General features: G+C 71.7%; 219 protein-coding genes, 2 tRNA genes and 2 pseudogenes (2 of these 223 only partly in view). 112 read left to right on the forward strand and 111 right to left on the reverse strand.

All coding sequences use genetic code 11. The annotated features are described in order from the left end of the window. The 10 genes from OG753_RS22485 to OG753_RS22530 all read right to left on the reverse strand — a co-directional run. Positions 1–769, reverse strand: the 5' portion of a protein-coding gene (locus tag OG753_RS22485; protein ID WP_405789832.1) for an NAD(P)H-quinone oxidoreductase. 209 nt of this gene lie to the left of the window's left edge; the window shows 769 of its 978 coding nt (coding positions 1–769); the start codon lies at positions 767–769; the stop codon falls past the left edge of the window. 26 nt (positions 770–795) lie between these two features. Beyond that, the gene (locus OG753_RS22490) at positions 796–1,893 is read right to left on the reverse strand and encodes a potassium channel family protein (protein WP_327263485.1); all 1,098 of its coding nucleotides are present in this window, start codon (positions 1,891–1,893) and stop codon (positions 796–798) included. Then, positions 1,881–3,191: a molybdopterin molybdotransferase MoeA gene (locus OG753_RS22495; protein ID WP_405789834.1), complete on the reverse strand. Its 1,311-nt coding sequence runs from the start codon at positions 3,189–3,191 to the stop codon at positions 1,881–1,883. The genes OG753_RS22490 and OG753_RS22495 overlap by 13 nt, the downstream gene beginning before the upstream one ends. After that, positions 3,188–4,051, reverse strand: coding sequence for an NTP transferase domain-containing protein (locus OG753_RS22500; RefSeq protein ID WP_405789835.1), 864 nt, complete (start codon positions 4,049–4,051; stop codon positions 3,188–3,190). Before OG753_RS22500 ends, OG753_RS22495 begins: the two co-directional genes overlap by 4 nt. 128 nt (positions 4,052–4,179) lie before the next feature. Then, complete coding sequence (locus OG753_RS22505; protein ID WP_327263488.1) at positions 4,180–4,719, reverse strand: bacterial proteasome activator family protein; 540 nt, start codon at positions 4,717–4,719, stop codon at positions 4,180–4,182. 92 nt (positions 4,720–4,811) lie between these two features. Next, positions 4,812–7,568, reverse strand: coding sequence for an FtsX-like permease family protein (locus OG753_RS22510; RefSeq protein ID WP_405792769.1), 2,757 nt, complete (start codon positions 7,566–7,568; stop codon positions 4,812–4,814). 101 nt (positions 7,569–7,669) lie between these two features. Then, on the reverse strand, positions 7,670–8,416 hold the full coding sequence (locus OG753_RS22515) for an ABC transporter ATP-binding protein (protein WP_327263489.1): 747 nt from the start codon (positions 8,414–8,416) through the stop codon (positions 7,670–7,672). Positions 8,417–8,441: 25 nt separating this feature from the next. Then, complete coding sequence (locus OG753_RS22520; RefSeq protein WP_405789838.1) at positions 8,442–9,098, reverse strand: PadR family transcriptional regulator; 657 nt, start codon at positions 9,096–9,098, stop codon at positions 8,442–8,444. 73 nt (positions 9,099–9,171) lie between these two features. After that, entirely contained in the window at positions 9,172–9,651 is a 480-nt protein-coding gene (locus OG753_RS22525; protein ID WP_405789840.1) for a hypothetical protein, read from the reverse strand. Positions 9,652–9,803: 152 nt separating this feature from the next. After that, positions 9,804–11,459 (reverse strand): protein kinase domain-containing protein, encoded by a 1,656-nt coding sequence (locus OG753_RS22530; RefSeq protein ID WP_327263492.1) that lies wholly within the window; start codon positions 11,457–11,459, stop codon positions 9,804–9,806. A gap of 263 nt (positions 11,460–11,722) precedes the next feature. On the opposite strand from OG753_RS22530, the gene OG753_RS22535 reads away from it, so the two are divergent. Continuing rightward, positions 11,723–13,288, forward strand: coding sequence for a protein kinase domain-containing protein (locus OG753_RS22535; protein ID WP_327263493.1), 1,566 nt, complete (start codon positions 11,723–11,725; stop codon positions 13,286–13,288). 99 nt (positions 13,289–13,387) lie between these two features. Here OG753_RS22535 and OG753_RS22540 read toward each other — a convergent pair whose 3' ends face one another. Beyond that, the gene (locus OG753_RS22540) at positions 13,388–13,813 is read right to left on the reverse strand and encodes a pyridoxamine 5'-phosphate oxidase family protein (RefSeq protein WP_327263494.1); all 426 of its coding nucleotides are present in this window, start codon (positions 13,811–13,813) and stop codon (positions 13,388–13,390) included. A gap of 109 nt (positions 13,814–13,922) precedes the next feature. Further along, entirely contained in the window at positions 13,923–14,585 is a 663-nt protein-coding gene (locus OG753_RS22545) for a response regulator transcription factor (protein WP_327263495.1), read from the reverse strand. 327 nt (positions 14,586–14,912) lie between these two features. Between OG753_RS22545 and pdhA the strand changes: the two genes are divergently transcribed. From pdhA to OG753_RS22585, 8 genes are all read left to right on the forward strand, one after another. Continuing rightward, entirely contained in the window at positions 14,913–16,115 is a 1,203-nt protein-coding gene (gene pdhA, locus OG753_RS22550; protein ID WP_327263496.1) for a pyruvate dehydrogenase (acetyl-transferring) E1 component subunit alpha, read from the forward strand. Further along, positions 16,115–17,095 (forward strand): alpha-ketoacid dehydrogenase subunit beta, encoded by a 981-nt coding sequence (locus OG753_RS22555; RefSeq protein ID WP_109779208.1) that lies wholly within the window; start codon positions 16,115–16,117, stop codon positions 17,093–17,095. The genes pdhA and OG753_RS22555 overlap by 1 nt, the downstream gene beginning before the upstream one ends. 12 nt (positions 17,096–17,107) lie before the next feature. After that, positions 17,108–18,541, forward strand: coding sequence for a dihydrolipoamide acetyltransferase family protein (locus OG753_RS22560; protein WP_405789843.1), 1,434 nt, complete (start codon positions 17,108–17,110; stop codon positions 18,539–18,541). A 175-nt stretch (positions 18,542–18,716) separates the two neighbouring features. Further along, the gene (locus OG753_RS22565; protein WP_405789845.1) at positions 18,717–19,652 is read left to right on the forward strand and encodes a GNAT family N-acetyltransferase; all 936 of its coding nucleotides are present in this window, start codon (positions 18,717–18,719) and stop codon (positions 19,650–19,652) included. Between the two features lie 40 nt (positions 19,653–19,692). Next, entirely contained in the window at positions 19,693–20,178 is a 486-nt protein-coding gene (locus OG753_RS22570; RefSeq protein ID WP_327263499.1) for a hypothetical protein, read from the forward strand. 1 nt (position 20,179) lies between these two features. After that, on the forward strand, positions 20,180–20,584 hold the full coding sequence (locus OG753_RS22575) for an Imm50 family immunity protein (RefSeq protein WP_327263500.1): 405 nt from the start codon (positions 20,180–20,182) through the stop codon (positions 20,582–20,584). A 52-nt stretch (positions 20,585–20,636) separates the two neighbouring features. Next, the gene (locus OG753_RS22580; RefSeq protein WP_405789847.1) at positions 20,637–21,401 is read left to right on the forward strand and encodes a hypothetical protein; all 765 of its coding nucleotides are present in this window, start codon (positions 20,637–20,639) and stop codon (positions 21,399–21,401) included. 170 nt (positions 21,402–21,571) lie between these two features. Further along, entirely contained in the window at positions 21,572–24,340 is a 2,769-nt protein-coding gene (locus OG753_RS22585) for a PKD domain-containing protein (RefSeq protein WP_405789848.1), read from the forward strand. Positions 24,341–24,460: 120 nt separating this feature from the next. Here the strand turns inward: OG753_RS22585 and OG753_RS22590 are convergent, their stop codons facing one another. Beyond that, positions 24,461–25,666, reverse strand: a complete 1,206-nt coding sequence (locus tag OG753_RS22590; RefSeq protein ID WP_405789850.1) for a DUF1266 domain-containing protein — start codon at positions 25,664–25,666, stop codon at positions 24,461–24,463. A 174-nt stretch (positions 25,667–25,840) separates the two neighbouring features. Beyond that, entirely contained in the window at positions 25,841–26,827 is a 987-nt protein-coding gene (locus tag OG753_RS22595; protein ID WP_405789851.1) for a GntR family transcriptional regulator, read from the reverse strand. A 167-nt stretch (positions 26,828–26,994) separates the two neighbouring features. Between OG753_RS22595 and OG753_RS22600 the strand changes: the two genes are divergently transcribed. From OG753_RS22600 to OG753_RS22610, 3 genes are all read left to right on the forward strand, one after another. Then, positions 26,995–28,104: an FAD-dependent monooxygenase gene (locus OG753_RS22600; protein ID WP_405789853.1), complete on the forward strand. Its 1,110-nt coding sequence runs from the start codon at positions 26,995–26,997 to the stop codon at positions 28,102–28,104. Between the two features lie 129 nt (positions 28,105–28,233). After that, complete coding sequence (locus tag OG753_RS22605) at positions 28,234–30,129, forward strand: C1 family peptidase (protein ID WP_405789855.1); 1,896 nt, start codon at positions 28,234–28,236, stop codon at positions 30,127–30,129. 15 nt (positions 30,130–30,144) lie between these two features. Next, on the forward strand, positions 30,145–30,477 hold the full coding sequence (locus OG753_RS22610) for a hypothetical protein (RefSeq protein WP_405789856.1): 333 nt from the start codon (positions 30,145–30,147) through the stop codon (positions 30,475–30,477). Here the strand turns inward: OG753_RS22610 and OG753_RS22615 are convergent. After that, on the reverse strand, positions 30,461–31,642 hold the full coding sequence (locus OG753_RS22615) for a DUF418 domain-containing protein (protein WP_405789857.1): 1,182 nt from the start codon (positions 31,640–31,642) through the stop codon (positions 30,461–30,463). The two genes, OG753_RS22610 and OG753_RS22615, sit on opposite strands and share 17 nt — an antisense overlap. 228 nt (positions 31,643–31,870) lie before the next feature. On the opposite strand from OG753_RS22615, the gene OG753_RS22620 reads away from it, so the two are divergent. Continuing rightward, positions 31,871–32,521, forward strand: a complete 651-nt coding sequence (locus OG753_RS22620) for a GntR family transcriptional regulator (protein ID WP_327263509.1) — start codon at positions 31,871–31,873, stop codon at positions 32,519–32,521. 8 nt (positions 32,522–32,529) lie between these two features. After that, a complete protein-coding gene (locus OG753_RS22625; protein WP_405789859.1) occupies positions 32,530–33,921 on the forward strand; it encodes a nitrate/nitrite transporter in 1,392 nt (463 codons plus the stop codon). 75 nt (positions 33,922–33,996) lie between these two features. Here the strand turns inward: OG753_RS22625 and OG753_RS22630 are convergent, their stop codons facing one another. Then, positions 33,997–34,827, reverse strand: coding sequence for a maleylpyruvate isomerase family mycothiol-dependent enzyme (locus OG753_RS22630; RefSeq protein WP_327263511.1), 831 nt, complete (start codon positions 34,825–34,827; stop codon positions 33,997–33,999). Positions 34,828–34,977: 150 nt separating this feature from the next. Here OG753_RS22630 and OG753_RS22635 point away from each other — a divergent pair, with 150 nt between their 5' ends. Further along, complete coding sequence (locus OG753_RS22635) at positions 34,978–35,754, forward strand: carbon-nitrogen family hydrolase (protein WP_327263512.1); 777 nt, start codon at positions 34,978–34,980, stop codon at positions 35,752–35,754. Positions 35,755–35,880: 126 nt separating this feature from the next. After that, complete coding sequence (locus OG753_RS22640) at positions 35,881–36,192, forward strand: hypothetical protein (protein WP_327263513.1); 312 nt, start codon at positions 35,881–35,883, stop codon at positions 36,190–36,192. On the opposite strand, the gene OG753_RS22645 is transcribed toward OG753_RS22640, so the two are convergent. Continuing rightward, complete coding sequence (locus tag OG753_RS22645) at positions 36,164–36,685, reverse strand: LURP-one-related family protein (protein WP_327263514.1); 522 nt, start codon at positions 36,683–36,685, stop codon at positions 36,164–36,166. The two genes, OG753_RS22640 and OG753_RS22645, sit on opposite strands and share 29 nt — an antisense overlap. A 32-nt stretch (positions 36,686–36,717) precedes the next feature. Between OG753_RS22645 and OG753_RS22650 the strand changes: the two genes are divergently transcribed. Both OG753_RS22650 and OG753_RS22655 read left to right on the forward strand, forming a co-directional pair. Next, positions 36,718–37,530 carry a hypothetical protein gene (locus OG753_RS22650; RefSeq protein WP_405789862.1) on the forward strand — a complete coding sequence of 271 codons (813 nt, stop codon included), beginning with the start codon at positions 36,718–36,720 and terminating at the stop codon, positions 37,528–37,530. A gap of 28 nt (positions 37,531–37,558) precedes the next feature. Beyond that, on the forward strand, positions 37,559–38,086 hold the full coding sequence (locus OG753_RS22655) for a DUF4240 domain-containing protein (RefSeq protein WP_327263516.1): 528 nt from the start codon (positions 37,559–37,561) through the stop codon (positions 38,084–38,086). Here OG753_RS22655 and OG753_RS22660 read toward each other — a convergent pair. Beyond that, the gene (locus tag OG753_RS22660) at positions 38,077–38,742 is read right to left on the reverse strand and encodes an MSMEG_1061 family FMN-dependent PPOX-type flavoprotein (protein ID WP_327263517.1); all 666 of its coding nucleotides are present in this window, start codon (positions 38,740–38,742) and stop codon (positions 38,077–38,079) included. The two genes, OG753_RS22655 and OG753_RS22660, sit on opposite strands and share 10 nt — an antisense overlap. A 25-nt stretch (positions 38,743–38,767) precedes the next feature. Beyond that, a complete protein-coding gene (locus OG753_RS22665) occupies positions 38,768–39,493 on the reverse strand; it encodes a hypothetical protein (protein ID WP_405789864.1) in 726 nt (241 codons plus the stop codon). Positions 39,494–39,556: 63 nt separating this feature from the next. Between OG753_RS22665 and OG753_RS22670 the strand changes: the two genes are divergently transcribed. Then, a complete protein-coding gene (locus OG753_RS22670; RefSeq protein WP_405789866.1) occupies positions 39,557–41,398 on the forward strand; it encodes an NHL domain-containing thioredoxin family protein in 1,842 nt (613 codons plus the stop codon). Between the two features lie 26 nt (positions 41,399–41,424). Here the strand turns inward: OG753_RS22670 and OG753_RS22675 are convergent, their stop codons facing one another. From OG753_RS22675 to OG753_RS22685, 3 genes are all read right to left on the reverse strand, one after another. Then, on the reverse strand, positions 41,425–42,717 hold the full coding sequence (locus OG753_RS22675; RefSeq protein ID WP_327263520.1) for a M18 family aminopeptidase: 1,293 nt from the start codon (positions 42,715–42,717) through the stop codon (positions 41,425–41,427). A 101-nt stretch (positions 42,718–42,818) separates the two neighbouring features. Then, complete coding sequence (locus tag OG753_RS22680) at positions 42,819–43,556, reverse strand: hypothetical protein (protein ID WP_327263521.1); 738 nt, start codon at positions 43,554–43,556, stop codon at positions 42,819–42,821. 134 nt (positions 43,557–43,690) lie between these two features. Next, a complete protein-coding gene (locus OG753_RS22685) occupies positions 43,691–45,517 on the reverse strand; it encodes an acyl-CoA dehydrogenase (RefSeq protein ID WP_327263522.1) in 1,827 nt (608 codons plus the stop codon). A gap of 480 nt (positions 45,518–45,997) precedes the next feature. On the opposite strand from OG753_RS22685, the gene OG753_RS22690 reads away from it, so the two are divergent. From OG753_RS22690 to OG753_RS22705, 4 genes are all read left to right on the forward strand, one after another. Beyond that, complete coding sequence (locus OG753_RS22690) at positions 45,998–46,456, forward strand: SseB family protein (RefSeq protein ID WP_327263523.1); 459 nt, start codon at positions 45,998–46,000, stop codon at positions 46,454–46,456. 39 nt (positions 46,457–46,495) lie between these two features. Further along, positions 46,496–47,464, forward strand: coding sequence for a helix-turn-helix domain-containing protein (locus OG753_RS22695; protein ID WP_405789868.1), 969 nt, complete (start codon positions 46,496–46,498; stop codon positions 47,462–47,464). 102 nt (positions 47,465–47,566) lie between these two features. Continuing rightward, a complete protein-coding gene (locus OG753_RS22700; protein ID WP_327263525.1) occupies positions 47,567–47,950 on the forward strand; it encodes a hypothetical protein in 384 nt (127 codons plus the stop codon). 118 nt (positions 47,951–48,068) lie between these two features. Then, entirely contained in the window at positions 48,069–49,061 is a 993-nt protein-coding gene (locus OG753_RS22705; RefSeq protein ID WP_327263526.1) for a pirin family protein, read from the forward strand. A gap of 99 nt (positions 49,062–49,160) precedes the next feature. Here OG753_RS22705 and OG753_RS22710 read toward each other — a convergent pair whose 3' ends face one another. Continuing rightward, entirely contained in the window at positions 49,161–50,225 is a 1,065-nt protein-coding gene (locus OG753_RS22710) for an AI-2E family transporter (protein WP_405789871.1), read from the reverse strand. A 53-nt stretch (positions 50,226–50,278) separates the two neighbouring features. Next, positions 50,279–52,540 carry a SpoIIE family protein phosphatase gene (locus OG753_RS22715; protein WP_405789873.1) on the reverse strand — a complete coding sequence of 754 codons (2,262 nt, stop codon included), beginning with the start codon at positions 52,538–52,540 and terminating at the stop codon, positions 50,279–50,281. A 157-nt stretch (positions 52,541–52,697) separates the two neighbouring features. Here OG753_RS22715 and aspS point away from each other — a divergent pair, with 157 nt between their 5' ends. Beyond that, entirely contained in the window at positions 52,698–54,521 is a 1,824-nt protein-coding gene (gene aspS / locus OG753_RS22720) for an aspartate--tRNA ligase (RefSeq protein ID WP_405789875.1), read from the forward strand. Between the two features lie 91 nt (positions 54,522–54,612). On the opposite strand, the gene OG753_RS22725 is transcribed toward aspS, so the two are convergent. Further along, on the reverse strand, positions 54,613–56,349 hold the full coding sequence (locus OG753_RS22725) for a VWA domain-containing protein (protein WP_405789877.1): 1,737 nt from the start codon (positions 56,347–56,349) through the stop codon (positions 54,613–54,615). A gap of 294 nt (positions 56,350–56,643) precedes the next feature. Between OG753_RS22725 and OG753_RS22730 the strand changes: the two genes are divergently transcribed. Further along, positions 56,644–58,740 carry a PhoX family phosphatase gene (locus tag OG753_RS22730; RefSeq protein WP_327263531.1) on the forward strand — a complete coding sequence of 699 codons (2,097 nt, stop codon included), beginning with the start codon at positions 56,644–56,646 and terminating at the stop codon, positions 58,738–58,740. A 30-nt stretch (positions 58,741–58,770) separates the two neighbouring features. On the opposite strand, the gene OG753_RS22735 is transcribed toward OG753_RS22730, so the two are convergent. From OG753_RS22735 to OG753_RS22750, 4 genes are all read right to left on the reverse strand, one after another. Beyond that, the gene (locus OG753_RS22735) at positions 58,771–60,060 is read right to left on the reverse strand and encodes a HAMP domain-containing sensor histidine kinase (protein WP_327263532.1); all 1,290 of its coding nucleotides are present in this window, start codon (positions 60,058–60,060) and stop codon (positions 58,771–58,773) included. Then, on the reverse strand, positions 60,048–60,749 hold the full coding sequence (locus OG753_RS22740; RefSeq protein WP_383195960.1) for a hypothetical protein: 702 nt from the start codon (positions 60,747–60,749) through the stop codon (positions 60,048–60,050). Before OG753_RS22740 ends, OG753_RS22735 begins: the two co-directional genes overlap by 13 nt. An 87-nt stretch (positions 60,750–60,836) precedes the next feature. Beyond that, the gene (locus OG753_RS22745; protein WP_327263534.1) at positions 60,837–62,831 is read right to left on the reverse strand and encodes an FUSC family protein; all 1,995 of its coding nucleotides are present in this window, start codon (positions 62,829–62,831) and stop codon (positions 60,837–60,839) included. Between the two features lie 82 nt (positions 62,832–62,913). Beyond that, positions 62,914–63,741 (reverse strand): hypothetical protein, encoded by an 828-nt coding sequence (locus OG753_RS22750; RefSeq protein WP_405789879.1) that lies wholly within the window; start codon positions 63,739–63,741, stop codon positions 62,914–62,916. 125 nt (positions 63,742–63,866) lie between these two features. Between OG753_RS22750 and OG753_RS22755 the strand changes: the two genes are divergently transcribed. From OG753_RS22755 to OG753_RS22765, 3 genes are all read left to right on the forward strand, one after another. Continuing rightward, on the forward strand, positions 63,867–64,355 hold the full coding sequence (locus OG753_RS22755) for an RrF2 family transcriptional regulator (protein WP_405792771.1): 489 nt from the start codon (positions 63,867–63,869) through the stop codon (positions 64,353–64,355). 57 nt (positions 64,356–64,412) lie between these two features. Then, positions 64,413–64,811, forward strand: coding sequence for a RidA family protein (locus OG753_RS22760; protein ID WP_405789880.1), 399 nt, complete (start codon positions 64,413–64,415; stop codon positions 64,809–64,811). Between the two features lie 66 nt (positions 64,812–64,877). Next, positions 64,878–65,282 carry a hypothetical protein gene (locus tag OG753_RS22765; protein ID WP_405789883.1) on the forward strand — a complete coding sequence of 135 codons (405 nt, stop codon included), beginning with the start codon at positions 64,878–64,880 and terminating at the stop codon, positions 65,280–65,282. Between the two features lie 83 nt (positions 65,283–65,365). Here the strand turns inward: OG753_RS22765 and OG753_RS22770 are convergent, their stop codons facing one another. The 6 genes from OG753_RS22770 to OG753_RS22795 all read right to left on the reverse strand — a co-directional run bounded on the left by OG753_RS22770 (position 65,366) and on the right by OG753_RS22795 (position 68,318). Continuing rightward, a complete protein-coding gene (locus OG753_RS22770) occupies positions 65,366–65,548 on the reverse strand; it encodes a hypothetical protein (protein WP_327263538.1) in 183 nt (60 codons plus the stop codon). A gap of 57 nt (positions 65,549–65,605) precedes the next feature. Further along, positions 65,606–65,992, reverse strand: coding sequence for a hypothetical protein (locus OG753_RS22775; RefSeq protein WP_405789884.1), 387 nt, complete (start codon positions 65,990–65,992; stop codon positions 65,606–65,608). 136 nt (positions 65,993–66,128) lie between these two features. Then, the gene (locus tag OG753_RS22780) at positions 66,129–66,728 is read right to left on the reverse strand and encodes a hypothetical protein (RefSeq protein ID WP_405789885.1); all 600 of its coding nucleotides are present in this window, start codon (positions 66,726–66,728) and stop codon (positions 66,129–66,131) included. A gap of 301 nt (positions 66,729–67,029) precedes the next feature. After that, entirely contained in the window at positions 67,030–67,272 is a 243-nt protein-coding gene (locus OG753_RS22785; RefSeq protein ID WP_327263541.1) for a hypothetical protein, read from the reverse strand. Between the two features lie 21 nt (positions 67,273–67,293). Further along, positions 67,294–68,061, reverse strand: a complete 768-nt coding sequence (locus tag OG753_RS22790; RefSeq protein ID WP_383195985.1) for a CbtA family protein — start codon at positions 68,059–68,061, stop codon at positions 67,294–67,296. A 41-nt stretch (positions 68,062–68,102) separates the two neighbouring features. Beyond that, entirely contained in the window at positions 68,103–68,318 is a 216-nt protein-coding gene (locus tag OG753_RS22795; protein ID WP_052870447.1) for a CbtB-domain containing protein, read from the reverse strand. Between the two features lie 187 nt (positions 68,319–68,505). On the opposite strand from OG753_RS22795, the gene OG753_RS22800 reads away from it, so the two are divergent. Then, positions 68,506–68,961, forward strand: coding sequence for a histidine phosphatase family protein (locus tag OG753_RS22800; protein ID WP_327263543.1), 456 nt, complete (start codon positions 68,506–68,508; stop codon positions 68,959–68,961). Between the two features lie 90 nt (positions 68,962–69,051). On the opposite strand, the gene pucL is transcribed toward OG753_RS22800, so the two are convergent. The 4 genes from pucL to OG753_RS22820 form a co-directional block, all read right to left on the reverse strand. Further along, a complete protein-coding gene (gene pucL, locus OG753_RS22805) occupies positions 69,052–69,969 on the reverse strand; it encodes a factor-independent urate hydroxylase (protein ID WP_327263544.1) in 918 nt (305 codons plus the stop codon). 283 nt (positions 69,970–70,252) lie between these two features. Next, positions 70,253–71,602 carry an aspartate aminotransferase family protein gene (locus tag OG753_RS22810; RefSeq protein ID WP_405789887.1) on the reverse strand — a complete coding sequence of 450 codons (1,350 nt, stop codon included), beginning with the start codon at positions 71,600–71,602 and terminating at the stop codon, positions 70,253–70,255. A 67-nt stretch (positions 71,603–71,669) separates the two neighbouring features. After that, the gene (locus OG753_RS22815; protein ID WP_405789889.1) at positions 71,670–72,533 is read right to left on the reverse strand and encodes a PaaX family transcriptional regulator C-terminal domain-containing protein; all 864 of its coding nucleotides are present in this window, start codon (positions 72,531–72,533) and stop codon (positions 71,670–71,672) included. Further along, on the reverse strand, positions 72,530–73,147 hold the full coding sequence (locus OG753_RS22820) for a GNAT family N-acetyltransferase (RefSeq protein WP_405789891.1): 618 nt from the start codon (positions 73,145–73,147) through the stop codon (positions 72,530–72,532). Before OG753_RS22820 ends, OG753_RS22815 begins: the two co-directional genes overlap by 4 nt. Positions 73,148–73,240: 93 nt before the next feature. Between OG753_RS22820 and OG753_RS22825 the strand changes: the two genes are divergently transcribed. Next, positions 73,241–74,290 carry an alpha/beta hydrolase family protein gene (locus OG753_RS22825; protein WP_405789893.1) on the forward strand — a complete coding sequence of 350 codons (1,050 nt, stop codon included), beginning with the start codon at positions 73,241–73,243 and terminating at the stop codon, positions 74,288–74,290. Between the two features lie 459 nt (positions 74,291–74,749). Here OG753_RS22825 and OG753_RS22830 read toward each other — a convergent pair whose 3' ends face one another. Both OG753_RS22830 and OG753_RS22835 read right to left on the reverse strand, forming a co-directional pair. After that, the gene (locus OG753_RS22830) at positions 74,750–75,121 is read right to left on the reverse strand and encodes a hypothetical protein (RefSeq protein ID WP_401277709.1); all 372 of its coding nucleotides are present in this window, start codon (positions 75,119–75,121) and stop codon (positions 74,750–74,752) included. Positions 75,122–75,284: 163 nt separating this feature from the next. After that, positions 75,285–75,488: a cold-shock protein gene (locus OG753_RS22835; protein WP_030011983.1), complete on the reverse strand. Its 204-nt coding sequence runs from the start codon at positions 75,486–75,488 to the stop codon at positions 75,285–75,287. A gap of 474 nt (positions 75,489–75,962) precedes the next feature. Here OG753_RS22835 and OG753_RS22840 point away from each other — a divergent pair, with 474 nt between their 5' ends. Further along, positions 75,963–76,328, forward strand: coding sequence for an isomerase (locus tag OG753_RS22840; protein ID WP_327263551.1), 366 nt, complete (start codon positions 75,963–75,965; stop codon positions 76,326–76,328). A gap of 321 nt (positions 76,329–76,649) precedes the next feature. Continuing rightward, the gene (locus OG753_RS22845) at positions 76,650–77,420 is read left to right on the forward strand and encodes a transposase (RefSeq protein ID WP_405787225.1); all 771 of its coding nucleotides are present in this window, start codon (positions 76,650–76,652) and stop codon (positions 77,418–77,420) included. 56 nt (positions 77,421–77,476) lie between these two features. Here OG753_RS22845 and OG753_RS22850 read toward each other — a convergent pair whose 3' ends face one another. Then, a complete protein-coding gene (locus OG753_RS22850) occupies positions 77,477–78,217 on the reverse strand; it encodes a protein phosphatase 2C domain-containing protein (RefSeq protein ID WP_327263552.1) in 741 nt (246 codons plus the stop codon). A gap of 239 nt (positions 78,218–78,456) precedes the next feature. On the opposite strand from OG753_RS22850, the gene OG753_RS22855 reads away from it, so the two are divergent. After that, entirely contained in the window at positions 78,457–78,702 is a 246-nt protein-coding gene (locus OG753_RS22855; protein WP_327263553.1) for a hypothetical protein, read from the forward strand. Positions 78,703–78,746: 44 nt separating this feature from the next. Continuing rightward, positions 78,747–80,117, forward strand: a complete 1,371-nt coding sequence (locus tag OG753_RS22860; protein ID WP_327263554.1) for an FAD-binding oxidoreductase — start codon at positions 78,747–78,749, stop codon at positions 80,115–80,117. A 215-nt stretch (positions 80,118–80,332) separates the two neighbouring features. Here the strand turns inward: OG753_RS22860 and OG753_RS22865 are convergent, their stop codons facing one another. Continuing rightward, complete coding sequence (locus tag OG753_RS22865; protein WP_405789896.1) at positions 80,333–81,709, reverse strand: chloride channel protein; 1,377 nt, start codon at positions 81,707–81,709, stop codon at positions 80,333–80,335. Between the two features lie 55 nt (positions 81,710–81,764). Further along, complete coding sequence (locus OG753_RS22870) at positions 81,765–82,313, reverse strand: ion channel (RefSeq protein WP_327263556.1); 549 nt, start codon at positions 82,311–82,313, stop codon at positions 81,765–81,767. Positions 82,314–82,426: 113 nt separating this feature from the next. Here OG753_RS22870 and OG753_RS22875 point away from each other — a divergent pair, with 113 nt between their 5' ends. From OG753_RS22875 to OG753_RS22885, 3 genes are all read left to right on the forward strand, one after another. Continuing rightward, a complete protein-coding gene (locus OG753_RS22875) occupies positions 82,427–82,816 on the forward strand; it encodes an SHOCT domain-containing protein (protein ID WP_327263557.1) in 390 nt (129 codons plus the stop codon). A 70-nt stretch (positions 82,817–82,886) separates the two neighbouring features. Then, positions 82,887–83,372 (forward strand): MarR family winged helix-turn-helix transcriptional regulator, encoded by a 486-nt coding sequence (locus tag OG753_RS22880; RefSeq protein WP_405789898.1) that lies wholly within the window; start codon positions 82,887–82,889, stop codon positions 83,370–83,372. A 111-nt stretch (positions 83,373–83,483) separates the two neighbouring features. Continuing rightward, positions 83,484–84,965 carry an MFS transporter gene (locus OG753_RS22885; protein ID WP_405789900.1) on the forward strand — a complete coding sequence of 494 codons (1,482 nt, stop codon included), beginning with the start codon at positions 83,484–83,486 and terminating at the stop codon, positions 84,963–84,965. A gap of 27 nt (positions 84,966–84,992) precedes the next feature. Here OG753_RS22885 and OG753_RS22890 read toward each other — a convergent pair whose 3' ends face one another. Continuing rightward, on the reverse strand, positions 84,993–85,442 hold the full coding sequence (locus tag OG753_RS22890) for a MarR family winged helix-turn-helix transcriptional regulator (RefSeq protein ID WP_405789902.1): 450 nt from the start codon (positions 85,440–85,442) through the stop codon (positions 84,993–84,995). A 35-nt stretch (positions 85,443–85,477) separates the two neighbouring features. Continuing rightward, complete coding sequence (locus OG753_RS22895) at positions 85,478–86,320, reverse strand: NAD(P)H-binding protein (protein WP_327263561.1); 843 nt, start codon at positions 86,318–86,320, stop codon at positions 85,478–85,480. 100 nt (positions 86,321–86,420) lie between these two features. On the opposite strand from OG753_RS22895, the gene OG753_RS22900 reads away from it, so the two are divergent. Further along, positions 86,421–86,891, forward strand: coding sequence for a MarR family winged helix-turn-helix transcriptional regulator (locus tag OG753_RS22900; protein ID WP_327263562.1), 471 nt, complete (start codon positions 86,421–86,423; stop codon positions 86,889–86,891). A gap of 92 nt (positions 86,892–86,983) precedes the next feature. Here OG753_RS22900 and OG753_RS22905 read toward each other — a convergent pair whose 3' ends face one another. Then, positions 86,984–88,876, reverse strand: a complete 1,893-nt coding sequence (locus OG753_RS22905) for a galactose oxidase-like domain-containing protein (RefSeq protein WP_405789905.1) — start codon at positions 88,874–88,876, stop codon at positions 86,984–86,986. 402 nt (positions 88,877–89,278) lie between these two features. Here OG753_RS22905 and OG753_RS22910 point away from each other — a divergent pair, with 402 nt between their 5' ends. The 4 genes from OG753_RS22910 (at position 89,279) to OG753_RS22925 (ending at position 91,342) form a co-directional block, all read left to right on the forward strand. Then, positions 89,279–89,689, forward strand: a complete 411-nt coding sequence (locus OG753_RS22910; protein WP_327263564.1) for a VOC family protein — start codon at positions 89,279–89,281, stop codon at positions 89,687–89,689. Between the two features lie 34 nt (positions 89,690–89,723). Further along, complete coding sequence (locus tag OG753_RS22915) at positions 89,724–90,152, forward strand: helix-turn-helix transcriptional regulator (protein ID WP_401685133.1); 429 nt, start codon at positions 89,724–89,726, stop codon at positions 90,150–90,152. Positions 90,153–90,157: 5 nt separating this feature from the next. After that, positions 90,158–90,781: a glyoxalase gene (locus OG753_RS22920; RefSeq protein WP_405789907.1), complete on the forward strand. Its 624-nt coding sequence runs from the start codon at positions 90,158–90,160 to the stop codon at positions 90,779–90,781. Positions 90,782–90,865: 84 nt separating this feature from the next. Then, positions 90,866–91,342 (forward strand): DUF1801 domain-containing protein, encoded by a 477-nt coding sequence (locus tag OG753_RS22925; RefSeq protein WP_327263567.1) that lies wholly within the window; start codon positions 90,866–90,868, stop codon positions 91,340–91,342. Positions 91,343–91,404: 62 nt separating this feature from the next. Here the strand turns inward: OG753_RS22925 and OG753_RS22930 are convergent, their stop codons facing one another. From OG753_RS22930 to OG753_RS22940, 3 genes are read right to left on the reverse strand one after another with little or no spacing between them, the layout of a single operon-like run. Continuing rightward, positions 91,405–91,539 carry a hypothetical protein gene (locus OG753_RS22930; RefSeq protein WP_327263568.1) on the reverse strand — a complete coding sequence of 45 codons (135 nt, stop codon included), beginning with the start codon at positions 91,537–91,539 and terminating at the stop codon, positions 91,405–91,407. Positions 91,540–91,546: 7 nt separating this feature from the next. Further along, entirely contained in the window at positions 91,547–91,957 is a 411-nt protein-coding gene (locus tag OG753_RS22935) for a hypothetical protein (protein ID WP_405789909.1), read from the reverse strand. Further along, entirely contained in the window at positions 91,954–92,802 is an 849-nt protein-coding gene (locus tag OG753_RS22940) for an alpha/beta fold hydrolase (RefSeq protein ID WP_405789911.1), read from the reverse strand. Before OG753_RS22940 ends, OG753_RS22935 begins: the two co-directional genes overlap by 4 nt. A gap of 48 nt (positions 92,803–92,850) precedes the next feature. Between OG753_RS22940 and OG753_RS22945 the strand changes: the two genes are divergently transcribed. Further along, the gene (locus tag OG753_RS22945; protein ID WP_405789913.1) at positions 92,851–93,519 is read left to right on the forward strand and encodes a TetR/AcrR family transcriptional regulator; all 669 of its coding nucleotides are present in this window, start codon (positions 92,851–92,853) and stop codon (positions 93,517–93,519) included. 5 nt (positions 93,520–93,524) lie between these two features. Here OG753_RS22945 and OG753_RS22950 read toward each other — a convergent pair whose 3' ends face one another. From OG753_RS22950 to sigJ (OG753_RS22965), 4 genes are all read right to left on the reverse strand, one after another. Next, the gene (locus OG753_RS22950) at positions 93,525–94,715 is read right to left on the reverse strand and encodes an FAD-dependent oxidoreductase (protein WP_327263572.1); all 1,191 of its coding nucleotides are present in this window, start codon (positions 94,713–94,715) and stop codon (positions 93,525–93,527) included. 81 nt (positions 94,716–94,796) lie between these two features. Further along, positions 94,797–95,744, reverse strand: coding sequence for an RNA polymerase sigma factor SigJ (sigJ, locus tag OG753_RS22955; RefSeq protein ID WP_327263573.1), 948 nt, complete (start codon positions 95,742–95,744; stop codon positions 94,797–94,799). Between the two features lie 128 nt (positions 95,745–95,872). Beyond that, complete coding sequence (locus OG753_RS22960) at positions 95,873–96,364, reverse strand: anthrone oxygenase family protein (RefSeq protein ID WP_405789915.1); 492 nt, start codon at positions 96,362–96,364, stop codon at positions 95,873–95,875. A gap of 90 nt (positions 96,365–96,454) precedes the next feature. Beyond that, a complete protein-coding gene (gene sigJ, locus OG753_RS22965; RefSeq protein ID WP_405789917.1) occupies positions 96,455–97,429 on the reverse strand; it encodes an RNA polymerase sigma factor SigJ in 975 nt (324 codons plus the stop codon). A 171-nt stretch (positions 97,430–97,600) separates the two neighbouring features. On the opposite strand from sigJ (OG753_RS22965), the gene OG753_RS22970 reads away from it, so the two are divergent. Beyond that, a complete protein-coding gene (locus OG753_RS22970) occupies positions 97,601–98,005 on the forward strand; it encodes a hypothetical protein (RefSeq protein ID WP_327263576.1) in 405 nt (134 codons plus the stop codon). A 269-nt stretch (positions 98,006–98,274) separates the two neighbouring features. After that, a complete protein-coding gene (locus OG753_RS22975) occupies positions 98,275–98,490 on the forward strand; it encodes a DUF6243 family protein (RefSeq protein WP_327263577.1) in 216 nt (71 codons plus the stop codon). 241 nt (positions 98,491–98,731) lie between these two features. On the opposite strand, the gene OG753_RS22980 is transcribed toward OG753_RS22975, so the two are convergent. The 8 genes from OG753_RS22980 to OG753_RS23015 all read right to left on the reverse strand — a co-directional run bounded on the left by OG753_RS22980 (position 98,732) and on the right by OG753_RS23015 (position 105,669). Further along, a complete protein-coding gene (locus OG753_RS22980; RefSeq protein WP_405789920.1) occupies positions 98,732–99,055 on the reverse strand; it encodes a hypothetical protein in 324 nt (107 codons plus the stop codon). A 104-nt stretch (positions 99,056–99,159) separates the two neighbouring features. Next, on the reverse strand, positions 99,160–100,023 hold the full coding sequence (locus tag OG753_RS22985) for an alpha/beta hydrolase (protein WP_405789921.1): 864 nt from the start codon (positions 100,021–100,023) through the stop codon (positions 99,160–99,162). A 326-nt stretch (positions 100,024–100,349) separates the two neighbouring features. After that, complete coding sequence (locus OG753_RS22990; RefSeq protein WP_327263580.1) at positions 100,350–101,042, reverse strand: response regulator transcription factor; 693 nt, start codon at positions 101,040–101,042, stop codon at positions 100,350–100,352. Positions 101,043–101,133: 91 nt separating this feature from the next. Continuing rightward, the gene (locus OG753_RS22995) at positions 101,134–101,973 is read right to left on the reverse strand and encodes a serine hydrolase domain-containing protein (protein ID WP_327263581.1); all 840 of its coding nucleotides are present in this window, start codon (positions 101,971–101,973) and stop codon (positions 101,134–101,136) included. A 13-nt stretch (positions 101,974–101,986) separates the two neighbouring features. Further along, complete coding sequence (locus OG753_RS23000) at positions 101,987–103,318, reverse strand: DCC1-like thiol-disulfide oxidoreductase family protein (RefSeq protein WP_327263582.1); 1,332 nt, start codon at positions 103,316–103,318, stop codon at positions 101,987–101,989. Further along, a complete protein-coding gene (locus tag OG753_RS23005) occupies positions 103,315–103,947 on the reverse strand; it encodes a DUF5819 family protein (RefSeq protein ID WP_405789922.1) in 633 nt (210 codons plus the stop codon). Before OG753_RS23005 ends, OG753_RS23000 begins: the two co-directional genes overlap by 4 nt. 11 nt (positions 103,948–103,958) lie before the next feature. Beyond that, a complete protein-coding gene (locus tag OG753_RS23010; protein WP_327263584.1) occupies positions 103,959–104,273 on the reverse strand; it encodes a hypothetical protein in 315 nt (104 codons plus the stop codon). Positions 104,274–104,496: 223 nt separating this feature from the next. Next, positions 104,497–105,669, reverse strand: a complete 1,173-nt coding sequence (locus OG753_RS23015; protein WP_327263585.1) for a histidine kinase — start codon at positions 105,667–105,669, stop codon at positions 104,497–104,499. A 979-nt stretch (positions 105,670–106,648) separates the two neighbouring features. Between OG753_RS23015 and OG753_RS23020 the strand changes: the two genes are divergently transcribed. From OG753_RS23020 to OG753_RS23035, 4 genes are all read left to right on the forward strand, one after another. Continuing rightward, positions 106,649–107,695, forward strand: coding sequence for a UDP-glucuronic acid decarboxylase family protein (locus tag OG753_RS23020; protein WP_405789923.1), 1,047 nt, complete (start codon positions 106,649–106,651; stop codon positions 107,693–107,695). 127 nt (positions 107,696–107,822) lie between these two features. Then, a complete protein-coding gene (locus OG753_RS23025; protein WP_405789925.1) occupies positions 107,823–109,697 on the forward strand; it encodes a glycosyltransferase family 2 protein in 1,875 nt (624 codons plus the stop codon). A gap of 68 nt (positions 109,698–109,765) precedes the next feature. Then, the gene (galE, locus tag OG753_RS23030; protein WP_405789927.1) at positions 109,766–110,788 is read left to right on the forward strand and encodes a UDP-glucose 4-epimerase GalE; all 1,023 of its coding nucleotides are present in this window, start codon (positions 109,766–109,768) and stop codon (positions 110,786–110,788) included. A 68-nt stretch (positions 110,789–110,856) separates the two neighbouring features. Next, positions 110,857–112,281 (forward strand): UDP-glucose dehydrogenase family protein, encoded by a 1,425-nt coding sequence (locus OG753_RS23035; protein ID WP_405789928.1) that lies wholly within the window; start codon positions 110,857–110,859, stop codon positions 112,279–112,281. On the opposite strand, the gene OG753_RS23040 is transcribed toward OG753_RS23035, so the two are convergent. After that, positions 112,215–113,837 (reverse strand): right-handed parallel beta-helix repeat-containing protein, encoded by a 1,623-nt coding sequence (locus tag OG753_RS23040; protein ID WP_405789930.1) that lies wholly within the window; start codon positions 113,835–113,837, stop codon positions 112,215–112,217. The two genes, OG753_RS23035 and OG753_RS23040, sit on opposite strands and share 67 nt — an antisense overlap. Positions 113,838–114,174: 337 nt before the next feature. Further along, positions 114,175–114,248: transfer RNA gene (locus OG753_RS23045), tRNA-Gly, on the reverse strand. A 460-nt stretch (positions 114,249–114,708) separates the two neighbouring features. Here OG753_RS23045 and dcd point away from each other — a divergent pair. The 3 genes from dcd (at position 114,709) to OG753_RS23060 (ending at position 116,666) form a co-directional block, all read left to right on the forward strand. Next, positions 114,709–115,296, forward strand: a complete 588-nt coding sequence (dcd, locus tag OG753_RS23050; RefSeq protein ID WP_030009868.1) for a dCTP deaminase — start codon at positions 114,709–114,711, stop codon at positions 115,294–115,296. Next, a complete protein-coding gene (locus tag OG753_RS23055) occupies positions 115,293–115,790 on the forward strand; it encodes a phosphoribosyltransferase (protein ID WP_327263596.1) in 498 nt (165 codons plus the stop codon). The genes dcd and OG753_RS23055 overlap by 4 nt, the downstream gene beginning before the upstream one ends. A 186-nt stretch (positions 115,791–115,976) precedes the next feature. Further along, positions 115,977–116,666 carry a hypothetical protein gene (locus tag OG753_RS23060; RefSeq protein ID WP_405789933.1) on the forward strand — a complete coding sequence of 230 codons (690 nt, stop codon included), beginning with the start codon at positions 115,977–115,979 and terminating at the stop codon, positions 116,664–116,666. A gap of 80 nt (positions 116,667–116,746) precedes the next feature. Here OG753_RS23060 and OG753_RS23065 read toward each other — a convergent pair whose 3' ends face one another. Beyond that, positions 116,747–117,667 carry a Yip1 family protein gene (locus OG753_RS23065; protein ID WP_327263598.1) on the reverse strand — a complete coding sequence of 307 codons (921 nt, stop codon included), beginning with the start codon at positions 117,665–117,667 and terminating at the stop codon, positions 116,747–116,749. A 267-nt stretch (positions 117,668–117,934) separates the two neighbouring features. On the opposite strand from OG753_RS23065, the gene OG753_RS23070 reads away from it, so the two are divergent. Further along, positions 117,935–118,651 carry a hypothetical protein gene (locus OG753_RS23070; RefSeq protein ID WP_405789935.1) on the forward strand — a complete coding sequence of 239 codons (717 nt, stop codon included), beginning with the start codon at positions 117,935–117,937 and terminating at the stop codon, positions 118,649–118,651. Positions 118,652–119,065: 414 nt separating this feature from the next. Here the strand turns inward: OG753_RS23070 and OG753_RS23075 are convergent. Further along, positions 119,066–121,333, reverse strand: a pseudogene (locus OG753_RS23075) (heterodisulfide reductase-related iron-sulfur binding cluster); the annotation flags it as partial. Positions 121,334–121,443: 110 nt separating this feature from the next. Beyond that, positions 121,444–121,983 carry a sugar transferase gene (locus OG753_RS23080; protein ID WP_405789937.1) on the reverse strand — a complete coding sequence of 180 codons (540 nt, stop codon included), beginning with the start codon at positions 121,981–121,983 and terminating at the stop codon, positions 121,444–121,446. Between the two features lie 239 nt (positions 121,984–122,222). Between OG753_RS23080 and dnaK the strand changes: the two genes are divergently transcribed. From dnaK to OG753_RS23100, 4 genes are read left to right on the forward strand one after another with little or no spacing between them, the layout of a single operon-like run. Beyond that, positions 122,223–124,067: a molecular chaperone DnaK gene (dnaK, locus tag OG753_RS23085; RefSeq protein WP_327263601.1), complete on the forward strand. Its 1,845-nt coding sequence runs from the start codon at positions 122,223–122,225 to the stop codon at positions 124,065–124,067. Further along, complete coding sequence (grpE, locus tag OG753_RS23090) at positions 124,067–124,735, forward strand: nucleotide exchange factor GrpE (RefSeq protein WP_327263602.1); 669 nt, start codon at positions 124,067–124,069, stop codon at positions 124,733–124,735. Before dnaK ends, grpE begins: the two co-directional genes overlap by 1 nt. A 39-nt stretch (positions 124,736–124,774) precedes the next feature. Next, positions 124,775–125,956 carry a molecular chaperone DnaJ gene (gene dnaJ, locus OG753_RS23095; protein ID WP_327263603.1) on the forward strand — a complete coding sequence of 394 codons (1,182 nt, stop codon included), beginning with the start codon at positions 124,775–124,777 and terminating at the stop codon, positions 125,954–125,956. A 1-nt stretch (position 125,957) separates the two neighbouring features. Beyond that, positions 125,958–126,431: a heat shock protein transcriptional repressor HspR gene (locus OG753_RS23100; protein ID WP_327263604.1), complete on the forward strand. Its 474-nt coding sequence runs from the start codon at positions 125,958–125,960 to the stop codon at positions 126,429–126,431. Positions 126,432–126,529: 98 nt separating this feature from the next. Here OG753_RS23100 and OG753_RS23105 read toward each other — a convergent pair whose 3' ends face one another. Further along, positions 126,530–127,606: a helix-turn-helix transcriptional regulator gene (locus OG753_RS23105; protein ID WP_327263605.1), complete on the reverse strand. Its 1,077-nt coding sequence runs from the start codon at positions 127,604–127,606 to the stop codon at positions 126,530–126,532. An 84-nt stretch (positions 127,607–127,690) separates the two neighbouring features. Here OG753_RS23105 and OG753_RS23110 point away from each other — a divergent pair, with 84 nt between their 5' ends. Together OG753_RS23110 and OG753_RS23115 are read left to right on the forward strand one after the other, a co-directional pair. Continuing rightward, a complete protein-coding gene (locus OG753_RS23110) occupies positions 127,691–127,972 on the forward strand; it encodes a hypothetical protein (RefSeq protein ID WP_327263606.1) in 282 nt (93 codons plus the stop codon). A 29-nt stretch (positions 127,973–128,001) separates the two neighbouring features. After that, entirely contained in the window at positions 128,002–128,283 is a 282-nt protein-coding gene (locus OG753_RS23115) for a (2Fe-2S)-binding protein (RefSeq protein ID WP_051762453.1), read from the forward strand. A gap of 134 nt (positions 128,284–128,417) precedes the next feature. On the opposite strand, the gene OG753_RS23120 is transcribed toward OG753_RS23115, so the two are convergent. Next, the gene (locus OG753_RS23120; protein ID WP_405789940.1) at positions 128,418–128,831 is read right to left on the reverse strand and encodes a pyridoxamine 5'-phosphate oxidase family protein; all 414 of its coding nucleotides are present in this window, start codon (positions 128,829–128,831) and stop codon (positions 128,418–128,420) included. A gap of 172 nt (positions 128,832–129,003) precedes the next feature. Between OG753_RS23120 and clpB the strand changes: the two genes are divergently transcribed. Together clpB and OG753_RS23130 are read left to right on the forward strand one after the other, a co-directional pair. Beyond that, a complete protein-coding gene (clpB, locus tag OG753_RS23125; RefSeq protein WP_405789942.1) occupies positions 129,004–131,589 on the forward strand; it encodes an ATP-dependent chaperone ClpB in 2,586 nt (861 codons plus the stop codon). Positions 131,590–131,767: 178 nt separating this feature from the next. Further along, complete coding sequence (locus tag OG753_RS23130) at positions 131,768–132,310, forward strand: YbjN domain-containing protein (protein ID WP_327263609.1); 543 nt, start codon at positions 131,768–131,770, stop codon at positions 132,308–132,310. A 3-nt stretch (positions 132,311–132,313) separates the two neighbouring features. On the opposite strand, the gene OG753_RS23135 is transcribed toward OG753_RS23130, so the two are convergent. Together OG753_RS23135 and OG753_RS23140 are read right to left on the reverse strand one after the other, a co-directional pair. Further along, a complete protein-coding gene (locus OG753_RS23135) occupies positions 132,314–133,504 on the reverse strand; it encodes a hypothetical protein (RefSeq protein WP_405789943.1) in 1,191 nt (396 codons plus the stop codon). 180 nt (positions 133,505–133,684) lie between these two features. After that, a complete protein-coding gene (locus tag OG753_RS23140; RefSeq protein WP_405789944.1) occupies positions 133,685–134,875 on the reverse strand; it encodes a pyridoxal phosphate-dependent aminotransferase in 1,191 nt (396 codons plus the stop codon). 731 nt (positions 134,876–135,606) lie between these two features. Between OG753_RS23140 and OG753_RS23145 the strand changes: the two genes are divergently transcribed. The 12 genes from OG753_RS23145 to OG753_RS23200 all read left to right on the forward strand — a co-directional run bounded on the left by OG753_RS23145 (position 135,607) and on the right by OG753_RS23200 (position 148,315). Further along, complete coding sequence (locus OG753_RS23145; protein WP_030383718.1) at positions 135,607–136,155, forward strand: DUF2617 family protein; 549 nt, start codon at positions 135,607–135,609, stop codon at positions 136,153–136,155. A 115-nt stretch (positions 136,156–136,270) separates the two neighbouring features. Next, complete coding sequence (locus tag OG753_RS23150; protein ID WP_327263612.1) at positions 136,271–137,914, forward strand: polyamine aminopropyltransferase; 1,644 nt, start codon at positions 136,271–136,273, stop codon at positions 137,912–137,914. A 33-nt stretch (positions 137,915–137,947) separates the two neighbouring features. After that, positions 137,948–138,781 carry an SRPBCC family protein gene (locus tag OG753_RS23155; RefSeq protein WP_405789945.1) on the forward strand — a complete coding sequence of 278 codons (834 nt, stop codon included), beginning with the start codon at positions 137,948–137,950 and terminating at the stop codon, positions 138,779–138,781. Between the two features lie 32 nt (positions 138,782–138,813). Then, complete coding sequence (locus OG753_RS23160) at positions 138,814–139,602, forward strand: aldose 1-epimerase (RefSeq protein WP_327263614.1); 789 nt, start codon at positions 138,814–138,816, stop codon at positions 139,600–139,602. Between the two features lie 41 nt (positions 139,603–139,643). Then, the gene (gene pyrE, locus OG753_RS23165; RefSeq protein WP_327263615.1) at positions 139,644–140,207 is read left to right on the forward strand and encodes an orotate phosphoribosyltransferase; all 564 of its coding nucleotides are present in this window, start codon (positions 139,644–139,646) and stop codon (positions 140,205–140,207) included. Between the two features lie 337 nt (positions 140,208–140,544). Then, positions 140,545–141,567 carry a class II fructose-bisphosphate aldolase gene (gene fbaA / locus OG753_RS23170; RefSeq protein ID WP_030755743.1) on the forward strand — a complete coding sequence of 341 codons (1,023 nt, stop codon included), beginning with the start codon at positions 140,545–140,547 and terminating at the stop codon, positions 141,565–141,567. A 285-nt stretch (positions 141,568–141,852) separates the two neighbouring features. After that, a complete protein-coding gene (locus OG753_RS23175) occupies positions 141,853–142,533 on the forward strand; it encodes a ScbR family autoregulator-binding transcription factor (protein WP_405789947.1) in 681 nt (226 codons plus the stop codon). A 115-nt stretch (positions 142,534–142,648) separates the two neighbouring features. Beyond that, positions 142,649–143,062 carry a DUF3151 domain-containing protein gene (locus OG753_RS23180; RefSeq protein ID WP_327263617.1) on the forward strand — a complete coding sequence of 138 codons (414 nt, stop codon included), beginning with the start codon at positions 142,649–142,651 and terminating at the stop codon, positions 143,060–143,062. A gap of 165 nt (positions 143,063–143,227) precedes the next feature. After that, positions 143,228–144,082: a tryptophan 2,3-dioxygenase family protein gene (locus OG753_RS23185; RefSeq protein WP_327263618.1), complete on the forward strand. Its 855-nt coding sequence runs from the start codon at positions 143,228–143,230 to the stop codon at positions 144,080–144,082. Then, positions 144,075–145,298: a kynureninase gene (gene kynU / locus OG753_RS23190; RefSeq protein ID WP_327263619.1), complete on the forward strand. Its 1,224-nt coding sequence runs from the start codon at positions 144,075–144,077 to the stop codon at positions 145,296–145,298. Before OG753_RS23185 ends, kynU begins: the two co-directional genes overlap by 8 nt. A 171-nt stretch (positions 145,299–145,469) precedes the next feature. Beyond that, on the forward strand, positions 145,470–146,348 hold the full coding sequence (locus OG753_RS23195) for an alpha/beta hydrolase (protein WP_405789949.1): 879 nt from the start codon (positions 145,470–145,472) through the stop codon (positions 146,346–146,348). Between the two features lie 296 nt (positions 146,349–146,644). Then, positions 146,645–148,315, forward strand: coding sequence for a hypothetical protein (locus tag OG753_RS23200; protein ID WP_405789950.1), 1,671 nt, complete (start codon positions 146,645–146,647; stop codon positions 148,313–148,315). A gap of 115 nt (positions 148,316–148,430) precedes the next feature. Here the strand turns inward: OG753_RS23200 and OG753_RS23205 are convergent, their stop codons facing one another. The 4 genes from OG753_RS23205 to OG753_RS23220 all read right to left on the reverse strand — a co-directional run bounded on the left by OG753_RS23205 (position 148,431) and on the right by OG753_RS23220 (position 152,343). Then, a complete protein-coding gene (locus OG753_RS23205) occupies positions 148,431–149,414 on the reverse strand; it encodes an MASE1 domain-containing protein (protein WP_405789952.1) in 984 nt (327 codons plus the stop codon). A 56-nt stretch (positions 149,415–149,470) separates the two neighbouring features. Next, entirely contained in the window at positions 149,471–150,295 is an 825-nt protein-coding gene (locus tag OG753_RS23210; RefSeq protein ID WP_327263623.1) for a PP2C family protein-serine/threonine phosphatase, read from the reverse strand. A gap of 123 nt (positions 150,296–150,418) precedes the next feature. After that, a complete protein-coding gene (locus OG753_RS23215; RefSeq protein WP_327263624.1) occupies positions 150,419–150,907 on the reverse strand; it encodes a carboxymuconolactone decarboxylase family protein in 489 nt (162 codons plus the stop codon). Between the two features lie 152 nt (positions 150,908–151,059). Further along, entirely contained in the window at positions 151,060–152,343 is a 1,284-nt protein-coding gene (locus OG753_RS23220; protein WP_327263625.1) for an adenylosuccinate synthase, read from the reverse strand. Positions 152,344–152,527: 184 nt separating this feature from the next. On the opposite strand from OG753_RS23220, the gene OG753_RS23225 reads away from it, so the two are divergent. Together OG753_RS23225 and OG753_RS23230 are read left to right on the forward strand one after the other, a co-directional pair. Further along, on the forward strand, positions 152,528–153,361 hold the full coding sequence (locus OG753_RS23225) for a diacylglycerol kinase (protein ID WP_327263626.1): 834 nt from the start codon (positions 152,528–152,530) through the stop codon (positions 153,359–153,361). Continuing rightward, positions 153,358–153,888 (forward strand): hypothetical protein, encoded by a 531-nt coding sequence (locus OG753_RS23230; protein ID WP_405789954.1) that lies wholly within the window; start codon positions 153,358–153,360, stop codon positions 153,886–153,888. The genes OG753_RS23225 and OG753_RS23230 overlap by 4 nt, the downstream gene beginning before the upstream one ends. Positions 153,889–154,022: 134 nt before the next feature. On the opposite strand, the gene OG753_RS23235 is transcribed toward OG753_RS23230, so the two are convergent. The 4 genes from OG753_RS23235 to OG753_RS23250 all read right to left on the reverse strand — a co-directional run bounded on the left by OG753_RS23235 (position 154,023) and on the right by OG753_RS23250 (position 158,276). Then, positions 154,023–156,428 (reverse strand): ATP-binding cassette domain-containing protein, encoded by a 2,406-nt coding sequence (locus OG753_RS23235; RefSeq protein ID WP_405789956.1) that lies wholly within the window; start codon positions 156,426–156,428, stop codon positions 154,023–154,025. A 116-nt stretch (positions 156,429–156,544) separates the two neighbouring features. Next, positions 156,545–156,961 (reverse strand): VOC family protein, encoded by a 417-nt coding sequence (locus tag OG753_RS23240; RefSeq protein ID WP_405789958.1) that lies wholly within the window; start codon positions 156,959–156,961, stop codon positions 156,545–156,547. 10 nt (positions 156,962–156,971) lie between these two features. After that, a complete protein-coding gene (locus tag OG753_RS23245) occupies positions 156,972–157,391 on the reverse strand; it encodes a helix-turn-helix transcriptional regulator (protein WP_327263630.1) in 420 nt (139 codons plus the stop codon). A gap of 414 nt (positions 157,392–157,805) precedes the next feature. Beyond that, a complete protein-coding gene (locus OG753_RS23250; RefSeq protein ID WP_327263631.1) occupies positions 157,806–158,276 on the reverse strand; it encodes a hypothetical protein in 471 nt (156 codons plus the stop codon). 108 nt (positions 158,277–158,384) lie between these two features. Between OG753_RS23250 and OG753_RS23255 the strand changes: the two are divergent. After that, a pseudogene (locus tag OG753_RS23255) lies at positions 158,385–158,532 on the forward strand (IS982 family transposase); the annotation flags it as partial. 19 nt (positions 158,533–158,551) lie between these two features. Here the strand turns inward: OG753_RS23255 and OG753_RS23260 are convergent. The 10 genes from OG753_RS23260 to OG753_RS23305 all read right to left on the reverse strand — a co-directional run bounded on the left by OG753_RS23260 (position 158,552) and on the right by OG753_RS23305 (position 168,284). Then, the gene (locus OG753_RS23260) at positions 158,552–159,760 is read right to left on the reverse strand and encodes a cytochrome P450 (protein ID WP_327263632.1); all 1,209 of its coding nucleotides are present in this window, start codon (positions 159,758–159,760) and stop codon (positions 158,552–158,554) included. 29 nt (positions 159,761–159,789) lie between these two features. Next, positions 159,790–160,449, reverse strand: coding sequence for a response regulator (locus OG753_RS23265; protein ID WP_383199046.1), 660 nt, complete (start codon positions 160,447–160,449; stop codon positions 159,790–159,792). Beyond that, positions 160,446–161,783 carry a sensor histidine kinase gene (locus OG753_RS23270; RefSeq protein WP_383199044.1) on the reverse strand — a complete coding sequence of 446 codons (1,338 nt, stop codon included), beginning with the start codon at positions 161,781–161,783 and terminating at the stop codon, positions 160,446–160,448. The genes OG753_RS23265 and OG753_RS23270 overlap by 4 nt, the downstream gene beginning before the upstream one ends. 87 nt (positions 161,784–161,870) lie before the next feature. Continuing rightward, complete coding sequence (locus OG753_RS23275) at positions 161,871–162,542, reverse strand: response regulator transcription factor (RefSeq protein WP_327263635.1); 672 nt, start codon at positions 162,540–162,542, stop codon at positions 161,871–161,873. Further along, a complete protein-coding gene (locus OG753_RS23280) occupies positions 162,539–163,861 on the reverse strand; it encodes a sensor histidine kinase (RefSeq protein WP_405789961.1) in 1,323 nt (440 codons plus the stop codon). The genes OG753_RS23275 and OG753_RS23280 overlap by 4 nt, the downstream gene beginning before the upstream one ends. 22 nt (positions 163,862–163,883) lie before the next feature. Continuing rightward, the gene (locus OG753_RS23285; RefSeq protein ID WP_405789963.1) at positions 163,884–165,122 is read right to left on the reverse strand and encodes an acyltransferase; all 1,239 of its coding nucleotides are present in this window, start codon (positions 165,120–165,122) and stop codon (positions 163,884–163,886) included. Next, positions 165,115–166,170 carry an alpha/beta hydrolase gene (locus tag OG753_RS23290; RefSeq protein WP_405789965.1) on the reverse strand — a complete coding sequence of 352 codons (1,056 nt, stop codon included), beginning with the start codon at positions 166,168–166,170 and terminating at the stop codon, positions 165,115–165,117. The genes OG753_RS23285 and OG753_RS23290 overlap by 8 nt, the downstream gene beginning before the upstream one ends. Before the next feature lie 171 nt (positions 166,171–166,341). After that, on the reverse strand, positions 166,342–166,731 hold the full coding sequence (locus OG753_RS23295; protein ID WP_327263639.1) for a nuclear transport factor 2 family protein: 390 nt from the start codon (positions 166,729–166,731) through the stop codon (positions 166,342–166,344). A gap of 346 nt (positions 166,732–167,077) precedes the next feature. Further along, positions 167,078–167,662, reverse strand: coding sequence for a MarR family winged helix-turn-helix transcriptional regulator (locus OG753_RS23300; protein WP_405789967.1), 585 nt, complete (start codon positions 167,660–167,662; stop codon positions 167,078–167,080). Then, complete coding sequence (locus tag OG753_RS23305; protein ID WP_327263641.1) at positions 167,655–168,284, reverse strand: DJ-1/PfpI family protein; 630 nt, start codon at positions 168,282–168,284, stop codon at positions 167,655–167,657. Before OG753_RS23305 ends, OG753_RS23300 begins: the two co-directional genes overlap by 8 nt. 179 nt (positions 168,285–168,463) lie before the next feature. Here OG753_RS23305 and OG753_RS23310 point away from each other — a divergent pair, with 179 nt between their 5' ends. From OG753_RS23310 to OG753_RS23320, 3 genes are all read left to right on the forward strand, one after another. Further along, the gene (locus OG753_RS23310) at positions 168,464–169,822 is read left to right on the forward strand and encodes an aspartate aminotransferase family protein (protein WP_405789970.1); all 1,359 of its coding nucleotides are present in this window, start codon (positions 168,464–168,466) and stop codon (positions 169,820–169,822) included. 342 nt (positions 169,823–170,164) lie between these two features. Then, complete coding sequence (locus tag OG753_RS23315) at positions 170,165–170,830, forward strand: GntR family transcriptional regulator (RefSeq protein ID WP_327263643.1); 666 nt, start codon at positions 170,165–170,167, stop codon at positions 170,828–170,830. Between the two features lie 110 nt (positions 170,831–170,940). Next, positions 170,941–171,591 carry a hypothetical protein gene (locus OG753_RS23320; protein WP_327263644.1) on the forward strand — a complete coding sequence of 217 codons (651 nt, stop codon included), beginning with the start codon at positions 170,941–170,943 and terminating at the stop codon, positions 171,589–171,591. 208 nt (positions 171,592–171,799) lie between these two features. On the opposite strand, the gene OG753_RS23325 is transcribed toward OG753_RS23320, so the two are convergent. After that, positions 171,800–172,546 carry an SLATT domain-containing protein gene (locus OG753_RS23325; RefSeq protein ID WP_327263645.1) on the reverse strand — a complete coding sequence of 249 codons (747 nt, stop codon included), beginning with the start codon at positions 172,544–172,546 and terminating at the stop codon, positions 171,800–171,802. A gap of 270 nt (positions 172,547–172,816) precedes the next feature. On the opposite strand from OG753_RS23325, the gene OG753_RS23330 reads away from it, so the two are divergent. The 7 genes from OG753_RS23330 (at position 172,817) to OG753_RS23360 (ending at position 178,879) form a co-directional block, all read left to right on the forward strand. Continuing rightward, on the forward strand, positions 172,817–173,161 hold the full coding sequence (locus OG753_RS23330) for a YbaB/EbfC family nucleoid-associated protein (protein WP_327263646.1): 345 nt from the start codon (positions 172,817–172,819) through the stop codon (positions 173,159–173,161). A 37-nt stretch (positions 173,162–173,198) separates the two neighbouring features. Further along, the gene (gene recR, locus OG753_RS23335; RefSeq protein WP_030010802.1) at positions 173,199–173,798 is read left to right on the forward strand and encodes a recombination mediator RecR; all 600 of its coding nucleotides are present in this window, start codon (positions 173,199–173,201) and stop codon (positions 173,796–173,798) included. Then, the gene (locus OG753_RS23340) at positions 173,791–174,438 is read left to right on the forward strand and encodes a DUF5063 domain-containing protein (RefSeq protein WP_327263647.1); all 648 of its coding nucleotides are present in this window, start codon (positions 173,791–173,793) and stop codon (positions 174,436–174,438) included. The genes recR and OG753_RS23340 overlap by 8 nt, the downstream gene beginning before the upstream one ends. Before the next feature lie 109 nt (positions 174,439–174,547). Next, entirely contained in the window at positions 174,548–175,822 is a 1,275-nt protein-coding gene (locus OG753_RS23345) for an aspartate kinase (RefSeq protein WP_327263648.1), read from the forward strand. Then, positions 175,819–176,892, forward strand: coding sequence for an aspartate-semialdehyde dehydrogenase (locus OG753_RS23350; RefSeq protein WP_405789973.1), 1,074 nt, complete (start codon positions 175,819–175,821; stop codon positions 176,890–176,892). Before OG753_RS23345 ends, OG753_RS23350 begins: the two co-directional genes overlap by 4 nt. A 245-nt stretch (positions 176,893–177,137) precedes the next feature. Next, entirely contained in the window at positions 177,138–177,797 is a 660-nt protein-coding gene (locus tag OG753_RS23355; protein ID WP_405792774.1) for a SigE family RNA polymerase sigma factor, read from the forward strand. Continuing rightward, positions 177,794–178,879 (forward strand): hypothetical protein, encoded by a 1,086-nt coding sequence (locus OG753_RS23360; RefSeq protein WP_405789975.1) that lies wholly within the window; start codon positions 177,794–177,796, stop codon positions 178,877–178,879. Before OG753_RS23355 ends, OG753_RS23360 begins: the two co-directional genes overlap by 4 nt. 213 nt (positions 178,880–179,092) lie before the next feature. Here the strand turns inward: OG753_RS23360 and OG753_RS23365 are convergent, their stop codons facing one another. Next, positions 179,093–179,854, reverse strand: coding sequence for an SURF1 family protein (locus OG753_RS23365; protein WP_327263652.1), 762 nt, complete (start codon positions 179,852–179,854; stop codon positions 179,093–179,095). Positions 179,855–179,897: 43 nt separating this feature from the next. Beyond that, complete coding sequence (locus OG753_RS23370) at positions 179,898–181,703, reverse strand: prolyl oligopeptidase family serine peptidase (RefSeq protein WP_405789977.1); 1,806 nt, start codon at positions 181,701–181,703, stop codon at positions 179,898–179,900. Positions 181,704–181,800: 97 nt separating this feature from the next. Here OG753_RS23370 and OG753_RS23375 point away from each other — a divergent pair, with 97 nt between their 5' ends. Both OG753_RS23375 and codA read left to right on the forward strand, forming a co-directional pair. Beyond that, entirely contained in the window at positions 181,801–181,968 is a 168-nt protein-coding gene (locus tag OG753_RS23375) for a hypothetical protein (protein ID WP_327263654.1), read from the forward strand. Positions 181,969–182,003: 35 nt separating this feature from the next. Beyond that, entirely contained in the window at positions 182,004–183,305 is a 1,302-nt protein-coding gene (gene codA / locus OG753_RS23380) for a cytosine deaminase (RefSeq protein WP_405789980.1), read from the forward strand. Here the strand turns inward: codA and OG753_RS23385 are convergent. Beyond that, positions 183,286–183,594, reverse strand: coding sequence for a hypothetical protein (locus OG753_RS23385; RefSeq protein ID WP_405789981.1), 309 nt, complete (start codon positions 183,592–183,594; stop codon positions 183,286–183,288). The genes codA and OG753_RS23385 overlap by 20 nt on opposite strands. A gap of 21 nt (positions 183,595–183,615) precedes the next feature. Between OG753_RS23385 and OG753_RS23390 the strand changes: the two genes are divergently transcribed. Further along, the gene (locus OG753_RS23390) at positions 183,616–184,131 is read left to right on the forward strand and encodes a DUF5956 family protein (RefSeq protein ID WP_405789983.1); all 516 of its coding nucleotides are present in this window, start codon (positions 183,616–183,618) and stop codon (positions 184,129–184,131) included. A gap of 15 nt (positions 184,132–184,146) precedes the next feature. On the opposite strand, the gene OG753_RS23395 is transcribed toward OG753_RS23390, so the two are convergent. Next, the gene (locus OG753_RS23395) at positions 184,147–185,577 is read right to left on the reverse strand and encodes an aminopeptidase P family protein (RefSeq protein ID WP_405789985.1); all 1,431 of its coding nucleotides are present in this window, start codon (positions 185,575–185,577) and stop codon (positions 184,147–184,149) included. 188 nt (positions 185,578–185,765) lie between these two features. Between OG753_RS23395 and OG753_RS23400 the strand changes: the two genes are divergently transcribed. Then, a complete protein-coding gene (locus OG753_RS23400; RefSeq protein ID WP_327263658.1) occupies positions 185,766–186,044 on the forward strand; it encodes a hypothetical protein in 279 nt (92 codons plus the stop codon). A gap of 149 nt (positions 186,045–186,193) precedes the next feature. On the opposite strand, the gene OG753_RS23405 is transcribed toward OG753_RS23400, so the two are convergent. From OG753_RS23405 to OG753_RS23420, 4 genes are all read right to left on the reverse strand, one after another. Then, positions 186,194–186,391 (reverse strand): hypothetical protein, encoded by a 198-nt coding sequence (locus OG753_RS23405; RefSeq protein WP_327263659.1) that lies wholly within the window; start codon positions 186,389–186,391, stop codon positions 186,194–186,196. A gap of 372 nt (positions 186,392–186,763) precedes the next feature. After that, positions 186,764–186,837, reverse strand: a tRNA-Pro gene (locus tag OG753_RS23410). A gap of 44 nt (positions 186,838–186,881) precedes the next feature. Beyond that, positions 186,882–187,142, reverse strand: a complete 261-nt coding sequence (locus OG753_RS23415) for a hypothetical protein (protein ID WP_327263660.1) — start codon at positions 187,140–187,142, stop codon at positions 186,882–186,884. Between the two features lie 108 nt (positions 187,143–187,250). After that, a complete protein-coding gene (locus tag OG753_RS23420) occupies positions 187,251–188,189 on the reverse strand; it encodes a metallophosphoesterase (RefSeq protein ID WP_327263661.1) in 939 nt (312 codons plus the stop codon). A 68-nt stretch (positions 188,190–188,257) separates the two neighbouring features. Between OG753_RS23420 and OG753_RS23425 the strand changes: the two genes are divergently transcribed. Continuing rightward, on the forward strand, positions 188,258–188,719 hold the full coding sequence (locus tag OG753_RS23425; protein ID WP_327263662.1) for a GatB/YqeY domain-containing protein: 462 nt from the start codon (positions 188,258–188,260) through the stop codon (positions 188,717–188,719). A 91-nt stretch (positions 188,720–188,810) separates the two neighbouring features. Here the strand turns inward: OG753_RS23425 and OG753_RS23430 are convergent, their stop codons facing one another. Continuing rightward, entirely contained in the window at positions 188,811–191,108 is a 2,298-nt protein-coding gene (locus OG753_RS23430) for a transglycosylase domain-containing protein (RefSeq protein ID WP_405789988.1), read from the reverse strand. A 385-nt stretch (positions 191,109–191,493) separates the two neighbouring features. Here OG753_RS23430 and OG753_RS23435 point away from each other — a divergent pair, with 385 nt between their 5' ends. Continuing rightward, positions 191,494–191,844: a WhiB family transcriptional regulator gene (locus OG753_RS23435; protein ID WP_030009547.1), complete on the forward strand. Its 351-nt coding sequence runs from the start codon at positions 191,494–191,496 to the stop codon at positions 191,842–191,844. Positions 191,845–191,873: 29 nt separating this feature from the next. Here the strand turns inward: OG753_RS23435 and OG753_RS23440 are convergent, their stop codons facing one another. Together OG753_RS23440 and OG753_RS23445 are read right to left on the reverse strand one after the other, a co-directional pair. Further along, a complete protein-coding gene (locus OG753_RS23440; protein WP_405789991.1) occupies positions 191,874–193,268 on the reverse strand; it encodes an ArsA family ATPase in 1,395 nt (464 codons plus the stop codon). Continuing rightward, on the reverse strand, positions 193,265–194,248 hold the full coding sequence (locus OG753_RS23445; protein ID WP_405789993.1) for an ArsA family ATPase: 984 nt from the start codon (positions 194,246–194,248) through the stop codon (positions 193,265–193,267). The genes OG753_RS23440 and OG753_RS23445 overlap by 4 nt, the downstream gene beginning before the upstream one ends. 143 nt (positions 194,249–194,391) lie before the next feature. On the opposite strand from OG753_RS23445, the gene OG753_RS23450 reads away from it, so the two are divergent. The 5 genes from OG753_RS23450 (at position 194,392) to OG753_RS23470 (ending at position 197,309) form a co-directional block, all read left to right on the forward strand. Beyond that, entirely contained in the window at positions 194,392–194,553 is a 162-nt protein-coding gene (locus OG753_RS23450; protein WP_007264966.1) for a DUF4177 domain-containing protein, read from the forward strand. After that, a complete protein-coding gene (locus OG753_RS23455; RefSeq protein ID WP_327263666.1) occupies positions 194,550–195,023 on the forward strand; it encodes a RidA family protein in 474 nt (157 codons plus the stop codon). Before OG753_RS23450 ends, OG753_RS23455 begins: the two co-directional genes overlap by 4 nt. Before the next feature lie 173 nt (positions 195,024–195,196). Then, entirely contained in the window at positions 195,197–196,111 is a 915-nt protein-coding gene (locus OG753_RS23460; RefSeq protein ID WP_327263667.1) for an NUDIX hydrolase, read from the forward strand. Continuing rightward, positions 196,108–196,953, forward strand: coding sequence for an MBL fold metallo-hydrolase (locus OG753_RS23465; protein WP_327263668.1), 846 nt, complete (start codon positions 196,108–196,110; stop codon positions 196,951–196,953). The genes OG753_RS23460 and OG753_RS23465 overlap by 4 nt, the downstream gene beginning before the upstream one ends. Next, positions 196,950–197,309: a hypothetical protein gene (locus OG753_RS23470; RefSeq protein WP_405789996.1), complete on the forward strand. Its 360-nt coding sequence runs from the start codon at positions 196,950–196,952 to the stop codon at positions 197,307–197,309. Before OG753_RS23465 ends, OG753_RS23470 begins: the two co-directional genes overlap by 4 nt. 41 nt (positions 197,310–197,350) lie before the next feature. Here OG753_RS23470 and OG753_RS23475 read toward each other — a convergent pair whose 3' ends face one another. Both OG753_RS23475 and OG753_RS23480 read right to left on the reverse strand, forming a co-directional pair. Beyond that, complete coding sequence (locus OG753_RS23475) at positions 197,351–198,169, reverse strand: nucleotidyltransferase domain-containing protein (protein ID WP_405789998.1); 819 nt, start codon at positions 198,167–198,169, stop codon at positions 197,351–197,353. Between the two features lie 149 nt (positions 198,170–198,318). Further along, positions 198,319–198,993 carry a Crp/Fnr family transcriptional regulator gene (locus OG753_RS23480; protein WP_003981529.1) on the reverse strand — a complete coding sequence of 225 codons (675 nt, stop codon included), beginning with the start codon at positions 198,991–198,993 and terminating at the stop codon, positions 198,319–198,321. A 269-nt stretch (positions 198,994–199,262) separates the two neighbouring features. On the opposite strand from OG753_RS23480, the gene nth reads away from it, so the two are divergent. The 3 genes from nth (at position 199,263) to OG753_RS23495 (ending at position 202,244) form a co-directional block, all read left to right on the forward strand. Continuing rightward, positions 199,263–200,117, forward strand: coding sequence for an endonuclease III (nth, locus tag OG753_RS23485; RefSeq protein ID WP_405790000.1), 855 nt, complete (start codon positions 199,263–199,265; stop codon positions 200,115–200,117). Between the two features lie 188 nt (positions 200,118–200,305). After that, a complete protein-coding gene (locus OG753_RS23490; protein ID WP_405790002.1) occupies positions 200,306–201,028 on the forward strand; it encodes an NUDIX hydrolase in 723 nt (240 codons plus the stop codon). 13 nt (positions 201,029–201,041) lie between these two features. Then, positions 201,042–202,244 (forward strand): MarP family serine protease, encoded by a 1,203-nt coding sequence (locus OG753_RS23495; protein ID WP_327263672.1) that lies wholly within the window; start codon positions 201,042–201,044, stop codon positions 202,242–202,244. A 337-nt stretch (positions 202,245–202,581) separates the two neighbouring features. Here the strand turns inward: OG753_RS23495 and OG753_RS23500 are convergent, their stop codons facing one another. From OG753_RS23500 to OG753_RS23520, 5 genes are all read right to left on the reverse strand, one after another. Next, positions 202,582–203,541, reverse strand: coding sequence for an alpha/beta hydrolase (locus tag OG753_RS23500; protein WP_327263673.1), 960 nt, complete (start codon positions 203,539–203,541; stop codon positions 202,582–202,584). Beyond that, the gene (locus OG753_RS23505; protein ID WP_327263674.1) at positions 203,538–203,996 is read right to left on the reverse strand and encodes a phage holin family protein; all 459 of its coding nucleotides are present in this window, start codon (positions 203,994–203,996) and stop codon (positions 203,538–203,540) included. Before OG753_RS23505 ends, OG753_RS23500 begins: the two co-directional genes overlap by 4 nt. A 60-nt stretch (positions 203,997–204,056) precedes the next feature. Beyond that, positions 204,057–205,490 carry a Na+/H+ antiporter NhaA gene (gene nhaA / locus OG753_RS23510; protein ID WP_405790004.1) on the reverse strand — a complete coding sequence of 478 codons (1,434 nt, stop codon included), beginning with the start codon at positions 205,488–205,490 and terminating at the stop codon, positions 204,057–204,059. Between the two features lie 230 nt (positions 205,491–205,720). Further along, positions 205,721–207,718, reverse strand: a complete 1,998-nt coding sequence (gene acs / locus OG753_RS23515) for an acetate--CoA ligase (RefSeq protein WP_405790006.1) — start codon at positions 207,716–207,718, stop codon at positions 205,721–205,723. A gap of 160 nt (positions 207,719–207,878) precedes the next feature. Then, entirely contained in the window at positions 207,879–210,338 is a 2,460-nt protein-coding gene (locus OG753_RS23520) for a SulP family inorganic anion transporter (RefSeq protein ID WP_405790007.1), read from the reverse strand. A 235-nt stretch (positions 210,339–210,573) separates the two neighbouring features. Here OG753_RS23520 and OG753_RS23525 point away from each other — a divergent pair, with 235 nt between their 5' ends. Next, positions 210,574–211,881, forward strand: coding sequence for a hypothetical protein (locus OG753_RS23525; RefSeq protein WP_405790008.1), 1,308 nt, complete (start codon positions 210,574–210,576; stop codon positions 211,879–211,881). On the opposite strand, the gene OG753_RS23530 is transcribed toward OG753_RS23525, so the two are convergent. Further along, complete coding sequence (locus tag OG753_RS23530; RefSeq protein WP_405790009.1) at positions 211,835–212,866, reverse strand: ATP-binding protein; 1,032 nt, start codon at positions 212,864–212,866, stop codon at positions 211,835–211,837. The genes OG753_RS23525 and OG753_RS23530 overlap by 47 nt on opposite strands. A gap of 109 nt (positions 212,867–212,975) precedes the next feature. On the opposite strand from OG753_RS23530, the gene OG753_RS23535 reads away from it, so the two are divergent. Then, on the forward strand, positions 212,976–213,797 hold the full coding sequence (locus OG753_RS23535) for an oxidoreductase (RefSeq protein WP_405790010.1): 822 nt from the start codon (positions 212,976–212,978) through the stop codon (positions 213,795–213,797). A gap of 454 nt (positions 213,798–214,251) precedes the next feature. Here OG753_RS23535 and OG753_RS23540 read toward each other — a convergent pair whose 3' ends face one another. Then, positions 214,252–215,136 carry an HAD-IB family hydrolase gene (locus OG753_RS23540; protein ID WP_327263681.1) on the reverse strand — a complete coding sequence of 295 codons (885 nt, stop codon included), beginning with the start codon at positions 215,134–215,136 and terminating at the stop codon, positions 214,252–214,254. A gap of 539 nt (positions 215,137–215,675) precedes the next feature. Between OG753_RS23540 and ssd the strand changes: the two genes are divergently transcribed. Genes ssd through OG753_RS23575 form a run of 7 tightly spaced genes read left to right on the forward strand, consistent with a single transcriptional unit; the run spans position 215,676 to position 220,571 of the window. Next, positions 215,676–216,812 (forward strand): septum site-determining protein Ssd, encoded by a 1,137-nt coding sequence (ssd, locus tag OG753_RS23545; RefSeq protein ID WP_405790011.1) that lies wholly within the window; start codon positions 215,676–215,678, stop codon positions 216,810–216,812. Beyond that, on the forward strand, positions 216,809–217,957 hold the full coding sequence (locus OG753_RS23550) for a TadA family conjugal transfer-associated ATPase (RefSeq protein ID WP_383198836.1): 1,149 nt from the start codon (positions 216,809–216,811) through the stop codon (positions 217,955–217,957). The genes ssd and OG753_RS23550 overlap by 4 nt, the downstream gene beginning before the upstream one ends. Then, positions 217,954–218,838: a type II secretion system F family protein gene (locus OG753_RS23555; RefSeq protein ID WP_405790012.1), complete on the forward strand. Its 885-nt coding sequence runs from the start codon at positions 217,954–217,956 to the stop codon at positions 218,836–218,838. Before OG753_RS23550 ends, OG753_RS23555 begins: the two co-directional genes overlap by 4 nt. Further along, positions 218,835–219,614, forward strand: coding sequence for a type II secretion system F family protein (locus OG753_RS23560; RefSeq protein ID WP_327263684.1), 780 nt, complete (start codon positions 218,835–218,837; stop codon positions 219,612–219,614). Before OG753_RS23555 ends, OG753_RS23560 begins: the two co-directional genes overlap by 4 nt. Before the next feature lie 48 nt (positions 219,615–219,662). Further along, positions 219,663–219,860, forward strand: coding sequence for a DUF4244 domain-containing protein (locus OG753_RS23565; protein WP_327263685.1), 198 nt, complete (start codon positions 219,663–219,665; stop codon positions 219,858–219,860). Beyond that, a complete protein-coding gene (locus tag OG753_RS23570; RefSeq protein ID WP_405790013.1) occupies positions 219,847–220,233 on the forward strand; it encodes a TadE family type IV pilus minor pilin in 387 nt (128 codons plus the stop codon). Before OG753_RS23565 ends, OG753_RS23570 begins: the two co-directional genes overlap by 14 nt. Continuing rightward, positions 220,230–220,571 carry an Rv3654c family TadE-like protein gene (locus OG753_RS23575; protein WP_405790014.1) on the forward strand — a complete coding sequence of 114 codons (342 nt, stop codon included), beginning with the start codon at positions 220,230–220,232 and terminating at the stop codon, positions 220,569–220,571. The genes OG753_RS23570 and OG753_RS23575 overlap by 4 nt, the downstream gene beginning before the upstream one ends. 31 nt (positions 220,572–220,602) lie before the next feature. Here the strand turns inward: OG753_RS23575 and OG753_RS23580 are convergent, their stop codons facing one another. After that, entirely contained in the window at positions 220,603–223,080 is a 2,478-nt protein-coding gene (locus OG753_RS23580) for a DEAD/DEAH box helicase (RefSeq protein WP_327263688.1), read from the reverse strand. Positions 223,081–223,150: 70 nt separating this feature from the next. On the opposite strand from OG753_RS23580, the gene bldG reads away from it, so the two are divergent. The 3 genes from bldG to OG753_RS23595 all read left to right on the forward strand — a co-directional run. Further along, positions 223,151–223,492 (forward strand): anti-sigma factor antagonist BldG, encoded by a 342-nt coding sequence (bldG, locus tag OG753_RS23585; RefSeq protein WP_008743037.1) that lies wholly within the window; start codon positions 223,151–223,153, stop codon positions 223,490–223,492. A gap of 122 nt (positions 223,493–223,614) precedes the next feature. Beyond that, positions 223,615–224,055 (forward strand): ATP-binding protein, encoded by a 441-nt coding sequence (locus OG753_RS23590; protein ID WP_405790016.1) that lies wholly within the window; start codon positions 223,615–223,617, stop codon positions 224,053–224,055. 277 nt (positions 224,056–224,332) lie between these two features. Continuing rightward, positions 224,333–225,055 carry the start of a sodium-translocating pyrophosphatase gene (locus OG753_RS23595; protein WP_405790017.1) on the forward strand. 1,680 nt of this gene lie beyond the right edge of the window, so only the first 723 of its 2,403 coding nucleotides appear in the window; its start codon is at positions 224,333–224,335; its stop codon lies beyond the right edge, outside the window.

The following is a 225,055-nucleotide window of genomic DNA, read 5'->3' on the forward strand; positions in this document are numbered from 1 at the left end:
CCCGCTTCGCCAGCAGCGCGCCGAGGTTCAGTTCGGCCTTCACCCCGCCCTGGAGCCCGATCACCGCGAGCCGTCCGTTCACGGCGAGCGCGTCCACGTTCCGGGCGAGGTACTTCGCTCCCATGATGTCGAGGATCACGTCCGCCCCGGCCCCGCCCGTCGCCTCGCGCAGCGCGGCCACGAAGTCCTGCTCGCGGTAGTCGATCAGGATGTCCGCGCCCAGCTCCTTGCAGCGCGCCAGCTTCTCCGGGCCGCCCGCCGTCACGGCGACCGTCGCGCCCACCGCCTTCGCCAGCTGGATCGCCATTGTCCCGATCCCGCTGGACCCGCCGTGCACCAGCAGGGTCTCGCCGGGGCGCAGTCCGGCCACCATGAACACGTTGGACCACACGGTCGTGACGACCTCGGGCAGTGCGGCCGCCGTCGTCAGGTCCACGCCCGCCGGGACCGGCAACAGCTGGCCCGCCGGGACGGCCACGCGCTCGGCGTACCCGCCACCGGCCAGCAGGGCGCACACCTCGTCGCCCACGGACCAGCCGGAGACCCCCGGACCGATCGCGGCGATCCGGCCGGAACACTCCAGCCCCGGATGGCGCGAGGCGCCGGGCGGCGGATCGTAGAAGCCCTGTCGCTGGAGTACGTCGGCGCGGTTCACGGCGCTCGCCGCGACCTCGACGAGTACCTCGCCCTCGCCCGGCACCGGATCGGGTACGTCGGCCCAGACGAGGGCCTCGGGGCCGCCGGGCTGCTCGATGGTGATCGCATGCATGGCCCGGAGGCTACGCCACGGCGCGGCTACTCGGCAGGACCGAGCTTCACCTGCGAGGTCGGCGGGACCGCCCGCACGATGGTGATGAGACGGTCCGTCAGCTGGATCGGGCTCGCGTGCGGGTCGTCGTAAGCGAGCAGCCGGTGCCCGCGCAGCACGCTCACCACCAGGTCCTCGGTGTCCCGGACCGACTTGCCGGCCTCGGACTTGCGAGCGGGGCGTTCGACGAGGTCGAGGCCGCTGCCCTGCTGGATCAGGTCCTCCATCACCGTGCCCGCGCTCGGGCTGAGCACGGACAGGCCCAGCAGCCGGCCGGCCGCGCTCGCGCTCGTGATGACCGCGTCCGCGCCGGACTGGCGCAGCAGCGGGGCGTTCTCCTCCTCGCGCACCGCCGCGACGATCTTCGCCCCGCGGTTGAGCTGCCGGGCGGTCAGCGTGACCAGGACCGCCGTGTCGTCCCGCTGGGTCGCGATGATGATCTGACGGGCCTTCTGCAGCTCGGCGCGGAGCAGCACGTCGGAGCGGGTGGCATCGCCGACCACGCCCGTGAACCCCTCCGCGTTGGCCGTGTCGATCACCTTGGCGCTGGGGTCGACGATGACGACCTGCTCCTTGGAGAGGCCGGTGGCCAGCAGCGTCTGCAGGGCCGAGCGGCCCTTCGTACCGAAGCCGACGACGACCGTGTGCTCACGCAAGTTCTTCCTCCAGCTCTTCAGCCGCCACTCTTCCCTCGTCCGCTCCGTCAGGACTTCCAGGGTGGTACCGACCAGGATGATCAGGAACAGCACGCGCAGCGGGGTGATCAGCAGGATGTTGATCAATCGTGCGCTGTCGCTGTACGGCACGATGTCGCCGTAGCCGGTCGTGGACAGCGTCACGGTCGCGTAGTAGAAGCAGTCGAGGAGATCGACCGTCTCGTTGGCGTTGTCGTGGTAGCCGCCGCGGTCCAGCCACACGATGAACACGGTCAGGAAGAGCACGAACAAGGCCATCAACAGGCGCTTGGTGACCTGGCTCAGCGGGTTCTCGACGACGCGTCTGGGCAGCTTGATGCGCCGGGAGACGAGTTTCTCGTCGGCGCCACGGGCCATGGAGTCCTGGCCGTGCAGTTTCACGTGAAACATCCTCCAGAAGCCCAGGGCAGATCGAGAATCTCCAGTTCCTGTCCGGACCGCGCGCCCCTGGGCGGTACGACGGCCAGGGCGTCGGCGGCCGCCACACCCCGCAGCATCGCAGGTCCGTGGTAGCGCAGCGGCACCGCGTGCTCGTCGCTCAACAGGACCGGCACCAGCCGGGTGTCGTACGGGTGGCCCGCCACGTCGCCCTGCACCGGCGCCGTGTAGCGGGGGCGCCCGCGGCGGCCGGCGAGGGCGCGCAGCAGGGGATCGGCGAGGGTCAGCAGTCCGGAGACGGCGGCCAGCGGGTTCCCGGGCAGCCCGACCAGGTGGCGCACCGCGTGTCCGTCGGGCGTCCCGGAGCCGAGGCGGGCCAGCAACATGGGGTGCCCGGGGCGGACGGCCACTCCGTCGACCAGCAGGTCGGCGCCCGCCTCGCGCAGTACGGGATGGACGTGGTCGACGGGCCCGGACGCGGTGCCGCCCGTGGTGACGAGGACGTCGGCGGTGCTCGTGGTGACGGCCTCCAGGAGGGCCGCGGCCCCCGCCGGGTCGTCGCCGAGCCGTCGCGTACCGACGACCTCGGCGCCGAGGCGGTCGAGCCAGGGCCCGAGCATGGGGCTGAGGGCGTCGCGGATCAGCCCCTCGTGCGGCAGACCGTCGGTGAGCAGCTCGTCGCCGAGCACCAGGATCTCCACGCGGGGGCGCGGCGAGGTGGTCAGCTCGTCGTACCCGGCGGCTGCGGCGAGCCCCAGCACGGCCGGGGTGACCAGGGAGCCGGCGGGCAGCAGCAGGTCACCGGAGCGGCACTCCTGGCCCCGCGGGCGGATGTCCTGTCCGGTGAGGACGGGCCGGTCGGCGAAGAGCTGGGCACCGGACTCGCGGCAGTGCTCGCTGCGGATGACGGCGGTGGTGTCGGCGGGGATCCGGGCGCCGGTGGCGATCCGTACGGCCTCGCCGTCCGTGAGGGGCTCGGGCCGCCCGGAGCCGGCCAGGACGCCGCCGCCGGCGCGCACGCTCCAGGGGCCGGGGCCCGCGACGGCCCAGCCGTCCATGGCGGAGGTGTCGAAGGACGGCAGGTCGGTCAGCGCGTCCAGGGGGGCGGCGAGGACCTCGCCGAGGGCGTCCGCCAGGGGCACGCGGTGGGTGCGCGGACGCACCCTGCTCCCGGCGAGGACGGCGGTGTCCCGGGCCCGCTGCCAGGAGGCCGTGCGGTGTCCGCCCGCGCCGGCGCCGTCCTCGGGGGCCCGGCTGACCAGGGCCAGGGCCTCGTCGAGGGCCTGCTCGGCGGAGTTCGTGGGGGTCATCCGGAGCCGTTCCGTTCGGCGTCGTCGGCCGCGGCGTCGTCGGCCCAGCGCAGCGCCAGGTCGGCCGCCTTGCGGGAGGCCTCGGCGACGGCCCGGGCCGGGTCGGCGCCGGTGGCGGCGGCTTGGGCGGCCGCGTAGCCGACCAGGAAGGTGGTCAGCGGGGCGGCGGGCCGGGCGACGCCGTGGGCGGCGTCCCGGGCGAGGTCGAGCAGGGTGTCGGTGTCGACGGCGAGGTCGATGCCCAGCTCGTTCTTGACGGCGGTGATCCATTGCTCCAGCACGGTTCCATGGTCCCTGATGCGGGCGCGGGCGACCGCGAGATCGTCCCAGGTGTCGCAGTCGAAGGAAGCCAGTGGCCGGGACGTGACGCGGGCGAGGTCCAGTTCGGCGGTGAGCGCGCGGAGCGGGAGCCCGGTGAGGTTGCCGTGTTCGGTGGCGAGCAGGGCGATCTCGCGGCGCAGGGGCTCGGCCCGGTACGCGGCGACCAGCGGCTGGTCCCGGCCGTCGGGGTCGCGCAGCATCGCCCCGTCCGTGCCGGGGGCGTCCAGCAGGGCCCGTACGGTCTCCCGGTCGAGGAACGGCAGGTCGGCGGAGAGTACGAGGACCAGTTCGGCGGTGGTCCGGCGCAGCCCGGCATCCAGCGCGGCCACGGGGCCACCGCCGGGCGGGTCCTCGCGGGTCCAGTCGACGGGGCGCGCGGTGGGTCGGCGGCCGCCGACCACGACGGTCGTGCGGGCGTCCGGGCAGGCGTCGAGGACGCGGTCGAGGAGCGCGCGCCCGCCGACGCTCAGCGCGGGCTTGTCGGCGCCGCCGAGTCGCCGCGCGGCGCCGCCGGCCAGCACGATCGCGTCGTAGCTCATGCCCATGAGTATGCGGCGGCCACGATCCCTGCGGGGACACCCCCCAGGCCCGTCGGGTACGACGAAGGCGTGGCCCGCCACCTCGTCCGAGGGGGCGGGCCACGCCTGTGTTCCGTCGGCCGCCGGGGCTAGAGGTAGGGGCCCGAGCGGATCGCTCCGTGGCCGCCGTCCTCGTCGTCGTCGTGCTGCCCGCCCGGCGGAAGGGCGCGGCGCATCTGCTCCAACTGGGCCCGTGCCGCCATCTGCTGCGCGAACAGGGCCGTCTGGATGCCGTGGAAGAGGCCCTCCAGCCAGCCCACCAACTGGGCCTGGGCGATCCGCAGTTCGGCCTCGGAGGGGATGGCCTCCTCGGTGAACGGGAGCGACAGGCGCTCCAGTTCCTCCACGAGCTCCGGAGCCAGGCCGTCCTCCAGCTCCTTGACCGAGGCGGCGTGGATGTCCTTGAGCCGGACCCGGCTCGCCTCGTCGAGAGGCGCGGCACGTACCTCTTCCAGGAGTTGCTTGATCATGCTGCCGATCCGCATGACCTTGGCGGGCTGTTCGACCATTTCCGTCACCGGGACCTCGCGCGACTCGTCATCGGCGTCGCCGACCGCCGTCCCGTCCTGTCCCACGATCAGGACGTGCGGGGGGCTGTCCTGCGACCGTTCACTCCTCGGCATCTCCATGCCGTCATTCTCTCGCACACCTCCGTACTCACACGGTGTGCCCCCGTACAGTCGTGATCCAACCTGTACGGGGGCACCAGCCTGCTACCGGGCTACGCCGCGGCCCGGCGGGCCAGCGCGCCGCTGGAGCGGGTGACGAGTGCCGCCAACAGGGCCGCGCCCAGCGGAACCAGGACGATCAGGCCGCCGATGGTCTCCCACGGCACGGAGATCACCACGGTCGGCAGGGCCTCCGACGCCGAGGTGTAGCCCTGCTCGACCGTCTCCCGGTAGAACGACTCCGCCTCGCGCTGCTCCATCAGGCGCAGGCCCACCGCGGGCAGGATCCCGGCCGCCGAGCCCAGGACGACACCCATCAGGGAGACCACCCCGCACTGGAAGCCGCTCAGCGTCCGCCGCACCCGCGGCGCCGCGCCCACGGCGGCCAGCGTCTTCAGGTCGGCCTCGGCGTCTGCCTGGGCGAGCCCGGTGGCGATGCCGGCCGCGCCGACGGTGACGAGACCGGCGAAGACGGCGAGGGCGAGCATGACGATGCTGTTGTCGCCCTGGTAGCCGGCCTCGATGCGCATGGAGGCCTCCACGCCCATCCGGTCGATCTCCCCGGCCATCTTCTGGCGCTGCTGGCTGGTCGCCTGCCCGTCGAGGCTGAAGTACGAGCCCAGGGGCGCGGTGGCCAGTCCGGCCGCCTTGGCGGCCGCGGGCGGCACGATCAGGTCGACGCCCCAGCTCTTGGTCGTCTCGGGCGCGAGGTGGACCGGGAAGACCTTGTCCTCACCGGGCAGCTCCTCATGCTTGTCGCGCTTGAGGTCGGCGGCCTCCGGGTCGGTGATGCTCCGCACGACGAGCTTGCCGTCCTTGACCTGGCGCTTGTCGAAGGCGACGGCCTGGCCGCCCTTGAGTGCGGCCACGGAGCCGGGGTCGGTGACCGCGAGGATGCTCAGCACCTTCTCGTCCGCGACGAGGACGGGGTGCTGCGTGCCGTACGGCTTGTCCTGGCAGCGCCAGTCCGCGCGCAGTTCCTTGCGCTGCGCCTCGGGGAAGGCGTTCATGCCGTCGGGGTGCTCGTAGAGCGGGCAGCGCTGTTCCCGGGGCGTGATGATCTCGGCCCGGCCGCAGCCGGGCTCGGAGGAGAACGACTCGCAGTTCGGGTTGCCGACGACCAGCCGGTCGATGTCCGCCCGCTGCGTCAGCGGCAGGTGCTTGGCGAGGGCCTCGCGCAGGGCGGGCACCTCCTTGTGCGCGCTGTTCTCGTTGGCCTCCAGCAGCCCGGTGCCGTGCGGCAGGTCCGCCCTGTACTCCTGGCGCATCTGGACGTCGTTGCTGTGCTGGTAGGTGGCCACCGCGACCGTTCCGGCGACGGCGGCCAGGACGGCGGCCACGGCGGGCGCCGTACGCCCGCGGTTGCGCACGGCGTCGCGCAGCGCGAGCCGCGGCGACAGCGGCAGCCAGCGGCCGAGCCGGCCGAACAGGCCGACGAGGACCGGGGTGAGGGCGACGATGCCGAGCTCGGCGATGGCGCTGCCGCCCGCGACGACGGGGCTGCCCATCTGCGAGGTGGTGCCGTAGAGGGCGATGGCGGCGCCGACGGCGACGGCGATCAGTCCGACGACGGGCAGCACCCGGTTGGCGCGGCGGATGCCGCGGCGGCCGGTCAGCGAGGCCAGCACGGTCTGCCGGGAGGCGGTGACGGCCGGGACGATCGCGGCCAGCAGGCCGGTCAGTACGGCGAGAGCGGCGATGGCGGCGAGTTCCAGCGGGCGGAGGTCGAAGTCGCCGAAGCGTTCGCCGAGCTTCTCCTCCAGCACCGGCCGCAGGACGACGGTGAGCAGGATTCCGACGACGGTGCCGACGACGGCGGCGACGGCGCCTATGACCAGGCCTCCGGAGAGCACGATGGAGCGGATGTGGCGCCGGTCGCCGCCGTTGGCGCCGACCAGGCCCAGCTGGCGGCGCGAGCGGCGGGCGCCGACCGCGAAGGCCGGTCCGGCGAGCAGGCAGATCTCCAGCATGGCCAGGCCCACCACGGTGGCCACGATGGCCATTTGGACGACGGTGTCGCTGTCGCGGTCGAACCTCTCCTTCGGCTCGTCCTTGTACAGCGGGACCTCGGAGTCGGCGGGCGGGTCGAGCATGACCGCGCGGGAGACGACGACCATGCCCTTGGCGTTGGCCGCCTTGACCGCGTCCCAGGTGACACCCGCGCCGCCGACCTTGACCAGGTATTCGTCGTCGGCGCCGACTCCGTGCGCTCCGGCGGCCTGCAGCGCCTTGGCGAGCGGGGCGAGCAGGGTCCCGGGCGGGGCGATGAGCTCGTTGCGCCCGAGCGCGGACGGCACCTCGTGGGCACCGACGATCTTGTACGCGGACGTGGCGCCGCGCGGGGTCACCGAGGAGCCGACGAAGAGGCCCGAGTTGTCCAGGAAGGCCTGGGTGGCGATGACTTCGCCCGGTCCCTCGGGCAGCCGGCCGCGGTCGAGCGTGATCAGGCCGGTCACCAGGGGGCTGTGCGTGTCGAGTTCGCGCAGCTGCGTGTCGAGCAGCCCGTGGGTGGTGCGTACCTTGCCGAAGCCGCTGCTGTCCTTGAGGAACTCGGCCCCGGCCGGGAACAGGGACTGCACCGGAACCGGCGGGACCTCGCGCGCCTGCGACGGGTCGAAGTTCTTGTATCCGCCGACGGGTGCGGAGGTGGTGCCGTCGGGGTTCTGGTTGATGGGACTGCCCGACATCGTGGCCCGCACGCGGGCGTCGGCCGTGCCGACCGTGCGGGACAGGGTCTGTTCGGGGGAGAGTTCGGCGCTGCGCAGGGTGAAGTCGGCGGCGCTCACGCCGACGATCGGCAGGGCGAGCATCGCAAGGACCAGGGCACTGCGGCCCTTGGCGCGCCATGCGTCACGGCGCGCTATGCGCAGGGCCGCGACCCAGGAGTGGTACCAGGCCCGGAGCGGAGAGTTCACTGGCCGGCCGCCCGCCCGGAGAGGAGGGAGTCGGCCTGGCTGCGCAGGGTCTCGTCGACCACGCTGCCGTCGCGCAGGAAGACCACGCGGTCGGCCCAGGCGGCGAACCGCGGCTCGTGCGTGACGAGGATCCCGGCCGCTCCCGCGTCGCAGCGGGAGCGCAGCAGGGCGAGGACGGACTCGCCGGTCTCGGAGTCGAGGGCGCCGGTGGGCTCGTCGGCGAGGACCAGGCGGCGGTCGCCCACGAGGGCGCGGGCGATGGCCACGCGCTGCTGCTGGCCGCCGGACATCTCGTCGGGGAAGCGGTCGGCGAGCTGGCCGAGGCCCATCTCCTCCAGCGCGGCGAGCGCGGAGACACGGGCCTTGCGGGCGGAGGTCCCGTCGAGCTCGCGGGGCAGTGCCACGTTCTCGGCGGCGGTCAGGGCCGGGATCAGGTTGTAGTCCTGGAAGACGTACCCGATGCTGCGGCGGCGCAGCGCGGCCAGCTGCTTGCGGCTCGCCGTGGTGATGTCGGTGCCCTCGACCACGACCCGGCCGCTGCTCGGGGTGTCGAGGCCGCCCGCGAGCGTGAGCAGCGTGGACTTGCCGGAGCCGGAGGGGCCCATGACGGCGACGAGTTCGCCGGGGAAGACGGAGAGGTTGATGCCGCGCAGGGCGTGCACCTCGGTGGCACCGCTGCCGTGGGTGCGCACGAGTTGGTCCAACTGCAGTACGGGCTGGTGGGGCTGGCGCTGGTCAGGCATGGAGGGTCCCCCCTGGAACGGTGGTTCAGCCACGTCGCGTACGGGCGGTACGGGGCCGGGTGGTGGTGGTGGTCGGGTCCGGGGTGTCGGCTACGGCGGCCTGGGGCGGTTCGGGTTCAGCGGCTCTCCGGTCGGCCGGCAGGGAGAGCCGGACGAGCCGGGCTTCGCAGTGGTCGAGCCAGCGGGCCTCGGCCTCGGTCTGGAAGATCAGCTGCTCCAGGACGAGCAGCCAGGCCACGTCGTCGCGTTCGCGGGACCGGCCGCTCTCGACCGCGGCCAGCGCCGTGGCCTTGAGCCGGGTGTAGTCCTGCATCGCCTTGATCGTGGCGTGCCGCTGGGCCTGGATGACCGCACGGATGTCCACGCCGGGGGCGCCCACGGCCATGGCGAGCTTGATGGACAGCTCGTCGCGGGGCGGGTTGGCGCGGTCGACGGGGCGCTCGTACCACTGGAACAGCTCGGTGCGCCCGGTGTCCGTGATGGCGTAGAGGGTGTGGCCGGCGGCGTCCTCACCGTCGGGGGCGACGAGGCCGTCGCGTTCGAGGCGGGCGAGGGTCGTGTACACCTGCCCGACGTTGAGCGGCCAGGTGGAGCCGGTGCGGGACTCGAACTCGGTGCGTAGCTGGGAGCCGTACCGAGGGCCCCGTTCCAGCAGGGCAAGTAGCCCGTGACGGATCGACATACTCAGTATGTATACCGAGTATGTTCACTCCCTGCAACCATCCTGAGATGTACATCCCAAGGGGGACGGCGGTTCAGATGCCGCGGCGCAGGCGCACTCCGAGGTAGCCCAGACCCAGGCCCATCAGGGCGCATCCGGTGCCGAGCGGCAGTATGTGCGCGGCCAGGTCGGCGGCCCGGTCGTTCGGGCCGGTGCCGAGCGCGCTGACCACCTCCTGCGGGGTGGGGGCCGCGACGACGGCGGTCGGCAGCGGCCGCGCGGTGGGCTCGGTGCGGGGGCGGACCGGGAGCGGCCGGGAGGCCACCATCAGCTCGGGGTTGGCGGGCTCGCCGACCGGCCTCCCGGGGCGCTCGCGGCCGACTCCGGCGACGCTGCCGGCCAGCTCCTCGTGGGGGTCGTCGTCCTGGGTGGCCGGGGCCGCGGCGTGCCGGGCCGCGGCGTGCCGGGCCGGGACGAGCAGGGGGCCGGCGTACGCGGAGGCAGTGGGCGCGAGCGCGGCCGCGGCCAGGACCGCGCAGGCCAGCCAGTGCGGCGGGTGGAAGCCTTGGATCACGGGGAGCCCCTCCCGTCCCGAGCCGCCGAGCTGCTCGCTGCGCGTCAGAGATATGCGCCAAGATTTACATAGTGGGGCAAAAGCGGCATCCCGGACGCCCCATCGGGGTGTCCGGGATGCCGGTGTGTCGTACTGCGGGGCGCGCGTGCCCGCTATTCGGGGTTGCCGGTCGACACGGTCAGCGTGTAGGCCGTGCCCTCCTTGTCGATCTTCTCGCCGGAGGCCGGGGTCTGGAACAGCACCGTGTCCTTGCCGTACACGGCCTCGTCCTTCTCCACGATCGTGTACCTGCCGCCCGAGGCCTGGATGCACTCCTTCACCGAGAGCAGGTTCTTGTACTTGAAGTCCGGCGCCATGTACTTGCCGGTCTCGCTGTAGTGCCTCACCGGATCCGAGCACTTCTTGGGGTCGATGGTGCGCGTCAGGTCCGGCCCCTTGAACCCGGCCTTGGCGGAGGCGGACGCGGAGGCACCCGGGTCCGCCGTCGTGCCCTTGTCCTTGTCGCCGTCGCCGTTCATCGAGATCGCCGCGATCAGACCGCCGACGGCCAGCAGCGCCACAACGATCGCGCCGACGAGCACCGGCGTGTTCCGCTTGCCGTCACCGGCCGCCGCGGACGTGCTGCCCGTGCTCGACGGGGAGATCGTGTACGGCGGCGGGGTCTGCGGCGCGTACTGCTGCTGCGGCGAGGGCGTGTGCGGGTAGGCGTAGCCGCCCTGCGCGTGCTGCTGCGGCGGGGGCGTCGGCGCGTACGGGGCCGGCGTCTGCGGGGCCTGGTACGGCTGCTGCACCGACTGCGGCGGCGCCTGGTACCCGGACTCCACCGGCGGGAACACGGCCGAGGCCACGCCGGCGCCGCTGCTCAGGGGGCCCTGGCCCTGCACGATGACCGGCGCCCCGGTCTGCCCGGAGCCCAGCACGCGCGCGACCTCGTCGCCCATGGCCGCGGCCGTGGGGAAACGCTCGTTCGGGTTCTTCTTCAGGGCCCGCGCCACCAGCGCGTCGATCGCCGGGCTCAGCGACCGGTTGACGGAGGACGGGGCGACCGGCTCCTCCTGCACGTGGGCGTACGCGATGGCCAGCGGGGAGTCGGCGTCGAACGGGATCCGTCCGGTCAGCAGCTGGAAGAGCATGATGCCGACCGAGTAGAGGTCGGAGCGGGCGTCGACCCCGCGCCCCAGCGCCTGCTCGGGCGAGAGGTACTGGGGGGTGCCGACGACCATGCCGGTCTGCGTCATCGAGGTGACCCCCGACTGCATGGCGCGGGCGATGCCGAAGTCCATCACCTTGACCACGCCGCGCTTGTTCACCATGACGTTGCCGGGCTTGATGTCGCGGTGGACGAGCCCCATCTCGTGGCTGGTCTCCAGGGCGGCCAGCACGTCGGCCGTCACCTTCAGCGCCTTGTCCGCCGGCATGGCCCCGTACTGGCGGATGTCCTCCTCCAGCACCGAGCCCAGCGGCCGGCCCTCCACGTACTCCATGACGATGTACGGCATCACCGCGCCGTCGCCGCCTGAGCCGCCGTTGAAGGTGACCTCGGCCTCACCGGTGTCGAATACCGAGACGATGTTCGTGTGCGACAGTTTCGCTACAGCCTGGGCCTCGCGGCGGAACCGCTCGCGGAAGGACTGCTCGCGGCCGAGATCGCTGTGCAGCGTCTTGATGGCGACCTGCCGGTCGAGCGCCGAGTCGTACGCCAGGTACACGGACGCCATGCCGCCCGCACCCAGCAAGTCCCTTAGCTGGTAACGGCCACCGGCCAGAGAGCCGCCCGCGTATTGGCCCTGAGTGCCGTCCTGGCTCATGACTGTTGCTTCCCCTCGGGATGTGTCCCCACGCCGCTGGCCGGGCGCATATGGCGCCCAGTCTGCCCGAGGGCAAGCACACGTCAAGCCAGGTGCCCGTTCCGTGACCGGACGTGCACAGGGTGGCCTTGTCCGAACGGTGACCGGTTCCGAGGCTGTAGCGTTCACCGGAGCACCGACGAAGAGGACTACCGCTGAGCGGCGGCCGAGAGATACGACGGCGAGGACTGATGGCACCCGAACCCGATGGAAACGGCGCCGGGATGACCGATGGTCCTGAGCACTGGGGCGCAGGCGGCCTGGTGGGAGACGGTCGTTACCGGATGACGCACCGGCTGGGCCGCGGCGGCATGGCCGAGGTGTTCGCCGCCGAGGACGTCCGGCTGGGCCGCACCGTCGCCGTGAAGCTGCTGCGCGCCGACCTCGCCGAGGACCCGGTGTCCAAGGCGCGCTTCACGCGTGAGGCGCAGTCCGTTGCCGGACTCAACCACCACGCCGTCGTCGCCGTGTACGACTCGGGCGAGGACCGGGTCGGCCCGAACACCGTGCCGTACATCGTCATGGAGCTGGTCGAGGGCCGCACCATCCGCGACCTGCTGCTCAGTGCCGAGGCCCCGGGCCCCGAGCAGGCGCTCATCATCACCTCGGGCGTGCTCGAGGCCCTCGCGTACTCGCACCAGCACGGCATCGTGCACCGCGACATCAAGCCGGCGAACGTCATCATCACCGAGACCGGCGCGGTCAAGGTGATGGACTTCGGCATCGCCCGCGCCCTGCACGGCGCCCAGTCGACGATGACCCAGACCGGCATGGTCATGGGCACCCCGCAGTACCTGTCGCCCGAGCAGGCCCTCGGCAAGGCCGTCGACCACCGCTCCGACCTTTACGCGACCGGCTGTCTGCTGTACGAACTGCTCGCGCTGCGGCCCCCGTTCACCGGCGAGACTCCGCTGTCGGTGGTCTACCAGCACGTCCAGGACGCCCCCGTGCCGCCCTCGCAGCTGCCGGAGGGCCGTCATCTCCCGCAGGAGCTCGACGGTCTGGTCATGCGCTCCCTCGCGAAGGATCCGGACGACCGGTTCCAGAGCGCCGAGGAGATGCGCGGGCTGGTCCAGTACGCGCTGCAGATGCTGCACGACCAGGGTCCGAACACCGGCACCTGGAGCACCGGTCCGGTCACCATGTCCCTGCCGCACGGGCGGGGCGGCGCCGCCGCCACCACGGCCATGCCCGTGAGCGGGACCGGCGGGCAGCAGCAGTACGGGGCGCACGCCTCGACCTCGCAGTTCCAGCAGCCGATGGTGCCCGCGCTGAACCCGGACGACGGCTCGGCCTTCCCCGGCGGCCATGGCGGCCCGGGCGGTTACGACGGCGGTTACGACGGGTACGACGACCGCGGCGGCAGCCGGTGGAAGGCCTGGCTGTTCGCGGTGCTCGCGATCATCGCGGTCGCGGGCGGCGTGGCCTACGCGGCCAACAACGTCGGCAAGGGCGACAAGAAGCCGGGGACCACCCAGAGCACCCCGGCCGGCCAGCCGAGCAAGTCCAGTGCCCCGAACGTCAGCCCGCCGGCGCAGACCCAGGAGTCCCCTGCGCCCAACACCGACAACTCGCCGCTGCCGACCCGCAGCCGGCAGCAGAGCTTCAGCCCGACGCCCACCACCACGGTGACGCAGTCGCCGACCGGTACGGCCTCGCCGTCCTCCTCGGCCGCGACGAAGCCCGCGACGACGCCGCCGCCGAAGCCCACGCTGACGCTGCCGACGAAGCCCGTCGAGACGGGTGGCGCCGCGGCCGGCGGCGGGGGCGGCACCAACTCGGAAGAGTGACGCAGGTCGCAGGTCGCAGGTACGCGTGACGCAGGTACGGGGACGGGCCCGGCGGAATCAATTCCGCCGGGCCCGTTCCCGTATCCGCGTGAACGCCGGTCAGAGAGCGTGCTGGTACTGCCGGTCCGGATTCCGGGCGAGCGAGTGCACGGTGATGAACTGGGGTTCGATACGCATGTAGACGGGGTCGTAGACCTCGCCGTCCGCGAAATGCGGAACCGGACCAAAGAGCTCCAGTTCGGCGTTGGTCGGTACCGTGACCTGCGCCGTTCCGGTGAACTGGACCGACCAGAGCTCAGGTTCCCGGGAATTCGAATTGTCGGCCCCGTACGCCACCACGCTGCCGTTGCAGGCCTGGTGGTAGCCGAAACCGGAGTGCATTCTCAGCACCACCCTGCCGTCCACCACGATGTGGCGGGCGAGCGCGAGGAAGGGCAGCGCGCGCATGCTGGTGGCCACGCGGCCGTAGGGCACCCGGCGCAGCAGTTCGACGGCCTCGGCGGCGTGGAGTTCCTCGGGGGTCATGCCGTCCACTCTCGGCCACCGGCACCCCGCCGGGGAAGAGCAGCCCGACCCGACGCTCAGGGACGTTGGTCCCGGTTGGAACACCGCGGCGGGTGGATCAGCGCCCGGATCAGCGCCTCTCGGCCTGCAGCCGGGCCACGTAGGCGGCGGCCTGGGAGCGGCGCTCCATGCCCAGCTTCGAGAGCAGGCTGGACACGTAGTTCTTGATCGTCTTCTCGGCCAGGTGCAGCCGCTCGCCGATCACGCGGTTCGTCAGGCCCTCGCCGATCAGGTCGAGGATCTTGCGCTCCTGCTCGGTGAGGTTCGCCAGGCGGTCGTCGCCCCTGCCGCCCCTGCCGCCGTCGCGCAGCCGCTCCAGGACGCGTGCGGTGGCGACCGGGTCGAGCAGCGACTTGCCGGCGGCGACGTCGCGCACGGCGCTCAGCAGCTCATTTCCGCGGATCGCCTTGAGCACGTAACCGGAGGCGCCGGCCATGATCGCGTCGAAGAGCGCCTCGTCGTCGGCGAACGACGTCAGCATCAGGCACTTGACGTCCTCGTCCTGCGAGCGGACCTCGCGGCACACCTCCACACCGCTGCCGTCCGGAAGGCGCACGTCGAGAACGGCCACGTCGGGACGGGTGGCGGGGATCCGGACCAAGGCATCCGCGGCGGTACCGGCCTCGCCGACGATCTCGATGTCCTGTTCGACCGACAAGAGCTCGTGGACGCCCCGACGTACCACTTCGTGGTCGTCCAGGAGGAATACCTTGATTTTTCCGTCTTCGCGCACGAAGTCAGTTTCACACACTCACCCCTTCCCTGCCGGAGTTACCCGGGATAACGTGCCGTTGTTCCCGGCCCCTGCAAGGCTGTGACCAGTGGTTGTTCCCGTTGCTGCGTTTTTACTAGGAAATCCAAGCAAAAACGCAGGTCAAACGGGGTTTCGCAGTTATGCGGCGCACTGGGTAACGTGCATTGCGCAGGGCACTCGCCGGGACACCTGTCACGCCTGAATCCCCGTACGCGATGCGCACCCACCCCGTGTGCTCGTTACGGATACAGGTGAGCCGCACTGGACCCCGGAGAACCCGGGTGCCGGACCGACGGAGGAGCACACGTGACCGTGGAGAGCACTGCCGCGCGCAAGCCGCGACGCAGCAGCGGCACCAAGCGGGCGGCAGGCGCGGCGAACGCCGCCGCCAAGCCCGCCGCTGCCACTGCGCAGACGCTGGACGCCGTACCTCAGCTCGTACAGCTGCTGACGCCCGAAGGGGACCGCGTCGACAACGCGGAGAACGCCGAGTTCGCCCCCTTCGTCGCCGACATCACCACCGAGGACCTGCGCGGGCTGTACCGCGACATGGTCATGACCCGTCGGTTCGACGGTGAGGCGACCGCCCTGCAGCGTCAGGGCGAGCTGGGCCTGTGGGCCTCGCTCCTGGGCCAGGAGGCCGCGCAGATCGGCTCCGGCCGGGCGCTGAACGACGAGGACTACGTCTTCCCGACCTACCGCGAGCACGGCGTGGCCTGGTGCCGCGGGGTCGACCCGACCAACCTGCTCGGCATGTTCCGCGGCGTGAACCACGGCGGCTGGGACCCGAACCTCAACAACTTCCACCTGTACACGATCGTCATCGGCTCGCAGACCCTGCACGCGACCGGTTACGCGATGGGTGTGGCCAAGGACGGCGCGGACTCCGCGGTCATCGCCTACTTCGGTGACGGCGCGTCCAGCCAGGGTGACGTCGCGGAGGCGTTCACCTTCTCCGCCGTCTACAACTCCCCCGTGGTGTTCTTCTGCCAGAACAACCAGTGGGCGATCTCCGAGCCGACCGAGCGTCAGATGCGCGTGCCGCTCTACCAGCGCGCGCAGGGCTTCGGCTTCCCGGGCGTCCGCGTCGACGGCAACGACGTCCTGGCCTGCCTGGCCGTGACCCGCTGGGCCCTGGACCGGGCCCGCCGCGGCGAGGGCCCGACCCTGGTCGAGGCGTTCACGTACCGCATGGGCGCCCACACCACCTCCGACGACCCGACGAAGTACCGGCGGGACGAGGAGACGGCGGCCTGGGAGGCGAAGGACCCGATCCTGCGCCTGAAGGCCCACCTGCTGGCCACCGGGGGCGCCGACGAGGCGTTCTTCACGGAGCTGGAGGCGGAGAGCGAGGCGATGGGCAAGCGCGTGCGCGAGGCCGTGCGCGCCATGCCCGACCCGGACACCATGGCGATCTTCGAGAACGTCTACGCGGACGGGCACGCGCTCGTCGACGAGGAGCGCGCCCAGTTCGCCGCCTACCTCGCGTCCTTCGAGGAGGGTCACTGATGGCTGTCGAGAAGATGTCGATCGCCAAGGCACTCAACGAGTCCTTGCGCAAGGCCCTGGAGCAGGACCCCAAGGTCCTGATCATGGGTGAGGACGTCGGCAAGCTGGGCGGTGTCTTCCGGATCACCGACGGCCTGCAGAAGGACTTCGGCGAGGAGCGGGTCATCGACACCCCGCTCGCCGAGTCGGGCATCGTCGGCACCGCCATCGGCCTGGCCCTGCGCGGGTACCGGCCGGTCGTGGAGATCCAGTTCGACGGCTTCGTCTTCCCCGCGTACGACCAGATCGTCACGCAGCTCGCGAAGATGCACGCCCGCGCCCTGGGCAAGGTCAAGATGCCCGTCGTCGTGCGCATCCCGTACGCGGGCGGCATCGGCGCGGTCGAGCACCACAGCGAGTCCCCCGAGGCGCTCTTCGCGCACGTGCCGGGCCTCAAGGTGGTCTCCCCGTCGAACGCGAGCGACGCCTACTGGATGCTCCAGCAGGCGATCCTCAGCGACGACCCGGTGATCTTCTTCGAGCCGAAGCGCCGCTACTGGGACAAGGGCGAGGTCGACTTCGACGCCATCCCCGGTGAGCTGCACAAGGCGCGCGTGAGCCGCGAGGGCTCGGACGTCACCCTGGCCGCCTACGGCCCGATGGTGAAGGTCTGCCTGGAGGCGGCGGCCGCGGCGGCCGAGGAGGGCAAGTCGGTGGAGGTCCTCGACCTGCGCTCGATGTCCCCGGTCGACTTCGACGGGATCCAGGCCTCGGTCGAGAAGACCCGCCGGCTCGTGGTGGTCCACGAGGCGCCGGTCTTCCTCGGCGTGGGCGCGGAGATCGCCGCTCGCATCACGGAGCGGTGCTTCTACCACCTGGAGGCGCCGGTCCTGCGCGTGGGCGGTTTCCACGCCCCGTACCCGCCGGCCCGCCTGGAGGACGAGTACCTGCCCGGCCTGGACAGGGTGCTCGACGCCGTCGACCGCTCGCTGGCGTACTAGGAGACCCGCGTCATGACCATCCGCGAATTCAAGATGCCCGATGTGGGCGAGGGCCTCACCGAGGCCGAGATCCTCAAGTGGTACGTCCAGCCCGGTGACACGGTCACCGACGGTCAGGTCGTGTGCGAGGTCGAGACGGCCAAGGCCGCCGTGGAACTGCCGATCCCGTTCGACGGTGTCGTGCACGCGCTCCTCTTCGAGGAGGGCACCACGGTCGACGTCGGCCAGGTCATCATCTCGGTGCAGACCGGTGAGGCGGAGGCCCCGGCCCCCGCCGCCGCCGCGGTGGAGGCGGCTCCGGCCGCCGCCGAGCCGGCCCCGGCCGCCCGCCAGCCCGTGCTGGTCGGCTACGGGGTCTCCGAGGCCTCCACCAAGCGCCGCCCGCGCAAGGCCGCCCCGGCGCCCGCCGTGGCCGCGCAGAACGGCACGGCGGCCCCGGTGGCCGCGCCCGCTCCGGCGGCTCCGGCCGCCCCGGCGCCGCTCCCCGCCGTCCCGGCGCAGCCGGCCGGCGAGCGGCCGCTGGCCAAGCCGCCGGTGCGCAAGCTCGCCAAGGACCTCGGCATCGACCTGGCCGCGGTGGTACCCACCGGCGACGGCGGGGTCGTGACCCGGGAGGACGTCCACGCGGCGGCCGCCGCGGCGATCACCCCGCAGGCCGCCGCGCCCGCGGCGGCCCCGGCCGCCGCCCCGGCAGCCGTGGCGGCGCCCGTCGCCGTGGCCGCGGCCCCCGTGGCCGACGCCTCGGCGCGGGAGACCCGTATCCCGGTCAAGGGCGTCCGCAAGGTCACCGCACAGGCCATGGTCGGCTCGGCCTTCACCGCGCCGCACGTCACCGAGTTCGTCACCTTCGACGTGACGCGCACGATGAAACTGGTCCAGGAGCTCAAGGCCGACCCGGACCTCGCGGGGCTGCGGATCAACCCGCTGCTGCTCATCGCCAAGGCCGTGCTGGTGGCCATCCGCCGCAACCCGGACGTCAACGCGTCCTGGGACGAGGCGGCCCAGGAGATCGTGCTCAAGCACTACGTCAACCTGGGCATCGCGGCGGCCACTCCGCGCGGGCTGATCGTCCCGAACATCAAGGACGCCCACGCCAAGAGCCTCGGCGAGCTGTCGGAGTCCCTGTCCTCGCTGGTCGCCACGGCCCGCGACGGCAAGACCTCCCCGGCGGACATGCAGAACGGCACCATCACCATCACCAACGTCGGCGTCTTCGGCGTCGACACCGGTACGCCCATCCTGAACCCCGGCGAGTCCGCGATCCTCGCGGTCGGTGCGATCAAGCTCCAGCCGTGGGTCCACAAGGGCAAGGTGAAGCCGCGCCACGTCACCACCCTGGCGCTGTCGTTCGACCACCGTCTGATCGACGGCGAGCTCGGCTCCAAGTTCCTCGCCGACATCGCGGCGGTCCTGGAACAGCCCCGCCGCCTGATCACCTGGGCGTAGCGGCACGCACGAAGCCCCACCCGATGGCCGGTCTCCCTCACGGAGACCGGCCATCGGCCGTACCGGGCGGGCCCGCGAGGCGAGCGCCCGCGCCGACGGTGTCCGGCCGGCCGGCCGGCTCCGCGCCGCGGGAAACGGCCTGGTCGGGGAGGCCTGGGCGTGTGATCATCGCCGGATGCTGTTTCGCGCTGCCACCGCAGACCCTGCAGATCTGGACCGAGTCGCGGCCCACCCGGCCGACGGCCGCGTCCCCGCCCTCACCGCCGAGCGGATCCGTGAGGAGCTCGCCGGGAACCGGATCCGCCCCGAGTGGATCTGGCTCGCCGAGGACGGTGAGGGCCGGATCCTCGCCCGCGCCCTGTGGTGGGGCCGCGCCGACAGCGAGCGGCCCGTCGCGCTCGACTGCCTCCAGGTGCGGGAGGGCGTCGCCGACCCGGCCGGGGTAGCCGCCGGACTGCTGGAGGCCGGTCACACGGCCTTCGGCAAGCGGCCGGGCTACCACATCTCCCTGCCCCGCGGCTGGCGGGACGACCCGGCGCTGGCCGCGGCCGTCGCCTGGCGCCGGGAGGCCGCGGCCGCGGCCGGCCTGACGCGCGAGATCGAGCGCCTGCGCTACGAGTGGACCCCGCAGGCCGGTACGGCCGCGCCCACCGGCCGGCTCGTCTTCCGCGAGGGCACCGACGAGGAGATGCTGGACGCCTTCGTCCGCCTCTCCCACGACAGCCTGGACGTGACCACGCAGCACGAACTGGAGCTGATGGACGCCGAGCAGCTGGCCCGCGAGGACTTCGACTTCTACCTCGACTGCCCCGGCGAGCGCTCCTGGTGGCGCCTGGCCCACCTCCCGGACGGCCGCCTCGCCGGCCTGGCGGTCCCGTCGGCGACCCCGTACCACCGCAACGTCGGCTACCTGGGCGTCGTTCCGGAGCAGCGCGGGCAGGGCCTGATCGACGAGATCCTGGGCGAGATCACCCGCTTCCACGCCGCCGCGGGAGCCGAGCGCGTCACCGCGACCACCGACACCGTCAACCTGCCGATGGCCGCCGCGTTCGACCGCGCCGGGTACGAGGTCACCGAGATCCGCCTCGTCCTGGAAGCCCCGTCCCGGTGACCCCGGTGACCCCGGTGACCCCGGTGACCCCGGTGACCCCGTGAACTGGGCGGACCTCGTCCCAGGCCCCCCGGCCCTCGCGCCGTACTACGACGAGGTGCCCGGCCTCACGGGCGTACGGCTGAGGTCGGTGCACGCGGACGGCTGGGGTTCGTGCGTGATCCTGCGGCTGGACCTGCCGCGGTTCCCGGACCGCTGGGACGGCGGGCCCGGGGACACGCTGCAGTGCCAGATCGGCTTCTCGCACGTCGAGGACTTCGTGATGGAGGGCTGGCGGCCACCGGTGACGGCGGACATCGGGCTCACGCCCCTGCCCCGCAACCGGCTGGCCGTCCACGTCACGGCGCCCGGCACCGAGGTGTCGTTCACGACGGTCGCCTCGCTGACCCTGGGCAAGGTCGGGGTCTTCACCCAGGACGCGGACGGCGGCGACGGCGGGCCGCGCCGGCACGTCGTACCCCTGTACGACCGGCTGTACCCGACGCTGCCCCCGACCCACGTCAACATCTTCTACGAGAGGGCCTGAGATGAGCCTGGCCCCGTGGCCCGAACTGGCCGCGCTCTACGACACCCCGCCGGAGCTGTCCTCCTGCCCGCTGTACGACGTCCACGTGGACGAGCGGGACACCTCCGTCACCCTCGGACTCCAAACGGCGCAACTGCCCGACCACCCCGAACCGGAGTGGGCGCGGAGCACCTACAACACCCTGTGCTTCTTCCTCGTGTTCACCGGCGTCGAGGACCTGCGGATGACGGGCATCGCCTCCGAACACCCGGATCGCCACGACCGCACGGTACGCGTCACGGGGGCCGGCCCCGGTGGGGGCGGGCGGTCGTGGGTTTCGGTGACCAGCGGGAGCCGCACCATCGGCTTCTCGGCCGCCGCCTCCGCCGTCACCGGCACCCGCGTGTGCCTCCAGGGACCCGAGTGAGCGCGCTCCGCGCCCCCGGAAGGTAACCTCCGCCCCGGGGAAGGGGGCAGGGGTGTCCATCGCCGAATTGCAGGTGTACTCCGTCGAGGAGGCCGACGTCACGGGCGGCGTGTGCGTGGTCCGGTGCGTCGGCGGGGTGGCGCGGGCCGGACAGGTCTACGCCGTGGGGGAGTCCAGGATCGGCCTGCGCCGCATCGAGCGCCACGGGCGGGCCGTCGGCTCCTTCGACGCCGGGCACGTCGCGAAGGTCCACCTCGCGGGGGCCATGGTGGCGCTGCTCACCCGGGGCCAGGTGCTGACCTCCGTGCCGCCCGACGGGCACTCGCTGGAGGACCTGGAGGCCTGGCTGGCCACCGACCCGCCGCTGCTGGACGAACCGCACCCGCGGACCCTGCGCGTGCTCGCCGGGGTGCGGATGCGGGACGAGCGGCTGCCGGAGGGGATCCGGCTGCGCTGGGGCCGCCTCGCGCTGGCCGCCACCCACCGCTGCGCGCGGGCCGAGGGTGTGCCCGAGCTGCTCAGTGCGCCCGAACTGGCCTGCGTACAGGCCTACTTGATCCAGCAGTTCGGCCCGGAACGGGGCGGTGACCCGGCGGCCCTGTGCCGGGACCTGCTGGCGCTGATGGACCTGACCCCGGAACAGGCCGCGGCACAGGGCCGGGTCTGGCGCGACCTCCCGTACCACCGCATCCGGCACCTGCGCCGGATCAAGGGCCTGATCCCGTGGCTGGTCCTCGTCCGGCCGCACCTCGCGGACGCCGACCCCCTGGCGGTCGCGGTCGACGGCTGGTCGGCGGTCCGGCCGCAGCTTCCGTAGCCCGGGAAAGAAGCACGTGACATCGAGTTTCGGACACCGGATACTGATCACCGTACGCGGGGGGCTGCAGGCGCCCGACTGTCGCTGGGGGAACGGAACATCTACCAGTCGTGCGGCGCCGCAGCGTCCTTCGTGACACCACGCTCTCTCTCCACGAAGGAACCCCACTGGTGCGTCCCACTCGCACGACGGTCCTGCTGACCGCAGGTCTCGTCACCCTTCTCGGTGTTCCGGCCGTCGCGGCCGCCGAGAATCCGACCGATCTCCACGTCAACAACCAGAGCGGCTCCAACTGCTCCGACACGGGGGCCGGTACGCAGGCCGTCCCGTACTGCACGATCTCGGCGGCGGCCAGGGCCGTGCTCCCGGGCCAGACCGTCCGGATCAAGCCGGGCTGGACATACGACGAGGCCGTCACCATCGACCGCTCGGGAGCGCCGGGCAAGCCGATCAGCTTCGTCGCCGAAGAAGGGTGGGACGGCCAGCAGGCCGATCTCGGCGAGCTGCTGACCGTCCGGGGTGCCTCCCACGTGGTGCTCGGCAGCCTGTTCACCCGCGGCGGTGTTCAGATCAGCGGATCCACCGACGTCGGGATGGACCGGATCCGCGCCGCGCGCGGCAGGCTCGACGGCGTCGTGGTCGACGGCGCGAGCAAGGACGTCCGCATCGGCCGGAGCAATCTGGTCGGCGTCCGCATCGAGGGCGGCTCGCAGGGCACCGTCCTGAGCCGCAACCTCATCTCCGGCTCGGCGCAGCCGGGGGTCACCGCCGTCGACGCACCCGGCACCGTCGTCACCAACAACACGGTCCGCGGATACTGCGCGACCGGCGTCTCGGTCGGCGGCGCCTCGACGGGCTCCGGCCTGTTCAACAACGTGATCGCCACCGAGGCGCGCAGCAGCTACTGCAAGACCGACGAGCCGCGCAACGCGATCCTGGTCGAGCAGAGCGCGACGGCGGGCACCGTCGTCGACTACAACCTGGTCACCGGCGTTCCGTCCGCCCCCGTGCAAATGCCGTACCGCTGGGCCGGCACCACGTACCCGGACCCGGCGGCGTTCCATGCCGCGACGGGTCAGGGCGGGCACGACATCCTGACGGCGGGCCAGGCCGGAGTGGGTCCGGTCGAAGGTTCCCCGACCGTCGACTCCGCCGACCCGACGGCTCCGGGCGTACTGCCCAGTGACATCAACAGGAAACCGACCGGGGACGACCCGAGTGTCCCCAATACCGGGAAGAACGGCGGTTACCTCGACCGCGGCGCCTACGAGACCCACGACGGCCTGAGCCAGGCCTGGATGAACATCGACAAGACCTGGGCGCCGGCCGGCACGAAGGTGGAGGTGCAGGCCGTCTCCGACAGCCGCTGGCCCACCGCGATGAGCTACCACGTCGACTTCGGCGACGGGACGGCCCCGGTCGTCACCCAGCAGGGCACCGGCGCCCACGGCCTGGCCACGCACGCCTACGGCAAGCCGGGCGACTACGTGATCAAGGTGACGGCCGTCAACGGCGCCGGCCAGCAGGCCACCACCCAGCAGACGACCAAGGTGACTCCCGCAGGACCGCTGACAGCGGCCTTCTCGGCAACTCCGTTCCTGCCCGCCCCGAACGACACCGCGACGCGCGTTCCCCCGCTGACCATGTCCTTCGACCCCTCGGCCTCGGCGACGCCGTGGCCGGTGGAGCGCACCGACGTGGACTTCGGAGACGGCGTGCAGAGGAGCTTCCCGGGTCTGGCCATCGGCAAGTACACCTACTCCAGGCCCGGCGACTACACGGCGACCGTCACCGTCGTCGACGTCAAGGGCACCAGGTCCACGACGACCCGGCCCGTACACGTGGAGTACGCCAAGGGCGGCTACACGGCCGTAACGCCCTTCCGGCTCAAGGACACCCGCGTCAACGGCGGCACCCTCCAGGGCGGCAGCCCCGCGTCCATCGGCATGCCGATCCCGTTCAACGCGGCGGGCAGCGCTTCGGGCGGCATGTCCGCGGCGGTCATCAACGTCACCCTCACCAATGTCACACAGGACGCCTACCTCAACGTCTCGTCGGCGTACGACGACCGGCCGACGACCTCGAACATCAACGCCCGTGCGGGCGCCACGGTGTCCAACACGGTGACCGTCCCCGTGAGCGAGATCGGCCAGGTCTGGTTCTACCTCAACGCCGGCCGCGCCGACGTGATCGTGGACTTCGTCGGCTACTACCAGCCCAACGCCGGGGAGAAGTTCAGCCCCGTCGCCCCGGCCCGCCTCGCCGACACCCGTACCCCGGGCGCGGGCGGCGCCGTCGCCGGTGGCACCACCCGTACCGTCAAGGTCGCGGGCGTCGGCGGGATCCCGGCGGACGCCAAGGCCGTCGCGGTGAACCTGACGAGCACCGAGGCGACGCAGAACTCGTACGTGGTCGCCTACCCGGACCCGGCGAAGCGGCCCGAGCCGGCGTCGAACCTGAACCCGGAGCCCGGCAAGGCCAAGTCGAACCAGGCCATCGTGCCGGTCGGCCCGGACGGGACGATCACCCTGTACAACCACGCCGGTTCCGCGCACCTGATCGTGGACGCGGTGGGCTACTACGGCAAGAACGGCAAGGCCCTCTACACGCCGGTCGTGCCGAAGCGTCTCGCGGACACCCGTACGACGGGCAAGCTCGCCGCGGGCGCCACCACGACCGTGTCCGGCGTGCCGGCCGGCGCGGTGGGCGCGGTGCTGAACCTGACGGCGACCGAGAGCACCGGTGCGGGCTTCCTGACCGCGCACGCCTTCGGCTCGGCCCGCCCGGAGGCGAGCAGCCTGCAGACGCTGCCGGGTCTGACCGTCTCGAACCACGTGACGACCCCGGTCGCGGACGGCAGGATCAGCGTCTACAACAGCCAGTGGGGCGGTCCGAACCACGTGATCGCCGACCTGCTCGGGTACTTCACCCAGGGCTAGTTCCCTGGGCCGGCACCCCGGACGCGTTCGAAGGACGGACCACCGAGCCCCGGTTCCCGCACACCGCGGGGGCCGGGGCTCCGTGCTGCGTGCCCGGGGCGGGGCCGTGGCCGGGCGTCCTCAGGTCCAGGGGATGTTGAGCCAGGGGCTGGCCGGGTCGGTCGTCAGCGTGAGGTGGGTGCCGAGGGAGGTCGTGTACCAGGTGCCGAACTCCTCCTCGTCGAAGTGCAGGCACCGGGCGAGGGAGTATCCGGCGGAGAACTCCTCCCACGAGCGGTACGTGTCGCGGGCCGCCTCCCCGGCGCGCAGTACGGCCGCCTCGGCGTCGGCGACGGTCCCGTAGCGGCAGGCGACGCCCCAGCGGGCCATCTGGGAGGCCCGGCCGATGTCCCAGGCCTCCACCGAGCGGACCCAGCCGTTCTCGGGGAGCAGCCCGTCGGCGCGGAAGCGCTGCTCGTAGCGGGCGATCCGGCCGATGAGCCGGTTGACGCCGGCCATCTCCCCCTCCACCTCCGCGGCGGGGCGCGGCTGGGCGACGGTGACCCCGTCGGCGGTGAGCTTCGGTTCGGCGGCGCGCTCGGCGCCCCGGCGCAGGCTCGCCCCGGCGGCGTGCCGCCAGTGTTCGGTGTCCACGGGCCCGGCGAAGTCGGCGGCGAGGACCCGGCGGACGCGGAGCGCGTACTCCCAGACGGAGCTGACCGCTTCGGCCCGCAGGAGCATCTCCAGGACGGAGAGCCATTCGGCCCGGTCGGTGATGCCCCAGGACTTCTCGACCCGGCGGCGCTCGTGCCGGTAGCCGCTGCCGTGGTGGGCGAGGGAGTTCCAGAACTCCCCGTTCGTCACCGCGAGATGACCGCCGACGGCGAGGCCGTGGGCGACGGGCCCGTGCAGCGGGCCGCCGGTGAAGAGCGCGTGGATCCTGCCCTCGGGCAGGCCGACGCCGGGGGCGGCCTCCGCGTGGGCGCGCCAGCGGGCCAGGTCGGCGGGGGTGGTGGTGAGGTAGGCCTCGCAGGGGGAGCCCGGGTTGACGGCGAGGAAGGCGGGGTCGTCGGCGGCCCAGACCTTGGCGAACCAGCGCAGTCTGCGCGGCTCGTACACCGTTTCGGCGGTGGGGGCGGGCAGCATCCCGGCGGTGTGGACGACGAGCATCCGGTCCGGGGTGGGGTGGAAGAACGTCGAGTCGGGACGGGCGTCGACCTGGGACCGGTGCTGCGCCAAGTACAGCTGGTTCCGCGCGAGTACGTCGAAGTACGCGGGCCAGTCGCCGGCCGTCTTGGCCTCGTACAGCTCTCTCTCGATGACGCTCGGCGCGATCCAGGTCCCCATGCGTCCGAGCCTAAGGGCTGTCCCGTAATCCGCGGTGGGTCAGCGCACGGCGTCAGATGCGGTGCATCGCAAGGCGGAGGGTCGTACTCATACCGGCTGTATTCGGGCGATCCGACAACGCAGCGAGGTGCCGTAGCTGGCGTCGTGCGCCCGCCGGGGATTACGGGACAGCCCTTAGCCTTCGACGACGGGGGTCAGGCCGTCGAGCAGCGCCCGCAGGCCCAGCTCGAAGAGCGCGTCGAGGCGCAGGTCGTAGCCGTCCTCGAAGGATCCGACCAGCTTGGCGAAGGTCGGGAAGCGGCCGGAGTCCACCAGTTCCCGGAGGATGTGTGAGCGGCTGTCCATCCACTGGTCCTCCGACTGGCCGGTGGCGGCTTCGGCGTTGGCCTCCAGCTCCAGGTGGACCGCGAGGCCCTGCACATGGCTGTAGAGCAGGACGTGGATGTCGAAGAGCGTCGTCGGGTCCAGTCCGTGGCCGTCGAGGGCGTTCAGCATCCACTCGCCGTGGACGAGCAGACCGGGCAGGAGCAGCGGGCGGGTGAGGGAGCCGATCTGGGCCAGCCACGGGTGCTTGCGGTACAGGCTCCACAGGGTCCGGGCGCCCATCTCGATGCGCTCCCGCCAGTGCGCGGGCGCCTCGGCCGGGTAGGACTCCTCACCGAAGGCGGCGTCGGCCATCAGCAGGACCAGGTCGTCCTTGCTCGGGACGTACCGGTAGGTGGACATCGCCGCGACCCCGAGCCGGGCCGCGACACCGCGCATGGAGAGCGCCGCGAGCCCTTCGGCGTCGGCGATGGCGATGGCGGCGCGGACGATCCGGTCGAGGCTCAACTCCTGGTCCGTGCCGGTGCCGGTGCCGGTGCCGGTGTCCGGGGTGATGGACGGGGCGGAGGACGGGCGCCTGCGGGCCGCCGCGTCGGGCGCTGCGGCTGCGGCGACGACCGTGCCGATCCGGGGTCGGGCCTCGACCAGGCCCTCCAGGCGCAGGGTGGTGAGGGCCTTGGTGGCGGTGGCGAGCGCGACGCCCCATTGCGCGGCGATCTGCCGGGTGGAGGGGACCCGTTCCCCGGGGGCGAGTTCCCCCTCGGCGATGCGCCGTCGCAGCGCTGCGACGATGCGCAGGTAGGGCGGATCGCCCGCCGGGCCTGTGGTCTGCGTCACGTTCTGCCGCCCTTCTCTCCTGTACTAGTGCAGAAGGTAGCAGCGGCGATGCGTGCCGGAGCCGATCTGAGCTAGTACAGGGGCGTCGTTCTGCCTGTTGAGGGCCCTGCGTGTACGTCGTACATTCAGTGTGCGTACAGCGTACAGACCCAGTGGAGGAGCTTCTCATGCGGACCGTACTCATCTCCGGCGGCGGCATCGCCGGGCCCGTCCTCGCCCACCGCCTGCGCCACCACGGCTTCGAGCCCACCGTCGTCGAGCGCGCCCCCGGCCCGCGCGCCGGCGGGCAGGCCGTGGACGTCCGCGGCGTCGCGCTCGACGTCGTGGAGCGCATGGGCCTGCTGGACCGGGCGAGCCGCGTACGCACCCGGATGCGCGGCATGTCGGTCCTCGCCCCCGACGGCACCGAGGTCCACCGCTCCACCGAGTCGACCTTCAGCAGCGGCCGGCTCGACGGCGCGGACATGGAGCTGCTGCGCGAGGACCTGGTGCGGATGGTCCACGAGCGCACCCGTGCGGACATCGAGTACCTCTTCGGCGACGGCATCACCGGGCTGGAGGAGGACGCGAGCGGCGTGCACGTCCGGTTCGCGCACGCGGCGCCGCGCACCTTCGACCTCGTCGTCGGGGCGGACGGCCTGCACTCCACCGTGCGGCGCCTGGCCTTCGGCCCCGAGGAGCGCTTCACCCACCACCTGGGCAGCTACCTCTCGGTGTTCGCCGCGGACAACTTCCTCGCCCTGGACGACTGGCAGGTGTGGCTGCGGGACGGGGACATGGGATTCGGCATCATGCCCGTACGCGACAACACCGAACTGCGGATCGCCTTCGGCTTCGAGTCCGCCCCCCTGGCACCGGAGCTGCGTACCGGCGACGCCCTGCGGCGGCTCGTCGTCGACCGGCTGCAGACCCTCGAGTGGGAAGGCGCCCGCCTGGCCGACGCAGCCCGGAAGGCCCCCGACTTCTACTGCGACGCGATGGCCCAGATCCGCATGGACCAGTGGTCGCGGGGCCGGGTGACCCTGCTCGGCGACGCCGGCTACTGCCCCTCGCCCCTCTCGGGGCAGGGCACCAGTCTGGCCCTGGTGGGCGCCCACGTACTGGCCCACTGCCTCGCGCAGGCGTCCGGCGACCACCACCGCGGTTACGCCCGCTACGAGGAGCGGATGCGGCCCTTCGTCACGCTCAACCAGGCGCTGGCGACGGAGAACCCCGGCGGACCCGCCTCGGAGGAATCCGTGACGCGGGCCAAGAACGCGATCTCGCTGGACGGCTGAACCCGGGGCCGTCCGGCTGGCACGCCCCCTCGTGCCACCGCGCGACCGTGCGGACCCCCTTGACGCCCCCCTGCGCCGGGGGGACGCTCCCGAATCTTGAATCCGAACGGTTGCAGCTGGGGGGCCGCCATGCCGGAGGAGTCTGTCCAGTCGGTGGGGGAGTTGCGCGCGCAGCTCGTCGCACAGGGGGCGCGCTGGTCGGTCCTGGAGCATCTCGCCGACGAGGAGCCCGTGCCGCGGCCCTCGCTCGGTCTGGAGCCCGGGGCGAACCTGACGCCCGCAAGGGAAGCGGGGGTGATCGACCTTGCGGGGACCATCGGCCACGCGAGCGGGAACCCGCATCTCACCCGACGCCGGGCCGCCCACGGGCTGCTGCCCGGCGCACCGGGGCCGGTGACCGCCGCCCGCCCCGCCGCCGTGGACTGGCGCAGCCGCTGGGGCCGGCCGTGGATCACCAAGGTGAAGGACCAGAACCCGTGCGGTTCCTGCTGGGCCTTCGGCGCCGCGGGCCTGGTGGAGTCCATGGCCCGGATCGAGCACGACGTATGGGCGGAGCGCTCCGAGGGGGACGTGCACGACGGCCTGCGCTTCACCTGCGGGCAGGGCAGCAATCCGGAGACCGCCCTGGACTGGATCAAGGCGAACGGCGGGCTCGCAGACCCGGACTGCTGGCCGTACAGCACCCCGCCCGCGGGGCTGCCGGCCGCCCGCCGCGACGCCTGGCGCGCCGAGTACACGCCCAGCTGGGACCGGTCCGGCCGGACCGTCCGGATCACCGACTACGTCCGGCTCGGCGATGTGGAGCAGCAGAAGGTCTGGCTGGACACCGTCGGCCCGCTGACCGCCTGCTTCGACGTCTACGACGACTTCTTCGGCCTCGGCTCCGGTGTCTACCACCGCACCAGCGACCGTCTCGCGGGCGGCCACTGCGTGCTGATCGTCGGCTACGACGACGCGGCCGGCTGCTGGCTGTTCAAGAACTCCTGGGGGACCGGCTACCACGTCGGCGGCTACGGCCGGATCGCCTACGGCGAGACCGGCATCGACCACTGGGCCAAGTGCGGCCTGCGCGGCACCAACCCCGACCCGTGGACCAAGCGCCGGCTGCACACCGGCAACGTCTACGAGAGCGGCAACGGCCGCGCCCACCGCAACTTCGAGCTCCTCGCCACCGCCCCCGGCGGCCGCCTCCAGCACTGGTGGCGCGAGGGGGACCCGCCGTTCGCCTGGTCCCGCGCGGGCACCTTCGCCAGCGATGCCTCCGGCCAGCCCGCCTTCACGGGGACCACCTACAACCGCAACATGGAGTCCCTGCACGTGACCACCGGCGGCCGGCTGCGCCACTGGTACTACGAGCAGTCGGCCGGCGTCTGGCGCGACGGCGGTGTCTTCGGGCCCGGTGACGCGGCGGCCGGCTCGACCCCGGCGTTCATCCAGAGCGACTACGGCAGGCCGGGCAACTTCGAGGTGGTGGTGCGGACCGCCGACGGCCGCCTGGGCCACTGGTGGCGGATCAACGGCGCCCCCTGGACCTGGAACGACGGCGGCCGGTTCGCCTCCGGCATCGCCCACTACGGGCCCGCGCTCGTCCAGACCCGCGCCCGCCACCTCGACCTCGTCGCCGCCCTCACCGACGGCCGCATGCAGCTGTGGTGGCGCGACGATCCGAACGGCTTCACCTGGCGGGCCGGGGAGATCTTCGGCAGCGGTACGCCCGCCGTCTCCGCGCCCTGCCTGATCGAGGGGCAGTCCGGTGCCGCCGACGAGGACACCGCCGGGAACTACGAGCTGTGCGTGGCCGTCGCCGGCGGGCAGGTCGAGCACTGGTGGCGCGGCAACGCGAGCGGCTCGCCGTGGCGGCGCAGCGCGGTCTTCGGGCACGACGTCGCCTCGGTCACCGGGATGCTCCAGGGCAGTTTCGGGTTCAACCTGGAAGTCATCGTCCTGCGCACCGACCGCCGCCTTCAGCACTACTGGCGCGACGGCGCGGGCTGGCACGAGGGGTCGGTCATCGGCCCCGTCTGAGAGGACCGGGCGGGCGTGGAGGTACGGAGCATCGTGCTGGGCCCGGACGAGCCGTACGAGCTGCGGCTCACCGGGCGCGGGGCGCGCGGGTACGTGTGGACCTGGCAGGTCACCGGGGACGCGGACGTGGTGACGGTGGACGAGGCCCCCGTGGGCCGGGCCGCCCCCGAGGCGGCCCCGCCGCCGGGGGCGGCGGTGGAGCGGGCCTACGTCGTCCGGGGCCGCGCCCCGGGCGGGGGCCGGGCCCGGATCCGCTTCGCGCAGGTCCGGCCGCCCTACCCGGACGAGGCCCCGTACGACGAGTTCGTGCTGGACGTGGAGGTCGTGTCGGTCACCGGCGCGGCCTGAGGACCGTGCGCTGTACGGCCTCCAGGGGGCCGTGGCCGAAGCTGCGCAGCCACAGCCACGATCCGGCGGCCAGGGCCAGGCTCACGCCGGCCCACAGGCCCATCACCCACCAGGGGCCGCTGCCGCCCAGGCGCTCGGCGAGGCCGAGCCCGATGCCGTAGCAGAGCAGCATGCAGAGCAGGTTCTGGGCGACGTAGCAGGACAGGGCGGTGCGGCCGACGGAGCCGAGGGCGGTGGTCACGGGGGCCGGGAACCACCGGCGGTCGAGGGCGATGCCGATCAGGCCGATGTAGCCGAGGGCGAGCAGCGGCGCGGCTCCGTAGCGTCCCAGGAGGTAGAAGTCGCCGCCGCCGAGGGTGGTCGCGGCGTTCAGCGGCAGTCCCAGGCCCAGGCCCCACGCGGCCAGCCGGGTCCGGATGCGGCGGCCGTCCGCGGTGGCGGTGAAGGCGCCCGCGCGGTGCAGCCGCACTCCGAGGAGGAAGAGGAACACGAGCAGTCCGAAGGAGATGACCGGCTCGATGCGCAGGGCGAGGAAGTGCTCCAGGCGGAAGGCGATCTGGGCGGGGTAGCTGCCGTGCGCGTACAGCTCGACGGCGGCCGGGTCCGGACTCTTCGGGGCGCCGGCCGGCCGGCTCAGCGCGTCGAGGGTCAGCAGGGAGATCAGCGCCAGGTGCAGTCCGCCGGCCGCCCACATGGCCCGCCTGCGCACCTTCTCGGAGCGGGCCAGCAGCCAGGCGACGAGGAGGGCGGTGACGGCGTACCCCATCAGCACGTCCCAGGCGAAGACGAGCACGAAGTGGACGGTGCCCTCGACGAAGAGGAAGGCGGCGCGGCGCGGATAGCGGCCGGGCCAGGGGTCGCCGCGGCGGGCGGCGGAGTCGTACTGGATGGCCAGGCCCACGCCGAACAGGACCGTCAGCAGGGCCAGGAACTTGCCGTCCGCGAGGAAGCGGAAGACGCTCTCCGCGAGGTTCGCGGCGGAGGGGTCGGTGAGCGGGTCGGGCGCCTTCAGGCCGCCCTGCAGCACCCCCCACTCCGAGCCCGGGGAGGTGAAGATCCAGACGTTGGTCATGAGGGTGCCGAGGATGGCGGCGCCGCGCAGGACGTCGAGGAGGGGAAGCCGCGCGGTCTTCCGTGCTGCCGGGGCGATCAGGGTGTCGGCCATGACTTCAGCGTCCCGGCGCGCGGGGGCCCGTACGTCCTGCGGGCGGACGAAGGGGCCGTACATCCTTCGATGCAGCGGGCGGGCGGCGATCCGAGACCCGCGACCCGGGATCCGCGCCCCGGGACTCGCGACCCGGGTCGCGGATCCCGGGATCCGCGCCCCGCGGTGACGGGTCCACATCCTGGACCCGTCACCGGCTTGCACCTCTGTTGTATCTATCCTGTGCGCATGCCCGCCCCCACCAGTACCGTGACCGCCGCCGAGCGGGTCTACCAGCACGTCAAGCAAGGGGTGCTCGACCGCCGGTACGAGGGCGGCACCCTCCTCACCGAGGGCGAACTCGCCGCGGCCGTCGGGGTGTCCCGTACGCCCGTCCGCGAGGCGCTGCTGCGGCTGGAGACCGAGGGGCTGCTGAAGCTGTACCCGAAGAAGGGCGCGCTGGTCCTCCAGGTCTCCGCTCAGGAAATCACCGACGTCCTCGAAACCCGCCTGCTGGTCGAGGAGTTCACCGTACGAAGGGCCGTGCCGGCCCCACCGGGCCTGCTGGACCGGCTCGCCGCCCTGCTGGACGAACAGCGCCGGCACGCCGCCGGGGGCGACCTCGCCGCGATGATGGCCGCCGACCGGGGCTTCCACGCGGAGATCGTGCGCAGCGCCGGGAACCAGATCCTGTGCCGGCTCTACGACCAGCTCCGCGACCGTCAGCTGCGGATGGGCGTGGCCCTGCTGCACGCCCACCCGGAACGGCTGGACCGCACCCTCGCCGAGCACGCCGAGATCCTGGACGCGCTGCGCGCCGGGGACGCGGACACGGCGGCTGCGGCGGTCCGCGGGCACATCGGGCGCGTCGACGCCCTGGTGCGGGGGCCGGGCCGGTGAGCGGCGCCGTGAGCGCCTCCCCCGACAGGGCCGGCATACCCGCCGATCCGCCGGGCGGCGGGCGGGCCGTCGCCGTCTGGAGCATCGGCGTCGCCGTCTACTTCGTTGCGGTGATCTTCCGTACCAGCCTGGGCGTGGCCGGCCTCGACGCCGCCGACCGCTTCCACGTGGGCGCCTCGGCGCTGGCCACCTTCTCCCTCCTCCAACTGCTCGTCTACGCGGGCATGCAGATCCCGGTCGGCCTCATGGTCGACCGGCTCGGCACCAAGAAAGTGCTGACCCTGGGCGCGGTCCTCTTCACCGTCGGCCAGCTGGGCTTCGCGCTGTCGCCCTCCTACGGGATGGCCCTCGCCGCGCGGGCACTGCTCGGCTGCGGCGACGCGATGACCTTCATCTCGGTGCTGCGGCTCGGCACCCGGTGGTTCCCGGCCCGGCGCGGGCCGCTCATGGCGCAGCTGGCCGGGCTCGTCGGCATGGCGGGCAACCTCGTCTCCACCCTCGTCCTCGCCCCCGTGCTGCACGGGGTCGGCTGGACCGCCGCCTTCGCGGGCAGCGCGGTGGCGGGCCTGGTGGTCCTCGTCCCGCTGGTGCTGTTCCTGCGCGACCACCCCGAGGGGTACGGGCCGAAGCCCGCGCCGGGCGGTACGGCGGCCGCCGGGCCAGGCGGGGGCTCCGGCGGGTTCGTGCGCCGCCAGATCCGGGAGTCCTGGGCCGAACCCGGCACCCGGCTCGGCCTGTGGGTGCACTTCACCACGCAGTTCCCCGCGATGGTGTTCCTGCTGCTGTGGGGGATGCCGTTCCTGGTCGAGGCGCAGGGGCTGTCACGGACCACCGCGGGCGGGCTGCTGACCCTGGTCGTCGCCTCGAACATGGCGCTCGGGCTGGTCTACGGACAGGTCGTGGGCCGCCGCCAGTCCGCGCGCATCCCGCTCGCCCTGGGCACGGTCGGCCTCACGGCCCTGCTGTGGGCGGCGGTCCTCGTGTACCCGGGCGACCGGGCGCCGATGTGGCTGCTGGTCTCCCTCTGCCTGGTCCTGGGCACCTGCGGACCGGCGTCGATGATCGGCTTCGACTTCGCCCGCCCGGCCAACCCGGCGGAGCGCCAGGGCACCGCCTCCGGGATCACGAACATGGGCGGCTTCATCGCGTCCATGACCACCCTGCTGACGGTGGGCGTCCTGCTGGACGCCACCGGCGACAACTACCGCATCGCCTTCTCCACGGTCTTCGTCCTCGAAGCGGTGGGCGTCATCAGCATCCTGCGGCTGCGCCCCCGCGCCCTGGCCCGCGAGGCGGACCGGGTCCGCCTCACGATCCCCGCCCAGGAACCGGAACAGAAGCCGGAGCCGGTGCCCCGGGCGTGCCCGCTCCCGGAAACAGCCGGGCGCGAGGCGCCGTAGGGCCACGTCCGCCGGGGTGCCCGGCGGACGGGCTGCCCGCCGGCCGGGCGCGGGTCCTCGTACCGGCCGCTCCCGCTACGGGGTCACGGAGAACTGCGTGAGGATCGCGTCCGCCAGCTCGACGTCGCCCTCCACCTTCACCCGGTCGGCGACGGTGTGCGCCCGCACCCGGCCGGCCGCGAGGCGCACGTACGTCTCCCAGTCCAGGGTCAGGGTCACCGCCGGGCCCAGCGACGGCGATTTGTCCACCGTGCCGCGGCCGTCCGCGTCCACCCGCACCGTCCGCATGAACTCCAGCTGACCGTGCACGTCGATCACCACCGCCGAGTTCGCGGGTGCCCCCGCCTTCTTGGCCACCACCTTCGGCAGCCCGGCCAGGAGGAGGTCCTGCGCCACGTGCGCACCCGGCGAGTCCCAGTTCCCCGGCATCCCCAGCGCCCACCGCAGGTCCTGCTCGTGGATCCACACGTCGAACGCCCGCAGCCGCAGCGCCTGCTCCAGCGTCACCTGGTCACCGAGCGGCCCGCGGACCATCGTGGCCGGATCCCGCTTCTCGTTCCGCAGCTGCCGCGCGCGGCGGATCACGGTGTATTCGAGCTCCGAGGTCATCTCCGGCGCGGTGTGGTGACGGCGTACGTCGACCTGCACCTCCATGTACCGGCTGAACTCGTCCACCACGTGGCGCAGGTCCCGCGCCACGGTGTGGATCGGTCGCGGGTCGCCGAGCTGCTCGCACTCGATGCCGATGATGTGTGACACGACATCACGGACCGACCAGCCGGGACACGGCGTCGCCCGGTTCCACTCGCCCTCCGTCAGCGGGAGGACCAACTCGGATATCGCCTCGATGGAGTGCGTCCACGCGTCGGCATAGGGCTGGAGGGCGGGATGCGGATGGACGGTCAACGGGACCCCTCGCGGTGCTGTTCAATGGCGCGTTTTAAGAAGCTGTGGACTCAGTTTCCAAAACTACGCTGCCGGTGAGCACCCCGGCAGTGCTTTCGTGTGACGATCGTAGGCCCGAGTTGACGGCTTGAACGCCAGGACGGTGGTAGTGTGCGCGCCTCGCTGATCCAAATCGCAGTGAACGAGGGCGAGTCGGTGTCTTCCCGACGTGCCCGCGTGGCCGAGCTCGTACGGGAGCAGGCGGACGCCGATCTCGTCGTCCTGCCGGAGCTGTGGCCGGTCGGCGCATTCGCGTACGAGCAGTTCGAGACCGAGGCCGAACCACTGGACGGCCCGACCTACGAGGCCATGTCCAAGGCGGCGCGCGACGCCGGCGTCTGGCTGCACGCGGGCTCGGTCGTGGAGCGCGCGGGCGACGGCTCCCTCTACAACACCGCCCTCGTCCTGTCCCCGGCGGGCGAGCTGGCCGCCACCTACCGGAAGATCCACCGCTTCGGCTTCGACCAGGGCGAGGCGGTCCTGATGTCGGCCGGCGACTCCCTGACCACGGTGGAGCTGCCGGAGCAGACCCTCGGCATCGCCACCTGCTACGACCTGCGCTTCCCGGAGCTGTTCCGCGGCCTCGTCGACGCCGGGGCCACCACGATGGTGGTCGCCGCGGGCTGGCCCGCGCGCCGCCGCTCGCACTGGACCCTGCTCAGCCGGGCACGCGCCGTGGAGGACCAGTCCTACGTCCTGGCCTGCGGACTGGCCGGCACCCACGCGGGCGTGGAACAGGCCGGGCACAGCCTGGTGGTGGACCCGTGGGGCGAGGTCCTGGCGGAGGCGGGCCCCGGCGAGGAGGTCCTCACCGTGGACCTCGACCCGGCCAAGGTCCCCGAGACCCGGTCCCAGTTCCCGGCCCTGAAGGACCGGCGCCTGCGCTGACGGGATGCCGGTGCCCGCGGCGCCCGCGCAATCCCCGGCGCCCCCGATTGGCGCCGGGGTGAGCGGGCAGACGAAGGGGACGGGCGGCGCCGGCCGCCCGGCACACGAGGAGGAGGCGGGTACGCCGTGACGGACGACGAAGAGGTCGTGCTGGAGGCCGCCCTGGAGCCGCACGAGCCCTCCGCCGCGGAGGTCGAGGCCCGCCGGCGGGTCCGGGAGCGGGCCACCGGGATGACCCACCACAGGGCACAGGCCGCCCTGGAGACGGTGCTCGCGGACGCCGGCGACCTGGAGTCCGCCGCCGCGGCCGTCCGCGCCGAGGCCGCGGAGTGGCAGCGCATCACCGACCTCCTGCTCGACCACGGAGGCCCGTACGCGCCGGAGACCGACGCCTACGTCCAGGGCCAGCTCACGGCACGGGAACAGCACCGGGACTGACCGCGTCCTCCCGCTCCTTCTCCGCCATCCGGATCACGCACACGGCGACCGCGATCAGCAGCGCCGCGTCCGCGTCCTCCCGGACCACGTCCACCGCGTACGTCTCGCGGAGCCGGTACCACTGCCGCGAGACCAGCGCGAGCAGCTCCCCGTCGTACTCGACCTTGAACTCGCGGTCCAGGATCCGCCCGCTGACGTCGAGCTCGGTGCCCTCGGCCAGGGTGACGCGGAAGTGGCCCCGCACCAGCGAGAGCCGCTTGCGGCGGATCACCGCGAGCCGCTGTTCGTCCTGCTCCAGGGTCATCGCGTCCCGCAGCGTGAAGAGCTTCTCCCGCAGGGTGATCAGGATCTGTCCGGCCGGATCCTTCAGCTCCAGCGTGTCCCGGAAGGACAGCGCCTTCCCGTCGACGAGGAAGGCGTGCCGGCCGTCCTCGTCCTCGATCCAGTAGTCGTCCCCGATGGCCAGCATTTTGTCCCGTACGAGGTATTTCATGCGCTGATCAGTGCCCGCGATAGGTTGCCCTCATGCCCCTGCTCTACGTGACCGACCTGGCGTACCCCGCACGCGGCCGCCGCTACTGCGACGAGGACATATTCCTCACGTCCCGGCTGCGCGCCGCGTTCGACCTGGCCCTGTGCCATCCCGCCGACGCGGAGGCCATGCTGCCGCTCGGCTTCGACGCGGTGATCGTCCGCAACAGCGGCCCGGTCCTGCACTACCAGGAGGCCTACGACTCCTTCCGCGCGGCCGCCCTCGCCACCGGGACCCGCGTCTACAACCCGCTCACCGGCCGCGGCGACATGGCGGGCAAGCAGTACCTGCTCGACCTGACGGCCTCCGGCCACCCGGTCATCCCGACGATCGACGACCCGGCCCGGCTGGCGGAACTGCCGCGGGTGCCGCAGTACGCGGTCAAGCCGAAGCAGGGCGCCGACTCCATCGGCCTGACCTTCACCGCGACACCGGACGGCCCGGCCGGGGCCGTGCTGATCCAGCCGCGCATCGACTTCACGTACGAGGTGTCCTTCTACTTCGTCGACGACGCCTTCCAGTACGCGCTGTACGCCCCCGATCCGGCCCGCCGCTGGGAGCTGGAGCTCTACACCCCGACCGGGGAGGACCTGGCCTTCGCCCGCTCCTTCGTCGCCTGGAACACCCTCGACCACGGCATCCAGCGCGTGGACGCCTGCCGCGCGCCGTCGGGCGAACTGCTCCTGGTCGAGCTGGAGGACCTGAACCCGTACCTGTCCCTGGACCTCGTCCCGGCGCCGGTGCAGGACGCCTTCGTCGAGGCGCTCACGGGGTCCCTCCACGCCTTCCTCGGCACCAACCCCTGATGTCAGACCCGGCTGTCAGGCTTTCTCCATGGACAAGCAGACGTTCTGGAAGCTGATCGAGACGGCCCGCGCCGACGCGCAGCCGCAGGAGGTGGCCTCGCGCGCGGCGCAGCTCCTCGCGGACCGGGCGGCGACGGAGATAGCCGCGTCCCAGCAGGTGCTGTGGGACCTGCTGGCGGAGTCCTACCGGGCGCCGCTCTGGGCCGCCGCCTACGTGATCAACGGCGGCTGCTCGGACGACGGCTTCGACTACTTCCGGGGCTGGCTCCTCACCCAGGGCCAGGAGGTCTTCGAGGCGGCCCTGGCCGACCCCGACTCGCTGGCCGCGCACGCCGCGGTTCGCGAGGCCGCGGCGGAGGGCCTGGAGCTGGAGGACGAGAGCACCCTGTCGATCGCCTGGACCGCCTACCGGGCCGCCGTCGGCCGGGAACTGCCCGCGGACTCCTTCACGATCAGCTACCCGGCCCTGGACCCGTCCTGGGACTTCGACTTCGACGACACCGACGAGATATCGGCCCGTCTGCCCCGGCTGAGCGCCCTCTTCGCCTACTCGTAGCGGTACAGCAGGCTCTCGAGCTCCTGCTGCCGGATCTCCTCGATCGTCAGACCGGGGAGATCCAGGTGGGCGAGGGTGATCTCGGCGGAACTGGGCACGGCGTCCTCGGCGAGCCACTGCTCCGGCTTCCACGCGTTGCTGCGCAGGAAGGCCTTGGGGCAGTGCTGGTAGGCCTCCTCGACCTCCACCACGATCGCGCTCCGAGGGGGCTTGCCGACGGAGGTCAGCTGCTCCAGCAGCAGCGGATCGGCGGACACGCAGGCCCGCCCGTTGACCCGCAGGGTGGTGGCCCGCCCGGGGATGACGAAGATCAGCCCGGCCCGGCCGGTCTCCACGATGTTGTGGGCGGTGTCGAGCCGCTTGTTGCCGGTGGCATCGGGCAGCGCGAGGGTGAACTCGTCCAGCACGGCCACGAATCCGGGCGGCCCGCCCCGCGGCGTGACATCACAGGTCCCGTCGGCCCCGGCACTGGCCACGAACACCAGCGACGACCGCCCGATGACGGCCCGGGCCCCCTCGTGAATCCGGTCCACGGCCTTCCGGCGCGCCATCTCGCCGGGACTCTCGTAGAGCTCCCGCAACCCGTCCGTGCTCTCCACGGCGGTAGCGCTCAAGGCCTCGAATATCCGCCCGCTCGGCGGCGTGCTGACTGTCACCCCGACACGCTACCGGGCGGGTCGACTACAGCCCGCCGGTGTCGCCGACCTGGTGTTCCACGCGGTGGCGGATGTAGTCGTCGGGATGGGACCGGGCCGTCGCTGTCGCCGTGTCCACCAGGTCGTGCAGTTCCTGCCTGTAGAACGACTTCCCGAGAGGCAGGCCGGGGATGAGGCAGCGCCGGACGTCCAGGTGCTCGTTGGCCACGAACTCGCGCAGGGCGGCCTCGTGCCACTCGGCGGACACGGCCGAGCGGTCGTCGGGCTCCGCCCGGCCGGCGCCCGGGTTCCGCGCCCGCACCAGCGGCATCCGTAGCGGCAGGGCCGTCCAGTACCAGGCTCGCGCTGCGCCCGCCCGCTCAGGGTCCGTACCGGTCCGCAGGTACCCGAGGAGGGCGGTTCGGGCGCGCCTGCGCCCGAACGCGTTCAGAGCCGGCTCCACGAACTGACGATTGGAGCTCGGGTCGGGGTCGTGGATGCCGGCCTTGACCAGAGCGTCGAAGGATTCCTCGGAGAGGCTCACGCCTTGGCGGCATGCTTCACGCAGTGCCACCCGAGCCCGGTGCTCCCAGGTCCGCCGATCACCGGGCCCCTCCGCAGGAGCGATGTCGAGCCCGACCGTCCGGACGACGTCCGCCAGACACCTGGAGAACGCTTCCCGTCCCTTCTCCGTACGGTTCGGCAGCGCCATGAACCCCTGCACCGGCTGCGCCGCCGCCCCGGGATCGGTCTCGTGCCCGTCCGTGGTCACCGTTGCTCCCCCTTGAGGTACATGTGTGATCTGCCATTCATACCCGGATGGCAAGCTTGAAGCATGAACGATGCAGCCTCGGCGCCCACCCCCGCGCCCGCGCCCCGCCGTGCCCGTGTCCGTGCCCCCGAGCTGATCGGCAAGGGCGGCTGGCTGAACACCGGCGGGAAAGATCTCAGCCTCTCCGACCTGCGGGGACGCATTGCGATCCTCGATTTCTGGACCTTCTGCTGCATCAACTGCCTGCACGTCCTCGACGAGCTGCGCGAGCTGGAGGAGAAGCACCGCGACACCGTCGTGATCATCGGTGTGCACTCGCCGAAGTTCGTGCACGAGGCCGAGCACGCCGCCGTGGTCGATGCCGTCGAGCGCTACCAGGTGCACCACCCCGTGCTGGACGATCCCGAGCTCGCGACCTGGAAGCAGTACGCCGTACGCGCCTGGCCCACGCTCGTCGTGATCGACCCCGAGGGGTACATCGTCGCCCAGCACGCCGGTGAGGGGCATGCGCACGCCATCGCCCGGCTGGTCGAGGAGCTGGAGGCCGAGCACGAGGCCAAGGGCACGCTGCGGCGCGGGGACGGGCCCTACGTGGCGCCCGAGCCGGTGGCCGGCGCCCTGCGGTTCCCCGGGAAGGCGCTGCTGCTGCCCTCCGGGAACCTGCTGGTGTCCGACTCCACGCGGCACCAGCTCGTCGAGCTGGCCGCCGACGGCGAGAGCGTCGTACGCCGCATCGGCAGCGGCGAGCGCGGCTTCGCCGGGGACAGTTTCAGCGAGCCGCAGGGACTGGCGCTGCTGCCCGACGGCAAGGTCGTCGTCGCCGACACCGTCAACCACGCCCTGCGCACCTACGACCCGGCCACCGGGCAGGTCGAGACCGTCGCCGGCACCGGTCGGCAGTGGTGGCAGGGATCGCCGACCTCCGGGCCGGCGCTGGAGGTGGACCTTTCCTCGCCGTGGGACGTGGCCTGGTGGCAGGGCCGGGTCTGGATCGCCATGGCCGGTGTGCACCAGCTGTGGACCTGGGACCCGCAGGCCGGGACGGTCGGGGTCGCGGCCGGCACGACCAACGAGGGACTGCTCGACGGGCCGGCCGCCGAGGCCTGGTTCGCCCAGCCCTCGGGGCTCGCGGCCGCCGGGGACCGGCTGTGGATCGCCGACTCCGAGACCAGCGCGCTGCGGTACGTGGAAGCCGGTGACGAGGGGTACGTCATCAAGTCGGCCGTCGGCACCGGGCTGTTCGACTTCGGGCACCGGGACGGTGACGCGGCCCAGGCGCTGCTCCAGCACCCGCTCGGCGTCACCGCCCTGCCCGACGGCTCGGTCGCGGTGTGCGACACGTACAACCACGCGCTGCGCCGCTTCGACCCCGCCACCGGGCAGGTCTCGACCCTGGCGACGGATCTGCGCGAGCCCAGCGACGCCGTGCTGGTGGGCGAGGACATCGTGGTCGTCGAGTCGGCCCGGCACCGGCTGACCCGGCTGCGCCTCCCGGAGGAGGCGGTACGGGTGGACGCGGTCGCCCACCGTACGCAGCGGGCCGCCACCGAGGTGGCGCCCGGCACCATCCGCCTCGACGTGGTCTTCCAGGCCCCGAGCGGGCAGAAGCTCGACACCCGCTACGGGCCCTCCACCCGGCTGCTCGTCTCCTCGACCCCGCCCGAGCTGCTGGCGGACGGAGAGGGAGCCGGGACCGACCTGTTCCGGGAGCTCGCGCTGAACCCGGACGTCACCGAGGGCGTCCTGCACGTCTCGGCGATGGCGGCGTCCTGCGACGACGACCCCGCCAACGAGTACCCGGCCTGCCACGTCCACCAGCAGGACTGGGGCGTGCCGGTCCGCGTCACCGCCGACGGCGCCGCCCGGCTGCCCCTCGTCCTCGCCGGGATGGACGCCGAGGGCTAGATCGGCCCGCGGCCTTCCTGGGGGGTTCAGCCCTCCAGGAAGGCCACCAGGGCGTTGGCCAGCAGGAACGGGTCGTCCGCGCCGCACAGTTCGCGGGCACTGTGCATCGAGAGGATCGCGACGCCGATGTCCACCGTCTGAATGCCGTGGCGGGCGGCGGTGATCGGGCCGATCGTGGTGCCGCACGGCATCGAGTTGTTGGAGACGAAGGTCTGCCACGGGATACCGGCCCGCTCGCAGGCGGCGGCGAACACCGCGCGCCCGCTGCCGTCGGTCGCGTACCGCTGGTTGACGTTGACCTTCAGGATCGGTCCGCCGTTGGCGCGGGGGTGGTGCGTCGGGTCGTGCCGCTCTCCGTAGTTGGGGTGCACGGCGTGGCCGGTGTCCGAGGACAGACAGATGGTGCCGGCGAAGGCCCGCGCGCGGTCCTCGTACGAGCCGCCGCGGGCGAAGACTGAACGTTCCAGCACGTTGCCCAGGAGCGGGCCGTCGGCGCCGGTGTCGGACTGCGAGCCGTTCTCCTCGTGGTCGAAGGCGGCCAGCACGGGGATGTGGTCGAGCTTGCCGCCGGCGGACACCGCCGCCAGCGCCGCGACGCCCGCGTGCACGGACAGCAGGTTGTCCATCCGCGGGCCGGCCACCAGCTCGCGGTCGCGGCCCAGGTACGAGGGCGGCTCGATGGAGTGGACCATCAGGTCCCAGCCGGCCACCGAGCCCTGGTCCAGGCCCTCTTCCTCCTCCAGGAAGGCGATCAGGTCGCCCTCCTGGACGTCGCCCAGGCCCCAGATCGGCTGCATGTGGCGCTGCTTGTCGAGCTTGAGGCCGTCGCTGTTCACCGACCGGTCCAGGTGCACGGCGAGTTGGGGGACGCGCAGCAGTGCGCGGTCCACGTTCACCAGGCGCTCGGTGCCGTCGCGCAGGGTCAGCCGTCCGGCCAGGCCCAGGTCGCGGTCGAGCCAGGTGTTGAGCAGGGTGCCGCCGTAGATCTCGACGGCGATCTGCCGCCAGCCCTGCGAGCCCGTGTCCGGCAGCGGCTTGACCCGCAGGTTCGGGGAGTCGGTGTGTGCGCCGACGATCCGGAACGGGGTGTGCGGGGACGCGCCTTCGGGGACGAACCATGCGATGAGCGCACCGCCGCGGAGCACGAACTTGCCCCCGGTGCCCGCATCCCAGGCGTCCGTTTCCGACAACTGCCTGAAGCCTGCCTTCTCCAGCCGCTCCGCCGCGTTGGCCACGGCGTGGTACGGCGACGGACTGGCCGTCAGGAAGGTCATCAGATCGTCGGTGTGGCCGCGGTCGAAGCGGGCGGGAGAGCTCATGTGGTTCACCTTAACGACGGTCGTGTTCGTCATGGCCGGACTGCGATCGATGGCCGGAGGTCGGGGGCCGCAGGGTGGGTGATCTGCGGTCCCGTCGGTTTTCAGCCCGGCGGACGCTCGAATCGGCGCTGCAGCTGCCTGCGCTCGCCCCGGCGGATGCGCGGGAGCATCTCCGGGGTCTGCGGGGAGCGCTGCGCGCGTCTCTTGCGTCCGGCGCAGAAGATACAGGCCTCGCCGGGAGGAGCGTCGGGGTCGATCGGCGCGCCGGGATGTTCGGCGCATCCCGAGGCGTTGCGCGGCCGGGACAGTTCGCGGGCGACGATGAAGGCGCGGTGGAGGTCGTCGGCGATGCGGACGAAGTCCTGGTCGGGTGAACCCAGGGTCAGGTGGAAGCGCTGCTCGTCGATCGTGCGCAGGAAGCGGCGCAGGACCTCGAGAGTGAAGGGGCCCTCCGGCACGGGGTAGCCGAGGCGGCGCTGCTCCGCGGCGGGCCCGGCCGGGCCGCCGGTGCGGCCGCCCTGGATGCGCTGTCCGAGGCGTCTGCGGTCGTTGCAGATGAGGCAGCGGCCCCAGCCGTCGGGGGCCTCGGGGTCGAGGGCGCCGTTGGGGTGCTCGGAGCAGCCGGTGTAGCTCTTTGCCGGTGCGAGGGCGGCGGCCGTCTGGAAGGCCACGTAGAGGGCGTCGGCGATGGGGTCGTACTCGGCGGGGTGGGCGCCGTCGTACAGGTCGGTGATGCGGTCGCCGAGCGCGCCCACATTGGCCTGCAGCTCCTTGAGGGCGTACGGACGTCCGGCGGGGACGGAATACCCCCTGCTGCGCTGCTGCTCCTGTGGACTCATACGTACGAGCGTCCCATGAACGACTGACAAGACGGGAACGGATGCCCCGCGCAGGCCAGTGGCCGGGACCCCCCGAGGGGGTCCCGGCCACTGTGCGTACACCGCTGGAGGTGCCTGAGCGGGGCGGCGCTGCCTTAGAAGGCGGCCTCGTCGAGCTCCATGAGGGAGTTGTCGACGACCTCGGCCAGCTGGCGCTGGACCGAGACGTTCGGCAGGACCTGCGACGCGAAGAACTTCGCGGCGGCGATCTTGCCGGTGTAGAAGGGGATGTCCTTCGGGGCGGCGGTCGCCAGCTTCTCGGCGGCCACGGCGGCGCCCTTGAGCAGCAGGTATCCGACGACCACGTCACCCGAGGCCATGAGCAGGCGGGTGGTGTTCTGGCCGACCTTGTAGATGTTCTTGACGTCCTCGCCGGTGGCGGTGAGGTCGACGATCATCTGGCCGACGATGGCCTCGAGGTCGACCGCGGCCTTGGCGAGCGCGTCGCGGGCGCCGGCCAGCTCCTCGCCGCCGACGGCCTCGGCCAGGAACTTCTTCATCGTCTCGCTGAGGATGTTCAGCGAGGCGCCCTGGTCGCGGACGATCTTCCGGAAGAAGAAGTCCTGGCCCTGGATGGCCGTGGTGCCCTCGTAGAGGGTGTCGATCTTGGCGTCGCGGATGTACTGCTCGATCGGGTACTCCTGCAGGTAGCCGGAGCCGCCGAAGGTCTGCAGGGACTGGGCGAGCTGCTCGTAGGACTTCTCCGAGCCGTAGCCCTTCACGATCGGCAGGAGCAGGTCGTTGAGGCCGATCTCGGCGGAGGCGTCCTCGCCCGCGGCCTGCTTGACCTGGATCTCGTCCTGCACGGAGGCCGTGTAGAGGACCAGGGCGCGCATGCCCTCGGCGTAGGCCTTCTGCGTCATGAGCGAGCGGCGCACGTCGGGGTGGTGCGTGATGGTGACCTTGGGCGCGGTCTTGTCCATGAAGTTCGCGAGGTCCGGGCCCTGCACGCGCTCCTTGGCGTACTCCAGCGCGTTCAGGTAGCCGGTGGAGAGGGTGGCGATGGCCTTCGTGCCGACCATCATCCGGGCGAACTCGATGATCATGAACATCTGGCGGATGCCGTCGTGCTTGTCGCCGATCAGCCAGCCCTTGGCGGGGTGCTGATCGCCGAAGGTCATCTCGCACGTGTTGGAGGCCTTGAGGCCCATCTTGTGCTCGACGTTCGTCGCGTAGACGCCGTTGCGCTCGCCCAGCTCGCCGGTCTCCCAGTCGAAGTGGAACTTCGGGACGAGGAAGAGCGACAGGCCCTTGGTGCCCGGGCCGTGGCCCTCGGGGCGCGCGAGGACGTAGTGGAGGATGTTCTCCTCCATGTCGTGCTCACCGGACGTGATGAAGCGCTTCACGCCCTCGATGTGCCAGGAGCCGTCGGCCTGCTGGATCGCCTTGGTGCGGCCGGCGCCGACGTCCGAGCCGGCGTCCGGCTCGGTGAGGACCATGGTGGAGCCCCAGCGCTTCTCGACGGCGAGCTGGGCGACCTTCTTCTGCGCCTCGTTGCCCTCTTCGAAGAGGATGCCGGCGAACGCCGGGCCGGAGGAGTACATCCAGATGGCCGGGTTCGAGCCGAGCAGCAGCTCCGCGTAGGCCCAGATGAGGGAGCGGGGCGAGGTGGTGCCGCCGATCTCCTCGGGCAGGCCCAGGCGCCAGTACTCGGAGTCCATGAAGGCTTCGTAGCTCTTCTTGAAGGACGCCGGGACGGGCGCGGTGTTGGTGGCCGGGTCGAAGACCGGCGGGTTGCGGTCGGCGTCCTCGAAGGACGCGGCCAGCTCGTTCTCGGCGAGACGGGCGAGCTCGGACAGGACGCTCTTGGCGGTCTCGGTGTCCATCTCCTCGAACGGACCGGTGCCGTACTGCTTGTCGCGGCCGAGCACCTCGAAGAGGTTGAACTCGATGTCGCGGAGATTCGACTTGTAGTGCCCCATGGCGACGGCTCCGTTAAGGCTCGGGGAGACAGGTTCCTCGTACATACCAATCGGTAACAACATGATGCTACCCGCCGGTAATAACGGCAACCCTTCCCGGCCGACTGTGACCAGGGTCAAAGCTCGCACCAGACCGTTCTGGTCCCGGCTCCCCGGGTGACCCCCCGTCGCAGCGCGACGGCGTCGAGCAGGGCGAGGCCGCGCCCCGACTCCTCGGTCCCGGTCGCCCGCCGCGGTACGGGCCGCGCGCGCGGATCGGGATCGGTGAGCTCGACCCGTGTACGGGTTGCCCTTCCGGTCCCGGTGACGCGCAGGGGTGACGGGGGTGCCCGCACCGAGGTGGGCGATCACGTTGGGGCCGTTCGTGCGGCGCTGAAGGCCGGGGAGCTACCCGGCTGAGGCCGTCCCCCGCGCCCGCCCCGGGAGGGGACTGGCCGGTACCGGCCGGTATGGGGGCAGGTGCTCGATAGGGTGTGCCGCATGTACGGCTACGACCAGAACCCGGGCGCCCAGCAGCAGTATGCGCAGCAGCCCCCGCAGGGCTACGCGCAGCAGGCGCCGCCGCTGTACCCGGAGCCGTCCCCGCCGTCGCTCGCCGACGCCGTGCGGGCCTTCACCACCGGGTCCCTCTCCGCGGAGGACTTCCAGCAGATCTTCGCCACTTCGAAGGTCTACTGCCCGCGCGGCGACACCCCCGGATTCCTGGCGCTGCACAACACGCAGCAGCCTGTCATCCCGATGTTCACCACGCTCAAGGAGCTGCGGCGGTACGCGGGCAAGGAGTCCAAGTACTTCGTGATCACCGGCGCCGAGGTGATCGACCTGCTGCCGACCGGGTACGGCTTCGTCCTCGACATGGAGGGCGACCACCGGATGGTCTTCGACGCGAAGGCGGTCGAGCAGATGGTCGACTTCGCCATGCGCCGCATGTACGGCTAGAGCCGGACACACATCCGGCTGAGCTCGGGGGCGGGCGCGATGCTGAGGGTGCACTTCACGGCCGAAGACCTGCTCAACGTCACCTTCATGAGCGAGCCGCTGCCGATGGTGGAGCTGGCCATGGCGCTGGTCGCCTGGCAGCGTACCGACGAACCGGCGGTTTTCGGCCGGTGGCGGGGCAGGGTCGGCCGGGAGCTGCCGGGCCGGGTGCGCCCGCTGCTGGACCTGCTGCGCCCCGACGGTGACAACCCCCAGTTCGTCGAGCCGTACACGGCCACGCTGGAGGAGGGGCTCGCCGCCGTACGGGAGGCCGCGCCGGCGCTGACCGGCGGACAGCTCGCCCGCGCCGCGGTCCGGGCGCCCGGGCCGGATTCCTGGCTGCGGGCGCTGTGGGGCCGGGACCGGGAGGCGTGGGACCAGCTGGGCGGGGCGCTCAGGGCCGGCCACGAGGTCGTGGTGGCCCCGCACTGGGCCCGGATCCGGCAGTCCTTCCAGGCGGACGTCGCCTGGCGCACGCGGCTGCTGGCCACCCACGGGATCAAGGCGTGCCTGGCGAGTACGCACCCGCGGGCCGAGTGGTCGGGCACCGTCCTGGAGGTCGACCGGCCGCCGCATTACGACGTCCGGCTCGGCGGGCGCGGGCTGCTGCTGATGCCCTCGCCGTTCTGGACCGGGCGTCCGCTGGTCGCGGCGGGCCCGGGCGGGCCGCAGGGGCCGCCCGTGCTGATGTACCCGGCGCTGACCCCGCTGCCCCTGGTCGGCGCCGGGCCCGCGGAGGGCGCGCTGGACGCCCTGCTGGGCCGCACCCGGGCGGCCGTGCTCCAGCAGCTGGTGCGGCGGCGCACGACGAGCGAGCTGGCCAGGGACCTCGGCATCAGCCTCCCCTCGGTCTCCGAGCACACCCGCACCCTGCGTGCGGCCGGGCTGATCACCACCGAGCGGGACGGCAGGGCGGTGCTGCACTCGGTGACGGGCCTGGGCGCGGACCTGCTGCGCAGCGGCGGCTGACGCACCTTTCGGCCCTGCCCGAAACCATCGCGGCCGCGGCCGGGGCTCCCGAGTATCGGTGCTGCGGGGGGGACACCCGCTCCTACGGACAGGGAGACTGCGATGTCACGTACGTCGTTTCGCACGAAGCTCGCCGCTGTGGCGGCCACGGGGGTGATGGCGCTGGGTACGGGGGTTCTGGCGGCTTCGCCCGCGCAGGCCGCCTGGTGCGGGGTGAGCGGAGGGACGCTGTACTGCGGCAACACCCCGAACATCGACATGTACCGGTGGGCGGGCTTCGGTGCGCCGTACGCGGACACGTTGAAGACCAACCCGAGCCAGTTCGACTGCTGGACCACGGGTGACTGGCACGGCGGCGGCAACAACACGTGGTACGGCGCCCGCGGGGACGTACGGGGAGCGTTCGGGTTCGTTCCGGCCCAGTACGTGAACACCTCCTCGGCATTCGACGCACACCCGGACTGGTACGGGCTCGACCACTGCTGACCTGCGCCTGAGCACACGGCGGCCCCCGGGGGAATGTCTCCGGGGGCCGCTCTGTTCTGTGGGGTGTGGCAGAAAGTTCGAGTTTCAACTAAACTCGACGCAGAAGGAGGTCCTGACCATGCCCGCAGTGACTGTTGAGAACCCGTTGACCCTTCCGCGAGTGGCCGAGCCCCAGGCCGCCGTCCCGCGCAAGGTGCTGGCCGTCGTCTCTGCTCCCGGTGGGTTCGAGGGTGAGGGGTTCCCGGTGCGCCGCGCGTTCGCCGGGATCAACTACCAGTACCTCGACCCGTTCATCATGATGGACCAGATGGGCGAGGTGGAGTACGCGCCCGGCGAGCCGAAGGGAACCCCCTGGCACCCGCACCGCGGCTTCGAGACCGTCACGTACCTGATCGACGGAACCTTCGTCCACCAGGACAGCAACGGCGGCGGCGGAGTCATCAACGGCGGTGACACGCAGTGGATGACCGCAGGTTCGGGCCTCTTGCACATCGAGGCCCCGCCGGAGTCCCTCGTCGTCTCGGGCGGGCTGTTCCACGGCCTCCAGCTGTGGGTCAACCTCCCGGCCTCCGACAAGATGATGCCCCCGCGCTACCAGGACATCGGCGGCGGCCAGGTCCAGCTGCTGACCACCCCGGACGGCGGCTCCCTGCTCCGCGTGATCGCCGGTGAGCTCGACGGCCACCAGGGCCCGGGCATCACCCACACCCCGATCACGATGATCCACGCGACCGTCACGCCGGGCGCGCAGATCACCCTGCCGTGGCGCGAGGACTTCAACGCCCTGGCGTACGTCATGGCCGGGCGCGGGTCCGTCGGCGAGGACCGCAGGCCCGTACAGACCGGGCAGACGGCCGTCTTCGGCGAGGGCGGCTCGCTCACCGTGCGGGCGGACGCGTCCCAGGACTCCAACGCCCCGGACCTGGAGATCGTGCTCCTCGGCGGACGTCCCATCCGGGAGCCGATGGCGCACTACGGGCCGTTCGTGATGAACAGCCAGCACGAGCTGCAGCAGGCCTTCGACGACTTCCAGGCGGGCCGGCTGGGCCGCATCCCCACCACCGCGCGCACCGGGCTCGGCCACCGCGGCGCCGGCGAGGCGGACAGCTGATCGGGCCGGTCGGACGGCCGGCCGGTCGGACGGCCGGGCGGTCGGGCGGTCGGGCGGTCGGGCAGGGCGGGTTCCCGGAGGGGGCCCGCCTGCCCCGTTCTACGGGGTGGGGTCCACCGGTCCGGGCACGGCATCGGCGTACCGGACCCGCAGCTCCGAGATCACCCCGAAGACGGCGGCCGTCAGCGGCACCGCCAGCAGCATCCCCAGGATCCCGGCGACGCTCGCCCCGGCGGTGATGGCCAGCATCACCACGGCCGGGTGCATCTGCACGGTGCGGCTCTGCACCACCGGCTGGAGCACGTAGCCCTCGATCATCTGGACCAGCAGCACCAGGCCCAGCGCCCACAGGCCGATGACCCAGCCGCGGTCGGCGAAGGCCACCAGGACCGCCACCGCGCCCGACAGGAAGGCGCCCAGGTAGGGGATGTAGGCCGTCACGAAGACCAGGGCGGCCAGACCCAGCGCACCCGGCACGTCGAGGATCAGCAGCCCCACGCCGATCAGCACGGCGTCGACCAGGGCCACGAAGGTGGTCCCCCGCATGAACCCCTCGACGGCCTCGAAGGCGCGCCGCCCCATGGCCTCCATCAGATCGCCCGAGCGGACCGGGACGATGGAGCGCAGCGTGCCCACGGCCCGGTCGGAGTCGCGCAGGAAGAAGAAGATCAGCACCAGCGCGAGCAGCACCATCGCGATCATCGAGCCCACCACGCTGAGCCCGGTGACGACGCCCGAGGCGGCCGTGCTGCCGAACTTCGTGAGCAGGTCCTTGGAGTTCGCGGTGATGTCCTCCAGCGAGGTGCCCACCGCTCCGAAGTGCTCGGCGAGGGTTTCGCCGGCCCGCCGCAGCGCGTCGACGATCTGGTCGCCGGTCTCTATGAGCGCGAGGACGACCACGTACGTGGCCCCGCCGACGACTGCGACCACCGCGAGGCAGGTCAGGGCGGCGGCGAGCGAGCGGTTCATCTTCATCCGGACCAGCCGCCGGTGCATCGGCCCGAGCAGGGCCGTGCCGAGCACGGCCAGCAGTACGGGCGTCACGGCGGCTTCGAAGACGATGCACAGCCATACGCCGACGGCGAGGACGGCGGTGACGAGCAGGACGACGCCGCACCAGGCGGCGAGCCGCCGTACGGGCTCGGGCAGGAGGGGATTGGACACCGCCGTATCCAATCACGCCCCGCCCGGCCCGCCCCGCCGCGTCCGACCCGGGGTCAGAACACCGGATCGGCGTCCGTCTTGGACTGCTCGTGCAGCTCGAACCAGATGGACTTGCCCTCGCCCCGCGGGTCCACGCCCCACGCGTCGGCCAGCATCTCCATCAGCAGCACCCCGCGGCCGCTGGAGGACATCTCACCGGGCTGCCGCTTGTGCGGGAGCTCGTCGCTGCCGTCGGCGACCTCGACGCGCAGCCGGCGCGCGCCCAGCTCGCCGACCGCCTCCGCGACCAGCAGCGCGTCGCCGTCGGTGTGCGTCAGTACGTTCGTCACCATCTCGGAGACCATCAGCACCGCCGAGTCCACCTGGTCGGGGTCGGCCCAGTCGTGCAGCAGCTCCCGGATCTGCTGGCGGGCGCCCGCGATCCGTTCGGGTTCCACCTGGGCCACGGTCAGGACGGTCCGGCGCGCGGGGCGGGCCGGGTGCGGCGGTGCGGTGCGGTGGTCCACGGCCTCGCGGCACAGCAGCACCACCGCTATGTCGTCCTCGCGCCGGTCGGCGAGCGGGCCGGTGGTGTGGTGCGAGGACGGCCCGTGCACGGCCTGGACCAGCAGGTCCGCCAGCCGTTCGAGGTGCGGCGGCTCCAGGAGCCCGGCCGTGCCCGTCCCCGCTCCCGTCCCGGCTCCGGTCCCCGCCCCGGTGCTCGGCGACTCGTGCGCGTCGGACTCCAGGACCGCGCGCAGCCGGGCCCAGCCGGTGTCCAGGTCGTGCCCGCCGGTCTCGATGAGGCCGTCGGTGCAGAGCATCATCGTCTCGCCGGGTTCCAGGGGGAACCGGGTGGTGGGGTAGTCGGTGTCGGGGTCGATCCCGAGGGGGAGCCCGCCCGCGGTGGGTCGCATGAGGACCGTGCCGTCCGCCATCCGGATCGCGGGGTCGGGGTGGCCGGCGCGGGCCACCTCCAGCATTCCGGTCTTCGGGTCGCACTCCACGTACAGGCAGGTCGCGAACCGCGGGCTCTGGAAGTCGGAGTCCCGCACGTCGGCGTCGCGGGCGCGGGCGCGGGCGTCCCCGTCCACGTACGGGTCGGACTCCTGCGAGGAGCACAGCCCGGCCAGGAAGCGGGAGGCGCGCGAGAGCACCGCGTCCGGCCGGTGGCCCTCGGACGCGTACGCCCGTACGGCGATCCGCAGCTGGCCCATCAGCCCGGCCGCCCGCACGTCGTGGCCCTGGACGTCGCCGATGACCAGCGCGAACCTGCCCGACGGCAGCGGGATCATGTCGTACCAGTCGCCGCCGACCTGGAGCCCGCCGCCCGTCGGGACGTACCGCGCCGCGATCCGCATGCCGGGGATCTCCGGGCCGAGCTGCGGCATCATCGACCGCTGCAGGCCCGTGGTGAGTTCCCGCTCGGACTCGGCCACCCCGGCGCGCTGGAGCGCCTGGGCCAGCATCCGGGCCACCGTCGTCAGGACGGACCGCTCGTCGGGGGAGAAGGACGCCGGGTGCTTGAAGGCGGCCATCCAGGCGCCCATGGTCCGCCCGGCCACGATCAGCGGCAGGAAGGCCCAGGAGACCCGGTCGAAGCGCTGGGCGAGCGGCCAGGCGGCCGGGAAGCGCCGTCTGTACTCGTCGGGGGTGGGCAGGTAGATCGCCCGGCCGGTACGGACGACCTCCGCGGCCGGATAGTCCGTCTCCAGCGGCATGTCCGTGAAGGGGCCCTCCTCGCACGGATCGTGCCCGTGGTGCCCGATGATCGACAGCCGGTCCCCGGCCGCGCCGAAGACGGCCAGACCGTCCGGGCTGAAGCCGGGCATGGACAGCGAGGCGGCGACCCGCAGCACCTCCGCCGTGGACCGGGCCTCCGCCAGCGCCCGCCCCGCGTCCAGCAGGAAGGCCTCGCGGGAGCGCCGCCAGTCGCCGGTGATGGGGGTGTGCGCGGCCGTGGTGCCGGGCTGGGGCTCGGCGATCTCCTGGATGGTGCCGATCAGCTCGTAGTCCGTGCTCCCGTCGGCCGCCCTCTTCTCCATCGGTTTGGAGCGGCTGCGCACGGTCCGCAGGACCCGGCCGTCCACGTCCATGATCCGGAGCCGGGCCTCGGCGAGCGTGCCCTCGGCGACGGCCAGGTTCACGATCCCGTTGATCTCGTTCCAGTCCACCGGGTGGAACCGGGACCGTACGGCGACCTCCGGGAGGACCACCGGCTCGGGGGGCAGCCCGAGGAGCCGGGCGGCCTCACTGTCGAGGGTGACCGTCCCGGAGGCGTTGTCCCATCGCCACAGGCCGGTCGCGATGGCTGCCAGGACGTCCTCGGTGCGCACTCGGCCATCTTTACAGGTCATATCCGTTACGTGCCTGTTCGCCCGTGCTCCGGGCGCATTTGCGCAGGCTGGAGGGAGTGCCCGACCCGTCACCCTCCCGGACGGTAACCTTGGGACGGTTGAATCCACCCTGGTATCGCGTAGAACTGGATGACTGATGCATCGGTACAGGTCCCACACCTGCGGCGAGCTCCGCGCCTCTGACGTCGCCGCCGACGTCCGACTGAGCGGCTGGCTGCACAACCGTCGAGACCTGGGCGGCATCCTCTTCATCGATCTGCGGGACCACTACGGCATCACGCAGCTGGTCGCCCGGCCGGGCACCGCGGCGAACGAGGCGCTGAGCAGCGTCACCAAGGAGACCGTCGTCCGCATCGACGGCAAGGTCCTCTCCCGCGGCGCCGACAACGTCAACCCGGAGCTCCCGACCGGCGAGATCGAGATCGAGGTCTCCGAGGTCGAGGTGCTCGGTGCGTCCGCACCGCTGCCCTTCACGATCAACACCGACGACGGTGTGAACGAGGAGCGGCGCCTGGAGTACCGCTTCCTCGACCTGCGCCGCGAGCGCATGCACCGCAACATCATGCTGCGCTCGGCCGTCATCGCGTCGATCCGCTCGAAGATGGTGGCCCTCGGCTTCAACGAGATGGCGACGCCGATCCTCACCGCGACCTCCCCCGAGGGCGCCCGTGACTTCGTCGTGCCGTCCCGCCTGAACCCGGGCAAGTTCTACGCCCTGCCGCAGGCGCCGCAGCAGTTCAAGCAGCTGCTGATGATCTCCGGCTTCGACCGGTACTTCCAGATCGCGCCCTGCTTCCGCGACGAGGACGCCCGCGCCGACCGCTCGCCGGGCGAGTTCTACCAGCTCGACGTGGAGATGTCCTTCGTCGAGCAGGAGGACGTCTTCCAGCCGATCGAACGCCTGATGACCGAGCTCTTCACCGAGTTCGGCAACGGCCGCGAGGTCACCTCGCCGTTCCCGCGGATCCCGTTCCGCGAGTCGATGCTGAAGTACGGCAACGACAAGCCCGACCTGCGCGCCAAGCTGGAGCTCGTCGACATCACCGACGTGTTCGAGGGCTCGGAGTTCAAGGCGTTCGCCGGCAAGCACGTGCGTGCCCTGGCCGTCCCGGACACCGCCGCGCAGCCCCGCAAGTTCTTCGACGGCCTCGGCGAGTACGCGATCTCGCTCGGCGCCAAGGGCCTGGCCTGGGTCCGTGTGGGCGAGGACGGTTCGCTGACCGGCCCGATCGCCAAGTTCCTCACCGAGGAGAACCTCAAGGTCCTCACCGAGCGCCTGGGCCTGGTCCCCGGCCACGCCGTGTTCTTCGGCGCGGGCGACTTCGACGAGGTCTCCAAGATCATGTCCGGCGTCCGCGTCGAGGCGGCCAAGCGTGCGGGCCAGTTCGAGGAGAACGTCTTCCGCTTGTGCTGGATCGTCGACTTCCCGATGTACGAGAAGGACGAGGAGACCGGCAAGATCGACTTCTCCCACAACCCCTTCTCCATGCCGCAGGGCGGGATGAAGGACCTGGAGGAGAAGGACCCGCTGGACATTCTGGCCTGGCAGTACGACATCGTCTGCAACGGCATCGAGCTGTCCTCCGGCGCCATCCGCAACCACGAGCCCGAGGTCATGCTGAAGGCCTTCGAGATCGCCGGTTACGAGGCCGAGACCGTCGAGCGCGAGTTCGCGGGCATGCTGCGCGCGTTCCGCCTGGGCGCCCCGCCCCACGGTGGCATCGCCCCGGGTGTGGACCGCATCGTGATGCTGCTGGCCGACGAGCCGAACATCCGCGAGACCATCGCCTTCCCGCTCAACGGCAACGCGCAGGACCTGATGATGGGCGCGCCGACGGTGCTGGAGGAGGCCCGCCTGCGCGAGCTGAACATCGCGCTGCGCAAGCCGGTGGAGACGAAGGCGGCCGAGCGGCCGGTCTCCGACGCGGTCACCCCGGACGCCGGGTCCCCGCGGGGCTGACGCCCGCCGCGCCGATACGCCGAAGGCGGCGCTCCTCTCCTTGCCGGAGGGGGGCGCCGCCTTCGTTGTTCCCGCTGATGGCGACCGCTGACTAGAACTGCTCCAGGACGCCCTTGGCCAGGGCGGCGGAGGTCAGCTCGGTGGGGGCCGGGCCGGCGTGGAAGAAGCCGGCGTTCTCGGCGTCCAGCTTGCGCAGGAAGTCGAAGGCCTTGGAGTCGTGGTCGCCGAAGGCGACGAACTGCCAGTGGATGCCGGGGGCCGTGGTGGCGGCGTCGGCCAGGGCCTGCCGGGCGGGCTGCCGGTTGTCGGGGGCGCCGTCGGTCTGGAAGACGACCAGGGCCGGGCCCTCGCCGCCGTCCTTCTGGTAGCGCTCCACGACGGCCTCGACGGCCACGTGGTAGCTGGTGCGGCCCATCCGGCCGAGCTCGGCGTGGCGGGCCTCGACCCAGGCGGCGTCGTAGCCGTCGAGGGACAGGTCGGCGGTGCCGTCCACCTCCGTGGAGAAGAACACGGTGTGCACGGTCGCCGCGTCGTCGAGGTGCGCGGCGAGGGCGAGGGCGTGGTCGGCGAGGTGCTGGGCGCTGCCGTCCTTGTAGAACCCGCGCATCGACCCGGACCGGTCCAGCACGAGGTAGACCTTGGCCCGCGCCCCGGCCTTCCCCTTGCCGCGGAGGACCTGACCGACGGCCTTGTACGCACCGACGACCTCGGGAGCCCGGCGCTTCACGGCGGCGAGCGCGTGTGCGGGCGCCTCCGGCGCGGTCTCCCCGGCGGCAACCGGCTCGGCCTCCGCCTCCGCCGGCTGCTCAGCAGTGGGGGCGGCCTCGGGCTCGGCCTCGGCGGCGGCCGGCTCGACCTCCGCCTCGGCGGCGACGGCCTCGTGCTCGGCGGCGGCGGCGGCGACGGCCTCGTGCTCGGCGGCGGCGGTGGCGGCCTCGGGCTCGGGCTCGGCGGCGGCCGGGGCCTCGGGCTCGGCCTGGTCCTGCGCCTGCGGTGCCTCCGCTTCGGCGACGGCCTCAGCCTCGGGCTCAGTGGCGGCCTCTGCCTCGGCGGCGGCCGGCTCGGCCTCGGGCTGCTCCGCAGCGGGGGCGGCTGCCGGCTCGGCTTCCGCTTCGGCGGCCGGGGCCTCGGCCGCGGGCTCGTCCTGCGCCTGCGGTGCCTCGGCCTCGGCGGCTGCCGGCTCGACCTCCGCCTCGACGGCGGCGGCCTCAGCCTCGGGCTCAGCAGCGGCCTCAGCAGCGGCCTCAGCCTCGGGCTCGGCGGCGGCCGGCTCGGCCTCGGCGGCAGCCGGGGCCTCGGCCTGGTCCTGCGCCTGCGGCGCCTCAACCTCGGCGGCCACCGGCTCGGCTTCGGCCTCGGTGGCGACCGGGACCTCGGGCTCGGCTGCAGCCTCGGCGGCGGTGTCCGCCTCCGGTGCGGTGGCTTCGGCGGGTGCCTCCGCCTGCGGAGCTTCGGCTTCGGGCGCCGCGGTCGGCTCGGCCTCGGGGGTGGCATCGGCCTTGGCCTCCGCGGCGGCCGGCTCGGGCTCGGCCGGGGGCGCGGGGGTTTCTCCGCCGGGCTTCGCCGCAGGCGCGCGGCGGGCTTCCGGAACCGTCGGGTCCGCCGCCGGGGCGGGGGCCGTGAGGACCGTACCCGGCTCACGGTCGCGCGGAGCGGACTGCGGCGGAACCGTGGGGTTGTCGAAGGACGCCGCCACCAGTTCGGCGGCGACGTCCAGAGGGGTCCGTTCCGCCTGGTTGGGGACAGCGGCCGAAGGGGTGTCCGTAGTGTCCGGAACGGATTCCGCGGACCGTCCGAATACCTTGCGCAACAAGCTCCGAATACCCATGGGCCAGGCCTTTCGCATGTGTGCGTGCGTCATTTGTCCGTGCTGCGCGGTTGATCCCTGCCCAGAGTGGACACGTAAGGTTATCGGCCGCCCGGCTGGATCTTCGGCAGGGTCGCCTTTCGTGGCGCCCGGCTCCGAACCATCCGCACACGGTCGGTGAACTGCCGCTCCGACGTGCCGGGTTCACCGACCGTTCATCCCCGCGCCGCCGCTTCGGCGCAACCCGGGCCTAGCGTCGCGGCTGGATCGTACCGACACGTTGTCGGCGCCCACGCAGCCACTCGGAGGACACTCGTGCGCAAGCTTCTGCCGTTCATCGGCAACCCGCATGGGAGCGGCCGTTCCGCTCTCACCTGTCGTTACCGCTGTGGCGACGCATGCTTCCACGAGGTGCCGAACACAAGCAACAACGAGTACGTCGGCGATGTGATCGCGCGCGCCTACTCCCGCCGCGCGATGCTGCGTTCCGCCGCGGTCGTGACGGTCGCCACCGCCGCCGGTTCCGCCGTGGTGCTGGGCGGCCCGGGGCAGACCGCCAACGCCTCCCCCTCCGCCGAGGCCGGTGCCGGGGCGGCCGGCGGAGCCGGCAAGAGCGGTGAGGCCGCCCGGGGCTTGCGCTTCAAGGCCGTCGCGCCGAACACCGACGACAAGGTCACCGTCCCCGAGGGCCACGAGCAGAACGTGGTGATCCGCTGGGGCGACCCGATCATCAAGGGTGCCCCGGGCTTCAACCCCGACCAGCAGACGGCCGCCGCGCAGGCCGGTCAGTTCGGCTACAACAACGACTTCCTGAGCCTTCTCCCGCTCGGCGGCGACTACGAGCGCCAGCAGCTGCTCGTGGCCAACCACGAGTACACGGACGAGCAGCTCATGTTCAAGGCGTACGACCCGGCCAACCCGACCCGCGAGCAGGTCGAGATCGCCTGGGCCGCGCACGGCCTGTCCGTGGTCGCCGTCCAGGAGGACCACCGCAGCGGCAAGCTGACCGCCGTCGGCCGCCACCAGCTCAACCGCCGCCTGACCGCCACCAGCGAGTTCCGGCTCACCGGCCCGGCCGCGGGCACCGACCTGCTGAAGACCTCCGTCGACCCCACCGGCACCAAGGTGCTCGGCACGCTCAACAACTGTGCCGGTGGCACCACCCCGTGGGGCACCACCCTCCACGGCGAGGAGAACTTCAACCAGTACTTCGCCAATGCCGGTCAGGTCACCGACCCCGCCCGGGCCGCCCGCCTGAAGCGCTACGGCGTGACCACCGGTGCCACCGAGCGCAAGTGGGAGCGATTCGACAAGCGCTTCGACGTGGCGCAGGAGCCCAACGAGTCGCACCGCTTCGGCTGGGTCGTCGAGCTGGACCCGTACGACCCGCACTCGGTGCCGCGCAAGCGCACCGCTCTCGGCCGCTTCAAGCACGAGGCCGCGCAGCCCCGTCTGACCGAGGACGGCCGTCCGGTCGTCTACATGGGCGATGACGAGCGCTTCGACTACTTCTACAAGTTCGTCTCGTCGAAGCGGATGAAGAAGGGCAATTCGCGCGCCGCGAAGGAGCACAACCTCACGCTGCTCGACGAGGGCACGCTCTACGTCGCCAAGCTCACCGGTGACTCCCCGGCCGCCGAACTCGACGGCGCCGGCAAGCTGCCCTCCGACGGCGAGTTCGACGGCTCCGGCGTGTGGATCAAGCTGGCCACCGGCAACGTCTCGCACGTCGAGGGCATGACCGCCGAGGAGGTGTACGTCTTCACGCGCCAGGCCGCCGACAAGGTGGGCGCCACCAAGATGGACCGCCCCGAGGACGTCGAGCCCTCACCGCGCACCGGCCGCGTCTACATCGCGCTGACGAACAACACCGACCGCGGCAAGCCGGGCAAGGAAGGCGCCACCGAGGCCAACCCGCGCAACCTGAACAAGCACGGCCAGATCCTGGAGCTCGCCGAGAACTTCGACGACCCGGCGGGCGACGGCTTCGCCTGGCGGCTCTTCCTGGTCGCCGGTGACCCGAACGACCCGGCCACCTACTTCGCGGGCTTCCCGAAGGACAGGGTCAGCCCGATCTCCTGCCCGGACAACGTGGCCTTCGACCCGCACGGCAACCTGTGGATCTCCACCGACGGCAACCAGCTCGGCTCCCACGACGGCCTGTTCGGTGTGGCGACGGCCGGTGAGCGCCGCGGTGAGCTGAAGCAGTTCCTGACCGTTCCGCGCGGGGCCGAGACCTGCGGTCCGCTCATCCAGGACAAGCGCGTCCTGGTCGCCGTCCAGCACCCGGGCGAGATCGACGGCGCGTCCGTCGAGAAGCCGCAGTCGGTGTGGCCCGACGGTCCGGGCAAGATCGTCCGCCCGGCGGTCGTCTCCGTCTGGCGCAAGGACGGCCGCAACATCGGCGTCTGAGCGGGCCGGTTGGCCAGGTGAAAGGCATCTTTATGGTCTCGAACCAGGCCAATTCCCCTCTGCCAGCCTGCCGACGGGGAGCCGGAGCGTCGTCACGGCGCCCCCGTCGGGGGCGTTGGTGAAGCTCACCGCGATCTCCAGCACCGCCGCCTGCCCCATCACGATCGTGAGTCCCAGGCCGTGGCCGCGCCCGCGGCCCGGGTCTCCGGTGCGGAACCGCTGCGGGCCCTGCTCGATCAGTTCGGGCGGGTAGCCGGGCCCGTGGTCGCGGACCACCACCACCGGGCCCTCCACCGTCACTTCGACCGGTGGCCGGCCGTGTTTGCCGGCGTTGACCAGCAGGTTGGTCAGGATCCGGTCCAGGCGCCGGCGGTCGGTGAGCACCTCCGCGTCCCGGACCACCCGTACCGAAGCGGCCGGCCCGGTCGCCGTGACGGCTCCGGCCCCCGCGGCGGCCCCGGCGACCGCCCGTTCCACGGCCCGGCCCAGTTCCACCCGGGCGAGGTCGGCCCGCTCCACGCCCGATTCCAGCCGGGAGATCTCCAGCAGGTCCTCGGTCAGCAGGTGCAGGGCCTTCAGCCGGTTGTTGATCATCTCCTTGGGGCGGCCCTCGGGCAGCAGGGCCGCCGCGGCCAGCGAGCCGGTGAGCGGGGTGCGCAGCTCGTGCGCGACGTCCGCCGTGAAGCGCTTCTCCGCCTCCAGCCGGCCCTGCAGCGAGGCCGCCATGGAGTCCAGCGCGTGCGCCACGTCCCGTACCTCGTCCCGGGAGCCGGAGTCGCTCGGGAAGTTGACCCGGGCGTCCAGGTCGCCGGCGCTGATCCGGCGGGCCACGGCGGCCGTGGCCGTGAGCCGCCGGCTGATCCGGTTGGCGAGGAACAGGCCGGCCAGCGCGACCAACCCGGCCGCGAGGACGGCGGAGGCGAGGATCGCCGCGTCGACGTCCCGCAGCCGCTCACGGGTGGCCCCGAACGGGAGCCAGACGGCGACGACCTTGTCGTCGGCGGGTCCGGCCGCCCACATGACGGGCTTCCCCTGCTGGAGGCCGACCATGCTGCCGGTCTGTCCGGCCGCGACGAGCTCGCGCAGGGGCCGGGGCAGGTCTGCGGGGTCGAAGACGACGTTCACGTCGCCGTGCGCGGTGCCGTACTCGTAGTGGCCCAGGGCGTGGTCCAGCTCGGTGTCCGCGGCCTTGCGGACCTCTCCGACCATCTGCCGGGCGACCACGTTGTGCACCAGGATCCCCAGCGCCGCGGCGACCATGCAGCACACCATCGTGGTGGTCAGTGCGATCTTCCAGCGCAGGCTGCTCAGCGCGCGCATCGCGACCCGTCCCCGTCCGGCGGGGTCTGTGCGAGCCCCGGGCAGTCGTCGAGGGTGAGCTGGGACAGGTTCATGATTCCGGCCTTCGGGTCCCACACGTAGTCGGAGACGGCCACGTGGTCGGGGTTCGTCGTGGGCTCGCGGACGGCCAGGTGCTCGGCGGCCACCTCCACGCCCTCCAGGACGGCCCGCCGGGACAGGATCCGGGCGATGCTGCCGTCGTCCTGCACGGTGTAGACGCGCAGCTCGCTGAGCCGGCCGTCGATGTCCAGGGCGGTGATGAGCTCCTCCCGGCCGTTGCCCGTCAGGTCGTGCAGGACCGCGGGGCGCACCGGGCAGTCGGGCCCGCCGTCCACAGCCTGTGTGCAGAGCGCGAGGCGCTGGGCGGCGCGCGGGTCGACGAGCCGGCCGGTCCCGCCGTCCTGCTCGGTGGCGGAGGTGATGTCGGCGCGTACGACGGGCAGCGCGTCCACCCCGCGCATGGTCCGGTCCGCCACCTTGGGGAGCCCGGGGACCACGGCGGCCGTGCCCGGCTTCTGGTCCGGGGCGGGCGGGTCGGGGCGGATGTCCTTCCACAGGCTCTTCGGGGCGTGCACCGTACCGAGGTCGCCCTCGCTCTGCAGTCCTTCCACATCGGCGCACCCCGCCAGGAGTAGGGCGAGGACCATCACGGCCGGGACGCGGTGCATGCTCCGATGCTGCCCCGTGCGGCCCCGCCCGGCCCGGGAGGCGGCCCATTCGGGGGACGGCGCCGCCGCGCGGGCGGCGCCCGTGGGTCAGGACTCCGGCCGGGCGATGGCGAGGGCCGCCGCGATCTCCTGGTGGACGGGTGCGAGGACGCTCGCCGCCGCGGCCTCCGGCTCGGCGTCGACCCGTACCGGGACGGTGCTGGTGCGCACCCGGCCGGCCAGACGGTGGAGCTGGCGCGCGATCGACTCCACCTCCTCGGCGGGGGGCGGGGGCGCGCCGTGGTTGACCCGTACCCGTGCGGCGGTGGTCGCGTCCACGATCCGCTCGACGGCGACGACCAGGGGCCACCAGGCGGCGGCCCGCGCCCCGGTCGGCGGCGGCTCGGTCAGCGCCCGCTGGAACTCGCTGCGGACGCCCGACAGGTCCCGGTAGATGCGCCGCCGGGCCTGGAGGCGGGCGGTGCGCGCCGCCGCGAGCGCGGCCTCGTCCGGGACCGGCGCGAAGGCCCGTTCCACGTAGCGGGCGGCGTCCTCCACGGTGTCGGCGAGCCGGTCCCCGATCCGGGTGCGCCAGCTCTCGGGCCACAGCAGGTATCCGAAGACGAGGGTGATGGCGCAGCCGATCAGGCTGTCCAGCAGCCGGGGCCGGATCAGGTCGAAGCCCTGGTGGTTGAGCAGGTCCGACAGGAGCAGGATCACCGGGGTGATCGCGGCGGTCTGGAAGGCGTACCCCTTGACGGAGAAGGCGGGGATCAGCCCGGCGAGCACCACCATCACCGGGACGTCCCACCAGCCGCGCGGCACCTCGGCGAGCACGGCGGCCGCGACGACCAGTCCGCCCGCGGTGCCCAGCGCGCGCAGGACGGCCCGGGAGAACACCGAGCCGAAGTCGGGCTTGAGGACGAAGGTGACGGTCAGCGCGATCCAGTAGGACCGCTCGACCTCGATCACCGATACGAGGGACTGCGCGATCCCGATGCACAGCGCGAGCCGCAGCCCGTACCGCCAGGAGGCCCGGGACAGCATCATGTCGCGCACCGCCCGCCGGGCCCGCACGCGCAGGGCGGCGGGCCGGCCGAGCCGGTCGTCCACGTTGTGCAGGTCCGGTTCGGCGACGTGCACGATCTTCGCGGCATGCCGAAGGGCCGCGTCGACGGCCCGCTCCGCCGGGGTGTGCGCCGCGGGCAGGTCCAGTACGGGGGCTGCGGTGCGGCCCTCCTCGACGGCGTCGGCCAGCTCCCGCACGGCGGCCGGGATCTCGGGCGGCAGCGGCCGGCCGCGCAGGTGCGCGGCGGGGGCGGCCTCCACCAGGGGGATCACCACGTTGAGCTGGGCGAGCAGCCGCACGAGCGAGGGGCTGCGCCCGTGCACCCGGGCCCGGCGGCCGAGGACGAGGTCGTAGGCGTGGTTGATGGCCCGGGTGACCTCCTGGCGGCGCGCGTCGTAGAGGTCGCCGGGGCCACCGGCGGCCTCCAGGGCGTCGGCCAGGGCCCGGTAGGTGTCGGCCACGGCGGTCCGCTCGGGCTGCCGGCGGCGCAGCGGCCAGCCGAGCAGGGTCAGCACGAGGACGAACAGCCCGCCCGCGGTCAGCAGCACGGGCGCGATCCACCAGGGCCGGGGCAGCGGCAGCCCGGCGCCGATCACGGCGTTGAGCAGGAGCAGCAGCCCGGACACGGAGGCGACCGTGCCGATGGAGGAGATCATCCCGGAGACGAGCGCGACGAGGGTGAGCGCTCCGACGGCCAGCCAGCCCTGCCCGTAGACCAGGGTGCCCAGGGCCACGCCGACCGCGCCGAAGAGCTGCGGGACGGCGATGTTCAGGACCCGCATCCGGTAGGCGTCGGCGGTGTCGCCGATGACTCCGGCGAGGGCGCCCATGGAGGCGAGCGCGCCGTATTCGGGCTCGTCCAGGGCGAAACCGACGGCGAGCGGCACGGCCAGTGCGATCGAGGCGCGGGCCACGGCGGCCCACGGGATCGGTGCGGCGCTGGGCTTCAGCCCGTTGAGCAACCAGGAGGGCGGAGCCAGCGGATGGTGCCGGGCCCGCCGCGACGATATGTGTTCGGTGCGTTCGGTGCTCATTCCCGCTTCCGTGCCCGCCGCTCGCGAATCGGTTCTTCTGGGATCTTCTGCGTGCTTCTGCGTGTGTTGGTACCTTCCGAGCTTATGGGGTGCGGCGTAGTCGGCCCGTCACCCATGCGACGAGTACGGCCGCGAGCCCGATCGCCAGGACCGCCCAGGCGGTGGTGCGCAGGTACGCCGTGAGGGCGTCGTACACCGCGCCGGCGGCGGGCCGGTCGATGTCGGCGGGCAGATCGTCCAGGGTGAGCCGGCGGCACACGTCCACCGCGAGCCACAGCAGTGCGGCCCCGACGGCCAGTCCCGCTCCGGTGGCCATGACGGCGCGCCGGCGGTGGACGGCGACCGCGATCGCGGCCGCGGCCAGGATCACGGTCAGGACGGGGAGCCAGACGCCGGCGACCTGGAGCATGTGGAAGCCCTTCCGCAGAGCGCCGAGGTTGTCGTACTCCATGACCGTCACGGTCGGGTGGGTCACCGGGATCCGGTCGGCGAACGGCACCTGGTCGGCGACGAGGTCGCCCCTGACCTGGGCGATGACGGGGGCGAGGTCGAGGGTGAGGGCGTCGCCCCGGCCGGTGGTGAGGGCGTTGAGGAAGGCGGCGTGGGCGGCGCGGTTGGCCGCGTCCCAGGCGGTCCGGTAGGCGGAGGTGCCGGCGAAGGAGTGCAGGGCCTCGCCGAGCAGGGTGTCCACCCCGATCTGGAAGGGGCCCGCGTCGATCTGGCCGGCGAGGGCGCGGCTGACCTGCGTGACCACGACCTCCTGCACCTTCGGGTTCTCGGCGAGCGGGGACATGGCGGCGGTGTACCGGTCGGCGTTGCCCAGCTCGCGGTCGGCCCAGTACGCGACGGCGCTCGCGGGCACCAGCAGGGCCACGAGCACGATGAGGACAGCCGACACGGTGGTGCGCACGTCACCAGGGAAAGCGCGCACGGGGCCGGGCGCGAGCGGTGTTGCTGCGGGTGGGTGGTGGCACGCCGGGAGCGGTGACATCCTTGCGTCCCTTATTCTGGACATTTAATATCCAGGATATGAAGATGAGCGAGGGCGTCGAGTGGGCGCTGCACAGCTGCGTCAACCTGGCCTGGAGCGGGCCGGACCGGGCCGTGTCGGCGGCGCGCCTCGCCGCATGGCACGACCTGCCCGCGGCCTACCTCAACAAGCAGCTCCAGGCCCTGGCCCGGGCCGGCATCGTCACCTCCACGCCCGGCCCCCGGGGCGGCTTCCGGCTGGCCCGTCCGCTCGACGCCATCTCGCTCATGGACGTGGTCGCCGCCGTCGAGGGGCCCGATGAGGCCTTCCGCTGCGCGGAGATCCGGCAGCAGGGCCCCGGCGCCGGCGAACCGGCGGACCCCGCCCCGGAGAGGGACTCCGCCGAGTGCGCCATCGCGCATGCCATGACACGGGCCGAACTGGCCTGGCGCAGGGCGCTCGCGGCCCAGAACCTCGACGAGATCCGACAGCAGGCCGAGCGGCAGGCCCCCGAGGCCCCCGAACGGCTCCGCGCCTGGCTCGCCGCGCGGTAGCCGCAGCGCCGGCCGCACCACACGTACGGAAACGGACACGGAAACAGGGAGCTCGGCATGACGCGCAGCATCATCAATCCGGCAGGACTCCACACGCCGACCGACTACGGCTACAGCCACATCGTCTCCGCACCCGGCGAGCAGGTCTTCATAGCCGGCCAGTACGGCTCCGACGAGAGCGGCCACGTCGTCTCCGAGGACTTCGCCGACCAGGTCGAGCAGGCCTTCGCCAACCTCCGCACCGCCCTCGCGGCCGTCGGCCTCGGCCCCTCGGACGTCGTCCGCATCGGCACGTACATCGTCGGCCACGACCAGCGGAAGCTGGAGATCCTGCTGGGGCACCTGCACTCCACCTGGGGCACCGAACTGCCCGCCCAGACCCTGATCGGGGTAGCCGCGCTCGCCCTGCCCGGCATGCTCTTCGAGATCGACGCCGTGGCCGTGCGCACGCCCTGACCGCTGATCCACTTGCCGGTCGGGGGCGGCGGGTGTGCCCTGGATGATGGGAGAGAGGAGCCCGTCATGGCACATGCGGCACCCAGCACCTTCGGGCGGCACCGGCAGTCGGCGGACCTGACCCATCTGAGCAGGGGCGCGTACGTGAGGCCACTGCTCCTCGGACTCGTCTACGGCGTCTGGGCCGCGTTCATGAAGCGCCAGATGGGCCCGGTGGACGCGGGCAACGTCTTCTACGGGATCCTGTGCGGCGTGCTCTTCGCCGGGATCATGTTCGCCCTGGCCCGGATCGGACCCCGCCTGAAGCGGGAGGTCCACGCCGCCGCGTACGGGGCCTTCGGCGGCATCGCCGTGGGCTACCTGCACAGCCTCACCAACCAGTCGATCCTCAAGGCCGTGGCGGTGGGCCTCGCCGTCGCCTTCGGCGTAGGAGCGATCGCCTTCTACCGCTACTACACGCACGAGGACTGAGGCGGCCGGCCGGCGCGCGCCGGTTCCCGTGCCCGTGACCGGGGCAGGGGAGCCGGCGCGCGCCGCATGTCTGCGCGCGGTTCCTACGCGGCGGAATCCGCGGGGGCGGTCTGCTGCCGTTCGCTCTCGGCCGGGGCGGCCGTGGCCGTAGCCGTCGCCGTGGTCTTCGGTGACGCGGCCTGATCGGTCTGCCGGGCCGGCGGCGCGAACCGGGTGACCTCGGCGCGGAGCATGGCGTTCAGTGCGGCGTACGGGTCGATGGGCATGGCGGAACCTCACGGTGTTCAGGGGGGTGTGGGGGCTGCGTCGGGACCTCGGTCCGCTCAGCAGCGCAGGACCACACTCCGCACCGTCCGCCGGGACAGGGCCGGTTCGGCCGCCTCCGTGTCGGACTCGCACTCCGGAGCCTCGCGGTGTTTCACGTGAAACACCGCGAGCGGTGTGCGCCGTACGCCGGGCAGCCCGCGCGTGATCGTCCGTACGGCCGCCCGCGCCTCGGGGTCGGGGGCCGGATCGGACTGGCCCTCGCCGGGCTCGGGGGACTCCGCGGGAGCCCCGGGCAGGGCGGGGGCTGCGGGCACACCGGAGGCGGGCCGGAACTCGGCGGCCTCGGCGCCGGCCGGACCGGCACCGAAGACGCACAGCAGCACGACACAGACCACGGTCACAGCCCTGGTCAGTGCCGAACGCGCGTGGTGCCTCCCGCTCATGCGAGGGGTGTGCCCCGCCACGCCGAACGACTCCCATACGGACCTCGAGAAGCCCCCGACCGGGGGACGAAGACACCCCCCACGGCTGACAGTCGGCCGTGGCCCGCCGGTCCGGGTGCCGCGCGAGCGGGAGGGCTCAGCGGGTGCGGCGCTGCCCGGTCAGCCGGGCCAGCACGGCGGTCTCCCCGCCGACCAGCCGCAGTTGGGCCCGGTCGACGGGCCCCTCGTGGCCGGACACCTCGCCGGGCGAGACCCGTACGACGGTGAACACGGCCGTGCGGCTGTCGGCGCGGGGGATCTCGATGGTCCGGCCCCGCCGCAACTCGCCGAGGCGAAGACCCTCTCCGGTCACCACGGCGGTCCCGGCCGCCCCCGGCGCCGGCCCGCCGGTGTCCCAGGAGACCTCCTCGCGGTCGCCGGTCAGCGGAAGGTCCACGCCCAGGCTCGGGATGCGCAACCGCAGGGGGCGCGCGGACCGGAGGGGTCCCGTGACGGTCCGCAGCGGCCCGGCGGCGGTGCGCGGTGAGCGGGCTCCCCGGCGGGGGGCGTGCGCGTCGGGCTGTTCCAGCTCCCGCACGAGACGGCGGTGGCCGGAGAGCCCCAACGCCCTCGAGGGCAGCGCGTCGTCGGTGGTGACGGCGGCGGGCCTGGCCCCCTCGGTCCGTTGCAACGCCGCGATCCCGGTGGACAACAGAACCACCGTCAGCGAGGCGACGACCCACTTGGCGCGGGACATGGGATTCCCTCCTGTCCGGCTCGTACGGCCGGGTCTTGTGAGCAGTGGACACCTCCTCTGCCCGTCGGTACTCCGTGCAACACGGTGGACTGACATGGCGTCACGGGCGTGTCGTCGCAAGATGGGGGAGTCTTCGCAGTTCGCGACGGGTCGACCCGTCGGCTGCCGGGGGTGGCGGCCATGCGCCCGAACGGGTGAGAGCGCAGCCGCCCGGGGCGTGTCCGGGGCATGCTCACGGCGGGTGGCGTGCCCGCGGTCACCGGCACGCTTTTGGCCACGGGTGCCTACTCCCGCTGAGGGTTCACAGCACGACGGCGGCCGTGCCCGCGCCCATCAGTACGGCGGCCAGGTGCATGGCCGGGTGGCCGTAGTCGCCGTACCAGAGGTGGCGGGCCAGGCCGCCCAGGGCGGCCAGCGCGGCGATGATGCCGATCTGTCCGAACAGGGTGACGGCGCAGCAGGGGGCCAGGAGCAGCAGGAACGAGTTCAGCCAGAACGGGGCCGCGCCCGTCCAGCCCCGCCATTCCCTGATCGCCGTCGCCATGTACTACCGGCCCCCTCGTGCTCAACTCATCGGCTGCACAGCCTCCTTGGGTGCGGAGGCGGGCACAAGGGCTCGTTCGGCTAGAAAACCGAAGGCCAGGCCGAAAGTCGCCCACAGTGCCGACTGGATGGCCAGGGACGCGAGACGGAAGTCCCAGATGAGAGCGGCCGGGAAGTCCGCCGGGACCTCGTTGACGCCGGGCAGCACGGCGTACGCGATGCCGATGACGAGGACGAAGGCCGCGCCGGCGACGACCGACGCGTTCCATGCCCCGAGCGCCGGCGCGAGCCGCCGCCCGAGGATCAGCGCACCCGCTGCCAGCAGCGCGCTCAGGGCGATCATCAGGAGGTAGAGGGCGGTCCGCCGGGCGGCGGTGCCGGGATCGCCCACGGCGGGCGGGTTGGCCGGGTACTTGAAGAACGGCACCAGGGTCACGGTGACGTAGAGACCGCCGGTGACCAGCGCGGCCGTGGCCCGCGGGCCGAAGCGGCCGATGCGGCCCAGGGCGAAGCAGAAGACGAGCGCGGCGATGCCGCCGAGCGCGACCCCGTAGAGCAGGACGCCCGTGCCGAGTCCGGCCGTGGCCTGGAGGGCCCGGCTGACCGGGGCCTCCTCGCCGTGGTCGTGCCCGGCAGCGGCGGCCTCTTCGATGGCGATCGCCGCGTCCACCTTGGACTCACCGAGGAGGTACGCGACGAGGAAGGCGGCGGCCCCGGCCAGCAGGCCGGCGAGCATGCCGCGGACGAGCAGGGCCCGGGGAGAGACCCCACCCGCAGAAGTGGAAGCCATGTTCTGTTCCCTTGCTGGGACGTCGGTCGGTGGCAGGGGAATCAGTGGCAGGGGAAGCCGAGCAGGTGGCGGCCGTCGTGCAGCCACTCGTGGATGGTCTCCCCCTCGAAGACCGCAGTGGCGCCCTGCTCGGCGCCGACGAAGTACAGCAGGACGAGCATGAGGATGCCGACGAACACGGCCCAGGGGGCCAGTGCGGAGAGCGAGATGGGGGCGATGGCGGGCGAGTTCGTCGTGGGCACGGCGGAGTGGGCCATGGCAGAACCTCCAGGGGGAACACGCGTCCCGGTCAGTGGTGCTCGCTGCGACGGTGGCGGGTCTGACTTCCCTCCCCTCCGGGACGTTTCACAGTGGCGCGACCGCGCCGGATTTTCACCGGGCTTCCGTCGTACCGTCGTCATTCAATTGTGTCGTTTGTGACCGTACCGCGCTTACGCTCCCCTTATGAAGACCTCGTTGGTGCGAGTCCGGCTCATCTGCTTCCCTCTGGACGCAGCCGCCCGTCAGGGCCGCTTCGGTCACGCCCGGCCGTGCCCCGGTCACGAGGGACTGCGCGGTCTGGACACGGGCGAGTGGGCGGGCCGCACCCTGGACGAGGTGGCGGGCCGGGAGCCGGAGGCCGTGCGGGCCTGGCTGTCGGATCCCGCGTACGCGCCGCCCGGCGGGGAGTCCGTGGACCGGCTGGTCGCCCGCGTCGGTGCGGAGCTGGCCGCTCTGGCCGAGGGGACGCACCGGGTGGAGGTCGAGCAGGCCGTCGTACGGGCGGCCGTGGTGCACGCCCTGGAACTGCCCGCGGCGACGTTCTGGCGCCTCGACGTACGGCCGGAGTCGGTGACCACCCTCACCGGGCGGGCCGGGCGCTGGAACCTCCTGGTGGGACAGCCGCAGGACGAGCTGTAGCGGGCGGACCGCTCAGCACGTCGGCCCGGACCCCGCGACGCGGTCCGGGCCGATACGTGGCGAGCGGCGTACTGGAGGAGTAAGTCCGATCTAGGCGACGATCCAGTCGGACGTCGCGATCACCGGCTGCACCCCGTCACGGTGGACGGTGCCCTCGATCAGGCCGTACATCCGGTCCGCCGCGAAGTAGACCTCGTTGTCGTTCTTGAGGCCGAAGGGCTCCAGGTCGACGAGGAAGTGGTGCTTGTTGGGGAGGTTCAGGCGCACCTCGTTGACCTTGGGGCAGTTGTCGAGCACGCGCTCGGCCATCTGGTTCAGGGTCTGCTGCAGCGAGTACGAGTACGTCTCCGCGAAGGCTTCCAGCATGTTCTTGCGGACCTTCTTGTACGACTGGTCCCAGTCGTACCCGGCGTCGTCGCCGGCCAGCGCCGAATGCGCCCAGCGCGCGGTGACCTTGGTCGCCAGGATGCGGTCGTACGCCTCCTGCAGCGTCGTGTACTTGTCCTTGATGTAGCCGTGGAACTCGGAGTTGGTCGAGTTCATCACCGTCAGGTCCTTCAGGCCCGAGATGACCTGCAGGCCGGTCGTCTCGCTGTAGGTGATCTGCGCGGTGCGCACCTCCTGGCCCTTGCGGACGAAGGAGTGCTGCTCCTTGCGCGTGGGGACCGGGATCCGGTCCCACACGTACTCCTCGATGCGGATCTGGGCCTCGCGGATCGGCTCCTGCGAGGAGACGAAGTGCTTGGCGAGCAGGATGCCGAAGGCCTCGGGGGATTCGATGCCGTGTTCCTTGCCGAAGGCGTACACGGTGTTCTTGGTGGTGTCGGTCGGCAGGCAGTTGGCGTTGTTGCCGGTGAGGTGGACATCGCGGAATTCACCGCGGAGAGCGACCGAGACGTTGAGGTCGCGGATCTCGTGCCAGGAACCGTCGCCGCCCTTGCGGGTCACCTTCACGATGCGGTTCTCGGCCTTGCCGTACTGGTTCTGGGCCAGGACGTGCTTGCTCATGCTGTCTTCCTTCGGGTACTCGGGAACACGGAGTCCGGTCGTCTGGATCCCGTACGCCCGGCGTCCAGCGCCCGCCCGAATCAAGGACGTCCCGCTCCCCGCCGTTCGGCCCCTCGCCGAGGGACCGCCCCGGGCCTGACGTGCATCCCGGTTCGTAGGTGCTTGGCCTGTTGTGCGTCTTGACGGCCTGCACGGATTGCAGCATGTGTACGGGTGGTTCATCCCCGTACAAATCCTCCGAACACCAGCACCCACGCCTTGGGCGACCCCACAGATCCGCAGGTCAGACGGTGTGCGCATCCGCCACGGAGAGGGCCTCGTCGAGGATCCGCAGCCCCTTGGCCACGTCGTCCGCCGAGATGTTGCACGGCGGCGCGATGTGGATGCGGTTGCCGGCGACGAGCGGCCAGAGCCCGCCCTTCTTGCAGGCGGCCCCGAATTCGGCCATCGGGGCGTTCTCCGCCCCGGAGGCGTTGTACGGGACCAGCGGCTCGCGGGTCTCCTTGCTCCGTACGAGCTCCAGGGCCCAGAAGGTGCCGAGCCCGCGGACCTCCCCGACCGAGGGGTGCCGTTCGGCGAGCGCGCGCAGGCCGGGGCCGAGCAGTTCGGCGCCCGTGCGGGCGGACTGCTCGACGATGCCCTCCTCCTCCATGACGTTGATCGTCGCGACGGCGGCCGCGCAGGCCAGCACGTGCCCGGAGTACGTGAGCCCGCCCGGATAGGGCCGACGGGCGAAGGTCTCGGCGATCGCCGCCGAGATCGCGACCCCGCCGAGCGGGAGGTAGCCGCTGGTCACGCCCTTGGCGAAGCAGATCAGGTCGGGGGTCACGTCCCAGTGCTCGGAGGCGAACCACGTACCGGTGCGCCCGAAGCCGACCATGATCTCGTCCAGGATGAAGACGATGCCGAAGCGGTCGCAGAGCGCGCGGACCCCGGCCAGATAGCCGTCCGGGTGCACGAGCACGCCCGGGGCGCCGCCGACGGTCTCCAGGATGATCGCGGCGATGGACTGCGGGCCCTCGAAGACGATGGTGTCCTCCAGGTGGCGCAGGGCCCGCTCGCACTCCTCGGCCGCGGTGGCCGCGTAGAAGGGCGAGCGGTAGGCGAAGGGCCCCCAGAAGTGCACGACGCCGGCGGTCGCGGAGTCGTTGCCGAAGCGGCGGGCGTCGCCGGTCAGGTTGATCGCGGTGGAGGTGGCGCCGTGGTACGAGCGGTAGGCGGACAGCACCTTGGGCCGGCCGGTGTGCAGGCGGGCCATGCGGACGGCGTTCTCCACCGCCTCGGCCCCGGCGTTGGTGAAGAAGATCTTGTCGAGGTCGCCGGGGGTGCGCTCGGCGATCAGCCGGGCCGCCTCGGAGCGCACGTCGACGGCGAAGCCGGGCGCGACGGTGCACAGCCTGGCCGCCTGCTCCTGGATGGCCGCGGTGACCTTCGGGTGCTGGTAGCCGATGTTCGTGTAGACGAGGGCGCTGGAGAAGTCGAGGAAGCGGTTGCCCTGGTAGTCCCAGAAGTACGACCCTTCGGCGCCGGCCACGGCGAGCGGGTCGATGAGCTCCTGCGCCGACCAGGAGTGGAAGACGTGCTTCCGGTCAGCGTCTTTCACGGCGGCGAGGGCGTCGGCTTCTGCGTTCATGAAACGAGCGTAGTTGTCCATGATGTGGACGCGGCGGGGGTCGCCCCGCCGCGTCCGCCGCCCGGGGTCAGGCCAGGGCCTCGCGGTACAGCCGGAACAGCCGGGGCCCGGGGGCCGGGGCGGCGGCCTCCAGCCGGGCCCAGGCCTCGGACGCCGCCGCCCGGGCCGTCGTCCCCGGCCACGGCTGCGGCAGCAGCTCCGGCGGCAGCAGCGGGTCGGGGAGCATCGCCTCGGAGAAGGCCGCGGCCAGCGCGACGGCGTGCGCCAGCCCCGCGACGGCGCCGTCGGCCGCCGCGCCGTCGGCCTCCGAGGGGCCGGCCGCCTCCGCCCCGACGGGCCGCTCCGCGAGCGCCCGCAGCCCCTCGTACCGCGCCGCGATCTCCGGCAGCGGCCACAGCCGCTCCGCCAGGGTCCGCGGGTCCGAGGTGCCGCCCACCGTCAGGTCCCGGGTGCTCAGGCAGCTCAGCGCCTCCGGCAGGCCCAGCTCCTGCGCATGCGCCCGTACGTACGGACCGATCGCGTTCGGCGTCACGTACAGCCCGCCCTGGACCGGCGCCGCTCCCAGCCCGGTCAGCGCGTCCCGCAGGGAGTCCCGCGCGGACCGCGCCGATTCCGGTACGGCGAAGGCGAAGGCGTGCCAGACCCCGTCCCACGGCTCCAGACCCCGGTCCTGCCGGTACGCGTGCCGGACGAACTCCACCTCCGGGACGAGCGGCAGTCCCGGCCCGGGCCCCGTCAGCTGCAGGACGGCGCGCCGGCCGCGCCCCTCCACCGTGAACCGGCCCTCGGCCACCAGCCGCTTCACGCACAGCCGCACCTGCTGGTCGGTCATGCCGAGCAGGGCGGCGACCTCGTACAGCTCGCCGCCCGCGACCGTCCCGTCCTCCCGGACCAGCGCGTGCACCACCATCCGCGTGGGGATCCCGCTCATCGCGCCGCCACCTCCTTGTGCATCGTCGTCACGCCCCCGAATCCCAGCACGTCCCGCAGCCAGGGCGTGCGCCGCACCCGTACCTCCCGGAAGCCGTGCCGCTCGTACAGGGCCCGGGCCCGCGGGTTCTCCGCGACCACGTCCAGCCGGATCCGCCGGCACCCCTGCTCCGCGGCGATCGCCTCGATCTCGTGCAGGAGCAGTCCGCCGATGCCCCGGCCCCGCTCGGCTGCCGCCACGGCGATGCCGTCCATGACCAGCTCGCCGCGGGCCGGGGTGCGCTCCAGCAGGGCCAGCAGGAACACCCGGTACAGGCCCCGGACGTGCCCGTACTGCGCCCTGACCGCGGCCGCGTCGCCGCCGACCAGGCCGCGTCCGGCCAGCTGGTAGCCCGCCACGCCCACCACGCGGCCGTCCCCGTCGCCGGCGCCGCCCGACAGTGCGGTCACGGCCCGGTCCGCGTGCAGGTGCCCGGCGATGAACCGCCGGCCGGCCGCCGGGGGGCCGAGCGCGAGGCCCAGCTTTCCCGCGAAGGCTTCCCAGTACAGCTCTGCGACGCGCGCGGCGGCCCCCTCGGGCAGCCCGCGCCGTACCTCCACGCTCTCCGTCGTCATACGCGCAAGCTTAATACGTTCATTGCAGATACGATCGTTTTTGATGTGAGCGAATAAGTGTGTGAATCCCGAGCGAAGAACCCGGAGCCGCAGATGACCGAGACCCGCACACCCGGAAGGGCCCGCCGGGGCCGCCGGGCCCTCCTGACCGGCCTGCTCCTGACCCTCACCACCGCACTCCTCCTCGCCGGCATCGTCCTGTGGCAGCACGACTACGAGATCCACGAGGAGCGCGTCACCGTCCCCGCCGGCGGCCACGACCTCCCCGGCGTGCTCGCCACACCCACCGGCAAGGGCCCCGGCCCCTTCCCGCTCGTCGTCCTCGTGCACGGCGACGGCGAGGTCGACGCCACCCACGACGGCTTCTACCGCCCCTACTGGGAGGCCTTCGCCCGCGCCGGTTACGCCTCGCTCTCCCTCGACAAGCCCGCCGACTGGCTCGGCCGGACCATGGACGACCGGGCGCGCGAGACCACCGACGCCATCGCCTGGGCGGCCCGCACCCGGCCCGATATCGACCCCGCCCGCATCGGCCTGTGGGGCGCCAGCCAGGCCGGCTGGGTCATGCCCAAGGTGGTGGCCGGGGCCCCCGCCCCCGGAGTGCGCTTCGTCATCGCGGTCGGCACCGCCGTGAACTGGGTGCGCCAGGGGGAGTACAACCTGAGGGCCGAGCTCCGCGCGTCCGGGGCGGGCGCCGACCGCACGGCGGCCGCCCTGCGCACCCGGGAGGCCACCCTCGCGCTGCTGCGGCGCGGGGCGGCGTACGAGGAGTACCGCGCGAGTCCGGGCGCCGACCCGGAATTGACCCGGGAGCGCTGGACGTTCATCAGCCGCAACCACACCGCGGACGCGACCGCCGACCTGGCCGCGATGCCGCCCGTCCCGGTGCTGCTGATCTCCGGCGCCGATGACCTGAACGTGGACGGAGCCGAGACCGAGGCCGTGTACCGGAGCGTCCTCGCGCCCGGCACCCTCACGGTCCGGCGTTATCCGGGAGCGACCCACGCCCTGCTGCGCACCGAGGTCGAGCGCTCCTCCCGGCGGCTGACCCTGACGGCCGTGTTCGCCCCGCGTTCCCTCTTCCCGCCCGGCCTCCTCGCCGACCAGCAGCGCTTCCTGCGCGACCTCAGCCGGCCAGCGTGACCCGCGCGAGTTCCCGTACGGTCTCCAGCCCCACCGGGCCGTCCCCGTCCCGTACCGCTGCGGTGAAGCACTCCTCGTACGCGTCGCCGAGCGCGGCGCGGCCTCCACACGGGCCGCGTCGGCGCGCGAGTGATCCGGGCCGCCGCGCACGGCCAGGGAGGCGGCCGCGACGTCCAGCAGGGCAGGGCCGCGCCACAGCTCCAGGGCCGTGCGCAGGAGCCGTGCCGCGCCCTCGCGGTCCCGGCCCCCCGACTCCGACGCCGCTTCCGTCCTCGCCCCGTACGTCCAGGGCCCCCAGCATCGGGATCCGCATGGCGTCATTGCGGGGCGCGGGCGGGCGATATCGCCATGTCGATATCGGGGACGGCCCCCGGGCGAAATGCGGGGGCCGTCCTGCGGAGTGCAGGGCCCGGACGGGTGCGTGCGTGGGTGTGCGCGCCGGCGCGGCGGGGAAAGGGGCTATTTGTCGGAGTAGCTGAAGTCTCCGACAGTCCAGGCGCTGACGTCCTTGACCGCGATTCGGTACATTCCGCCTGTCTCGGGGATGCCCAGGGTGCCCTGGAGGATGCGTGCGACATGGAAATGCAGGTGCGAGGGCGCCCCGGCCTGCTGTCTGTCGCCCCGGTCGGGAGAGCTGAAGATCTCGGCGAACGGGCCCAGCTGGTCGGAGTCCCGCAGGACCTCGGCCACCCGCTGACGCCAGACGCTCTCGGGGGCGAGGCGGCCTGTGATGACGGCGCCGTGAACCACGACGGTCAGGGACATCTGATTGGTCTGCTCCGACTCGACCATGGTGGCGAGATCGAGGAGCAGGTCGTCAGGGATCGACATGGGCACGGACTCTAGCAAGCGTGCTCGCGTACCGGCCGGGCTTCGGGGGAGCGGCTGCTCCCGTGCCGTCCGGGACATGCGGACGGCCGAGGCCCGCACCCCAGGGTGCGGACCTCGGCCGCGTCTGCGTGCCGGCGCGGAGGCCGGGCATCAGACGTCAGCGTCAGGCGGGAACGATGTTCTCGGCCTGCGGGCCCTTCTGGCCCTGCGTGACGTCGAAAGTAACCTTCTGGCCTTCCTGAAGCTCACGGAAGCCGGAAGAGGCGATGTTCGAGTAGTGGGCGAAGACGTCGGCGCCGCCACCCTCCTGCTCGATGAAGCCGAAGCCCTTTTCCGCGTTGAACCACTTCACGGTGCCAGATGCCATATGAATTCTCCTTTGGGGCAGTGCCCGGATCCGCACTGTGCGGGCCCGGTGTCGCCGTGATGATTGCCCCGACCGGAACGAGTAGATTTCACTGCATGCACCGGAAATAAAAAGTGCACCCACCGGAAAATCCGGTGAGAGCACTTGTAAGTTTTTGGGAACCACAACTGCAACGGACGTCACCGTAGCACAGCAGGTACCGTTGGCAGCGGAAATCTCCGCGCGTCCGATCGGTAATTCCGGACGCGCAGCAGGTGATTTCCGGACCCGGAAATCATATGAACGCCCGGGGTTATTCCGTGGGAGCATGCCCGCCGGCACGGGACGGCGGCCGTGACGGCTCACGACCGGCCGACGGGGTCCGGCGAGTGGCCGACGTCGTCGGGGGCGGCTCGGATACCGTCGCAGTGCCCCCGCCAACGGGCGGGGGACCGGGGCCCGTTGCCCCGTATCCGGCAGAGCAGGGAGTACCCCGTGCCCCACGCAGTCGTCGACTACTCGGACTCGCTGACCGGCGCCTTCGACCGGCGGGCGTTCGCGCTCGAACTGCACGCGCTGGCCGCCGAGATCCTCGACACCGCGATCGGCAACTGCAAGACGCGTTTCCACCGCCTGGAGGAGTCCGTCGTCGGGGAGGGCACCGACGGCCGGTCGGTGGTCATCCACGTCGAGCTGGCCATCGCCAGGGGTCGCACGCCCCAGACCAAGTCGCGCCTGACCCGGTCGGTGCTGGAGCTCGTCGAGCGCCACACGTCGAAGGCCGCCGGCCTCGTCGTCAACGCCTCCGTGGACGTGCGGGACCTCGGCGACTTCTACACCAAGAGCGCGACGACGCCCTGACACGGCCCCGGCCCCTGACCCTCCAGGCCGTCTCTTTCGGATCTTGCCGGGCAGCGCGGGCCCGGGGGCACCTCCCAGCGGACGCTGGGGGAGCAAGATCCGAAAGAGACGGCCTAAGGGCTGTCCCGCAATCCCCGGCGGGCGCACGACGCCAGCTACGGCACCTCGCTGCGTTGTCGGATCGCCCGAATACGCCCGGTATAAGTACGACCCTCCGCCTTGCGATGCACCGCATCTGACGCCGTGCGCTGACCCACCGCGGATTACGGGACAGCCCTTAAAGGGTGTTGCAGAAGGCTCGGTTCGGGGTATTTCGCCTGTATGGGTGGGGTGTTGAGGGCTGAGCCGGTGTGGGTGGAGACGTTCACGGGCTTGCGGATCGAGCGGTTTGCGAAGCTGGTGAAGGTGGTGCGGGAGCGGGGCGGAAACGGTCCCGGCGGTGGCCGTCCGTGGTGCCTGCCGCTGGCGGACCGAGTGCTGCTGGTAGCGGTGTACTACCGGACGAACCTCACGATGCGGCAGCTCGCTCCGCTCTTCGGGATCTCCCCGGCTACTGTCTGCCGGGTCATCCAGCGCCTGCGGCCACTGCTGGCGCTGGAACCGGCGCCGCGGCCCGTCGCCGACGTGGAACGGTTGTGGATCGTGGACGGAACCCTCATCCCCGTCCGCGACCGAACGGTTGGCGCTTCGTCGAGGAACTACCGATTCTCGGCGAACGTGCAGGTCATCATCGACGCGGACAGCCGCCTGGTCGTCGCGAGCGCACGCCCGGCACCGGGGAACAAGGCCGACGCCCACGTCTGGCGGGAGTCGGACCTGCCGGCCGCGGCGGCCGGGGCAACGGTCATCGCGGACGGCGCCTACCTCGGCACCGGCCTGATCGTCCCGCACCGCAGAAGAGCCGGACGTCCCCTCCTGCGCGGCCAGGAAGAGGACAACGCCGAACACCGGCGGGTCCGAGCCCGCGTCGAGCACACCTTCGCCCGCATGAAGAACTGGAAGATCCTCCGCGACTGTCGCCAGAAAGGAGACGGCCTCCACCACGCCGTCCAGGCCGTCGCCACCATGCACAACCTCGCCATGACACGGTGAAACAGCAGGCCAGACAGCACACCGGCATGCCCGCGACGGACCTTCTGCAACACCCTTTAGGCGCCGATGCGCAGCAGTGCCAGCGTGATGTTGTCGGGGCCGCCGGCGTCGATGGCGGCCTTCCACAGCTCGAAGGCGGCCCGGCCGTCGTCGTGCACCCGCAGCAGCGCCTCGATCTCCTCGTTCGTCACCGGGTCGGTCAGCCCGTCGCTGCACACCAGGTAGCGATCGCCCTCGGTCACCGGGAAGGCCGCGACGTGGGGGGTGATCTCGTCGTATCGGCGGCTGCCGCCGAGGACCTGGGTGACCGCGGAGGTGGTGCGGTGCCCGGGCAGCGGCGGCGGGCTGTCGTCCACGCTGACCTGGAGCAGTCCGTCCTGCGCCGCGTGGAACACCTTGCTGTCGCCGACGTTGAACGCCAGCAGCGAATCCGCCAGGACCAGGGCCCCGGCGACCGTGGTCCCCATGGTGGCCAGTTCCGGCCGCCCCTCGGTGGCCGAGTACACGGCGCGATTGCAGAGGTTCAGCGCGTCACCGACGGCCTCCGGGCCGTCGAGCGTGGACCCGAGCGAGGAGAGCTGGCGTACCACCAGTTCGCTGGCCACCTCGCCGGCCGGCTGGCCGCCGAGACCGTCCGCGACGGCGACGACGAGCGGTCTGCCGAAGGGGAAGACCAGTGTCTGGGGATTCTGGGTCACGGTCCCGCACAGGGTCCACGGCCCGATGACGAGGCTGTCCTCGTTGTGCTCGCGCACCAGCCCGACATGACTCAGGGCGGTCACAGCTATGTACGGCACCTCGACGTCCCGCCTCTCGGCAATGGCTACGGCTACGGCTGCAGCTACGGCAGAGCAAGGGCGCACGCGCCCTTCCCCACCATTGTCGCGCCGCTCCGGCATGCGGGCTGCGGCGCGCCGGAGCACCCTTGTCGTGGAGCCGCCTGTTCCCCGACCGGCGGCCCTGCGAGGAAGGACTGCCGCAGATGTTCGCGAGGCTGAGCACCTACCAGGGATCACCGGTCCCCGCGGAGGGAGACGTGAGCGCGAATTCGGAGGCGATTGTCAGGCAGGTCCAGGACGTTCCCGGCTTCCGGGGGGTCTATTACCTCGTCGACCGGGCCACGGGCGTGGCCAAGTCGCTGACCCTGTGGGACGACGAACGGACCATGAGGGACAGCGAGGAGCAGGCCGCCCGGATCCGTGAGGAGACCGCGCAGCGCGAGGGCCAGCGGATCGTCTCGGTCGAACACTTCGAGGTGGGTTTCAGTCACCTGCTGCCGTAGCGCGACGCAGCGCGGAACGACGTGATGCACGAGGAGCGATGGCCATGGGCAAGCTCTCGATCGACCAATTGCGGGAACGGGTACGCGGGGCGGTCGTCACCCCGGACGACGAGTCCTACGACGAGGCGCGCAAGGTCCACAACGCCATGATCGACCGGAGACCGGCCGCCGTCGTGCACTGCGCCAACGCCGGCGACGTCATGGCCGCGGTCGACTTCGCCCGCGAGAACGGGCTCGACCTCGCGGTGCGGGGCGGCGGGCACAGCGTGCCCGGCTTCGGCACCTGCGACGGCGGCGTGGTGGCCGACCTGTCCGGGATGCGGGGCGTCCGCGTCGACGCCGCGGGGCGAACCGCCCGCGCGGAGGGCGGAGCGACCTGGGGCGACTTCAACGCGGCCACGTACCCCTTCGGACTGGCCACGACCGGCGGGATCATCTCCACCACCGGCATCGGCGGGCTCACCCTCGGCGGCGGCATCGGCTATCTGGCCCGCGGGCTCGGTCTGAGCTGCGACAACCTGGTGTCGGCCGATGTGGTGACCGCGGACGGCCGGCTCGTCGTGGCGAGCGAGGAGGAGAACGCGGACCTCTTCTGGGCGCTGCGCGGCGGCGGGGGCAACTTCGGCGCGGTGACCTCCTTCGAGTACCGGCTGAGCCCCGTCAAGGACATCTACGGCGGGCCGATGCTCTTCGAGCTGGAGGACGCCCCCACCGTGCTGCGCTCCTTCGCCGACCACATCGCCGGTGCGCCGGAGGAACTCGGCGGGTTCCCGGCCTTCCAGATCGCCCCGCCGCTCCCGTTCATCCCGGCTGACCGGCACGGCGACACGTTCGCGCTGATCGTGGCGTGCTGGTCGGGGCCGCTCGACGAGGGGGAGCGCGCCCTGCGCGCCTTCCACGACTTCGCGCCGGTGGTCGCCGAGCACGTGGGCCCGATGCCGTACCCGGCGCTCAACAGCGCCTTCGACGCGCTCGTGCCGCCCGGTCTCCAGCACTACTGGAAGGCCAACTTCGTGTCCGAGCTCAGCGACGCCGCGATCGAGGCGCACGTGCGGCACGCGCCGGGCCTGCCCGCCGTGAACTCGACGGTCCACATCTACCCGATCAACGGCGCCTGTCACCGCGTCGCACCGGACGCGACGTCCTTCGCGTACCGCGACGCCTCGTTCGCCACGGTGATAGCCGGGATGTGGCCCGACCCGGACACCAACGAGGCGGGTACGGCCTGGGTGCGCGACTACTACGAGGCGACCGCCCCGCACTCCGAGGAGGGCGGCTACATCAACTTCATGGCCGATGACGACCAGGACCGGATCCGGGCCAACTACAAGGGCAACTACGACCGGTTGGTGGCGGTGAAGCGCGCCTACGACCCGGAGAACCTGTTCCACCTGAACCAGAACATCCGGCCGTAGGGAGCGCGCCGGCCTGTTGTACCTGTGGGGTGGGTCTGCCCGTCGGCGGACCCACCCCGTACGCGTGCGCGCGCGACGGTGCGGTGTCCGTCGTGCGGCTGCGCCACCTGCTGCGGTGCTGACCGGCCGATCTGCCGGTCGCTCCCGCACCCGCGTACGGGAGGACCCCGCCCGGGAAGCCGGGCGGGGTCCTGCGTGTCGGCCGGGGCCGTCGACTACTTCGCCGCGGGCGCCGCGGCCGTGGCCGGTACGGGGGGCAGCTCGGGGATCGGGGGCCCCACGGGCAGCAGCTCGGTGACGACGAAGGCGACCACGGCCGAGATGATCACGACCGGGATCATCGCGGTGCCGCCGAGCATCAGGACGACCATCACCACGCTGCTCACCGGCAGCCGCAGCGCGCTGGCGGCGGTCGCCGCCATTCCCGCCCCCATCGCCGGCACGATGCCGAGACCGGGCAGCGGCCCGAGCAGGACTCCCGCGACGGCGCCGAGGCAGAGCGCCGGGAAGACGGGGCCACCGCGCAGGCTGCCGAGGCAGATGGCGTAAGCGGCGCCCTTGAAGAGGAGGATGCCGATCAGCGCGCCCACGCCCCAGGAGTGCGGGTCGGCGGCCAGCTTGCCGATGGCCGCCTGCCCCGACCCGGTGACATCGGCGGGCGAGAGCCCGGTGATGAGCGCGTAGAGGCTGGCGCAGGCCGCGGCGGCCAGGGCGCACTGGACGGTGCGCAGGAGGGGCCGCTCGAGCACGTACGCGGCGATCAGGCGGGCCCCGGTCAGTATGGGGTGCAGGGCGAGCGCGAGGGCCGCGGCGATGGCCACCGCCCAGAGCACGTCGGGCACGTCCAGGTGGGGCACGGGGACGCCCAGATCGAGCTTCAGGCTGCCGACCGGCAGCCCGGTCCAGCGGCCGAGACCCGTGAACACCAGGTCGCCGACCCCGGCGGACAGCAGAGACGGCAGCATCACCGCGAACAGCTGCGGCCCGCCCACGCCCGCCACCTCGATCAGCAGCACCGCGGCGATCAGCGGATTCCCGAAGATCGTGGCGATGGCCGCGGCGGCGCCGGCCGCGCCCACGAGGGCGGTGCCCTGCGGGGTCACGGGCGCCTGCGAGAGGTTGCGGAACAGCAGGGCCAGCCCGCCGCCGAGGGCGATCAGCGGGGCCTCCGGGCCCAGCACCGCGCCGAGCGGCAGACTGGCCACGGCCGCGATCACGACGCCGGGAAGGTAGGAGGCCGAGGCCCCGCCGGTCTGCAGGCCGGCCGCGGGGAGGTGACCGCCGTTGCCGCGCATGTGCGGGACGACCAGGCCGACCACGATGCCGGCGACGAGCAGCAGGGGGAGCGGCCACCACCACGGCGGGGCGTCCCAGCCCAGGGCCTCGGGGAGGTCCGTCCACATCAGGTGTTCCATCTTGTGCAGCGCCGCGAGGAACCAGAACGACGCGAGGGACACCGGGATGCTGATGAGCCCGCAGAAGATCAGCAGCTTGAGGTAGCCGGGGCTGCGGAGGGTCTGCCTGAGGACGTCGGCCTCCTGCGGCTGCGTTCCGCCGGGGGGCGGTTCGGATCGAGGGCGCGACTGCGGCATGGCTCACTTCCTTTCCGCTTCCTCGATGGTCCACCTCGGGGGCGCACTTCGCCGCTCAGGGCTCGTCGTCCGGGCCGGGGGGCGGCGAACTGCGCCTGTGGATGCCGATTTTGACCGCGCCGACGAGCGCTTTGGCGATCACTCCGATGAGGATCAGGTCGGCGACCATCTGGAAGGTGACCAGCACCCGGCCGCCCTCGGTGGTGGGGACGATGTCCCCGAATCCCACGGTGGCGAAGGTGGTGATCGTGAAGTAGAGGGCGTCCGTGCGGGTCAGCGGCTCCGAGAAGGAGGTGGGGTCCTGTGCGGCGAGCAGGTAGTACGTCGCGGAGAACAGCACCAGGAACAGCGGTACACCGGTGGCCAGCGCCTCCAGTGCGCGCATCCGCGGGAACTGCGCGTGGGCGACGGCGGCGATCTGCCAGGCCGTCAGCAGCCCGAAGACCACGAGGCCGAGCACGAGCGTCATGACGGTGGTGATACCGAACCCGCCCTCCAGGGGCGCCACGTAGTAGAGCCCCGTGAGGAGCGCGACCGAGAGCACCGAGCGCAGCAGGTGGCCCAGCAGGACGCGCCGGCGCTGATCGGCTGCGTTGCGTTCCATGCCTTCAGGAGAACGGCCCGGAGTCCGTCGCGCGACCGGAGCCGGTCCTCCGCATGCGGACCGCCGGGGCCGCCTGTATGAATGAAGGACCACGCGCATGATCGGAGTCGGGCATGGACGATTACCCGCTTCTCAATTTCTTCTGGACGATGATGTGGTTCTTCCTGTGGGTCATGTGGTTCTTCCTCCTCTTCAAGGTCATCACGGACATCTTCCGTGACCACACCCTTGGCGGCTGGGGGAAGACGGGCTGGCTCATCCTGGTGCTGGTGCTGCCGTTCCTCGGCATCTTCGTGTACCTGATCGTCCGCGGGCACAGCATGCACGAACGGGACCGGAAGCAGGCCGAGGAGCAGCAGGCGGCCTTCCGTTCCTACGTGCAGAGGACGGCCGGGAGCGGCGGCGGCTCGGCGGACGAGCTGCACAAACTCTCCGCGCTCAAGGACAAGGGCGACATCACCCAGGAGGAATTCGACCGGGCCAAGGCCAAGATCCTGGCCTGACGCCCGGGGCGCGCGAGTGGTCCGGTTGCCGATAATCCGCGACGGATCGATCCTGGTTACCCTGGCAGGCATGACGGCCATGGCACCCACGCGCACCGAACCGGACCTGTCCTTCCTCCTGGACCACACCAGTCACGTGCTGCGGACGCAGATGAGCGCGCGGCTCGGCGAGATCGGGCTCACCCCGCGGATGCACTGCGTCCTGGTCCACGCCCTGGAGGGGGAGCGCACCCAGGCGCAGCTCGCCGAGATCGGCGACATGGACAAGACCACGATGGTGGTGACCGTCGACGCGCTGGAGAAGGCCGGTCTGGCCGAGCGCCGGCCTTCCAGTACCGACCGGCGGGCGCGGGTCATCGCCGTGACCGAGGAGGGGGCGAAGGTCGCGAAGGAGAGCCAGAAGATCGTCGACCGGGTTCACGAGGGTGCCCTCGGCGCCCTGCCCGAGGACGAGCGCGAGATGTTGCTCCGGGCGTTGAACCGGCTGGTCACGGGGCATCTGGAGACGCCGGTCGAAGGTGCGCGTCCGGCCCGGCGGGCCCGTCAGAAAGGGTAGTCGAGGGTGCTCGTGAAGCGCCCGCCCAGCTTGGATCCGTAAAAGATAGTCTGCAACGGAACTATCTGTTACGGTCTCTCTTGTTGCCTCCCGACGACAGGAGAGATCGCCGTGCCCACCACCGCCCCGCCCCCTTCCCCCTCTCTCTCGCGCTCCCGCCGGCCGGCCCTGGGCGTCCTGGCCACCGGGATGCTGATGACGGTCCTCGACGGCAGCATCGTGACCGTCGCGATGCCCGCCATCCAGGGCGACCTCGGATTCACTCCGGTCGGGCTCAGCTGGGTCGTCAACGCCTACCTCATCGCCTTCGGCTCGCTGCTCCTGCTCGCCGGCCGCCTCGGTGACCTGATCGGCCGCAAGCGGATGTTCCTCGCGGGGACCGCGGTGTTCACCGCCTCCTCGCTGCTGGCCGGCTTCGCCACCTCGCCCGAGATGCTGATAGCGGCCCGTTTCCTGCAGGGCGCCGGCAGCGCGATGGCCTCCGCCGTCAGTCTCGGGATCCTCGTCACGCTCTTCACCGAACCGCGCGAACGGGCCGGCGCCATCGGGGTCTTCAGCTTCACCGGCGCGGCCGGAGCCTCCCTCGGACAGGTCCTCGGCGGTGTCCTCACCGACGCGCTGACCTGGAACTGGATCTTCTTCATCAATCTGCCCATCGGCATCGCGGTGTTCCTCATCGCCCTCCCGGCCCTGCCGGGCGACCGCGGGCTGGGCCTTACGGCGGGCGCGGACGCCCTCGGCGCGCTGCTCGTCACGTCGGGCCTGATGCTCGGGATCTACACGGTCGTCAAGATCGAGACATACGGGGCCGGTTCGGCCCGCACCCTCGGCCTCGGCGCCCTCGCGCTCGCCCTGCTCGCCGGGTTCCTCGTCCGCCAGGCCACCGCACGCAATCCGCTCATGCCGCTGCGGATCTTCCGCTCCCGCAGCGTCCTCGGCGCCAACCTGGTCCAGATGCTGATGGTCGCCGCTCTGTTCTCCTTCCAGATACTCGTCGCGCTCTACATGCAGAACGTGCTCGGGTACTCCGCCTCCGCGACCGGTCTCGCGATGCTGCCGGCCGCCGCCGTTATCGGACTGGTGTCCCTCACGGTCTCGGCCCGGCTGAACTCCCGCTTCGGCGAGCGCAGGGTGCTGCTGGCCGGTCTGGTCCTGCTGGTCGGCGTACTCGGCCTGCTGACCCGCGTACCCGGACGGGCCGACCAGGCCGACTACCTCACGGACCTGCTCCCGGTGATGCTCCTCGCCGCCGGGTTCGGCCTCGCGCTCCCCGCCCTGACATCGCTGGGCATGTCCGGTGCGAAGGAAGCCGACGCGGGCCTGGCCTCCGGCCTCTTCAACACCACCCAGCAGATCGGCATGGCGCTGGGCATCGCGGTCCTCTCCACCCTGGCCGCCGCCCGCACCGAGTCCCTCACCGCGTCCGGCCGTCCCGTCCCCGAGGCCCTGACCGGCGGATACCACCTGGCCTTCGCGGTCGGGGCCGCCCTGATCCTGGCCGCTCTGGCCATCGCCCTCACGATCCTGCGCGGCCCGAAGGGCTCCTCGCGGCCGGTCACGGCCGGGCGAGGGACGCAGCTCGCGGGCCTGTGACACCGGGGCCGTAGGGGCCGGGGCGGATCACCGCTCCGGTCCCGCCTCCACGTTGTGGGTCATGCGCTCCAGGACCGAGACGGCGGTGAGGTACTCCTCGCGCGTGATCCCCCGCGCCGACCGCTCGCGGAAGGCGCCCATCCGGCGCGCGGCCTCGGCGAGGAGGGCGCGGCCGTCGTCGGTCAGGGCGAGGCGGTCCGGCCGGGGGCGGGTCAGCCGGCCGTCGGCGAGGAGCGCCGCGACGGTGGCGGACAGGGCCGAGGTGCCGTCGCCGACGGCCAGGGCGGTCGCAAGGCCGGCGTCGGTGGCTCGCGCGTCGTCCCGGACGGCGTTGAGGACCTGCCAGCCGAGCCGGGTGAGACCGAACGCGGCGAGCGCGGAGTCCATGGATGCGGTCAGGGCCCGGTCCGTGCGGTTCAGCCAGTAGCCGATGGGCTTCACGTCCCGCTCCACGTCCCGTTTCGTGTCCTGCTTCATGTCCTGCTCCTTCTGGGGGGCCGCCGGTCGGCGGGTCAGTGGCCGGTGAAGGCGTCCGCGTTCTCGCGGGCCCACTGCCGGTAGGTGCGGGCGGGTACGCCGAGGAGGGTCTCGGTGGTGTCGCCGAGGGGCGCGGGTCCGTGGTCGGCGGCCTCCCACAGGTCGAGCAGCGAGGAGACCATCGGGGCCGGCATGTGACGGCCCATCTGCTGTTCCGCCTCGGCGCGGGTGATGTGCTCGACCGGGACCGGGCGGTCGAGGGCCTGCGAGAGGGCGGCCAGCTGCGCGCGGAAGGTGAGCGATTCGGGGCCGGTCAGGGTGAGCGAGCGGCCGGTGAGGGAGCCGCCGGTCAGGGCCTCCACTGCGATGTCGGCGATGTCCTCGGGATGGATGGGCGCGATCTGCGCGTCCGGGTAGGCGAGCGGGACCGCCGCCGACCGGCCGATGGTCCGGGCCCAGCCCAGTGAGTTGCTGGCGAAGGCGTCGGGACGCAGGAAGGTGCAGGTGAGACCGGAGCCGGCGAGGGCGCGCTCGACCTGGAGGCTGTGGCGCGCGAGCGGGTCGCTCTCGGCGCCGGGGGCGAGCACCGACGCCGAGGACAGCAGGACGACGTGCTCGACCCCGGCGGCCTCGGCGGCCTTGACCAGGTCGTGGATGCCGGCGGGCTGGGGGTAGAGGAACACCTGGCGGATCCCGCGGAGCGCGGCGGCGAAGGTTTCCGGCCGGTCGAGGACGAGCTCGACGGTCTCGACCCCCGCCGGGACGGTCAGTTCGGCGGGGCGGGCGCTGGCGGCGCGGACGGGCAGGCCGGCGGAGTGCAGACGGTCGAGGACCGCGCGGCCGACCGTGCCACGGGCGCCGGTGATGAGGACGGTCACGAGAAACTCCATTCGTTCGTGGGCGCATATGCATGCTTACATGCACACGTTTTCATGTCAACACATGCCTGCAGAGACTCACGTATGTACGATGAGGGGCATGACGAAGCACGAGCCGGCGACCGACGAGGAACTGCTGGACGCCGTGGGCCCGGCCTTCGGGAAGCTGCGGCGCTCCTCGCTCCTGGAGGTCGAGAACCCGATCTCCCAGAAGGACCTGAGCCGCACCCTGGTCCTCAACATCGTCCTGGAGGCCGAACAGGGCGACGGCCGCGAGATCACCGTCGGCGCCGTCGCCGAGTACCTGGCCGTCGACCCCTCGGTCGCCAGCCGCATGGTGTCCGACAGCATCTCGGCCGGATACCTCGTCCGCGCCGCCTCCCAGCAGGACGGCCGCCGCACGATCCTTCACCTCAGCCCCGAGGGCCGGGACATGATGGACCGCTTCCGGCGGCACCAGCGCGCGGCCTTCGAGTACGTGACGGCCGACTGGACCGAGCGCGAACGCATCGACTTCGCCCGCCTCATGCTCAAGTACGTCGACGCCCAGAACGCGCTGCGCCACCGCTGACGGCCGCGCTCCGCGGCCCAGGAGCGCGGGCACAGCGCAGCCCCGGGCCGTCGGCCCGGGGCTGCGATGCGGGGCTGTGGTGCGTTTGGCGGTTACCTGAAGGAGACCCACTTGGCCGCGCTCGGCACCCCGTACTCGTCCAGCAGGAAGAGCATGTAGTAGCCGGGCGGGACGTCATTGGCCGAGGGCGGTGCCTGCAGGCGCAGGATGTTCCCCTTGCGGTGCACGATGCCCAGCTCCAGGTGGCGCTGGCTGGTGTTGAGCGAGTGCGTCGCGGTGGTCGGGGCCAGCAGGACGGCCTTCTTGACCCGGTCGGGCGTGGAGGTCCCCACCGTGAAGGCGGCGTCGTACCGCAGCGGTCCCTCAGGGGCGTAGTCCAGCACCGGGCGGTTTCCCCGGTGCAGGTAGGACGGCTCGAAGATCTCGATGCTGCCGTTCATGTCGTCGTCGATCTTCGGGTCGTTGGCGAGCTGCTGCAGCTCGTCACCGGTCACCATGACCCGGCCGTCCGGGAGGACGACGGCGTTGGAGTGGTAGCCGCGCGGCAGCCGCTGCGCCGGGCCCAGCTTCCACTCGCCCAGCGCGTTGCGGGTCTCGATCTGCCGGTACTTCAGATCGGACTTGGGGTTGTAGTCGCCGTTGCCGTAGTCCCGGATGCCGTAGGCGCCGTTGACGGTCAGCAGGCTCGCGTCGGGGAGCAGCAGCGTGTCGTCCTGCGTACGGCCGAAGGCGCGGGGCTGCTGCTTCTCCCAGCCGCCGCCGCTCGTGAGCCGGTAGGTGTTGGGGTCGTCCCGGTCGCCGCCGAGGACCAGGACGGAGTCGGGGCCGCGCAGTCCCGCGGGCAGCGGCACGGCGGAGCCGTAGCCGCGGTGGACGCCGTCGGGGCGCGCGGGCAGGTCCGTACGGGTCTCCGCGACCGGGTCGAAGGCCCACTGGCGGGTGGCGTGGCGGCCCAGCCCGTACACCTTGCCGTCGCGCAGGGTGAACAGGTGCGGGTAGTCGCTGTCGGCGCCGAACGGCGCGTCCACGCGCAGGGTGTCGGTCGGGACGTCCCTCGGGATCACCGTCTTCTCGAAGGGGACGGGGTGGCTCTTGGCCGGGAAGCGCTCGATGACGGAGGTGGAGGTGCCCCAGCCCTGGTCGGTGTGGCCGGACATGATCAGCAGGCGGCCGTCGGGGGCGGTGGCCACGGAGGGGTACCAGCGGCCGACCTCCATGTCCTTGTTCACGGACCAGCCCTCGGTCCACGGGTCGAAGACCAGCGACAGCTTGGCGCCGGCGCCGCCCCCGTAGCCGAGGTTGCCGCCGAAGACGCCGACCATGCCGTTGGGCAGGAAGGCGTGTCCGGCGCAGAAGAAGGGCGCAGGGCGCTTCACGCCCGTGCCGTCCGGCACGACCAGCTCGGGCGGGGTGACCTTCTTGAAGGCGTCCGGGCCGGTTCCGCGGCGCGGGTCCCACAGGAAGGCGCGGCCGGCGTTGGCCGCGCCGGTGGTGTTGGTGGGCGCGGGCTCCTCGGTGGGGTCGCTCTCCATGCGTTCGAAGGAGAAGAGCAGCACCTTGCCCGTCGGGAGCATGGCGACGTGGGCGGCGAAGTCGGGGGACTGGAAGTACTCGGCGAACTGCCCGAACGCCTTGGGGTGGAAGCGTGCGTTGACGTCCGCCTGGGAGCGGGTCAGTGAGTTCAGGCTGTCGATGCGGGCGAGCTGGGAGTACCCGCCCAGCTTGAGGAGCTGTTCGCGGACCTTCGTATGCTCCTGGGCGTGTTCGGCGCCGAGGGCGGCTCTTTCCTCGGGGCGGGCCGAGCCGTCGTGCGCGGCCGCGGGGACGGCGGGGAATGCGGTGACCAGGGCGGCGGCGGCCGCGAGGACGGAGAGCGCGGCCCGGTGGGTGGCCCGGCCTGCGGCCCGTTGAGCGGCCTGGTGCGCGGCCCGTTGAGCGGCCCGTTGAGCGGCCCGGTGCGCTGACCGGCGCTTGATGCGTGACATGTGACTCCTCACCAGAGGTGCTGGAGCGGCGGGTGCCCCGGACGTACGGGGGCACAGGACGCCTGCGACGTCTACGAGCACAGACCTATGCCGACGCGTCGGGCGCCGCACATCGGGAAGATCATTCGGGCTTCGGGCCGGCCGGGTGAAGACATCGCCCTGAGCTGCGCCGACAGCGCCCCGCAGCCCGATCCTCAGTCCCCCGCCCGGCCGCAGCCCCTAGTGATCAAGAGGCCGGGGCACCTCCTCGGGGGCGGGCGTCGGGCGCGACGCGGTCCGGTCCGGTCCGCGGCCGGTCCGTTGCCGGTCCACGGGCGGGGCCGGGCCGGGGCCGGGGCAACGGGGCCGAATCGGTCAGGATTCGAGAAGCGCCCTGCGTACAGGCGCAGTTACCGTTCGCCCATGGACATCAGCATTCACCTGAGCACCCTCCCGCACGACGACCCGGACGCCGCCGTGGCCTTCTACCGCGACGTCCTCGGCTTCGAGGTCCGCAGCGACGTCGGCCAGGGCAAGATGCGCTGGATCACGGTCGGCCCCGCCGGCCAGCCCGGCACGGGCATCCTCCTCGCGCCGCCCGCCGTCGACCCCGGGGTCACCGAGGCCGAGCGCCGCACCATCGCCGAGATGATGGCGAAGGGCACCTACGGCTGGATCCTCCTCGCCACCAAGAACCTCGACAGCGTCTTCGAGAAGGTCCAGGCAGGCGACGCCGAGGTCGTCCAGGAGCCGACCGAGCAGCCGTACGGCGTCCGCGACTGCGCCTTCCGCGACCCCGCGGGCAACCTCATCCGCATCCAAGAACTCCGCTGAACCGTTCGCGCACATCGACGAAGGGGGTCCATCCATGTGTCATCCCGCGTGGAGACGCGCACGGATCGAGGCCGCACACCTGCTGGACCTGGCGCGGCTGCGCCGCGTCCGGGACCGGCTCGACCGGGAGTACGCGCGTCCGCTCGACGTCGAGGAGCTCGCGCGCGCCGCGGACATGGCGGCGGGGCACCTCGGCCGCCAGTTCCGGCTCGCCTACGGCGCGTCCCCGTACGCCTATCTGACGGCGCGCCGCATCGAGCGCGCGACGGCCCTGCTGCGGGGCGGCGACCTCACCGTCACCGAGGTCGGCCGCGCCGTCGGCTGTGCGACCCCGGGCATCTTCGGCACCCGTTTCACCGAGCTGACCGGCACGGCTCCGGACGCCTACGCGCGCACCGCCCGGCGGCCGGCCGAACCGGTCAGGATTCGAGAAGCATCCGCCCCGGCCCCACAACTAGCGTGATGTTCATGACCTCCACCGAGACCTTCACCCTTGAGGTGGCCGACACCACGGCCGCCCACCGCTTCTACACCGCCTTCGCTCCCGACGTGCAGGTCCGCCTCAGGGCCTCGGAAGCACCGACGACCGGATTCCGCGGGTTCGCGCTCTCGCTCACCGTCCCCCGGCCGGCCGATGTGGACGCCCTCGCCGGCGCCGCTGTCGCCGCCGGGGCCACCACCCTGAAGTCCGCCTCGAAGTCGTTCTGGGGCTACGCCGCGATCGTGCGGGCCCCGGACGGGACGATCTGGAAGCTCGCGACGTCCGCGAAGCGGGACAGCGGTCCGGCCACCGGGCGGATCGACGACGTCGTGCTCCTGCTGGGGGCGGCCGACGTGTCCGCCAGCAAGCAGTTCTACGTCGGCCACGGCCTCGCCGTGGCCAAGAGCTTCGGCAGCAAGTACGTCGAGTTCGCCACCCCGTCGAGCCCCTTCAAGCTGGCGCTGTACGGGCGCCGCGCCCTGGCCAAGGACGTCGGCGTCCCGATCGACGGCTCCGGCTCCCACCGGCTCGTGATCGGCGGCACCGGCGGGACCTTCACCGACCCGGACGGCTTCGCCTGGGAGGCCGCGGTACCGGCTCCCACCGCCTGATCCCCGACCCGCACCACCCGATCGAGCATCGGCCATCGGCCATCGGCCATCGGCCATCGAGCTTCGCGAGAGAGGAACGCGCACATGAAGGGCACGCAGACGTCGACGGGGGACACCGGCGCGGTCGAGGAGCAGGCCGACGGTTTCACGGACGAGGAACGGGACGCGATCAAGGAGCGTGCCAAGGAGCTGAGGGCCGCCGGGCGCCGCGGATCACGTGCCGCCAAGCCCGACCCGGAGGCCGAGGTCCTCGCGAAGATCGCCGAGATGGAGGACGCGGACCGCGTCCTCGCGGCACGGCTCCACGCCATCATCAGGGCCGCCGCCCCGGACCTCTCCCCGAAGCTCTGGTACGGGATGCCCGCGTACGCCAAGGCCGGCAAGGTCCTCTGCTTCTTCCAGAGCGCGCAGAAGTTCAAGAGCCGGTACGCCACCCTCGGCTTCAGCGACCCGGCGAACCTGGACGAGGGCACGATGTGGCCGACCTCGTACGCCCTGACGAAGCTGACCCCGGCCGACGAGACACTGATCGCCGCGCTCGTCGAGCGGGCCGCCGGCTGATCCGCCGGGCCACCCGGCCGCGGGCTCCGGCACGGCAGCCCGGGGGTCACGGTGGGCGGATCTCACGCGGGCTCGGGCCGCGCCTCCCGGCCCGCTCCGGCGGCGCCGGCGGCGTCGGGCAGCAACCGGGCGGCCACCGTCGGCCCGTCCGTGCCGGCGCCCTCGACCAGCTCGGCGAAATCGGGCGGCGCGCACATCCGCACCTCAGCGCCAGGTGTTGATCTCCACGATCTCGCCGGTGTCCAGGTCGATCCGGCCCTGGAAGTCCCCCGCGTTGCGCGTGACGACGATCAGCAACGGCCGCTCGTCCTGCAAAAGGGCGAGGTGGAAGCCGTGCACGTCGTTCGGGTCCCGCAGCAGGTCGCCGGGCGGCCGCAGCCGGTACAGCTCCGAGCCGTCGGCGCGGTGCACCACCGCGTTGTCCGACCGGGTGAAGGGCGTGGGGTCCAGCGCTTCGACCACCAGCACCAGCGTCTCGCCCCGCTCCCGCCACGCCAGGACGTCCTGCGGCGGCAGCTCGTACGCCTTCTCGACGTCCCCGGCGGGGCCGCTCCATCGGACCGTGGTGTCGCCCGGGGTCCAGGTGACCGCAACGGCCTTTTCGGGTGGGGTCACTTGGCGGCCTCCGTGGGGTTCTCCCCGATGAAGCGGCGCAGCTCCGCGCAGAGGGCGCCGGGGTTGTCCAGCTGGACGAGGGTGCCCGCCCCGGGGATCTCCACGTACCGCCCCCGCGGCAGCAGCCCGGCGAGCCGGCGGCCCGTCGCCGGCGGCATCATGCGGTCCTCGGCTCCCCAGGCGACCAGCGCGGGCCGGTCGAAGCCCGTGAGCCTCTCCGCGGCCCGCAGGTAGGTGTCCTTCTCGGTGCTGCGGCAGAACTTGGCGAGGTCCCGGCGGATCGCGCGGTGGGTGAGCAGGGGCCGGTACCAGCGCCGCACGAGCGCGTACGGGATCGGCCGCGCCGCCATCCCGCCCAGCGAGCTCCGCATCCGAACGAGGAAGGGGACGCGGAAGGACTGCAGCAGCAGGAACAGGCCGCCCGGGATCCGGCTCGCCGCGTGCAGCGTCCTGCCCTGGACACCCGGCGGGTAGTTCTCCAGCGCCTCGCACGAGGTGAGGACGAGGCGGCCGATGCGTTCGTCGCGCACCCCCACCAGGAGCTGGGCGGTGCCCGCGTCGTTCTGGACCAGGGTGACACCGTGCAGGCCGAGGCGCTCCAGGAACTCGGCCAGTACCGCGGCGACCCCCTGCGCCGAAAGGTCCGCGTCCGGCCGCATCGGCCTGCGGTGGCTGCCGATCGGCAGTACGGGCACCACCACGCGGAAGTCCCCGCGCAGCTCCCGCACCACCGCGTCCCAGACCGACCCGTCGAACCCGAGCCCGTGGACGAGCACCACGGCCTCGCCGTCGCCGCCCGTGTCCGTGTAGTCGATGACGCCTGCGCTCAGCTCGATCTCGGACAAGGTGCTACCTCCGACTAGATAGACCGATCTAGTGAGAGACTAGCGAGCGTGAGGACCACGGGCGACACCAGGCAGCGCATCGTCACGGCCGCGACCGAGCTGTTCCGGCGCCAGGGCTATGCGGCGACGGGCATGAAGCAGATCGTCGCGGCCGCCGACGCGCCGTACGGCTCGGCCTACCACTTCTTCCCCGGCGGCAAATCGCAGCTGGGCGAGGAGGTGATCCGTACGTCCGGCGCGGCCTACCTCGCGCTGATCGCCGAACTCTTCGCCTCCCCCGACGGGGCCCCGGACGCATCCCCGGACGGAGGCCGTGACGGTGCCCGGGACATGGCCGCCGTCACGGGCGACGCGTTCACTGCCGCGGCGCAGACCCTCCAGGAGCTCGACTTCGCCGACCCGTGCCCCATCGCCACCGTCGCGCTGGAGGTGGCCAGTACCCACGAACCGCTGCGCCTGGCCACCGCCGAGGTGTTCGCGAGCTGGACGGACGGCCTCGCCGCCTTCTACGCCGCCGGAGGCCTCACCGAGCCCGCCGCGCACGAGACCGCGAGCTCGGTGATCGCCCTGCTGGAGGGCGCCTTCATGCTCGGCCGCGCCGCGCGCAGCACCGCCCCGGTCCTGGCCGCGTCCCGCGCCGCGACCGCCATCGTCCGAGCGGCCCGATCCACGCTCCCCGACACCCCCGACACGCCCGGTTCCCCCGCCGGCGCGTGACCGCTTCACCGGGCGACGGGCCGGGGCCGGGCTTCGGCGGTCGTCACGATGCGGTGGCGGCGGCTCGGCAGCATCAGGGTCGGGTGGGAGACGCTCCAGGCCGCGCCCGAGCAGATGAGCTCCTTGAGGCGGGCACCGGCCCGGCCCGTGACGGCCGTGGGCTTGACCCGGTCGTCGGGGGTCACCTTCTGGAGGATCCCGTCGCGGCGTCCGAGGCTGATGCACTGCGCGTTGTAGCCGATCGTGGTCTCGGGGACCTTCCGGCCGGTCAGCCGCGCGGCGAGCGCGTCCGCGGCCTGCCACGCCATCGGGGTCGCCGTGGCGCAGGACATCCGCAGCGCCTTGTTGCCCGCGCCCTCGGCGAGCGCGGCGTCGCCGACTGCGTACACGTCGGGGTGGGACACCGAACGCATGGTGGCGTCGACGACGATCCGTCCGGTGTCGGAGACCTCCAGCGTGGTGGCTGCCGCGATCGGGTGCACGGCGAAGCCGGCGGTCCACACGGTCACCTGGGCCGGGATCTCCCCGCCCGCAGCGGTGACCGCGCCGTTCGCTCCGACGCACGTGATGTCGGCCTGCTCGTGGACCGTGATGCCGAGCCGTTCGAAGGCGCCGCGCAGGTGGCGCCGGGCCTTGTCGCTGAGCCAGTCGCCGACGCCGCCGCGGGCGGCGATGGCGACCTCGAGGTCCGGGCGCGCCTCGGCGATCTCGGTGGCCGCTTCGATGCCGGTCAGCCCGCCGCCGGCGATCAGTACGGTCCCGCCCGGCGCCAGCTCGGCCAGCCGCGCCCGCAGCCGCAGTGCGCCCTGCTTCCCGGCGACGTCGTGGGCGTGCTCGGCGACGCCGGGGACGCCGTGGTCGGTGGCGGTGCTCCCCAGGGCGTACACGAGGGTGTCGTAGCCGAGGGTCCCGGCGCCGTGCTCGTCGGCGAGATCGACGTTCTTGCGGTCCACGTCGACGGCGGTGACCCGCGCCGCCCGGAACTGCACGCCGGTGCCCGCGTAGATGTCGCGCAGCCGGCGCGGCGGCAGGTCCTGGCCGCTCGCGAGCTGGTGCAGACGGACCCTCTCGACGAACTCGGGGTCGCCGTTGACCACGGTGATCTCGACGTCGTCGCGGTGCAGCCGCTTGGCGAGGCGACCGGCGGCGATGGCTCCGGCGTACCCGGCTCCGAGGACGACAATGCGGTGCTTCATGGCTGGCTCCCTATCCGGTTGGACTCACCTCCTGAACCGGACAGCCGCGCGATCCCTGACATCTTTCGAAAGTGACGTGGGTCACATCACCTGGGTGAGGGGGTGATGGGGGCCGGCAGCCGCCCACTGGCGCGTGATGCGTTCCAGCTTGTCGGGGTTGACCTGGATCTGGATCGCGCCGACGCCCTCGGGCGTGGGCGCGAGGGAGATGACGCCCAGAATCCGCTCGCCGGCCGTGATCAGAGCGGCGGGACCGCCGTTCACGACGGCGGCATGGGCAACGATGGCACCGCCTCCCGCATGGGCCCGCTTGGCCAGACCCGGCCGGAACAGACCCCGCAGGTACCGCGCGATGCCGAGCGCACCGATGACCGGGGTCCTGCGGGCCGGAACCCGGGCACCGCCGTCGGCCACCGTGACCGCGTCCTCGGTGAGCAGCCGGATCAGCGGCTCGGTGTCGCCGCTGAGCGCCGCGGCGAGGAACTCCTCGACGACCTTCCGCGCAGCGGCCGCATCGATCTCGGTGCGGGCCCGGTCACTGGCGAGGTGCTGCTTGGCGCGCCGGTAGATCTGCTGGCAGTTCGCCTCGGTGAGGTCGAGGATCTCGCCGATCTCGCGGTGCGCGTACCCGAACGCCTCGCGCAGTACGTACACCACGCGCTCGTTGGGCGACAGCCGCTCCATGAGGGTGAGCACCGCGAGGGACACCGACTCGCGCTGCTCGGCCGTGTCGGCCGGACCGAGCATCCGGTCTCCGGCCAGGACCGGCTCCGGGAGCCACTGCCCCACGTAGGTCTCCCGCCTGACCCGTGCCGAGGTGAGCTGGTTGAGGCAGAGGTTGGTGAGCACCTTCGTCAGCCAGGCCTCAGGCGTCTCGATCAGCTCCCGGTCCGCCGCGTGCCAGCGCAGGAACGTCTCCTGCACTGCGTCCTCGGCGTCACCGGCCGACCCCAGCAGCCGATAGGCGATCGCCTCCAGGCGGCCCCTGGAACCCTCGAACACGTCGGCCTCGTGCGTACGCAGTGACATCCCGTCATGATCGGCCATGTGTGCGGGCGCGTCCACAGGTTCCGTGACCGGCCCGGCGGCGGCCGGATGCGTCGTACCGGGCCCGGTGGCGGTGGCGGGATGCCCGAGTGCGGCACTCCGCGGGAACTTCACCCGGTGCCGGGCCCGGCCGGGCGTCGGTCGCGGGTCTGCGGACCCAGGGCCAGGAAGACCAGAACCGCGAACGCGATGACGGCGGCACCGGTACGGAGGTCGTTGAACATCTCCCAGCGGCGCAGGATCTCCGCGTGGTCGGCCGGGGCCGAGGTGCGCGCCCATTCCTTGATCCGGCCGTTGATCGGGACGTTGCCGAACCGGGTGATCAGGAAGGACGCGAGGGTCAGCAGACCCGCCGCACCTGCGAGCAGCCGGGTGCGGCCGCGCGTCAGGGCGGCGAGTGCCAGCGAGCAGACTGTCGACACCCCCATCGCGGCCTGCACGGTGATGCCGTTCATCTTCATCAGTTCGGCGTGGAACGACAGCCGCATGCCGAGGGGTACCGCGTTGAAGGTGGGGACGAGGTTGGCCGCGCCGTAGCCGAACGCGCCGGCGAGGAGTCCGGTGGCGAGCAGGGCGATGCCCTGAAGGAGTCGGATGCGCATGTTCGTGGGCTCCCGTACGTGAGTGCTTGTGGGGCCGGGCCGGGCCGGGCAGGGCGCAGGGCAGGGCGGGGGCGTGCCCCCGGTGCCGGCTCAGCTCTGCCCGTTCTCGGTCCAGGGGCGGAGCTTCTCCGGGTTGCGGACCGCCCAGATGCGGGAGATGCGGCCATCGGTGAGGCTGAACGACGCCACGGTCACGGTGACCCCGGAGTGCTGGGCGACCAGGCCGGGCCGTCCGTTGACCTTCCGTTCCAGCAGGGTCAGGCCGGGGGCCTTGTCGGCGATGTGGATCAGGTACTGGGCGATCTGCTCGCTGCCCTCGACCGGGCGCAGGACGGTGCCGACCAGTCCGCCGCCGTCGGCGGTCAACGTGGCGTCGGGGTCGAGGAGTCCGACGAGTGCCTTGATGTCCTTGGCCTCCCACGCCTCCTTGAAGTCCCGCACCCGGCCCGCCTGTCCGACGGTCGCGGCCACCGGGTCGGCCGGGGCCGCCGGGGCCTGCGCCGCGTGAATGCGGCGGCGGGCGGAGGACGCCAGTTGCCGGCAGGCCGCGGGCGTCCGGCCGAGGACCTCGGCGATCTCGGCGAAGGGGTAGCGGAAGACGTCGTGCAGGATGAAGGCCACGCGTTCGGCCGGTGTCATCGCCTCCAGGACGACGAGGAAGGCCATGTTCACCGACTCGTCCAGGGTGATCCGGTCGGCGGGGTCGACCGGCCCTCCGGTCCCGCCGTCGCCCGCCCGTCCGCTGATCCACTCCGTGCGGTCGGGCAGCGGCTCGGGTATCCATTCGCCGACGTAGCGCTCGCGCCTGGCCCGCGCCGAGCCGAGCACGTCCAGGCAGATGCGGCCGGCCACCGTCGTCAGCCAGGCACCGGGTGACTCGATGGCCTCCTGCTGCTGGCGCGACATCGCGTACCAGCGCGCGTACGTCTCCTGCACGGCGTCCTCGGCCTCGGCCAGCGAACCGAGCAGCCGGTAGGCGAGGTTGATCAGCTTGCGCCGCTCGCCGACGATCGCGCTCAGGCCCGGCTCGAAGCCGTCGTGCCCTGCCCCGGACGGGGTGTTCATGATCGTTACCGCTCCCTGTTCGTGTCGTCCGTTCCGGCTCTCGGCACTACGACGAAACACCGCCCCGAACGGTGAGGCCGGCGCGGCACCTCACATTTCGCGGCCCCACGTCGTCGGACTGCCGAGACACCGACGATCCACCGCCGCGAGGCAGATGAGGGGGGCCGCGCCATGGCCACGCAGACGACGGCAGTACCGGGCCGATTCACGTTCCTCCAGGTCGCGATAGCCGTGCAGACCTTGGCGATCTTCTTCCAGGCGGCGACCGCCGGGCTCCTGCTGTCCTCGTCGTACGGCGCGACACTGCACGACGTGGGTTCACGCGTGATGTACGGCGCCTCGATGCTGTACGTACTCGCCGCGGTCCTGGCCTGGCGGCCGGGCGGCGGCTCGCCCCGCCCCGTCCTGTACGCGTCCGGTTTCCTCGTACTCGCCTCGGTGCAGGTGGTGCTGGGCATCGCGCACATGCCCTCGCTCCATGTCCCGCTGGGCATCCTGATGTTCGGCCTCAGCATGATGGACCTGGGACATGTGCTGGCCACCCGCCGGTCGGGAGGCACCGGTAGCCGGTCGTAGCCGCCCCTCCACGGCCCCGTGGACGTCCTGGCCCGCACGGTGCGGCGGGTCCGGCCGCGGCAGGCGTCAGCAGGTCCGTCCGATGCGGGGGCGGCGAGGATCTTGGCGTGCGGGGCCGGAGGAACCGGGTAACGTCTTTGTCATGTTCTTCCAGACGCCGATTCACGAGTGAGCGCGTGACGGGGCCCCGCTGACGTCCTCCGACGTCGCCGCGCCCGTCCCCCACCGATGAATCCGTAGATCACTGCACATCATGACCGGGAGAACCCATGACCGTGAGCAAGAACATCAACAACCCCGTGGGCCAGGGCGGCGGCCAGCGCAAGAGGCTGTCGCGCGCCGAACGGCAGAACAACGGTCCGCACCGCAACCTCGACCGCCGGGGCGCCGCCGACCAGAAGGCGGAGCTGGTGCGCAAGATGCGCGAGAAGGCCGCCGCGGCCGAGGCCGCCGGGCAGACGGGCGAGAGCGCCGCACAGAGCTGACGCGCCGCCGCCGCAGGGCGGCAGCGCACGACGGCAGGGCCCGGACCGCGACGCGCGGTCCGGGCCCTGCCGTCGTATCGGGATCGGCCCCGGGATCGGCCCCGGGATCGGCCCCGGGCGGGCCCGGGCAGGGCAGAGCCGGGCTCGAAAGCCGGCCCATCGGCGCGCCCGCTCACGGCCCGGACCCGGCCGGGGGCTCCGCGTCCGCCGGGGCGGACGACCTTTTGCCGCGGCCGCCCGACTACCAGGCAGCCCGCAATGCCGCCGCGATCTGAACGACATCCAGGTCGACGACGACCTCGTCCGTGTCCCACACGCCGCCCGAGGTGATCGCCATGCCTATGAAGGCAAGCTCGGCAGCGGCCTCGCGCAGTTCGTACTCTTCGCGGCTCTCCTCGCAGGCCCCGCCCAGTTCCTCACGTTCCCAGGCGGCGACCGCAGCCTCAGCGACGGGCCGGGGCAATCGCACCTCGATCCGGCTGATCCGGGGCTCGAGATGAGCCCCGACCGCGGCCAGCACAGCCCGGTCCCGCCGGTACTTCTCGTACTCCTCGCGATCTCCCACGGGCCGAGGGTACCCAGGCCCCACGGCCGGCCGGCCCGGCACGGGAGTCCGCCGACGGCCGGTGGTGGCCCCGCACCCCAGGCGTCCGGGGTGCGGGGGACGCTTCAGACGAGGCTCGTCAGCAGTTCCGCGAAGATCCGCGGCCGGCTGAAGTAGCCGATGTGCGAGGCCGCGAGGGTGTGCACGTCGAAGGGGTTGTGCGGGGTCAGCGCGTCCGCTGCGCGGATCATGTGGTCCTGGACGGCCAGGGCAAGGCTCCGGTCCGCGGAGAGCCGGACGTACGTGTGCGGCACCCGCCCCCACGTGCCGGCCCGGACCAGCGCTCCCGGCTCCATCACCGAGTAGGTCTCGTCAGGGTCCAGGGAGTCGAGCAGCAGCCGGAACTGGTGGTCGGTCGAGTCGGCCATGATGGCGGCCTTCAGCACGGCGAACAGGTCCGGATCGGCGTGGGCGGCCCGCCAGTTCAGCCGGACCACGCCCGGATCGCGTACGCCCGGCACGGTGATCCGGGCCACTGCGGCGTTCAGCAGGCTGTCGTCGGCCACATCCCACGTCCCGGTGAGCATGGCCGGGTCGCCGAGGCAGAGCGCGGAGAGGTAGACCACCCGCTCGAGCAGCTCCGGTGCGGCGTTGGCGACGGCGCTGATCGTCAGACCGCCGAGGCTGTTGCCGACCAGGACGATCGGGCCCGACGCCGCGAGCCGCCGCAGGGTGTCCACCACGTGGCGCACGTTGTCCTCCAACGTGACACCCCGCAGCGCGGAGGGTGCGGCGGCGAGCGCCGTGACGTCCTGGGGCTGCCGGTAGTAGGCGGCAGGGGTGTCGGCGAGGTCGCCGTGGCCGGGCAGGTCGACGGCGTGCGAACGGTACCCGAGCAGGGCCAGCTCGTTCTGCAACGGGCCCCAGGCCCGGGCATTGCTGGAGCCGCCGTGAACACATACGAAAATGGGGCGCGAGTCGGCGCGCATGGTGAAGATCCTCGTCATCCAGAGGTGAACGGTGGACGTGGGACCATGTGCCGGCGACGGCCGGCACCACGGTCAGCGCGTCGACCGGTCGCGCAGGGCCTGCCGGTTGTGGATGACGGAACACATACGGGCAACCGTAACAGCCGGCCCCGCACCGAGCACGGCCGTCCGGCGCCTCGCCATGCGACGGCATCGCACAGGGGCAAGGAAGGCCCAGGTCACCGACCTGGGCCTTCTTGTGAGAGCGGATGCCGTCCGGATCGAAGCTCGGCCTGGCAGTTGCCTGCCATCCCGTGACGGGTGGCGAAGCCGGCAGGCTCCCGGCGTCATTGCGTGGACGGGCTGGTGAGGTCGTCGTGTCCCCGGTCCGGCACGTTGTTCACCAGGAGCCCGTTGCGCTCGGCGGCCAGGGCGGCCTGTACCCGGTTGGTCGCTCTGAGCTTGGCCAGGATGGCACTGACATGTTCCTTCACGGTGCTGAGACTCGTGTAGGTCTTGACGGCTATGGCGGTGTTGGTCAGCCCCTCGGCGAGCAGCCCCAGGACTTCGTGCTCGCGCTCTGTCAGCTGCGGCCGGGGTTCGCCCGACGGCAGGCGTCCATGCAGGGCGAGATGGCCGTCGATGACGGTGTTCCCCGGCCGGGGCGAGAGGGCGACACCGCCGGAGGCGATGAAGCGCACCATCGGTGCCAGGTGTTCGGGTTCGGTGTCCTTGAGCAGGAAGCCCGCCGCACCGGCCCGGAGGGCGCTGGTGAGGTGCTCGTCGGTGTCGAAGGTGGTCAGCATGCACACAGCCGGCGGATCCGGGAGTTCCCGGATCCGCCGCAACACCGTGAGCCCGTCGACGTCCGGCATCCGGATGTCGAGGAGTACCGCGTCGGGCGCCCGTTCGGCGATGGCCTCGATAGCACCTGATCCGCTGGTCAGAGCGATGACATCGATGTCACTCTCCGTCGAGAGGATGCGTTGGAACCCGGTCCGGATGAGTGCTTCGTCGTCCACGATTACAACCTTGATCACCAGGCACTCCGCTCACACACCAGCACGGTGTCACCGGCGGCCCGGCCTGATGACGCCAGAGATCATACTGGCGGCCCGGGTGCCCGACGCGTCACTGGCCCGAGAGGCGGGAGGCCGCGAGGGCCTGGCCGCCCAGACGGTCCGTGTCGGTGGGGGATCCGCCGAGCCGGTGAAGGAGTACCCATCGCCCGTCGGGGAGCGTTGCCGCGAAGACGGACGCTCCGTCAGTGGCACCGTTGTGCCAGGTCACGGCGCCGGTCTTCTGCCAGGTCGGGGCGGGCGGCCCGAGGAGTCTGTCGACGAGCAGCCCGGTCAGCAGTTGGGCGGCCGCCCGGGGAGTGGCCCAGAGGCCACCCGCGGGCAGGATGGCGCCATCCATGGTCCACGGCGTCCGGGGGCGGTTCAGCAGGCGGGTCGTCGCGAGCAGCCGCTGCTCGGCCGGGGGATGTGCCGTCATCTCGTTGATGCCCAGGGGCTCCAGGACGTAAGTGCGTACCACCTCCTCATACGGGACCCCGGCCGCCGCGGACAGGGCTGAACCGAGCAGCGCGTAACCGAGGTTGGAGTACTCCTCGGACGCGCTGGGCGGAGCCGTGGCCATCTCGCCGAGACCGCCGAGCAGCGCGTCCAGGGCGGCCTGGTCGAAGCCGCCGTACGGGTTCCTGCGCGGCAGGCCCGGGGGCAGGCGGGGCAGCCCGGACGTGTGGTCCGCCAGGTGCCGCAGGGTGATGCCGCTGCCGGGCGGTGTGTCGAGCCAGCGTTCGATGGGATCGTCCACGCCGAGGACGTCGGCCTCGGCCATGCGCATCAACGCGGTGCCGGTGACGACCTTGGTCAGCGATCCGATCTGGACGTAGCCGGAGATGCTGTGGCCGTGGGTGACACGGGGTTCGATTCCACTGCCGAGAAGGCAGCTGGGTGTCCGGAACATGGAAGGTCCCCTTTCACGGGCGGGTGCTGGGGCCGGGCAGGGCGCAGGCTTCCGAACTGCCGGGCATACGCTGCCTATTGTTCGCCACCCAGCGGTAACCGACTGCCGCGCAAGCCCTGATGCCGGGCGTGCGCAGCAGGGCCGCTGCCAGCCGGTACCCGCGTACGGGCGAGTCCCGTACGAATTCCGCCAGCGCCTGCGCCCCGCCGGCCAGGACACGCCCGTCCAGGAGGAGGAGTACCTCCCGGTCCAGACGCTCCGCATGCGGGTCGGCGACCTCGTCCGGGAGTGACTGCCAGGGCACGGCACGCACCGTGGGCCGAGCGCCGGCGGTGATCCGATTCACGGTGGCCTGACAGAAGCCGCAGTCCCCGTCGAACGCCAGGACGGCGTCGGCCGGGACGGGCTCGCGGCGGCGCAGGGCCGCGCGGGCCCGGTCCAGGGCGGTCTCCAGCGCCCCGCTCAGGAACACGAGGTCGCACGCCACCATCGTGAGGGCGAAGCCGGTCAGGCCCATGACGACGCCGATGGACACATGGAAACCGATGGAGACGACGGCAGCCCAGGGCCGCAGCCGCGGCACGAGGATGCCCATGGGGAAGTACACCAGGAACAGCGTGGTGGAGTACGTCCCGATGAAGACGAGATAGTCGTTGCCGAACACCAGCTCGGACACGCCGGGGAGGTTGAACTCGGACACGCGCAGGACGTAGAACAGCGCCGTTCCGTCCTGCCACATGCGGCCCTGCACTTTGTACAGCCCGCTGACGACGTAGACCAGGCACATCTGGACGGCGATGGCGAGTACACCAAGATTGTGCAGCGGTGTGGACAGCGACCGCAGCACTGGGGGAACGCGCCGGGCGAGCGCGCGGGCGAGACCGGTGGGGTAGGAGAAGCGGTCGTAGCAGCGCGTCAGCAGGAGCATCGGGATGACGAGATAGGCGAGGTTGTCCCCGCCGTCGAGCAGTACGGGCTGACGCTGGTAGACCGACCACAGGAGGGCCCAGTGAACGGCGAGGCCGAGCCGGCCGCCGACACCGCAGGTGACCGCCAGCGCGGCCAGCATCCCCGCGTGGAAGACGATTTCGAACCACAGCGTGGAGTCGCTCAAGGTGTAGAGGCTGAAGGTGCCGTTCTCGTGGATCTGGGCGGTGAAGTCCGCCCAGGGCAGCACCCCGGCCGGACCGAAGAGGAACCTCCGGTCGCCGTACTGGCTCGCGTAGTACATGAAGCCGACGAAGCCGAGCAGCATGCGGGTTCCGCTCACCCCCAGCACGCTGAGGGGTCGGCTGCCGACCGCGTCCAGCCGTTCGAGGAGCCGGTTCGTACGGGTACGGCTCACAGGAGATCCCCGGCCTTCATCCATTCCATGTCGTAGGCGTCGACCTGGCCTTCCGCAGCGGGATCGTGCCGCTCCGACCACGGGGGGAGCGTCTGGATGTACATGCGGACCTGCACCTGCTCGGGAGGGGCGCCGTCGCCGCACGTGTGGGCGGGCAACTGCGTGAGGGAGTAGCGGGAAACGAAGCGCAGGGCTTCCTGCTGGGATGTCTTCTCGTGGGGCATGAGGGGCAGTTCGGTCTTGTTCTTCGCCCGCTCGGACTCCCGCAGCCGGGCCAGCACGGCGTCCGAACCGCTCAGCTGCTGCATGTTCCCGGTCACCAGCCGGGACATGCGCGAGGGGAAGAACCTGCTGCTCTGCGCCGCTGCTATGTACTTCGCCGTCACGTCGTAGAAGGAGGTGACCGAGCCGTCGCGGCATCGCGCCCGGGCCAGGATTCCCCTGTTCTCCGACAGCGGGTCGGGTGCGAAGAGCATCCAGTTCTGGGCGGAGTACGGCTCCAGATAGGTGGCGACCTTGTTGTAGTGCCGGATCTTCATCGGTGTGAGGGGCATCTGGGAGAAGGCTGCGGCGGCGAAGTGAAGGCCCAGGAGGGCGGCACCGATGAGCAGTGCCGCCCTCCTGGTCAAGCGGTGATCTCTCACTTGTCGAAGACCGTCTCGACGGACGTGCCCTCGGGGATGCCGGCCGGGCTGACGCCGCCGGTGAACTGGCTGGCGGCATCGGCCACCGACGGGCAGGCGGCCTTGGCGTGCACCCAGGCCTTGCCGGCGAACTTGCCTGCAGCCTTGCCGACGAAGGAACCGAAGCCCATCGGGCCGTTCTGGGGTCCGTCGACGGAAGCGACCGCGGCAGGAACCTCCTGCGCAGTGGCGGCCTGCGCGGACCCCTGGGTGGTGACGACCAGGGCCGCACCGCCGAGGGCTACACCGATGCCTGCCAGTGCCTTCTTCATTTCCTCAACTGCCTCTCTCGTGGATCTCTGCCCGCCCGGTTCGAAGTGGGATTCGCCGCGCGGACCATTTCGGGTGAGCGGCGTGCGGGAGCACGCCGGCGCCACTCGACGATCATGATTTCGGCACCGTCCGGCCGTTCGGTACCGGCCACTTGGCCGGACGAACCCGCCAGCTGGCTTCAGCGGGCGCGGAGATGCGCGGGAGGGGCCGGGGCAGGCCGACTCAGGGGGACGTGGCCTCGGCGGCGTGCCGGGTCGGGAAGGAGGCGGTCACGAGATGCCCGCCGTCGTCGGTGGGGCGGGCCTCGAAGGTACCGCCGACGAGGTGGGCGCGTTCCGCCAGCCCGATGAGGCCGTAGCCGCCGGAGGGCAGGTCCGGGTCGGGGTGCGGGTCGGTGAGGCCGGGCGGGCCGTTGTGAATCCGGAGGCACAGGTGTCCGTCCGACTCGTGGAGCCGCACGCTGACGACGGCCCCCGGCGCGTGCTTGCGGATGTTGGTCAGAGCTTCCTGGACCGTGCGGTATACCGCGTGCTGGACCAAGGTGGGCCACCGGCTCGGGGAGCCGGTGGCAGGCTGAAGGAGGCGCGGGTCGATCCGCGCCTCGACCTCGAGCTGGCACTCGCGGATGAGCTGCGGCAGGCCGGCGAGCCGGGGCTGGGGCGCACCGGTGTCAGCGCGGTTGCCGCCGTCCCGCAGGACCCCGACCACCTGGCGCAGCTCGTCCAGAGTGCGGGCGGCCATGGTGCGCACGGCGCAGGCGGAATCCCGCACCGCGGGGTCGGACGTGGTCATCTGCAGTGCGGCGGCCTCGACGCTGATCAGGCTCACCTGATGGGCCACGACGTCGTGCATCTCACGGGCCAGGCGGGTGCGCTCGGCCACCAGCAGCCGCTCCGCCGACAGTGCGTCCTCGCGCGAGCGTGCCGCGGCGAGGTCGGCGACGCGTGCAGTGAGTTCCGCGCGGCTGCTGACGAGCAGGCCCAGCGTGACCGGCAGGATGGCCTGGGCAACGGCGTCCATCAGGATGAAGTAGTCGGTGGGGTTGTCCCACGTGGCTTCCTCGGGGTTCAGCGTGTAGCCGCTCCAGAGGAGGAACACGACGGTGCACACGGTGACCACGCGGCGACGGGTGGCCATGAGCGCCACCGTGTACAGCGCGATCATGCTGGGGATGCAACTGTCCAGGTACATCCCGGGCAGGGTCGTGAGGAACGTGGCGATCGGCCAGCGACGCCGGGCCAGCACGACCACGGGCAGCGCACACAGGGCCACCGTCGCCCAGAACAGCTTCCGGGAGTCGTTCGTGTCGGCGTACGCCCATTCCAACTGGACGGCGATGTCGACGGTGGCGGCGCACGCCGGGAGCAGCAGCCATAGGGCCTGGGATGCCCTCACCTGCCGATTTGCTCCGAACACCCGTTTGCCCCTTCGAAGTTACTCGTTGGTTACTTTGCGACTATAGGGCCCGCCGGCTGGGGGTCCTCCCGGCGGTTTCGCGCTCGCCCGCCAGGTGCATCGAGGACGACTGCCGGAGTGCGCCGGAGGTGGAGGCGTGGCGCCGGCCGGGCGGCGATGGCAGCGAGCGCCGACATGCTCGCCGGAGGCTGACGGTGCTCTGGCGGCAGGACGCGTCCGGTGAGGTGAGCGCTGTCCTGTCGGGGCAGCCGCTGCGGCGGGACTCGGATGGCAGCGGAAGGCGTGCGAGGCCCAACCCGGCGCTCCACTCGGTCACTTATCGCACGCGAATGGCACGATGGGCCGGAGAGGTCTGGACAACGACGAAGGCCCAGGTCTATGACCTGGGCCTTCGTTCAAGAGCGGATGACGGGAATCGAACCCGCGCCACAAGCTTGGGAATCTACTGCGCGGAACGCCTCTGCATAGCATCTGACCTGCGAAGATGATCCCAAGGCGTGGGTGACGAGGGGGGCGTACCGGCCCCCTGCTGACCGCTGCTCACCGCCCCGGAGGGCACGGCTGGGGCACGCACCGAGTTGAGCGCGCTGCGCCGGCCCCGACGGCGTGTCCGGAGTCGTCGGCGACGCATGTGCCCGAGTGCTTGGCCGGGGGCGCGGCCTCGTGCCTTCCAGCCGTTGACGCGCGCGGCGGCGGCTCACACGGGCGAGTGACGCGGAAATCTGCGCTGATTGTGTCGCAAGGGCAAGGGAGCCTTGGGCCGACGGCGTGCGGCGCGCTGGACCTGGCAGCCAATCGGCGTAGCCCGGATTTGCGCTGCATAAAAACGTCTTACGTATGTCCATATTCTTGCCTGAGTTTCCCCCTGAGCCCGTTCGCTTCCGGTCGCCGCGCGTGTGAGCCAGCTGCACCAGGAACGCGACATGAGGCTTTCCGCTCTCGATTCCTGGAGAACCGTATGCGCGTTGCCGTCACCGGTGGCGGTGGATTCCTCGGGTCGCATCTCTGTGAGGCCCTGCTCAGGCGTGGGGACTCCGTGGTGTGTCTGGACAATTTCTCGACAGGCGAGCCCGGGAACATTGCACACCTGCTGCCCAATCCGGCCTTCGAATTCATTCGTGCAGATGTCAGCGTCTCCGCCGAGGTGCCTGGCCGCGTCGACGCCGTTGCCCACCTGGCGAGCCCGGCGTCGCCGCCCGACTACCTGCGCCAGCCGCTGGAAACGCTGGCTGTCGGCAGCAGGGGGACGGAGAACGCCCTCCGGCTGGCGCTGCGCCACCATGCCCGGTTCATCCTCGCGTCGACGAGCGAGGTCTACGGGGACCCGCTGGTCCACCCGCAGGACGAGGACTACTGGGGCAACGTCAATTCCGTCGGACCTCGCAGCGTGTACGACGAGGCGAAACGATTTGCCGAGGCGATCTCGGTCGCATACCGCCGCACCCACGGTCTGAATGTCGGTATCGCACGGATCTTCAACACCTACGGTCCGCGCATGCGCCCGCACGACGGACGGGTGGTCTCCAGCTTCATCACCCAGGCCCTCACCGGCGAACCCCTGACCATTTACGGCGACGGAAAGCAGACCCGGAGTTTCTGTTACGTCGACGATCTGGTCCGCGGTCTCGTCGCCCTGCTCGACTCCTCCGAGGCCGGGCCCTTCAACCTGGGGAATCCGGTCGAGCGAACGGTCACCGAGCTCGCCGAGATGGTGCTGGAACTCACCGGCTCGCCGTCGGAGATCCAGTACCACCCGCTCCCCGTCGACGACCCGACCCGCAGGCGCCCGGTCATCACCCGGGCGCGGGACGCACTCGGCTGGTCGCCCGAGGTGGACATCGAGGAGGGGCTGCGCAGGACGAGCGCCTGGTTCGCCGCCCGTCCCGCCGACCTCTCGGCCGGGGCCGCCGCGATCCGCGGCGGCCAGGAGGACGGGATGCCGCCCCCGAGGAAGTACGCCGGCGCCATGTCCGTCACGGCGGAATCCGTCCCCGCGCAGGCCTGAACAACCCGGATCCTCCACCTCCGGCGGGGAGCGGCGTGACCGCACGCCCTCCCCGCGCCCCTTTCCCGACAAGGCGGCCGTGAGGCTCTCGCGGCGCCACACCGAGATCATCCCGGAGCGCGCTCACATGACCCCGACCCAGCCAGGGCTCGTACGCGAGGCTGCCGCGACCGACGGCCGCATCCCCGGCCCGTCCGGAGAGCAGGCCACACTCAAGGACCAGATTCGCGAGCTCTCCCGGGGTCGGGTTGCCGAGGTTCCTCCCGACGGGCCCGTCTTCGCCGAGCCGCGCCGCGCCCTGGAAACCCGCCCCACGAGCTTCGTCCGCCAGTTCGGGACAGCCGACCGGGTCAAGGTGGCGGCGCTCACCCTGGGGTGGGTGGGCTGCCTCGTCTGGTTCTGGGTCTGGTGGCTGAGTCCCGAGCACCGGATCGGCTGGGTGGGCCTGGCCGTCAACAGCGCGCTGCTGCTCTACCTGGCGCTGCTGCCCGTGCACTTCCTGGTCGCGGTCGTCCGCCTGCGCCGTTTCGACTCGCAGATCGAAGTCCCGCTGGTGCGTGCGGCGTTCGTCGTCACCCGCGCCCCTTCCGAGCACTGGGACATCGCCCGCACCACGCTGGAGGCGATGCTCCAGCAGGACTATCCCCACCCCTACGACGTATGGCTGTGCGACGAGGACCCCTCCAGCGACGTCCTGGACTGGTGCGAGGCGAACGGCGTACGTGTCTCCTGCCGCCGGGACCGACCGGACTACCACCGGCCGACATGGCCCCGCCGCACCCGCTGCAAGGAGGGCAACCTCGCCTTCTTCTACGACCACTGGGGCTACCGGGACTACGACGTCGTCGCCCAGCTGGACTGCGACCACGTGCCGAGCCGCACGTACCTGACCGAGATGGTGCGTCCGTTCTCCGATCCCGCGATCGGCTACGTGGCCGCCCCGAGCGTGTGCGACGCCAACGCCGAAGTCTCCTGGTCCGCCCGCGGCCGACTGCACCGGGAGGCCGTCTTCCACGGGGCCGTTCAGCTCGGCCACTCGGCCGGCCTCGCACCCTTGTGCATCGGCTCCCACTACGCGGTGCGTACGGAGGCGGTCCGGGACATCGGCGGCATCGGGCCCGAACTCGCCGAGGACTTCTCGACCACGTTCCTCATGAACTCGGCCGGCTGGCAGGGATCGTTCGCCATCGATGCCCATGCGAGCGGCGACGGCCCCGTCACCTTCGCCGCCATGGCCACCCAGGAGTTCCAGTGGTCCCGCAGCCTAGCGGTGATGCTCTTCGGGATGCTGCCACGCCACCTGAGCCGCATGCGGGGCTGGCTGCGCCTGCGGTTCGCCTTCGCCCTCTCCTACTACCCGTTGCTCGCCGCGACCACGACGATGGGGCTGGCTCTGCCTCCGGTGGCGGCCGTCACCGGTCTGCCGTGGATCAACGTGAACTACTTCTCGTTCCTCGGCCACTTCTGGGCGATGTCCGTATGGCTGATCCTCCTCACCGCGCTCGTGCGCCGACGCGGACTGCTCCGCCCGGCCAAGGCCCCGGTCCTGAGCTGGGAGAGCTGGCTCTTCGGCCTCGCCCGCTGGCCCTTCGTCGCCTGGGGGGTGGGCGCGGCCTTGGTGCAGAAGCTGCGCCCCCGGCCGGTGGTCTTCAAGGTGACACCCAAGTCGACCGACGGGCTCGAGCCCCTGCCGCTGCGGCTCGTGGCGCCCTACCTGATCATCACCACCGCCCTGTCCTGCGCGGCCGTGACCGGCGAACTCACCGGTCCCGCCGCGGGATATGTCTTCCTGTGCATCCTCGGCTCGCTCTCGTACGCGCTGGTCACCCTCATCGTCGCCGGGCTGCACATCGTGGAGATGGCCCGGGCCGCGGGAGTGCCGAGGCACAAGGCCGTGGTGACGGCCCGACTGCCGCTGCTCGCCGGAGCCCTCGCGCTGCTGCCGCTCGCCCTGGCCATCGGCCTGTTCCCGGTCTACGCGGCAGGCATCTTCGGCTGGTGACACCGGCGCACCGGCTCTCCACCCCCACTTCACCCCCAAGACGATCACGGAGAAGGGATCCCACCCGCATGCCCACGACGGTCCTGGTCACCGGCGGTGCCGGCTTCATCGGCAGCCACACCTGTGTTGAACTGCTCCAGCACGGCTACGAGGTGGTCGTCGTCGACGACCACTCGAACAGCTCACCGGAGTCCCTGGAGCGCATCGCGAAGATCGCGGGACGCCCGATCGCCGCCGTTCACCGGGCCGATCTGCGGGACCGGCGCGCGCTGGACGCCGTATTCGCCTCACACCCGATCGACGCGGTGATCCACTTCGCCGCGAAGAAGGCGGTGGGCGAGTCCGTGGAGATCCCGATCGCCTACTACGACATCAACGTCGGGGGTACGACCGCCCTGCTGTCGGCCATGCACGCGCACGGAGTGCACCGGCTGGTGTTCTCCTCGTCCTGCTCGATCTACGGGGACGCCACCAAGGTGCCCCTGACGGAAGGGGATCCGGCGGCCCCGACCAATCCGTACGCCGCGACGAAGTGGCTCTGCGAGCAAGTACTGGCCGACACCTGCCGCCGCCTGCCCGAACTCAGCGTGCTGGCCCTGCGGTACTTCAACCCCGTCGGCGCCCACCCGTCCGGACTGCTGGGCGAAGACCCCCGCGGAGTGCCCAACAACATCATGCCGTACCTGGCACAGGTCGCCGTCGGCCGCCGCGAACGGCTCAGCGTCTTCGGCGACGACTACCCCACCCCCGACGGGACCGGCATCCGTGACTACATCCACGTCATGGACGTGGCCGAGGGCCACCGGCGCGCCCTCGAACACCTCGGGGACGAGAACGGGATGCGCGTCTTCAACCTCGGTACCGGGGTGGGGTCCTCCGTCCTCGACCTCGTCGCCGCCTTCGAGCGGGCCTGCGGCAGGCCGATCCCCTACGAGGTGACCGGGCGCCGCCCGGGCGACGTGACCGAGCTCGTCGCCGATCCCACCGCGGTGGCAAAGGCCTGGGGCTGGGCCGCGACCCGGGATCTCGCCACGATGTGCCGCGATGCGTGGCGCTTCCAGGAACTCAACCCCTCGGGCTACACGGGCTGACACGTCCGAGCCCGCCCCCGCCTCATCCCATTCCCCATTCACAGCAGTTCGTCTGACAGGAGATGCGCATGCGCCTGACCGTCATCGGTACGGGATACCTCGGAGCCGTGCACGCGGCGTGCATGGCGGACATCGGACACGAGGTCCTCGGCGTGGATGTCGATGCCGAAAAGATCAGAGCCCTCACCGAGGGCAGACCCCCCTTCTTCGAGCCCGGGCTCGACGAGGTGCTGACCCGGGCCATCGACTCCGGGCGCCTGCGCTTCTCCACCTCCCTCAGCGAGGCGGCGGCCTTCGGTGAGGTCCACTTCGTCTGCGTGGGCACCCCGCAGCAGGCCGGCTCGGACGCCGCCGACCTGCGCCACGTCGACGCCGTCATCGACGGGCTGGTCCCCCACCTGAGCAGCCCTTGCCTGATCGTGGGCAAGTCCACCGTGCCGGTGGGCACCACACCCCGTATCGCGGCCCGACTGAGGGGGCTCGCCCCCGAGGGCATCGACGTGGAGGTCGCCTGGAACCCGGAGTTCCTGCGCGAGGGGTTCGCGGTCGAGGACACGCTGCGGCCCGACCGGCTCGTGGCGGGCGTCACCTCACCCCGCGCGGACCGGATCCTGCGCGAGGTGTACGCCCCCATGCTCGACGCCGGCATTCCGTACATCAGCACCGACCCCGCCACCGCAGAGCTGGTCAAGGTCGCGGCGAACTCCTTCCTCGCGACCAAGATCTCGTTCATCAACGCGATGGCGGAGGTCTGCGACGCGGCCGGTGCCGATGTGAGCACCCTCGCCGACGCGCTCGGACACGACACCCGCATCGGGCGCCGCTTCCTCAACGCCGGCCTCGGGTTCGGCGGCGGCTGCCTGCCCAAGGACATCCGGGCGTTCACCGCGCGGGCCCGGGAACTCGGCGTCGAGGAGGCGGTGAGCTTCCTGCGCCAGGTCGACGACATCAACCTGCGCCAGCGGCTGCGGACCGTCGCCATCGCCCGCGACCTGGTGGGCGGTGCGTTCTCCGGACACCGCATCGCGGTCCTGGGCGCCACCTTCAAGCCGAACAGCGACGACGTCCGCGATTCGCCGGCCCTCGCCGTCGCGGCGGCCGTCCACCGCGAGGGCGGTGAGGTACGGGTCCACGACCCCGAGGGCATCTACAACGCCCACCTGGCCCACCCCGAGCTGCGCTACGAGGACGACGTGCTGACCGCGTGCCGGGGGGCCGATGTCGTGCTGCACCTGACCGAGTGGAGCCAGTACCGGGAGGCCGACCCGGTGAAGCTGGCACGCGTGGTGTGCGCACCGCGCCTGGTCGATGCCCGCAACAACCTCGACGCGGGTCTGTGGCGCTCCGCCGGCTGGACCGTCCGGACACTGGGCAGGCCCGGCCCCGCCACCGTGCCCGCACCCCAGCGGAGCGGCGGCGCCCTGGGTCAGTCCTCGGCGCGTGGCTGCGCGGCACCTGCGGAGGGCGCTGTGCTCAGCCGTGCCCCGAAGTAGTCGACCTGGCCCGGGTTGACGCCGACCGACTGCAGCGCGACGGCGCCGTCCAGCTGGTCGGCGCACTGGGAGACGAGAGGGGTGGCCCCGGCCGCATCGGTGACCGGGGCCACCGCGCCCGCGAGGCACGGGTCGGCGGTGCTGCCCGTCAGGACGGTACCGAGCAGTTCCTGTCCGGCCCGCTTCCGCCAGGCAGCCAGGTCGGAGTACCGGGTCTTGCCCCACTGCACCTGCCAGTCGCCGGTGCTGAAGTAGTCGTTGCCCTGCAGACGAACCAGGCCCTGCGTGTAGTTGGTGTCCGAATCCACCACGGGAGCCCCGTTGGTGACGAAGATGTTGTTGCGGACGGATACTTCGCTCATTCCGTTCCGCAGTCGCAGGGCCGGAGGCCGGTCGGCGCTGCTCGACCGCAGGATCACGGTGTTGTGGTAGATCTCCAGATTCCGCAGGAGGTCGCCGAAGGCCACGATGCCGCCGTACCAGGACAGCTTCCTGGCGTCGTCCCAGCTGTAGTTGAACCGCACGACGTTGTCCTTGTGCGCGTTGCTCGGCTCACCTGAATACACCAGGAAGCCCGCGCCGTCGTTGCCGTAGGACAGGTTGTACTGGAGCACCGAGGACGAGACGTTGTTGTCCAGACCGAAACCCCCGCCGTCGACGCGGGACCCGGTGCGGTTGCGGTAGGCCTTGTTGTTCTGGATGATCACGCGGGTCGAGTCGTAGGTCCAGATTCCCTCGGGCCCCTCCTTGGCCAGGGCCGAGGATTTGGCACCGTTGTCGTACGAGAGCGACTGCTGAACGGTCGAGCCCCGAACGCTGCCGAGGACGATGCCGCTGCCCGTGTTGCGGTCGTCCGCCGTCGGGTCTCCGGGATTGCTGTACGCCTTGACCCGCGTGATCGTGAGCTTCTCGTGCGCGTAGCGGGGATCCTTCGCCTTGAACTGCGGCCCGTAGGTGACCAGTCCGGCGTCCTGATTGTGGTGCACTGCCGAGTCGCTGATCCGGATGTCGCCGAACCCCGAGGACTTGGGGCCCGCGCCGAGGCGGATTCCGTTCTGGAACCGGGACACGTCGACGCCGGTGATCCGCACGTGGTTCAGGCGCTTCCCGCCGGGGAGGTCGTTGAAGAAGCTGATGCCGTCCGAGCTGCCCTGAGCCTTGGCATCGCCGACGATGGCCAGATCGCGGATCTCCACGCCGGCGGTGTTGTAGACGGCGATGCCGGCCGAGCCGCGCGGCGCGATGGTGGCCCGACCAGCGCCGTACGAATCGATCATGACGGGTTTCGGCGCGCTGCCCGCGTCACCCTCACCGATGGTCAGCCCACCCGGGAAGCGCGCGCCGCCTTTGAGCCGGAGACGGTCTCCCGGCCGGAACGGCACCTGGTCGGCCCTGCCGAGGGTGCGCCAGGCGGTCGCCTCGGACAGCCCGTCGCGATCGTCATCGCCGTCCGGACTCACGTAGAACGTGAGGGGCCCCTTGATGGGAGGCCGCGGTGGCGTGTAGGGCTTGAGCACACCGCATCCGGAGAGCAGGGCGATCGCTCCCACTGTCACACCCGCGACGCATTTCGCCCCACCACGGCGACCCCACCCGGCGGTCCGACGGTTGCGCATCATCCCGGTGTCCCCATTCCGCTCGGCTCCGCACCTCGCGTAACAAGGTGCCAGAAGCCACAGGTGCGTTACGTCCGTGACATGGGGATAACTCCCTATCTTTAACTTGACGCCCGAATAGAGCTTGGTTATCCGATTTTGTGCAAGTCGGTCACCTGGATCGGAGCGCTGCTGACGAGCCGCTGCAGGATTCCGCATCTGGCGCGGATCTGGCACGGGAGGGGTGGAGGGGCCTGGGCAACACAAAAGCCCCGGGTCGACGACCTGGGGCTTTGTTTGGAGCGGATGACGGGAATCGAACCCGCGCTATAAGCTTGGGAAGCTCATGTTCTACCATTAAACTACATCCGCACAGCGGGCCAGTTGCCTGGATCCCTGGTTTTTCCCACTCTACCCCATGATCGACCCCCGGCGAATTTGCCGCGGGGTCGTTGTCGTGTGTGGTGTGCACCGAGGCGTGTGTGTGCGGGAGTTGGGGCGTACCGTGTGGGTGCGGAGCGGCGGCTGGAGCGGGTACCGATCGTCCCCTAATGTGGCGGTTCGTCGCAGTACAGCTCGTTGGGGAAAGGGACTCGATGGAGCACACCGTCGTCCGTTGTGCCGAAGGGCACGTTTTCAGTACCGCCTCCTTCCCGCTGCAGCACCTCGGTGCCGGCCGGATCGGGCCCGGGCGGCTGCTGCGGTGTCCACGGTGTGCGCGGTTGCGGCATGCCGTTCCCGTGGGGGGCGCGAAGCGATAGTCGCCGGGCCGGGCGCGCGGGTCGTCGCTCTCGATTGGGGGTGGCCCGCGCGCTCTGCGTATCCTCGGGACGTGCTTCTCTCTGACAAAGACATCCGGGCCGAGATCGACAGCGGACGGGTTCGCATCGACCCGTTCGAGGAGTCGATGGTGCAGCCCTCCAGCATCGATGTACGTCTCGACCGGTTCTTCCGGGTGTTCGAGAACCACCGCTACGCCCACATCGACCCGGCGATCGAGCAGGCGGATCTGACCCGGATGGTCGAGCCGGAGGGCGACGAGGCGTTCATCCTCCACCCCGGTGAGTTCGTCCTCGCCTCGACCTACGAGGTCATCTCGCTGCCCGACGACATCGCCTCCCGGCTGGAGGGGAAGTCCAGCCTGGGCCGCCTCGGCCTGGTGACGCATTCGACCGCCGGGTTCATCGACCCCGGATTCTCGGGCCACGTGACCCTGGAGCTGTCGAACCTCGCCACCCTGCCGATCAAGCTGTGGCCGGGCATGAAGATCGGGCAGCTGTGCATGTTCCGGCTCAGCTCGCCCGCCGAGTTCCCGTACGGCAGCGAGCGCTACGGGTCGAGGTACCAGGGGCAGCGCGGGCCGACCGCCTCGCGCTCCTTCCAGAACTTCCACCGCACCCAGGTGAGGCACGAGGCATGAGCGACGTACGCGAGAACCTGACCTACGCCGGCTTCGGGCGCGCCGTGCGCGAGCTGGCGCAGACGATCGCCGACGACGGCTACGAGCCCGACATCATCCTGAGCATCGCCCGCGGCGGCGTGTTCGTCGCCGGCGGGCTGGCGTACGCGCTCGACTGCAAGAACATCCACCTGGTGAACGTCGAGTTCTACACCGGCGTCGGGACCACGCTGGAGATGCCGGTCATGCTGGCGCCCGTGCCCGAGGCGATCGACTTCACCGACAAGAAGGTCCTCATCGCCGATGACGTGGCCGACACCGGCAAGACCCTGAAGCTGGTCCACGACTTCTGCCTGGGCCACGTCGCCGAGGTGCGCTCAGCCGTCATCTACGAGAAGTCCCACTCGCTCGTGAAGTGCGAGTACGTGTGGAAGAAGACCGACGAGTGGATCAACTTCCCCTGGTCGGTCGAGCCGCCCGTGGTGAAGCGCGAGGGCCAGGTCCTCGACGCCTGATCCGCTCCGGAAGCTTCCTGTTCCGCCCGCCGAGTGCTGTCCGCACGCGGCGGGCGGAGTCGTTTCATGGGCTGGTCCGATGATCCCCCGATAGGGCTCTTGAGTCCGATGGTCCGATGGCCGAAGACGCATGAGGAACGGCAGACCGTTCCGCGGAGTACATGCAGATCGGCACAAGGAGGACGAATGAGCCCCGAGCACGGGCAACGGTCAGCACTCGGTCCGCTCCCCACGAGGGGGCGATGGGTCGTGGGCGGCACGATGGCGTCGCTGGTCCTGGTGATGCTGGGCTTCAGCAGTGGCACCGTCGCCGCGGCGGGCCCGCAGTACGCGGCGACCGCCGGCGTCGGCCAGGCCGATCCGCACCCCGACAAGTGCCGCAAGCCGAACAAGGGCGGCCACGGGCCCGAGGTGATGGGCTCGGAGCACGAGACCGCGGACCGGTGCAAGGACGGCAAGGGCGTCGTCGGGCCGCAGGGCCCCACCGGGCCCCCCGGACCGCAGGGCGCCACCGGAGCGACGGGCGCACCCGGTGCGGACGGCGCACCCGGAGCGACGGGCGCCACCGGTACGCCCGGTGTGGACGGCGCGCCCGGAGGCACCGGTGCAACCGGCGCAACTGGTGCGCCCGGAGTCAGCGGGCGTGAGGTCGTGACCGCCAGCGAGACCGGGACCCCCGGCCAGTTCGTCGACATCACGGTGGCGTGTCCCACCGGGAAGACCGTGCTCGGTGGCGGCTTCAACGCGCCCGCGGCCAACGCCCGCGTCCTCGCCTCCCGTCCCGACGGAGCCGGATGGACCGGACTCTTCTTCGTCGACCCGGGGGGCGGCATCGAGTTCACCGTCTACGCCGTTTGCGCCAACGTGACCCCCTGACGCCGGGCGTACGCAGAAGGGCCCCCGGCCGGTGCCGGGGGCCCTTCTCGTACGACGGTGCGGACGGGTGCGGGGGTGGGCTAGATCGTGCCCAGCTTGATGATCGAGAGCAGCGCGACCAGCTGGATCGCGGACGCGCCCAGGGCCTTCGGCCACGGCAGGTCGTGCGTCTTGCTGACCATCGAGGTGAAGAGCGCTCCGGCGGCCACCCAGGTGGCCCAGCCCAGGATCTGGACGATCATGTTGTCGCCGCCGAGGAACACGGCGAACAGCAGGCGCGGGGCGTCCGTGATGGACATGACCAGCATCGACAGGCCCACGGTCGGCTGCCACGTGCCGTCGCCGCCCAGCTGGCGCGCCAGCGTGTGCGTGACCGCGCCCAGGATCAGGCCGCAGATGACGAAGGCCACGCCGGCGGACAGGACGATCGGGATGGCCTTCGGCACGGTCGACTTGATGACGTCGTCGCGGGCGTCGTCGAGGCCGAAGACCGCGAGGAGCCCGTAGAGGAAGGTCACGATCAGCGCGGGACCCCAGACGGCGTAGTCGCGCATCTGCAGGAAGGTCTGCCCCGGCCGCGTCACGATGCCGCGGAGCAGCTCCTTCCACGGCAGCCGCGGTCCGGCCGGCGCCGCCGCGGCCGAGCCCGCCTGGTACGTCGCGCCCTGGCCGTACGGGTCCTCGCCGACGGCGAAGACCTGGGTGTGCCCCGGGTTGTCGTTCGTGTAGCCCCCGCCGCCACCGGGGCCTCCGTGGCCGTACGGGGGCTGCTGCGCGTGCGGATGCTGCTGCCCGTACGGGTCGAAGTACTCCGGCTCGCCCTGGCCTCCGCCGCCCGGCTGAGGCCACTGCTGCTGCGGTGGCGGGCCGCCGACGGGAGGGTAGGGCGGCTGGCCGTACGGCGGCGGCGGTTGCTGCCGGCCGTACGACTGCTGCTGCTGCGGGGGTTGTTGCGGAGAGCGGTTGTTGTCCCGGCCGCGTCCGATCCTGAATCCAGCCACGTGATCGAACGTACCTGGTCCGGCGGGCGTCGGTGGCCGGGGTGCCGGAACCGCCACCCTTTGCGGCTGACCTGTGACATCCCTTAGGGGATCCCTGACGGGATGTCCCCACCCCGTGCCCGGCCCTCTCGTGCATCCGGTTTACGTGGTTGCGTCACAGTCTGCGGCTTTCCGTTACCTTGCCGACGGGATACCCGCATATCGGGTCCGTAGCTTCGTACGCGTCGTCGCCACGCAGCACGAACGAGCACGAGAAGAGCCCACACCATGCGCAACACTCGCCGGACCACCTTCCGCAGCGCCGCCGTCGTCGCCGGCGCGGCCGCCCTCCTGGCCCTCCCCGTCGGCTCCGCCCTCGCGGCCTCCCCGGCGTCCCCGGGCGCCCCCGGGACGGCCCCGAGCGTCCGCGCGTACGTCACCACCGTGAGGCTGGCGGACGGCTCCCTCGCCAAGGTCTACAAGGCCGGCGCCGGCCGCTTCGAGGCGGACGTCCTCGCCGGCTCCACGCGGCTGGACACGCTGGTCAGCAAGGGCGCGGCGGTGGCGTACGGGCAGAGCAACGGCCTGCACGTCGTGCTCCGGCCGGACGGCACCGTCACCTCCTGGATGGAGGGCGCACCGAAGCCGGCGCCGAAGCCCGACGCCGCGCAGCAGATCACGACGGAGAGCTCGGTGCGCGTCACCACGCCCGACGGGCGGATCGCCAAGCTCGTGGACGGCCCGAAGGGCAAGCGCGTCAAGGTCTCCACGCCGTACGGGCGCGCCGTCGCCGCGCTCGACCTCGAGCGGCCGAGCGCCTACGACGACGGCTGGACGTACAGGCTGGTCCAGGACGGCAAGCGCGTGAAGTTCGTCGTCATCGACGGCAGGAGCGGCGGGAACAGCTGGGTGTACGACTTCGACGGCAGGCTGATCGAGACGTACACGGTCGACACGGCGAAGAAGGGCGGCCCGGGCCTCGTCGTGCTGCGCCACCACGGCTGAGTGCCCGCACGACGGAGCGGCCGGCCCCCCTCGGTTGGGGGACCGGCCGCTCCGGTGCTGCGCGTGGCTCTACTTGGTCTCGGCCTCGGGCTTGGTCTCGGCCGCGGGCTCGGCCTCGGGCTTCGCATCGGCCGCAGCCTCTGCATCGGCCGCAGCCTCTGCCTCGGGCTTCGCATCGGCCTTGGTCTCCGGCTCGGCGTCCGCCGTCGGCCCTGCTTCCGGCTCGGCCGCTGCCTCGGTCTCGGCCGCAGCCTCCACCTCGGTCTCGGCCGCTGCCTTCGCTTCGGCCTCGGCCTTCGCCTTGGCCGTAGCCTCGGCTTCCGCCTTCGCCTTGGCCGCAGCCTCCGCCTCGGCGGCCGCCTTCGCCTTCGCCTTGGCTTCGGCCTCGGCCGCCGCCTTCGCCGCCGCCGCCTCGGCCGCGGCTTCCGCCTCGGCCTCCGCCGCGAGCGCGGCCAGCTCCTCCTCCGTCGGGCCCGGGGCCTTCACGGAGTCGAGCAGCAGCTGCGCCACGTCGACGACCTGGACGTGTTCCTTCGCCTGGCCGTCGTTCTTCTTGCCGTTCACCGAGTCGGTGAGCATCACGAGGCAGAAGGGGCAGGCGGTGGAGACGATGTCCGGGTTCAGGGACAGGGCCTCGTCGACGCGCTCGTTGTTGATGCGCTTGCCGATCCGCTCCTCCATCCACATCCGCGCGCCACCGGCGCCGCAGCAGAAGCCCCGCTCCTTGTGGCGGTGCATCTCCTGCTGGCGCAGGCCCGGCACGGCCGACATGATCTCGCGCGGCGGCGTGTAGACCTTGTTGTGCCGGCCCAGGTAGCACGGGTCGTGGTACGTGATCAGACCGTCGACCGGCGTGACCGGCGTGAGGCGGCCCTCGTCGATCAGGTGCTGGAGCAGCTGCGTGTGGTGGATGACCTCGTACTCGCCGCCCAGCTGCGGATACTCGTTCGCGATGGTGTTGAAGCAGTGCGGGCAGGTCGAGACGATCCGCTTCGCCGACTTCGGCTTCTTCGTCGACGGGTCCTCGTCGTCCTCGCCGAACGCCATGTTCAGCATGGCCACGTTCTCCTGGCCCAGCTGCTGGAACAGCGGCTCGTTGCCCAGGCGGCGCGGCGAGTCACCGGTGCACTTCTCGTCGCCGCCCATGATCGCGAACTTGACGCCCGCGATGTTCAGCAGCTCCGCGAAGGCCTTGGTGGTCTTCTTGGCCCGGTCCTCCAGGGCGCCGGCGCAGCCGACCCAGTAGAGGTAGTCGAACTCGGAGAGGTCCTCCGCGTCCTTCCCGATGATCGGGACCTCGAAGTCCACCTCCTTGGTCCACTCGACGCGCTGCTTCTTCGCCAGGCCCCAGGGGTTGCCCTTCTTCTCCAGGTTCTTGAGCATCGTGCCCGCCTCCGACGGGAACGCGCTCTCGATCATCACCTGGTAGCGGCGCATGTCGACGATGTGGTCGATGTGCTCGATGTCGACCGGGCACTGCTCCACGCACGCACCGCAGGTGGTGCAGGACCACAGCACGTCCGGGTCGATGACGCCGTTCTCCTCGGCGGTGCCGATCAGAGGGCGCTCGGCCTCCGCGAGAGCGGCGGCCGGGACACCGGCGAGCTGCTCCGCGGTGGCCTTCTCGTTGCCCTCCATGTCCTTGCCGCCACCGGCGAGCAGGTACGGGGCCTTGGCGTGCGCGTGGTCGCGCAGCGACATGATGAGCAGCTTCGGGGACAGCGGCTTGCCCGTGTTCCAGGCGGGGCACTGCGACTGGCAGCGACCGCACTCGGTGCACGTGGAGAAGTCGAGGATGCCCTTCCAGGAGAACTGCTCGACCTGGGAGACGCCGAAGTTGTCGTCCTCGCCCGGGTCCTCGAAGTCGATCTCCTTGCCGCCCGAGGTCATCGGCTGCAGGGCGCCGAGGGCCGTGGCGCCGTCCGCGTTCCGCTTGAACCAGATGTTCGGGAAGCCGAGGAAGCGGTGCCAGGCGACACCCATGTTGGTGTTGAGCGAGACCACGATCATCCAGATCAGCGAGGTGCCGATCTTGATCATTGCGGTGAAGTAGATGGCGTTCTGCAGCGCGCTGGTCGAGAGCCCCTCGAAGGCCAGGACCAGCGGGTACGAGACGAAGTACGCCGGCTCGTAGCTGTCCACGTGGTGGATCGCGCCCTCGAGACCGCGCAGGCACAGGATCGCGAGGCCGATGGTCAGGATGATGTACTCGACGAAGTACGCCTGCCAGGCCTTCGAGCCGGTGAAGCGGGACTTGCGGCCTGCCCGGGAGGGCAGGCTGAGCAGTCGGATCGCCATCAGGACCACGATGCCGAGGACGGTCATCAGGCCGATGAACTCGATGTAGAGCTCGAACGGCAGGAAGCCGCCGACGATCGGCAGCACCCAGTCGGCCTCGAAGAGCTGGCCGTAGGCCTGCGCCAGGGTCGGCGGCAGCGTCAGGAAGCCGATCGCGACGAACCAGTGCGCGAAGCCGACGATGCCCCAGCGGTTCATCCGGCTGTGGCCGAGGAACTCGCGGACGAGGGTGAGCGTTCGGGCCTTCGGGTCATCCGTGCGGCTGCCTGCCGGCACGGGCTGGCCGAGCTTCACGAAGCGGTAGATCTGCGCCACGGCTCGTGCGAGCAGCGCGACGCCGACCACGGTCAGGACCAGCGACACGATGATCGCGGCGAGTTGCATGGAAGGGCTCCTCGGGCGGCACTTACTAAGCGGTAACTTATGAAGTCAAGGCTTGAGGTTACCCATTCCCGACGCCGCAATGTAGCTGAGCGTGCGGTGATCTGTGTCGCTCAGGCGACCCTTTGCCGGTACGCCGCACGCGGGGTCTGCGCCAGGATCGCGAGGTCCATCCCGAGCCAGTGGTTCTCCACATAATGCCGGTCGAGCAGAGTCATCTCCTCCCAGGGGAGGTCCGAGCGCGCGCTCACCTGCCACAATCCGGTCATTCCGGGGCGTACGAGGAGTCGTTCGGGGCGGTCGGTACGGGCCTGCGGGCGCGGCCCGACCAGCGACATCTCGCCGCGGACCACGTTCAGCAGCTGGGGGAGGCCGTCGAGGGCGCAGCGGTCGAGGGCCGCGCCGATCCGGCCGGCGCCGTCGTCGGTGCGCAGCCGCCAGGTGCGGAACGGGCGCCCGGCCAGGCCCGCCGCGGGCTCCCGTACGAAGGGCCGCCCGCCCCGGGTCACGCACAGCAGTGCCGTGGACGCGGCCAGGACGGGCGCGAGCAGAGTCAGCAGGATCACCGCTCCGGTGAGGTCGAACACCCTTTTCGCCGGCGGGACCGCGGGGAAGCGGGCCCGCAGCAGGGGGGCGGTGAGAGTGGGCGGCATGCCAGCACGTTGCCGTATGCCTCCGGCGGTCTTGCGGTGCCGCGCGGCCACGGTGCCCCATTCGGCCCCGGCTTCGCGGTCTGGGGCGGAGCCCCAGGGGGCAGGGCCGCGCCCGGGCCCCAGGGTTGCGCGTAAGTGCCACTTAAAGGTTGAGTCGACCCGGCTCAGTTCTGTTGACGCAAGCGCAGCGATACGGCATGGTTGAGTCTGTTCCACTCAAGTCAGCTGGAGGAATTGAAATGGCACGTGCGGTCGGCATCGACCTGGGCACCACTAACTCCGTCGTCAGCGTTCTGGAAGGCGGCGAGCCCACCGTCATCACCAACGCCGAGGGCGCCAGGACCACGCCGTCCGTCGTCGCCTTCGCCAAGAACGGTGAGGTCCTCGTCGGCGAGGTGGCCAAGCGCCAGGCGGTCACGAACGTGGACCGGACCATCCGCTCCGTCAAGCGCCACATGGGCACTGACTGGAAGATCAACCTGGATGGCAAGGACTTCAACCCGCAGCAGATGAGCGCCTTCATCCTGCAGAAGCTGAAGCGCGACGCCGAGGCGTACCTGGGCGAGAAGGTCACGGACGCGGTCATCACCGTCCCGGCCTACTTCAACGACTCCGAGCGTCAGGCGACGAAGGAGGCCGGCGAGATCGCGGGCCTCAACGTCCTGCGCATCGTCAACGAGCCCACGGCCGCCGCCCTGGCCTACGGCCTCGACAAGGACGACCAGACCATTCTCGTCTTCGACCTCGGTGGCGGCACCTTCGACGTGTCGCTCCTCGAGATCGGTGACGGTGTCGTCGAGGTCAAGGCCACCAACGGTGACAACCACCTCGGTGGCGACGACTGGGACCAGCGCGTCGTCGACTACCTGGTGAAGCAGTTCGCCAACGGCCACGGCGTCGACCTGTCCAAGGACAAGATGGCGCTCCAGCGTCTGCGCGAGGCCGCCGAGAAGGCGAAGATCGAGCTGTCCTCCTCCACGGAGACCACGATCAACCTGCCCTACATCACGGCTTCCGCCGAGGGCCCGCTGCACCTGGACGAGAAGCTCACGCGCGCTCAGTTCCAGCAGCTGACCGCGGACCTTCTCGACCGCTGCAAGACCCCGTTCCACAACGTCATCAAGGACGCCGGCATCGCGCTGTCCGAGATCGACCACGTGGTCCTGGTCGGCGGCTCCACCCGTATGCCGGCCGTCGCCGAGCTCGTCAAGGAGCTCACCGGTGGTCAGGACGCCAACAAGGGCGTCAACCCGGACGAGGTCGTCGCCATCGGCGCCACCCTCCAGGCCGGCGTGCTCAAGGGTGAGGTCAAGGACGTCCTGCTCCTCGACGTGACCCCGCTGTCCCTCGGTATCGAGACCAAGGGCGGCATCATGACCAAGCTGATCGAGCGCAACACCACGATCCCGACGAAGCGGTCCGAGATCTTCACGACGGCCGAGGACAACCAGCCGTCCGTCCAGATCCAGGTCTACCAGGGCGAGCGCGAGATCGCGGCGTACAACAAGAAGCTCGGCATGTTCGAGCTGACGGGCCTGCCCCCGGCCCCGCGTGGCGTCCCGCAGATCGAGGTCTCCTTCGACATCGACGCGAACGGCATCATGCACGTCACGGCCAAGGACCTCGGCACGGGCAAGGAGCAGAAGATGACCGTCACCGGCGGCTCTTCGCTCGGCAAGGACGAGGTCGACCGCATGCGCCAGGAGGCGGAGCAGTACGCGGACGAGGACCTGCGCCGCAAGGAGGCGGCCGAGTCCCGCAACCAGGGCGAGCAGCTCGTCTACCAGACGGAGAAGTTCGTCAAGGACAACGAGGACAAGGTCCCGGCCGACGTCAAGACCGAGGTCGAGACGGCCGTCTCCGAGCTGAAGGAGACGCTCAAGGGCGAGGACACCGCCGAGATCCGCACCGCGACGGAGAAGCTCGCCGCGGTCAGCCAGAAGCTCGGCCAGGCGATCTACGCCGACGCCCAGGCCGCCCAGGCGGCCGGCGGCGCCGGTGACGCGGGCCAGGCCAAGGCCGACGACGACGTCGTCGACGCCGAGATCGTCGACGACGAGAAGCCGAAGGGCGGCGCTGCCTGATGTCGGAGGAGACCCCGGGCTTCGAGGAGAAGCCCGAAGTCCCCGACGCCGGTCAGAACGACGCTGAGCCGAAGGCCGCCGACTCCGCCAAGGAGGAGGCGGCGGCCCCGGCCGGGGACGCAAGCCAGGACGTAGCCCTGCTGGCGCAGCTGGACCAGGCCCGTACCGCGCTCTCCGAGCGCACCACGGACCTCCAGCGGCTCCAGGCGGAGTACCAGAACTACCGGCGCCGGGTGGACCGGGACCGGGTCACCGTCAAGGAGATCGCGGTCGCGTCCCTCCTGACGGAGCTGCTCCCGACCCTGGACGACATCGGCCGGGCGCGGGAGCATGGCGAGCTGGTCGGCGGCTTCAAGTCGGTGGCCGAATCGCTGGAGACGGTCGCCGCGAAGATGGGCCTGCAGCAGTTCGGCAAGGAGGGCGAGCCCTTCGACCCGACGATCCACGAGGCCCTGATGCACTCGTACGCGCCGGACGTCACCGAGGACACCTGCGTGGCGATCCTGCAGCCGGGGTACCGGATCGGCGAGCGTACGATCCGTCCCGCACGGGTCGCGGTGGCCGAGCCCCAGCCGGGCGCGGCCCCCAAGTCCCCCGGTTCCGACGCGTCGGGCGCGGAGGGCGAAACGCCGGACGGCTTGGACACGGATGCCCCCGACAAGGGCTGATGCACCACACGTAGGAGCACGGGAGGAGGGACACCGGGGATGAGCACGAAGGACTTCGTCGAGAAGGACTACTACAAGGTCCTCGGTGTCCCGAAGGACGCCACCGAGGCCGAGATCAAGAAGGCGTACCGGAAGCTCGCACGCGAGTTCCACCCGGACGCCAACAAGGGCGACGCCTCGGCCGAGGAGCGCTTCAAGGAGATCTCCGAGGCGAACGACATCCTCGGCGACGCCAAGAAGCGCAAGGAGTACGACGAGGCGCGCGCCCTGTTCGGCAACGGTGGCTTCCGCCCCGGGCCGGGCGGCGGCGGTTCGTTCAACTTCGACCTCGGTGACCTCTTCGGGGGCCAGCAGCAGGGCGGCGGTCAGGCCGGCGGCTTCGGCGGCGGCCTGGGCGACGTCTTCGGCGGTCTCTTCAACCGCGGCGCAGGCCCCGGTGCGGGTCCCCGTACCCAGCCGCGCCGCGGCCAGGACATCGAGTCGGAGGTCACCCTCTCCTTCACGGAGGCGGTGGACGGGGCCACGGTCCCGCTCCGGATGTCCTCCCAGGCTCCCTGCAAGGCCTGTTCGGGCACCGGCGACAAGAACGGCACCCCCAGGGTGTGCCCGACGTGCGTCGGCACCGGACAGGTCTCGCGCGGCAGCGGCGGCGGCTTCTCGCTGACCGACCCCTGCGCGGACTGCAAGGGCCGCGGCCTGATCGCGGAGACCCCCTGCGAGGTCTGCAAGGGCAGCGGGCGCGCCCGCAGCTCCCGCACCATGCAGGTCCGGATCCCGGCGGGCGTCTCCGACGGCCAGCGGATCCGGCTGCGCGGCAAGGGCGCCCCGGGCGAGCGCGGCGGTCCCGGCGGCGACCTCTACGTGGTCGTGCACGTCGATGCGCATCCGGTGTTCGGCCGCAAGGACGACAACCTGACGGTGACCGTGCCCGTGACGTTCGCGGAGGCGGCGCTGGGGGCCGACATCAGGGTCCCGACCCTGAACGGCCCCTCGGTGACGCTGAAGCTGCCGCAGGGCACCCCCAACGGGCGCACCATGCGGGCCCGCGGCAAGGGCGCGGTCCGCAAGGACGGCACCCGCGGCGACCTGCTGGTCACGGTTGAGGTCGCGGTCCCGACCGAACTGTCGGACAAGGCCCGTGAGGCCCTGGAGATGTTCCGCGAGGCGACGGAGTCGCAGGACCCGCGCTCCGCGCTGTTCGAGTCCGCGAAGGGAGCATGACATGGACGGCCGCCGACGACAGTCCTCCCGTCTGGGAAGTGGTGCCTACCAACTCACCGACGAGACTCCGGTCTACGTGATCTCGGTGGCCGCCCAGCTCTCGGGCCTGCATCCGCAGACCCTGCGCCAGTACGACCGTCTCGGCCTGGTCTCCCCGGACCGTACGGCCGGCCGCGGCCGGCGCTACTCGGCCCGTGACATCGAACTGCTCCGCACGGTGCAGGCGCTGTCGCAGGACGAGGGCATCAACCTGGCGGGCATCAAGCGGATCATCGAACTGGAGAACCAGGTCGCCGCGCTCCAGCAGCGCGTGGCCGAGCTCTCCGCGGCCGTGGACGGGGCGGCGGCCACGCTGCAGGCCCGCGAGGCCCAGGTGCACGCCTCGTACCGGCGCGACCTGGTCCCGTACCAGCCCCCGCAGCCGGGCAGTGCCCTGGTGGTCTGGCGGCCGAGCCCCAAGCGGCCGATGGACTGACCCGGGCCCCACAGCGGGTACCCGGTTCCTGCGGTCCTGTTCTCCCTGACGTACGCCCTCAGGCCCCGCCCCCTCCCGGGGGCGGGGCCTGAGGGCTGTCAGAGCCCTTCCCGGTCCGTCTCGTGGTCCGGGTGGTCCGCATGGACGTCGCATTCCTGTTCGGGGCCCGAGGGCCGCCCCAGGATGCCGGAGCGGGCGATGAGGTAGCCGAGCTGCGCGCGGCTGCCGCTGCCGAGGGTGGTGGCGAGTTTGGCGATGTGCGCACGGCAGGTGCGGACGTTCATGCCGAGGCGGCGCGCTATGGCCTCGTCGACGTGTCCCTCGATGAGGAGCTGCGCGATCGTCCGCTGCACGCCGGATATCCCGCCGGGGGTGCTGCGGTAGGTCACTTCCTCCTGGAGTGGCACGGCGCGGTGCCAGAGCTGCTCGAACACCTTGATGAGGTAGTCGACCAGGCCCGGGTGGCGCAGCTCCAGGGCGACCCGGCGGTCGTCGCTCACCGGGATGAAGGCGACCGTGCGGTCGAAGATGATCAGGCGCTCGATGAGCTCTTCGAGGGTGCGTATCTCCACCTTGCCCGTCGAGATCCGCTCCACGTAGGCGAGCGTGCCCTGGCTGTGCCGTGCGGTGTGCTGGTACAGGGTCCGTATGCTGACCCCGCGGTCGATCAACGGCTGGTCGCGCTCCAGGGCCTGGGTGAGGGCCAGGGAGGGCCGTGCCCCGCCCGGCTGGACCGTCAGCACCTCGGTGTGGCATTCGGCCGTCGCGAGGTTCAGGGCGGCGTTGATCTGCTCGAAGCCCTCCAGCACCGTGATGGCGTGGGTGTTGGCCGGGCTCTGCGCGCTGATGGCGAGGAAAGGCTCGAAAGTGTCGGTGAGATCTACAGCGCTTCGCCGGCGGTCCTGGATCTCGCGTTCAATCGGATGGAGCCGTTGAGCCAATGCGACGGACGGGGGAACCGGACGCAGTTGGTTCGCGTCATCCGGGTCGGGCTGCAGAAGAGCGAATTCAAGCAGGCAGGGGGCGTTCTGGATCTCGCCCCGGGCGATCCGGCCGGTGCTCAGCGCGGTCGCGTAGAGCCGCGTCCCCTCGGCGCACATGGACGTGACGGGGTGGGGATGTGTCGCTTTTGTCTCGTTTCGCGTCAAATCTCCACCCCCCAGGGTCCTGAACATGCAAGAACATGATGCATCGTCCCTGTGGCATTGACGTGCCTGAATGAGCCATCGTCTGTCACGCGGGGGAGAGGATTCCATCAAGTGAGGACGAAGCCGACCATGTACAAGAGAATGCTTCGCTCGGTGCTTGCCATAGTTTTCTCCGCCGTTGCGGTTTTTGGGGCAGTCAGCGCCGTCGAAAGTGACGCGGGGAGCGCTAGGGACGGTCAGGGCACGAGCCTGACGAGCACGGAGTTCGACACCGGCTGGACCACGGCGCCCGTGGGCAAGTACGCGGACACCGGCTGGACCAGTGGCCGGCTGTCGGGCGGGGGTAAGGACGATACGGGCTGGACCGATGCGCCTGTGACGGTGTCGGCGTGACCCCCGACGATCGCGGCTTCCGCCGCGAAATGGCCTCCGCGTACCGATCGGGCTGGCAGTTCATCGATCTCGCCACGGCCATCCCCCACCCGGGCGATTCGTTGATGGTCACCCTGTTCGGCCAACCGATCGTCGTCGTGCGCGAGGAGGACGAGGACGTACGTGCCTACCGGTGCCTGCGCCGCCCGCGGGGCGCGCCGCAGCCCGTCCGCTGCGAGGTGCGCTACGGAATGGTCTTCGTCAATCTCGATCAGCGTGACCACCAGCTCTTCGAACCCGATATCACCACCGCCACCCCCCGCAGTGCCTGAAGCGATTCCCCCGTCGTTGCAGATCGCTCAGGCGCTACCCCCACACAACGGCGCCATCGTGGACCTGACCACGATGGCGCCGTTGTGATGCCCGCGTCCAGTGCCTGAACCGGTCAAGATGAAGAATCAACGTCTTACGCGCGCCCCATGGCCCGGTCCAGGGTGATCTCCATGACCACCCGGTCGGGACTGGGCGACGGCGTGCGCCCGTAGCGCTCCGCGTAGCGCGCCACCGCGTCGGCGACCGACGCCTCGTCCGTGCGGATCACCGCGCGGCCCTCCAGCGTGGCCCAGCGGCGCCCTTCCATCTGGCAGACCGCGACCCGCGCGCCCTGCGGCTGCGCGGCCTGCGCCGCCAGGATGTTGCGCACCTTCTTGCTGTGCTTGTTGCTGATCACCCGGGCGAGCCCGGCCTCCGGGTCGTACGTCACGCCCACGGGCACCACGTGCGGGGTGCCGTCGGGGCGTGGGGTGGTCAGGGTGCAGACGTGCCGCTCCCGCCAGAAGGCGAGGTACTCGGGCGTCGGGTTGAGTACGTCATGGGACATGGGCCGAAGGGTACGGGCAGGCGGTGTCCCCACCCGCCTTGAGTGGAATAGACTCAACTTTGCATACGCTGACTCTGTCAGTGTTGTCGATGTGTGCCGGACGCCGTCCGGCGCCGTCCGACATCGTCGATTCGAAGTGCTTTCTGTTCCCCTCCGGAGAGGAGAAGACGCAGTGGACGCCGAGCTGACCAACAAGAGCCGGGACGCGCTGAACGCGGCCACCAGCAGGGCCGTCAAGGACGGCCATGCGGATCTGACCCCCGCGCACCTGCTGCTGGCCCTGCTCGCCGGCGAGGACAACGAGAACGTCATCGACCTGCTGGTCGCCGTCGACGCCGACCAGGCCGCCGTGCGCAGCGGCGCCGACCGGCTGCTCGCCGCCCTGCCCAGCGTCACCGGCTCCACGGTCGCGCCCCCGCAGCCCACCCGCGACCTGCTCGCCGTACTCGCCGAGGCGGACGCACAGGCCGGCAGGCTCGGCGACGACTACCTCTCCACCGAACACCTCCTCATCGCCATCGCCGCCAAGGGCGGCGCGGCCGGAGAGGTTCTTTCCGCCCAGGGCGCGACGGCGAAGAAGCTGCTCGACGCCTTTCAGAACGCACGAGGAGGACGGCGGGTGACCACCCCCGACCCCGAGGGTCAGTACAAGGCCCTGGAGAAGTTCGGCACCGACTTCACGGCGGCCGCGCGCGAGGGCAAGCTCGACCCGGTCATCGGCCGTGACCACGAGATCCGGCGCGTCGTCCAGGTGCTCTCGCGCCGTACGAAGAACAACCCCGTGCTCATCGGCGAGCCCGGCGTCGGCAAGACCGCCGTCGTGGAGGGCCTGGCCCAGCGCATCGTCAAGGGCGACGTCCCCGAGTCCCTGAAGAACAAGCGCCTCGTCTCGCTGGACCTCGGCGCCATGGTCGCCGGTGCCAAGTACCGCGGTGAGTTCGAGGAGCGCCTGAAGACCGTACTCGCGGAGATCAAGTCCAGCGACGGCCAGATCATCACCTTCATCGACGAGCTCCACACGGTCGTCGGCGCGGGCGCCGGCGGCGACTCCGCCATGGACGCGGGCAACATGCTCAAGCCCATGCTGGCCCGCGGCGAGCTGCGGATGGTCGGCGCGACCACCCTCGACGAGTACCGCGAGCGCATCGAGAAGGACCCGGCGCTGGAGCGGCGCTTCCAGCAGGTGCTGGTCGCCGAGCCGTCCGTCGAGGACACGATCGCGATCCTGCGCGGGCTCAAGGGCCGCTACGAGGCCCACCACAAGGTCGTCATCAACGACAGCGCGCTGGTGGCCGCCGCGACCCTCTCCGACCGCTACATCACCTCCCGCTTCCTCCCCGACAAGGCCATCGACCTCGTCGACGAGGCCGCGTCCCGGCTGCGCATGGAGATCGACTCCTCGCCGCTGGAGATCGACGAGCTCCAGCGCTCCGTGGACCGCCTGCGGATGGAGGAGCTGGCCCTGAAGAACGAGTCCGACCCCGCCTCGGTCGAGCGCCTGGAGAAGATCCGCAAGGACCTCGCGGACCGCGAGGAGGAGCTGCGGGGCCTGACCGCCCGCTGGGAGAAGGAGAAGCAGTCCCTCAACCGGGTCGGCGAGCTCAAGGAGCGCGTGGACGACCTGCGGGGCCAGGCCGAGCGCGCCCAGCGCGACGGCGACTTCGACACCGCGTCCAAGCTGCTCTACGGGGAGATCCCGACCCTGGAGCGCGAGCTCGCGGAGGCCACGGAGGCCGAGGCCGAGGCGTCCAAGGGGACGATGGTCAAGGACGAGGTCGGCCCCGACGACATCGCCGACGTGGTGGGTGCCTGGACCGGCATCCCGGCGGGGCGTCTGCTGGAGGGCGAGACCCAGAAGCTGCTCCGCATGGAGGACGAGCTGGGCCGTCGCCTGATCGGCCAGAGCGAGGCCGTACGGGCCGTCTCGGACGCGGTGCGCCGCACCCGCGCCGGCATCGCCGACCCCGACCGGCCGACCGGCTCCTTCCTCTTCCTCGGCCCGACGGGCGTGGGCAAGACGGAGCTGGCCAAGGCGCTCGCCGACTTCCTCTTCGACGACGAGCGGGCCATGGTCCGCATCGACATGTCGGAGTACGGCGAGAAGCACAGCGTGGCCCGTCTGGTCGGTGCCCCGCCCGGCTACGTCGGCTACGAGGAGGGTGGCCAGCTGACCGAGGCCGTGCGCCGCCGCCCGTACAGCGTGGTGCTCCTGGACGAGGTGGAGAAGGCCCACCCCGAGGTCTTCGACATCCTGCTGCAGGTTCTGGACGACGGCCGCCTCACGGACGGCCAGGGCCGGACCGTGGACTTCCGCAACGCCATCCTCATCCTGACCTCGAACCTGGGCAGCCAGTTCCTGGTGGATCCCCTCACCCCGCCGGAGCAGAAGAAGCAGCAGGTCCTGGACGTGGTGCGGGCCTCCTTCAAGCCGGAGTTCCTCAACCGCCTGGACGACCTGGTCGTCTTCTCCGCGCTGACCGGGGACGAGCTCGCGCACATCGCGGAGCTCCAGATCGGCCGCCTGGCCAAGCGGCTGGCCGCCCGCCGGCTGACACTGGAGGTGAGCCCCGAGGCCCTGGCCTGGCTGGCGGACAAGGGGAACGACCCGGCGTACGGCGCCCGGCCGCTGCGCCGGCTGATCCAGACGGCGATCGGGGACCGCCTCGCGAAGGAGATCCTCTCCGGCGAGGTCAGGGACGGCGACACCGTACGGGTCGACGTCGCGGGCGAGGACCTGCTGGTGGGCAAGGCCCTCTGAGCTGCGCCGGAGCCCGCCCGGGGCGGCCCAGGGGCTGCCCGTGGGCGGGTTCGGCGCAGCCCGTGGGCGGGTTCGGCCCGGCCCGCGTTTCCGCCCTGCGCGGATAGGGCGTGCGGGGCTGGACACGGGGTGGGCGCCATGGGGGAGGATGCATGTATCCGCACGAAGGGAAATCACGGTGAGCATCGACCCGGCCTCGATTCCGAACTTCGGAGGGCAGCAGCCCGATCCGCAGGCCACAGGACCGGCGGGCCCCGTCGTCCCCGACCAGGATCTGGTCAAGCAGCTGCTGGAGCAGATGGAGCTCAAGTACGTCGTCGACGACGAGGGTGACCTCGCGGCGCCGTGGGAGGAGTTCCGCACGTACTTCATGTTCCGCGGCGAGGACGAGCAGCAGGTCTTCTCGGTGCGGACCTTCTACGACCGTCCGCACAAGATCGACGAGAAGCCGCAGCTTCTCGAGTCGATCGACGACTGGAACCGCCGCACCCTGTGGCCGAAGGTCTACAGCCACACCCACGACGACGGCTCGGTCCGTCTGATCGGTGAGGCGCAGATGCTGGTCGGCACCGGCGTCAACCTGGAGCACTTCGTGTCCTCCACGGTCAGCTGGGTCCGCGCCTCCATCGAGTTCGACAAGTGGCTCGTCGAGCAGCTCGGCCTGGAGCAGGACGTCGACTCCGCCGACGGCGACGACAGCGACGGCGACGCCAACAACTAGCCGTTACAGCGGCACGCGGGCCACCAGCAGCAGGTACAGCCCGTAGCCGTAACCGAGCCCGGCCACCACCGCGGTCACCATGACCGCGGTGCGGGGCCGGGCTCGTGCCATGACGGCGGCCACCGGCAGGAGCAGCGGGAAGGCCGGAAGCAGGAAGCGTGGCTTGGACTCGAAGAAGCCCGCCCCGCCGAAGGTGATCACCAGCAGGACCGCGGTGTACACGAGCAGCGGCAGCGGGGTGCGGTCCAGGACGAGCAGTACCGCCAGCAGCCCGGCCGCGGCCAGCAGGACCACCGTCACGGTGGTGGCGAGCGGCACGTGCCCGCCGGTCAGCACGCGCTGCGCGGAGCGCAGTGCCCCGGCGCCGAAGTCGAAGCGGGAGCCCCAGCCGCGCTGCACGGCGAAGTAGCCGCCGAGGGGGTCGCCGACCTGCACCCCGACGGCCAGGACGTACGCCGCCCAGCCGGCCGGTGCCAGCAGCACGGCCGGCCACACCCCGGGCGCCCGGGATCTTCGTACGACGACGGCGTGGAGGGCCATGCCCGAGACGGCGGCCGCGACGGCCAGCGCAGTGGGCCGGGTCAGCCCGGCGAGTACGGCGAGGCCGGCGGCCCACAGCCAGCGCTCGCGCAGCACGGCGTACAGCGCCCAGGCGGCGAAGGCGGCCAGCAGGGCCTCGGTGTAGGCGAGGCTCAGGACCACCGCGTGCGGCAGCGCGGCCCACAGCCCCACGAGCAGCAGCCCGGCGCGCGGGCCGTTCACCCGCTCCCCGACCCGGTAGATCCCGACGGCGGCCACGGCGGCACCGACCCAGGCGATGAGCAGTGCGGCGGGCACCGCCCCGCCGGGAAGCACCGCGGAGACCAGCCGTATCAGCAGGGGGTAGAGCGGGAAGAAGGCGAGGTCGCTCTGCACGGGCCCGGTCCCGGTGGCCGCGTCGGGCCACATCAGGGTGCGCCCGTAGCCGTGGGCGGCGATCCGGACGTACCAGTCCGAGTCCCAGGACCTCCCGAGCACCCTGAGCGGATCGCGCCCGGCCCACCAGGCCCCGAGGGCGAGCACCAGCGCCCCGCCCCCGCGCACGGCGGCGAACACCCCGAGCGCCGTCACGGCGGCCGGCGCGGCCGACCGCACGGCCCGGACCGCGCGCATCTCCAGCGGCGACGCGGACACGGCCGCTCTGCCCGTTGCCATGAATCCCGACTCTCCGGCTCGCGTTGGTCCGCTCACCCGGCGGTGAGGGCTTCGGGCACGTGCACGACGCACAGCCTCACACCGGCCTCACAACCCCGCAAGGACGCACGGTGACGGGTGGTGGAACGCCCGGGTCCGAAGAAAGCCCCGGGGCCGGAGGAGGGCCTGATCGGCAACCCCCTACAGTCGGCGCAGCCGTTCGGCGGCCTCCCGCAGGACGTCCTCGCGCTTGCAGAAGGCCCAGCGGACCTGGGTGGCGCCGGCCGACTTGTCGTCGTAGAAGACCTGGTTCGGGATGGCGACGACGCCGCAGCGCTCGGGGAGGGCGCGGCAGAAGGCGAGGCCGTCCTTCTCGCCGAGGGGGGTGATGTCCGTGGTGATGAAGTAGGTGCCCTGCGGGCGGAAGACCTCGAAGCCGGCCGCCGTGAGGCCGTCGGCGAGGATGTCGCGCTTGGCCGCCAGGTCGGCGCGGAAGGTCTCGTAGTACGTGTCGGGCAGGGCGAGGGCCTCGGCGATCGCGTACTGGAACGGGCCCGAGGCGACGTAGGTGAGGAACTGCTTCGCCGAGCGGACCGCCGCGACCAGTTCCGGGGACGCGGTGACCCAGCCGACCTTCCAGCCCGTGAACGAGAAGGTCTTGCCGGCCGACGAGATGGTGACGGTGCGCTCGCGCATGCCCGGCAGGCCCGCCAGGGGGGTGTGGACGCCCTCGAAGACCAGGTGCTCGTACACCTCGTCCGTGACGACCAGCAGGTCGCGCTCGACCGCCAGCTCGGCGATCGCGGTGAGTTCGGCCGGGGTCAGGACGGTGCCCGTCGGGTTGTGCGGGGTGTTCAGGAGCAGCAGGCGGGTGCGCGGGGTGACGGCCGCGCGCAGTTCGTCCAGGTCCAGGGCGAAGGCTCCGTCGTGCGGGCGCAGGGTGACGGGGACGCGCACCGCGCCGGCCATGGCGATGCAGGCCGCGTACGAGTCGTAGTACGGCTCCAGGGCGATGACCTCGTCGCCGGGTTCCAGGAGGGCGAGGAGGGAGGCGGCGATGGCCTCCGTTGCGCCCGCCGTGACGAGGACCTCGGTGTCGGGGTCGTGGGCGATGCCGTAGAAGCGCTGCTGGTGCGCGGCGATCGCGGTGCGCAGCTCCGGGACGCCGGGACCCGGCGGGTACTGGTTGCCGAGCCCCGTGAGGACCGCGCGGGATGCCGCCTCGGCGATCTGCGCCGGGCCGTCGGTGTCGGGGAAACCCTGGCCGAGGTTGATCGAGCCGGTGCGGCCGGCCAGCGCCGACATCTCCGCGAAGATCGTCGTGCCGAAGGCCGCCAGGCGGCGGTTCAGGAAGGGGCGGTCGCTGCTCACGGATGCGCTCATGGGCGTCATCCTGCGGGCAACCTCTGGACTTCCTCAAGTGTGCTTTGGGTCGCGCGGGCGGTGGGAATCCCCCCTTCACGCAGGACGCGGGGATCCTGCTCCCCCGGGAAGACCGGGGTGTGAGAGAGGTGGCGGACATGGGGTTCGTCTTCGTTGTGATGCTTCTCGTCGTCGCGGCCTGCGTCCTGGCCAAGGTGGTCCGGTCGTCCGCAGGGCGGGGCTCGTCCCGTCGCCGGGGCCGCCGCAGCGGCAGCTGGTGGGTGGACGGAGGCTCCTCGTCCGGCTCGGGCTGCGGTTCCTCCTCCTCGTCGTGCGGGGGATCGTCCTCCTCGTGCGGTGGCGGCGGCGGCGGATGTGGCGGTTCCAGCTGACATATGACAGGCGCAGAGCCGGTGGCCGACGGCTGACACGGGGCAGCCGGCACCGCGCGGCACCGCGTTGACGAGGGCGTTCGACGGTCCGACGACCTTCGGGCGCCCTCTTGTTCGCCGATGCATGACGACGCGCGGGACGCAACCTGTTGAACACGTGAACTGCGGAGCCCCCGGGGGGATGTAAACCCCGTCAAGTTGGGTAAAAACGCTGTGAGTGCCGTGCCTTTCATGATTCCCTCGGTTGAGTAGACCAGTCCTCGGACCTCCCTGGACTTCCTGTGGACCCGTGCCGGTGTCCCCCCACCCGTGCTTGCTACCGCTGGCGGGCCCCGGCCCATCTCCCTCGCGCGTTTGCGGAGCCGACTCATGCTCACGACCCTCCAGACCTCATACACCGACACGCGTGCCGCCGATCTCGCCTGGGCCCTGGGTCGGGACCGGTTGCCCGCCCTGGCCGTACTGAACCTCGAACTTTCGGGTGCGAAAGTGGAGTTGCGCCTGCTCGGGGCCTCCCACCAGGTGCTCCTGGAGGAGGGGGAGGTGCTCTGCTCGGAGACGGTCGCCTGTATGCCCGGCAGCAGTACGCCGCTGCCGCTCGGCGTGGCCAAGCGCGTGGGCGACTGGGAGTACGAGTTCGCCGCGAGGGTCGAGACCCTGTCCCGCGGGTCCTTCGCCGGGCGGGCCCAGGAGCTGCTCGCACTGGTGGCGGACCACCCGAACGGGCTAGCGGGGACCTTTCCGGGAAGTCCGCACGCCTTCACCGCCATGCTCGCGCAGCGCTTCGAGGGCCAGGTGCGCTGGCGGACCTGGCACGCGTACCCGCAGGAGGGCCAGCTGGTGGCCACCCGGACGCGGGTGGGCGTGCGGATGGGGGCCCCCGCGACGGCGGCCCTGGAATCGCCCGCGCTGCTGTAGCGGGCGCCGGGGCGCGATTATCCCGCCACGGTTACGCCAACTGGCCGGATCAGTAAGCCACTTGCACCCATGTGGGTGACCGGATGCAGGTGGGCGGTGACGTACGGTTCGCTTCATGATCGACCGTTCCGTCCCGCGCCGGGTACTCCCGGCTCCGGAGCCGCGGGGCGCCGCGACCGTCCCGGCCGCCCTGCCCGTAAGGCCCCGGACCGGCCGACTCCTCGTCCTGGCCACCGTATTCATCTGCGCCGCCTGCGGGCTCGTGTACGAGCTGGAGCTGCTCGCCCTCGGCACGTACCTCATCGGCGACTCCGTGACCCAGGCGTCGGTCGTGCTGTCCGTCATGGTCTTCGCCATGGGGGTCGGCTCCCTGCTCGCCAAGCGCTTCCGCCACCGGCCCGCCTTCGGCTTCGGCGCCATCGAGGCCGGGCTCGCGCTCCTCGGCGGGCTCTCGGCCATAGCGCTGTACGCGAGCTTCGCCTGGCTGGGGGAGTCCCGGCCCGCGCTCGTCGCCTTCTCCTTCGCCATCGGGGTGCTCATCGGCGCCGAGATCCCGCTGCTGATGGTCCTCATCCAGCGCATCCGCAGACAGGACGCGGGCGGGGCCGTCGCCGACCTGTTCGCCGCCGACTACGTGGGCGCCCTGGTCGGCGGCCTCGCCTTTCCCTTCCTGCTGCTCCCCGTGCTCGGCCAGCTCACCGGCGCCATGGTCACCGGAACCGTCAATGTGATCGTCGGCGGCGGGCTGGTCCTGTGGCTGTTCCGGCGGGACCTCAGCAGGCGCTGCCGCTGGCTGCTGATCGCCGCGAACGTGACCGTCCTGGCGGTGCTGGCCTCGGCGACCGTCCTCGCCGACGACTTCGAGCGGATCGCCCGGCGCGCCGTCTACGGCGGGGAGGTCCGGGTCGCCGTCCAGACCGGGGTGCAGGAGCTGGTCCTCACCGGCCCGCCGACCGGCTCCCCGCGCTCCCTCGACCTCTACCTGGACGGGCGGCTGAGGGTCAGCGGCTACGACGAGTACCGCTACCACGAGGCCCTGGTCCACCCCGCCATGACCGGCCCGCACGCCCGCGTCCTGGTCCTCGGCGGCGGCGACGGGCTCGCCGCCCGCGAGGTGCTCCGCTACCGGGACGTCGCCTCCGTGACCGTCGTCGAGCTCGACCCCGGAGTGGTCCGCCTCGCCCGCACCGACCCGATGCTCTCCGCGCTCAACGCCCGCGTGTACGAGGACCCGCGGCTGGCCGTCGTCACCCAGGACGCCTTCCGCTGGCTGCGGGGGCCGGCCGCCGGCGACCGCTTCGACGTGATCGTCTCCGACCTCCCCGACCCGGGCATCACCCCCAGCACGAAGCTGTACTCGCAGGAGTTCTACGGGCTGGCCGCGCGGGCCCTGCGCCCCGGGGGCCGGATCGCCGTGCACGCCGGACCGCTGGCCACGCGCCCGCGTTCGTACTGGACCGTCGACTCCACCCTCCGCGCGGCCGGCCTGCGCACCGCCCCCTACAGCGCGGGCGGCCGCCTCACGGGTTTCGCCGCCGGACCCGACCGCACCCCCCTCGGCGAGAGCGACGCACCACCGCAGGACTGGGGCTTCGTCCTGGCCGCCCGGGACCAGGACCCCCCGCTGCGCGTGGACCGCGACACGCCCGCGCTGCGTTCCCTGTCGACCCGCTCCCTGCAGGACGCCGCGCGCGACGCGGAACGCACCCGGGTGACCGGACTTCCGCCGTCGACCCTGCCGCACCCGCGGTATTCGTGACCCGGTGCGGCTCTCGTCGGTAGGCTCGACCGCATGGAGCATCAGGTGTTCGTCCCGGTACCGGCAGATGATCTCCGCGCCGTGCTGCGCGACCCCGCCCGCGTGGCCCGCTGCGTCCCGGGACTCCAGCAGGACGCCGACACCGAAACCGGGCCCCTCGCGGGCCGGCTCAAGGTCCGGGTCGGCGGGAGCACCGTGACCTACCGGGGGGCCCTGACGGTCACCGAGCGGACCCCCGGGCACTTCACCTTCGACGGCGAGGGCACGGAGGTGCGCGGCAACGGGACCGTGAAGTTCGCCCTCGACCTGCGGCTGACGACGGTCCCGGAGGGAACCCGGCTGGACTTCACCGCCGGGGCCACCGCCGACGGGCGCGCCGCGGCCTTCCCGCCCGAGGCCGCGGCCACCGCCGTGCAGCGGCTGCTGGACCGGGCGGCCGGACAGCTGGTCCTCGGGTCCGCGCCCGACGCCGTGAGCGACCCGGTGGCCGAGGCCGAGGAAGCGGAGGGCGGCGACGGCGAGGACGGAGAGGGCCCCGGATACGTCGAGGACGATGTCACCGAGGTCACCGCCCCCCTGTTCGAGACCGAAGCGCCGCCGCCGTCCGCGGACCCCTTCCTCGCCGGCCGGTTCGAGGGCACCGACGGCGCCCCGCGCCCCCCGGCCGAGGCCGCCCACGCCCGGCGCACCATGATCGGCCGCAGCGCGGAGGAGGTGGACCACGCGCCGCCGCGCGGCCGGTACGCCCCGGTCCCCGCGCCCGCCTCCGCCACCGCCGGCGACAGCCTGCGCTGGATCGCCCCCGCCGCCGCGATCGCGCTGGCCTCGGCGGTCGTGATCGGCAGGGCCCTGCGCCGCCGTCGCTGACCTGCGGCCCGGCCCGCATTAGGGTCGACCGCATGAGTACGCAACTGAGCGCCGGCGGCGCCGAGGTGACGGTCGACCAGGAGAACGGCTGCCGGATCAGCAGCCTGCGCATCGACGGGACGGAACTGCTGCGCCAGGGGCCGAGGTTCGGGGCCTTTCCGATGGTCCCGTGGTGCGGCCGGATCGAGAACGGGCAGTTCCGCGACGGCGCGACCGTGCATCAGATGCCGCTCAACCACCCGCCGCACGCGCTCCACGGCTTCGGCCGCGACTCGCCGTGGCGCCCGGCCGGCGCCACCGCCACCGAGGCCGCCTTCACCTATGACCTCGCCGACCCGTGGCCGTACCCCGGCCGGGTGACCCAGGTCGTCACGCTCGCCCCGGACTCGCTGAGCCTCACCATGGGCGTCGAGACGTACGGCGACTCGTTCCCGGCGCAGGTCGGCTGGCACCCCTGGTTCCTGCGCAACCTCGGGGCCGGCGGCCCGGACGTGGAGGTCGCCTTCGAGCCCGACTGGCAGGAGGAGCGCGGCGCCGACCACCTGCCCACCGGCAACCGCATCGACCCGAAGCCCGGCCCCTGGGACGACTGCTTCGGCATGCCGCACGGCGTCGACGTCACCCTCACGTGGCCCGGCGCCCTCGAAGTGCGGGTCACCAGCCGGGCCGAATGGGTCGTCGTCTACGACGAGGAGTCCGAGGCCGTCTGCGTGGAGCCGCAGTCGGGCCCGCCGAACGGGCTGAACACCCTCCCGCGCCTGGTCACCCCGGTGGATCCGCTGGAGGTCTCCACGACCTGGACATGGCGTCGGCTCGGCTAGGCCGCCCAGGCGGTCCCGTCGGCCCCTTTAAGCTCAGAGGCATGAGTGACGTCAACGAAGCAACGCCGTCAGGCACCCGCGATGCCCTTCTGCAGCAGATCAAGGACAAGGCCGTCGTGCACGGCAAGGTGATCCTCTCCTCGGGGCGCGAGGCCGACTACTACATCGACCTCCGCCGGGTCACCCTCGACGGCGCGGCGGCCCCGCTGGTCGGCCAGGTCATGCTGGACCTCACCGCCGACCTCGAGTTCGACTGCGTCGGCGGCCTGACCCTGGGCGCCGACCCGGTCGCGACCTCGATGCTGCACGCCTCCGCCGCGCGCGGTCAGCGTCTGGACGCCTTCGTCGTCCGCAAGGCGCAGAAGGCCCACGGCATGCAGCGCCGTATCGAGGGCACCGATGTGAAGGGCAAGCGCTGCCTGGTGGTCGAGGACACCTCGACCACCGGCGGATCCCCGCTGACCGCCGTCGAGGCGGTCCGTGAGGCCGGTGGCGAGGTCGTCGCCGTCGCCACGATCGTCGACCGCGGTGCGGCCGAGGCGATCGCCGAGGCCGGTCTCCCGTACCTCACCGGCTACCTCCTCGGGGACCTCGGCCTGTCCTAGGCCGCCGCCCGGCCCTGGCACGGTCCCGGCCCGCCGCGGCCCGGCCCCGGTGTCGCCGCGGGCCCGATCCGGTGCGGCCGCGGCCCGTATCCGGCCCGGTCCGGCCATCGCGAGAACGGGTGACCCAGGTTCCCGACATCCGCCCGGACCGGTCTGACCTGCTGAAACCCGCGAGCCCGGGGTGTTTCACGTGAAACATCCCGGGCCGTTCGCCCACCACGTGAGACCGGCAGGCTGGACCCTCGCGCTGAGTCTGGAAAGATAGGCGCGACGATGACGTCGCCCCCAGGTCAGGGCCCGCAATAAGCACACTCCCGCACATCCAAGGAGCCGGCAGATGCCCATCGCAACCCCCGAGGTCTACAACGAGATGCTCGACCGGGCGAAGGCAGGCAAGTTCGCCTACCCGGCCATCAACGTGACCTCCTCCCAGACCCTGCACGCTGCCCTGCGCGGCTTCGCGGAGGCCGAGAGCGACGGCATCATCCAGATCTCCACCGGTGGTGCGGAGTTCCTGGGTGGCCAGCACAACAAGGACATGGTCACCGGCGCGGTCGCCCTGGCCGAGTTCGCGCACATCGTGGCCGCCAAGTACGACATCACGGTCGCCCTGCACACGGACCACTGCCCCAAGGACAAGCTGGACGGCTACGTACGTCCGCTGCTCGACATCTCCGCCGAGCGCGTGGCCCGCGGCCTGAACCCGCTCTTCCAGTCGCACATGTGGGACGGTTCCGCCGAGACCCTGGCCGACAACCTGGCCATCGGCCAGGAGCTGCTCGCCAAGGCCGTCGCCGCCAAGATCATCCTTGAGGTCGAGATCACCCCGACCGGCGGCGAGGAGGACGGCGTCACCCACGAGATCAACGACGAGCTGTACACCACCGTCGACGACGCGATCCGTACCGCCGAGGCCCTCGGCCTGGGCGAGAAGGGCCGCTACCTGCTGGCCGCCTCCTTCGGCAACGTCCACGGCGTCTACAAGCCGGGCAACGTCGTCCTGCGCCCCGAGCTCCTCAAGGACCTCCAGGCCGGTGTCGCCGAGAAGTACGGCAAGGCCTCGCCGTTCGACTTCGTCTTCCACGGCGGCTCGGGCTCCACGGCCGAGGAGATCGCCACCGCGCTGGAGAACGGCGTCGTGAAGATGAACCTCGACACCGACACCCAGTACGCCTTCACCCGGCCGGTCGTGGACCACATGTTCAGCAACTACGCCGGTGTCCTGAAGGTGGACGGCGAGGTCGGTACGAAGTCCAAGTACGACCCCCGCACCTGGGGCAAGGCCGCCGAGGCGGGCATGGCCGCGCGCGTCGCCGAGGCGTGCGCGAACCTGCGCTCCACCGGCACCAAGCTGAAGTAGCAGTCCGCAGCGAGCCGCACCTTTGGGCCCGGCCCCCGTCACGCGACGGAGGCCGGGCCCTTCGGCGTTCTCCCGCCCCGCAGGGGCGAAAGCGACAGCGGCGGCGGCCCGTGGCGGTGCCCGGCGGCGGTGGACGGTGGCGGTGGACGGTGGCTTCACGATGGTGTGAACTGCTGCCCCCGGCGGTACGTGTTGGGGGCATGTACCGCGGATCGATCCGGGGCGTGGCGAGTGGGGCAGGTGCTTATGAGGGCCGAACGACCGCAGGTGATGCAGGACCGCGCGGTGCGCACTCGCCGGGCGATCCTGGAAGCCGCCGCCGTGGTGTTCGAGGACCGGGGCTACGGTGCGGCCAGGCTGACGGAGATCGTCAAGCTCGCCAACGTCACCAAGGGTGCGCTCTACTTCCACTTCGACTCGAAGGAGGACCTGGCACAGGCCGTGATCGACGCCCAGGTCAGCGTGCACACGCCGGTCACTGCGCAGGAGTTCAAGGCGCAGGAGTTCATCGACGTCGGCATGGTCTTCTCGCACCGGCTGCGGCACGACGTCCTGATGCGCGGCAGCGCCCGGCTCACCCTGGAGCAGAACGGCCGGGAACTCGACCGGGCGGCGCCGTACCGGAGGTGGATCGACCTGCACACCGCCTTGATGCGCGAGGCGAAGGAGCGCGGCGAACTGCTCCCGGACGTGGACCCGGCGGGGCCCGCGCGACTGGTGGTCGGGGCCTTCGCCGGGCTGAACGTGATGGCGCAGACCCTCGGGCTCGAACTGGACCGGGAGGTGGCGGCGCTCTACGCGAACGTGATGCCCAGCGTGGTGGTGCCGGCCGTGGCGGACCGGCTCGACACCGCGCCCGGCCGTGGGGCCAGGGTGCTGCACGGTCCGAACGAGGACCGCCGGTGCGACTGTTCGAGCGTCCCGGTCCCCGCCCCGGCGCCCGCGGAGCCGGCCGGGGCCGGCTGACCGGCGCGTCACCGGCTGCGGCCGGTTCCCCCGGGAGGAGGTGGCGGGCGCCCGCGTACGGCGGTGCGGCACACCACCGCTCGGCCCGGCGCCGGCGGCCCGGCAGACTGGGGGCATGTCCATTCACCAGAACCTGCTCGGGGGCCCCGCCCCCACCCACCTGCCCGACGAGCCGGGCCGCGAGGCCATCGCCGCCGGCACCCCCGCCGTGGAGGTGGCGGCCGCGCACCCCACGTCCTCCCTCGCCTGGGCGGTCCTCGCCGACGAGGCCTTCGCCGCCGGCAGCACGGTCGAGTCGTACGCCTATGCCCGTACGGGCTACCACCGCGGCCTCGACGCCCTGCGTCGCGCCGGGTGGAAGGGCCACGGCCCGGTGCCGTGGGAGCACGAGCCGAACCGCGGCTTCCTGCGTGCCCTGCACGCTCTGGCCCGCGCGGCCGGGGCGATCGACGAGAAGGAGGAGTACGAGCGCTGCTCGACCTTCCTGCGCGACTCGTCCCCGACGGCCGCGGACACGCTGAGCGCCTGATCCCGTACGGCGGGGAGTGACACGCACCGAATTGTGTGGTCTGTGTCACTCTCCGCTGGAGCGCCGGCGCGCCGGTGTCCTATGCTGCGGGCAGGGGACCGGGGCTCCACTCACCTCACGGAAGGGGCGGACCGCTACCCGGAAGCACGTGTCGAGGAGACAGCGATGTCGAAAACCCTTGATGCCTCCGGAGTCGGCGGGTCGGAAACCCCGAACCTCGACTTCGACGGCACTACCCCGTACGAGGACTACGTCCAGGCGGACGTCCTCACCCACCTCCAGCACCTCCGTTCGGACGACCCGGGCGAGATGGTCTTCCTGGTGACGACCCAGGTCATGGAGCTGTGGTTCACGGTCATCGTCCACGAGTGGGAAACCGCCGCGAAGGCCCTGCGCGAGGACCGCATCCCGGTCGCGATGGACGCGCTGAAACGTTCCCTCCGCGAGCTGGAGGCCCTCAACGCCTCCTGGCGCCCGCTCGCCCAGCTCACCCCGGGACAGTTCAACGCCTACCGCGCCGCGCTCGGCGAAGGTTCCGGTTTCCAGTCGGCGATGTACCGCCGGATGGAGTTCCTGCTCGGCGAGAAGTCCGCCTCCATGCTGGTCCCGCACCGGGGCGCCCCGCGCGTCCACGCGGAGCTGGAGAAGGCCCTGCACGAGCCCAGCCTCTACGACGAGGTGCTGCGCCTGCTCGCCCGCCGCGGGCTCCCGGTCCCGGACGCCGTCCTGAACCGCGACCTGTCGCTGCGCTACGAGCCCTCGGCCGAGGTCGAGGCCGTCTGGACGGGCCTGTACGCCGCCCCGGACGAGGTCGCCACCGTGGACCTGCACCGCCTCGGCGAGGTCCTCACCGACGTCGCCGAGCTCGTCTGGCGCTGGCGCAACGACCACCTGGTCGCCACCCGCCGCGCCATGGGCGCGAAGACGGGCACCGGTGGCTCGGCCGGCGTGACCTGGCTGGAGAAGCGCGCGACGAAGAACGTCTTCCCGGAGCTCTGGACGGCCCGCAGCCATGTCTGACGACTCCAAGGGCATACCGGCGGACATCGAGGCGGACCTCCGCGACCGTGCGGCCGGGCTGGACGCCGCCGACGGGCTCGCGAAGCTCCGCGAGCGCTTCACCCTCCCCGAGGGGGTCGTCTACCTGGACGGCAACTCCCTCGGCGCGCTCCCGGCCGGTGTCGCGGACACCACCGCCGACGTCGTCGCCCGGCAGTGGGGCGAGCTCCTCATCCGGTCCTGGGACGAGAGCGGCTGGTGGACCGCGCCCGAGCGGATCGGCGACAAGCTCGCCCCCCTCATCGGCGCGGCCCCCGGCCAGGTGGTCGTCGGTGATTCCACCAGCGTCAATCTCTTCAAGGCCCTGGTCGGCGCCGCCCGCCTCGCGGCGCCCGGCCGGACCAGGATGCTGGTCGACGCCGCGACCTTCCCGACCGACGGCTACATCGCGCAGTCGGCGGCCCGGATGACGGGCCTGACCGTCGTCCCGGTGGACCCCTCGCAGGCCGCCGCGGCGATCGACGCGGACACCGCCGTGGTGCTCCTCAACCACGTCGACTACCGCAGCGGACGGCTCCACGACCTGCCCGCCCTCACCGCGGCGGCCCGCGCCGCCGGGGCGATCACGGTCTGGGACCTGTGCCACTCCGCCGGGGCCCTCCCGGTCGGCCTGGACGAGCACGCCGTCGACCTCGCGGTCGGCTGCACGTACAAGTACCTCAACGGCGGCCCCGGCGCGCCCGCGTACCTGTACATCGCGGCCCGCCACCAGGCCGGCTTCGACTCCCCGCTCCCCGGCTGGAACGGTCACGCGGACCCCTTCGCCATGACCCCGGCCTTCGAAGCGGCCGAGGGCGCGACCCGCGGCCGCGTCGGCACGCCGGACATCCTGTCCATGCTGGCCCTGGAGTCGGCGCTCGACGCATGGGACGGGGTGTCGGTCGAGGACGTACGGGCCAAGTCGCTCGCCCTGACCGACTTCTTCCTCGAATGCGTGGCGGCGTACGTTCCGCAGGGCCGGGTCGAGTCGGTCACCCCGGACGAGCACGACCGCCGCGGCAGTCAGATCTCGCTGCGGACCGAGAACGCCCGTGAGGTCATGGGGGAGCTCATCTCCCGGGGCGTCATCGGCGACTTCCGGGCCCCCGATGTCCTGCGCTTCGGCTTCACTCCGCTCTACGTCGGTTTCGCCGACGCCGAGCGTGCCGCACGGACACTGGGTCACATTTTCGGGTGACGTCCCAGCGAAACGTCACATCACCGGGCGGGCGGGGCTACGGCTCCGTCCGCCCGGTCGTATTCCGGGCCCCGCACGGAAACTCCTGTTCCAGACTGATACGGTCCCGCTCTGCCGGAAGACCGGAACATCTGTCCCCGCTGTCCCACGCGTTACCGAGAGGTTGAGCCGATGACGGACCCCGCCGCAGTGGAACGGGACGCAGCGGAGGCCGCCTCGGCCTTCGCCCACCCGGCCGTGGCGCCGGACGCGACCGCCGCGTACGGGGAACACCCCGACCACGTCGTCGACTTCTACGCCCCGCGCGGCGAAACCCGTGACCAGGCCCCGCTCGTGGTGCTGCTGCACGGCGGTGCGTGGCGGGCCCCGTACGACCGCCTGCACGTCACGCCCTTCGCGGACTTCCTGGCCCGGCGGGGTTTCGCCGTCGCCAACGTCGAGTACCGGCGCGGCAGTTCCCTGCCGCACCAGAACGCCGAGGGGCCGGTCGCCGGGCGCTGGCCGGAGACCTTCGACGACGTGGCCGCCGCGATGGACGCCCTGCCGGGGCTGGCCGCGACGGCGCTCCCGCAGGCCGATGTCCGCCGCACGGTGGTGACCGGTCACTCGGCCGGCGGTCACCTCGCGCTGTGGGCCGCGGCCCGGCACGTGCTCCCGGCCGGCTCCCCGTGGCGGCTGCCGTCCCCGCCCATGCTGCGCGGCGTGGTGGCGCTGGCCCCCATCGCGGACTTCGCGGTGGCGGAGGAGCTGGGCGTGTGCGGCGGCGCGAGCGCGCAGCTGCTGGGCGGGGCGGACCACTGGGACGAGCGGCTGCCGTACGCCGATCCGGCGGCCCTGCTGCCGACGGGGATCGCCACGGCGGTGGTCCAGGGCCGGGACGACATCGTGGTCCCGCAGCAAGTGGCCGAGGCGTACGTGGCGGCGGCGGCGAAGGCGGGGGAGACGGTCGGGCTGACCCTGCTCGACGCGGTCGGTCACTTCCCGCTGATCGATCCGGCGGCGGACGCGTGCGCGGTGGTCGCCGAGGAGATCTCGCAGCTGGCCTGGTAGGCCCCCGGCTCGAAAACGCGGTCCGACCTGGCCGAATCTCTGTGCACGCGGATCGCGTTCTGCTCTGAGCGTGTTCAGAGAACAGAAAAATCCAGCCCAACCTTCCCGCCCGGTCGGGTGATCACGCCGCCCCTCCTGTGTCTCCCGTCACAGCGCCGGCCGGAAGGGGCATTGGGTGCACTGTGGACGTAAACCCGCCAACTCCACTTGGTCGCACGGATATTCGTCGAACGTTCGACGATGATCTGTGTAGTCTGGAACCTCAATCCTGAGCACGTTCAAAAATGGGGGGGCCGGTGCGCAGTCGCCGTCTCGTAATTTCCGTTGCCGTCATCGCGGCCACGATCGGTCTCGGACCGGGCATGGCCCAGGCGGCCGAGCCCGTCGCGCCGCCCGCGTCGGCGTCCAGCTTCGACCTCGGCAAGGCCGCGGCGCCGAACTTCAAGACCTTCAAGAGCCCGGCCGAGAAGTCGGTCCGCAAGACGCTGCCGGCAGCCAAGGGGAAGGCTGCCGCCGCTGCGGGCAACCCGGACCTGAACATGGTCCTGACGGCCACCAGCACCACCGCCCACGGGGTGAAGCTGGTGACCGACCTGATCAGCGAGACTGCTTCGCTGACCGTCACGGTGGAGTGGGGCGACGGGAAGAAGGACGTCGTCGCCGCTTCCGGCGCCGGCGAGCTGGCGCACTCGCACGCCTACGCCGAGCTCGGCGAGTACAACATCAAGGTCACCGTGACCGACGCCGCCAACGGGGTCGAGGTCGTCAACGAGCTGCCGTACGGCACCGCGGGTTCGGAGTTCACCCCGGTCGCCCCCACTCGCCTCCTGGACACCCGGACCGGGCTCGGGGGCCCCCAGGGCGCGGTGCAGCCGTCCGGTACCGCGCGGGTGAAGGTCGGCGGCAACGCCGGCATCCCGGCGGGGGTCACCGCGGTCGTTCTCAACGTGACCGCCACCGACACCCTCGCGTCCGGGTTCGTCACCGCCTTCCCGGAGGACGGGGTGCGTCCGAAGACGTCCAACGTCAACTGGGACTACGGTCAGACCATCCCGAACCAGGTCATCGTGCCGGTCGGCAAGAACGGCTATGTCGACCTGTACAACGGCAGCTGGGGCGGATCGGCCCACCTGATCGCCGACGTCACCGGCTACTTCACCGCGAAGTCGGCCAGCGGCTACACCCCGATGACCCCGGTCCGATTCGTGGACACCCGCGAGGGCCTCGGTACGTCCAGGGGGCAGCTGGGTGGCCAGAACACCTTCAGCACCCAGATCAGCGGCCTGCGCGGCGTGCCCCAGGGCATCACCGCCGTCGCGCTGAACGTCACCGTCACCAACCCGGGCAAGTACGGTCACCTGACCGTCTTCCCGAGCGGCCAGGCGGCCCCGGACACCTCCAGCCTGAACTTCGGTGCCGGTCAGACCATCGCCAACTCGGTGATCGTGCCCGTCGGCAAGGACGGGAAGATCAGCTTCCGCAACGGCGCCTACGCCGGTACCGACGTCGTCGTCGACGTGGTCGGCTACTACAGCCTCGACAGCAAGGGCTCGTTCGTCCCGATCGCTCCCGTCCGCCGACTGGACACCCGGGAGCCCAAGGACCCGTACCACGGCGCCATCCCCGGCGGGTTCTACCTGCCCGTGACGTTCACCCCCGACGCCGTGGACGACGGCGTCTCGGGCTACGTGCTGAACGCCACGGTCACCAACACCGCCAACAACGGCTTCCTCTCGGTCGCCCCGGACCCGAACTCGCTCGAGGCGTACCGCAACGGCACGGCCGTGCCGCCGGAGGCTCCCGGCTCCTCCACCCTCAACTGGCTCGGCCGCGGCCGCACCGTCGCGAACCTGGTCCAGGCGAGCGCGGGCGAGAACGGCATCTCCGACTTCTTCAACCAGAGCTGGGAGGAGTGGGCGACCACCGACCTGGTCGTCGACGTCTTCGGCTACTACGAGACCAACTAGTCCACGCAAAGGGCGCCCCGGGATCCGCTCCCGGGGCGCCCTTTGCGTGTCCGTGCGTGTCCCCCGTGTACGTCCCTGGGTGTCCGCCACGACCTGGGTGTCCGCCACGACCTGGCTAGGGGTCCGGCTCGGTCCAGCGGTCCGGCTTCTTCCCCGGTGCCAGGTGTTCCACCAGCTCGGCCAGGTCCTCGCAGACCTGCTCGATCTTCAGGCGGATGTTGTTCTGCTCGGTGACGAGAGCCGACAGCAGCAGCCCGGTCAGGGCCGCCGCGCCGTTGAGGCCCTGGAGGTTGATCATGGTCTCCAGCAGGCTGCGGTCGGCGAACGGTCCCACGTGCTCGATCGCCGCCGAGATCGACAGGACCGACACCAGCAGGGTGCACGGAGCGCTCCCTGCGAGCTGGAAGCGTACGGCCGCCCAGATGATCAGCGGGAAGACGAGGAAGAGCAGCGAGAGCTCGGTGCGGGTGGCCACGAGGGTGACGACGACGGCGCAGACGGCCAGGGCCGTCACCTCCAGCGCACGGTAGCCGTCGCCGCGCCGGCGGGCCGGCAGGACCCTGCGCAGCACGAGCAGCAGCGGGGTCACCACGATCACGCCCATCGCGTCCCCGGCCCACCAGGCCGACCAGACGGGCCAGAACTGTGCGACCGGCAGGTCCCCGGAGAGCACCAGCGTCCAGGTCCCGATCGTCGCGCTGATCGTCATCGGCAGCAGACCGCCCAGGAAGACGAGCGACAGGGCGTCCCGCAGCCGGTCCAGCTCGGTACGGAAACCCGCCCGGCGCAGCATCAGGTACGCGCACACCATCGCGAGGGTGTTCCCCGCCACGATGACCAGGCCCGGCAGGTCGAAACCGTTGATCCCCTCGATGGACAGGTACGTACCGATGGCGATCCCCGGCCACACCCGCAGGCCCAGCCAGAGCAGGGAGGCCAGCGCGATGCCGGTCGGCAGCCACAGGGGCGTGACCTCGGCGCCGTCGACGACCACGCGCTGGAGGAGGCCGATCCGTCCGCCCAGGTAGTAGGCGAGCGCGACGGCGAGGATCTGTAGCAGAACTGCGGTCGGACGTCGCCATCCCTCGGTGCGCACCACAGCATCAGACAACAGCCCGGCGTCCCCACGGGCCGTGACACGCGCGAGCGGGCGGTCTAGGGGGCGTCGGCCGCGTCGTGGCTGAGGACGAGCACCGCGGCGTCATCGGAGTGGCCGGTGGAGTCGGCCACCTTCATCACCTCGGCGGCCAGCTCGCCCGGATCGGTGCCCGCCGCCTCCCGGACGACCTTGGACACCCGCTCCAGTCCCACCTCGATCGGGAACTGCGGCCCCTCGACCACGCCGTCCGTGAGCAGGACGATCGATCCCGCCTTCGTCAGCCGGCGCCGGGTCACCGCGTACCCCGCCCCCGGCATCAGGTTCAGCGGCAGGCCGCCGTCGTCGTCGGCTATCCCGTACGCGCCGTCGACGGTGGCCCAGACCGCCGGAACGTGGCCGGCCCGGGCGGTTTCCAGCTCCCGGGTCTCGGGATCGAAGCGGAGCAGGCTGCAGGTCGCGAAGAGCTCGCGGTCCATGGAGAGCAGCACCTCGTTGGCCCGGCTCAGCACCTCGCCCGGATCGACGACGACGGCCGCCACGGCGCGCAGGCAGATCCGCACCTGCCCCATGAAGGCGGCCGCCTCCACGTCGTGCCCCTGGACGTCACCGATGCAGAAGGCCAGCGCCCCCTCGGGCAGCCGGAATCCGTCGTACCAGTCGCCGCCGATGTCCAGGCCGTGCCGGGCGGGCGAGTAGCGGGCGGCGGTCCGCAGGCCCGGCAGCGCGGGCAGGGAGGCGGGCAGCATCTCGCTCTGCAGCGCCTCGGCCAGGTCCACCCGGGCCTGCTGCAGCTCCACCCCGCGGCGCGCCTGGTCGGCGAGCCGTCCGAGCGTGCTGAGCAGGTCGGCGCTGGCCGCCCGCGGGGCACGGCGAGGACTCACGGAACGCTCCGAGGTGCATCCATCCGTCCCTGCTTCCGCTGCGTGCACAGCCCGTGCACATCATATTTCCGCCCGCCCGGAACCCGCCCGCCGAGACGGTGGCCGCCCGTGAGGGCCGGGCGCTCAGCCCCACTGCTCGTCGGCCAGGGAGGTCACCGGCTGCGGCTTGCCGATGACCGCCAGGGCGATGAAGAAGCTGATCTGCCCGATCGCGACGGTGAGGGTGGCGAGGGCCTTGTCGTCGTAGTGCGCGGCGACCTCGGCGTACAGCTCGTCGCCGACCCGCTCCCTGCCGGTCGGGGCGGGCTGGAGGGTGGCCTCCACCAGGGCGAGCGCGGCGCGCTCGGCGCCGGTGAAGAAGGGGGCGTCCTGCCAGGAGGAGACGGCCGTGATGCGCTCCTCGGACTCCCCGGCCTTGCGGAGGAACCCGGTGTTCAGGACGGTCAGGTAGGTGTTGCCGACGATCTGCCCGGCCCTCAGGTGGACCAGGCTCATCGTGGTCCGCGGCACCGAGCGGTTGCCGGTGGCCCGGAAGAGGGCGGCGCTGATGTCGTTCACTTCGGGGACGAGCACGGCCGGGTCGGGCATCCGCGAGATGGAGGTGTTCGTCATGGCTGCTGCTCTCCTTCAGTAGGTGTCTGCACAGCACTGACGGAGGGGCGCGCACGAATGTGACAGGGCGGGGAAGTCTTTTCTGCGCCCGACGCCGAAGGGGCGGCCGGCGCATCTGCGCCCGCCGCCCCTTCGGACGTATGACCCGTGGCCTAGAGGAACGAGTTGATCTCGATCGTCTCGGTACGGCCGGGGCCCACGCCGATCGCGGAGATCGGGGCGCCCGACATCTCCTCCAGGGCCTTGACGTACGCCTGGGCGTTCGCCGGAAGGTCCTCGAAGGTCTTGGCCTTGGTGATGTCCTCGGACCAGCCGGGGAGGTATTCGTAGATCGGCTTCGCGTGGTGGAAGTCGGTCTGCGAGTACGGCAGCTCCTCGACGCGCTTGCCGTCGATCTCGTACGCGACGCAGACCGGGATCTGCTCCCAGCCGGTCAGTACGTCCAGCTTGGTGAGGAAGAAGTCGGTGAGACCGTTCACGCGGGTGGCGTAACGTGCGATCGGCGCGTCGAACCAACCGCAGCGGCGGTCACGTCCGGTGGTGACACCGCGCTCGCCGCCGATGCGGCGCAGGTCCTCGCCGTCCTTGTCGAACAGCTCGGTCGGGAACGGGCCCGCGCCGACTCGGGTCGTGTAGGCCTTGAGGATGCCGATGACACGGCTGATCTTCGTCGGGCCCACGCCGGTGCCGGTGCAGGCGCCGCCGGCGGTCGGGTTGGACGAGGTGACGAAGGGATAGGTGCCGTGGTCGACGTCGAGCAGGGTGCCCTGGCCGCCCTCGAACAGCACGACCTTGTCCTCGTCCAGCGCGTTGTTGAGGATCAGGGTGGTGTCGGCGACGTACGGCTTGATCTGCTCCGCGTACTGGAGCATCTCCTCGACGATCTGGGCGGCGTCGATCGCGCGGCGGTTGTACAGCTTCGCGAGGAGCTGGTTCTTGCCCTCCAGCGCCGCCTCGACCTTCTGGACGAGGATCGACTCGTCGTACAGGTCCTGGACGCGGATGCCGACGCGGTTGATCTTGTCCGCGTACGTCGGGCCGATGCCGCGACCGGTCGTACCGATCTTGCGCTTGCCCAGGAAACGCTCGCCGACCTTGTCGAGGGTGACGTTGTACGGCGTGATCAGGTGCGCGTTGCCGCTGATGAGCAGCTTGGAGGTGTCGATGCCGCGCTCGTTCAGACCGCGCAGCTCGGAGAGCAGGACGGCCGGGTCCACGACGACACCGTTACCGATGACCGGGGTGCATCCGGGGGAGAGGATGCCGGAAGGGAGAAGGTGGAGCGCGTACTTCTGGTCGCCGACGACGACCGTGTGGCCGGCATTGTTGCCGCCCTGGTAGCGCACCACATAGTCAACGGATCCACCGAGCAGGTCGGTGGCCTTTCCCTTGCCCTCGTCACCCCACTGAGCTCCGAGCAGCACAAGAGCGGGCACAGGCGTACACCTCTTCCGGATGGGGCATGTCCAAGGTCAGGGGGCGTACGACGATGTACACCGCAGGCTGAGCCGTCGGACCGGTACCCCGGAATAGACGAAGGCCCTGGCGCAATAGCGCAAGGGCCTCTTGCACAAAGATGCTACCCGAGGAAGGACCGAGGTGTCGGCTCCAGAGCCCACCATGAGCCAAGCGGGCGCGCCGGTAGGCGGCCTGCTCGTGCTCGTCGACCCGGTCGCCCGCCGTCTTGACGGCGAGTCCGTGCGGATCGCGAAGGATGTTTTGTCAGCGGGCGCGGCAGCGAAAATCTGCCTCCCGGATTCGCAGGAGGAATTTGCGCGGGCTCTTGCCCGCCGGGGTCATCGGCGGCTGGTGATCGTCGGTGACGACCGCGCCCTGGTGCGCACCGTGGGCCTGCTGCACCGGGAGCGGGGGCTGGGGGAGGGGCCCCTGGCGCTCGTTCCGGTCGGCCCCGTGGGCTCGCTGGGCCTGGCGCGGTCCCTCGGCGTGCCGCTTTCGGCCGTCTCCGCGGCCCGGGCGGTGCTCGACGGGTCGGTCCGGAGCTGCGACCTGCTGGTCGACGACAGCGACGGGGTGGTGCTGGGTGCACTGCGGATCCCGCCGGTGCACGGCGTCCAGCGGCCCGCCGGGCCGTCGGTGTGGAGCGCGTACCGCTCGCTGGTACGGACGCTGGTCCGGCCGGTGGCGGCGGCCGGCGGCGTCGCCACCGGCCGGCACCGGCTGCGCGTCGAGGCCGACGGGGTGCTGCTGGCGGATGTGGACCGGCCCGTGGAGGACGTGTCCGTTCGCACCAGGGACGACGGCGGCGCGGCGGAGGTCGTGGTCCGGACGGGCGGCGGCGGCTCCGCCGAGTCGACCGTCACGGCCCGGGCGAAGACGGTCACGGTGTCGGGCGCGGACTTCCGCTACCGCGCCGACGCGGCGATGACCGGCCCGGTCCGCCGTCGTACGTGGACCCTGCGCCCCGGAGCATGGACGCTCACCGTGCCCCGGTGACCACACCGGGTGCACGGGAGGCGGCAGCGATGCGGGACGCGCTGGAGGACTGGCGGCGCGACGCACTGCTGCTGTGCCTGCTGCCGGTGTTCTGCTGGCCGGCCGTGGCCGGGGCGCTGCTCGGTGCGCCGCCGCTGCGGGTGGCCGTGCCGGCTGCGCTGCTGGGCCCGGTGCTCCTCGGTGTGCGGGAGCTGTACGCCGTCCGGCGGGTCCGGCGCGTGCTGCGCGACCCCGGGGCGGCCTGGACCGCGTACGAGGCCGTGGTGGTCCGCAGCCGGTGGCGCCCGCCGGTGCTGGTGCTGGCCGACGGGCCGCACGTCCTGACCCTGGGCCCGCTGGGCCGACGGGTGCTGCCGCCGCGGCCGTGGCCCCGTGCGGTCCCCGCCGGGGCGGCCCAGGTGGTGCGGCTTGCGGGAGACCCGGCCGCGGGCGGGGCCCTGTGGGCCCCGCACTCCGGCGGGCTGGGCCACGCCCGGCCCGCGCGCCGCAGCCGTACTCGAAGGCCGCCGGCGGCAGCTCCTGGCTGAGCTGTCCGGGGGACTCCCCGGCGTCCGGCGCGAACGCCGCCGGATCTGCCGACCACGCCGGGCAGCCCGCCGGACCCCTGGCACCGCGGCGGCAGGGGTCCGGGGCGGGGGCCGCAGGGGCCGGGCGGGGCGGCTCAGGCGCCGACGTACGCCGCGAGGTGCTCGCCGGTGAGGGTGGAGCGGTCCGCCACGAGGTCGGCGGGGGTGCCCTCGAAGACGACCAGACCGCCGTCGTGACCGGCGCCGGGACCGAGGTCGATGATCCAGTCGGCGTGCGCCATGACCGCCTGGTGGTGCTCGATGACGATGACCGACTTCCCGGACTCGACCAGCCGGTCGAGCAGGCCGAGCAGCTGCTCCACGTCGGCGAGGTGCAGGCCGGTGGTCGGTTCGTCGAGCACGTACACGCCGCCCTTCTCCGCCATGTGGGTGGCCAGCTTGAGCCGCTGGCGCTCGCCGCCGGACAGCGTGGTGAGCGGCTGGCCGAGGCTGAGGTAGCCGAGCCCGACGTCCGCGAGCCGGGTGAGGATGCGGTGCGCGGCGGGCGTGTGCGCCTCACCGTCGCCGAAGAACTCCTCGGCCTCGGTCACCGACATCGCGAGCACCTCGCTGATGTCGCGGCCGCCGAGGTGGTACTCCAGCACGGACGCCTCGAACCGCTTGCCCTCGCACTCCTCGCAGGTGGTCGTGACCCCGGCCATCATCGCCAGGTCGGTGTAGATGACGCCGGCGCCATTGCAATTGGGGCAGGCGCCCTCGGAGTTGGCGCTGAACAGCGCCGGCTTCACCCCGTTGGCCTTGGCGAACGCCTTGCGGATCGGGTCGAGCAGCCCGGTGTAGGTCGCCGGGTTGCTCCGGCGCGAGCCGCGGATCGCGGCCTGGTCGATCGAGACCACGTCCGTGTCGGGGGAGAGCGACTTGTGCAGCAGCGAGCTCTTGCCCGAACCGGCCACGCCGGTGACGACCGTGAGCACCCCGAGCGGGATGTCGACGTCGACGTCGCGCAGGTTGTTGGCCGTTGCCCCGCGGATCTCCAGCGCACCGGTGGGCTTGCGGACCGACGGCTTGAGCTTGGCCCGGTCGTCGAGGTGGCGGCCGGTGATGGTGCCGCCGGAGCGCAGTCCCTCAACGGTGCCCTCGTAGCAGACGGTGCCGCCCGCAGTGCCCGCGCCGGGGCCGATGTCGACGACGTGGTCGGCGATCGCGATGGTCTCCGGCTTGTGCTCGACGACGAGGACGGTGTTGCCCTTGTCGCGCAGCCGCAGCAGGAGGTCGTTCATGCGCTGGATGTCGTGCGGGTGCAGGCCGATGGTGGGCTCGTCGAAGACGTAGGTGACGTCGGTGAGCGAGGAGCCGAGGTGGCGGATCATCTTGACGCGCTGCGCCTCGCCGCCCGACAGCGTGCCGGACGCCCGGTCGAGCGAGAGGTAGCCGAGGCCGATCTCCACGAAGGAGTCGAGGGTGAGCTGCAGCGCGGTCAGCAGTGGGGCGACCGAGGGCTCGGCGAGGCCGCGGACCCACTCGGCCAGGTCGCTGATCTGCATCGAGCAGGCGTCGGCGATGCTGATCTTCTTGATCTTCGAGGACCGGGCGCCCTCGCTGAGCCGGCTGCCCTCGCAGTCGGGACACGTCGCGAAGGTGACCGCGCGCTCCACGAAGGCCCGGATGTGGGGCTGCATCGCTTCCTTGTCCTTGGACAGGAAGGACTTCTGGATCTTGGGGATGAGGCCCTCGTAGGTGAGGTTGACGCCCTCGACCTTGACCTTGGTGGGCTCCCGGTAGAGGAAGTCCTGCATCTCCTTCTTGGTGAACTTCGCGATCGGCTTGTTCGGGTCGAGGAAGCCCGACTCGGCGTAGACCCGTACGGTCCAGAAGCTGTCGGACTTCCAGCCGGGAATGGTGAAGGCGCCCTCGGCGAGCGACTTGGAGTCGTCGTAGAGCTGGGCGAGGTCGATGTCGGAGACCACGCCCCGGCCCTCGCAGCGCACGCACATGCCGCCGGTGCGGGAGAAGGTCGCCTTCACCGTCTTGGTCTTCTCGGCGCCGCGCTCGACCGTGATCCCGCCGCTGGCGCGGACGGAGGCGACGTTGAAGGAGTAGGCGCTGGGCGGGCCGATGTGCGGCTTGCCGAGCCGGCTGAAGAGGATGCGGAGCATCGCGTTGGCGTCGGTGGCGGTGCCGACCGTGGAGCGGGGGTCGCCGCCCATCCGCTGCTGGTCGACGGTGATCGCCGTGGTCAGGCCGTCGAGTACGTCGACCTCGGGGCGGGCCAGCGTCGGCATGAAGCCCTGCAGGAAGGTGCTGTAGGTCTCGTTGATCATCCGCTGGGACTCGGCGGCGATCGTGTCGAACACCAGCGAGCTCTTGCCCGAACCGGAGACTCCGGTGAACACCGTCAGCCGGCGCTTGGGGATCTCGATGCTGACGTCCTTGAGGTTGTTCACGCGTGCACCGTGCACGCGGATCAGACCGTGGCTGTCGGCAGCGTGCGGCGCCTGCGGCTCGGGCGACCGGGGGTCCGGCTTGGGGGCCCTGCTCATCGTGTCTCCATCTCTCGGGCGGGCCGCCTGCGCGGACTCCTGGGCTGATCCGCGCCTACCTGCGCGGACCTGCGCTGATCTGCGCTGATCTGCGCGGACTCCTGGGCAGTCGGTCCTTAGGGCTTGCGGGGCTGGTTGAAGCGGAGCATGTTGCCGGCCGGGTCGCGGAAGGCGCAGTCGCGGACGCCGTACGGCTGGTCGACCGGCTCCTGCAGCACCTCCCCGCCGGCGGCCCGGATGCGTTCGAAGGTGGCGTCGACATCGTCGGTGGAGAAGATCACGCCGCGCAGCATGCCCTTGGCCAGCAGCTCCGCCACCGCCTGCCGGTCGGCCGGCGAGGCGTTGGGGTCGGCGAGCGGCGGTTCGAGGACGATCTCCACGTCCGGCTGCGCGGGGGAGCCGACGGTCACCCAGCGCATCCCCTCGAACCCGACGTCGTTGCGGACTTCCAGGCCGAGGACATCGCGGTAGAAGGTGACCGCCTTGTCGTGGTCGTCGACTGCGATGAAGCACTGCGAGAGGTTGATGTTCATGCCGTCGACGCTACGAGGAGGGGGTGGATTTCGCTTCTCCGATCCTGACCGGTCGCGTGTAGATCTTGGCGACGCACGCCGGGATGTCGGCGCCGTCGTCGTGGCTGCGGGCCCGATAGGCGCTGGGGGTCTCGCCGACGAGCTCGGTGAAGCGCGAGCTGAAGGACCCCAGTGAGGTACATCCGACGGCGAAGCAGACCTCCGTCACGCTCAGGTCGCCGCGTCGCAGGAGCGCCTTCGCGCGTTCGACTCGGCGGGTCATGAGGTAGCTGTACGGGGTTTCCCCGAACGCGGAGCGGAAACTGCGGGAGAAGTGTCCGGCCGACATGAGGGCGACGTTCGCGAGTGCCTGCACGTCCAGCGGTTCGGCGTACTCGCGGTCCATCATGTCCCGGGCGCGGCGCAGCCGTACCAGGTCCTCCAGGTTCATGCGTTCCAGCATGGCACGGAGGGGGTGTCACGTCTGCGGGTATCGGTGCTTCCGGATTCGATCAGCCGGCCCGCCGCTCGCCCTGACCGCCCTCGCCGTGGCCCTGACGGCAGCGGGCCCGGTGGCCCTGCGCCGCCGCGACATGATCGCTTAGGGTCGGCGGCGATGACGGGTGGCGGCCGGGCCCCTGGACGAGTCATTCCGAAGTGATCGTGATCAGCTTGTCGATGGGCCAAGGGGCCATTCGATGGCCTGCTGCTGGCCCGTGGACATGCACGCCCCCTGCGCCAAGGCGGGCTTTGCGTCCCTCGAGGAGCCGGCGAAGTAGATGATGCTCGCCGCACAAGGGAGGCCGGAGCTGGTGCTGCTTGCCCCGGGCCGCTCACGGCAGCTGCCGAATCCCTCCCCGGGGTTTCAACTGAGCTGGTCGCGCACGAGATCAAGGAATGCCTGTCGGCTCGGACGGATGTGCGCCCAGACCTTCTCGTCCTGTGGCTCTCCCGGGTCTTCGGGGCCCTTCCTGATCACTTCCTGTACTGCCCACGCGAGGCTACGTGCCGCTTCGCTGACCTCAGACGTGCACAGCACGTGGATCGTCTTCTGCATCACCCACACCCTGTCAAGGACCTGCCTTGCCTGGGCCTGCCACTGCTCGTCAGCCAGGTTGTGGTGATGCCGATCCACCGCGACTCGTTCAGCTTCCTGCACCGCAGACAGAAATTCGATGAGGTGAGTGAGACGCTCGTTGCGGCGCGCCTCGGCAAGTTCACGAACACTGCGGCGCGCCTCGCCGCGTTCCAAGGCGCGTCCTGCCGAGCGCTGGGCCAGCACCGACATGAACCCGCCGAGCAGGACGCCGATGAGCGGCGCAAGCGTTGTCCACACAATGTCCGATTATGACACCGATGGCATGAGCATGGCGCAGGGTTCGGCAATCTCGGGCCGGACCGGGACACGCAGACGGCCAGGTCGTCGCAGCCTTCGCCGACGGCGCTCGACCTGGAACAACACGGCGGCCGGACCTTTGAGGGCGTCGCCGTCCGCGTCGCCCAACGCGTCCTCGCGCCGGCCGCAGCAATCTGGCACAACTCACAAGACCGGACAGCCAATCACACGCTCCCTGATCGCCTATGACCACTGATCACTTCGGAATGACTCATCTAGAACTCCACGAGCAGCTGCTTCAGCCCCCGGATGACGTAGCCGTCCTGCCACTGCGGCTCCTCGACGAGCCGCAGTGGCGGGACCCCCTCCGCGAGCAGCGCCCCGAACGAGGCCTCCAACTCCCGCCGCGCCAGGGGCGCCCCGAGGCAGTAGTGGATCCCGGCCCCGAAGGTCAGATGCGGATTGTCGGCCCGTACGAGGTCCAGCGCGTCGGGATCGTCGAAGCGCGCCGGATCCCGGTTCGCGGACCCGAAGAGCAGCGCGACCTCGGCTCCGCGGGGGATGACGGTGTCCCCGATTCGGATGTCGTCGAGCACCCAGCGCTCGAACATCTGGAGGGGAGTGTCGTACCGCATGAGTTCATCCACAGCTGTGGACAACTTTTCGGGATCGCGGCTCGTGCGGAGCGCGGCGAGCTGCGCGGGATTGCGGAACAGCGCCCACCAGCCGTTGACGGTCGTGTTCACGGTGGCCTCGTGCCCGGCGTTCAGCAGGAGCACACAGGTGGAGATCATCTCCTGCTCGCTGAGCCGCCCCTCCTCATCGTGGGCGGCGATCAGCCCGGAGATCAAATCCTCCCCGGGGTGCCTGCGCCGCTCGGCGATCAGCCCGCGCAGGTACGCGCTGAACTCGACGCTCGCCCGCACCGCACGCCGCGCCGTCTCCTCGTCCGGCCGCAGCTCGAACATCCCGCAGATGTCCGCCGACCATGGCCGCAGGGGCCCCCGGTCCGCCTCGGGCACGCCCAGCAGCTCCGCGATCACCGCCACCGGCAGCGGCTCGGCGACGACGGTGAGCAGATCCCCGCCCCCGTCCGCGCGCAACCGCCCGACCAGCTCCCCGGCCAGCCGCTGCACGGCGGGCACGAGCCGCTCCACCGTCCGCGGGGTGAAGGCCTTCGCCACCAGCCTGCGCACCCGCGCGTGCGCGGGATCCTCCAGGTCCAGCAGGCCGTTGCCATTGAGCACATGGAAGGGCTCGTGCTCCGGCGGTGGCGCCTCGCGCCCGAACTCCTCGTGCGAGAACCGGTGGAGGTAGGTCCGTCCCAGCCGCCGGTCCCGCAACAGCGCACTCACATCGGCGTAGTGCGGCACCAGCCACTGCCCGGTGGCCTCGCACCACACGGCCCGCCCCTGCTCCCGCAACTCCCGGTAGGCCGGGTACGGATCGGCGACGAACGCGGCATCCCACGGATCAAAGCCCATCCCCGCACCCTAAGGGCAGGCCCGCCCGATCAGGAGGGTGTCACCAGCCGGGTCTCGTACGCGTACACCGCCGCCTGGGTGCGGTCCCGCAGGCCCAGCTTCACCAGGATCCGGCTCACATGGGTCTTGATGGTGGACTCCGCGACGACCAGCCGGTCGGCTATCTCCGCGTTCGACAGCCCCTGTGCGATCAGCACCAGGACCTCCGTCTCCCGCTCCGTCAGTTCCCCCACCCCGGCGGGGTCCCCGAACTTGCGCGCCTCGGAGATCTTCGAGAACTCCACGATCAGCCGCTTGGTCACCGAGGGCGCCAGCAGGGCCTCGCCGGCCGCCACCACCCTTACCCCGTCGGCCAGCTGACGGGCCGATGCGTCCTTGAGCAGGAACCCGGAGGCCCCGGCCCGCAGCGCCTGGTACACGTACTCGTCGAGGTCGAAGGTCGTCAGGACCAGCACCTTCGCGTCCGTGTCGGCGGCCACGATTTCCCGCGTGGCCTCCAGCCCGTTCATCAGCGGCATCCGGATGTCCATCAGCACCACATCCGGCCGCAGTGCCGCCACCTGGTCGATGGCCTCCCGGCCGTCGACCGCCTCGCCGACCACCTCGATGCCGTCCATCGCGTTCAGCAGAACGGAGAACCCCTCGCGGACCATCATCTGGTCGTCGACGATCAGCACCCTGATCGTCATACCGTCCCCTCCTGCGGCTCCGGCGCCGGCTCCGCACGGTGCGGCACCGGTATGAACACCGCCACCTCGTACCCGCCCGCGGGGGTCCGGCCCGCCGTCATCTCCCCCTCCAGCATGGCCACCCGCTCTCGCATCCCGGTGATCCCGTGCCCGGCCCCGGGCGAGGGCCGCACATCCCCCGTCGCCGGGTCGTTGACGATCCGTATCCCGATGCCGCCCAGCACGTACGAGACCTCCACCTCGGCCGCGGCTCCCGGCGCGTGCCGCAGCGTGTTGCTCAGGGCCTCCTGGACGATCCGGTACGCCGACAGCTCCACACCCTGCGGCAGCTCCCGCACCGCGCCCGTGATCGTCTTCTGCACACTCAGCCCGGTCTCCCGCACATTGGCCAGCAGGCCGTCCAGCGAGGCCAGCGTCGGCTGTGGGGCGTCCGGCGCCTCGTAGTCCGCGGAGCGCACCACACCCAGCACCCGTCGCAGCTCCGTCAGGGCCGCCACCGCGTTCTCACGGATGGTGACGAACGCCGCCTCCAGCTCCGGCGGCGGATTCTTCACCCGGTACGGTGCGGCCTCCGCCTGGATCGCCACCACCGACATGTGGTGGGCCACCACATCGTGCAGCTCGCGCGCGATCGTGGTCCGCTCCTCCAGCAGGGTCCGCTTGTCCCGCTCGACGGCCGTGACCTCCTGCTGCGCGCTCACCTCCGCCTTCGCGTCCCGACGTATCTGGATACTGCCGGCGATCACCAGGGCGAAGGCCGAGGTCAGCGCCATCTCCGGCATGTTCGAACCCCATCGGCCGTTGAACAGGACGGAGATTCCCGTGCCCAGCACGAGGGTGAGCGTCCACATCCAGGCCGCCACCCGGGGCCCGGTCCGCAGCGTGACGAGGAACATGACCACGATGTAGGAGGCGAAACTGCCGTCGGTCCAGGGCCAGTTGAAGCCACTCCCGATACCGGCCGTCACCACCGTCATCGCGATGGCCGCCCACCACGCGCCGACCGGCCGCACCAGCGTCATCAGGACCGGCGCCGCCGTCAGGAACGTCATGGCGATCGGCCCCAGGTCACCCCAGGCGTCCGACTGCGTGTTCAGCGATATCGTCCCGACCAGGAAGGCCAGGAATCCCACCGCCGCGTGCCGCCGCCACGGTGCGTACCGGCGCAGCACCCCGGGAAGCCGGCGTACGAAGCGCCCGGAGGTGTCCGCCAGCGGCAGCGGCCGGTACGCGAAGGCATCGGTGACGAGGTCCCGGCGCAGGGTCCCGATCACATCCGATGCCAGTCGGAATTCAGGCGTCCGGGCTGTCCCCCCGGTGGTCCTCTCGGTCATACACACACCGTAGGTCTGTACCGCTCTGGTCCGCGTCGCCGCTGATGGGGATTTCTCGGGGTCCCCCTCAAGTACTACACGGGTTCCTCAGTAGCCCGTCGGACGGATCAGACCCGTCTCGTACGCGAACACCGCCGCCTGCGTGCGGTCCCGCAGCCCCAGCTTCACCAGGATCCGGCTCACATGCGTCTTCACCGTCTGCTCGGCCAGCACCAGGTGCTCCGAGATCTCGGCATTCGACAGGCCCTGGGCGATCAGCGACAGCACCTCGGTCTCCCGCTCCGTCAGCGCCTCGATCCGGGCCCGGGACGGCGCCCGCGGCGCCCCCAGCCGGGAGAACTCCGTGATCAGGCGCTTCGTGATGTTCGGCGAGAGCAGCGCCTCGCCGGCAGCCACCACCCGCACCGCCTCGGCGAGCTGGTCGGCCGAGGCGTCCTTGAGCAGGAACCCGGAGGCTCCGGCCCGCAGCGCCTCGTACACGTACTCGTCGAGATCGAAAGTCGTCAGCACCAGCACCTTCACGGCGGCGTCCGGAACACCGGTGATGACGGACGTGGCCTCGATCCCGCCCATCCCCGGCATGCGGATGTCCATCAGCACCACGTCCGGGGCCAGCTCGGCGACCTTCGCCACCGCGTCGGCCCCGTCCACCGCCTGTCCCACGACCTCTATGTCGGGCTGTGCGTTGAGAAGCACGGTGAAGCCCTGCCGGACCATCATCTGGTCATCGGCGATCATCACCTTGATCGGGGTGCTCATGAGGCCCTCTTCGTCTCGGGTTCGGGAACCGCGGGCCGGTCCTGCGGATCCATCGGGAGTACGGCGCTCACCTCGTACCCCCCGTCGGGGCGCGGGCCGGCGGCCAGCTCGCCCCCCAGCATGCCCGCCCGCTCCCGCATCCCCAGCAGCCCGTGCCCCGCTCCGGGCGAGGGCGGGGCCGACCGGGTCGGCGCGGAGTTCGCGACGCACAGGTGCAGATCACGCGGCCCGTAGGCGATGCCCACCTCCACCTGCGAACCGGGCGCATGGCGCAGACAGTTGCTCAGCGCCTCCTGCACGATCCGGTACGCGGTGAGCTCCACGCCCGGGGTAAGCGGCCGCCGTATCCCCGCGATCTCGGTCGTGACGTCCAGCCCGGCCCCCCGCACGTTGTCCACGAGGCCGTCGAGCTCGCCGAGGGTCGGCTGCGGATGGTGGGGGTTCGCGGGATCGTCGGGCTGCTCCGACCTCAGCACGCCCAGCACCCGCCGCAGCTCCGTCAGTGCCTCCAGCGCGTTCTCCCGGATGCCGGCCAGATTCTCCTTGAGCTCCTCCGACGGGTTCTCCACGAGGTGCGGGGCGACCTGCGCCTGGATGGAGATCACCGACATGTGGTGGGCGACCACGTCGTGCAGTTCGCGGGCGATCCGGCTGCGCTCCTCCAGCAGGGTGCGCCGGGCCCGCTCCTCCTCCGTGAGGGTCTCCTGCTCGACGAGTTTGCCGCGGGTGAGGCGGGTGGCGCGCAGGGCGTAGCCGAGGATCCCCACGAACCCGAAGAGGAGGGCCACCCCGCCGATGATCGTCTGGCTCTGCGGCGGCCTGAGGACGACGTCGGCCAGGCCGTTGAGGGCGAGCGTGATGCCGATGACCGCGACGGTCACGCGGGGCGGCACCCGCAGGGCGACCATCAGGATCAGGGGCGCGACCGTGACCGGCCCGGCGGGGGTCCAGGGCCAGGACTGTCCCTGGCCGACGTGGTCGTGGATGACCCACGCGATGAGGGCCGCGGTGACGAGACCGAGCCACCAGGCGGCGATCGGCCGGAACATGCTGAGCACGACGGAGACGGACGTCAGCAGCGACAGGCCCAGGACGGCCGAACCGACCACCTTGTAATGGTCGTTCAGCTGCATGCCCGTGAGGACACCGCAGGGGATGGCCACATAGCAGAGGACCACATGCGGCAGCCAGGCCAGCCAGCGCGGCCGTGACATCTTCGGGAGGGGGTCCCGCTTCACGGTGAACAGCTCCCGGGCCAGGCCGCGCGGCAGGCGGAGGCGGGCTGCGTCGGCGGAAGGCGGCTCGGTCTGCTGGTTCACGCCGTCCAGGCTAAGGCGGGCCCTAGACATGGGTTCTCTCCTTGGCGGGGCCCGCTCCGGTACGGGAGACGGCGGCGGCACGGGCTGCACGGGCGGCGCGGGCTGCACGGGAAGTAGGGGAAGCGGGGGAAGGCTTCGGGCGGCGCCCGCCCTGCTCGTGGACACGGAACGCGGCCCAGCAGAGCGCCAGTGCGGCAGCGAACACCGGGAGCCACAGCAGCCGGGCCGCTATCCAGCCCGCCGAATCCGGCACGGTGTGCAGCCCGGGAAGGTCGGCCGAGACCAGCAGCCCGAGGGCGGTGACGGCCATCATGGCGGTCTGGTGCCACAGGAAGACGGTCATGGCGGAGAGGTTCACCAGGGCCACCTTCGCCCAGGCCGAGGGCCGTCGCACGATCCGGGCCAGCGGCTCGCTCACCAGCAGGGCCAGCCCGCACTGGGCCAGTCCGAAGGCGGCCGCGGCCAGCGTCGGCGGGCTCAGGTTCGATACCGAGGCCCCCGGGACACCCACCATGGACGCCGGGTACCCGCCCCAGAGGATCAGCGCGGCCGTGGCCGCGGCCCCCGCGCCGAACAGGAGCAGCGCCGGCCGGCGCCGGGCGAAGGCCCCACGGGACCAGGCGGCGCCCAGCGTGAAGGGGACGAGCCAGCCGGCGGCCACATTGACCCAGCCGATCCACGCGGGCCCCGCGAGCCCGAAGCGCCACACGTCCACGGCGGCCACCACGGCCAGCGGCCACAGCGGGCCGAGCCGCGCCACGAGCGGGGTCGCCGCGATGAGCGCGGCGAACACCAGCAGGAACCACAGCGGCGACAGCACCAGACCGACCAGCGACCGGACGGTGTCGAACTCCGCCCCGCCGACCAGCATCCCGCCCGCGACGACCGCCCAGAGGACGAGCACCGCGGCGACCGGACGGAACAGCCGCCCCAGCCGCTGCCCGACCCAGGCGCCGTACGAGACCCCGCGCTCGCGCGCCGACGCGTACCCGCGGGCGGCGACATGGCCGCCGACCAGGAAGAAGACGGACAGCGTCTGGAACATCCAGGACACCGGCGCCAGCCACGGCATGTGCGCCAGCGGGCTGGTGGTGCTCAGACCGCCGTCATGGGCGGTCAGTGCGGTGACCAGCCAGTGGCCGAGCACCACGCCGAGGATCGCGAAGGCCCGCAGCGCGTCCACGGTCCGGTCACGGTCGGCCGGGGTGGCCGCGTCGATGCCCGCCGCCAGGGCGTTCCAGCGGGCGCGGAGCCTACGCATGGTCGGCCTCCGATGCGGGAGCGGTGGTGCCGAGGACGATGGCGGCCAGGCTGTCCAGGGACGCGGTGCCCGGCTTGAGGTAGTCGCTGTGGCCGACGGCGCCGGCGGTGAAGGCCCGGGCCCCGAAGACGGGGTCGACCGGGTCGGTCCCGAAACCGATTCCGCCGATCCGGACGTGCGGGACGTTGCCTATCCAGTCCCCGTTGCCCCGGCCGGCCCACACCCGGGCCCCGGTCGGCAGCTCCCGTGCGGCTCCGGCCCCCGTACCCGGGCTGCCGAACAGCACCATGTCGCTGACCGCGTTCCCGGTCCCGGTCCGGGCGCAGACCACGGAGCCGTAGGAGTGGCACAGGAGGGATACCTGGGCCCCGGGCTCCGCCATGGCCCCCAACCGGTCCAGGAAGGGGGCCAGTTCTGCTGCGGCCTCGTCGGCCCGGGCGGCGGTCAGCACGGTGGTGCTCACCGTGCCGGGGGTGTCGTACCCGAGCCAGGCGACCACGGCGGAGCGCGGATGCTCGGCCCGCAGGCGCTGCTGGAGGGAGAGGGCCCCCGCACGGAACCTCTCGTAGGTGTCCAGGGTGGTGTCGGAGCCGGGCACCAGGACGGCGACCCGGTCGGCGCTCTCCAGCTCGCCGAACACCTCGACGGCCCGTCCCTTCCCCCGGCCGTCGAAGGTGAGGAACTGCCCTGCTCCGCCCGCCCCCATGGCGCGCAGCCCGGCCGCCCTCCCCGGACGGTCGGCGCCCTCGGCCATACGGACCGCCTCGGCGATGTTGGCGCTGTTGGCGGCATACCGGCTCCGGGGCGTGGCGTCCTCGGCGAACGTGGCGGGCGCGGGGGCCGGAACCTTCGGCGAGGCGACTGCGGTGATGGGGACCGCCACGGCCGCGGCGACCAGAGCCGCCAGCAGGGTGCGGCGCAGCCGGCCGCCGCCGGCCCGCACCCGCCCCGTGCCGAGCGCGGTGCCCGCCCCAGCCGCCGCCCCTGCCCCCGCCCCGTTCCCGCTCGTGCTCCCGTTCCCGCTCGCGGTCCCCGTCCCCGTTGCCATGGCCTCTTCCTTCGGTAGTCGCCCGGAAGAGCCGTCAATGCTCCTCTCTGCTACCGAAGTTAGAAATCAAGACCCGTGGTCGGCGTCACGCCATGGAGCCGTGTTCGCGCGTAGCTCTCAGGTATGACGGGCGATACTCAAGAGCCAAGGCCAGGCCCAAGTCCACGCCGCTCAGTCCGCCACCAAGGGCTCGACGTAGCCTGCCCGCCAGCGCGGCGCCGGATCCTGACCGGGGCTGGTCCAGTACTCCCTCGCCCCCACGATCTCCCCGTCCCGCACGGTCCAGAGGGAGACGGCCCGGTAGACGACGTGGTCCTGAGGTATCTCCACCTCGGTGACCACGAGGTTCCCGTCGGCCAGGATCCGCAGCAGTTCCACGGATCTCTCGTCCGCGTAGCCGTCGTCGCTGTTCACGGCTATGAAGTTGGCGCGCCCCACGATGCGCTCACCGCTCACGGGCCATTCGATGACGGCGTCCTCGGCAATGAGCGCGGCCACGCCGTCCCAGTCGCGTGCCTCTATTCGCTCCCACAGTTGTGCCACTACCTTCAACGGCTCCATGTGCCGCAGTGTCCGACAGCCCCGTTATACGTAACAAGCATTGCTTGCAGGCTTATTGACTTCGACACAATCGCCCGCCGGGGCCGCTCAGAACACGGGCAGGGCGCCGAGTGCCGTGCCGTCCAGCAGGAACACGCGGCCATTCCGACGGCGCCTAGGTCGTCTCTTTCGGATCTTGCTCCCCCAGCTACCGCTGGGAGGTGCCCCCAGGCCCGCGTCGCCCGGCACCGCACCTCGCCGCGTTGTCGGAGCACCGCAGTACGTCCAGTACAACGGCGCTCCTCCGCCTTGCGATGCACGGCACCGGACGACGCGGGCCCGACCGACAAGATCCGAAAGAGACGACCTAAGCGGCCTCGGGGCCCGGCGGTCCGGGAATGGCGGCCGGAGCTGAGGTCGGAGCTGCGGTCGGATCCGGATCCGCGGCCGCCACCAGTGACGCGGTCGGCGTCGAGGCCTCCAGCGCGTCCAGGGCCGAGGCCAGCCGTTCCAGGGCGCGGACCGTCTCCGCGAAGGCGGCGTCGCCCAGCTCCGTCGCGAGGCGGGCCGCCAGGGCCGCGTGCCCCGGGGCGATCCGGTCCACCGCCTCGAGGCCCTCCTGCGTGGGCCGCAGCAGCTTCGCCCGGCGGTGGGCGGGGTTCGGGGCGTATTCGGCCAGGCCCTTGGCCACCAGCAGGTCCGCGATGCGCTGGACGCTCTGCCGGGTGATGCCCATGCTGCGGGCGATGCCCGCGACGGGCAGCGGCTCGCGCAGCACCGCGCCCAGGACCTGCCACCAGGCGGCCGTCAGCCCGGCCGGCTTGGCCAGCTCCTCCGAGATGGCGAGGAACTGGCCGTTCAGCCGGAACACCCCGAGCGCGGTGCGGCTCAGCAGGTCCTGCCGGGTCCGGGAGTCCCCGAGCGACAGCGGCTCGTGCACCGATTCACGCATCGCCGGCCGCCGCTGCCGCCATCAGGACCGGGTACGCGCTGACGTCCGAGTCGTGGAAGAGCCCGTACCAGGCGTCCAGGACCTCCGGCTTGTAGACGTCCAGGCGGGCGAAGACCTCGCGGGCGAAGGCCACCGGTTCCGTCGGCCCCGCCGTGATCAGGTCGCCGTCGGTCACCGCGTCGGCCTCGACGTAGCCGTCGGCGCCGCCGTAGCCCGGCTGCTCCGCCAGGTAGAAGGACGCGCCGCTGGTGTGGGTGCGGCCGTCGAGCAGGCCCGCCCGGGCGAGGCCGGCGGTGGCTCCGCAGATCGCCGCGACCGGGACCCCGGCGGCCAGGAACTCCCGTGCCTTCGCCGCGAACGGCGCCAGCTCGTCGCCCGTGTCCCACAGGGACGCGCCGGTGAGGATCAGCAGCGAGGAGTCCTGCGGCCGGAGGTCGGCCAGGGCCAGATCGGGCTGGATGCGGACGCCGCCCATGGTGGTGACCGGCTGCGAGGAGTCGAGGCCGACCGTGCGCACGACGTGACCGCGCTGGGTGAGGTGCGCCGTGGTGTGGCCGGTCTCCCAGTCCGCGTACGTGTCGTAGACCGCGAGGTGGACGGGCTTGCGCGGGGTCTCGCTCATGGTGCTTTCGCCTCCAGCGTGGTTCCTGCTCTATGACAATAGACTGTCATAACGACAGGATGCTGTCAATCCCGCGGGAGGGTTCGGGCCCTCTCGCAGACAGACTGCCGAGAGCCGCCCCCCACCCCCATACAGTCCGCCGATATCCCGCCCCACCTGCGCACTTCTAGCGTGACGTCATGACCCCTCATGTCACCCCGCACACCCTTGCCGCCGTGAAGGACGCAGATCGGAAGCACGTCTTCCACTCCTGGTCCGCCCAGGCCCTGATCGACCCCCTCGCCGTCGCAGGGGCCGAGGGGTCGTATTTCTGGGACTACGAGGGCAAGCGTTTCCTCGACTTCTCCTCCCAGCTGGTGAACACCAACATCGGCCACCAGCACCCCAAGGTCGTCGCCGCGATCCAGGAGCAGGCCGGCCGGCTCTGCACCCTCGCGCCCGGCTTCGCCGTCGACGTCCGCTCCGAGGCCGCACGCCTCATCGCCGAGCGGACCCCGGGCGACCTGGACAAGATCTTCTTCACCAACGGCGGCGCCGAGGCCGTCGAGAACGCCGTCCGCATGGCCCGTCTGCACACGGGCCGCGCCAAGGTGCTCTCCACCTACCGCTCGTACCACGGGGCCACCGCCGCCGCGATCAACCTGACCGGCGACCCGCGCCGCTGGCCCTCCGACACGGCCGCCGCCGGCGTCGTGCATTTCTGGGGCCCGTACCTCTACCGCTCCGCCTTCCACGCCACCACCGAGGCCGAGGAGTGCGCCCGCGCCCTCGCCCACCTCGCCGACACCATCGCCTTCGAGGGGCCGCAGACCATCGCGGCGATCATCCTGGAGAGCGTGCCCGGCACCGCCGGCATCATGACCCCGCCGGCCGGCTACCTCGCGGGCGTCCGCGAGCTCTGCGACCGCCACGGCATCGTCTTCATCCTGGACGAGGTCATGTCGGGCTTCGGCCGCACCGGCAAGTGGTTCGCCGCCGACCACTGGGACGTCACCCCCGACCTGATCACCTTCGCCAAGGGCGTGAACAGCGGCTACGTGCCGCTCGGCGGCGTGGCCATCTCGGCCGCCGTCGCCGAGACCTTCGCCACTCGCCCCTACCCGGGCGGACTGACGTACTCCGGCCACCCCCTGGCCTGCGCCGCCGCCGTGGCGACGATCACCACCATGGAGGAGGAGGGCGTCATCGAGCACGCCGCCCACCTCGGCGAGAACGTCATCGGCCCGGCGCTCGCCGAGATCGCCGAGCGGCACCCCTCGGTCGGGGAGGTCCGCGGGCTCGGCGCCTTCTGGGCCCTGGAGCTCGTACGGGACAAGGAGACGCGCGAGCCGCTCGTCCCGTACAACGCGGCCGGCGCGGACAACGCGCCGATGGCCGAATTCGCGGCGGCCTGCAAGGCGTCCGGCCTGTGGCCCTTCGTGAACATGAACCGGACCCACGTGGTCCCGCCCTGCACCATCACGGAGGCCGAGGCGAAGGAGGGCCTGGCCCTGCTCGACGAGGCACTGACGGTCGCCGACCGCCACACCACCGGCTAGGTCCTGTCGTCAAAGTAGCGCCGGTTGGGCCCGCGGTGTCCGGCGCCGTGCATCGCAAGGCGGAGGGGCGCCCGAGTACTGGACGTACTTGGGCGCCCCGACAACGCGGCGAGGTGCGGTGCCGGGCGCCGCGGGCCAGGCGGGACTTTGCCGACAGGACCTAGGTCCGCCCGGGGGGCCGGGGCCGCAACCCGGGCGACGCGAAATCCGCACCTGCACGGCGGGTGCGGATTTCGCATCTCGGTTGGCTACCGATCGGTATATCGGTTGGCTACCGATCGGTTTTCAGCCGCGTTGTCTGGCCTATGGTGTCCGGAGCTCTACGACAGGAGACGGACCCCTATGCCAGGCAGCGGAGCTGTCACCCGCAACACGCTCCGCCAGCAGATCGCGGACGCGCTGCGCGACGAGGTGCTCGCGGGACGCCTGCCTCCGGGGACCGAGTTCACCGTCAAGCAGATCGCGGAGCAGTACGAGGTCTCCGCGACCCCGGTCCGCGAGGCGCTCGTCGACCTTTCGGCCCAGGGACTGCTCGAACTGGTCCAGCACCGCGGCTTCCGCGTGCGGATCTTCTCCGTCGACGACTTCCGGGGAATGATCGAGGCCCGCTCGCTGGTCGTGGACGGCATCTTCCGCCGCCTCGCCGAACGCGGCACCGCCCCCGGCTCCGGCGAGCTGCTGGTGTCGGTGCGCCGCCGGGGCGAGGAGGCGCGCAGGGCCGCCCAGAGCGGTTCGCTCGAAGTGCTGATCGGCTACGACCTGCGCTTCTGGCGGGAGCTGAGCGGGCTGGTCGCCAACACCTACATCTCCGAGTTCCTGCACCGCATCCGCGTGCAGTGCTGGGTCTTCGCCGTCCCTCACCTCCAGCGCGAACCGCAGCTGCGGGCGGCGCTGTGGGACGGCCACAGCGAGCTGGTGGACGCGGTGACACGGGCCGACGCCGACGCGGTGCGCTCCATCGTGCAGGGCTACAACGAGCACGCGCTGGCCTGGGCCGCCCGCCTCTGAGCCCCGAGGTCAGCCCCGAGGTCAGCCCCGAGGTTATGCGCACCCCTTCGCGGAGGGTGTCCGGCCCACTACTCTGGCCCGATCGGCGGCAATGACTGATCGGAGGCTGCGTGGCTTGTGACCTGTGGCTGGTCCCCCTTGTCGATGTGCTGTGCCACAGCCCCGACAACCCCTTCGCGGAAGAGATCGCCTCGTACGACAAGGCGCTGGGCGCGGCCGGACTGCCGTCCGTGCCCGTGTTCGCCTACATGCCGGGCCTGAGCGGGGACGTCGCCCCGGTCGCCGGTTTCGACTACGACGCCCTGCATTTCCTGCGGCGGGCGTACCTGCTCCAGCTCTGCGGGCTGCCCGTGACCCCGGTCGACGAGCTGGGCGGGGACTACGAGCAGCTGCTGGAGATGTTCGAGCCCACGGCCCAGCAGTCGCACCTGGTGTGGCACTACGACCATGCCGGGGCGTACGTCCCGGTGGACTTCGCGGCACCGCTGGCGAACGAGGAGCTGCTGGCCGGGGGCGGGCCGCTGGGGTCCGCGCAGGGGCTGCTGCGCGAGCTGCTGTTCGTGGCCCCCGCCATCGGGATAGACCCGGGGAACCCGCCCGCGGCGCCGGCGCCGCCGGGGCGGCCGACGCAGCTGGAGGAGCCCGCGGGACCGATTCCGTACGACGGCAGTCCCTTCGCCCGTGAACGGCACGTGTGGCTGGGCCTGCACGCGGCCGCGACGCGGAGCCTCGGCCAGGGATCGATGATCATCTTCAGCTGAGCCGTGTCCGGCCGGCGGCGACCGGCGGCCTGCGACCGGTGGGCGGGGTACGGATCCGTGCGCGGAACCGGCCCCGCCGCCGCGCCGGCAGCAGACCGCGGAAGGCCTCCTGAACCCCGGACGGCCCCTGAACCGGACGCCCCCTGAACCGGACGGCCCCCTGAAACCCGGAAGCCCCGGAAGAAGCTGCAGGGCCCGGGAAAACGTCTCAGCGCGGCTGCTCCGGCGGCCGCTGGCGGGGCATGTTCGGCCGGGTACCCGGCGGCAGCGGGAAGCGCGCCGGCGGGATGCTCGCGTCCGCCCGGCCCCCGGAAGCCCCCAGCGACTGCATGACCAGCGGCGCGGGCCCGGCCCGGAACTCCACCATCCAGTCCGCGGTCTCGGAGCGCACCAGCTCCGTGATGTCCTCCGAGAAGCGGCGCAGCACGGTCAGGCACCGCTCCGCGGCCTCGCTGGCCGTGCCCTCGGTGGGGCCCAGCACCTCGCGCACGTTCTCCGAGGCCCAGTCGAACTGGAGGGTCTGGAGCCGCCGCTGCACCGCCTGGGCCGTGGCCACGTCCCGCATCCACCCGGACGTCAGCCCGAAGAACCGGTCGCAGGCGAGCGCGGCCGCGCCCAGCAGCAGCGCGAGGTATCCGTACGTGGAGGCGCCCGGGATCGAGCCCGTCAGTTCCAGCAGCGGCATCGACGCGCCCGTGACGGCGCCGACGGCCGCCCCGGCGCGCAGCACGCGCGCACCGCGCCGCTTCCACGCCCGGTCGGACAGGTACCACTCGGCGGTGCGCAGCGCATCGGCCTCGACCCGCCGGTAGAGCTCGTCGAGCCGCTCGGCGGGCTCGCCCCAGTCCCCGAGGGGGAACGGCCGGCCGGTCAGATCGCCCGCCGCCATAGGTCCGCCGCCTTCCTCCCGGGGATCCCGGGGTGGCCCCTCGGGCTGCATCTCCGGCTGGCTCACCCGGCACTCCCTCTGCCTGCGCTGACGTGTGGTGGTGCGCGTGTGCGCAATGATGCGCATGCTCTTCCTACCTTCGAATGACGGGCGATGGGCGACGATTCCCGGGTTTTCCGCCCGCAAGGAGGTCTTCATCAGGTACGCGTACGCCCCGTCTCTCACTCGAAAGAGTTGGTCCTCACGGCGTAGGGCGCGGCGCCCGGGGAGCACGTAGGCTCGGATTGACCAAGCGTTCCGAAGGTCTCGACGTACGACGTATGGAGTGAGTGCCCTGTGATTCCCGGTGGTGGCCAGCCCAACATGCAGCAGCTGCTCCAGCAGGCCCAGAAGATGCAGCAGGATCTCGCGGCCGCGCAGGAGGAGCTCGCACAGGCCGAGGTCGAGGGCCAGGCCGGCGGCGGTCTGGTGAGGGCGACCGTCACCGGTTCCGGTGAGCTGCGCGCGCTGGTGATCGACCCGAAGGCCGTGGACCCCCAGGACACCGAGACGCTCGCCGACCTGGTGGTGGCCGCGGTGCAGGCGGCCAACGAGAACGCGCAGGCGCTCCAGCAGCAGAAGCTGGGCCCCCTGGCCCAGGGCCTGGGCGGCGGCAGCGGCATCCCCGGCCTCCCGTTCTAGCCCACCTCATCCCTACCCGACGAAAGAAGGCAGTCCGTTGTACGAAGGCGTGGTTCAGGACCTGATCGACGAACTGGGCAGGCTGCCCGGCGTCGGGCCCAAGAGCGCGCAGCGGATCGCCTTCCACATCCTGCAGGCCGAGCCCACCGACGTCCGCCGCCTCGCGCACGCGCTGCTGGAGGTCAAGGACAAGGTCCGGTTCTGCGCGGTGTGCGGGAACGTGGCGCAGGAGGAGCGGTGCGGCATCTGCCGTGATCCGCGCCGGGACACCACGGTCATCTGCGTCGTCGAGGAACCGAAGGACGTCGTCGCGATCGAGCGGACGCGCGAGTTCCGGGGCAAGTACCACGTCCTCGGCGGTGCGATCAGCCCGATCGAGGGCGTCGGACCGGACGACCTGCGCATCCGCGAGCTGCTCGCGCGCCTGGCGGACGGAGAGGTGACCGAGCTGATCCTGGCCACCGACCCGAACCTGGAGGGGGAGGCGACCGCCACCTACCTCGCCCGCATGATCAAGCCCATGGGCCTGAAGGTAACCCGCCTGGCCAGCGGGCTCCCCGTCGGGGGAGATCTGGAGTACGCGGACGAGGTCACGCTCGGGCGGGCCTTTGAAGGAAGGCGACTTCTCGATGTCTGACGCAACGCTGCACGCCCTGGGACAGGATCCGGACGACTTCGCCGCCTCGATCGCGGACCAGATCGAGTCCTTCATCGTCGCGGTCACCGAGGTGGCCAAGGGCGAGGACCCGGACAGCGCGGTGCCCTTCCTCCTCCTGGAGGTGTCCCAGCTGCTGCTGGCGGGCGGCCGGCTGGGCGCGTACCAGGACGTGCTGCCCGACGAGCGTTACGAGCCCGACCTGGGCCCGGAGCCGGACGTGGACATTCTGCGCGAGCGCTTCGCGGTCATGCTGGAGCCGGTCGACGTCTACTCCGAGGTCTTCGACCCGTACGAGCCGCGCAAGGCCCCGGTCGCGCACCGGATCTCGGACGACCTGGCCGACATGGTCGCCGACCTGCGGCACGGCCTGATCCACCACCAGGCGGGCCGGATCACCGAGGCGCTGTGGTGGTGGCAGTTCTCGTACTTCACCAACTGGGGTCCGACGGCCTCGGCCACCCTGCGCGCCCTGCAGTCGCTGATCGCCCACGTCCGCCTCGACCAGCCCCTCGCCGCCCTGGACGGCCTGGACACGGACGAGGACCTGGCCGAGGACGATCTCGCGGAGCAGGCCGGACAGGTGATGGCCGAAGAGCTCGGCGGTCTCGGCCGTATCTGAGGGAACTCATTCTCTGATCTTCTCGTCTCATGATGTGGTACGAGGCGGTCGGATCCCGGTCGCTCGTTAGACTGCACCAGCAATGAGACGGATTGAGCGAGGAGCGCACGTGGGCCTTGTCGTGCAGAAGTACGGAGGCTCCTCCGTAGCCGATGCCGAGGGCATCAAGCGTGTCGCCAAGCGGATCGTGGATGCCAAGAAGAACGGCCACCAGGTGGTCGTCGTGGTTTCCGCGATGGGCGACACGACGGACGAGCTGATCGATCTCGCCGAGCAGGTATCCCCGATGCCTGCCGGGCGTGAATTCGACATGCTGCTGACCGCCGGGGAGCGGATCTCCATGGCCCTGCTGGCCATGGCGATCAAAAACCTGGGCCACGAGGCCCAGTCGTTCACCGGTAGCCAGGCAGGCGTGATCACCGACTCGGTCCACAACAAAGCGCGCATCATCGATGTCACGCCGGGCCGTATCCGCACCGCGCTGGACGAGGGCAACATCGCCATCGTCGCCGGCTTCCAGGGCGTGTCCGCGGACTCCAAGGACATCACCACCCTCGGCCGGGGCGGCTCGGACACGACCGCCGTCGCGCTCGCCGCGGCGCTGGACGCCGAGGTCTGCGAGATCTACACCGACGTCGACGGCGTCTTCACCGCGGACCCCCGCGTCGTGAAGAAGGCCAAGAAGATCGACTGGATCTCGTCCGAGGACATGCTGGAGCTCGCGGCCTCCGGCTCCAAGGTGCTGCTGCACCGCTGCGTCGAGTACGCGCGCCGCTACAACATCCCGATCCACGTCCGCTCGTCCTTCTCCGGACTGCCGGGCACCTGGGTCAGCAACGAGAATCCGCAAGGGGACGCGCAGGTGGAGCACGCCATCATCTCCGGAGTCGCGCACGACGTCTCCGAAGCCAAGATCACGGTCGTCGGTGTCCCGGACAAGCCGGGCGAGGCCGCGGCGATCTTCCGTGCCATCGCGGACGCCGAGATCAACATCGACATGATCGTGCAGAACGTCTCCGCGGCCTCCACGGGCCTCACGGACATCTCCTTCACCCTCCCCAAGTCCGAGGGCCACAAGGCCATCGACGCCCTGGAGAAGGCGAAGGGCGCGATCGGCTTCGACTCCCTGCGCTACGACGACCAGATCGGCAAGATCTCCCTGGTCGGCGCCGGCATGAAGACGAACCCGGGCGTCACCGCCTCCTTCTTCCAGGCGCTGTCCGACGCGGGCGTGAACATCGAGCTGATCTCCACCTCGGAGATCCGCATCTCGGTCGTCACCCGCCAGGACGACGTCAACGAGGCCGTCCGCGCCGTGCACACGGCCTTCGGCCTCGACTCCGACAGCGACGAGGCCGTCGTCTACGGAGGCACCGGACGATGACCCGCACCCGGTCCTCCGGCCCGGCACTCGCCGTGGTCGGGGCGACCGGAGCAGTCGGTTCGGTCCTGCTCCAGATGCTGTCCCAGCGGGCCGACGTCTGGGGCGATATCCGCCTGATCGCCTCCGCGCGCTCGGCCGGCCGCATGCTGGCCGTCCGGGCGCGGGAGTGCGAGGTGATCTCCCTCACCGAGGACGCCTTCGACGGCCTCGGCCCGGGCGACATCGCCCTCTTCCTCACCCCGGCCGACGTCTCGGCCCGATGGGCCCCCGTCGTCACGGCCCGCGGCACGGTCGCCATCGACCTGTCCGCCGCGTTCCGCGAGGACCCCGAGGTCCCGCTGGTGGTGCCCGAGGTCAACGGGCACGCCGTACGGATCCGGCCGCGCGGGATCGTCGCCGGCCCGGACTGCGTGACCGCCACCATGATCGCGGCGCTCGGCGCGCTGCACTCCGAGTACTCCCTCCGCGACCTGGCCGTCTCCTCGTACCAGGCCGCGAGCGCCGTCGGCCGGGCCGGCTCCGAGGTGCTGCGCCGCCAGCAGTCGCTGGTCGCCGGGACCTCCCTGGGCGAGCAGCCCGGGGACGTACGCCGTGCCGTGGGGGAGGACACCGGCCCCTTCGCGGCTCCGCTCGCCCTCAATGTCGTGCCCTGGTCCGGAGAGCTGCGCGCGGACGGCTGGTCCTCGCACGAGCTGGCGGTACGGGGGGAGACGCGCCGGATCCTGCAGCTCGAGCAGCTCCCGGTGTCGGTGACCTGCGTCCAGGTACCGGTGCTGACGGGGCATTCGCTGACGGTACGGGCGCGGTTCGAGCGCGAGGTGGAGGCCGCGCACGCCCGGGAGATCCTGGAGGCGGCCCCCGGCGTGGTGCTCGTGGACGACCCAGCGGCGGGGGAGTTCCCGACCCCCGTGGACGCCGTCGGCACGGATCCCGCCTGGGTGGGACGGGTGCGGGTCTCGCTCGACGATCCTTACGCCCTGGAGTTCTTCGTGTGCGCGGACAATCTCCGCAAGGGCGCTGCGCTGAATGCCACACAGATCGCGGAACTGATCGCAGGTGAATTTGCGTAATTCGCTTTGTAGGATCGGTGCTGATCCCTTGATCAAGGTGATGGCCCGACTGCCGTCTCGATAAGACGGGGCAATCGGGAAGAGCGGGTACGCATGAGGGCAATAGGGATTTTGCTGGTGAGGCTGCCTCGCGCGTACAACCCTGATGGGGGGACGCGTGTCCAACTGGCGTGGCAGAGGCACTGCTGGAACCAGTCGTCCGACCGGCGCAGATCGGGATCATCCCGTCGCGCCGGGGCTCCCGCGTGCCCGGTGGCGGTTTTCCCGTGATCGTGCCCGTCCCGCCGGCGGGGCCGTCCCAGGCGCCCGTACGGACTGCCGTACCGATCCGGGGCGGCCTCGTGCCCGCACCGCGCGACAGCGCTGAGGCGGACGGGGCGGCCAAGAGCGAGACGGCCGAGGTGGTGGCGGGCACCACCGTCGACCACCTCACCGCGACCTACCAGGCGCACTACCGCTCGCTCCTGGGCCTGGCAGCGCTGCTCCTCGACGACACCGCCTCCTGCGAGGACGTGGTCCAGGAGGCCTTCATCCGGGTGCACTCGGCCCGCAACCGGGTCCGTGACCGGGAGAAGACCCTGGCGTACCTGCGCCAGACCGTCGTCAACCTCTCGCGCTCGGCCCTGCGCCGCCGCATCCTCGGCCTCAAGCTGCTCTCGAAGCCGATGCCGGACATGGCGAGCGCCGAAGAGGGCGCATACGACCAGCTGGAGCGGGACGATCTGATCAAGGCGATGCGCGGACTGCAGCGACGCCAGCGTGAAGTGCTCGTACTGCGCTACTTCGCGGACATGACGGAGGCCCAGGTCGCCGAGACGCTCGGAGTATCGCTCGGTTCGGTGAAGGCGTACGGATCGCGGGGCATTGCCGCGCTGCGGGTGGCGATGGAGGCTGCGCAGTCATGATGGACGATCACACTCCGCAGGGCGCAGGAAGCGGGGAGGACGAGCTCCGGGTCCTCCTGCGCGGGGCGGTCGAGGGCCTGGAGCCCTCCGCCGACGCACTGGAGCGGCTGCGTGACGCCGTCCCCGCGCGCCGGACCCGCAACCGCCGGGCCGCCCTCGTCGGCGCCGCCGCGGTCGTACTGCTCGCCGGGACCGCGGTCCCGGCCGCCCTGCACCTGACGGCGGCCGAGGGCGCGTCCGCGGACCACCCGGCCATGGCGGGGCACGGCACGGTCGCCGGCGAGAAGCCGGGCACGTCCGCGTCCGACCCCCATCTGAACGGATTCGGGGACCGGCCGAGGTCGTCCGACTCCCTCGGCGACGACCCGGCCGTGGGCGGCGTCACCGGGGCACCGAACGCCACGCCCGGCTCCCCGGCGGGCGGTCTGACAGCCGGCCCCGCCGGCGCCGGCAGCTCCGCGGGACCCGCCGGAACCGGCGGCTCCGTGGTCGGCCCGGGCCCGTTGCCGCCGGTGGCGGCGCCCGGTGTGCCCGGGTGCGGCCCGGACCAGCTCGGGGTGGTGGGCTCGGCCCGGACCCCGGAGACCGACGGCAGGGTGTACGGCAGCTTCCGGATCACCAACGTCTCCGCTCAGGGCTGCGCCGTGAGCGGCCAGGACAGCGTGACGGCCGCACCGGCGCCCGGTACGGGGACCGGTGCGGGCTCCGCGGTCGCCGTGGTCGGCCACACGGCCGGAGACCCGGCGAGCGGACTGCTCCCCGACCCGTCGGCCGCGTCCCCGGCCCTCGTGCTCCCGCCGAACAAGGCCTACGAGGTCCGCTTCGCGTGGGTGCCGTCCGGGGAGACCTGTGCGCCGGGAACCCCGGGCGGGGGCGGGCAGCCGCCGCAGACCGGCTCCGCGGGCACCTCGGCCGGTACGGGGAGCGGTCCGGCCTCCGAACCGCAGCAGGGCACTGCCCCGGCCCCGGGCGGCGTGGCCGTCTCGCACACCCCGCAGTCGGGGGCCTCGACCACGCAGACGACGATCCCCGAGGCCTGCGGCGGAACGGTCTACCGGACGGGCGCGATCCCCGTGTCCTAGCGGGTGTCCTGCCGATCACGCCGGGCTCGCGGGCTGGTACGGGCCGGACCTAGGTCGTCTCTTTCGGATCTTGCCGGGCCCGCGTCGCCCGGCACCGCACCTCGCCGCGTTGTCGGGGCTCCCGAGTACGTCCAGTACAAGGGAGCTCCTCCGGCTTGCGATGCACGGCACCGGACAACGCGGGCTCGGCCGACAAGAGCCGAAAGAGACGACCTAGGCGGCCGGCTCCAGCAGGCCGGCCTCGGCGTCGCGGATGGTCTCCACCTCGCGGCGGTAGAGCCGGAACCACATGAAGAGCACGAAGGCGACGAAGACGAACCACTCGCCGGTGTAGCCGAGGTTCTGGAAGGCCTTCAGGTCGAGCCCGGTGTTGGTCGGCGCCTGCGCGGGCACCGGAATCATCCCGTCCGACGGGGTCTGCACGGTCAGCCAGGCGTCGTACAGGTCGTACGGGACGAGGTTGACCAGCGAGGCCGCCCCGATCACCCCGAGCTGCCCGGCCGGCAGGCCGCCCTGGGAGTGGACCCCCTTGGTGCCGGAGTTCTCCGCATGCTGCAGGGCCCCGGTGACCTCGACCCGGCCGGTCGGCGGGGCCGGAGCCTTCGCGGGATCCGCCACCCCCGGCAGCCAGCCCCGGACCACCGGGACGGCCTTGCCGGAGTCGGTCTTCAGCAGCGTCAGCACGTAGAACCCGGACGCGCCGTCGAGCCGCCGCTCGGGCACCAGCAGCTGGTCGCCGTACTCCCCGGCCGTGGAGGCCAGCTGCCCGGAGGTCCTCTTGTCGACCGGGAGCAGCGAGTCCAGGGGCGCGGCCACCCGGTCCGCGGGCCGCTCGGCGGTCGCTTCCCGGTGGCTGTCGACGCGGTCCTCGAACCGGCCGAGCTGCCAGGACCCCATGAACAGGCAGAAGGGCACGGCGAGCGCGACGAAGACGTTGATCCCCCACCAGCGCGGGGTCAGGAGAAACCGGTGCACCCCACCACCGTACGGGGGGTGCACCGGCGGCCCTCCCGCAGGGTCAGCGCGGCAGGTGCTTCAACGCGAACTCCAGCTCCATCCGGACCTGCTTGATCCGCTCCTCCACCACCAGCGAGCCGTGCCCGGCGTCGTACCGGTACACCTCGTGCACCGCCCCGCGCGCGGCGAGCCGGTCCACGTAGTTGTCGATCTGGCGGATCGGGCACCGCGGGTCGTTCACGCCCGCCGCGATGTGGACGGGCGCCTTCACGGCGTCCACGTACGTCAGCGGCGAGGACGCCTCGAAGCGGTCCGGGACCTCCTCCGGCGTGCCGCCGAAGAGGGTCCGGTCCAGGGCCTTCAGCGCCTCCATCTCGTCGTGGTAGGCCGTCACGTAGTCCGCGACCGGTACGGCGGCCAGGCCCACGGCCCAGGCGCCGGGCTGCGTGCCCAGGCCCAGCAGCGTCAGGTACCCGCCCCAGGAACCGCCCGACAGCACCAGGCGCGCCGGGTCCGCGAGGCCGGAGGAGACCGCCCACTCGCGGACCGCCGCGATGTCCTCCAGCTCGATCAGCCCGACCCGGTGCTTGAGGGCGTCGGTCCACTCGCGGCCGTAGCCCGTCGAGCCGCGGTAGTTGACCCGCACCACGGCGAAGCCGTGGTCCAGCCAGGCCGCCGGGGCCGAGGCGAAGGAGTCGCTGTCGTGCCAGGTCGGCCCGCCGTGGATCTCGAAGACCGTCGGGAAGGGGCCCTCGCCGTGGCCCGACGGCCGCTGCGCGAGCGCGTGGATCCGCCCGCCCGGGCCCTCCACCCACACGTCCTCCACCGGGACCGAGCCCGGAGCACGGAAGCCCGGCGGGTCCAGGACGATCCCGCCCGCGGTGGACCGTACCGTCGAGGGCTCGGCGGCCGAGGACCACAGGTACTCCACCGTCCCGTCGGGCCGCGCCGTGGCCCCCGACACCGACCCCGGCGGCGTGTCCACGCGTACGAGCTCCCGCGCGGTCAGGTCGTAGCGCCACAGCTCGCTGCGCGCCTCGAAGCTGTGCGCGACCAGCAGCGCGCTGCCGTCCGGGTACCACTCGGCGCTGACGTCGCCCGGCAGGTCGATCGCGAGCTCCTGCTCGGCGCCGGTGGACACGTCCCACACCATCGGCTCCCAGCGGCCGCGCCGCTGGTGGCCGACGAGGAGGCGGGTGTCGCCCTCGACCGGTGCGAAGCCGAGGACCTCCAGGCCCAGCTCCTCGCTACCGCCCCGGGTGTCGTCCAGCTCGGCGACGGTGTCCCCGGTGAGGGTCAGGACGCGCAGGGCGGAGTGCATCGCGTCGCCGTGCTCGGTGTGCTCCACGGCCACGAGCGTTCCGTCGCGCGACAGGTCGCCGACGCCGGCCGACTCGCGGTGCCGGTAGATCACGGCCGGCGCGGAGCCGTCCGGCCGGACCACGTGGACGGTCGACCCGTCCTCGTCGGTGGAGCGCCCCACGACGGCCGTCCCGTCACGCCCGATGACCAGCCCGGCGGAGTACGAGGGCGCGAGGCCCGGGGTGGCCGGTTCGTCGGGGCCGCCCGCGAAGGGCTGGCGCACCCAGGTGCCGAACTCGTCGCCGTCGGTGTCGGAGAACCACCAGATCCACTCGCCGTCGGGGGAGAGGGTGCCGTCGGTGGTTCCGTTGGGGCGGTCGGTGGCCTGCCGCTGCGCGCCGGTGGTGCGGTCCCAGGCGTAGATCTCGAAGGTTCCGGTCGCGTTGGAGACGAAGAGCGAACGGTCCGGGGCGTCCTCGGCCCAGTCGGGGAGCCCTACGCGCGGCGCCCTGAACCGCTTCTCCCAGTCGGGCATCTCGGGGGTGGTCTCACTGTCGCTGGTCATGCGCCCCATTGTGGCCGCAGCCGTGCCCGAGGTGCCGACTGCTCCGAACGGGCGCACAGTGGAACGCGTCGGCCGTCCCGTCCGAGGAGGAACGATCATGGCCAAGAAGGCCCGCAGCGGCCACCACATCCACCAGGACTCCGAGCGCGCTCTGGCGAAGAACACGGCCGCCGAGGCCCGTGCCAAGGCCGCGGTCCGGGACAGCCACAGCACCGCGGCGAAGACGCGCGGCATGCAGCAGAAGGCCCAGGCCAAGCGCGGCTAGGCCCGCTCCGGGCCGTAGCCTTCTAGGCTGACGCCATGCGGATGATCGTCCGGGGCGCCCGGCTGCTGCACACCCATGGCCTGTCCGACGTCGAGGTCGCGGAGGACGGCCGCATCGCGCGGGTGATCCCGTACGACGACCAGAAGGAACCACCGGTCACCGGGATCCTCATCGAGGCGCACGGCGGACTGCTCAGCGCGCCCTTCGTCGAGCCGCACATCCACCTGGACACGGCCCTGACCGCCGGAGAGCCGCGCCCCAACGCCTCCGGCACCCTCTGGGAGGGCATCGCCTGCTGGAGCGAGCGCAAGCGGACCCTGACCCGCGCGGACGTGATCGCGCGGGCCACCGAGGTGCTGCGCTGGCAGGCCTCCCACGGGGTGCTGCACGTGCGGACCCACTGCGACATCACCGACCCGGACCTCACCGCGCTCGAAGCGCTGCTGGAGGTGCGCGACCGGGTGCGGGACTTCATGACCCTGCAGATCGTGGCCTTCCCGCAGGAGGGCATCGTCTCCTTCCCCGGCGGCGAGGGGCTGATGCGCGAGGCCGTCGCCCGCGGCGCGGACGTCGTCGGCGCGATCCCGCACTTCGAGGACACCCGCGAGGACGGCGTGGCCTCGCTGCGCACGGCCTTCGCGCTGGCCGAGGAACACGGCCTGCGGGTGGACGCGCACTGCGACGAGATCGACGACGAGCAGTCGCGCTTCGTGGAGGTACTGGCCACCCTCGCCCTGCGCTCGGGGCTGCGCGAACGCGCCACGGCCTCGCACACCACGGCCATGGGCTCCTACAACGGCGCCTACAGCTACAAACTCCAGCGGCTGCTCGCCCGCTCCGGCATCAACCTGGTGTCCAACCCCTTCGCCAACCTGAACCTCCAGGGCCGCTTCGACGCCTATCCCAAGCGCCGCGGCCTCACCCAGGTCAAGGAGATGCTGGCGGCCGGGGTCAACGTCGCCTTCGGCCACGACGACGTGATGGACCCCTGGAACGCGCTGGGCACCGCCAATCCGCTGCAGACCGCCCTCGTCGGGCTGTACGCCGCCCAGCTCACCGGCGCCGACGAGATCCCGCTGGCCTTCTCGATGGTGACGGAGCGCGCGGCGCGGGTGCTCGGCCTCGCGGAGACGGAGTACGGCATCACCGCGGGCGCCCCCGCCTCCTTCGTGCTGCTCCCGGCCCCGACGCCCGAGGAGGCCATCCGCCGCCAGGTCCGCCCGCGCTACGTCGTCTCGCGCGGGACCGTCCTCGCCGAGACCCCGCCCGCCCCGACCCGGCTGAACTGGCCGGGGGAGCCCCCGTCCGAGATCGACTTCAGCCGCCGCCTGCGCTGAGGTGGAGAGCCACCTGCTGCAGGTCGGCACGAGCGCGGACGTCTCGGGTCTGCGCGTCGCCGCGTTCGATCCCGCCTTCACCGCCGGCCTCTTGGCCGCGTACCCGCGGGGCGGCTTCGGCGCAGCGTTCCTGGCCCCGGTCGAGGACCAGGCCGCCCGCACGCCCGACCGCACCGCCGGCCGCGTACGTGGCCGGCGGTGCGGCCACCCGGATCGCGGCCAACCCGCTGGACCGGATGCAGACGCACGCGGGGGCCTCGTACCGCAACAGGTCACGCATATCGGTCACCGCGTCGGATAGCGTGCCCGCATGTCGTGGGACGAGGACGGAACACCGCACCCGCTCGCACTGCGCCGTACCGGCCGCAGCGAACTGGAGCCGGACCGGCTGCCCGAGATGCGGGAGCTGGAGGTGCTCGGCTGGGAGCCGGCTCCCGAGGACCTGCGCTGGGCGTTCCTCCCGTACGTCTGGCCGCCCGCGGCCCGCACCTGGATCCCCGACCGCTCCACCCACTGGGCGGTGGACACCGCCCTCGACGGCCACGGCCACATCACCGGCGTGGAGTGCGCCCCGCTGCCGGAGCCCGACCTCCGGGACCTCGACCGGGAGGCCGACGAGATCCTTGCCGGGCTGGGCCTCCCGCCCCGGCCCCCGGGCCGCCTCTGGCTGCTCCGCCCGGTCGGCCCCTTCGGCACCGTCGGCGAGCTCCTGGAACACCTCGACGGCTTGGCCGCGGAGCGCGCCGTGGAGGCAGGGCCCTCCGCGGCCTTCCTCGCCCTGGTCCGGGGCGCGCTCGCCGAACTGGCCGGCCCCGGGGAGCGGTGAGCGGCCCCCGGAGGGTCAGCCCTTCAGGCGCGCCATCCAGGCCTCGACCTCGGTCGAGGTGCGGGGCAGTCCGGCCGACATGTTCCGGTTGCCGTCCTCGGTGACGAGGATGTCGTCCTCGATGCGGACGCCGATGCCGCGGTATTCCTCGGGCACGGTCAGGTCGTCGGTCTGGAAGTAGAGGCCGGGCTCGACGGTCAGGCACATGCCGGGCTCGAGGGTTCCGTCGACGTATGCCTCGCGGCGGGCGGCGGCGCAGTCGTGGACGTCCATGCCGAGCATGTGACCGGTGCCGTGGAGGGTCCAGCGGCGCTGCAGGCCCAGCTCCAGGACCCGCTCGACCGGGCCTTCCAGCAGCCCCCACCCGACGAGCTTCTCGGCCAGGACGTGCTGGGAGGCGTCGTGGAAGTCGCGGAACTTCGCACCCGGCTTCACCGCGGCGATGCCGGCTTCCTGGGAGGCGTAGACCGCGTCGTAGATCTTGCGCTGGATGTCGGTGTAGGTGCCGTTGATGGGGAGTGTGCGCGTGACGTCGGCGGTGTAGAGGGAGTGGGTTTCCACGCCGGCGTCGAGCAGCAGCAGGTCGCCGGAGCGGACGTCGCCGTCGTTGCGGACCCAGTGCAGGGTGCAGGCGTGCGGGCCGGCGGCGCAGATGGAGCCGTAGCCGACGTCGTTGCCCTCGACGCGGGCACGGAGGAAGAAGGTGCCCTCGATGTAGCGCTCGGAGGTGGCCTCGGCCTTGTCGAGGACCTTCACGACGTCCTCGAAACCGCGGACGGTGGAGTCGACGGCCTTCTGCAGCTCGCCGACCTCGAACGCGTCCTTGACCAGGCGAAGTTCGGACAGGAAGACCCGCAGCTCCTCGTCCGTCTCGGCGGTGGTCATATCGGCGAGCGCCGCCTCGATGCCCGCGTCGTGCCCGCGCACCACGCGTACGGGGCCGCCGGCCGAGCGCAGCAGACCGGCCGCCGTGCGCACGTCGCGGCAGGGGATGCCGTAGAGGGCCCCGGCCTCGGTGAGGCTGCGACGGCGGCCGGCCCACAGTTCGCCCTGGCCGTCGAGCCAGAACTCGCCGTTCTCCTTGTCGGAGCGGGGCAGCCGGTACAGGGCGGCCTCGTGGCCGCCGTCCGCCGGCTCCAGCACCAGGACCCCGTCCTCCTTGAGGTCGCCGGTGAGGTACGCGTACTCGGTCGAGGCACGGAAGGGGTACTCGGTGTCGTTCGAGCGGATCCGCAGGTTGCCGGCCGGGACGACCAGGCGCTCCCCGGGGAAGCGGGCCGACAGTGCGGCCCGGCGGGCGGCGGTGCGGCCCGCCTGGGGTATCGGCGGCAGATCGTGCGCCTCGGTGTGGGCCCAGCCGGACGCCATGTTCCGCGCGAGCTCCTCGGAGACCCCCCGGGCCGCGGGCTGCTCGACCGGCTGCTGGTCATCGGCGGCCACTGCCACGGTTCCTCCTCGTCGAGTGAACTGCTGTCCGGCTCGCATCATAGGACCGGGTGTACAAGCCCGTCAGAAACGTTTCCGCCGTTGCCGAGTTGCCGCAGCGGCCACACCGCCCGGGCCGCTGCACAAGGCACTCCGCGGCTCCCGTGGCTACCCTGGTCGTGAGGGGGGTACTGCCAGGAGGCGATCACATGGGCCGGCGCCATCACTTCCACATCGACCACAACGGGCACTCGGTCAGCGCCACCGTCCAGACCGGGCACACCGCCGTCGTGGAGGTACTGGTCGACGGCAAGGAGACCGGACACGCCACGACGCACGACGATCACCCGGTGACCGTGCACGTCGAGCTGCCCACGGACCCCCCGACCCGCGTCTCCGTCCGCGCGACCCCGGGCCCGGGCGTCCCCCGCTGCCTCTTCGAGGCTCCGCCCACGGAGCCCCACATCATGTCCCCGCGCCCTTACTGACGGCGGTCGTGGCTACCGGGTCCCCTTGCACTCCGGAGTCGCGGACCGGATCTCCTCCGTCGCCTCGCGGATCCCGTCGGAGCCCGAGAGGCTCGTGCCGACGAAGGCGGGGCACGGGCTCCGGAAGGGACGTCGCCCGGAGCCGAGGATCACAGGCCCGGTATGCCGGTGAGCTTCGGTCCGTTGTCGATCAGCTGGCCCCTGGTCTTGGCCTTGGCCGCGTCGCGCTCTGCCCCGGTGGAAGCCGGCATCGCGATCGCGGCGGAGACGAAGGCCGCCGCGGTGACGCACCTTCCGAGGCGGGCGATGTGCCGCTTGGGGGCGGGGGCGGGAAGGTTGTGGACCATGCCTGCTCCTTGAGGTGTGTCCGGCAGCAACGCAACCGCCGGATCGGTTCGGCCCCGCCACCTTTCAGCGTGACCACGCATCAAGTAGGCCCGTCCGCCCTGATGAGGGTCATGACTCGAAAAGCCGTGTCTTGACGGGGCAGGAGCCGTGTGACCCTCCCGCACACGACGAAAGCCCCCTGCCCGCTCTGCAGGCGCGGGCACCGTCGAGGCCGGGTGAGAGCCGCCGGTGATCAGCGGACAGAGAAGGCGACAAGGGGGTCCCGCTCGAGGAGAGGCCGCTCCGAACCCTTAGCCGCTCGGTTGGTCGCCCGGACGCAGAAAGAGCCGGTGCAGATTTCTCTGCACCGGCTCTCACCTGGTACTTCAGCGTCGGGGTGGCGGGATTTGAACCCACGACCTCTTCGTCCCGAACGAAGCGCGCTGCCAAGCTGCGCTACACCCCGATCGCCGCCCCGCAGCACTTGCTGCCCTGGCGACATCGATTACTTTAGCGGACCTCTCGCCGGAGACGAAATCCGGTTTTCGCGGGGCCGCGGATCAGCGCGAAGGTCACGTGCGCCAGCGGGTATGCGAGCCACTGCGCGGCGTGCCGCGGGCGCAGGGTGCGGGGCGCCGTGAGGAGGAGGAAGTCCAGGAGGGCGCCGGCCGGGGTGACCAGGCGCCGCCAGGCGCGTGCCGCGGACAGCCCGAGGACGACCGCGACCAGGATGTTCGTCCAGATCGTGAAGTGGCTCAGGACGACGGGCACGCTCCGTTACGCGCACTCGATGACCAGCCCCACCACGGCCGCGGTGCGGATCAGGGCCCGGAGCACCACGGGGACGAGGCGCGCCGGTGCGGTCGTTCCGGCAGCGTGTTACGCCTTCGGGGTGAGCGTCAGGAGCGTCGCCTCCGGCGGGCAGGCGAAGCGGACCGGGGTGAACCGGTTGGTGCCGCAGCCGGCCGAGACGTGCAGGAACGCGCGGTTGCCCTCTGCCTCGTGCGTGGAGAGCCCCTTCACCCGCTTGGTGTCCAGGTCGCAGTTGGTGACGAGCGCCCCGTAGAAGGGGATGCACAGCTGTCCGCCGTGGGTGTGGCCCGCGAGGATCAGGGGGTACCGGTCGGCGGTGAAGGACTCCAGCACGCGCAGGTACGGGGCGTGCACCACGGCCATCGAGAAGTCCGCGCCCGCCTCCGGCCCGCCGGCGACCTCCGCGTAGCGGTCCCGCTTGATGTGCGGGTCGTCGAGCCCGGTGAAGGCCAGCTCCAGGCCGTCCAGCTTCAGCCGGGCCCGCGTGTTGGTGAGGTTCAGCCAGCCGGCCGCGTCGAACGCGTCCCGCATCTCTTCCCACGGGTTGTGGACGGCGCCGACGACCGGCTTGTTCCCGTTCAGCCCGTGCCGGCCCTGGGTCTTCTCGATCAGGTAGCGCCCGGGGTTGCGCAGCCGCGGCCCGTAGTAGTCGTTCGACCCGAAGACGTACACGCCCGGGAAGTTCATCAAGGGGCCCAGCGCGTCGAGCAGCTCGGGGATGCCCTCGGTGTCCGAGAGGTTGTCGCCGGTGTTCACGACGAAGTCGGGGCGCAGGCCCGCGAGGGACTGCAGCCAGGCGCGCTTCTTGCGCTGCCCGCCGACCATATGGATGTCGGACACCTGGAGTACGCGCAACGGGCGCATCCCCCGGGGAAGGACCGGGACCGTCACCCGGCGCAGGCGGAAGGACCGCGCCTCGAAACCGGCGGCATAGGCCACACCCGCGGCCCCCACCGCAGCGATTCCGGCAGCTGCCTTCAGGGGTACTCCGTAACGCGCACGCATGGACCCATCGTCGCAGACCCGGAAAACCAGTGAGCGCCACCGGCCCCGTACCTGGCAGACTCAGCTGCATGACCACGCTCAAGGCCAAGCTCCAGGAAGACCTCACGACCGCCATCAAGGCGCGTGACGAGCTGCACTCGTCCACGCTGCGCCTGACCCTCTCCGCCATCACCAAGGAGGAGGTCGCGGGCAAGGAGGCCCGTGTGCTCTCCGACGAGGAAGTCCTCAAGGTGATCGCCAAGGAGGCGAAGAAGCGCCGTGAGGCCGCGGATGCCTTCGCCCAGGGCGGCCGTCCCGAGCAGGCCGCCCGGGAGACCGCGGAGGGCGAGTTCCTCGACACGTACCTGCCCAAGCAGCTCAGCGACGACGAGCTCGTCGCGATCGTCGCGCAGGCCGTCGAGGAGGCCAGGGCGGCGGGTGCCGAGGGGCCGCGGGCCATGGGTGCCGTCATGAAGATCGTGAACCCGAAGGTCGCCGGGCTGGCGGAGGGCGGGCGTGTCGCCGCCGTCGTCAAGCAGCAGCTCGCGTAGGACCGCAGAGCAAGACCAGGCGCAGCAAGAGGGGGAGGGCCCCGGCCGAAATCGGCCGGGGCCCTCCCCCTCTTGCTGTGTGCGCCGACCGCTACTGGTCGTCGCGGCCGCCGATCACGCCGCCGGTGCCCGGGTCGAGCGTGATCCCGGGGAACGGGGGCTGCGGTTCCACGCCGCCCGTGGCACCCCCGGTGGCTCCGGCGTTCTGACCGCCGGGCCGCCCGCCGGGCTTGCCGTCACCGCCGGGCTTGCCGGGCCGGTTCGGGTTCGCGCTCGGCTTGTTGCCGCGCGGGCCACCGGAAGGGGGGACGTTCGGTTCCGGGATGCCGACCGTGGTGAAGTTCCCGGACTCGCGGCCGGACAGCGCGCCGCTGATCGCGTCCTTCCAGATCGGGCCCGGCAGGCCACCGCCGAAGACCTTGTCGAAGGGCTTGCCGCCGATCACGATGTTCTCCATCGAGATCTTCTTCGCGCCGCCCGAGCCGACCCACACGGCGCCGGAGATGTTCGGCGTGTAGCCGACGAACCAGGCGTTGTAGCGGCCGTCCGTCGTACCGGTCTTGCCGGCGCTGTCGCGGTCGCTCAGGCCGGCCCGCTCACCTGTACCGGAGTCGACCACTCCGCGCAGCAGGGTGTTGATGGTGTCGGCCGTCTCGGTGGACATCGCCCGGTCGCACTTGGACTTCGGCACGGCGAGCGCCTTGCCGTGCGGGTCGGTGATCGACTCGATGGCGACCGGCGTGCAGAAGATGCCGCGGTTGGCGAAGGTCGCGTAGGCGTTGGCCATCGTCAGGGGGGAGAGTTCGGCGGAGCCGAGCGCGATGGAGGGGGCCTCGGGGAGCTTGGAGCCGTCGGCCGGGACCACGCCGAGCTTCTGCGTCATCTCCGTCACCGGGCAGAGGCCGATCTCGCCGATCATCTCGACGAAGTACGTGTTGATGGACTTCTCCATCGCCGTCCGCAGCGCGTACGGACCGATCTCGTCCTCGGTCTCGTTCTTCGCCGTCTGGATCTTGCCGTCGATCGGCAGGTTCAGCCACTCCGTGCCGTCGCAGCGGGAGATCGACGCCGGGTAGTTCATCTTGTTCGGCGCCTGGTACACCTTCGTCGGCGGCATGCCCCGCTCCAGGGCGGCCGCCGCGATGAACGGCTTGAACGTGGAGCCGACCTGGAAGCCGAAGTTCGAGCCGCCCATCCGCTTGTCCACGGAGTAGTTGATCTGCGTCTCGTTCTTCCCGAAGCCGTACGGCTTGGACTGACCCATCGCCAGGACCCGGCCGGTGCCCGGCTGGACCATGGTCACAGCCGTTGCGATCGAGTCCTCCTGGTAGACGTGGTCCTTGATCGATTCATTGGCCGCGTCCTGCGACTGCGGGTCCAGGGTGGTGCGGACGGTCAGGCCGCCCTGGTTCCAGATCTTCGCCCGGTCCTCGCGCGTCTTGCCGAAGACGGTGTCGGTCAGGAAGGAGTTGCGCACGTAGTCGCAGAAGAAGCCCGCGCCCTTGACCGCGGTGATGCAGCCGTTCTTCGGCTTGGTCACCTTGAGGGTGACCGGCTTGGCCTTCGCCGCGTCCGCCTCGGCCTGCGAGACGTCCTTGGTGTCGGCCATCCGCTGGAGGACGATGTTGCGGCGCTTCGTCGCCTCCTGCACGTCGTTCACCGGGTCGTACCGGCTCGGCGACTGGACGACGCCGGCGAGCAGCGCGGACTCCTCCAGAGCGAGGTCCTTGGCCGGCTTGCTGAAGTAGCGCTGGGCCGCGGATTCGATTCCGTACGCCTGCTGGCCGAAGTACGTGATGTTGAGGTAGTTCTCGAGGATCTTCTTCTTCCCGAGCTCCTCCTCGACCTGGATCGAGTACTTCAGCTCGCGGATCTTGCGCCCGAGGCTCTTCTCCTGGGCCTCGCGCACCTTGGTCTCGTCGTCGCCGGCCTCTTCGACGAAGACGTTCTTCACGTACTGCTGGGTGAGGGTGGAGGCGCCCTGTGCGGCGCCGCCTTCCTGCGCGTTGCGGTTGACCGCGCGCAGGATGCCCTTGAGGTCGACCGCGCCGTGCTCGTAGAAACGCGAGTCCTCGATCGCGACGATCGCCTTCTGCATGTACGGGGAGATCGCCGTGAGCGGGACCACCTGACGGTCGCGTGAATAGACGGTGGCGATCAAGCCACCCTCTGCGTCCAGAATCGTGGTCCGCTGGCTCAGTGGCGGAGTCTTGAGATTGGCCGGGATCTCATCGAATCCCTCGACCGTCCCCTTGGCCGCCAGGCCCAGGGCGCCTGCGGCCGGAATCGCCATGCCGGCCAGTACAACCCCGGAGAGAACGGACACCCCGAGGAACTTGGCGGCCTGCTGGCTCCCCGTGAGCCCGCCGCCCGAGCGCTTCTTTCCCATAGGGGGCAGCCTACGTTCTCATTCGCCGGACACACGCGAATGCCTTGGCCTAAGCTGTCCCCAACTGTCACAGCAGTGTGGTGCGACATCAACCCCTCGGCTTGATTTTCACCCTTCCCGAATGGGGTGGACACATGTCCGAATCTGGCCCCTCTGCTGAAGCCGAACCGACGATTACACCCGAATTGCCGCAATGGCCGGGCATGTCGCCGGATCACTCCGTCGGGTGATCTGCCGCTTACCCATAGTCCGTTCGGACCATTCAAGATTGGGCCCGTCGGGGGTGTTGCACTGTGCTCGCCTTCCGTAACGTCCTCAACTGGTAGCGGTGAATATGCCGCTACCGCCGTGGGGGAGCCTCGATTCGGGAGAGGACGGCGCCGGGATGGGCTGGGTTACCGACTGGAGTGCGCAGGCAGCCTGCCGCACTACCGATCCGGATGAACTATTCGTTCAAGGAGCGGCACAGAACAGGGCCAAGGCGGTGTGCACCGGTTGTCCGGTGCGGACCGAATGCCTGGCCGACGCGCTCGACAACCGTGTCGAGTTCGGCGTGTGGGGCGGAATGACCGAGCGGGAACGACGTGCGCTGCTGCGCCGGCGTCCCACCGTCACCTCGTGGCGACGGCTGCTCGAAACCGCACGTACGGAATACGAGCGCAGTACGGGCATCCTCACCATGGATGCAGACGCGGAGATCGACGTGTCGTACGAGACATACGCGGCAGCCGGGTAGACCACACGGCAGCCACGGCGTACGAACGCCTACGCTCCGGCCGGTACCCCGGCCGCGAGTCGTTCTCCGATGGCCCGCAGCCCGGCGAGGTCGTGCACATCGCCGGGCAGGGCGGCCACTTCGGCCACCGCCACCTCGGGGTGGAGTGACGTGAAGCGATCGCGTGTGCGCTGTTCACGCGCGATCACCTGCATGCGCTCGGCGTGCAGGCGCAGCAGTCCTGCCGTGATCCGGTCGACGACCGCAGTGTCGGCGACCGCGGCGTCGGTGCCTGCGGTGCCGGCGACCGGGGTGTCGCCTTCGGTGCCGGGGGAGCCTGTCTCGGGAGGGTTCGCGGTCCGTGTGGTCTGAGCGGTCCGTGCGGTTCGTTCCGTCCGGGTGGACCCGGCGGTCTCGGCGGTTCCCGTGGGTTCCGCGCCCGAGTCACGAAGTCCAGCTTTCCCGGACTCCTGATCCACAATGCCGCCTTCTTCAAGATTCTCTGCGGCGGACAACGCCCGTTCGGCGGACAGCTGGTCGGCGCCACTGCCGTGCACCCGGTTCAGCACCAGACCGGCCAGCGGCATCTTCTCCGCGGCCAGCCGCTCCACGAAGTACGCCGCCTCGCGCAGGGCGTCCGGCTCGGGCGCGGCGACCACCAGGAACGCCGTGCCGGGAGCCTGGAGGAGCCGGAAGGTCGCGTCCGCACGCGTGCGGAAGCCGCCGAACATCGTGTCCATCGCGGCCACGAAGGTCTGGACGTCCTTCAGCAGCGAGGCCCCCATCAGCTTGCTGAGGGTGCCCGTCATCATCGACATGCCGACATTGAGGAACTTCATCCCCGCCCGGCCGCCCACCTTCGCCGGAGCCATCAGCACCCGGATGAACTTCCCGTCCAGGAAGGACCCGAGCCGCTTCGGCGCGTCCAGGAAGTCCAGCGCGGACCGGCTCGGCGGAGTGTCGACGATGATCAGGTCCCAGTCGTCCCGGGCCCGCAGCTGCCCGAGCTTCTCCATCGCCATGTACTCCTGCGTGCCCGCGAAGCCGGCCGACAGGGACTGGTAGAAGGGGTTGGCGAGGATGGCCCGGGCCCGCTCGCCGTGCGCGTGCGCCTCGACGATCTCGTCGAAGGTGCGCTTCATGTCCAGCATCATGGCGTGCAGTTCACCGCCGCCCGCCCCCACGGTCTCCACCTTGCGCGGGGTGTTGTCCAGCGAGTCGATCCCCATCGACTGCGCGAGGCGCCGCGCCGGGTCGATGGTGAGCACGACCGCCTTGCGCCCGCGCCCGGCCGCCCGTACGCCGAGCGCCGCGGCGGTGGTGGTCTTGCCGACCCCGCCCGCCCCGCAGCACACGATGATCCGGGTCTCCGGGTCGTCCAACAGCCGGTCGACCGCCAGCCGCGGCGGAGTGTCCATGCCCACGGTGTCCACCCCCTCGCTCATTCGGCCACCGACTGCTTCCGCAAATCCTTGGCCAGCGCGTACAGCCCGGCCAGGTCCATCCCCGCGCCGAGCAGCGGAAGTTCGTACGTCGGCAGGTCCAGCCCCGCCAGTACGCCGCGCTGCGCGCGCTCCAGCTCCACGCGGCTCGCGTGCTCGGCCGCCTGCGTGAGCAGCGGGTCCACCAGCCGCTCGGCCAGCCCGCCGCGGCGCGCGCCGCCGAGACCCGCCCGGGACAGCGCCTTCGCCACCTCGGCCCGGTGGTCCTCGGCCGCGCTGCGCAGGGTGTCCTCGTCGAGATGGTGGGGCCGGACCATGTTGACGATGACTCGTCCGACCGGCAGCCCGGCTCCGCGCAGCTCCTCGATGCCGTCGGCGGTCTCCTGGACGGGCATCTCCTCCAGGAGGGTGACCAGGTGCACCGCCGTCTCGGGGGACTTGAGGACCTTCATGACGGCCTGGGCCTGGTTGTGGATCGGCCCGAACCGGGCCAGGCCCGCCACCTCGTCGTTGACGTTCAGGAACCGGGTGATCCGCCCGGTCGGCGGCGCGTCCATGATCACGTGGTCGTAGACGTACCGGCCGGCCTTGTCCTTGCGCCGCACCGCCTCGCAGGCCTTGCCGGTCAGCAGCACGTCGCGCAGCCCCGGGGCGATGGTCGTCGCGAAGTCGATGGCGCCGAGCTTCTTGAGCGCGCGGCCGGCCGAGCCGAGCTTGTAGAACATCTGGAGGTAGTCCAGCAGCGCCCGTTCGGCGTCGATGGCGAGCGCGAAGACCTCACCGCCCCCGCCGGGCGCCACGGCGATCTTCCGCTCCTCGTACGGGAGCGCCTCGGCGCCGAAGAGCTGCGCGAGCCCCTGCCTGCCCTCGACCTCCACGAGAAGAGTCCGGCCGCCCTCGCGTGCGAGGGCAAGCGCGAGTGCTGCGGCGACCGTGGTCTTGCCGGTGCCGCCCTTGCCGCTGACCACCTGGAGCCTGCTCACAGCGCCCGAGCCTAATTCCTCCGGTTCGGCTGCGGTGGTGCCGGGTGGTCCTGCGGGAGTGTTCGGGGGTGAGCTGCGTTACGCCCGGCCGCCGGTTCCGGGGGCGGCATGCGCCCCGCACCACAGGCACTACCCTCGCTCCCATGACCAAGAAGTTCGAATATGCGACGGTCCCGCTGCTGGTTCACGCCACCAAGCAGATCCTGGACACCTGGGGCGAGGACGGCTGGGAGCTCGTCCAGGTCGTGCCCGGCCCGAACAACCCCGAGCAGCTCGTGGCGTACCTCAAGCGGGAGAAGGCATGAGCGGCGCTGTAGAGGCGAAGCTGGCCGAACTCGGCCTGACCCTGCCGGAGGTCGTTCCGCCGCTGGCCACGTACCAGCCGGCCGTGCGGTCGGGCTCGTACGTCTTCACCGCGGGCCAGCTCCCGATGATCAAAGGCAACCTGCCGGTCACCGGCAAGGTCGGCGCCGAGGTCTCGGCGGAGCAGGCCAAGGAGCTGGCCGCCACGTGCGCGCTGAACGCCCTGGCCGCGGTCAAGTCGGTCGTCGGTGACCTCGACAAGATCGCGCGTGTCGTGAAGGTCGTCGGCTTCGTCGCCTCCGCCCCCGACTTCACGGCGCAGCCGGGCGTGCTGAACGGCGCGAGCGAGCTCCTGGGCGCGGTCCTCGGCGAGAAGGGCGTCCACGCCCGCAGTGCGGTCGGCGTGGCGGTCCTGCCGCTGGACGCACCGGTCGAGATCGAGATCCAGGTCGAGCTGGTCGCCGGAGCCTGACCCTTCGGGGCGGTTCCGCCGGGGCGGGCCGGGTCGCGCGAGCAGCGCGGTGCCCGGCCCGTCCTGCGTGGTGCCTGCGCGGCGCCACCGGGACGGCCCCTGCGGGCGGCCCGTCACTGCCGCCGCGACGGGTGACCCTCGAACATCGGGCCGGATGGCCGTAGCATCCGGCCATGCCGAATGGTCAGCATGGTCAGCAGCAGCCCTCCGCCGGAGGCCAGTGGTACCCGCCGGAGTGGCCCGACCGCATCCGCGCGCTCGCGGACGGCTCGCTCACACCGGTCGCGCCGCGGCGCGCCGCCACCGTGATGCTCCTGCGCGACACACCCGACGGTCCCGCCGTGCACATGCTGCGCAGGCGGACCTCCATGGCTTTTGCCGGGGGCGCGTACGCCTATCCGGGTGGCGGGGTCGATCCCCGGGACGAGGAGCACCAGGTCGGCTGGGCGGGTCCGTCCCAGGAGGACTGGGCGGTCCGGCTCGGGACCGATCCCCGCACCGCCCAGGCCATCGTCTGCGGCGCGGTACGGGAGACCTTCGAGGAGGCGGGCGTCCTGCTCGCCGGGCAGACCCCGGACACGATCGTCGGCGACACCACCGGGGACGACTGGGAGGCCGACCGGCAGGCCCTCGTGGCGCGGGAGCTGTCCTTCGCGGAGTTCCTCGACCGCCGCGGCCTGCGGCTGCGCTCCGACCTGCTCGGTGCCTGGGCGCGCTGGATCACCCCCGAGTTCGAGCCGCGCCGCTACGACACCTGGTTCTTCGTCGCCGCCCTGCCCGAGGGCCAGCGCACCCGCAACGCCTCCACCGAGGCCGACCGGACCGTGTGGATCCGCCCGGCCGACGCGGCCGCCGGCTACGACAAGGGCGAGCTGCTGATGATGCCGCCCACTATCTCCACCCTGCGGTCCCTGGAGCCGTACGGGAGCGCCGCGGGCGCGCTCGCCGCCGCGGCCGGGCAGGACCTCACCCCGGTGCTGGCCCGGGCCACGCTGGAGGACGGCGAGGTGGTGCTCAGCTGGCCGGGGCACGACGAGTTCACCAAGCGCGTCCCCGGACGTCCCGCAGGCCCCGGAGGCCCCGCATGACCGATGCCGCCGCACTGCCCGGCCAGCCCCGCGGAGTCGTCACCTCCGGGCCCGCGACCGCCCGCGCGGTGAACGTCCTGGCTCCCAACGCCTCCGCGATGACCCTCGACGGCACCAACACCTGGCTGGTCTCCGAGCCCGGCTCCGACCTCGCCGTCGTGATCGACCCCGGCCCGCTGGACGACGTGCACCTGAGGGAGGTCATCGCCACCGCCGAGCGGGCGGGCAAGCGGATCGGCCTCACCCTGCTCACCCACGGCCACCCCGACCACGCCGAGGGCGCGGGCCGCTTCGCCGAGCTCACCCGTACCAAGGTCCGCGCCCTGGACCCGGCCCTGCGCCTCGGCGACGAGGGTCTGGCCGCCGGGGACGTGATCCGGACCGGCGGGCTGGAGCTGCGCGTGGTGGCGACCCCGGGCCACACCAGCGACTCGCTCTGCTTCCACCTGCCGGCCGACCGGGCCGTCCTGACCGGCGACACGATCCTGGGCCGCGGCACCACCGTCGTCGCCCACCCCGACGGCCGCCTCGGCGACTATCTGGACTCCCTGCGCCGCCTGCGCTCGCTCACCGTGGACGACGGGGTGCACACCGTCCTGCCGGGCCACGGACCGGTCCTGGAGGACGCACAGGGCGCCGTGGAGTTCTATCTGGCCCATCGTGCTCACCGGCTCGCGCAGGTTGAAACGGCCGTCGAGAACGGCTTCGTCACGCCGGAGGCCGTCGTCTCGCAGGTCTACGCGGACGTGGACCGGTCGCTGTGGCCGGCCGCGGAATGGTCCGTCCGGGCGCAGCTCGAGTACCTTCAAGATCACGGACTGATCCCTGGGGGGCCCGAATGAACACCGTGTTCCTGCTGGTCGTGCTGATCGCCACGGCCGGATGGATCACCTCGACGGTGACCCTGCGCGTGCAGAGCCTCCAGCTCAAGGCGGACCGGACGGAGCGCCGCCTGGCCCTGGTGCTGGAGCACTTCGGCATCGAGGAGCCGGAGCCGGCCGGGATGGCCGAGGTGCGCGACCTGATCAGGGCCGACCGGCAGATATCGGCGATCAAGGAGTACCGCCGGATCACCGGCGCGGGCCTGGCGGAGGCCAAGCTGGCCGTCGAGGCCCTCGCCGAGACCCTGACCCGGGCCGAGGCCCGGAGCCGGCCTCAGCCCCAGGCCGGGGCCGGGCCCGGGGCCGAGAAGGCCTGAAGCCGTCCGGCGGCCGGGGACGCGCCCTCGGGGCGCCGTCGCTACGTTGCCGGCACGCCCCGGCGCCGTGTCCTGGTGCCGTGCCGGGCCGTGTACTCGTCCGCGAGCCAGGGCCCGAGGTCCTCGACGTACGAGCGCAGCACCTCCGGGTCCGCTACGGGATCCAGCGCGACGGCGGCCGCTTCCCGCAGCTGGGCCGCGCGTTCGGGGTAGTACATGCCGAAGATCTCCGCGGACTCGCCGAGGTCGCTGGTCCAGCCGCCCCACCGGGGCATGACCAGCGTGAAGGCGGTGCGCACCAGGCGCCGCGAGAAGCGGCGGCTCAGCTTCCGGTACTCCTGCGGGGTCGACGCCTCCCGCACCCGGGTCCGCCATTCGGGGAGTACGTCGGCCAGGTCCCCGTTGGTCTCGCGGGCGAGCAGGCTGTCCGGGCGGTAGCGCGGCAGGTGCTCGGCCAGGTCGGCGCCGAGCAGCGGGGTGCACAGGCAGGCGAGGAACCAGCCCAGGTCGAATCGTTCCGCCTCGCTCAGCACGGCGGCCTTGTCCTGGAGCAGGATGCCGACGCCGTCGACCTCCGGGAAGTCCTCGTCGAGCCCGCGCGCGAGGACCTCGGCGGTGTCCCGGTCGTCGTCGGAGGGCTCGTGGTGCAGGACGAGCAGCAGGTCCAGGTCGGACAGCCCGGGCCGGGCCGTCCCGCGCGGCACGGACCCGTACAGGTACGCGCTGTGCAGCCGCCGGCCGTACGCCTCGGCGGTCCGCGCCCGTGCGGCGGCCACGAGGCCCCTGAACCCGTCCTGAACCCGCCCGAGGGAGCCCTCCCGCTCGAAGTACCCGGACGCGTCCAGCCCTCTGTGCTCCATGGCTCCACTGTGCCCGCCGGCTCGCCCGGGGCGGCCGACCCGGGCGCCGTTCACGCGCCGCGGAGCGCCCCTGTGGCGGCGTCGGGCCCGTAACGCGCGAAAGGGCCCCGCCCGGTCGGGCAGGACCCCTCCAACGGCTGTGGCAGGCGTCAGCGCGAGCGCTTCGCGAGGCGCTCCACGTCCAGCAGGATGACCGCGCGGGCCTCCAGGCGCAGCCAGCCGCGGCCCGCGAAGTCGGCCAGGGCCTTGTTCACGGTCTCGCGCGAGGCGCCGACGAGCTGGGCGAGCTCCTCCTGCGTGAGGTCGTGCACCACGTGGATGCCCTCCTCCGACTGCACGCCGAAGCGGCGCGACAGGTCGAGGAGCGCCCGCGCCACACGGCCGGGAACGTCGGAGAAGACCAGGTCGGACATCTGGTCGTTGGTCTTGCGCAGGCGGCGGGCGACGGCGCGCAGCAGCGCGGTCGCGACCTCGGGCCGGGCGTTGAGCCAGGGCTGGAGGTCACCGTGGCCGAGGCCGAGGAGCTTGACCTCGGTCAGCGCGGTGGCGGTGGCGGTGCGCGGGCCCGGGTCGAAGAGCGACAGCTCGCCGATCAGCTCGCCGGGGCCGAGGACGGCCAGCATGTTCTCGCGGCCGTCGGGGGAGGTGCGGTGGAGCTTCACCTTGCCCTCGGTCACGACATACAGCCGGTCGCCGGGGTCGCCCTCGTGGAACAGGGCGTCACCGCGTGCGAGGGTCACCTCGCCCATGGAGGCGCGGAGCTCCGCGGCCTGCTCGTCATCGAGCGCCGCGAAGAGCGGGGCGCGCCGCAGAACGTCGTCCACGAGTCTCTCTCCTATGTCGACCAGCTCAGGGGACCGTGCTCCCCATTTTGCCGGACGGCTCAAACAGTGCGATCAATCACAAGGATGCCGGACGGACGGGCGTGCTGTGCGGCCAGAGGCCAATCGGAGTGGTGTTACCTGAGGTCCGGGCGGGTGTCAGCGGCCGGCCTTAGGCTGGCCGGGTGTCCAATAAGCCGGTGAGAGCACAGGCCAAGGGGTCCGCCGGAGTGACGGAGCCCCAAAATTCTGCCGTGGGCGAACATGTCCCAGTGAAGACGTCCGCGAGGGCTGCGGCCACCCCTCAGGGCAAAGTTTCGGCCAAGAAACCGAAGTCGGCCAAGCCGGAATCCCGCCTGGCCATGGTGCGCAGGGCGCGGCGCATCAACCGTGAGCTGGCCGAGATCTATCCGTACGCCCATCCGGAGCTCGACTTCCGCAATCCCTTCGAGCTGCTCGTCGCGACGGTGCTGTCCGCGCAGACGACCGACCTGCGCGTGAACCAGACGACCCCGGCCCTCTTCGCCGCCTACCCGACCCCCGAGGACATGGCCGCGGCCGCCCCGGAGGATCTGGAGGAGCTCATCAGGCCGACCGGGTTCTTCCGGGCCAAGTCGAGGTCCCTGCTCGGCCTCTCGCAGGCCCTGCGGGACAACTTCGGCGGGGAGGTGCCGGGCCGGATCGAGGACCTGGTCATCCTGCCCGGAGTGGGCCGGAAGACGGCCAACGTGGTCCTCGGCAATGCGTTCGGTGTCCCGGGGATCACGGTGGACACCCATTTCGGCCGGCTGGTGCGCCGCTGGAAGCTGACCGAGCAGGAGGACCCGGAGAAGGTCGAGGCGGAGATCTGCGCGATCTTCCCGAAGAGCGAGTGGACGATGCTCTCGCACCGGGTCGTCTTCCACGGCCGCCGGATCTGCCACTCCCGCAAGCCGGCCTGCGGGGCCTGTCCGATCGCCCCGCTCTGCCCGGCGTACGGGGAGGGTGAGACCGACCCGGAGAAGGCGAAGAAGCTGCTCAAGTACGAGAAGGGCGGCCAGCCGGGCCAGCGGCTCACCCCGCCCCCGGACTATCCGGGGCTGCCGGCCCCGCCGCTGGGCGGCGCCGTGGCGGACACGGCGCCCTAGCGGCTCCCTGACGGCTCCCTGGCGGCTTGCTGGCGGCTTGCTGGCGCCCCATAGCGGACGCAGGGCCGTGAGGGGGCAGGTTTTGCCGGACTGCAGGGCTTTGGGGCTGTAGGAACGAATCGGTACCCGGACCGCGTTTTGTGGTGTGGGAGACGGTGCTGGACAGGACGAGGCGGACAGGGGTGCCCATGACGCGCGGTACACGGGACGAGGCCGGAACCACGGTGGGATCCCGCGAGGGCGGCGGCCCGGCCGTCACGACCGACGGCCTGCCGGACTGGCTCGATCCCGTCGTCCGGGCCGCCCGGTCCGTTCAGCCGGGCCAGCTGAGCCGCTTCCTGCCGCCCGAGGACGGCCGGGGGCGGCAGTCCGCCGTGCTCGTCCTCTTCGGGGAGGGCGCCCGCGGCCCCGAGCTGCTGCTCATGGAGCGCGCCGGCACCCTCCGCTCGCATGCGGGCCAGCCGTCCTTCCCCGGCGGTGCGCTGGATCCGGAGGACGGCGATCCGCGCACCACCGGCCCGCTGCGCGCCGCGCTGCGCGAGGCCGAGGAAGAAACCGGACTTGATCCTTCCGGTGTTCAGCTCTTCGGTGTGCTGCCCCGCCTCTACATCCCCGTCAGCGAGTTCGTGGTCACCCCGGTCCTCGGCTGGTGGCGTGCCCCCAGCCCGGTGGGCGCCGTGGACCCGGCCGAGACGGCCCGGGTCTTCACGGTGCCCGTGGCCGATCTCACGGATCCCGAACACCGGGTCATGACCGTTCACCCGAGCGGTCACCTGGGTCCGGGTTTCACCGTCGAATCGGCTCTGGTCTGGGGTTTCACCGCCGGAGTGATCGACCGGATCCTGCACTTCGCGGGCTGGGAGCGTCCCTGGGACCGCTCGCGGCAGGTCCCGCTCGACTGGCGCGCATGAGACGGTGGCCCACGTGAACGTGCTGGACATCCTGTTGCTGCTCGCCGCCGTGTGGTTCGCGATCGTCGGCTATCGCCAGGGGTTCGTCGTCGGCATCCTGTCGGTGATCGGCTTCCTCGGCGGTGGCCTCGTCGCCGTGTCCCTGCTCCCGCTGATCTGGGACCGGGTGACGGACAACGGCACCCAGGTGTCCACCACCGTCGTCGTCATCGCCGTCGTCGCGATCATCATCTGCGCCTCGATCGGCCAGGCCCTGACCACCCATCTCGGGAGCAAACTCCGCCGCCAGATCACCTGGTCACCCGCACGCGCGCTCGACGCGACGGGCGGGGCCCTGGTCAACGTGGTCGCGATGCTGCTGGTGGCCTGGCTGATCGGTTCCGCGCTCGCCGGGACCTCGCTCCCCACGCTGGGCAAGGAGGTCCGCAACTCCAAGGTCCTCCTCGGCGTGTCGCGCGTGCTGCCCGACCAGGCGAACACCTGGTTCTCCGACTTCAGCTCCACGCTCGCGCGCAACGGCTTCCCGCAGGTGTTCAGCCCGTTCTCCAACGAGCCCATCACCGAGGTCAAGGCGCCCGACCCCGCGCTCGCCAGCAGCCCGGTCGCCGACCAGGCGAAGCGCTCGATCGTGAAGGTCGTCGGCACCGCACCCAGCTGCAGCAAGGTGCTGGAGGGCACGGGCTTCGTCTTCGCGCCCGGCAAGGTGATGACCAATGCGCACGTCGTCGGCGGCGTCGGCGAGCCCACCGTGCAGGTCGGCGGCGAGGGCAAGCTGTACGACGCCAAGGTCGTGCTCTACGACTGGGCGCGCGACATCGCCGTCCTGGACGTGCCCAAGCTGAAGGCCCCGGCGCTGGAGTTCTCCGAGAAGGACGCGACGAGCGGCAGCGACGCGATCGTCGCCGGCTTCCCGGAGAACGGCGCGTACGACGTCCGCTCCGCCCGCGTCCGCGGCCGGATCAACGCCAACGGACCGGACATCTATCACCGCGGGACCGTCCGGCGGGACGTCTACTCGCTGTTCGCGACCGTTCGCCAGGGCAACTCCGGCGGACCGCTGCTGACGCCCGACGGCAAGGTGTACGGAGTCGTCTTCGCGAAGTCCCTGGACGACCCCAACACCGGTTACGTGCTGACGGTGGACGAGATCCGCGACGACATCCGGATCGGCAAGGACGCCGTACGCCGGGTCGACAGCCAGGGCTGCGCCCTCTGATACGACCCGGTACGACGCCCCGCCCCCGCAGGGTCCCTACGTCCGTGGATGACGCAGGCGCGCGGAGACCCAGCGGGCCCGGCGTCGCAGGATGAGCGGAATCCCGAGGCGGGGGTCGTGGCCGTGCCGGCCGGCCCTCTCGTGGGTGCCCGGCGTCGCTGCCGAGCGTCGTTCGTGCGCGGTGTCACCGTAGTCGTGCGTCCAGCTCATACTCCGAGCTCTGCCCGTGCCCCAAGGTCCGTAACCCCGTCACGGGCGGCCAATTGGCCTATGCGCGAGGCAATTGAATGCTCGTAGGACAAGCGTATGAGTGAACTGCCGTCCGCCCAGGGGTCGGTCAGCGGTCCGGCTCGGGGTCCTTCAGCCAGTTCACCAGCTCCGACGAGAAGGCGACCGGGTCCTCCTCGTGCGGGAAGTGCCCGAGCCCGTCGAACAGCCGCCACCGGTACGGGGCTTCGACGTACTCACCGGAACCGGCCGCGCTCCGCGTCCGCATCACCGGGTCGAGCGATCCGTGCAGATGCAGCGTCGGCACCCGCACCGGCCGCTTCATCCGCCGGTTGAACTGGATCCCGTCGGGACGGGCCATCGACCGCATCATCCAGCGGTACGGCTCGACCGAACAGTGCGCGGTGGACGGGATGCACATGGCCCGCTGGTACACGGCCAGGTCCTCGTCCTCCGGCAGCCGCGGCCCGGACCAGTCCCGGATCAGCTCACCCACGAGGGCCCCGCCGTCGGCGACGAGCTGACGCTCGGGAACGAACGGCCGCTGGAAGCCCCAGATGTGCGAACTCGCCCGCGTCTGCCCGAAGTCCGAGAGCATCGCCGAGCGCCAGCGGCGCGGGTGCGGCATGGACGAGACGACGAGGCGGCGCACCAGTTTGGGCCGCATCACGGCCGCCGTCCAGGCGAGGTAGCCGCCCAGGTCGTGCCCGACGAGGGCGGCGTCCGGCTCGCCGAGGGACCGTACGACCCCAGTGATGTCGAGGGCCAGGTTGGCGGGGTCGTAGCCGCGCGGGGTGCGGTCGCTGCCGCCCACACCGCGCAGGTCCATCGCGACCGCCCGGTACCCGGCGTCGGCGAGCGCGGTCATCTGGTGCCGCCAGGTCCACCAGAACTGCGGGAAGCCGTGGAGCAGCAGCACCAGCGGTCCGTCACCCAGCTCGGCGACGTGGAAGCGGGCGCCGTTGGCAGCGACGTCCCGGTGCGTCACCGTCCGCCCGCCGGGAAGGTCGAGCCGTACCGCCGTGGCAGCTGTGGGAGGAACGCTGGGGTCCGGCGTGGGCGCTGTCATGAGGACGAGCGTGCCACACCCACAGCCTTGTCACTCACCGGCCGCGGGTGCGGCTTGACGGTCTGGACCAGCGCGGCGGTCTGCTTGACGGAGGCGATGGACTTCTCCGGCGGCTTGACCTTCTTGAACTTGCGTACGCCGATGAGCACGAGCACGCCCGCGATCAGCAGGAACGCGCCGCCGACGATGAGGAAGGACCACGCGAGCCCGAGCCCGAGGTTGTGGATCCCGTACGCCGCGGCGAAGGTCAGCACCGGGACGGAGAAGAGCGCGAGCACTCCGGCGGCCACCATCGAGGCGGACCCGCTGCCCACGCGCTTGACATCCTCGCGGATCTCCGCCTTGGCGAGGGCGATCTCGTCGTGCACCAGCGCGGACATCTCGGCGGTGGCCGAGGCGACCAGTTGGCCGAGTGTGCGCTCGGCTCCCTGCGCCTCTTGGTCCACTGCGCTCATCGCTCTCTCCCTCTGTCGTCTGCTGCCGGGCGGCGCGGCTGTCCTGCGTCGTCAGTCAGATCATGCCGGACGGTCGCCCTCGGCGGTGGACCCGGCTGCCGTTTGGAGCGCGGCGGCGGCCGCGTCCTCGGCCCTGCGGCGGTGTTCCGCGGCCCTGTCCTCGTAGATCCTGGCCATCCGCAAGTGGTACGCGGGGTTGTCCTCCTCGTAGATGTCCGGGATGCCGTCGTGGTCCTCGTCGCGCTCCTCGGCGTCGGTGAGCGCCCGGTACCTGCGGTTGCGGAGCTTGAGCATCACGCACGCGATCACGGCGGCGATCAGGGATCCGATCAGGACGGCGGCCTTGACCTCGTCGGTGAGCACCGGGTCGTCGGCGAAGGCGAGTTCGCCGATGAGGAGGGAGACGGTGAAGCCGATGCCGGCGAGCGCGGCCACCGCGAGTACGTCGGGCCAGGCCAGGTCCTCGTTCAGCTCGGCCTTGGTGAAGCGGGCGGCCAGCCAGGTGCCGCCGAAGATGCCGACGGTCTTGCCGATGACGAGGCCGAGTACGACGCCGAGGGTCTCGGGCCGGGTGAAGACCTGGGCGATGGCGTGGTCGGAGAGGGAGACACCGGCGGAGAACAGGGCGAAGAGGGGCACGGCGAGCCCGGCCGACAGGGGCCGGACCAAGTGCTCGATGTGCTCACCGGGGGACTGCTGCTCACCCTCGCGGCGGGTGCAGCGGAGCATCAGGCCCATGGCGACGCCGGCGATGGTGGCGTGGACTCCGCTGTTGTACATCAGGCCCCAGATGACCAGGGCGAGCGGGACGTAGACGTACCAGCCGTGGACGCCGCGGTGGAGCAGGAACCAGAAGAGGGCCAGGCCCACGAACGCGCCGCCGAGCGCGAGGAAGTCGATGTCGCTGGTGAAGAACACCGCGATGATCAGGATGGCGAAGAGGTCGTCGACGACCGCGAGGGTCAGCAGGAAGGCGCGCAGGGCCGACGGCAGTGAGGTGCCGATGACGGCGAGGACGGCGAGCGCGAAGGCGATGTCGGTGGCGGTGGGGACGGCCCAGCCGTCCGTGGAGCCGTCGCCCACGGTGTTGACGATGACGTAGACCACCGCGGGTACGGCCATACCGCACAGGGCGGCGATCACCGGGAGCGCGGCCGCCCTTGCGTCGCGCAGATCGCCCGCGACGAGCTCGCGCTTGAGCTCGATCCCGGCGACGAAGAAGAAGACGGCGAGGAGTCCGTCGGCGGCCCAGTGCTGGAGCGAGAGGTCCAGGCCGAGGGAGGCGGGGCCGATGTGGAAGGACCGGACGTCGGCGTAGCTGTCGGATACGGCGGGGATGTTCGCCCACAGGAGGGCGGCGATCGCGGCCACGAGCAGCAGGACTCCGCCGACGGTCTCGGTGCGCAGGGCATCGGCGACGAAGCGGCGCTCGGGCAGGGTGAGCCGGCCGAGCAGCTTGCCGCTCTTGTGGTCGGTGGGGCTGGGCGCGGCCACGAGGGACACCTCCGGGGTCGGTTGGACGGCATGACGAAGCTCATTGCCGACCAGACTTCCCGGCGCACCCTGTGGTCTTTCTTTACGCTTTGAATACCTTACAGGGCACACACGAGGACGTATCCGGCGATCATCACTTTAAGTGCGAAAGGGTCACCCGGCGCAGTGTGCCGGGTGACCCTTTCGGTGTGTCCGTGAACCGTGTCCCTGCCTGTGTTCGTGCCGGTGTCTCAGTCCTCGCTGCCGGCGGCGGGGAGCTTGCTCTGGATCAGGTCCATGACGGAGGAGTCGGCGAGCGTGGTGACGTCACCGACCGCGCGGTTCTCGGCCACGTCGCGCAGCAGACGGCGCATGATCTTGCCCGAGCGGGTCTTCGGCAGTTCCTGGACGGGCAGGATCCGCTTCGGCTTGGCGATCGGGCCGAGCGTGTTGCCCACGTGGTTGCGCAGGTCCGCGACCAGGTTCTCGGTCTCGGAGGCGCTGCCGCGCAGGATCACGAAGGCGACGATGGCCTGGCCGGTGGTCTCGTCGTTCGCGCCGACCACGGCCGCCTCGGCGACCGACGGGTGCGAGACGAGCGCCGACTCGACCTCGGTGGTCGAGATGTTGTGTCCGGAGACCAGCATGACGTCGTCCACCCGGCCGAGCAGCCAGATGTCGCCGTCGTCGTCCTTCTTGGCGCCGTCGCCCGCGAAGTACTTGCCCTCGAAGCGCGACCAGTAGGTGTCGATGAACCGCTGGTCGTCGCCCCAGATGGTGCGCAGCATCGACGGCCACGGCTCGGTGAGGACCAGGTAGCCGCCCCCGCCGTTGGGCACCTCGTGCGCCTCGTCGTCCACGACGGTGGCGGAGATTCCCGGCAGGGCGCGCTGCGCGGAGCCCGGCTTCGTGGAGGTGACGCCCGGCAGCGGGGAGATCATCATCGCGCCGGTCTCGGTCTGCCACCAGGTGTCCACGATCGGGCAGCGGTCGCCGCCGATGTGCTTGCGGTACCAGATCCAGGCCTCGGGGTTGATCGGCTCGCCGACCGATCCCAGCACGCGCAGGCTCGACAGGTCGAACTTCGCGGGGATGTCGTCGCCCCACTTCATGAACGTACGGATCGCCGTGGGCGCGGTGTAGAGGATGGTGACGCCGTACTTCTGGACGACCTCCCAGAACCGGCCCTGGTGCGGCGTGTCGGGGGTGCCCTCGTACATCACCTGGGTGGCGCCGTTCGCGAGCGGCCCGTAGACGATGTAGGAGTGCCCGGTGACCCAGCCGATGTCGGCGGTGCACCAGTAGACGTCGGTCTCCGGCTTCAGGTCGAAGACCGCGTGGTGGGTGTACGCGGCCTGCGTGAGGTAGCCGCCGGAGGTGTGCAGGATGCCCTTGGGCTTACCCGTGGTCCCCGAGGTGTAGAGGATGAAGAGCGGGTGCTCGGCATCGAACGGCTGCGGGGTGTGCTCGGCGGACTGCCGGCCGACCACGTCGTGCCACCAGACGTCGCGGCCCTCGGTGAAGGCGGTGTCCTGGTTGGTGCGGCGCACGACGAGCACGTGCTCGACCTGCGGACACCTGGCGACGGCGTCGTCGATGGCGGGCTTCAGGGCGGTGGGCTTGCCGCGGCGGTAGCCGCCGTCGGCGGTGATCACCAGCTTGGCGTCGGCGTCCTGGATGCGGGAGGCGACGGCGTCGGCGGAGAAGCCGCCGAAGACCACGGAGTGCGCGGCGCCGACGCGGGCGCACGCGAGCATCGCGACGACCGCCTCGGGGATCATCGGAAGGTAGACGGCGACCCGGTCGCCGGCCTCGACACCCAGCTCTGTCAGGGCGTTGGCGGCCCTGGAGACCTCGTCCTTGAGCTCGGCGTAGGTGATCGCGCGGCTGTCGCCGGGCTCGCCCTCGAAGTGGATGGCGACGCGGTCGCCGTTGCCGGCCTCGACGTGGCGGTCCACGCAGTTGTACGCGACGTTGAGCTTGCCGTCCGCGAACCACTTCGCGAAGGGCGGGTTCGTCCAGTCGAGCGTCTCGGTCGGCTCGGTGGCCCAGGTCAGCCGCCGCGCCTGCTCGGCCCAGAAGCCCAGCCGGTCCGCGTCGGCCTGTGCGTACGCAGCCTCGGTCACATTGGCGGCGGCGGCCAGATCGGCGGGCGGTGCGAACCGCCGCTCCTCCTTGAGCAGATTGGCCAGACTCTCATTGCTCACGACATCTCCCTTTCCCAGGGTGTCCGTTGTGTCCCCGGGCATAGCTCATCAGTCAGCGGCCCAGGTGACAAGGGGTAGCCGGGAATTGGTTTAGACCTATATCACGACTCGGTCCGCGCGAGAACGGAGTGCGAATGGCCCCTCCCCGCTGCAGGGAGCGGGGAGGGGCCAAACGATTGCACGAATACGGGAGGGTATCGGTTCAGGCGTGCTGGCCCACGCTGTCGAAGACGCGGCAGTCGAAGAAGTCCTCGCCCTCGGACAGCAGATACGCCTGGGCCTCGCCCACGTGGAAGTACATCCCGTGCAGCTCCAGCGTGCCCTCGGCGAGCCGCCGGGCGACCGATTCGTGGGCCCGCAGGTGCTCCAGCTGCTGGACGACGTTGGTCAGGCACAGCTGCTCCACGGCGTCCGCCGGGAGCCGGCCCGCGATCCGCGCCCAGGCGTGGTGGCGGCTGGCCATCCGTTCAAGGCTGGGCAGCCCGTGCTTCAGCCAGCGGCGCAGCGGGGTCATCGGTGTCCCGGGCGCGGAACTGAGCAGGGCCTGCATGGCCCCGCAGCCCGAGTGCCCGCACACGGTGATGCTGTCGACCATCAGCACGTCCACCGCGTACTCGATGGCCGCTGCGACGGAATCGTCCGTGGACTCGGCGCCGGGCAGCGGGACCAGATTGCCGACGTTGCGGACCGTGAACAGGTCGCCGGGGCCGCTGGCCGTGATCATGCTGGTCACCAGGCGGGAGTCGGCGCAGGTGAGGAAGAGCTGGGAGGGCCGCTGTCCCTCGCGGGCCAGCCGCGCCAGTTCGTCCCGCACGTGGGGTGCGGTATCGCGCTGGAAGGCGCTGATCCCACTGGCCAGTTGGCCCGCGCCGCGGCGCCGGGGCGCGGGTGAGGCGGCCCGCCCCGACGCGGTCTCCGCCTTAGCCTCTGGCTCGGTGGCCGCCGCGGCCGCCTTGGCCGCGGCCGCGGCGGTGATCGTACGGGTGCCCGCGGGGCGGTGGTCGCAGTGGTTCTGCCACGGGGTCCAGGGCCGGCAGCACTGGTGCACGCCGCGCTGCGACGCGCGGCGGGAGCGGTCCGCGTGGTGGCTCCCGTCGGTGTGACCGGCCGCGTCGACCGCGTCGGAGCCGTCGGCGGAGTCGTCGCCGGGCGCGGTTCCGGGCGGGAGCGCCGACGATCCGGAGCGGCCGGTCACCTCCAGCGAGCCGCCGTGCGCCAGGTGGGACTCCTGCCAGTCGTGCAGCGTCTCGTAGGCCGCGTGGTCCATGAACGAGCCGTCCAGCTCGACCACCGCGTGCACGTCGTGCGGAATCTGGTTCAGCACCCGGCTCAGCCGGGGCACGGCGAGGAAGGTCAACTGCCCGCGCGCCCGCACCCGGTGGACCCCGCTGTCCAGCCGTTCCGCGGTGATCCGGGTCCGGGCGAGGCGGTGCAGGGCCAGCGCGACGGCCACCGCGATACCGATGGCCACGCCCTCCAGGACCCCACCCAGCACCACGGCCGCGATCGTCGTGACGTAGACCAGGATCTCGCGGTGCCGGGTGACACTGCGCATGTGCGTGATGCTGACCATCTGCACGCCGACCGCCATCACCAGCGCGGCCAGTGCGGCGAGCGGGATCAGGTCGAGGACCGGGACCATCAGACCGGCCGCGAGCAGTACCCAGAACCCGTGCAGCATGGCCGACTTCCGGCTGGCCGCACCGGACTTGACGTTGGCCACGCTGCGGACGGCCACACCCGTGATGGGCAGCCCGCCCAGGGCCCCGGAGACGATGTTCGCGGCGCCCTGCCCCCGCAGTTCGCGGTTGAGGTCGGCGCGCGGCGGGCGGTTGCCCGTACGCCGCTCGGACGCGATCAGCTTGTCGGTCGCGACGGCGGAGAGCAGTGACTCCACGCTGCCGACGAGGGTGATGGTCAGTACCGCCGCGATGAGGCCGAGGACCGGCCCCTCGGGGAGCTCGGGCAGGGCATGGCTGCGCCAGGAGGGCAGGTCCACCCGGGGCAGGCTGAGCCCGGCCACGGCGGCGATGGCGGTGGCCGTGGCGACGGCGGCGAGCGCCGCGGGCACCTTGCGCAGGGCGCGGCCCACCCGTCCGGGCAGCCGGGGCCAGCCGAGCAGGACGATCAGGGTCAGCGCGCTGACACCGAGGGCGACCGGATGCAGATCGGCCAACTGGCCCGGCAGACCCAGGACGTTGGCCACGGCGTTGCTCTGAGGTGTGCCGCCGAGCACGATGTGCAGCTGGGCCAGGGCGATGGTCACGCCGATGCCCGCGAGCATGCCGTGCACGATGGCCGGGCTGACCATCAGTGCCGACCGGGCGGTGCGCAGGGCGGCGAGCCCGAGCTGGCACACGCCGGCGAGCACGGTGATGGCGCAGGTGGTGCGCCATCCGTAGCGCTGGATCAACTCGGCGGTGACCACGGTGAGTCCGGCGGCGGGCCCGCTCACCTGGAGCGGAGCGCCGCCGAGCCGCCCGGCGACGATCCCGCCGACCGCCGCGGCGACCAGCCCCGCCTGGAGCGGGGCCCCGGTGGCCAGGGCGATGCCGAGCGAGAGCGGCAGGGCGATCAGGAAGACGGCGATCGAGGCGGAGAGATCCGCGGGGAGGTCCTTGCGGATCTCTTGGGGTGAGCGGGTGAGGGAGGTGGCTGTCATCGGTTCCCGTCTCCTCTGAAGAGGGATGAAGCGGCGGGAGTCTCAACACTCAGTAAATGGATGGTAATGGAGAGTAAAGGTGCGCGGTGAATAATACGGGCAAATGGCCGACAAATTAGCACTCAAGAGTGATTAAGCATTTTGTTCGGCTTGTCACACCTTCCTCAAAGCGGACCACGTGGGACGTTGCGGCGCGGAAGTCCTGCGATGGAACTGCGAGGGAGAGGTGGGGCGGATGATCGCCGCCACGAAGAAGATCGCCGGCGGCCTGGTCGCCACGGCGCTGGTTCTGGGAGTCGCCGGGTGCAGCGCCTCGGAACCCGCCAAGTCCCCGGCTCCCGGGCCCCCGAACGCGCTGAAGGGGCCCGCCGCCCCGGAGGCTCCCGGCAGTGTGAACCGGCCCATCGGCGACGGCTCCACCGCGTACACGGGCACGCAGCCGAACGTGCAGAAGCCGCAGAAGCTGAAGCCCGGCGAAAAGCCGCCGCAGTTCGTGGTGTTCTCCTGGGACGGGGCCGGCGAGGACAGCCAGAAGCTTTTCTCGCACTTCCGCGAGGTCGGCAAGAAGTACAACGCCCGGATGACGTACTTCCTCAGCGGTGTCTACATGCTTCCTGAGGAGAAACGTTCCCTCTATACGGCGCCGCAGCACTCGCCCGGCCGCTCCGACATCGGCTTCGGGGACCTCCAGGGCATCAAGGACACCGCCACCCAGGTCCGCGCGGCCTGGCTGGAGGGCAATGAGATCGGCACCCACTTCAACGGGCACTTCTGCGGCCCCGACGGTGGCGTCGGCACCTGGTCGGTGGACGAGTGGAAGAGCGAGATCAACCAGGCCAAGTCGTTCGTCAAGAACTGGAAGACCAACTCCGGTCTCAAGGACCTGGAGGCGCTCCCCTTCAACTACGACAAGGAGCTGATCGGCGCCCGCACCCCCTGCCTCGAAGGCCAGAAGAACTTCATGCTGGCGGCGAAGGACATGGGCTTCCGCTACGACTCCAGCGGCATCAGCAAGCAGATCTGGCCCAAGAAGACGGACGGGCTCTGGGACATCCCGCTCCAGCTGGTGCCCATGCCGGGGCGCGCCTTCGACACCCTGAGCATGGACTACAACTACATGGTCAACCAGTCCGGGACGACGTCCCAGGGTGACCCCTCGCAGCACCAGTACTGGGGCGACCAGATGCGCGACGGCCTGCGGCAGGCCTTCGACCGCGTCTACCAGGGCAACCGCGCGCCGCTGATCATCGGCAATCACTTCGAGTCCTGGAACGGCGGCACCTACATGCGTGCCGTCGAGGAGTCCATCCAGACCATGTGCACCCAGAAGGAGGTCCGCTGCGTGCCGTTCCGGGAGCTGGTGGACTGGCTGGACGCGCAGGACCCGAAGGCCCTGGAGTGGATGCGCACCCTCGACGTCGGCGAGACGCCGAAGGAGGGCTGGGCGAAGTTCCTGACCGCGGGGCCGCCGGCGGCGCCGGCCGCCCCCGCGGGTGTCAAGCCGGCTGCGGAGCCGGCCGAGGAGAGTGGGGACGAGGGCTGACGAGCACCTCCGCCCCCTCCACCCCCTCGCGCAGGACGAAATCGGGGTCGACCTGGCCGGCCAGGTCGACCCCGGTCTTCGCGTTGCCCCAGCTCTCCGCGTTCCTGAGGTGGAAGCTCACCATCTGCTCGGTGTACCGGGCCCAGTCGCGGTGCGCGTACGAGTCGTCGGCGGCGTCCTGGAGCTCCTGGAGGGCGAACCGGTTGGACGCCTCCAGCAGCTCGAAGGGGGCCGGACGGCCCTTCTCCATGGCCCGCACCCAGTCCGAGTGCCCGACGGTGACCAGCAGGTCCTCGCCCACCTCGTCCTGGAGGAACTCGATGTCCTCGGGTCCCTGCACCTTGTTGCCGATGACCTTGAGCGCGACCCCGAAGTCCCGGGCGTACTCCTTGTACTGGCGGTAGACGGAGACGCCCTTGCGGGTCGGTTCGGCGACCAGGAAGGTCACGTCGAAACGGGTGAACATGCCGGAGGCGAAGGAGTCCGAGCCGGCCGTCATGTCGACGACCACGTACTCGTCCGGACCGTCGACGAGGTGATTGAGGCAGAGCTCGACCGCCCCGACCTTGGAGTGGTAGCAGGCCACCCCCAGGTCGGCCTCGGTGAAGGGGCCGGTGGCCATGAGCCGGACGGGCTCCCCGTCGAGCAGGAGGGTGCGTGCGCAGGCTTCGTAGACCGGGTTGTCCTCGCTGACGCGCAGCAGGCGCGAGCCGCGGCCGGGCGGGGTGGTCTTGATCATGGTGTCGGCGGACGCGATGCGCGGATTGGAACCCCGCAGGTACTCCTTGATCAGGGGCAGGTGCGCGCCCAGGGCGGGCAGTTCGGCGGCCTCGTCCTCGGTGAGCCCGAGTGCGGCGGCCAAGTGCTGGTTGATGTCGGCGTCCACCGCGACGACGGGGGCCTCATTGGCGGCGAGGTGGCGGATGAAGAGGGAGGACAGGGTCGTCTTGCCGCTGCCGCCCTTTCCTACGAAAGCGATCTTCATGTTCACCAAGCGTAGTGGGTTGATAGCAGGGTGTTGTCAAGGTGAGTGAAGAAGACCACTCCAAGGAGGGGTCGGTGCTATGGGTGCGCAGTGCGTAGGCTCCCTACCTATGAGTAGCGCTTCTGACCCGCTGGCCCCCCTGGCCGGGCTCCCGGGTGTCGCCGAGTCCGTGGATTCCGTACGCAAGGCCGTGGACCGGGTCTACGGGCACCGCGTGATGCGCCGCCGCAGCGGCGAGATCACCTCGGAGGCCGCCCTGCGCGGCGCGCGCGGCAGCGCGGCGCTGTCCGGTGCGGACTGGGCGCTGGAGGAGGTGCGGCGACGGACCGACTTCGGGTCGGAGCCGGAGGCGATGACGGTGGGAGCGGCGCTGCGGCTGACGGCGGAAGCCGGTCAACTCCTCAGCATCTGGCGCCAGTCGCCCCTACGGGTACTGGCGCGGCTGCATCTGGTGGCGTGCGGGTCGACTGCCGACGGCGATGTGGTGGGCCGTCCGCGGCTGGCGGGCGAGCCGGTGGTGGAGCCCCTGGTGGAACTCCGGCTGCCGGGCGCCGAGGAGGTCGCCGGCCGGCTGGAAGGACTGTCGCAGCTGATCATCGCGGGCGGTTCCGCCCCGGCCCTGATCATGGCGGCGGTGGTGCACGGCGAGCTGATGGCCCTGCGCCCGTTCGGCTCGTACAACGGGCTGGTGGCGCGGGCGGCCGAGCGGATCGTCCTGATCAACAGCGGCCTGGACCCCAAGGCGATCTGTCCGGCGGAGGTCGGCCACGCGGAGCAGGGGAGCGAGGCCTACGTGGCCGCCCTCGAGGGGTACGTCTCCGGGACCGCGGAGGGGATGACCGCCTGGATCGCGCACTGTGGCCGGGCGATCGAGCTGGGTGTGCGCGAGTCGACGGCGGTCTGCGAAGCCCTGCAGCGCGGCGCGGCCTGAGCCGTTCGGCCCTGTCCCCGGGGTCTACGGGCCCCGGGCGCGGCTCCGGCGCTGGGTCTCGGGAGTGGCTCCGTGTCCGGGCGTGGGCGCCGGGCCCGAGGTCTTCCGGGCCCGGACATGGGTTGCGGCGACACCGTCTTGCTTTGGTGTCGCCGCTGGCATTTACGCCCAGTTACCAAGCGTCCTCGATATATGCCCATCAGGTCGGGGTCTTTGCCCGTTACCTGGTGCGGCTGGCCCGTAATCGACGGGTCGACGTCGCGTGGGTGCTCGGCGCTCATGCTTCGGTCCGTGGGCCTTACTGCGTTTTAAAGATGATCCTCTCGGATGTTCTTTGGTCTCGCGGGCCGTTGCTTTATTTGTACTCCGCTTCGGAGCCATGCGAAACCCCTGGCTCCAGTTTTTACTTTCCAGGACGACCGAGGGCGAATCGGACAGTCCTTATCCGTGCAGGTCAGGACATTCGGCCGGAGCCGGCCGCGGCCAGCGCATGGGCACGGCGCCGGCTGGCGTACCAGACGAGGCCCGCCGTGGCGGCTGCCGCACCCACGGCCGCTACGGCGACCAGGGCCGGGCGGGTCGGCATGGACAGCCCGGGGAGGCGCTGCTTGAGCCGAACGGGGCGGTTGAACACCAGGACCGGCCACTCGCGCGCCACGGCTTCGCGGCGCAGCGCCCGGTCGGGATTGACGGCGTGCGGGTGGCCGACCGCCTCGAGCATCGGGATGTCGGTGACCGAGTCGCTGTAGGCGTAGCACCGGGTGAGGTCGTACCCCTCGGACTCGGCGAGTTCGCGCACGGCTTCCGCCTTGGTGGGCCCGTAGGCGTAGTACTCGATCTCGCCGGTGAAGCATCCGTCCTCACCCACGACCATGCGGGTGGCGACGACCCGGTCGGCGCCGAGCATCTCTCCGATCGGTTCGACCACCTCCGCGCCGGAGGTGGACACGATCACCACGTCGCGGCCCGCTGTGTGGTGGGCCTCGATCAGGGAGGCGGCCTCGTCGTAGATGATCGGATCGATGAGGTCGTGCAGGGTCTCCGCGACGATCTCCCGCACCTGCTGCACGTTCCACCCCTTGCAGAGGGCGGACAGGTACTCCCGCATCCGTTCCATCTGGTCGTGGTCGGCGCCGCCGGCCAGGAAGATGAACTGCGTGTACGCGGTGCGCAACACGGCTCGCCGGTTGATCAGGCCGCCTTGGTAGAAGGACTTGCTGAACGTCAAGGTGCTCGACTTCGCAATGACCGTCTTGTCCAGGTCGAAGAAGGCTGCGGTGCGAGGCGAGGAGTGCGGCAAGGGCTGATTTTCCACGCCCCGAGCATATGCGCCCACCATTCGGCGTAAGGTGTGGCGCGTGGGTTTGCCTGAGAAGGCTCTCGGGTACACCATGGAAGTCACGGATCGTTCGCGACCGTGCTAACCCGGTCTGGCTCCTCCCCCCCCGAGTCGGACCGTGGGGACGACCCCCGCTCTCCCCCCCGGCGGGGGTCGTCGCATGTCCGGACGCGGTTCGCGTCCCTGCCTTCGGCCCCAAGTGACCATCCTCCGGCCCTTCCTCCTGTGCGGGGCCGACGCGGCGAAGGCCCTCACCACATCAGACTCGTGACGGTGCGTAGTGGTTCCGCCGCGCTCCGGAAGTCACCTGCGCGGGTGACCGGGTTATTCACAATCGATGAGTTGTCCACAGTTATCCAACAAGATCCACTTCTTTTTCCTGAACGCTGCACGGTGATTCCAGCTGCGAAGTCCGCGGCGGCTGGATTTACAGGGAGAAGGGGGCGGAGATCGTGGCTCGATCGAAGTCGTGCGAAACGCCGGAGGCCGTGGTCGCGGGAAGGGGGACGAGGGCCGGGGCGGGCATCGGGCCGGCTTCCGTGGCCGGATCCGAACCCGGCGGCGGGCGGCCGCTGATCATCACCGAGGACCCGCTGCTGCTCGACGATCTGCTGCGGCTGTGCGCCGCCGCGGGTGCCGAGCCGCATGTGCACCACGCGCTTCCCGAGCAGGGCGGGGCCGCGGGGACGGTCGGAGCGGACGCGGACGCGGAGGCTGCGCCGGGGAGCGCGGGGTGGGAATCCGCTCCGCTCGTGCTGGTGGGCGACGACGCCGCCCGGCGAGTGCGCGGGGCGCCGCGCCGGGCCGGGGTGTTCCTCGTCGGCCGGGAACTGGACGACCCCCAGGTGTGGCAACAGGCGGTCCAGATCGGCGCCGAGGAGGTACTGCGGCTCCCCGACGCCGAGAGCCTGCTCGTCGACCGCATCGCCGACGTCGTGGAGGGGGCCGGGCGGCCCGCCCTCGCCGTGGGGGTGATCGGAGGCAGCGGCGGCGCCGGCGCCTCCACCCTCGCCTGTGCGCTCGCCGTGCGGGCCGCCCGAGCCGGGGAGCGGACCATCCTCATCGACGGCGACCCGCTGGGCGGGGGCATGGACGTCCTGCTGGGCGGCGAGAGCGCCGAAGGGCTGCGCTGGCCGGACTTCGCGGCCTCGCGGGGCCGGGTCGGCGCCGGAGCGCTGGAGGAGTCCCTTCCCGAGCTGCACGCGCTGCGGGTGCTCAGCTGGGACCGCGGCGACCGGGTGGTGGTGCCGCCCGCCGCGATCCGGTCCGTGGTGGCCGCGGCGCGCCGCCGCGGCGGGGTGGTCGTGGTCGACCTGCCGCGGCGGGTCGACGAAGCCGTGGCCGAAGTGCTGGCCCAGCTCGACCTGGTGCTGATGGTGGTGCCGGGAGAGCTGCGGTCGGTGGCGGCCGCGGGCCGGGTGGCGGCCGGGGTGCGGATGGTGGCCCGGGACGTGCGTGTCGTCGTACGGGGACGCTGCCCCGGCGGCCTCGAACCGGATGCCGTGGCCGGGCTGTTGGGAGCGCCGCTGGCCGGGGAGGTGCCGGTCGAGCTGGGACTCCCGGGGCGGGTGGCCGAGGGGGAGCCCCCGGGGACCCAGGAGCGGGGCGCACTGGCCCGCTTCTGCGACGGCTTCTGGCAGCGGGCACTCGGGTCCCCCCAGGGGGTGCCGGCATGAGCGCGGTGCTCCTGGACGCGGTGCGCAGGCGGCTCGCCGAGACCGGGGCGGAACCGACCCCGGCGCGGGTGGCGGCCGCCCTTCGGGCCCAGGGAAGGCTGCTTGGCGACGCCGAAGTGCTGGGCGTGGCAGCCGAGTTACGGTCCGAGCTGGTCGGCGCGGGCCCGCTGGAGCCGCTGCTTTCCGATCCGGAGGTCACCGACGTGCTGGTGGCGGCCCCCGACCGGGTGTGGGTGGACCGGGGTGGCGGGCTGGAGCTGACCGGGGTGACCTTCGCCGACGCCGAGGCCGTGCGCAGGCTCGCCCAGCGGCTGGCCGCCGTGGCGGGGCGACGTCTCGACGACGCCCGGCCCTGGGTGGACGCCCGGATGCCCGACGGGACCCGGCTGCACGCCGTGCTGCCGCCGGTCTCGGTCGGGTCGGCCTGCCTCTCGCTGCGGGTGGTGCGGCCGAGGGCGTTCACGCTGGAGGAGCTCGTCGCCGCAGGGACTCTGCCGCCCGGTGGGCACCGGCTGCTGCGGGACATGGTCGAGGCCAGGCTGTCGTTCCTCGTCTCCGGCGGCACGGGAACGGGTAAGACCACTTTGCTCAGTGCCCTGTTGGGTCTGGTCGGCCCCGGGGAGCGGATCGTGCTGGCCGAGGATTCGGCCGAGCTGCGCCCCGACCATCCGCATGTGGTGCGGCTGGAGACCCGGCCGGCCAACCAGGAGGGAGCGGGCCTGGTGACCCTGGCGGACCTGGTCCGGCAGGCGCTGCGGATGCGGCCCGACCGGCTGGTGGTGGGCGAGGTGCGGGGCGCCGAGGTGGCGGACCTGCTGGCCGCTCTGAACACGGGTCACGAAGGCGGCTGCGGGACTGTTCACGCCAATGCAGCCGCCCATGTTCCGGCGCGGCTGGAGGCGCTCGGGACGGCCGCCGGGCTCGATCGGGCTTCCCTGCACAGCCAGTTGGCCGCGGCATTGACCCTGGTGCTCCATCTGGTCCGTGATCGGGAGGGACGGCGGCGGCTGGCCGAGGTGCACGTGCTGGAGAGGGACGCCGCCGGGCTGGTGATGACCGTACCGGCGCTGCGCTGGGCCGCGCGGGGCTTCGTACGGGAGCGGGGCTGGGAACGGCTTCGCCCGCTGCTGCGGGGTGCGCGGTGAACGCGGGGGCGGCGCTTCCGGTGCCGCTGTTCGCCGGGGTGCTGTGTGCCGCGGCGGCCGTCTGGGGGCTGGCCGGGGGCGACCGGGTGACCCGTCGGGCCCGGGTCGTGCTCGTCGCGGGCGGTCCGATGGTGCCAGGCGCGCCGCTGCGCCGGGAGCGGCTGCTGGTCGCCGTACGGGTGCGGGCGGCGCGGTGGCGGGAGTGGGCCTGTCTCGGGGCCGGGCTGCTGGTCGCCGCGCTCGGCGGGTCGGTGATTCCGCTGCTCGCGGGGGCGGCCGCGATGCCGCTCGTGCGGCGGTGGCTGCGGGTGAGGGCGCGGGAGCGGGCCAGGGCGGCACGGGCCGCCGAGGTGGTGGCCCTGTGCGGTGCGGTGGTGGGCGAACTGCGGGCGGGATCCCAGCCGGGGCAGGCCCTGACGGCGGCGCTGCGGCGCACGGCCGCCGGACCCGGCGGACCGGGTGCGGCGGAGGCGGGAGTGCTGGCTGCTGCGGCCTTCGGCGAGGACGTGCCCGGCGCGCTGCGCCAGGCGGCGCGGGAGCCCGGCGCGGACGGGCTGGCCGGGATGGCGGCTTGCTGGCGGGTGTCGGTGGACGGCGGTGCGGGACTGGCCGCCGGACTGGAGCGGCTGGAAGGGGCCCTGCGGGCCGAGCGGGACCGGCAGGAATCGCTGCGGGCCCAGCTGGCGGGGGCGCGGTCGACGGTGGTGGTTCTCGCCCTGCTGCCGCTGGTGGGCCTGCTGATCGGCACCGGGCTGGGCGCTGATCCGTTGCGCGTGCTGCTGCACACGCCGATGGGGTGGGGATGCCTGCTGGCCGGCGGCGTACTGGAGGCGCTGGGGCTGCTGTGGTGCGGGCGGATCGTCCGGGCGGGGGAGCGGTGACGGCCGGCCACGTCGTTCACAGGCTGGGGATCGCCGTCTGCCTGGCGGTGGTGGCCCTGTGGGCGGTGCGGGAGGTGGCCGCACGGGTCCGGATGCGGGCGGCCCGGCGCAGGACCACGGCTCTGCTGGGGGCGGAGCCGGCGCGGCGCGAGGCGGCGTGGGGATCCGCGGTGCGCGGTGCGACGGCCGCGTGGGCCGGGCCGGCGGGGGCGCTGCTGGCCGGCTGGGTGCTCGTCGGCGGGGTGACGGGTGTGGCCGTCGGAGCTCTGACCGCGTTCGGCGTGCGGCGCTGGCAGGCGAGGGCGCGGCCACCGGCCGCAGTGGATCCGAAGGAGGCGGAGCGTCAGCTGCCGTTCGCGGCTGACCTGTTGGCCGCGTGTCTGGCGGCCGGGGCCGGCCCGGTGGAGGCCGCCGAGGTGGTGGGGGAGTCGCTGGGCGGCCCGGTGGGCGAGCGGCTGGCGAGGGCCGGGGCGGAGCTGCGGCTGGGCGGCGAACCGGGCGCCGGGTGGGGGAGGTTGGCGGAGATACCCGGCGCCGGGGCGCTTGCGCAATGCCTGGAACGGGCGGCCCGGACGGGGGCGCCCGCGGCGGAACCGGTCTCCCGGCTCGCGTCCGGGTTGCGGGAGGACCGGGCCCGCAGTGCGGGAGCGAGGGCGCAGCGGGCGGCGGTTCTCGTCACGGCGCCGGTGGGGCTGTGTTTTCTCCCCGCTTTTCTCGCGATCGGGGTCGCACCGGTGGTGATCGGAATGGCGTCGGGACTTCTCTCGAACACCTGAAGTCGCATGGGCCACATACATCAACAGAAGAAATCACAGGAGGCTGTCATGAGGATCATCTGGTTTCGTGTACGGGCGGTACTGCGGGGGCGTGGGGGCGACGCGGGGATGTCCACCTCGGAATACGCTATGGGCACGATCGCGGCCTGCGCATTCGCGGCCGTCCTCTACAAGGTGGTGACGAGTGAAGTCGTCGCCACGGCCCTTCAGTCGACCATCGGAAAGGCGCTCGATGTGCCGTTCTGAGGGTGGGCCACGGGGCGGCCGGGGAAAGTCGGACCGGGGATATGTGACGGCGGAGGCCGCCCTGGTGATCCCGGCTCTGGTGCTGTTCGCGGCGCTGCTGGTGTGGGCGTTGATGGCGGCCGCCGCGCAGATCCGTTGTGTGGACGCGGCCCGGGCCGGTGCCCGGGCGGCGGCCAGGTCGGAGCCGCTGGAGGTGGCTCAGGCGGCGGCCCGGGCGGCAGCTCCCGCGGGGGCACGGGTGGAGCTGGAGCGGGTGGGAGACCTCTGGCGGGTCCGGGTGGAGGCTCCGGCACCAGGTCCGGGCGGGCTGCCGGTACGGCTCGGCGCGCAGGCCGTGGCCCTGGCGGAGGACAGCGTGGGGCCGCCGCCGTGAGCCGGGACCGGGGTTCGGCCACGGTCTGGGCGGCGCTGGTGGCGACGGTGCTGGGTGCGGTGTTCGGAGGTGTGCTGCTCCTCGGCCAGGCCGTCGTGGCTCGCCACCGGGCGGCGGCGGCCGCCGACCTGGCGGCGCTCGCGGCGGCGGGCACCTGGGCCCACGGGCCGGAGACGGCCTGTGCGACGGCCCTGCGGGTGGCCCGGGCGCAGGGCGCGGTGCTCGGCGGGTGTCTCCTGCGGGGGGAGGTCGCCGAGGTCACCGCCCGGGTCGCCGCGGGCCCCTTCACCCCCGGGATCCGGGCCCGGGCCGGACCGCCCGGGGCGCCGGCGGGCTGAGGGCCACGGGCGGCGCCCGGACCGGGGGCCGTCAGGCCCCGGCGGGCGGGGATTCGACGGGCGGGGCTTCGGCCAGGAGGCGGGTCAGGAGGCGGATGGCGCCGCGCTTGTGCAGGGGCTCGTTGCCGTTGCCGCACTTGGGGGACTGGATGCAGGACGGGCAGCCGGCCTCGCACTCGCAGGCGGCGATCGCGTCGCGGGTCGCAGTGAGCCAGGCGCGGGCCGTGCGGAAGGCGCGCTCCGCGAAGCCGGCGCCGCCGGGGTGGCCGTCGTAGACGAAGACGGTGGGGAGGAGGGTGTCGGGATGCAGCGGCACGGAGACGCCGCCGATGTCCCAGCGGTCGCAGGTGGCGAACAGCGGCAGCATGCCGATGGAGGCGTGTTCGGCGGCGTGCAGGGCGCCGCCGAGGATCTCCGGGTTGATCCGGGCCTCCTCGAGCTGGTCCTCGGTCACCGTCCACCACACGGCCCGGGTGCGCAGGGTGCGGGGCGGCAGGTCGAGCTTGGCCTCGCCCAGCACCTCGCCGGTGATCAGTTTGCGGCGCAGATAGGAGACGACCTGGTTGGTGACCTCGACGGAGCCGAAGCAGAGCCGGGCCGAGCCCCACGGGATCTCGGTCTCGGTCTCCAGGATGGAGATGGAGGTGGTGTCCCGGGCCGTGGTGGAGAAGGGCGGATCCGCCTGCTCCACGAGGGCCACGGAATCCTCCAGGTCCAGGTGCTTCACGAGGTACGTGCGGCCCTGGTGGAGGTGGACGGCCCCCTCGTGGACGGCGGTGTGGGCCGCCGACTCGTCGACCGTCCCCAGCAGCCGGCCGGTCGAGGCCTCGACGATCTGCACCGGGCGGCCGCCGCCGCCCCGGATGTCGGTCAGGTCCGAGGCCCGCTCCCGGCGGGTCCAGTGCCAGGCGGTGGCCCTGCGGCGCAGCAGTTTCGCCGCCTCGAGCTGAGGAAGGAGGTCCTCGGTCGCCGGGCCGAAGAGTTCCAGGTCCGCCTCGGTCAGCGGCAGCTCCGCCGCCGCCGCGCACAGGTGGGGGGCGAGGACGTACGGGTTGTCGGGGTCCAGGACGGTGGCCTCCACCGGCTGGTCGAAGAGCGCCTCGGGGTGGTGGACGAGGTAGGTGTCCAGCGGGTCGTCCCGGGCGATCAGCACGGCCAGGGCGCCCTGGCCCGAGCGCCCTGCGCGGCCGGCCTGCTGCCACAGGGAGGCCCTCGTGCCCGGGTAGCCGGTGATCAGGACGGCGTCCAGGCCCGAGACGTCCACACCCAGCTCCAGGGCCGTCGTGGCGGCCAGTCCGAGGAGTTCGCCGGAGTGCAGAGCCCGCTCCAGGGCCCGGCGCTCCTCGGGGAGGTAGCCGCCCCGGTAGGCGGCGACCCTGCGGGCCAGCGACCGGTCGACCGACGCGAGCCGTTCCTGGGCGATCACGGAGATCAGCTCGGCGCCGCGCCGGGAGCGGACGAAGGCGACCGTACGGACCCCCTGGACCACCAGATCGGTCAGCAGGTCGGCCGTCTCCGCGGTGGCCGTACGGCGTACGGGAGCGCCCTTCTCGCCCCGCAGCTCGGTGAGCAGCGGGGGCTCCCACAGGGCGAAGACCACCTCGCCCCGCGGTGAGGCGTCGTCGGTGATCTCGATCACGCGCGCACCGGTCAGCCGGGACGCGGCGGCCGCGGGGTCGCTGGCGGTGGCGGAGGCGAGCAGGAAGACCGGGTCGGCGCCGTAGCGGGCGCACAGCCGCCGTAGCCGGCGCAGGACCTGTGCCACGTGGGAGCCGAAGACCCCGCGGTAGGTGTGGCACTCGTCGATGACGACGTAGCGCAGGGCCCGCAGGAAGGAGGACCAGCGCGGGTGGGCCGGGAGGATCCCGCGGTGCAGCATGTCGGGGTTGGTCAGGACGTAGTTCGCGTACTGCCGCACCCACTCGCGTTCCTCGACGGGCGTGTCCCCGTCGTAGACCGCGGGGCGCACGGCGTTGCCCAGCGGGGCGGCCAGTTCCCGTACGGCGCGCCGCTGGTCGGCCGCCAGGGCCTTGGTGGGGGCCAGGTACAGGGCTGTCGCGCCCCTGCCGTTCGGGGCCTCGGCTCCGTCGGCGAGGGCGGAGAGCACGGGTGCGAGGTAGGCCAGGGACTTGCCGGAGGCGGTGCCGGTGGCCACGACCACGGACGTTCCGTCGAGGGCGAGCTCGGCCGCCGCGGCCTGGTGTTCCCACGGATGGTCGATTCCGGCCGATCGGATCGCGGCTACGACGTCTGTTCGGATGCGGTCCGGCCAGACTGCATGACGACCCGCCCGAGGGGGCAAGTGCTCCGTATGGGTGATGCGCGCAGCACGGGAAGGCCCCCGTGACAGGCGGTCCAGGACCGTGTCGGGGGTGGGTCGAGGGTCCGCATGTGCCCTGGGCTGTCCGGGACCGTGAGTGTTGGCCATCGGAACCGAGTGTGTCACCGGCGTGCGGGACAATGGTCCGAAGGCGTCGTGCGCGCCTGCCGGTAAGTGATTGAATGCCATCGCGGCAGCCAATCCCTCGCCTACCTTCGGGTGGGGGGGCGTCGCTCGATAGCAAGGTGCTGGAGGATCCGTGGACCTGTCCCTGTCGACTCGCACTGTCGGCGACCGTACGGTCGTGGAGGTCGGTGGCGAGATTGATGTGTATACCGCGCCCAAGCTGCGCGAGCAGTTGGTCGAGTTGGTGAACGACGGCAGCTACCACCTGGTTGTCGACATGGAGCGAGTGGACTTCCTCGACTCCACCGGCCTTGGTGTGCTCGTGGGAGGCCTCAAGCGCGTCCGCGCGCACGAGGGCTCGCTCCGTCTGGTGTGCAACCAGGAGCGCATCCTGAAGATCTTCCGAATCACCGGTCTGACCAAGGTGTTTCCGATCCACACCACTGTGGAAGACGCCGTCAACGCCACTGACTGACGGCTCCGGCCGGCTCCCCGCGGCCTCCGGGCGGCAGGGGGCCGACAAGGAGAGCGGGGGTACCGGGCCATGGTTGGCCCGGGCCCCTGTCAAGGCACGCCCGTAGTCCGAGGGGGACGCGCATGGCCACCGTTGAACTGCGCTTCAGCGCCCAGCCCGAACACGTCCGGACGGCCCGCCTGGTCGCGGCCGCCGTGGCTCGCCGGGTGGGCGTGGAGGAAGCCGTCCTCGACGAGGTCCGCCTCGCCGTGGGTGAGGCCTGTTCGCGTGCCGTCGGACTCCATCGGAGCAACGGACTGACCGCGCCCGTCCGGGTGGTGCTGAGCGAGGAGGACAAGGTGTTCTCCATCGAGGTCGGCGACGAGGTTCCCGGGCCGTCCGGCGGCGCGGCGGACGCCGTGCCCGGCATCACCGCAGTCCTGGAATCGGACGGCGAGACCGAGGACGAGATGGGCCTCGCGGTGATCAGCGGGCTCGTCGACGACGTCGAGGTGAGCAGTGGGGAATCGGGCGGAACCATCCGGATGAGCTGGCCCGTCGCCGGAGTCTCCGAGCTTCCCTGAGATCCGCCGCGATGCGGAGTGATCCACAGCGCGCGCAATCCTTCGTATCTTCCGATCTTTATCAAGGCCCTGCTGAGCAGGGCCTTTTTCATTTCCCTAGATCAATGATCAGGCGTCAATGCCTTTGCCCCATTACCACTTTCGAGGGTAATGGAGTGACGCGATCTATTGCTGAGGAGCAAGAGCACGCCAATTGCGTTTCCTGCGCACTGTTTTGATCGGGGCGCGCTCCCTACAATCCGTCCACATCTTGAGCTCATCACGTCAAGGAGGACGAATGACGGGGCTCTTCACCCCTAACGCGCCGGATCGCACCACAGATCTGGCATCCGCAGTACTCACCGATGACAATCGGCTCATCGTGATCATCATTGCGGCCGTCGCACTGGCCGCACTCGTCGTCGCGCAGATCCTGGTCCGTCAGGTCCTCGCCGCCGACGAGGGAACCGACAGCATGAAGGAGATCGCCGCGGCCGTTCAGGAAGGCGCCAACGCCTACCTCGGCCGGCAGCTGCGCACCCTCGGCATCTTCGCCGTCGTGGTCTTCTTCCTGCTCTTCCTGCTCCCCGCCGACGACTGGGCCCAGCGGGGTGGGCGTTCCGCCTTCTTCCTCGTCGGCGCCCTCTTCTCGGCCGCCACCGGATACATCGGCATGCGCCTCGCGGTCCGCGCCAACGTCCGCGTCGCCGCGGCCGCCCGCGAGGCCACACCGGCCGAGGGTGAGCCCGCCAAGGACCTGACCGACGTCTCCCACAAGGCGATGAAGATCGCCTTCCGCACGGGTGGCGTGGTCGGCATGTTCACCGTCGGTCTCGGTCTCTTCGGAGCCTCGTGCGTCGTCCTGGTCTACGCCGCCGACGCCCCCAAGGTCCTGGAGGGCTTCGGCCTCGGCGCCGCCCTGATCGCGATGTTCATGCGCGTGGGCGGCGGAATCTTCACCAAGGCCGCCGACGTCGGCGCCGACCTGGTCGGCAAGGTCGAGCAGGGCATTCCGGAGGAC

It is taken from the genome of Streptomyces sp. NBC_00029 (genome assembly GCF_045160505.1).
Taxonomy (GTDB): domain Bacteria; phylum Actinomycetota; class Actinomycetes; order Streptomycetales; family Streptomycetaceae; genus Streptomyces.

What these genes read in the sequence shown, in the direction of transcription:
- OG753_RS23530 (WP_405790009.1), bottom strand. Translation starts at nt 212,866, where the DNA reads ATGAAGATCGCTTTCGTAGGAAAGGGCGGCAGCGGCAAGACGACCCTG.
- OG753_RS22510 (WP_405792769.1), bottom strand. Translation starts at nt 7,568, where the DNA reads ATGCTCGCCCTGCCGATCGTCGGCGTGAGCGCCGCCGACTTCACCCTG.
- OG753_RS22685 (WP_327263522.1), bottom strand. Translation starts at nt 45,517, where the DNA reads ATGGGGCACTACAAGTCGAATCTCCGCGACATCGAGTTCAACCTCTTC.
- OG753_RS22530 (WP_327263492.1), bottom strand. Translation starts at nt 11,459, where the DNA reads ATGAGCCAGGACGGCACTCAGGGCCAATACGCGGGCGGCTCTCTGGCC.
- OG753_RS22865 (WP_405789896.1), bottom strand. Translation starts at nt 81,709, where the DNA reads ATGCCGCAGTCGCGCCCTCGATCCGAACCGCCCCCCGGCGGAACGCAG.
- OG753_RS23430 (WP_405789988.1), bottom strand. Translation starts at nt 191,108, where the DNA reads ATGGGAAAGAAGCGCTCGGGCGGCGGGCTCACGGGGAGCCAGCAGGCC.
- OG753_RS23235 (WP_405789956.1), bottom strand. Translation starts at nt 156,428, where the DNA reads ATGAGCAGGGCCCCCAAGCCGGACCCCCGGTCGCCCGAGCCGCAGGCG.
- OG753_RS22915 (WP_401685133.1), top strand. Translation starts at nt 89,724, where the DNA reads ATGTGTCATCCCGCGTGGAGACGCGCACGGATCGAGGCCGCACACCTG.
- OG753_RS22695 (WP_405789868.1), top strand. Translation starts at nt 46,496, where the DNA reads ATGCTGAGGGTGCACTTCACGGCCGAAGACCTGCTCAACGTCACCTTC.
- grpE (WP_327263602.1), top strand. Translation starts at nt 124,067, where the DNA reads ATGTCGGAGGAGACCCCGGGCTTCGAGGAGAAGCCCGAAGTCCCCGAC.
- OG753_RS22815 (WP_405789889.1), bottom strand. Translation starts at nt 72,533, where the DNA reads ATGAGCGGGATCCCCACGCGGATGGTGGTGCACGCGCTGGTCCGGGAG.
- OG753_RS23305 (WP_327263641.1), bottom strand. Translation starts at nt 168,284, where the DNA reads ATGAGCGAGACCCCGCGCAAGCCCGTCCACCTCGCGGTCTACGACACG.
- OG753_RS22795 (WP_052870447.1), bottom strand. Translation starts at nt 68,318, where the DNA reads ATGGCCCACTCCGCCGTGCCCACGACGAACTCGCCCGCCATCGCCCCC.
- OG753_RS23020 (WP_405789923.1), top strand. Translation starts at nt 106,649, where the DNA reads ATGCGCGTTGCCGTCACCGGTGGCGGTGGATTCCTCGGGTCGCATCTC.
- OG753_RS22785 (WP_327263541.1), bottom strand. Translation starts at nt 67,272, where the DNA reads ATGGCGACGGCGATCAGGGAATGGCGGGGCTGGACGGGCGCGGCCCCG.
- OG753_RS23160 (WP_327263614.1), top strand. Translation starts at nt 138,814, where the DNA reads ATGAGTACGCAACTGAGCGCCGGCGGCGCCGAGGTGACGGTCGACCAG.
- OG753_RS23010 (WP_327263584.1), bottom strand. Translation starts at nt 104,273, where the DNA reads ATGAAGAAGGCACTGGCAGGCATCGGTGTAGCCCTCGGCGGTGCGGCC.
- OG753_RS22725 (WP_405789877.1), bottom strand. Translation starts at nt 56,349, where the DNA reads ATGGGTATTCGGAGCTTGTTGCGCAAGGTATTCGGACGGTCCGCGGAA.
- OG753_RS23565 (WP_327263685.1), top strand. Translation starts at nt 219,663, where the DNA reads ATGAGGATCATCTGGTTTCGTGTACGGGCGGTACTGCGGGGGCGTGGG.
- OG753_RS23265 (WP_383199046.1), bottom strand. Translation starts at nt 160,449, where the DNA reads ATGACGATCAGGGTGCTGATCGTCGACGACCAGATGATGGTCCGCGAG.
- OG753_RS23060 (WP_405789933.1), top strand. Translation starts at nt 115,977, where the DNA reads ATGAGCCCCGAGCACGGGCAACGGTCAGCACTCGGTCCGCTCCCCACG.
- OG753_RS23455 (WP_327263666.1), top strand. Translation starts at nt 194,550, where the DNA reads ATGAGCGGCGCTGTAGAGGCGAAGCTGGCCGAACTCGGCCTGACCCTG.
- OG753_RS22950 (WP_327263572.1), bottom strand. Translation starts at nt 94,715, where the DNA reads ATGAAGCACCGCATTGTCGTCCTCGGAGCCGGGTACGCCGGAGCCATC.
- OG753_RS23225 (WP_327263626.1), top strand. Translation starts at nt 152,528, where the DNA reads ATGAGCCAAGCGGGCGCGCCGGTAGGCGGCCTGCTCGTGCTCGTCGAC.
- OG753_RS22535 (WP_327263493.1), top strand. Translation starts at nt 11,723, where the DNA reads ATGACCGATGGTCCTGAGCACTGGGGCGCAGGCGGCCTGGTGGGAGAC.
- OG753_RS23570 (WP_405790013.1), top strand. Translation starts at nt 219,847, where the DNA reads ATGTGCCGTTCTGAGGGTGGGCCACGGGGCGGCCGGGGAAAGTCGGAC.
- OG753_RS23470 (WP_405789996.1), top strand. Translation starts at nt 196,950, where the DNA reads ATGAACACCGTGTTCCTGCTGGTCGTGCTGATCGCCACGGCCGGATGG.
- OG753_RS23550 (WP_383198836.1), top strand. Translation starts at nt 216,809, where the DNA reads ATGAGCGCGGTGCTCCTGGACGCGGTGCGCAGGCGGCTCGCCGAGACC.
- OG753_RS22675 (WP_327263520.1), bottom strand. Translation starts at nt 42,717, where the DNA reads ATGAGCTCTCCCGCCCGCTTCGACCGCGGCCACACCGACGATCTGATG.
- OG753_RS23100 (WP_327263604.1), top strand. Translation starts at nt 125,958, where the DNA reads ATGGACGGCCGCCGACGACAGTCCTCCCGTCTGGGAAGTGGTGCCTAC.
- OG753_RS22770 (WP_327263538.1), bottom strand. Translation starts at nt 65,548, where the DNA reads ATGCCCATCGACCCGTACGCCGCACTGAACGCCATGCTCCGCGCCGAG.
- OG753_RS22960 (WP_405789915.1), bottom strand. Translation starts at nt 96,364, where the DNA reads ATGCGCATCCGACTCCTTCAGGGCATCGCCCTGCTCGCCACCGGACTC.
- OG753_RS22540 (WP_327263494.1), bottom strand. Translation starts at nt 13,813, where the DNA reads ATGACCCCCGAGGAACTCCACGCCGCCGAGGCCGTCGAACTGCTGCGC.
- OG753_RS23180 (WP_327263617.1), top strand. Translation starts at nt 142,649, where the DNA reads ATGTCCATTCACCAGAACCTGCTCGGGGGCCCCGCCCCCACCCACCTG.
- OG753_RS22680 (WP_327263521.1), bottom strand. Translation starts at nt 43,556, where the DNA reads ATGAGTCCACAGGAGCAGCAGCGCAGCAGGGGGTATTCCGTCCCCGCC.
- galE (WP_405789927.1), top strand. Translation starts at nt 109,766, where the DNA reads ATGCCCACGACGGTCCTGGTCACCGGCGGTGCCGGCTTCATCGGCAGC.
- OG753_RS22645 (WP_327263514.1), bottom strand. Translation starts at nt 36,685, where the DNA reads ATGAAATACCTCGTACGGGACAAAATGCTGGCCATCGGGGACGACTAC.
- OG753_RS22820 (WP_405789891.1), bottom strand. Translation starts at nt 73,147, where the DNA reads ATGACGACGGAGAGCGTGGAGGTACGGCGCGGGCTGCCCGAGGGGGCC.
- OG753_RS23215 (WP_327263624.1), bottom strand. Translation starts at nt 150,907, where the DNA reads ATGACGAACACCTCCATCTCGCGGATGCCCGACCCGGCCGTGCTCGTC.
- OG753_RS23275 (WP_327263635.1), bottom strand. Translation starts at nt 162,542, where the DNA reads ATGAGCACCCCGATCAAGGTGATGATCGCCGATGACCAGATGATGGTC.
- OG753_RS23310 (WP_405789970.1), top strand. Translation starts at nt 168,464, where the DNA reads ATGACCCCTCATGTCACCCCGCACACCCTTGCCGCCGTGAAGGACGCA.
- OG753_RS22590 (WP_405789850.1), bottom strand. Translation starts at nt 25,666, where the DNA reads ATGGGGACCTGGATCGCGCCGAGCGTCATCGAGAGAGAGCTGTACGAG.
- OG753_RS22975 (WP_327263577.1), top strand. Translation starts at nt 98,275, where the DNA reads ATGACCGTGAGCAAGAACATCAACAACCCCGTGGGCCAGGGCGGCGGC.
- OG753_RS23535 (WP_405790010.1), top strand. Translation starts at nt 212,976, where the DNA reads ATGAGTAGCGCTTCTGACCCGCTGGCCCCCCTGGCCGGGCTCCCGGGT.
- OG753_RS23450 (WP_007264966.1), top strand. Translation starts at nt 194,392, where the DNA reads ATGACCAAGAAGTTCGAATATGCGACGGTCCCGCTGCTGGTTCACGCC.
- OG753_RS23195 (WP_405789949.1), top strand. Translation starts at nt 145,470, where the DNA reads ATGACGGACCCCGCCGCAGTGGAACGGGACGCAGCGGAGGCCGCCTCG.
- OG753_RS23490 (WP_405790002.1), top strand. Translation starts at nt 200,306, where the DNA reads ATGACGCGCGGTACACGGGACGAGGCCGGAACCACGGTGGGATCCCGC.
- OG753_RS22920 (WP_405789907.1), top strand. Translation starts at nt 90,158, where the DNA reads ATGACCTCCACCGAGACCTTCACCCTTGAGGTGGCCGACACCACGGCC.
- OG753_RS23340 (WP_327263647.1), top strand. Translation starts at nt 173,791, where the DNA reads ATGTCTGACGCAACGCTGCACGCCCTGGGACAGGATCCGGACGACTTC.
- OG753_RS22760 (WP_405789880.1), top strand. Translation starts at nt 64,413, where the DNA reads ATGACGCGCAGCATCATCAATCCGGCAGGACTCCACACGCCGACCGAC.
- OG753_RS22560 (WP_405789843.1), top strand. Translation starts at nt 17,108, where the DNA reads ATGACCATCCGCGAATTCAAGATGCCCGATGTGGGCGAGGGCCTCACC.
- OG753_RS23185 (WP_327263618.1), top strand. Translation starts at nt 143,228, where the DNA reads ATGTCGAAAACCCTTGATGCCTCCGGAGTCGGCGGGTCGGAAACCCCG.
- pucL (WP_327263544.1), bottom strand. Translation starts at nt 69,969, where the DNA reads ATGAGCAAGCACGTCCTGGCCCAGAACCAGTACGGCAAGGCCGAGAAC.
- OG753_RS23315 (WP_327263643.1), top strand. Translation starts at nt 170,165, where the DNA reads ATGCCAGGCAGCGGAGCTGTCACCCGCAACACGCTCCGCCAGCAGATC.
- OG753_RS23285 (WP_405789963.1), bottom strand. Translation starts at nt 165,122, where the DNA reads ATGCGTAGGCTCCGCGCCCGCTGGAACGCCCTGGCGGCGGGCATCGAC.
- OG753_RS23520 (WP_405790007.1), bottom strand. Translation starts at nt 210,338, where the DNA reads ATGACAGCCACCTCCCTCACCCGCTCACCCCAAGAGATCCGCAAGGAC.
- OG753_RS22790 (WP_383195985.1), bottom strand. Translation starts at nt 68,061, where the DNA reads ATGGCTTCCACTTCTGCGGGTGGGGTCTCTCCCCGGGCCCTGCTCGTC.
- OG753_RS23475 (WP_405789998.1), bottom strand. Translation starts at nt 198,169, where the DNA reads ATGGAGCACAGAGGGCTGGACGCGTCCGGGTACTTCGAGCGGGAGGGC.
- OG753_RS23580 (WP_327263688.1), bottom strand. Translation starts at nt 223,080, where the DNA reads ATGGCATTCAATCACTTACCGGCAGGCGCGCACGACGCCTTCGGACCA.
- OG753_RS23370 (WP_405789977.1), bottom strand. Translation starts at nt 181,703, where the DNA reads ATGACCAGCGACAGTGAGACCACCCCCGAGATGCCCGACTGGGAGAAG.
- OG753_RS22565 (WP_405789845.1), top strand. Translation starts at nt 18,717, where the DNA reads ATGCTGTTTCGCGCTGCCACCGCAGACCCTGCAGATCTGGACCGAGTC.
- OG753_RS22620 (WP_327263509.1), top strand. Translation starts at nt 31,871, where the DNA reads ATGCCCGCCCCCACCAGTACCGTGACCGCCGCCGAGCGGGTCTACCAG.
- OG753_RS23505 (WP_327263674.1), bottom strand. Translation starts at nt 203,996, where the DNA reads ATGAGCGCAGTGGACCAAGAGGCGCAGGGAGCCGAGCGCACACTCGGC.
- OG753_RS22600 (WP_405789853.1), top strand. Translation starts at nt 26,995, where the DNA reads ATGCGGACCGTACTCATCTCCGGCGGCGGCATCGCCGGGCCCGTCCTC.
- OG753_RS23295 (WP_327263639.1), bottom strand. Translation starts at nt 166,731, where the DNA reads ATGGAGCCGTTGAAGGTAGTGGCACAACTGTGGGAGCGAATAGAGGCA.
- OG753_RS22765 (WP_405789883.1), top strand. Translation starts at nt 64,878, where the DNA reads ATGGCACATGCGGCACCCAGCACCTTCGGGCGGCACCGGCAGTCGGCG.
- dnaJ (WP_327263603.1), top strand. Translation starts at nt 124,775, where the DNA reads ATGAGCACGAAGGACTTCGTCGAGAAGGACTACTACAAGGTCCTCGGT.
- OG753_RS22870 (WP_327263556.1), bottom strand. Translation starts at nt 82,313, where the DNA reads ATGGAACGCAACGCAGCCGATCAGCGCCGGCGCGTCCTGCTGGGCCAC.
- OG753_RS23525 (WP_405790008.1), top strand. Translation starts at nt 210,574, where the DNA reads ATGATCGCCGCCACGAAGAAGATCGCCGGCGGCCTGGTCGCCACGGCG.
- OG753_RS23540 (WP_327263681.1), bottom strand. Translation starts at nt 215,136, where the DNA reads ATGGTGGGCGCATATGCTCGGGGCGTGGAAAATCAGCCCTTGCCGCAC.
- OG753_RS22735 (WP_327263532.1), bottom strand. Translation starts at nt 60,060, where the DNA reads ATGCGCGCGCTGAGCAGCCTGCGCTGGAAGATCGCACTGACCACCACG.
- OG753_RS23405 (WP_327263659.1), bottom strand. Translation starts at nt 186,391, where the DNA reads ATGGTCCACAACCTTCCCGCCCCCGCCCCCAAGCGGCACATCGCCCGC.
- OG753_RS22775 (WP_405789884.1), bottom strand. Translation starts at nt 65,992, where the DNA reads ATGAGCGGGAGGCACCACGCGCGTTCGGCACTGACCAGGGCTGTGACC.
- OG753_RS22690 (WP_327263523.1), top strand. Translation starts at nt 45,998, where the DNA reads ATGTACGGCTACGACCAGAACCCGGGCGCCCAGCAGCAGTATGCGCAG.
- OG753_RS23300 (WP_405789967.1), bottom strand. Translation starts at nt 167,662, where the DNA reads ATGCGTGAATCGGTGCACGAGCCGCTGTCGCTCGGGGACTCCCGGACC.
- OG753_RS22495 (WP_405789834.1), bottom strand. Translation starts at nt 3,191, where the DNA reads ATGACCCCCACGAACTCCGCCGAGCAGGCCCTCGACGAGGCCCTGGCC.
- dnaK (WP_327263601.1), top strand. Translation starts at nt 122,223, where the DNA reads ATGGCACGTGCGGTCGGCATCGACCTGGGCACCACTAACTCCGTCGTC.
- OG753_RS22500 (WP_405789835.1), bottom strand. Translation starts at nt 4,051, where the DNA reads ATGAGCTACGACGCGATCGTGCTGGCCGGCGGCGCCGCGCGGCGACTC.
- OG753_RS23155 (WP_405789945.1), top strand. Translation starts at nt 137,948, where the DNA reads ATGGAGCATCAGGTGTTCGTCCCGGTACCGGCAGATGATCTCCGCGCC.
- OG753_RS23120 (WP_405789940.1), bottom strand. Translation starts at nt 128,831, where the DNA reads ATGTCCCATGACGTACTCAACCCGACGCCCGAGTACCTCGCCTTCTGG.
- OG753_RS22505 (WP_327263488.1), bottom strand. Translation starts at nt 4,719, where the DNA reads ATGGAGATGCCGAGGAGTGAACGGTCGCAGGACAGCCCCCCGCACGTC.
- codA (WP_405789980.1), top strand. Translation starts at nt 182,004, where the DNA reads ATGCGGATGATCGTCCGGGGCGCCCGGCTGCTGCACACCCATGGCCTG.
- kynU (WP_327263619.1), top strand. Translation starts at nt 144,075, where the DNA reads ATGTCTGACGACTCCAAGGGCATACCGGCGGACATCGAGGCGGACCTC.
- OG753_RS23425 (WP_327263662.1), top strand. Translation starts at nt 188,258, where the DNA reads ATGACCACGCTCAAGGCCAAGCTCCAGGAAGACCTCACGACCGCCATC.
- OG753_RS22615 (WP_405789857.1), bottom strand. Translation starts at nt 31,642, where the DNA reads ATGGCCGACACCCTGATCGCCCCGGCAGCACGGAAGACCGCGCGGCTT.
- OG753_RS22910 (WP_327263564.1), top strand. Translation starts at nt 89,279, where the DNA reads ATGGACATCAGCATTCACCTGAGCACCCTCCCGCACGACGACCCGGAC.
- OG753_RS22830 (WP_401277709.1), bottom strand. Translation starts at nt 75,121, where the DNA reads ATGTCGATCCCTGACGACCTGCTCCTCGATCTCGCCACCATGGTCGAG.
- OG753_RS23260 (WP_327263632.1), bottom strand. Translation starts at nt 159,760, where the DNA reads ATGGGCTTTGATCCGTGGGATGCCGCGTTCGTCGCCGATCCGTACCCG.
- OG753_RS23055 (WP_327263596.1), top strand. Translation starts at nt 115,293, where the DNA reads ATGAGCGACGTACGCGAGAACCTGACCTACGCCGGCTTCGGGCGCGCC.
- OG753_RS22985 (WP_405789921.1), bottom strand. Translation starts at nt 100,023, where the DNA reads ATGCGCGCCGACTCGCGCCCCATTTTCGTATGTGTTCACGGCGGCTCC.
- fbaA (WP_030755743.1), top strand. Translation starts at nt 140,545, where the DNA reads ATGCCCATCGCAACCCCCGAGGTCTACAACGAGATGCTCGACCGGGCG.
- OG753_RS22875 (WP_327263557.1), top strand. Translation starts at nt 82,427, where the DNA reads ATGGACGATTACCCGCTTCTCAATTTCTTCTGGACGATGATGTGGTTC.
- OG753_RS22800 (WP_327263543.1), top strand. Translation starts at nt 68,506, where the DNA reads ATGAAGACCTCGTTGGTGCGAGTCCGGCTCATCTGCTTCCCTCTGGAC.
- sigJ (WP_405789917.1), bottom strand. Translation starts at nt 97,429, where the DNA reads ATGAACACCCCGTCCGGGGCAGGGCACGACGGCTTCGAGCCGGGCCTG.
- OG753_RS22655 (WP_327263516.1), top strand. Translation starts at nt 37,559, where the DNA reads ATGGACAAGCAGACGTTCTGGAAGCTGATCGAGACGGCCCGCGCCGAC.
- OG753_RS22970 (WP_327263576.1), top strand. Translation starts at nt 97,601, where the DNA reads ATGGCCACGCAGACGACGGCAGTACCGGGCCGATTCACGTTCCTCCAG.
- OG753_RS22650 (WP_405789862.1), top strand. Translation starts at nt 36,718, where the DNA reads ATGCCCCTGCTCTACGTGACCGACCTGGCGTACCCCGCACGCGGCCGC.
- OG753_RS22780 (WP_405789885.1), bottom strand. Translation starts at nt 66,728, where the DNA reads ATGTCCCGCGCCAAGTGGGTCGTCGCCTCGCTGACGGTGGTTCTGTTG.
- OG753_RS23375 (WP_327263654.1), top strand. Translation starts at nt 181,801, where the DNA reads ATGGCCAAGAAGGCCCGCAGCGGCCACCACATCCACCAGGACTCCGAG.
- OG753_RS22900 (WP_327263562.1), top strand. Translation starts at nt 86,421, where the DNA reads ATGACGAAGCACGAGCCGGCGACCGACGAGGAACTGCTGGACGCCGTG.
- OG753_RS23400 (WP_327263658.1), top strand. Translation starts at nt 185,766, where the DNA reads ATGGGCCGGCGCCATCACTTCCACATCGACCACAACGGGCACTCGGTC.
- OG753_RS22825 (WP_405789893.1), top strand. Translation starts at nt 73,241, where the DNA reads ATGACCGAGACCCGCACACCCGGAAGGGCCCGCCGGGGCCGCCGGGCC.
- OG753_RS22810 (WP_405789887.1), bottom strand. Translation starts at nt 71,602, where the DNA reads ATGAACGCAGAAGCCGACGCCCTCGCCGCCGTGAAAGACGCTGACCGG.
- OG753_RS22995 (WP_327263581.1), bottom strand. Translation starts at nt 101,973, where the DNA reads ATGTTCCGGACACCCAGCTGCCTTCTCGGCAGTGGAATCGAACCCCGT.
- OG753_RS22755 (WP_405792771.1), top strand. Translation starts at nt 63,867, where the DNA reads ATGAGCGAGGGCGTCGAGTGGGCGCTGCACAGCTGCGTCAACCTGGCC.
- OG753_RS23240 (WP_405789958.1), bottom strand. Translation starts at nt 156,961, where the DNA reads ATGAACATCAACCTCTCGCAGTGCTTCATCGCAGTCGACGACCACGAC.
- OG753_RS22860 (WP_327263554.1), top strand. Translation starts at nt 78,747, where the DNA reads ATGGGCAAGCTCTCGATCGACCAATTGCGGGAACGGGTACGCGGGGCG.
- OG753_RS22515 (WP_327263489.1), bottom strand. Translation starts at nt 8,416, where the DNA reads ATGCCTGACCAGCGCCAGCCCCACCAGCCCGTACTGCAGTTGGACCAA.
- OG753_RS22700 (WP_327263525.1), top strand. Translation starts at nt 47,567, where the DNA reads ATGTCACGTACGTCGTTTCGCACGAAGCTCGCCGCTGTGGCGGCCACG.
- OG753_RS23500 (WP_327263673.1), bottom strand. Translation starts at nt 203,541, where the DNA reads ATGACAGCGCCCACGCCGGACCCCAGCGTTCCTCCCACAGCTGCCACG.
- OG753_RS22490 (WP_327263485.1), bottom strand. Translation starts at nt 1,893, where the DNA reads ATGTTTCACGTGAAACTGCACGGCCAGGACTCCATGGCCCGTGGCGCC.
- OG753_RS23420 (WP_327263661.1), bottom strand. Translation starts at nt 188,189, where the DNA reads ATGCGTGCGCGTTACGGAGTACCCCTGAAGGCAGCTGCCGGAATCGCT.
- OG753_RS23105 (WP_327263605.1), bottom strand. Translation starts at nt 127,606, where the DNA reads ATGTTCAGGACCCTGGGGGGTGGAGATTTGACGCGAAACGAGACAAAA.
- OG753_RS22880 (WP_405789898.1), top strand. Translation starts at nt 82,887, where the DNA reads ATGACGGCCATGGCACCCACGCGCACCGAACCGGACCTGTCCTTCCTC.
- OG753_RS23440 (WP_405789991.1), bottom strand. Translation starts at nt 193,268, where the DNA reads ATGAGCGAGGGGGTGGACACCGTGGGCATGGACACTCCGCCGCGGCTG.
- OG753_RS23025 (WP_405789925.1), top strand. Translation starts at nt 107,823, where the DNA reads ATGACCCCGACCCAGCCAGGGCTCGTACGCGAGGCTGCCGCGACCGAC.
- OG753_RS22520 (WP_405789838.1), bottom strand. Translation starts at nt 9,098, where the DNA reads ATGTCGATCCGTCACGGGCTACTTGCCCTGCTGGAACGGGGCCCTCGG.
- OG753_RS22670 (WP_405789866.1), top strand. Translation starts at nt 39,557, where the DNA reads ATGAACGATGCAGCCTCGGCGCCCACCCCCGCGCCCGCGCCCCGCCGT.
- OG753_RS22555 (WP_109779208.1), top strand. Translation starts at nt 16,115, where the DNA reads ATGGCTGTCGAGAAGATGTCGATCGCCAAGGCACTCAACGAGTCCTTG.
- OG753_RS23590 (WP_405790016.1), top strand. Translation starts at nt 223,615, where the DNA reads ATGGCCACCGTTGAACTGCGCTTCAGCGCCCAGCCCGAACACGTCCGG.
- OG753_RS23080 (WP_405789937.1), bottom strand. Translation starts at nt 121,983, where the DNA reads ATGCCGCCCACTCTCACCGCCCCCCTGCTGCGGGCCCGCTTCCCCGCG.
- OG753_RS23245 (WP_327263630.1), bottom strand. Translation starts at nt 157,391, where the DNA reads ATGAACCTGGAGGACCTGGTACGGCTGCGCCGCGCCCGGGACATGATG.
- OG753_RS23145 (WP_030383718.1), top strand. Translation starts at nt 135,607, where the DNA reads ATGCTCACGACCCTCCAGACCTCATACACCGACACGCGTGCCGCCGAT.
- OG753_RS23115 (WP_051762453.1), top strand. Translation starts at nt 128,002, where the DNA reads ATGGCCTCCGCGTACCGATCGGGCTGGCAGTTCATCGATCTCGCCACG.
- OG753_RS22740 (WP_383195960.1), bottom strand. Translation starts at nt 60,749, where the DNA reads ATGCACCGCGTCCCGGCCGTGATGGTCCTCGCCCTACTCCTGGCGGGG.
- OG753_RS22905 (WP_405789905.1), bottom strand. Translation starts at nt 88,876, where the DNA reads ATGTCACGCATCAAGCGCCGGTCAGCGCACCGGGCCGCTCAACGGGCC.
- OG753_RS23435 (WP_030009547.1), top strand. Translation starts at nt 191,494, where the DNA reads ATGGGCTGGGTTACCGACTGGAGTGCGCAGGCAGCCTGCCGCACTACC.
- OG753_RS23035 (WP_405789928.1), top strand. Translation starts at nt 110,857, where the DNA reads ATGCGCCTGACCGTCATCGGTACGGGATACCTCGGAGCCGTGCACGCG.
- OG753_RS22930 (WP_327263568.1), bottom strand. Translation starts at nt 91,539, where the DNA reads ATGTGCGCGCCGCCCGATTTCGCCGAGCTGGTCGAGGGCGCCGGCACG.
- OG753_RS23460 (WP_327263667.1), top strand. Translation starts at nt 195,197, where the DNA reads ATGCCGAATGGTCAGCATGGTCAGCAGCAGCCCTCCGCCGGAGGCCAG.
- pyrE (WP_327263615.1), top strand. Translation starts at nt 139,644, where the DNA reads ATGAGTGACGTCAACGAAGCAACGCCGTCAGGCACCCGCGATGCCCTT.
- aspS (WP_405789875.1), top strand. Translation starts at nt 52,698, where the DNA reads ATGCATCGGTACAGGTCCCACACCTGCGGCGAGCTCCGCGCCTCTGAC.
- OG753_RS23350 (WP_405789973.1), top strand. Translation starts at nt 175,819, where the DNA reads ATGACCCGCACCCGGTCCTCCGGCCCGGCACTCGCCGTGGTCGGGGCG.
- OG753_RS22835 (WP_030011983.1), bottom strand. Translation starts at nt 75,488, where the DNA reads ATGGCATCTGGCACCGTGAAGTGGTTCAACGCGGAAAAGGGCTTCGGC.
- OG753_RS22845 (WP_405787225.1), top strand. Translation starts at nt 76,650, where the DNA reads ATGGGTGGGGTGTTGAGGGCTGAGCCGGTGTGGGTGGAGACGTTCACG.
- OG753_RS22890 (WP_405789902.1), bottom strand. Translation starts at nt 85,442, where the DNA reads ATGAAGCAGGACACGAAACGGGACGTGGAGCGGGACGTGAAGCCCATC.
- OG753_RS22575 (WP_327263500.1), top strand. Translation starts at nt 20,180, where the DNA reads ATGAGCCTGGCCCCGTGGCCCGAACTGGCCGCGCTCTACGACACCCCG.
- OG753_RS22605 (WP_405789855.1), top strand. Translation starts at nt 28,234, where the DNA reads ATGCCGGAGGAGTCTGTCCAGTCGGTGGGGGAGTTGCGCGCGCAGCTC.
- OG753_RS23135 (WP_405789943.1), bottom strand. Translation starts at nt 133,504, where the DNA reads ATGGCAACGGGCAGAGCGGCCGTGTCCGCGTCGCCGCTGGAGATGCGC.
- OG753_RS23150 (WP_327263612.1), top strand. Translation starts at nt 136,271, where the DNA reads ATGATCGACCGTTCCGTCCCGCGCCGGGTACTCCCGGCTCCGGAGCCG.
- OG753_RS22925 (WP_327263567.1), top strand. Translation starts at nt 90,866, where the DNA reads ATGAAGGGCACGCAGACGTCGACGGGGGACACCGGCGCGGTCGAGGAG.
- sigJ (WP_327263573.1), bottom strand. Translation starts at nt 95,744, where the DNA reads ATGTCACTGCGTACGCACGAGGCCGACGTGTTCGAGGGTTCCAGGGGC.
- OG753_RS23270 (WP_383199044.1), bottom strand. Translation starts at nt 161,783, where the DNA reads ATGACCGAGAGGACCACCGGGGGGACAGCCCGGACGCCTGAATTCCGA.
- OG753_RS23360 (WP_405789975.1), top strand. Translation starts at nt 177,794, where the DNA reads ATGATGGACGATCACACTCCGCAGGGCGCAGGAAGCGGGGAGGACGAG.
- OG753_RS23390 (WP_405789983.1), top strand. Translation starts at nt 183,616, where the DNA reads ATGTCGTGGGACGAGGACGGAACACCGCACCCGCTCGCACTGCGCCGT.
- OG753_RS23070 (WP_405789935.1), top strand. Translation starts at nt 117,935, where the DNA reads ATGCGCAACACTCGCCGGACCACCTTCCGCAGCGCCGCCGTCGTCGCC.
- OG753_RS22745 (WP_327263534.1), bottom strand. Translation starts at nt 62,831, where the DNA reads ATGAGCACCGAACGCACCGAACACATATCGTCGCGGCGGGCCCGGCAC.
- OG753_RS23140 (WP_405789944.1), bottom strand. Translation starts at nt 134,875, where the DNA reads ATGACGCCCATGAGCGCATCCGTGAGCAGCGACCGCCCCTTCCTGAAC.
- acs (WP_405790006.1), bottom strand. Translation starts at nt 207,718, where the DNA reads ATGCCCGGGGACACAACGGACACCCTGGGAAAGGGAGATGTCGTGAGC.
- OG753_RS22705 (WP_327263526.1), top strand. Translation starts at nt 48,069, where the DNA reads ATGCCCGCAGTGACTGTTGAGAACCCGTTGACCCTTCCGCGAGTGGCC.
- OG753_RS23465 (WP_327263668.1), top strand. Translation starts at nt 196,108, where the DNA reads ATGACCGATGCCGCCGCACTGCCCGGCCAGCCCCGCGGAGTCGTCACC.
- OG753_RS23290 (WP_405789965.1), bottom strand. Translation starts at nt 166,170, where the DNA reads ATGGCAACGGGGACGGGGACCGCGAGCGGGAACGGGAGCACGAGCGGG.